At 40.1% G+C, this 230,686-nt stretch carries 183 protein-coding genes (1 of these 183 cut by a window edge); 77 read left to right on the forward strand and 106 right to left on the reverse strand.

The features are described from left to right. The 9 genes from R2S10_RS14315 to R2S10_RS14355 form a co-directional block, all read right to left on the reverse strand. Positions 1-10,629: hypothetical protein (locus R2S10_RS14315; protein WP_316841108.1), on the reverse strand; the 10,629-nt coding region annotated here is incomplete at its 3' end. Between the two features lie 36 nt (positions 10,630-10,665). Continuing rightward, positions 10,666-11,571: a PorP/SprF family type IX secretion system membrane protein gene (locus tag R2S10_RS14320; protein WP_316841109.1), complete on the reverse strand. Its 906-nt coding sequence runs from the start codon at positions 11,569-11,571 to the stop codon at positions 10,666-10,668. 16 nt (positions 11,572-11,587) lie between these two features. Continuing rightward, complete coding sequence (locus R2S10_RS14325) at positions 11,588-12,349, reverse strand: gliding motility-associated C-terminal domain-containing protein (protein WP_316841110.1); 762 nt, start codon at positions 12,347-12,349, stop codon at positions 11,588-11,590. Between the two features lie 31 nt (positions 12,350-12,380). Then, the gene (locus tag R2S10_RS14330) at positions 12,381-13,817 is read right to left on the reverse strand and encodes a TlpA family protein disulfide reductase (RefSeq protein WP_316841111.1); all 1,437 of its coding nucleotides are present in this window, start codon (positions 13,815-13,817) and stop codon (positions 12,381-12,383) included. Between the two features lie 25 nt (positions 13,818-13,842). Continuing rightward, a complete protein-coding gene (locus R2S10_RS14335) occupies positions 13,843-17,526 on the reverse strand; it encodes a tail fiber domain-containing protein (RefSeq protein WP_316841112.1) in 3,684 nt (1,227 codons plus the stop codon). A gap of 2 nt (positions 17,527-17,528) precedes the next feature. Continuing rightward, positions 17,529-22,100: a hypothetical protein gene (locus R2S10_RS14340; RefSeq protein WP_316841113.1), complete on the reverse strand. Its 4,572-nt coding sequence runs from the start codon at positions 22,098-22,100 to the stop codon at positions 17,529-17,531. Positions 22,101-22,788: 688 nt separating this feature from the next. Further along, complete coding sequence (locus tag R2S10_RS14345) at positions 22,789-25,032, reverse strand: alpha-galactosidase (RefSeq protein ID WP_316841114.1); 2,244 nt, start codon at positions 25,030-25,032, stop codon at positions 22,789-22,791. Positions 25,033-25,188: 156 nt separating this feature from the next. Further along, positions 25,189-26,748, reverse strand: a complete 1,560-nt coding sequence (locus R2S10_RS14350) for an alpha-L-fucosidase (protein WP_316841115.1) — start codon at positions 26,746-26,748, stop codon at positions 25,189-25,191. A gap of 100 nt (positions 26,749-26,848) precedes the next feature. Continuing rightward, entirely contained in the window at positions 26,849-27,490 is a 642-nt protein-coding gene (locus R2S10_RS14355; RefSeq protein ID WP_316841116.1) for a sterol desaturase family protein, read from the reverse strand. Positions 27,491-27,713: 223 nt separating this feature from the next. Here R2S10_RS14355 and R2S10_RS14360 point away from each other — a divergent pair, with 223 nt between their 5' ends. From R2S10_RS14360 to R2S10_RS14410, 11 genes are all read left to right on the forward strand, one after another. Next, positions 27,714-28,649: a ring-cleaving dioxygenase gene (locus tag R2S10_RS14360; protein ID WP_316841117.1), complete on the forward strand. Its 936-nt coding sequence runs from the start codon at positions 27,714-27,716 to the stop codon at positions 28,647-28,649. A 1-nt stretch (position 28,650) separates the two neighbouring features. Further along, complete coding sequence (locus R2S10_RS14365) at positions 28,651-29,280, forward strand: alpha/beta hydrolase (protein ID WP_316841118.1); 630 nt, start codon at positions 28,651-28,653, stop codon at positions 29,278-29,280. Positions 29,281-29,291: 11 nt separating this feature from the next. Continuing rightward, complete coding sequence (locus tag R2S10_RS14370; protein ID WP_316841119.1) at positions 29,292-30,008, forward strand: pirin family protein; 717 nt, start codon at positions 29,292-29,294, stop codon at positions 30,006-30,008. Positions 30,009-30,011: 3 nt separating this feature from the next. After that, a complete protein-coding gene (locus R2S10_RS14375; RefSeq protein ID WP_316841120.1) occupies positions 30,012-30,317 on the forward strand; it encodes a response regulator in 306 nt (101 codons plus the stop codon). 105 nt (positions 30,318-30,422) lie between these two features. Next, on the forward strand, positions 30,423-31,184 hold the full coding sequence (locus R2S10_RS14380; protein WP_316841121.1) for an ROK family protein: 762 nt from the start codon (positions 30,423-30,425) through the stop codon (positions 31,182-31,184). Continuing rightward, positions 31,184-32,596, forward strand: a complete 1,413-nt coding sequence (gndA, locus tag R2S10_RS14385) for an NADP-dependent phosphogluconate dehydrogenase (RefSeq protein WP_316841122.1) — start codon at positions 31,184-31,186, stop codon at positions 32,594-32,596. Before R2S10_RS14380 ends, gndA begins: the two co-directional genes overlap by 1 nt. 33 nt (positions 32,597-32,629) lie before the next feature. After that, positions 32,630-34,141: a glucose-6-phosphate dehydrogenase gene (gene zwf, locus R2S10_RS14390; protein WP_316841123.1), complete on the forward strand. Its 1,512-nt coding sequence runs from the start codon at positions 32,630-32,632 to the stop codon at positions 34,139-34,141. A gap of 91 nt (positions 34,142-34,232) precedes the next feature. After that, positions 34,233-34,958 carry a 6-phosphogluconolactonase gene (gene pgl, locus R2S10_RS14395; protein WP_316841124.1) on the forward strand — a complete coding sequence of 242 codons (726 nt, stop codon included), beginning with the start codon at positions 34,233-34,235 and terminating at the stop codon, positions 34,956-34,958. Between the two features lie 407 nt (positions 34,959-35,365). Beyond that, complete coding sequence (locus tag R2S10_RS14400; protein ID WP_316841125.1) at positions 35,366-37,423, forward strand: Ig-like domain-containing protein; 2,058 nt, start codon at positions 35,366-35,368, stop codon at positions 37,421-37,423. A gap of 28 nt (positions 37,424-37,451) precedes the next feature. Next, positions 37,452-38,237, forward strand: a complete 786-nt coding sequence (locus tag R2S10_RS14405) for a hypothetical protein (RefSeq protein WP_316841126.1) — start codon at positions 37,452-37,454, stop codon at positions 38,235-38,237. 12 nt (positions 38,238-38,249) lie between these two features. Then, entirely contained in the window at positions 38,250-39,191 is a 942-nt protein-coding gene (locus R2S10_RS14410) for a gliding motility-associated C-terminal domain-containing protein (protein WP_316841127.1), read from the forward strand. Between the two features lie 93 nt (positions 39,192-39,284). Here R2S10_RS14410 and R2S10_RS14415 read toward each other — a convergent pair whose 3' ends face one another. Further along, positions 39,285-40,709 (reverse strand): RagB/SusD family nutrient uptake outer membrane protein, encoded by a 1,425-nt coding sequence (locus R2S10_RS14415; protein ID WP_316841128.1) that lies wholly within the window; start codon positions 40,707-40,709, stop codon positions 39,285-39,287. Between the two features lie 44 nt (positions 40,710-40,753). Continuing rightward, positions 40,754-43,810, reverse strand: a complete 3,057-nt coding sequence (locus R2S10_RS14420; protein WP_316841129.1) for a TonB-dependent receptor — start codon at positions 43,808-43,810, stop codon at positions 40,754-40,756. A gap of 265 nt (positions 43,811-44,075) precedes the next feature. Between R2S10_RS14420 and R2S10_RS14425 the strand changes: the two genes are divergently transcribed. The 7 genes from R2S10_RS14425 (at position 44,076) to R2S10_RS14455 (ending at position 49,557) form a co-directional block, all read left to right on the forward strand. Then, positions 44,076-45,218: an NAD(P)/FAD-dependent oxidoreductase gene (locus tag R2S10_RS14425; RefSeq protein WP_316841130.1), complete on the forward strand. Its 1,143-nt coding sequence runs from the start codon at positions 44,076-44,078 to the stop codon at positions 45,216-45,218. Beyond that, positions 45,218-45,967 (forward strand): methyltransferase domain-containing protein, encoded by a 750-nt coding sequence (locus R2S10_RS14430; protein WP_316841131.1) that lies wholly within the window; start codon positions 45,218-45,220, stop codon positions 45,965-45,967. The genes R2S10_RS14425 and R2S10_RS14430 overlap by 1 nt, the downstream gene beginning before the upstream one ends. Further along, entirely contained in the window at positions 45,964-47,016 is a 1,053-nt protein-coding gene (locus R2S10_RS14435) for a type III polyketide synthase (RefSeq protein ID WP_316841132.1), read from the forward strand. Before R2S10_RS14430 ends, R2S10_RS14435 begins: the two co-directional genes overlap by 4 nt. 39 nt (positions 47,017-47,055) lie before the next feature. Continuing rightward, positions 47,056-47,502, forward strand: a complete 447-nt coding sequence (locus R2S10_RS14440) for a 3-hydroxyacyl-ACP dehydratase FabZ family protein (RefSeq protein ID WP_316841133.1) — start codon at positions 47,056-47,058, stop codon at positions 47,500-47,502. Beyond that, entirely contained in the window at positions 47,495-48,772 is a 1,278-nt protein-coding gene (locus R2S10_RS14445) for a beta-ketoacyl-[acyl-carrier-protein] synthase family protein (protein ID WP_316841134.1), read from the forward strand. Before R2S10_RS14440 ends, R2S10_RS14445 begins: the two co-directional genes overlap by 8 nt. Before the next feature lie 66 nt (positions 48,773-48,838). Continuing rightward, the gene (locus R2S10_RS14450) at positions 48,839-49,093 is read left to right on the forward strand and encodes an acyl carrier protein (RefSeq protein ID WP_316841135.1); all 255 of its coding nucleotides are present in this window, start codon (positions 48,839-48,841) and stop codon (positions 49,091-49,093) included. Further along, entirely contained in the window at positions 49,090-49,557 is a 468-nt protein-coding gene (locus tag R2S10_RS14455; RefSeq protein WP_316841136.1) for a 4'-phosphopantetheinyl transferase superfamily protein, read from the forward strand. The genes R2S10_RS14450 and R2S10_RS14455 overlap by 4 nt, the downstream gene beginning before the upstream one ends. Before the next feature lie 12 nt (positions 49,558-49,569). On the opposite strand, the gene R2S10_RS14460 is transcribed toward R2S10_RS14455, so the two are convergent. The 3 genes from R2S10_RS14460 to R2S10_RS14470 all read right to left on the reverse strand — a co-directional run bounded on the left by R2S10_RS14460 (position 49,570) and on the right by R2S10_RS14470 (position 53,508). Then, positions 49,570-50,451 carry an exopolyphosphatase gene (locus R2S10_RS14460; RefSeq protein WP_316841137.1) on the reverse strand — a complete coding sequence of 294 codons (882 nt, stop codon included), beginning with the start codon at positions 50,449-50,451 and terminating at the stop codon, positions 49,570-49,572. Positions 50,452-50,456: 5 nt separating this feature from the next. Beyond that, positions 50,457-52,514, reverse strand: coding sequence for a polyphosphate kinase 1 (gene ppk1 / locus R2S10_RS14465; protein WP_316841138.1), 2,058 nt, complete (start codon positions 52,512-52,514; stop codon positions 50,457-50,459). A 130-nt stretch (positions 52,515-52,644) separates the two neighbouring features. Next, positions 52,645-53,508 carry a hypothetical protein gene (locus R2S10_RS14470; RefSeq protein ID WP_316841139.1) on the reverse strand — a complete coding sequence of 288 codons (864 nt, stop codon included), beginning with the start codon at positions 53,506-53,508 and terminating at the stop codon, positions 52,645-52,647. 150 nt (positions 53,509-53,658) lie between these two features. Between R2S10_RS14470 and R2S10_RS14475 the strand changes: the two genes are divergently transcribed. Both R2S10_RS14475 and R2S10_RS14480 read left to right on the forward strand, forming a co-directional pair. After that, the gene (locus R2S10_RS14475; RefSeq protein ID WP_316841140.1) at positions 53,659-54,150 is read left to right on the forward strand and encodes a YajQ family cyclic di-GMP-binding protein; all 492 of its coding nucleotides are present in this window, start codon (positions 53,659-53,661) and stop codon (positions 54,148-54,150) included. A 118-nt stretch (positions 54,151-54,268) separates the two neighbouring features. Beyond that, positions 54,269-54,712 (forward strand): GNAT family N-acetyltransferase, encoded by a 444-nt coding sequence (locus R2S10_RS14480; RefSeq protein ID WP_316841141.1) that lies wholly within the window; start codon positions 54,269-54,271, stop codon positions 54,710-54,712. 145 nt (positions 54,713-54,857) lie between these two features. On the opposite strand, the gene R2S10_RS14485 is transcribed toward R2S10_RS14480, so the two are convergent. Further along, a complete protein-coding gene (locus tag R2S10_RS14485) occupies positions 54,858-56,171 on the reverse strand; it encodes a nicotinamide mononucleotide adenylyltransferase (RefSeq protein ID WP_316841142.1) in 1,314 nt (437 codons plus the stop codon). A 51-nt stretch (positions 56,172-56,222) separates the two neighbouring features. Between R2S10_RS14485 and R2S10_RS14490 the strand changes: the two genes are divergently transcribed. Further along, a complete protein-coding gene (locus R2S10_RS14490) occupies positions 56,223-57,980 on the forward strand; it encodes an ABC transporter ATP-binding protein (protein WP_316841143.1) in 1,758 nt (585 codons plus the stop codon). Positions 57,981-57,982: 2 nt separating this feature from the next. On the opposite strand, the gene R2S10_RS14495 is transcribed toward R2S10_RS14490, so the two are convergent. Next, complete coding sequence (locus R2S10_RS14495; protein ID WP_316841144.1) at positions 57,983-58,876, reverse strand: mechanosensitive ion channel family protein; 894 nt, start codon at positions 58,874-58,876, stop codon at positions 57,983-57,985. Positions 58,877-59,049: 173 nt separating this feature from the next. Between R2S10_RS14495 and rnr the strand changes: the two genes are divergently transcribed. Together rnr and R2S10_RS14505 are read left to right on the forward strand one after the other, a co-directional pair. Further along, positions 59,050-61,179 (forward strand): ribonuclease R, encoded by a 2,130-nt coding sequence (gene rnr, locus R2S10_RS14500; protein WP_316841145.1) that lies wholly within the window; start codon positions 59,050-59,052, stop codon positions 61,177-61,179. 37 nt (positions 61,180-61,216) lie between these two features. Further along, a complete protein-coding gene (locus R2S10_RS14505; protein WP_316841146.1) occupies positions 61,217-62,185 on the forward strand; it encodes a polyprenyl synthetase family protein in 969 nt (322 codons plus the stop codon). Positions 62,186-62,236: 51 nt separating this feature from the next. On the opposite strand, the gene R2S10_RS14510 is transcribed toward R2S10_RS14505, so the two are convergent. Next, positions 62,237-63,199 carry a response regulator gene (locus tag R2S10_RS14510; RefSeq protein WP_316841147.1) on the reverse strand — a complete coding sequence of 321 codons (963 nt, stop codon included), beginning with the start codon at positions 63,197-63,199 and terminating at the stop codon, positions 62,237-62,239. Positions 63,200-63,406: 207 nt separating this feature from the next. Here R2S10_RS14510 and R2S10_RS14515 point away from each other — a divergent pair, with 207 nt between their 5' ends. Beyond that, positions 63,407-63,763, forward strand: a complete 357-nt coding sequence (locus R2S10_RS14515; protein WP_316841148.1) for a helix-turn-helix transcriptional regulator — start codon at positions 63,407-63,409, stop codon at positions 63,761-63,763. Between the two features lie 66 nt (positions 63,764-63,829). Here the strand turns inward: R2S10_RS14515 and rpmA are convergent, their stop codons facing one another. From rpmA to R2S10_RS14535, 4 genes are all read right to left on the reverse strand, one after another. After that, positions 63,830-64,210: a 50S ribosomal protein L27 gene (gene rpmA, locus R2S10_RS14520; RefSeq protein WP_316841149.1), complete on the reverse strand. Its 381-nt coding sequence runs from the start codon at positions 64,208-64,210 to the stop codon at positions 63,830-63,832. 57 nt (positions 64,211-64,267) lie between these two features. Next, complete coding sequence (gene rplU, locus R2S10_RS14525; RefSeq protein WP_062549675.1) at positions 64,268-64,579, reverse strand: 50S ribosomal protein L21; 312 nt, start codon at positions 64,577-64,579, stop codon at positions 64,268-64,270. Between the two features lie 84 nt (positions 64,580-64,663). Continuing rightward, positions 64,664-65,176 (reverse strand): hypothetical protein, encoded by a 513-nt coding sequence (locus R2S10_RS14530; protein ID WP_316841150.1) that lies wholly within the window; start codon positions 65,174-65,176, stop codon positions 64,664-64,666. Between the two features lie 42 nt (positions 65,177-65,218). Continuing rightward, on the reverse strand, positions 65,219-66,604 hold the full coding sequence (locus R2S10_RS14535) for a dicarboxylate/amino acid:cation symporter (protein WP_316841151.1): 1,386 nt from the start codon (positions 66,602-66,604) through the stop codon (positions 65,219-65,221). Positions 66,605-66,751: 147 nt separating this feature from the next. On the opposite strand from R2S10_RS14535, the gene R2S10_RS14540 reads away from it, so the two are divergent. Both R2S10_RS14540 and R2S10_RS14545 read left to right on the forward strand, forming a co-directional pair. Beyond that, positions 66,752-67,249 carry an RNA polymerase sigma factor gene (locus R2S10_RS14540; protein ID WP_062549678.1) on the forward strand — a complete coding sequence of 166 codons (498 nt, stop codon included), beginning with the start codon at positions 66,752-66,754 and terminating at the stop codon, positions 67,247-67,249. Then, positions 67,236-67,832 (forward strand): hypothetical protein, encoded by a 597-nt coding sequence (locus R2S10_RS14545; protein ID WP_316841152.1) that lies wholly within the window; start codon positions 67,236-67,238, stop codon positions 67,830-67,832. The genes R2S10_RS14540 and R2S10_RS14545 overlap by 14 nt, the downstream gene beginning before the upstream one ends. A gap of 244 nt (positions 67,833-68,076) precedes the next feature. On the opposite strand, the gene R2S10_RS14550 is transcribed toward R2S10_RS14545, so the two are convergent. From R2S10_RS14550 to R2S10_RS14560, 3 genes are all read right to left on the reverse strand, one after another. Then, positions 68,077-68,532 (reverse strand): hypothetical protein, encoded by a 456-nt coding sequence (locus R2S10_RS14550; RefSeq protein ID WP_316841153.1) that lies wholly within the window; start codon positions 68,530-68,532, stop codon positions 68,077-68,079. Positions 68,533-68,616: 84 nt separating this feature from the next. After that, positions 68,617-69,474 (reverse strand): AraC family transcriptional regulator, encoded by an 858-nt coding sequence (locus tag R2S10_RS14555; protein WP_316841154.1) that lies wholly within the window; start codon positions 69,472-69,474, stop codon positions 68,617-68,619. A gap of 11 nt (positions 69,475-69,485) precedes the next feature. Continuing rightward, on the reverse strand, positions 69,486-69,851 hold the full coding sequence (locus tag R2S10_RS14560) for a hypothetical protein (protein WP_316841155.1): 366 nt from the start codon (positions 69,849-69,851) through the stop codon (positions 69,486-69,488). 167 nt (positions 69,852-70,018) lie between these two features. Here R2S10_RS14560 and R2S10_RS14565 point away from each other — a divergent pair, with 167 nt between their 5' ends. Next, the gene (locus tag R2S10_RS14565; RefSeq protein WP_316841156.1) at positions 70,019-72,955 is read left to right on the forward strand and encodes a two-component regulator propeller domain-containing protein; all 2,937 of its coding nucleotides are present in this window, start codon (positions 70,019-70,021) and stop codon (positions 72,953-72,955) included. Then, a complete protein-coding gene (locus tag R2S10_RS14570; RefSeq protein WP_316841157.1) occupies positions 72,948-73,580 on the forward strand; it encodes a response regulator transcription factor in 633 nt (210 codons plus the stop codon). The genes R2S10_RS14565 and R2S10_RS14570 overlap by 8 nt, the downstream gene beginning before the upstream one ends. 65 nt (positions 73,581-73,645) lie before the next feature. On the opposite strand, the gene R2S10_RS14575 is transcribed toward R2S10_RS14570, so the two are convergent. The 5 genes from R2S10_RS14575 to R2S10_RS14595 all read right to left on the reverse strand — a co-directional run bounded on the left by R2S10_RS14575 (position 73,646) and on the right by R2S10_RS14595 (position 79,471). Continuing rightward, positions 73,646-74,272: a hypothetical protein gene (locus R2S10_RS14575; protein WP_316841158.1), complete on the reverse strand. Its 627-nt coding sequence runs from the start codon at positions 74,270-74,272 to the stop codon at positions 73,646-73,648. Between the two features lie 36 nt (positions 74,273-74,308). Continuing rightward, entirely contained in the window at positions 74,309-76,210 is a 1,902-nt protein-coding gene (locus R2S10_RS14580) for a family 20 glycosylhydrolase (protein WP_316841159.1), read from the reverse strand. 174 nt (positions 76,211-76,384) lie between these two features. Further along, a complete protein-coding gene (gene trxB, locus R2S10_RS14585; protein WP_316841160.1) occupies positions 76,385-77,347 on the reverse strand; it encodes a thioredoxin-disulfide reductase in 963 nt (320 codons plus the stop codon). A gap of 123 nt (positions 77,348-77,470) precedes the next feature. Beyond that, complete coding sequence (locus R2S10_RS14590) at positions 77,471-79,099, reverse strand: acyl-CoA carboxylase subunit beta (protein ID WP_316841161.1); 1,629 nt, start codon at positions 79,097-79,099, stop codon at positions 77,471-77,473. 132 nt (positions 79,100-79,231) lie between these two features. Further along, positions 79,232-79,471, reverse strand: coding sequence for a hypothetical protein (locus tag R2S10_RS14595; protein ID WP_316841162.1), 240 nt, complete (start codon positions 79,469-79,471; stop codon positions 79,232-79,234). Positions 79,472-79,891: 420 nt separating this feature from the next. Between R2S10_RS14595 and R2S10_RS14600 the strand changes: the two genes are divergently transcribed. Then, positions 79,892-81,202 (forward strand): TIGR00341 family protein, encoded by a 1,311-nt coding sequence (locus R2S10_RS14600; protein ID WP_316841163.1) that lies wholly within the window; start codon positions 79,892-79,894, stop codon positions 81,200-81,202. 18 nt (positions 81,203-81,220) lie between these two features. Here R2S10_RS14600 and R2S10_RS14605 read toward each other — a convergent pair whose 3' ends face one another. After that, positions 81,221-81,637, reverse strand: coding sequence for a hypothetical protein (locus R2S10_RS14605; RefSeq protein ID WP_316841164.1), 417 nt, complete (start codon positions 81,635-81,637; stop codon positions 81,221-81,223). Between the two features lie 255 nt (positions 81,638-81,892). After that, positions 81,893-82,588: a diphthine--ammonia ligase gene (locus R2S10_RS14610; protein WP_316841165.1), complete on the reverse strand. Its 696-nt coding sequence runs from the start codon at positions 82,586-82,588 to the stop codon at positions 81,893-81,895. A 79-nt stretch (positions 82,589-82,667) separates the two neighbouring features. Between R2S10_RS14610 and R2S10_RS14615 the strand changes: the two genes are divergently transcribed. Further along, positions 82,668-83,375 carry a hypothetical protein gene (locus R2S10_RS14615; RefSeq protein ID WP_316841166.1) on the forward strand — a complete coding sequence of 236 codons (708 nt, stop codon included), beginning with the start codon at positions 82,668-82,670 and terminating at the stop codon, positions 83,373-83,375. Positions 83,376-83,446: 71 nt separating this feature from the next. On the opposite strand, the gene guaB is transcribed toward R2S10_RS14615, so the two are convergent. The 9 genes from guaB to R2S10_RS14660 all read right to left on the reverse strand — a co-directional run bounded on the left by guaB (position 83,447) and on the right by R2S10_RS14660 (position 96,332). Continuing rightward, positions 83,447-84,922 carry an IMP dehydrogenase gene (gene guaB, locus R2S10_RS14620; protein WP_316841167.1) on the reverse strand — a complete coding sequence of 492 codons (1,476 nt, stop codon included), beginning with the start codon at positions 84,920-84,922 and terminating at the stop codon, positions 83,447-83,449. A 211-nt stretch (positions 84,923-85,133) separates the two neighbouring features. Then, positions 85,134-86,222 carry a hypothetical protein gene (locus tag R2S10_RS14625; RefSeq protein ID WP_316841168.1) on the reverse strand — a complete coding sequence of 363 codons (1,089 nt, stop codon included), beginning with the start codon at positions 86,220-86,222 and terminating at the stop codon, positions 85,134-85,136. 67 nt (positions 86,223-86,289) lie between these two features. After that, complete coding sequence (locus tag R2S10_RS14630; protein ID WP_316841169.1) at positions 86,290-87,591, reverse strand: hypothetical protein; 1,302 nt, start codon at positions 87,589-87,591, stop codon at positions 86,290-86,292. 311 nt (positions 87,592-87,902) lie between these two features. After that, a complete protein-coding gene (locus R2S10_RS14635; protein ID WP_316841170.1) occupies positions 87,903-91,139 on the reverse strand; it encodes a TonB-dependent receptor in 3,237 nt (1,078 codons plus the stop codon). Between the two features lie 129 nt (positions 91,140-91,268). Further along, entirely contained in the window at positions 91,269-92,297 is a 1,029-nt protein-coding gene (locus R2S10_RS14640) for a FecR family protein (protein WP_316841171.1), read from the reverse strand. 461 nt (positions 92,298-92,758) lie between these two features. Then, positions 92,759-93,367, reverse strand: a complete 609-nt coding sequence (locus R2S10_RS14645; protein ID WP_316841172.1) for an RNA polymerase sigma-70 factor — start codon at positions 93,365-93,367, stop codon at positions 92,759-92,761. 106 nt (positions 93,368-93,473) lie between these two features. Next, the gene (locus R2S10_RS14650) at positions 93,474-94,877 is read right to left on the reverse strand and encodes a S41 family peptidase (RefSeq protein ID WP_316841173.1); all 1,404 of its coding nucleotides are present in this window, start codon (positions 94,875-94,877) and stop codon (positions 93,474-93,476) included. Between the two features lie 117 nt (positions 94,878-94,994). Next, on the reverse strand, positions 94,995-95,492 hold the full coding sequence (locus tag R2S10_RS14655) for a GNAT family N-acetyltransferase (RefSeq protein WP_316841174.1): 498 nt from the start codon (positions 95,490-95,492) through the stop codon (positions 94,995-94,997). A gap of 9 nt (positions 95,493-95,501) precedes the next feature. Beyond that, entirely contained in the window at positions 95,502-96,332 is an 831-nt protein-coding gene (locus R2S10_RS14660; protein WP_316841175.1) for an alpha/beta hydrolase, read from the reverse strand. A gap of 100 nt (positions 96,333-96,432) precedes the next feature. Between R2S10_RS14660 and R2S10_RS14665 the strand changes: the two genes are divergently transcribed. Continuing rightward, positions 96,433-97,383 carry a 2-dehydropantoate 2-reductase gene (locus tag R2S10_RS14665; RefSeq protein ID WP_316841176.1) on the forward strand — a complete coding sequence of 317 codons (951 nt, stop codon included), beginning with the start codon at positions 96,433-96,435 and terminating at the stop codon, positions 97,381-97,383. A gap of 37 nt (positions 97,384-97,420) precedes the next feature. Here the strand turns inward: R2S10_RS14665 and R2S10_RS14670 are convergent, their stop codons facing one another. Genes R2S10_RS14670 through R2S10_RS14680 form a run of 3 tightly spaced genes read right to left on the reverse strand, consistent with a single transcriptional unit; the run spans position 97,421 to position 101,412 of the window. Then, complete coding sequence (locus R2S10_RS14670) at positions 97,421-99,016, reverse strand: MFS transporter (protein WP_316841177.1); 1,596 nt, start codon at positions 99,014-99,016, stop codon at positions 97,421-97,423. Continuing rightward, positions 99,009-100,070 carry an HlyD family secretion protein gene (locus R2S10_RS14675; RefSeq protein WP_316841178.1) on the reverse strand — a complete coding sequence of 354 codons (1,062 nt, stop codon included), beginning with the start codon at positions 100,068-100,070 and terminating at the stop codon, positions 99,009-99,011. Before R2S10_RS14675 ends, R2S10_RS14670 begins: the two co-directional genes overlap by 8 nt. Before the next feature lies 1 nt (position 100,071). Further along, on the reverse strand, positions 100,072-101,412 hold the full coding sequence (locus R2S10_RS14680) for a TolC family protein (protein WP_316841179.1): 1,341 nt from the start codon (positions 101,410-101,412) through the stop codon (positions 100,072-100,074). 85 nt (positions 101,413-101,497) lie between these two features. On the opposite strand from R2S10_RS14680, the gene R2S10_RS14685 reads away from it, so the two are divergent. After that, entirely contained in the window at positions 101,498-102,298 is an 801-nt protein-coding gene (locus R2S10_RS14685) for an AraC family transcriptional regulator (RefSeq protein ID WP_316841180.1), read from the forward strand. A gap of 20 nt (positions 102,299-102,318) precedes the next feature. On the opposite strand, the gene R2S10_RS14690 is transcribed toward R2S10_RS14685, so the two are convergent. Continuing rightward, positions 102,319-102,795 carry a GNAT family N-acetyltransferase gene (locus R2S10_RS14690; protein WP_316841181.1) on the reverse strand — a complete coding sequence of 159 codons (477 nt, stop codon included), beginning with the start codon at positions 102,793-102,795 and terminating at the stop codon, positions 102,319-102,321. A gap of 168 nt (positions 102,796-102,963) precedes the next feature. Between R2S10_RS14690 and R2S10_RS14695 the strand changes: the two genes are divergently transcribed. Both R2S10_RS14695 and R2S10_RS14700 read left to right on the forward strand, forming a co-directional pair. Continuing rightward, positions 102,964-105,024, forward strand: coding sequence for a DUF3857 domain-containing protein (locus R2S10_RS14695; protein WP_316841182.1), 2,061 nt, complete (start codon positions 102,964-102,966; stop codon positions 105,022-105,024). After that, positions 105,024-106,919 carry a DUF3857 domain-containing protein gene (locus R2S10_RS14700; protein ID WP_316841183.1) on the forward strand — a complete coding sequence of 632 codons (1,896 nt, stop codon included), beginning with the start codon at positions 105,024-105,026 and terminating at the stop codon, positions 106,917-106,919. Before R2S10_RS14695 ends, R2S10_RS14700 begins: the two co-directional genes overlap by 1 nt. Positions 106,920-106,937: 18 nt before the next feature. On the opposite strand, the gene R2S10_RS14705 is transcribed toward R2S10_RS14700, so the two are convergent. After that, the gene (locus R2S10_RS14705; protein ID WP_316841184.1) at positions 106,938-108,212 is read right to left on the reverse strand and encodes a pitrilysin family protein; all 1,275 of its coding nucleotides are present in this window, start codon (positions 108,210-108,212) and stop codon (positions 106,938-106,940) included. Beyond that, the gene (locus R2S10_RS14710; RefSeq protein WP_316841185.1) at positions 108,205-109,449 is read right to left on the reverse strand and encodes a pitrilysin family protein; all 1,245 of its coding nucleotides are present in this window, start codon (positions 109,447-109,449) and stop codon (positions 108,205-108,207) included. The genes R2S10_RS14705 and R2S10_RS14710 overlap by 8 nt, the downstream gene beginning before the upstream one ends. 98 nt (positions 109,450-109,547) lie before the next feature. Between R2S10_RS14710 and mqnC the strand changes: the two genes are divergently transcribed. Continuing rightward, the gene (gene mqnC, locus R2S10_RS14715; RefSeq protein WP_316841186.1) at positions 109,548-110,672 is read left to right on the forward strand and encodes a cyclic dehypoxanthinyl futalosine synthase; all 1,125 of its coding nucleotides are present in this window, start codon (positions 109,548-109,550) and stop codon (positions 110,670-110,672) included. Between the two features lie 70 nt (positions 110,673-110,742). Here mqnC and R2S10_RS14720 read toward each other — a convergent pair whose 3' ends face one another. Next, complete coding sequence (locus R2S10_RS14720; protein ID WP_316841187.1) at positions 110,743-111,588, reverse strand: ferritin-like domain-containing protein; 846 nt, start codon at positions 111,586-111,588, stop codon at positions 110,743-110,745. A gap of 16 nt (positions 111,589-111,604) precedes the next feature. Next, a complete protein-coding gene (locus R2S10_RS14725; protein WP_316841188.1) occupies positions 111,605-112,321 on the reverse strand; it encodes a ferritin-like domain-containing protein in 717 nt (238 codons plus the stop codon). A gap of 228 nt (positions 112,322-112,549) precedes the next feature. Between R2S10_RS14725 and R2S10_RS14730 the strand changes: the two genes are divergently transcribed. Further along, entirely contained in the window at positions 112,550-113,332 is a 783-nt protein-coding gene (locus R2S10_RS14730) for a LytTR family DNA-binding domain-containing protein (protein ID WP_316841189.1), read from the forward strand. Then, entirely contained in the window at positions 113,319-116,273 is a 2,955-nt protein-coding gene (locus R2S10_RS14735; RefSeq protein ID WP_316841190.1) for a histidine kinase, read from the forward strand. Before R2S10_RS14730 ends, R2S10_RS14735 begins: the two co-directional genes overlap by 14 nt. Positions 116,274-116,575: 302 nt before the next feature. On the opposite strand, the gene R2S10_RS14740 is transcribed toward R2S10_RS14735, so the two are convergent. Next, the gene (locus R2S10_RS14740; RefSeq protein WP_316841191.1) at positions 116,576-117,238 is read right to left on the reverse strand and encodes an acetyltransferase; all 663 of its coding nucleotides are present in this window, start codon (positions 117,236-117,238) and stop codon (positions 116,576-116,578) included. A gap of 635 nt (positions 117,239-117,873) precedes the next feature. Between R2S10_RS14740 and R2S10_RS14745 the strand changes: the two genes are divergently transcribed. Together R2S10_RS14745 and R2S10_RS14750 are read left to right on the forward strand one after the other, a co-directional pair. After that, on the forward strand, positions 117,874-118,059 hold the full coding sequence (locus tag R2S10_RS14745; protein ID WP_316841192.1) for a hypothetical protein: 186 nt from the start codon (positions 117,874-117,876) through the stop codon (positions 118,057-118,059). Between the two features lie 72 nt (positions 118,060-118,131). Continuing rightward, a complete protein-coding gene (locus R2S10_RS14750) occupies positions 118,132-119,250 on the forward strand; it encodes a GNAT family N-acetyltransferase (protein WP_316841193.1) in 1,119 nt (372 codons plus the stop codon). 6 nt (positions 119,251-119,256) lie between these two features. Here the strand turns inward: R2S10_RS14750 and R2S10_RS14755 are convergent, their stop codons facing one another. The 8 genes from R2S10_RS14755 to mce form a co-directional block, all read right to left on the reverse strand. Next, a complete protein-coding gene (locus R2S10_RS14755) occupies positions 119,257-119,586 on the reverse strand; it encodes a helix-turn-helix domain-containing protein (RefSeq protein WP_182960997.1) in 330 nt (109 codons plus the stop codon). 40 nt (positions 119,587-119,626) lie between these two features. Next, the gene (locus R2S10_RS14760) at positions 119,627-120,982 is read right to left on the reverse strand and encodes a UDP-N-acetylmuramate--L-alanine ligase (protein ID WP_316841194.1); all 1,356 of its coding nucleotides are present in this window, start codon (positions 120,980-120,982) and stop codon (positions 119,627-119,629) included. A 53-nt stretch (positions 120,983-121,035) separates the two neighbouring features. Then, positions 121,036-121,875, reverse strand: coding sequence for a 50S ribosomal protein L11 methyltransferase (gene prmA, locus R2S10_RS14765; RefSeq protein ID WP_316841195.1), 840 nt, complete (start codon positions 121,873-121,875; stop codon positions 121,036-121,038). After that, positions 121,875-122,639, reverse strand: coding sequence for a triose-phosphate isomerase (gene tpiA / locus R2S10_RS14770; RefSeq protein ID WP_316841196.1), 765 nt, complete (start codon positions 122,637-122,639; stop codon positions 121,875-121,877). Before tpiA ends, prmA begins: the two co-directional genes overlap by 1 nt. A 67-nt stretch (positions 122,640-122,706) precedes the next feature. Beyond that, on the reverse strand, positions 122,707-123,873 hold the full coding sequence (locus R2S10_RS14775) for a putative sugar nucleotidyl transferase (RefSeq protein ID WP_316841197.1): 1,167 nt from the start codon (positions 123,871-123,873) through the stop codon (positions 122,707-122,709). Positions 123,874-123,944: 71 nt separating this feature from the next. After that, a complete protein-coding gene (locus R2S10_RS14780) occupies positions 123,945-124,193 on the reverse strand; it encodes a type B 50S ribosomal protein L31 (protein ID WP_316820644.1) in 249 nt (82 codons plus the stop codon). A gap of 95 nt (positions 124,194-124,288) precedes the next feature. Continuing rightward, positions 124,289-124,576: a hypothetical protein gene (locus tag R2S10_RS14785; protein ID WP_316841198.1), complete on the reverse strand. Its 288-nt coding sequence runs from the start codon at positions 124,574-124,576 to the stop codon at positions 124,289-124,291. After that, positions 124,576-124,983 carry a methylmalonyl-CoA epimerase gene (mce, locus tag R2S10_RS14790; RefSeq protein WP_316841199.1) on the reverse strand — a complete coding sequence of 136 codons (408 nt, stop codon included), beginning with the start codon at positions 124,981-124,983 and terminating at the stop codon, positions 124,576-124,578. Before mce ends, R2S10_RS14785 begins: the two co-directional genes overlap by 1 nt. 124 nt (positions 124,984-125,107) lie before the next feature. On the opposite strand from mce, the gene R2S10_RS14795 reads away from it, so the two are divergent. From R2S10_RS14795 to R2S10_RS14820, 6 genes are all read left to right on the forward strand, one after another. Next, on the forward strand, positions 125,108-126,319 hold the full coding sequence (locus tag R2S10_RS14795) for an IscS subfamily cysteine desulfurase (RefSeq protein WP_316841200.1): 1,212 nt from the start codon (positions 125,108-125,110) through the stop codon (positions 126,317-126,319). A 66-nt stretch (positions 126,320-126,385) separates the two neighbouring features. Beyond that, the gene (gene iscU, locus R2S10_RS14800; RefSeq protein WP_062549730.1) at positions 126,386-126,799 is read left to right on the forward strand and encodes a Fe-S cluster assembly scaffold IscU; all 414 of its coding nucleotides are present in this window, start codon (positions 126,386-126,388) and stop codon (positions 126,797-126,799) included. Between the two features lie 60 nt (positions 126,800-126,859). After that, positions 126,860-127,186: a HesB/IscA family protein gene (locus R2S10_RS14805; RefSeq protein WP_062549731.1), complete on the forward strand. Its 327-nt coding sequence runs from the start codon at positions 126,860-126,862 to the stop codon at positions 127,184-127,186. Positions 127,187-127,301: 115 nt separating this feature from the next. Further along, the gene (locus R2S10_RS14810) at positions 127,302-129,209 is read left to right on the forward strand and encodes a long-chain fatty acid--CoA ligase (protein ID WP_316841201.1); all 1,908 of its coding nucleotides are present in this window, start codon (positions 127,302-127,304) and stop codon (positions 129,207-129,209) included. A gap of 203 nt (positions 129,210-129,412) precedes the next feature. Then, positions 129,413-131,134 (forward strand): lysine--tRNA ligase, encoded by a 1,722-nt coding sequence (gene lysS, locus R2S10_RS14815; RefSeq protein WP_410478980.1) that lies wholly within the window; start codon positions 129,413-129,415, stop codon positions 131,132-131,134. An 86-nt stretch (positions 131,135-131,220) separates the two neighbouring features. Then, entirely contained in the window at positions 131,221-131,433 is a 213-nt protein-coding gene (locus tag R2S10_RS14820; RefSeq protein WP_316841202.1) for a hypothetical protein, read from the forward strand. 46 nt (positions 131,434-131,479) lie between these two features. Here the strand turns inward: R2S10_RS14820 and R2S10_RS14825 are convergent, their stop codons facing one another. Continuing rightward, positions 131,480-132,019 carry a DUF2892 domain-containing protein gene (locus R2S10_RS14825; protein ID WP_316841203.1) on the reverse strand — a complete coding sequence of 180 codons (540 nt, stop codon included), beginning with the start codon at positions 132,017-132,019 and terminating at the stop codon, positions 131,480-131,482. A 125-nt stretch (positions 132,020-132,144) separates the two neighbouring features. On the opposite strand from R2S10_RS14825, the gene R2S10_RS14830 reads away from it, so the two are divergent. Then, positions 132,145-132,657: a thioredoxin family protein gene (locus R2S10_RS14830; protein ID WP_316841204.1), complete on the forward strand. Its 513-nt coding sequence runs from the start codon at positions 132,145-132,147 to the stop codon at positions 132,655-132,657. A gap of 21 nt (positions 132,658-132,678) precedes the next feature. After that, positions 132,679-133,356, forward strand: a complete 678-nt coding sequence (gene ung / locus R2S10_RS14835; protein ID WP_316841481.1) for a uracil-DNA glycosylase — start codon at positions 132,679-132,681, stop codon at positions 133,354-133,356. Positions 133,357-133,459: 103 nt separating this feature from the next. On the opposite strand, the gene R2S10_RS14840 is transcribed toward ung, so the two are convergent. Continuing rightward, a complete protein-coding gene (locus tag R2S10_RS14840; protein WP_048906633.1) occupies positions 133,460-133,930 on the reverse strand; it encodes an Lrp/AsnC family transcriptional regulator in 471 nt (156 codons plus the stop codon). Between the two features lie 138 nt (positions 133,931-134,068). Between R2S10_RS14840 and R2S10_RS14845 the strand changes: the two genes are divergently transcribed. From R2S10_RS14845 to smpB, 3 genes are all read left to right on the forward strand, one after another. Continuing rightward, positions 134,069-134,722: a metal-dependent transcriptional regulator gene (locus tag R2S10_RS14845; protein WP_316841205.1), complete on the forward strand. Its 654-nt coding sequence runs from the start codon at positions 134,069-134,071 to the stop codon at positions 134,720-134,722. Position 134,723: 1 nt separating this feature from the next. Continuing rightward, positions 134,724-136,586 (forward strand): Nramp family divalent metal transporter, encoded by a 1,863-nt coding sequence (locus tag R2S10_RS14850; RefSeq protein WP_316841206.1) that lies wholly within the window; start codon positions 134,724-134,726, stop codon positions 136,584-136,586. 96 nt (positions 136,587-136,682) lie between these two features. Beyond that, on the forward strand, positions 136,683-137,132 hold the full coding sequence (smpB, locus tag R2S10_RS14855) for an SsrA-binding protein SmpB (RefSeq protein WP_182961031.1): 450 nt from the start codon (positions 136,683-136,685) through the stop codon (positions 137,130-137,132). Positions 137,133-137,148: 16 nt separating this feature from the next. Here the strand turns inward: smpB and R2S10_RS14860 are convergent, their stop codons facing one another. The 3 genes from R2S10_RS14860 to R2S10_RS14870 form a co-directional block, all read right to left on the reverse strand. After that, a complete protein-coding gene (locus R2S10_RS14860) occupies positions 137,149-137,805 on the reverse strand; it encodes a protein-L-isoaspartate(D-aspartate) O-methyltransferase (protein WP_316841207.1) in 657 nt (218 codons plus the stop codon). Positions 137,806-137,890: 85 nt separating this feature from the next. Beyond that, entirely contained in the window at positions 137,891-140,368 is a 2,478-nt protein-coding gene (gene priA / locus R2S10_RS14865; RefSeq protein ID WP_316841208.1) for a primosomal protein N', read from the reverse strand. Between the two features lie 2 nt (positions 140,369-140,370). Beyond that, complete coding sequence (locus tag R2S10_RS14870) at positions 140,371-140,760, reverse strand: DUF423 domain-containing protein (RefSeq protein WP_316841209.1); 390 nt, start codon at positions 140,758-140,760, stop codon at positions 140,371-140,373. 92 nt (positions 140,761-140,852) lie between these two features. Between R2S10_RS14870 and R2S10_RS14875 the strand changes: the two genes are divergently transcribed. Then, entirely contained in the window at positions 140,853-142,415 is a 1,563-nt protein-coding gene (locus R2S10_RS14875) for a DUF3352 domain-containing protein (protein WP_316841210.1), read from the forward strand. Between the two features lie 55 nt (positions 142,416-142,470). Then, positions 142,471-143,880: a DUF5723 family protein gene (locus R2S10_RS14880; RefSeq protein ID WP_316841211.1), complete on the forward strand. Its 1,410-nt coding sequence runs from the start codon at positions 142,471-142,473 to the stop codon at positions 143,878-143,880. Between the two features lie 53 nt (positions 143,881-143,933). Here R2S10_RS14880 and tsaB read toward each other — a convergent pair whose 3' ends face one another. From tsaB to R2S10_RS14915, 7 genes are all read right to left on the reverse strand, one after another. Further along, positions 143,934-144,617: a tRNA (adenosine(37)-N6)-threonylcarbamoyltransferase complex dimerization subunit type 1 TsaB gene (gene tsaB, locus R2S10_RS14885; RefSeq protein WP_316841212.1), complete on the reverse strand. Its 684-nt coding sequence runs from the start codon at positions 144,615-144,617 to the stop codon at positions 143,934-143,936. Between the two features lie 23 nt (positions 144,618-144,640). Further along, positions 144,641-144,874 carry a membrane protein insertion efficiency factor YidD gene (gene yidD / locus R2S10_RS14890; RefSeq protein ID WP_182961045.1) on the reverse strand — a complete coding sequence of 78 codons (234 nt, stop codon included), beginning with the start codon at positions 144,872-144,874 and terminating at the stop codon, positions 144,641-144,643. Beyond that, a complete protein-coding gene (locus R2S10_RS14895; RefSeq protein ID WP_316841213.1) occupies positions 144,858-145,253 on the reverse strand; it encodes a ribonuclease P protein component in 396 nt (131 codons plus the stop codon). Before R2S10_RS14895 ends, yidD begins: the two co-directional genes overlap by 17 nt. Positions 145,254-145,316: 63 nt before the next feature. Further along, complete coding sequence (gene rpmH / locus R2S10_RS14900; RefSeq protein ID WP_073232865.1) at positions 145,317-145,475, reverse strand: 50S ribosomal protein L34; 159 nt, start codon at positions 145,473-145,475, stop codon at positions 145,317-145,319. A 109-nt stretch (positions 145,476-145,584) separates the two neighbouring features. Then, positions 145,585-146,322 carry a LytR/AlgR family response regulator transcription factor gene (locus tag R2S10_RS14905; protein ID WP_316841214.1) on the reverse strand — a complete coding sequence of 246 codons (738 nt, stop codon included), beginning with the start codon at positions 146,320-146,322 and terminating at the stop codon, positions 145,585-145,587. After that, positions 146,322-147,317, reverse strand: coding sequence for a sensor histidine kinase (locus R2S10_RS14910; protein ID WP_316841215.1), 996 nt, complete (start codon positions 147,315-147,317; stop codon positions 146,322-146,324). The genes R2S10_RS14905 and R2S10_RS14910 overlap by 1 nt, the downstream gene beginning before the upstream one ends. Before the next feature lie 82 nt (positions 147,318-147,399). Further along, positions 147,400-148,179 (reverse strand): LiaF transmembrane domain-containing protein, encoded by a 780-nt coding sequence (locus R2S10_RS14915; RefSeq protein ID WP_316841216.1) that lies wholly within the window; start codon positions 148,177-148,179, stop codon positions 147,400-147,402. A gap of 180 nt (positions 148,180-148,359) precedes the next feature. Between R2S10_RS14915 and R2S10_RS14920 the strand changes: the two genes are divergently transcribed. Then, positions 148,360-149,229: a ChaN family lipoprotein gene (locus tag R2S10_RS14920; RefSeq protein WP_316841217.1), complete on the forward strand. Its 870-nt coding sequence runs from the start codon at positions 148,360-148,362 to the stop codon at positions 149,227-149,229. 72 nt (positions 149,230-149,301) lie between these two features. Here R2S10_RS14920 and mscL read toward each other — a convergent pair whose 3' ends face one another. After that, positions 149,302-149,745 (reverse strand): large conductance mechanosensitive channel protein MscL, encoded by a 444-nt coding sequence (mscL, locus tag R2S10_RS14925; protein ID WP_316841218.1) that lies wholly within the window; start codon positions 149,743-149,745, stop codon positions 149,302-149,304. 317 nt (positions 149,746-150,062) lie between these two features. Here mscL and rpoN point away from each other — a divergent pair, with 317 nt between their 5' ends. Next, on the forward strand, positions 150,063-151,532 hold the full coding sequence (gene rpoN, locus R2S10_RS14930; RefSeq protein ID WP_316841219.1) for an RNA polymerase factor sigma-54: 1,470 nt from the start codon (positions 150,063-150,065) through the stop codon (positions 151,530-151,532). Positions 151,533-151,547: 15 nt separating this feature from the next. Here the strand turns inward: rpoN and R2S10_RS14935 are convergent, their stop codons facing one another. After that, entirely contained in the window at positions 151,548-152,015 is a 468-nt protein-coding gene (locus R2S10_RS14935) for a response regulator (RefSeq protein ID WP_316841220.1), read from the reverse strand. 227 nt (positions 152,016-152,242) lie between these two features. Then, entirely contained in the window at positions 152,243-152,710 is a 468-nt protein-coding gene (locus tag R2S10_RS14940) for a response regulator (RefSeq protein WP_316841221.1), read from the reverse strand. Positions 152,711-152,975: 265 nt separating this feature from the next. On the opposite strand from R2S10_RS14940, the gene R2S10_RS14945 reads away from it, so the two are divergent. From R2S10_RS14945 to R2S10_RS14965, 5 genes are read left to right on the forward strand one after another with little or no spacing between them, the layout of a single operon-like run. Then, positions 152,976-155,312: an Rv1355c family protein gene (locus tag R2S10_RS14945; protein ID WP_316841222.1), complete on the forward strand. Its 2,337-nt coding sequence runs from the start codon at positions 152,976-152,978 to the stop codon at positions 155,310-155,312. After that, a complete protein-coding gene (locus R2S10_RS14950) occupies positions 155,313-156,002 on the forward strand; it encodes a hypothetical protein (protein WP_316841223.1) in 690 nt (229 codons plus the stop codon). Further along, on the forward strand, positions 156,002-158,164 hold the full coding sequence (locus tag R2S10_RS14955; RefSeq protein ID WP_316841224.1) for a 7TM diverse intracellular signaling domain-containing protein: 2,163 nt from the start codon (positions 156,002-156,004) through the stop codon (positions 158,162-158,164). The genes R2S10_RS14950 and R2S10_RS14955 overlap by 1 nt, the downstream gene beginning before the upstream one ends. Before the next feature lie 11 nt (positions 158,165-158,175). Then, a complete protein-coding gene (locus R2S10_RS14960; RefSeq protein WP_316841225.1) occupies positions 158,176-159,255 on the forward strand; it encodes a hybrid sensor histidine kinase/response regulator in 1,080 nt (359 codons plus the stop codon). Beyond that, positions 159,245-159,649 carry a response regulator gene (locus tag R2S10_RS14965; RefSeq protein ID WP_316841226.1) on the forward strand — a complete coding sequence of 135 codons (405 nt, stop codon included), beginning with the start codon at positions 159,245-159,247 and terminating at the stop codon, positions 159,647-159,649. The genes R2S10_RS14960 and R2S10_RS14965 overlap by 11 nt, the downstream gene beginning before the upstream one ends. Positions 159,650-159,703: 54 nt before the next feature. Here R2S10_RS14965 and fabV read toward each other — a convergent pair whose 3' ends face one another. Next, the gene (gene fabV, locus R2S10_RS14970) at positions 159,704-160,894 is read right to left on the reverse strand and encodes an enoyl-ACP reductase FabV (RefSeq protein WP_316841227.1); all 1,191 of its coding nucleotides are present in this window, start codon (positions 160,892-160,894) and stop codon (positions 159,704-159,706) included. Positions 160,895-161,172: 278 nt separating this feature from the next. Here fabV and R2S10_RS14975 point away from each other — a divergent pair, with 278 nt between their 5' ends. After that, complete coding sequence (locus R2S10_RS14975) at positions 161,173-162,414, forward strand: hypothetical protein (protein ID WP_316841228.1); 1,242 nt, start codon at positions 161,173-161,175, stop codon at positions 162,412-162,414. Positions 162,415-162,481: 67 nt separating this feature from the next. Here R2S10_RS14975 and R2S10_RS14980 read toward each other — a convergent pair whose 3' ends face one another. Continuing rightward, positions 162,482-163,327 carry a DUF4249 domain-containing protein gene (locus R2S10_RS14980; RefSeq protein WP_316841229.1) on the reverse strand — a complete coding sequence of 282 codons (846 nt, stop codon included), beginning with the start codon at positions 163,325-163,327 and terminating at the stop codon, positions 162,482-162,484. Further along, on the reverse strand, positions 163,324-165,666 hold the full coding sequence (locus tag R2S10_RS14985; RefSeq protein WP_316841230.1) for a TonB-dependent receptor domain-containing protein: 2,343 nt from the start codon (positions 165,664-165,666) through the stop codon (positions 163,324-163,326). The genes R2S10_RS14980 and R2S10_RS14985 overlap by 4 nt, the downstream gene beginning before the upstream one ends. A gap of 158 nt (positions 165,667-165,824) precedes the next feature. Between R2S10_RS14985 and R2S10_RS14990 the strand changes: the two genes are divergently transcribed. After that, a complete protein-coding gene (locus R2S10_RS14990) occupies positions 165,825-167,723 on the forward strand; it encodes a TonB-dependent receptor plug domain-containing protein (protein ID WP_316841231.1) in 1,899 nt (632 codons plus the stop codon). Here the strand turns inward: R2S10_RS14990 and R2S10_RS14995 are convergent. Further along, the gene (locus tag R2S10_RS14995; protein WP_316841232.1) at positions 167,707-169,056 is read right to left on the reverse strand and encodes a MutS-related protein; all 1,350 of its coding nucleotides are present in this window, start codon (positions 169,054-169,056) and stop codon (positions 167,707-167,709) included. The two genes, R2S10_RS14990 and R2S10_RS14995, sit on opposite strands and share 17 nt — an antisense overlap. 152 nt (positions 169,057-169,208) lie before the next feature. Between R2S10_RS14995 and R2S10_RS15000 the strand changes: the two genes are divergently transcribed. Further along, positions 169,209-170,201, forward strand: coding sequence for a hypothetical protein (locus R2S10_RS15000; protein ID WP_316841233.1), 993 nt, complete (start codon positions 169,209-169,211; stop codon positions 170,199-170,201). Positions 170,202-170,312: 111 nt separating this feature from the next. Here R2S10_RS15000 and R2S10_RS15005 read toward each other — a convergent pair whose 3' ends face one another. Then, positions 170,313-170,894, reverse strand: coding sequence for a tRNA-(ms[2]io[6]A)-hydroxylase (locus R2S10_RS15005; protein WP_316841234.1), 582 nt, complete (start codon positions 170,892-170,894; stop codon positions 170,313-170,315). 89 nt (positions 170,895-170,983) lie between these two features. Here R2S10_RS15005 and R2S10_RS15010 point away from each other — a divergent pair, with 89 nt between their 5' ends. Continuing rightward, positions 170,984-172,228, forward strand: coding sequence for a glycosyltransferase (locus R2S10_RS15010; RefSeq protein WP_316841235.1), 1,245 nt, complete (start codon positions 170,984-170,986; stop codon positions 172,226-172,228). A 16-nt stretch (positions 172,229-172,244) separates the two neighbouring features. Here the strand turns inward: R2S10_RS15010 and R2S10_RS15015 are convergent, their stop codons facing one another. The 6 genes from R2S10_RS15015 to R2S10_RS15040 form a co-directional block, all read right to left on the reverse strand. Next, entirely contained in the window at positions 172,245-174,140 is a 1,896-nt protein-coding gene (locus tag R2S10_RS15015; RefSeq protein WP_316841236.1) for an ATP-binding protein, read from the reverse strand. A 106-nt stretch (positions 174,141-174,246) separates the two neighbouring features. Then, a complete protein-coding gene (locus tag R2S10_RS15020; protein WP_316841237.1) occupies positions 174,247-175,251 on the reverse strand; it encodes an alpha/beta hydrolase in 1,005 nt (334 codons plus the stop codon). A 63-nt stretch (positions 175,252-175,314) separates the two neighbouring features. Beyond that, entirely contained in the window at positions 175,315-176,766 is a 1,452-nt protein-coding gene (locus tag R2S10_RS15025) for an amino acid permease (RefSeq protein WP_316841238.1), read from the reverse strand. A gap of 154 nt (positions 176,767-176,920) precedes the next feature. Then, on the reverse strand, positions 176,921-177,364 hold the full coding sequence (locus R2S10_RS15030; RefSeq protein WP_316841239.1) for an META domain-containing protein: 444 nt from the start codon (positions 177,362-177,364) through the stop codon (positions 176,921-176,923). A gap of 135 nt (positions 177,365-177,499) precedes the next feature. Continuing rightward, complete coding sequence (locus R2S10_RS15035; RefSeq protein ID WP_316841240.1) at positions 177,500-178,420, reverse strand: substrate-binding domain-containing protein; 921 nt, start codon at positions 178,418-178,420, stop codon at positions 177,500-177,502. A gap of 30 nt (positions 178,421-178,450) precedes the next feature. Next, positions 178,451-179,536 carry a c-type cytochrome gene (locus R2S10_RS15040; protein WP_316841241.1) on the reverse strand — a complete coding sequence of 362 codons (1,086 nt, stop codon included), beginning with the start codon at positions 179,534-179,536 and terminating at the stop codon, positions 178,451-178,453. Between the two features lie 207 nt (positions 179,537-179,743). Here R2S10_RS15040 and R2S10_RS15045 point away from each other — a divergent pair, with 207 nt between their 5' ends. The 10 genes from R2S10_RS15045 (at position 179,744) to R2S10_RS15090 (ending at position 188,172) form a co-directional block, all read left to right on the forward strand. Continuing rightward, positions 179,744-180,091, forward strand: a complete 348-nt coding sequence (locus R2S10_RS15045; protein ID WP_316841242.1) for a hypothetical protein — start codon at positions 179,744-179,746, stop codon at positions 180,089-180,091. Between the two features lie 23 nt (positions 180,092-180,114). Next, positions 180,115-180,591 (forward strand): tetratricopeptide repeat protein, encoded by a 477-nt coding sequence (locus tag R2S10_RS15050; protein ID WP_316841243.1) that lies wholly within the window; start codon positions 180,115-180,117, stop codon positions 180,589-180,591. 210 nt (positions 180,592-180,801) lie between these two features. Beyond that, on the forward strand, positions 180,802-182,052 hold the full coding sequence (locus R2S10_RS15055) for a sensor histidine kinase (RefSeq protein WP_316841244.1): 1,251 nt from the start codon (positions 180,802-180,804) through the stop codon (positions 182,050-182,052). A gap of 10 nt (positions 182,053-182,062) precedes the next feature. After that, complete coding sequence (locus R2S10_RS15060; RefSeq protein WP_316841245.1) at positions 182,063-182,503, forward strand: response regulator; 441 nt, start codon at positions 182,063-182,065, stop codon at positions 182,501-182,503. Between the two features lie 43 nt (positions 182,504-182,546). Beyond that, positions 182,547-184,076 carry an ATP-binding protein gene (locus R2S10_RS15065; RefSeq protein ID WP_316841246.1) on the forward strand — a complete coding sequence of 510 codons (1,530 nt, stop codon included), beginning with the start codon at positions 182,547-182,549 and terminating at the stop codon, positions 184,074-184,076. Between the two features lie 230 nt (positions 184,077-184,306). Next, entirely contained in the window at positions 184,307-185,050 is a 744-nt protein-coding gene (locus R2S10_RS15070; protein WP_316841247.1) for a ParA family protein, read from the forward strand. A gap of 4 nt (positions 185,051-185,054) precedes the next feature. After that, a complete protein-coding gene (locus tag R2S10_RS15075) occupies positions 185,055-185,315 on the forward strand; it encodes a hypothetical protein (protein ID WP_316841248.1) in 261 nt (86 codons plus the stop codon). A 146-nt stretch (positions 185,316-185,461) separates the two neighbouring features. After that, positions 185,462-186,199, forward strand: a complete 738-nt coding sequence (locus R2S10_RS15080) for a hypothetical protein (protein ID WP_316841249.1) — start codon at positions 185,462-185,464, stop codon at positions 186,197-186,199. Between the two features lie 136 nt (positions 186,200-186,335). After that, positions 186,336-187,286 carry a glycosyltransferase family 2 protein gene (locus tag R2S10_RS15085; RefSeq protein ID WP_316841250.1) on the forward strand — a complete coding sequence of 317 codons (951 nt, stop codon included), beginning with the start codon at positions 186,336-186,338 and terminating at the stop codon, positions 187,284-187,286. Beyond that, complete coding sequence (locus R2S10_RS15090; protein WP_316841251.1) at positions 187,279-188,172, forward strand: hypothetical protein; 894 nt, start codon at positions 187,279-187,281, stop codon at positions 188,170-188,172. Before R2S10_RS15085 ends, R2S10_RS15090 begins: the two co-directional genes overlap by 8 nt. 12 nt (positions 188,173-188,184) lie before the next feature. On the opposite strand, the gene R2S10_RS15095 is transcribed toward R2S10_RS15090, so the two are convergent. Further along, positions 188,185-188,901, reverse strand: coding sequence for an SDR family NAD(P)-dependent oxidoreductase (locus R2S10_RS15095; RefSeq protein ID WP_316841252.1), 717 nt, complete (start codon positions 188,899-188,901; stop codon positions 188,185-188,187). 186 nt (positions 188,902-189,087) lie between these two features. Between R2S10_RS15095 and R2S10_RS15100 the strand changes: the two genes are divergently transcribed. Next, positions 189,088-190,959, forward strand: a complete 1,872-nt coding sequence (locus R2S10_RS15100) for a RagB/SusD family nutrient uptake outer membrane protein (RefSeq protein WP_316841253.1) — start codon at positions 189,088-189,090, stop codon at positions 190,957-190,959. 115 nt (positions 190,960-191,074) lie between these two features. Here the strand turns inward: R2S10_RS15100 and R2S10_RS15105 are convergent, their stop codons facing one another. From R2S10_RS15105 to R2S10_RS15135, 7 genes are all read right to left on the reverse strand, one after another. Beyond that, positions 191,075-192,760, reverse strand: a complete 1,686-nt coding sequence (locus tag R2S10_RS15105; RefSeq protein ID WP_316841254.1) for a sodium:solute symporter family protein — start codon at positions 192,758-192,760, stop codon at positions 191,075-191,077. A 15-nt stretch (positions 192,761-192,775) separates the two neighbouring features. Beyond that, a complete protein-coding gene (locus R2S10_RS15110) occupies positions 192,776-193,678 on the reverse strand; it encodes a DUF4886 domain-containing protein (protein WP_316841255.1) in 903 nt (300 codons plus the stop codon). A 26-nt stretch (positions 193,679-193,704) separates the two neighbouring features. Next, positions 193,705-197,133, reverse strand: coding sequence for a hypothetical protein (locus R2S10_RS15115; protein ID WP_316841256.1), 3,429 nt, complete (start codon positions 197,131-197,133; stop codon positions 193,705-193,707). Beyond that, positions 197,130-199,589, reverse strand: coding sequence for a glycerophosphoryl diester phosphodiesterase (locus R2S10_RS15120; RefSeq protein WP_316841257.1), 2,460 nt, complete (start codon positions 199,587-199,589; stop codon positions 197,130-197,132). The genes R2S10_RS15115 and R2S10_RS15120 overlap by 4 nt, the downstream gene beginning before the upstream one ends. 115 nt (positions 199,590-199,704) lie before the next feature. Continuing rightward, the gene (locus tag R2S10_RS15125; RefSeq protein WP_316841258.1) at positions 199,705-201,270 is read right to left on the reverse strand and encodes a RagB/SusD family nutrient uptake outer membrane protein; all 1,566 of its coding nucleotides are present in this window, start codon (positions 201,268-201,270) and stop codon (positions 199,705-199,707) included. A 50-nt stretch (positions 201,271-201,320) separates the two neighbouring features. Further along, positions 201,321-204,473, reverse strand: a complete 3,153-nt coding sequence (locus R2S10_RS15130; RefSeq protein WP_316841259.1) for a TonB-dependent receptor — start codon at positions 204,471-204,473, stop codon at positions 201,321-201,323. Between the two features lie 146 nt (positions 204,474-204,619). Further along, the gene (locus R2S10_RS15135) at positions 204,620-206,896 is read right to left on the reverse strand and encodes an FAD-dependent oxidoreductase (protein ID WP_316841260.1); all 2,277 of its coding nucleotides are present in this window, start codon (positions 206,894-206,896) and stop codon (positions 204,620-204,622) included. 142 nt (positions 206,897-207,038) lie between these two features. Here R2S10_RS15135 and R2S10_RS15140 point away from each other — a divergent pair, with 142 nt between their 5' ends. After that, positions 207,039-208,052, forward strand: a complete 1,014-nt coding sequence (locus R2S10_RS15140; protein WP_316841261.1) for a LacI family DNA-binding transcriptional regulator — start codon at positions 207,039-207,041, stop codon at positions 208,050-208,052. Between the two features lie 54 nt (positions 208,053-208,106). On the opposite strand, the gene R2S10_RS15145 is transcribed toward R2S10_RS15140, so the two are convergent. Further along, on the reverse strand, positions 208,107-208,487 hold the full coding sequence (locus R2S10_RS15145) for a PKD domain-containing protein (protein WP_316841262.1): 381 nt from the start codon (positions 208,485-208,487) through the stop codon (positions 208,107-208,109). A 329-nt stretch (positions 208,488-208,816) separates the two neighbouring features. On the opposite strand from R2S10_RS15145, the gene R2S10_RS15150 reads away from it, so the two are divergent. Together R2S10_RS15150 and R2S10_RS15155 are read left to right on the forward strand one after the other, a co-directional pair. Continuing rightward, entirely contained in the window at positions 208,817-209,650 is an 834-nt protein-coding gene (locus tag R2S10_RS15150) for a DUF6266 family protein (RefSeq protein WP_316841263.1), read from the forward strand. 339 nt (positions 209,651-209,989) lie between these two features. Beyond that, on the forward strand, positions 209,990-210,877 hold the full coding sequence (locus tag R2S10_RS15155) for a heparin lyase I family protein (protein ID WP_316841264.1): 888 nt from the start codon (positions 209,990-209,992) through the stop codon (positions 210,875-210,877). Positions 210,878-210,967: 90 nt separating this feature from the next. On the opposite strand, the gene R2S10_RS15160 is transcribed toward R2S10_RS15155, so the two are convergent. From R2S10_RS15160 to R2S10_RS15225, 14 genes are all read right to left on the reverse strand, one after another. Further along, on the reverse strand, positions 210,968-212,632 hold the full coding sequence (locus R2S10_RS15160) for a trypsin-like peptidase domain-containing protein (protein ID WP_316841265.1): 1,665 nt from the start codon (positions 212,630-212,632) through the stop codon (positions 210,968-210,970). 17 nt (positions 212,633-212,649) lie between these two features. Next, positions 212,650-213,885: a TlpA disulfide reductase family protein gene (locus R2S10_RS15165; RefSeq protein WP_316841266.1), complete on the reverse strand. Its 1,236-nt coding sequence runs from the start codon at positions 213,883-213,885 to the stop codon at positions 212,650-212,652. Between the two features lie 15 nt (positions 213,886-213,900). Continuing rightward, complete coding sequence (locus R2S10_RS15170) at positions 213,901-215,265, reverse strand: thioredoxin family protein (RefSeq protein WP_316841267.1); 1,365 nt, start codon at positions 215,263-215,265, stop codon at positions 213,901-213,903. A 3-nt stretch (positions 215,266-215,268) separates the two neighbouring features. Continuing rightward, a complete protein-coding gene (locus R2S10_RS15175) occupies positions 215,269-216,621 on the reverse strand; it encodes a TlpA disulfide reductase family protein (protein ID WP_316841268.1) in 1,353 nt (450 codons plus the stop codon). A 2-nt stretch (positions 216,622-216,623) separates the two neighbouring features. Next, positions 216,624-217,982 carry a TlpA disulfide reductase family protein gene (locus R2S10_RS15180; protein WP_316841269.1) on the reverse strand — a complete coding sequence of 453 codons (1,359 nt, stop codon included), beginning with the start codon at positions 217,980-217,982 and terminating at the stop codon, positions 216,624-216,626. 15 nt (positions 217,983-217,997) lie between these two features. Continuing rightward, positions 217,998-219,350 (reverse strand): TlpA disulfide reductase family protein, encoded by a 1,353-nt coding sequence (locus R2S10_RS15185; protein ID WP_316841270.1) that lies wholly within the window; start codon positions 219,348-219,350, stop codon positions 217,998-218,000. Positions 219,351-219,361: 11 nt separating this feature from the next. Continuing rightward, positions 219,362-220,909: a PKD-like family lipoprotein gene (locus R2S10_RS15190; protein ID WP_316841271.1), complete on the reverse strand. Its 1,548-nt coding sequence runs from the start codon at positions 220,907-220,909 to the stop codon at positions 219,362-219,364. A gap of 25 nt (positions 220,910-220,934) precedes the next feature. Continuing rightward, on the reverse strand, positions 220,935-221,690 hold the full coding sequence (locus R2S10_RS15195) for a DUF4843 domain-containing protein (protein ID WP_316841272.1): 756 nt from the start codon (positions 221,688-221,690) through the stop codon (positions 220,935-220,937). 2 nt (positions 221,691-221,692) lie between these two features. After that, positions 221,693-223,096: a RagB/SusD family nutrient uptake outer membrane protein gene (locus R2S10_RS15200; RefSeq protein ID WP_316841273.1), complete on the reverse strand. Its 1,404-nt coding sequence runs from the start codon at positions 223,094-223,096 to the stop codon at positions 221,693-221,695. Positions 223,097-223,107: 11 nt separating this feature from the next. Then, entirely contained in the window at positions 223,108-226,422 is a 3,315-nt protein-coding gene (locus R2S10_RS15205) for a SusC/RagA family TonB-linked outer membrane protein (protein WP_316841274.1), read from the reverse strand. A 337-nt stretch (positions 226,423-226,759) separates the two neighbouring features. After that, a complete protein-coding gene (locus R2S10_RS15210; RefSeq protein ID WP_316841275.1) occupies positions 226,760-227,923 on the reverse strand; it encodes a FecR family protein in 1,164 nt (387 codons plus the stop codon). A 53-nt stretch (positions 227,924-227,976) separates the two neighbouring features. Beyond that, on the reverse strand, positions 227,977-228,561 hold the full coding sequence (locus tag R2S10_RS15215; RefSeq protein WP_316841276.1) for an RNA polymerase sigma-70 factor: 585 nt from the start codon (positions 228,559-228,561) through the stop codon (positions 227,977-227,979). A 276-nt stretch (positions 228,562-228,837) separates the two neighbouring features. Further along, positions 228,838-230,403, reverse strand: a complete 1,566-nt coding sequence (locus R2S10_RS15220) for a hypothetical protein (protein ID WP_316841277.1) — start codon at positions 230,401-230,403, stop codon at positions 228,838-228,840. 20 nt (positions 230,404-230,423) lie between these two features. Beyond that, positions 230,424-230,686 carry the end of a hypothetical protein gene (locus R2S10_RS15225; RefSeq protein WP_316841278.1) on the reverse strand. It continues 1,312 nt past the right edge of the window, so the window shows 263 of its 1,575 coding nt (coding positions 1,313-1,575); its start codon lies off the right edge, out of view — the gene reads right to left on this strand; it ends in the stop codon at positions 230,424-230,426.

A 230,686-nucleotide genomic window follows, 5' to 3' on the forward strand; every position in this document is an offset into this window, starting at 1 on the left:
TGTACCATAGGTGATCGTTTTATCTGCTGCTGCGCCATTTAATCCTGCAGCATGAACCAGCGTAACTGGATTACAAATCTTAAAACTCGTCACCGTAGGACTGTATCCTGTTCCAATTGCATTGGTTGCATAAGCGCGAACATAATAAGTTGGCCCTTCTGAAAGTCCGGTTAAGGTTTGCCTAAAATCACCAGGTAGAGATCCTGCAGGTAATACCTGATCAGTCAAAGTTGGGATTTTATTAGTTGTACTCCATACCAATCCACGTCCGGTAAGTGCAGCACCACCATCGGAAACTACCGTTGCTGATCCTTCTGCTGAACTTTCTTTCATCCCTGAAACAGGAGTAAGTACGTTACTTACCATTGGCAGCCCAGCAGTCACTACATCACGAATACAACGTAAAGAATAACCATTGGCTTTATAAGACTCGGTTCCAGCACCAGAAACTGCGTCACTACTGTTCACGGAAATTTGCAGGCTACTACCAAAACTATTTTGATAAGGATTTGAATTACGGAATTGAGTACTGCTCCAGAAACGTCCATAACTACCTCTAGTAGTTGAGATCCCTCCAGCATTCATATCTAACACTCCTGCATTGTGTAATTTTAATACAGAATTATAGGCATCCTGATCTTTTGTCCAGAGTTGCGGAGCGGCATCGGCTGCGGTCCACTCTGTTAAAGTAGGCAATCGCCACCCTCCCCCTAATAACAGGATACATGGATCATTGGTAGGTAACCAGTTTAAATCTTCAGTAATCATACCAAGCCATGGAGTCAATGAAGTAGGAGCCGGCACGCGGGTTGCCACATCCACTTCAAAACCCTGGATGCGATTAAACTGCCAGTACCATCCCGCAGCAGCAGCGCTTTTGTCATTATAGGAAGTCGCTGGCTGTGAAGCCCCTAAATTCTGCGCCAACCAACAACGGGGATCACCGCTAATACTTGTACTTACCGTTTGATAAGTCACCGTTTTATCTACTGCCGCACCGTTAAATCCGGCCTTATGTATAATTGTAAAAGGCTTACAAACTTTAAAGCTCGTTGAGGAAACGCTATAGCCTGTTCCATTCGCATTGGTCGCAAAAGCGCGAACATAAATTGTTGGTCCTTCAGGGAGATTGGTCAATGTGCCCACAAATGTTTGCAAGTCTGAAGCTGATATCACCTGGTCTGTAAGTTCCGGTTTATTATTCGTACTGCTCCATACAAAACCTCTTGCCGTCACAGGAAGTCCTCCATCAGAAGTCAAAGTCGCCTTAGCCTCTGCTAAATCATCTTTCATACCTGCAACAGGAATTGTGACTATACTCAACTTTGGATTAGACAGGACAATCGTATCTCTGATACAACGTAGCGTAAAAGCATTGGTTTTATATAAATTCAACACAGAAGTGCTACCATTGACCGCCAAGGCAGAAGCTTCATTCTGCCTCCAGGTACCACTACTCCAGAAATATCCAGATGCTCCCTGATCAAGCATCGCTGATCCGTTGGTATAACCTGACGCCATCAGTTTCAATGGAGAGTTGTAGGTATCAGTGCTGGTGTTCCAGTTTTGAGGTGCCCCATCAGCGATGGTCCATTCCGCTGCTGTTGGTAAACGCCAGCCAACACCCAATAGCAGGTCACATGGATCATTCTCTGGCAACCAATTGTAGTTTTCAGTAAAGGCTGTATTATTCCATGGTGCAACATCATTGCCCGGAGTTCTGACTGGCCCATCTTGCTTAAATCCTTGTTTCCGGTTAAACTGCCAGAACCAACCTGTGGAAGGTTCTGTATAGTCGGTCATACTCGCCGCTTGATGATCTGCACCCAGATTCTGTGTAATCCAGCAACGTGCCGCACCAGAAATTGAGGTGTTTACAGTATTGTAAGTAACCGTTTTTGAAACCGGCGCACCATTCACCCCTGCAACGTGCGTCACGGTAAAAGGTTTACAAATCTTAAAGCTGGTGGCTGTCGGACTATAAGCTACCCCCATTTTGTTGATGGCATAGGCGCGTACATAATAAGTAGGACTTTCAATAAGGTCGGCCATACTTACGGCAAAGTCGCCCAGACCTGCTGTTCCAGCTGCTATCTTTTGGTCATCAATCGTTGGAATAGCATTTTTGCTGCTCCATACGAGACCACGTTCAGTGATTTCGGCCTTACCATCATTCAGTACTGTTGCTGATAGATCAGCAGAAGAAGCCAATAGTTTATCAATTTTAACTACAGATAATGTGGCAGGTAAAGCGGTTGTTGTTAAGCTGTCGAGCGTGCCATAAGCGGTACCAATGCTATTCGTCGCATAAGCTCTAAAGTAATATTGAGTAGCCACAGTTAGTCCCGTTAGATTACTCACAAATATGCCAGTTCCTGTCCCGTTAACTGTTTTTGTAGTCAAGGCGATCGTTGGATCTTTTAAAAGACTCCAAACTATTCCTCGGGCAGTAATCGGCACACCACCATCTTTCAATACTTCACCCCCACTAATGGCGGCAATACTGGTGATTCCTGTTGCCGGACTAGTGGTTAGGCTAGGTAAATCTAAAGTGGTTAAACTATCCAGTGGACCATAGGCCGTACCCACTGAATTTGTGGCATAGGCGCGGAAATAATACTTAGTCCCCTTGGTCAATCCCGTTAAGGCAGAATTGTAATAACCTACTCCGGGACCGTTTAATGTTTTTGTTTCCAGCGCAATAGTTGGTTCTTTGTCTAAGCTCCAAACTACTCCTTTTTGACTCACAACCAAGTTTCCTTGGTCACCAAGAAAACCACCTGCGGTTGCCGTAGTTTGCGTTATGGCGCTTGCTCTCGCCGTGCTAACCGTTGCAAGTGTTGGCGCAATAAAGATTACCGGATTTGCACTAAGCGCTGTGCCTATTGCATTGGTTACATACGCCCATACATTGTATTTCTTTCCTGAAGTCAGGCCATTAATTGTACCACTAAAAGCTGCGTCTATACCTACAGAAAGAGTGCTATCTACATTTAATGGTAATACTGGTGTTTTTGCATCAGTACTCCAGTAAAAACCACGATCAGTAATTCCACCACCACCGTTATTAGTTACTGTTGCTGCTGCATCTACACTAACCATCGTAGGATTGCTGAAGGTAACAACACTCACCACAGGCATTTCTGCCAGAGTTGTAAAGCTATACTCTTCCCCATAAGCGACACCAATACTGTTGCTTGAAAATGCTCTATAGTAATATTTGGTGGCTTTAATTAATCCAGGAATCTGACCGAAAAAAACGCCCAAAGCATTTCCTAAGACCGTTCTTGAACTGGCCTCATAAGTAGGATTAGGTGTAGTACTCCAACATATTCCATTGTTATTTAAAGGCAATCCACCATTATCCAGGGTCTCCCCTCCGGAAATAGCCGAAGTACTTTTGATATCAGTAGCAACAGTGGTAGTTAGGGTTGGAACATCTACTGTAGTTAAGCTGTCCAGATTACCATAACCGGTTCCAATAGCATTGGTGGCATAAGCCCGGACATAATAAGTAGTTCTTTTACCCAAGCCGGTCAAGTAACTATTGTATGCTGCAACTCCTGTACCATCGGAGGTTTTGGTGCTAAGATCTATGGTTAGATTTTTTTCTGTACTCCATACAATTCCTTTAGCCGTTACCGGAGATCCACCATCAATAATGGCTCCACCACCGGAAGTAGCCGTGGCTTTAAGGATGGCGAAAGGTTTTGTGGTAATCGGTGTAGGAACCATTTTAGTAGTACTGATGGTTGGAGCAGCACTTAATCCTGTGCCTGCACTATTGCTGGCATAAGCCCAGATATAATATTTCCCTCCGCTGATCAACCCATTCAAAGTGCCTGCAAAAGCACCGTTTGTACCTGCAGAAATTAAGCTGTCCGGGTTTAAAGGCAGCACTGGTATTTTAGATACTTTGCTGTAATAGAAACCTCGGTCAGTGATTTCATCACCTCCATTACTGGTTAAGGTAGCGCTCAGGTCAAGGCTATTGGCTGAAACATTCGCTACGATGGCCATGCCTATTGTTGGCGGAAGCGCAAGGGTAACAAAGTTCAGTTCTTCTCCATAAGCAGTTCCTTTGATATTCGTTGCAAAAGCACGAAGGTAGTACTTAGTGCCCGGTGTTAATCCGGCTACTGGGATCGAGTAGATACCGGTACCTGAAGTTGCATGGTTTAATCTTGTTGCTAAAGCGATGCTTGGATTCGGACTGGTACTCCAGCAAATTCCGCGTTGCGTAATTGGCATTCCACCATCATCTATCACATTTCCTCCAGTGGTTACCGCGCTGCTGCTGATCTCCGCTGGACTATTCGTTTGTAAGGTTGGCAACATCACCGGCAAGGTGGTAAAGGAAATCTGACTACCATAAGTTGTACCCACTGCATTAGTGGCATAAGCGCGCACATAATAAGTAGTCTGATCAGTTAATCCGGTTAGGAAGGCTTCAAACTTCCCGGTTCCTGTAGTCGTTTTATCAATGGTTTTAGCGCTTTTTTCCAGTGTTGGTAAACCGGTAGTGTTCCAGGTTATGCCTCTCACCAGGATCGGCGATCTTCCATCATCGGTAATGTCTCCACCACTTGTTGCGGTCGTAGCAATGATATTTGTTACTGCTGTAGTTACCGTTAAAGTAGGGAAAGCATTGGTCAGGAAGCTTCTTTCTACTCCATATGCGGTTCCGATTTTATTCTGCGCATAAGCACGAACATAGTACAAAGTATTTGGTAATAAACCAACCATGGTTGCACTGAAAGTATCTTGTCCCGGGCCATTGGCCGTTTTGCTATCGGCGATGGTTGGGTTGGTTTTGGTACTCCATACCAATCCTTTTTGAGTTATATCCGCACCTCCATCACTGGAAATTACCGCGCCACTATTGGCGGTAAATCCGCCAATTTCTGTGACCTCATTGGTACTTAGAATAGGAGCCGTTGGGAACAAGGTTACTGTGACCTGATTACCATAAGCTGTACCTACACTGTTCACTGCATAAGCACGAACGAAATAAGCGGTACTCAATTTCAATCCGGTCATTTCACTACTAAAGGTCCCCATTCCCGGGCCATTAAATGTTTTGTTGGCCAGTTCTGCATCCGGGTTAAAGTTGCGATCGGCACTCCAGACTACGCCACGCTCCGTTACCGCAGCGCCACCATCTTTAGTGATCAAACCTCCTGTAGTGGCGGTAGATTTAGAAGAAGGTGTTACATAACTGGTGCTTAAAGTAGGGAGAATTGCAGGGGTCCTAAAAGTGACCTCATCTCCATACGCGATACCCTGATTATTGATAGCATAAGCACGCACATAATATAAAGTGATGGGTTCTAAACCGCTGATATTACTTCTGAAAGTATTTCCTGAACCGGTATCATACCTGGTTTCATTTGGCGTGCCCACCATTGGGTTCGGTGTGGTATTCCATACTACCCCCTGATTGCTGACTACTGCGCCACCATCAGAAATGATCGTTCCACCACCAATAGCGGTGATCCCGGCAGAAGAAACCGTTACCGGAGCGGTGGTTAGCGTAGGGATAATCAAGGTCGTAAAACTCAATTCATTTCCATAAGCAATACCCACACTGTTGTTGGTATAGGCGCGCATGTAATACGTAGTGCCTGCTTTTAAGCCGGTAATGGTACTGCTGAAACCTCCTTTTCCTGCACCCGCCTGAACCGTTCTCTGGCTGATTACCGTATCTGGTCTGAAACCGGATTGGGTACTCCATACCATACCTCTGGTGGTTGGTTCTGCACCACCATCATCATAAATATCACCTCCTGTTATCGCCGAAGATCCGGTAATTGCAATTGCCGCTCTGGTGCTTAAGCTGGCCAGTACAGGTGGATTGGTGATGAAATTAAGCAGGTTACCATAAGTAGTACCTGCCACATTTGTAGCATAAGCCTGTACATAATAGGTAGTACTTGCTTTTAAATTTTTCAGGTTACTTTCAAAAGTACCTCCTCTGTTGCCATTGATGGTTCTGTTTACCGTAATCGTATCCCGATTGAATACCGCTACCGGACTCCAGACCACACCTCGCGCATAAACATTAGAGCCACCTTCGTTACTGATGTCGCCACCACTAATCGCGGTAGTGCTACCAGTCGCTTTAGAAAAGGCGGTGGTCAGCACTGGCAATTGAGGTGTCAAAAAGTTCAGCACCTCTCCATAAGCAATGCCCACACTATTGATCACATAAGCGCGTACATAGTATAAAGTATGTTGTTTTAAACCTGTTATTTTCGCATTAAAACTACCCGTAAAATAACCGGTTTCTGCGGTTTTATTTACAGTTACCGTATCCGGATTGAAGTTCGCATCGGTACTCCAAAGTACCCCTCTGGTGGTCACTAATGCACCTCCATTGGTTAAAATTGTACCGCCGGCAGTAGCTGTTGTAGTAGAAGTCGGAACCGCAGGGTTGGTGGTCAATGTGGCCAAAATTGCCGGCAAGGTGCTAAAGCTTCTTTCTTCACCATAAGCAACACCTACGCTATTGATGGCATAAGCCCTCAAGTAATAAGTAGTACTTCCCAACAAGCCTGTAACCTCTGACAAGAAACTACCCATACCTTTGCCGTTAGCTGCCTGAGTATCATTAATCGTTGGTAAATGCTGGGTACTCCAACAGATGCCACTAGCTGTAACTACCGTGCCGCCATTGCTGGAAATTGTTCCTCCTGCAGTAGCGGTCATACTGGTCACCGTGTTTAATGCTATTGGATCAGTGGTCAATTCCGGAAGTCCGAAACTGCGGAATTCAATTTCATTGGCCGCATAAGCGATGCCTGCACTGTTGCTGGCAAATGCGCGGACATAGTAAACCGTTCCAGGCAATAAATCAGTCATGGTCATCGCGAAACTGGTCGATCCAAATACATTGAGTCTTTTGGTTGTAGGATCTTCGGGATCGAAGCCTTTCAAGGTACTCCATACCAGACCACGATCACTGATCAGGGCACCGCCATTGCTCAAGATCGTACCTCCACTTGTTGCGGTTATTCCTGTTGGACCGCTGATAACGGTAGTGGTACCGATCGTTGCCAATACCGGAGGCGCTGTTACAAATTGCTGTACATCACCATAGGCAATACCAGCGCTGTTGATGGCATAAGCACGGATGTAATAAGTAGTGCTACCAATCAGCTCCGTAATATTCTGAGTAAAAGTTCCGATTCCTGAGCCTTCAGCAGTATGGGGATCTTCTATAGTTGGTAAACCAGCTGTACTCCAGCAAACACCGGATTGGAACACCGGTGTTCCACCATCTGCAGTAATGACACCACCACTTTTTGCGGTGTTGGCTGTAATTAAAGTGGCAGGCAAAGTGCTCAATGTAGCAATAGTAGCCGTAGTAAAGGTTAATTCATTTCCATAAACCACGCCTACTTCATTGATCGCATAAGCGCGCACATAGTATTTCGTTAATGGGCTTAAATTAGTCAAGGCAGCAGTATATAACCCTTTCCCCTGACCGCTTGCTTTGGCTCCCTCTGTGATTTCCGGGTCGCCGCTGGTGTTCCAGCAAATCCCTCTTGAACTAACCATGCTTCCACCATCATTGATGATTTCTGCCGATGCGGTGGCGGTTACGCCACCAATATTGTCGATTTTAAGTGTGGTAATGGCTGGTAATATTGCCGGAGCGGTCATAAAGCTTTCTTCATTTCCATAAACCGTAGCCACCCCATTTCCTGCATAGGCACGAACGTAATATCTGGTGCTACCAGTTAGGCCGTTCAGGTGACTTACAAACTGTTCGGTTGTTTCTCCATTGCTGACCACCGTACCCCATGTAGTTGGATCTGGGGAAGTGCCATAGGCGATTCCACGGAAGGTGATCCCTGAACTACCAGGGTTTAAAATCCAGCCTCCGGTTGTAGCTGTAAAGCTGGTTACCTGCGTTACAGGCAAAGTGCTTAAGCTGATGTACAATGGTGTGATGAAGCTCATTTCCTTCGTATAAACCGTACCTACACTATTGGTCGCGTAACCTTTAGCATAATATACCGTGCCAGGTAATAATCCTTCCAGCTGCACATTAAATCCACCAATATCCGTACGCTCTACCGCTTCCTGTTGCAGGTAAGTCAGCTGATCGGTACTATAGGCAATCCCTCTGGACAATATTTTTGCCCCACCATTGTTTTGTATCCATACCTGACCGTGTGCCCTTGTGTCTGTAATGTTTGTGATTGCTAGTGTTTGGTAAGTCAGCGTAGGCAATTGAGCTGCCGGCGTTACAAAAGTCAGCAAGTCGCCATAAGCTTTTCCAAACCTGTTTTCCGCATAAGCGCGAACGTAATAAGTCGTATTTCCAAGGAGGTTACCCAGGAAACTCTGGTAAGTTCCTGCACCTGGGCCATCTTTGGTCATGCCTGCTTCAAGATCATCGCCAGGATCACCGGTTTTGCTCCAATATATCCCTTTTGCAGTGATGTCTGCATCACCATTGCTGGTAATAATACCACCACCAGTAGCCGTCATATTGGTAATGGCAATCACCGGTTGTGTGCTGACCTCCGGAATTCCGGGAATCAGGCTAAAAGTTTTATCAGCTCCATATGAGGTACCAACCACATTGGTTGCATACGCCCTTACATGGTAAAGAGTATTCGTTTCTAATCCGGTAATCAAGCTATTAAATACGCCTAAGCCAGTACCGTTGCTACTGCTTTGGCTGTTCTCCAATGCTGGATTTTCTACTTTACTCCAAACTACTCCTCTTGAAAGTATCGGTGATTCACCATCATTCAGTACTTCACCCCCACCTTTAGCAGTATTATTGAAGAAAGAACCGGCGGCTAATGTGCTGACCGTTGGATAATCAGGGGTACGGAATACCTCTTCATTACCGTAGGCTGTACCGACCTCATTTATAGCATAAGCACGGACGTAATAAGTAGTTGCAGGCGTTAAATCCTTCATCAGATTCCCATAAGTTCCACTACCATCACCAGCAAAAGGCAAGTGTATTTTGGTAAGAAGGTCTATGGTTGGCGAAGGACTGGTACTCCAGCAAATCCCTCTTTCCGTAACCTGAACACCCCCATTGTGACTGATCTGGCCGCCACTATAAGCGGATATGCCGGTCAGATTGTTTGGTTTAATGGTCGTAATTAAGGCCAATGAATTGGTGATGAAACTGGTTTCAGAAGTGTAAGCCGTTCCCGCAGTATTGGTAGCATAACCTTTGGCATAATAGGTAGTTCCCGGGAACAGGTTGGTTAAGTTTCCAATGAATACCCCAAGATCTGTTGGGTTGATGGTTTCTGAAGTTCCATGAATCCAGGTGATGCGGTCGGTACTCCATGCAAATCCTCTTTCAGAAACGATGGCCCCGCCATTGTTTAGAATATTGACCTCGCCTCTGGCGGATTTCTCGGTTACATGGGTCACGCTTACTGTTGCCGAACTCAATGCTGGAGGCACTGGTGGCGGTGTGGTAAAACTGAGTAAATTGCCATAGGCGATGCCCATTACATTGACCGCATAAGCCCTTACATAATAGGTTGTATTTCCTAACAAGCCCACCAGGGAGCTTGGGAAAACGCCTACTCCGGAGCCATCATTGGTCAGGATCGCATCCGGATCATCCAGTGGATCTCCTTTGATACTCCACCTGATCCCACGGGCAGAAACCGGGCTACCACCATCCTCAGTAATGTCGCCACCACTCAAAGCATCAATACTGGTAATCGCATTTATTGGTAAAGTGATAATAGTTGGCAGATCGAAAAGCGTGGTAAAGACTTTATCTTCTCCATAAACGGTCCCCTGGCTGTTGGTCGCATAAGCACGCACATGATAAGTGGTATTTTGAAGCAGATTACCTAGGGTAGCGCTAAATTCGCCCAGTCCGCTACCAGTTACCGCAGTTACTGTTTTGGTGTTTAGGGAGATGTCAGGATTCGGATTTGTACTCCAGCAAAAGCCCCTGGTAATGATATCTGCACCACCATTAGTGATCACTTCTCCATGTGCTAAAACATTAGTCCCTTTAATATCGGTTACCTCAAGGGTTAAGACTTCTGCAATACATTTTAAATCCTGCCAGTTGGTACCATCAAAATATTTTAAGGCACTGGAAGTCGCATTGAGGTAAAAAGCACCTGCAGTTACACTGCTTTTAATTGGGTCGTTTTCCAATACAGGAAGCTTAAAAGTCTGAGCTTCTGCACCCGACGAGAATCCCGCGTTTGGACTAAATATACTTTTGCTCAGGTCCTGAATCTTCACCCAGGCAAGGCCATTATAGACCATTGCAGATTTATGAATGGAAGAATAATAAACCGTCCCTGTTGTATTGCTGTTTGCGGGATCTTTGCTCAATACCGGCAGGTAAGAAATCCCTTCTTTGACCATGAAATAGTCTTCCGGGCTTACCGTTTGCATGCTGTTGGTACATAGACTCACCCAATTGCTACCGTTATAAATTAAAGGTTTATGCTGTACATCGCTGAAAATCAGCATGCCCGGTTTTGCATCCAGGATGCCGGCTTGATCCAAAACCGGAAGATGAGGAATTCCGTTTACTATGCGAAAATAGGACTGCGCAACTGCCGCATTCCCAATAAAAATTAAAATTAGAAATACGGAGTACAGTTTTTTTTTCAATGCGAACGCTATATTGTAAAAAGAATGAAGGATCTTTTATTTCCCTTCGTTGAACAGTTTGATTTTGATGTTGATCTCAAAATCGCCTCCGGTACGTTGACGTTCTCCGGCCAGCTGACTGGTGTAATAACCTTGAATAAAGTATCTATCGTAAGTAACACCCACTCCAAACGTAGAACTCTTGTCGCTATGGTACATTCCTAAAAAAGAAAGAATGTTGTTTTCCAGCTTTACATTGGTTCCTAAATCCCAGATGTTATCGATGTCTTTTGCCCCTCTGAAACTGATCTTTGGTTCTATAGAAACAACATCCAGACTAGTTCCTATTTTATAGGAAGCCGCCACAAAATAAGTAGAACCATCTACTGTATTCTGATCGTCCTTCTGCATAAATTTCTTCAGGTTGGGTAAGGCACCCTGCAGGGTAAACCTCTCATTGGTAAAGGCAATTCCAAAATCACCATCTACAAATGCTTTACGCTGGTTGAAGTTCTGCGCGGAGATATCATCAGGTGCTGCAATGATGTTATTGTTGTCCAGCTTTTCCTTCATCATCCCCAGGGAAACCCCGAAATGCAGGCTTCTATTGTCTCCATTTAAAGGTAAATGGTAGGCATAAGTCCCCATCACACGGGTACGTCCGATCAATCCGGCATTGTCATTATAAACAGAAATACCCAATCCTACTTTTTCATGGCGATAATCGCCGGTGAAGGCCATGGTTACCGGTGATCCTGGAATAGATCTCCATTGATTTCGGTAACTCATATTTACATTTAAACCTTGCGTCATCCCTGCAAATGCCGGGTTGCTGATGTATTGATTTTCATAATACTGACCGCCTAAAGGTCTGATCTGAGCCTGGGCGTTCTGCGCCACACTGAAAAGCCCCATCATTAAACCTCCGCTTACTAAAATCCTCCGCACTACTAATTTCATCATGATCAATTTTATCTGATTATTTGTCTCTTACTATAGAAATAAACCCTGTTTTTTTAGATTTCCCTGAATCGATGGTCAGGATATAATAATAGGTATCCTCTTGCAATGGGATCCCATTGTACATTCCATCCCAGGAGTTGTCGTAGGCAAACATGGTAAATACCACCCTACCCTCACGGTCAAAAATCTTCAACTCATTGTTCGGATATAACTGTATATTTTTAACGATCCAGGTATCATTTTTACCATCCCCATTGGGCGTAATCATGTTATTCGCTTCCAGCTCTGCATAAGGTTTGATGACCGATGCTTCCATGCTTACTGCCGTGATGTCTGAAAGCAGAATTGCCTTGGCAAACAACTGACCAATATATCGCTGCTCGGCATTGGCTACACTTTCCTTTACCTGGATAAAATCCTTGGCATTGTTACTCGTTACCGGCGAATAGGCCAGCACCAGGTTCTTACCTTCGTTGCCATTCAGTTCCACATTCTCATAGCTGAGTGCCAGTTCTCCTTCAAAGTTTACCGCTCTGCTGAATCTGTACATCCTTTGGATACTATTGAACTTTGGAAAGATGACCACATTAGGCTGTTTGCTAATGGTAATGTTGTTTATACTCCAGTCGTTGGTAGGTACCAGTGTTAATCCATCTGTACTGAATACCGTTCCATTCTGAATAAAAAGACCTTCCGAGTTCACCTTTAACTGCGCCTTCAGGATTAAGCCTTGTAAAAGCAGAAAACTGAGGACAAGTGATGAGATTATTTTCTTCATTATTTTGTGTTTTATACCCCTTGCCGGGTTATTATTTCATTTCTGATTCCAACTGTGCCAGATTTTCCGGCAAGCCTACTATTTTGTTTGTCTTCGCTTCTACAAGCACCATTGTTGGTGTAGACAGCACAAAGTATGCAGCAGCCTCCGGGCTTCTGATCCCTTGTTCTGCTCTTTTATGTTTGAAGGAACTCAGGTTAACTTTTGCTTTTTCCCAGGCAGGGATTTCCGTTTCCGTTTCATCCAGACTGATGGCAAAAACATCCATCATTTCTTTCTTTGCAGCGTCCTGATACCAGGGATGCAACTGCTCCATCAACTCTTTACAATGCTGGCAATCTGCCGACCAGAACAGCACCAGTTTATACTTGGCTTCTGTCTTGAAATCATGAAAAGGAACGCTTTTACCGGAGGCTAAACTCCAATTGAAGTTAGGCGCTACGGAACCTACCGTTAAGGTCTCTATCCCTTTCAAACGTTGCTCAATTGCTTTTCTCTTGCTGGTTTGGCATAAGGGATCGTTCAGGTAAGGCTCCAGCATTTTAATACCGGCAGTCATGTTGAAACTTTCAAATCCGTTATAGAAATAGTCTACCATCCAACCGTAAACCTGAGGGTCTCCCAGTTTTGCTTTTTCAATGGCTCGTTTTCCGGCGAGGGTAAACAGTGAATCACGGAGTGCGATAGTTGTAGACATGGAACCATAAATGTTTACATATTTATTCATCCATTCCTTGATCTCATTGGTTTTAAGGATGGCTGGATTCTTGAAATTCATTCCATCAAAATAATGGGCAATGGCACTGTTTAAGCGGTCAGTTTCCGTACCGTTCCAAACGATGGGTGGAATGTGCTGGAAGACGAATGTATTGCTCACAAAGCTGCTTTTATATTGTGCGGTTTGCGCAGCGATCCAGGCGTTATATTCCGCTCTTCTGCCATCATATTCTGTAGTTCCTAACTGGAAGAATTTAGCGCTTGGCTGATCATAGTTCATCAGGAAGTTCTGCAATAAACCCAGCTGTTCTCTTTTCTTGAAGTTCTCCATTGCGAAGCGGGTCATCAGCGTATTTTCCCTTTCGTCTTTTTGGAAATAAGTACTATCCGGATTGGTTAGCGCCTTTGGTTTTACCCATAATTCCAGGTTCTGATCATTAATAAAAATGTGTTTTTCGGCAGGATAAGGGTTGCTGCTTTCCTGTTCCTGAAAATCAAAACGCAATACAAATTCTGCTGGCAGCAGTGCTTTTGGAATGCTCAATGTTGCCGTTTGTCCTTTGTTAATTGAAGGATGCTCTACTACCGTTTTAATAGATGGCCCGGTTAGGGAAAGTAAGCTGATCTTACTTTTGGCTACTCCGGATAAATGTATTTTTAAACTGACATCCTGTGCATTTGCAGCGAGAGACATCATGCCTGTTAAGGCAGTGATCAGCGCTACATTTCTAAATGGATTAATGGTTATCATTATGGCTTCAATTCTTTATTACGAATTATTTTAATCTTTTAAGGATCTGATCAATTTGCTCCTGTTGCTGATTCATTCGCGTTTTCAATTCCTCGATTTCTTTTTGTTGTTCTTTTACCGCCTGGATCAGGATTCCTGTAAGCTGGGTATAGTCTACTTTCAGAAAACCATCTTTCCCTTGGGTCACCATTTCAGGATATACTTTTTGCAATTCCTGAGCGATGACACCGATTTTTGGTCCTGCAGCATATTTAGTCTGGTCTTTATATTCGAACCTTACTCCCCTGATCTGGTCAATCTTTTGAAGTGTTGAACTCAGGGTTTCGATATGGTCTTTTAACCTACGGTCTGATGGGGTGTAAAAGTTCTGACGGATGGTCATACTCTGTGCAAAAATCGCACTTCCATCTGCTTCAAAACTGATCCCTTTATTTGCGCCACCATCGGCACTGATTGCATATGCAGCAAGTTTGATATTCTCCGTTGCAGTATGGTTACCCAGGTTGTCTTTTGCCGCAGCCGCTGCTGCCGTTAAACCTGCATCCAGGGATTTCTTGTTCACCGCATCCAGTTCGCTAACCGGGTCAGCAAGATTGCTGATTTTAAATCCACCCATCAGGACATCTGCTCCTGCTGCAGCAAAACCACTTAATGGAATTCCTGTTTTTGCAATTTCTGAAGCTTTGCCATTGACATCACCCACAAAGAAATAATCCTGCTTCAGTTGAAGCGCGTTTGGTGTAAATGTTTTGGTATCTACATAGTTTTTTGTTGCGGCATCTTGTGCTAAGGCAGGATCTGCTACAGCACTTAATTTAAATCCGCCCATCAGCACATCTGCTCCTGCTGCACCAAATCCACTTAATGGAACTGCAGTTTTAAGGGTTGAGGTAGCGATACCTTTTGCATTTCCAACATATAGATTTCCATCAGCCAGTTTATTGTCCATTGGAATCCATTCGGTTCCATTGTACACATATAAATGTTGATCAGTCGTGTTATAATAAGTATCTCCGGCAACCGCTCCTGTAGGTGCTGTTGGTTCTTGAGGTGTTTTAGAAGTCTTGGAATCTACATAGGCTTTAGTCGCCGCATCTGTTGCCGCTGCCGGTTCTGAAAGACCCGTTAATTTAAAACCACCCATTGCCACATCTGCTCCTGCAGCAGCAAAACCACTTAATGGAATTGCTGTTTTAGCAATTTCCGAAGCTTTACCTAAGGCATCACCAATAAAGAAGTTTCCTAGTGCCAAAGAAGGAAGCCCTGTTCCTGCAGTTTTCGAATCTACATAGGCTTTTGTTGCGGCTTCCTGCGCAGTCTGCGGATCAGCAAGGTTAATCAATTTGAAATTAGTGGTCCCATCTCCAAAAGAGATGTTTGCTTTTGCAGGTCCAAAGTCACTCAATGGAATGTCTGATTTCAAAATTGGCTCTGCTTTATTTGCAGCATCTCCAACCAGGATATGACCGGCTGACAATGTTAAAGAGCTAGGATTAGAAAGCTTGGTATCTACATAGTTTCTAGTTGCTGCATCCTGAGCAGATACCGGATCTGCTAAAAAGTTAATGTTGTATTGTTTGGTTGCATCACCCATTGCAATATTTTCAGCTGCTTTTGCAAAGCCACTAAAAGTGATGTTCCTTTTCGGAGTAGGGATTGCTTTTCCATTTATATCTCCTAAGAACATATTTTGCACAGGTAGTCCGAGGATAGATGAAGGTGTTTTAAAAAGATCATCTACATATTTTTTGTTCACTGCATCCGCATCCTCAACAGGAAGTCCAAGATTTTTCAAAAGAAAACCACCAATTAAGATATCGGCATTTGGCGCTCCAAAGCCACTCAATAAAAGGGTATTTTGCAACACATCGGCAGCCTTCCCTGTAGCGTCACCCACAAAAAGATTGCCTTTAGTTAAATTAAGACTTGAAGGATTGATCGTTCTTGTATCCACATATTTCTTAGTTGCGGCATCCTGTGCAGCAATGGGATCAAGAACATTGGTTAATTTAAAGCCACCAATAGAAATATCTGCAGCTGCTGGAGCAAAACCACTCAATGGAATTGCAGTTTTTGCGATCCCACTAGCCGTATTTACATCGTTACCTACAAACATAAATCCTTTAGTCAGCACGATATTATTGGCAGAAATCGCTCTGGTATCTACATAGTTTTTCGTTACCGCATCCTGAGCTTCTGCAGGTTCTCCAAGATTTACAATCCTGAAGTATGGGCCTGTAAGTGCTGTACCCATAGATAGGTTACTGTATGCTCTATCAAAGCCAGAAATTGGGATGGTATTTTTATGTACTGCCACCGCTTTCCCCGAAGTATTACCAACAAATAAATTATCCTTTGGTAAGGCGAGTGAACCTGGAGTACTGAATAGATTATCTACATATTCCTTATTGGTTGCATCTGCAGCTGCAGAAGGTGGCGACAAATCCGCTACCTTATATCCACCCATAGAAATATTGTCCATTGGTTTGGCAAAGCCACTCAATGGAATATTTGATTTGTCTAACTTTTCATCTGTAATTGCGAGATCAAGAATCGTCAGCTTACCCGTTGTGGTAATTTTCGCATCTCCAGTTAATGGAACTGAGGTCGCTAAATTGGAGTTGTTACCTACATAAATATGACCGGTTTTAAGCGCATTGTCCATCGGAATCCAACCTGTTCCATTGTATACATAAAGCTTATGATCGGTACTATTATAAAATAGAGAACCTTCTTTAATACGGGTTGCTACCGGGTCTGGAGTAGTAGTTGCTGATGGTGTAGAACCATTGGTTGATACCTCCACCCATTTATTGGTATTGTCATAAACATACAATATGTTCAGATCAGTGTTGAAGAACATGTCTCCGGGTTTAGGCAGCTTTGGCAACTCTGTTCCCGGGCCTCCAGGAATAGAAGCGCTACTAATATTTAACCATTTGCCATCGCTAAACATAAACAGTTTACCTTGACTGGTATCAAAGTAAACATCTCCAAAATTCGGTAGTGTAGGTAATGACGTTGATTCAGGAACAGCCACCCAGCCTGTACCATTAAACAGGTAAAACTTATCATCCCAATAAGATTTAAGAACATCCCCTTTGTTTCCTGGGGGAGCAGAACTTACCGGTGAGGAGTAATCCACAGGGATGTTATCAGCATTCAACAACTGCCAGCCCTTAACTGTTAATTTATAAATTTTATTGTCAGGGATCAGCGAAACCACATCCCCCTCTTTAACGGTAACTACAGGAAGACTGGTACCTGAGGCATAATTTGGAATACTGGCATCGATAGATAATGTTGCGGTATTTAGCGCATTAAATAGCACAATCCCCGGCGTTTCCTGAGTGATCAATGGATATCCTTTTGGACTGGGTCTAAAGATCAATCCTAGTCCCAGTTTTCCATCCACATTTTCGAGTGATTTTGTATGTGCAGTAATTTCAGTACCACTAACGGTTAAAGAGATGATCTGATAAGAGCTACCCGACATGTCCATGATCCGGTCACCTATCTTAGCATCAATCGCACTGTAAGTATACGTATCATCACTAAAATTTCCCCGAATCTTATATTCTCCCTGAGCTAAATAATTTACCTCAACAATTGAAAACTTACCATTAAATTGTCTCATCGTCTGGGCTTGACTTTTGAAAAAGACAAAGCCCAATAAAAGAGATAGCAGAAAAATTCTAATATTGTTCATGATTAAAACCTTAGCATAATAAATACACCATTTGGCATCTGGTGACTACTCCATCCATTCAAATTAAAATCAAGAACTCCATTCGAGTGACCTTCAATAGTCAGTGCATAACCACCAATACCCGGTGAAATTACCGGAGATACAATAGGCGAAACTACTGCGCGATCTCCAATAGTAATGGCTGGGACAACCAAAGTCTCAATTCCTCTATTGATCAGGTTAGTGGTAGACTCATCTGTGATTTTAAAGTATAGTTTAGCACCCGGCCCACCAAAGTCAGATGGGATAAGAGAGATTTTCATATAGTTCACAAATACTCCGTCAGGGATCACAATTGTGATTTTATCTGCAGTCCTGTTGTATGTTACTCCCGGACCTGTAGCGCGAACAAAGATATTAGTACCTCCATTTCCTCCCGGATGATATACCTGGTATCCGCCGTTGATATTGCTACCACCGCCACCGCCACCAGTTGGTGCTGGTTGCCATGTTGCGGCTGTTCCTGCAGAATTAACCGTTAGTATTTTATCTTTATCAGCCGTTGTAATAACCGGCATTTTATCGAGTTTACTTTTATCACCAGGCAGCATTAAACTTGCTGCTGAGATCGAACCGGCAGGAATTACTGCCGAGGTACCGGTAGTTGCACCAATCGTACTTTTGATTGTTCCATTTGCCGGATCAGCTACATAACTTAAATCTGTTTTAGTTGAGATCACACCGGTAGCGTCAATAGCTACACCTGCTCCTGCTTTTACACCACCAAGAACGGTAGTGGTAGAAACTGGTAAGGTATAAGCAGCGCCACCACCTGAACCATTTCCAGCAGCAGTGATCCTACCTTGTGCATCTACAGTAATATTTGCAGAAGTATAACTTCCTGCAGCAACTGCTGTATTTGGCAATGCGATTTGAGGATTGCCATTGATACCATCACCATTGGTAACGGTTAAAACAGATCCTGTGATCATGCGTGTAGTGGCTGCACCTGCAGCTGTTTTCACCACAATACCATTGCCGGCTAAACCTGCCAGGGCAGTCAGGTTTGGATCTTTATCTTGTTTTAAAGGATCTGCAGTAGAAGGCAGGTTAATGTCAGCCGCACCTGTAAAAAGTACGCCATTAATTTTACTTCCCGGAGCCAATCTGCTCGCCGTAGTAGCCGAAGCGGCTGTAGTAGCCGTAGTTGCATTTCCCGTTAAATTTCCGGCGAAGTTTCCTGAAGCATCTCTTTTCACAAGGCTGTTTGGCGTAGCCCCAGTACTTGCTCCAATTACTGCCGCTGTTGAACTGACAATATTAGCCGCTGTAGCCGAACCTACCGAAACTACTGTAGGATTATCTGCAGTACCGCCAAGGTCGTTGCTCAATTTAAGGATACCTTGTGTGCTGGTTGTAGCCGGAGATACCCCCCCACTTACCACAGCACCGTCTACGTAATCTTTAACCGCTTTAACACTTGGATATTTCACAGTAGAAGTACCGTCTAATGTGAAGCTATTACTCTTATTCGTTTTATCTTCTTTTAACAATAATCCCGCAGCAGTCAATGTACTGATTGGTTTAGCGGCATCACTGGTATTGTCTACATTAGCTAACTGTACATCAGATTTAGTTAAGGTAACTACTCCAATTTGTCCATTTACCGATTGAACCGGAGCAGTAGATGGGGTTAGAATTTCTACCCAGTTCCCCAATACTGAGGCTGGTGTTGTTCTCAACACATAACTCTTACTCTGATCTGTTCTGATCACGGTACTACCTACAACTGCAGAAGTTAGTGCCAGCATTTTTGCCTGGGTATCTACCACGTCAACAGAGCTGAAAGACATCGCAGGAATCTGATTGCTTGGAATCTTACCTGTTCCGTCTAATGTAGCCACGCCATTATTTGCCGCTTTTTCTGTCAGGTTGATTTTTTTATCCAGTTCTGCTTTAACCAAGGTACTCACTGGTTTATTGGCATCGCTGGTATTGTCTACATTGCCCAATCCTAAGGCAATTTTTGCATCTGCAGCTGTACTTGCGCCTGTACCGCCATTAGCGACACCTACTACACCAGTTACATTGGCTGCATTTCCAGGAATATTCCCCGTTACTTTAGATCCACTTACCGAAAGAATTTTAGGGTCCGTTACATTTGCATCTTTAATTTTCGCAGTCACAATTGCATTGTTTGCAATCGTTGGGTTGGTTGCGGTACCGCTTAAATCACCAGCCAATTGAATCTTACCAAGCACTGTGGTAGAAGCGTCAGGCACACCACCTGCACCAATTACTGCTTCTCTTACTTTATCATCCACATAAGTCTTAGTGGCTTTTACACTTGGATATAAAACATCAGAAGTCGCATCAGCTGCGATATCCAGGCTTTTATTGATTTTATCTTCTTTTAATGCCAGCGCCAATCCAGTAGCTATACTTACTGGTTTATCAGCATCACTGGTATTCGTTACCTTATCCAGGTCAAGGTTTTTCTTTGCACCATCTGGAGTGTTTGCTCCTGTACCACCATTTACGATGCCTACGATTCCGCTAACATTGGTTGCATTTCCGGAGATGTTTCCAGTTACTTTAGAACCACTCACACTGGCAATTTTATCGTCCAATACGGCACCGTCTTTGATCTTCGAAGAAGTGATGGCATTGTCGGCAATACGAGGTAAATCAGCAGTACCAGTTAAATCTCCTGCCAGCTGCAATTTCCCTTTAGCCGTTGTAGTAGCATCCGGATTATCTACCGAAATCACACCTGCATTTAAAGAAAGCCCAGTACCTAAAGTTACTACTTCCGGACTACCTGTTCCAGCTGAAGTTCTACCGATTAAGGTATTGCTGGAAAGATCAGCCATTTTAGCGAAAGTCACCGCTCTATCAGCCAAACCTAAGTTAGTGGCATTTCCATCACCTGTTAAGGTGGCATCGTGCTTCACGCCGGTTAATCCGCCACCTGCAGAGGTGGTGATTTTTGCCTGCAGTTCTTCCAGTGCAGCCTGCACGTTGTTGGCAGACAAAGCTCCTTTTGGAGTTACAGGAACATCTATTGCAATCTGATCACCGGTATTGATATTCGTTGTATTTTTTAGCGTAGTTAACTGAGCATCGCTTACATATTTTTTATCTACAGATTCTTTGATATCCGCAGTACTTGCATCCTCCCCTTTCGTTACCAGTCCTTTAGCATCGTAGGTGATTTTTGTTTTGGTATCTCCGGTGATTGGTGTATTGCCAAATAAAATCCCATCTAAACCTAAGTTTTTAATCGCCCCAGCCACTGTTGTAGCACCAGTTCCACCATTAGCAATTCCGACTACACCAGTTACATTAGTTGCAGTACCATTTAAGTTACCCGTTATAACGCCATTAATGATTGGGTCTTTTAAAGTCGGGCCATCAGCCAATACTACGGTACTTCCTGCACCTGTGGTAGTTGCCGCTGCAATCGCACCATGCTCTCCTTTTAATACCGGAGCAGCAATAGAAGTCCCTAAAGTAATTGAAGGACTGATCGAAGGATCTGTTACCGACCCTGTTAATCCATTTGCAGAAACTACGGAAACTGTTTTTACCGTGCCACTTCCACCTGAACCGCCACCATTACCTACTAAACCACTTAAGTCTACACGACTTTGTCTTGGTCCTGAGATAGAAAGTACGGTTCCTTCCAGACTTAAACTTTGGTTTAAATCGGATAAGCTCACGGTATTGCTGCCTTTAATAGACAGGTTATACATATTATCGAAGCTCAAAACAGGTAAAACCCCAGCCCCGGCTCCAGCTAATTTATCATCTACATATTTCTTAGTTGCCGCATCCTGATTATTGGTCGGGTCTAATAAATTGGTCAGTTTGAAACCACCCATAGAAACGTTCTTTGCCGCAGCGCCGAAACCACTTAATGGGATGTTCTTTTTATCTAAATCGATGTTTGCAATTGTCCCATCTGCGATCTTAACAGAAGTTACCGCATTATCTGCCAGGTCCAAAGTAAGGTCGGTTAATACCGCGTCTTTTCCATTACCGATGGCAATTGTTCCCGATGAAGTGACAGTTTTCCCCGTACCCGGTAAAGAATTCCCCGGAATCCCCGGATCGCCTTTTTCCCCTTTATCACCTTTCGGGCCAACTAATAAAATTCCGTTATTAGGCCATGCACCGGATGTTTTCGGTCCATACAGGCTGTTCGTACCTAAATGAAGGTAAAAATCCCCATTGGCACCAACAATTGGTGAAGGTGCTGTAGTACCACTTAAAATGGTATTCCCGTTACTTCCTGTACCACCGCCAGCACCTAGTTCTGAGCTATTTACCAATTTTTGCCATTGGCCATTGTTGTAATAATAAAAACCAGGAAGATTATTTGTCTGATAAATCAATAGACCATTGGCAGGGTTATTGATCCCTTCACGTTGAATAAGGGAGAGTCTTGGAATAAGTAAACCTTTTGAAGTAGAAAGTACTTCAAGTTGCGCACTGGCATCTGGTACGTTAGTACCTATTCCTACCTGAGCTTTTGCACCAAATGCAAATAGCAACCCAATAAGCATGGAGTATTGCTTAACTGTTTTATTCATGAGATTACGGTATTGTTAAAATAGATCGTGATAATATAGGTTTAAGCCCAGATGAACCTATTACAGTCCATGGGCTTTAAAAATTCATTCATTTTTGATTCATTATCCTATTTAAGGATACCCAGAGATCAATGCACACTTCTGTAGCACCGCATCCCCAGGACTATGGTTTTTTATATAGCGCTGTGGTTCTCTTTTCTTTACTGGAAACATATAGAATACAACAATATTGAACAATAAGGCATTTGCTTTTTTGTACATATTGGAAAGTCAATACCTTACAAAAAAATATCAGTTTGGGAGCAAAGCTAATATAGATAAATGGAATATTATTGTAACGATAGTAAAATAATTGATGTTCATTGCAATTTTTTTATTCAAACAACTGTATATCAAGGTGTTTTAATTTTACCCACTTATGGGGATTGCAAAATTAAATGAACTAAAAAGAACATAAGTCTCAATCGGGGCATTATTATCTTGACTTTAGCTTATAAATCGCCCTGCAAAAAGCAGGGCGATTTGTCAAATGGAGATTGACGAAGGAAGGTATTTAAACTCTAGTTTATCTTTTTTAACCAAAATACTTCGGTTATCTGAGCTAAGATAGCAGCTTTCTGTTTTTCAGGAATCTCAATTGCTTTATGTGGCCATAAATCTCTTGCTTGGAAAGTTACAGATCTTCCTGTTATTCTTTTATTTTTATCCAGGTATAGCTTTCCGGCTTCATGACTACAGGAAGAAGGATGTTATATTCCCGATCTAGTGTATATTTTTTCGATGTTCCGTTTTGCACAGTTACACTTGCTGTATTTTTCAAACCGGTATAATACATTGGAATTTTCAGTTCTCTACGAATTTCTTCTTTGAGTGGATTATATACTAAAATCATCCCTTTAGTATTCAGTTTAGGATTAACATGCATCAGGCCATCCCAATCTCTGCCGTCTGCTCTACGCAAATGGAGGATATCGGAATTTAAAATATCCCGGTTTTCTTTGTACCAATCGATCACCTTGAGAACGGTTTGCTTGGTTTCTTCTGTATCATACAACCTCGGACCGCGGTAACAGGCCTGAATTCCGGCACCGTAATACTGCATCATCAATTGTTCATAATCTTTGAGGTGATCCTTTAAAGGTTCCAATACCGCTTCTGGTCCTCCACCCTGGTATTTTGTTAAGGGTACAAAACCCCATACCATCGATGGAATCTCATCCCAGGTTGCATCAAAAATATTCTGACGGTTTAAGATCATTTGTTGTTCACGAGAAAGGGAAAAATTCACCTCTCTATAACCGATTCCAACTTTATTGGTACCATCCATGAAATACCAATCTGGTGCATTGACATAGATCCCCTGCTCATTGCACCAACGGTACAGGCTTTTTTGCAATTCCATCTGCTTCCATTGCGAATCTTCTAGACCTTCATGACCTGGATGACTGGTTGAAGCACAAACATCTCCAGGGTATGGCCCATCATTTTCAAAAATATCGAAACCGGTTTTGCTCATAAAGGTTTTCAAACTTTTCAGGTATCCCAGTCCCCAGTTACTTCCAAAACAAGGTGCATTTCCAAAAAATGCACCTCCGGGTTTCCCGGTTTTAGGATCAATCACATCATCTGCATCACTGATTTTTCGGGAGCTAAACAAAGAATAGCTGCCTATAAAAATCCCTTTAGCATGCGCATAATCAGTCAGTGTTTTCCATTTATTGATATTGGTGGCGGTCGTATCTTCCATATTGCAATGACTGCCAAAGCTCAAAATCAATGCTTCATAACCTGTTGCGGCACATTGATCAATTGCAGTACGAACCTCCTGATCATTTTTACTCACCAGGTGCATGAATATTGGATTTGCGGTAGTCCATGGCATAGTGATCCGGTACATTTTTCGGATCGCTAGTCCCCTTCTTTCCCTATCGTAGCTGTCCATCAACAACTCGTTGGTACGGATAGATTGAAAACTAGCTCCAGCTTTTAACTGAACACCAATATTTCTGCTGGGATGCACCTCCAATAAACAAGGCGTATTGAAATCGTAATTTACTTGTGAAGTATAAGATTTATCGATCTTCCAATGCGTACTTTGGTCGCTGATCGGGTAACGCATTGCATTGTTAAATGCGAAATTACTTTCCAGATAAATCCCCTGCGGAACTTTCATACCACGGGCAGTGGTATTGTCGAGGGAAGACGCACCAACTACCGCACTTTCCTCCTCCACTACAGCCAATACCTCATTGACTACCTGATCCAACTGTAGCGTTTTTCCAGAATTGTTCTTTATGTTTAACCATTTGGTGATTAAAGGTAGTCCATCATAAATGGCATAATTTACCTGAACCTCGATATTTTTCAAGGCTGGCAAATCAGATTGGTAGGTAAAGGAAAGCACTTTCCCTGCTGCTTGATTTTTATTCCCTGCCCACATCTTTGTTTTCCAGTTGAGGAAAGGTTTTAACTCCGTAATCTGGTGCGAAACATAATGAAAACTACTGTCTCCGGCTTTAAAGTCGGCGATCCAGGAAGGCAGTAAATAGGCATTTTCCTTTTGTCCATATAAGCCCCCTACATTGTAATTTTTCCCATCAATAATCAATCTTGCTTCCGGCTTCACTGCTCTTAACAACTGCTGACCGGTAATCTGATTGAGGAAATCTACACAGGCCACATCCGGACTGATTCTGAAAGTTCTTTTCAGCAAGCCATTATCTAACACCAGTTCTTTTTTTTCCGGAACAGCATATATTTTGGCGGGATAAGCGGAATTATTCAGCAACCAATCCTGTTTCGCAAGACTGGTTGTTGCGCTTGGCCAAACCTTGGAGCTTTGACCTGCCGTTTGCGCTTTTACAAGCACTGTATTAAAGATTAAAAGCGAATACGCTGAAATTTTTAATGCAGAAAAAATCAATCTTTTCATGTGTTATATCTTTGCTTTTTTAACTCTTGGATAAATTAACTATGGCTAGGTATTGCTCTTTCCCAACCCTAACCGAAGCCCCTGTCAATCTGCATTACAAGCCGTTTACCATAGTCGATCTGTATTGTTTTTTATTCAATTAGATAAAAAGGTATTTTATTTTGTCGCTGAGCCTGGACGCAGGTATAATCCTATTTCAGCTAGTGCTGGTTCAAGTCTGGAAGAGAGAATGCGTAGCCTGACTTCATTGGCGGTAACGGCCGGAAAACGCAATAAACGTTTATATCCGACGGTGCTTCCTTCCGTAATTTTCTTCCAGATCTCCCCTTCTTTGTATTCTAATATAAAGGATTCTATTCTTTGTCCGATTTGCAGGTTCTCCTGTAGGGCAAGAACATCAAATGTCTGCGGCTGATCCATTTTAAACTCCAATACATATGGGCCAGCCTTAGTATTCATTTTCCAATGAGTACCATCTTTACCATCAAATAAAACTGCTGTTTTCTTCGCATTGGCGCCAACGGGCTTAGCGGATTTCAATACGTTATTGGCAAAGGTCTCTTCAAGTTGCTTTTTGAAACCTTTGAGTGCATTGACATCACTTTGATTGATTAACCCTTGTTTATCGGGTGGGATATTCAATAGCAACACCCCATTACGACCAACGGAACTGTAATAGATGTCCATTAATTTATCCGGGCTTTTCACTTTATCATTTTCTTCCGGGTGATGAAACCATCCCGGACGGATAGATACGTCTATTTCTGCAGGATACCATACCAGGCTTTTCGCTTTGCTGATCACCTTTCTACTGCCCAGATCGTTGGCCATCATATCTTTTGGCGCAAATTCTGCTGCTTTTTGAGAGTTTTCGGCGATGTCTTCATTGCGCATTTGATCCGCAGAAACCACACTCCATTCCATTTCTCTACCATAACCTGTTTCTGTACCTACCCACCTCACATCCGGGCCGGAAACGGCAATCGTAGCTTTAGGTTGTAATTTACGGATCAGGTTATACCACCTGTTGTATTCATAAACTTGTTTTTTTCCGCTAGGTCCTTCGCCATTGGCACCATCAAACCATACCTCATCAATTTGCCCATACTGGCTAAGCAATTCTGTGAGTTGATTGATGAAATAATCATTGTATGCCATACTCCCGAAATAAGGAGAATTGCGGTCCCATGGAGAAAGGTAAATTCCGAAACCAATGCCAAACTCTTTACAGGCGGCAGCCATTTCTTTGACAATATCACCTTGCCCGTTTTTCCATGGACTATTTTTTACCGAATGTTCGGTATACTTACTTGGCCATAAGCAGAAACCATCATGGTGTTTTGCGGTTAAGATCACCTGCTTAAAACCTGCATCCTTACACACTTTTACCCATTGACGGGTATCCAGTTGCTCAGGATTAAAAATCTTAGGATCTTCGGAGCCATCCCCCCATTCCTTATTGGTAAAGGTGTTGATCCCAAAATGAATGAAGGCGGTAAGTTCCAATTGTTGCCAACGAAGTTGCCTTGGAGCCGGAGTTACATTCGCTGCTTTTCTAATGATATCAGCTTCCGTATCTGTTGGACTGATCTTGACATAATTCTTATCCGTAAAGATTTGTGCGGCACTTTTTTGTGGTAAACCGGCAAGAGCAGTACAGGCAAAGACGCCCATTAGGTTAGTCAGTATCCTGCCCTTTAAAACTTTTGTTTTCATTCTGCGTGTTTATAAATTGGTTCAGCCATTAAAAAATATGCTGGCCAATTCAAAGAACGCAGGAATTTAAAATATAAAGTTTGTGTTAATTGCCAAAACGTTAAGCTTTTTTGGCATGAGTACCTGAACCGGATTTAGTTAACTCAGAACCAAATACTTTGTCCCAAATATCAGAAGTCACCCCATAACCTTTAGTGGAATCGTCGTAATGGTGCAACATATGGTGTTGCTTTAACTTTTTCCAGAAAGGATTACTGAATTTAGCATGGTGCAACATATAATGAGTCATATCGTAAAACAAATAGCCCATAATAAAGCCGGCAAAGAAACCATCCAACATATTTATAGGGAAGATCGCCCGGAATAGGAAATAAAAAGCTGCAGCCAAAGGGATACTTGCTGAAGGCGGCATCACCAATCTTTGGGCATCATTCGGGTAATCGTGGTGTACGCCATGGAAGATAAAATGAATTCTTCTTCCCCATTCAGATTTCGGGTAAAAATGAAATACAAAACGATGCAATACATACTCTGTTAGCGTCCAGATGAAAAGTCCCAGTAAGATATGACCAATTGCCGTAAGTACATCATTGAGTACCACTGCCTGCCAGCAGAAATACAGGATCACCGGAACATACACAATCAGAGGCACGAAATAAGGAATTTTCGATAAACTTTCTAAAAGTGGACTCTTGAACATTCGGATAGATTCCGAAGAATTGGAGATAAAATTCTTTTTCATCGTATGGCAATTCGTTTTTATAAGTTCGCAAACTTAGGGAGGAATCCTGAACATTTACCCCCCAATAGTCAGTTATGAAACTTTCATGACATTGATTAACATCTATTGCAGGTTTTATGTTTTCCTCTCCTTAAAGATAATCAAAAAAAGTATTTCTTACGATATGATAAGATCCAGGGAAATCCAAGTCCTTAAATTTGTATTGTAATTTAACAATTGAGCCATGAAAAAAGAAATTTTAGGAATTCACCACATCACTGCAATCGCAGGAAATGCTAAGAAAAATTATGATTTTTATACCCGGGTATTGGGATTAAGGTTGGTTAAAAAGACCGTTAATTTTGATGATCCAAATACTTATCACTTCTATTATGGTGATGAACATGGCAACCCAGGTAGTATTTTAACATTCTTCCCATGGGAAGGAATTGGCACTGGCCGCCGTGGCACCAAACAGGTGACTGAGATTGGCTATAGTGTTCCTGCCGGCAGTCTTGATTTCTGGCAAAAAAGATTCGAAGAAAACAATGTCATCTATAATAAACCCGCAGTAAAATTCGGGGAAAGGTACTTGACTTTCTTAGATCCTGACGGATTGAAATTTGAGTTAACGGAAGCACAAACACCAGATAGCAGGCCACAATGGGAAACTAAGGAAGTGACAAAAGCACATGCTACACATGGCTTTCACCACATCACCATTACCAGCAATAAAATGGAGGCAACTGCAGCAATTTTAACCGGTGTATTTGGTTACCGTTTATTAACGCAGGAAGTGAACCGTGCGCGTTTCGTTACCGATGCAGTGGCTCATGCCGCGATTGTAGACTTAGTAGAAGCACCGGGTGAAGCCATCGGACATGTGGCAGGTGGTTCTGTACACCATGTAGCCTTTAGGGTGAAAGACGAAGAGACTTTGATGTATTTCAGAGATCAGCTGGTTCAGCTGGGCATGAACATTACGGAAAAAATCGACCGTAATTATTTCTACTCTTTGTATTTCCGCGAACCAGGAGGCGTGCTTTTTGAATTGGCAACAGACAATCCAGGTTTTACTATTGACGAGCCTCTGGAAGAATTAGGTAGTCATTTGAAACTACCTGCACAATACGAAAGTAACCGCGCGATCATTGAAGGTATTTTACCAAAATTAGATTAAGATGTATCAACATAAAAAAGACATTATTTCTGCCGGACAACCTATTGGTTCGGCAGATAAAGCGATCATATTTTTACACGGCCGCGGGGCATCCGCAGCAGATATCATTTCCTTAAATCAACATTTACAGCTAAATGATGCAGCATTATTTGCCCCACAAGCCACAAATCACAGCTGGTATCCTTATAGCTTTATGGCGCCAGTTCAGGACAATGAGCCGGCACTATCCAGTGCTTTAACGATCATCAAGGAATTAACCGAAGACATTGAGGCAAAGGGAATTCCTAAAAACAAAATCTTCTTTGTGGGGTTTTCACAGGGAGCTTGTCTGACTTTAGAATTCATTGCCAGAAATGCAGCGAAATATGGAGGTGCCGTTGCATTCACAGGTGGATTAATTGGCGAACAGCTGGAGCTGTCCAACTATTCCGGAGATTTCGAGCAGACACCTGTGTTCATCAGCACCGGAGACCCTGATCCACACGTTCCGGTATCCCGGGTAAATGAAAGTAAAAAGATATTAGAAGAGATGAATGCGCAAGTTACCCTAAGCATTTATCCAGGAAGAGTACACACGATTAGTAAAGCAGAAATTGAACAAGCCAGATCGCTGGTATTTCAATTGATTTAAGCATAGAAATTATGGCACAGAGCGTATTACATAAAGCCAACAGCCGCAGCGTTGCAGACCATGGTTGGTTAAAGAGTTTTCAGACTTTTAGTTTTGGAGGGAATTATAATCCGGAGCGCATTCAGTTTGGCGCATTGAGGGTATTAAACGACGATTACATTGATGGTGGGACCGGATTTGGGGAACATCCGCACGACAATATGGAGATCATTTCCATTGTACTCGAAGGTGCATTAAAGCACGAAGACAGCATGCACAATGTGGCGGTGATAGAACCCGGAGAGATCCAGGTGATGAGTGCCGGAACAGGAATTTACCATCAGGAATACAACAGGGACGAGCAACATCCTGCAAAGTTTCTACAGATCTGGCTTTTTCCGAATCAAAGAAATGTGACGCCAAGATATCAGCAGGAACGTTATGACACTACTTTACTGCCCAATCAGTTTATTCAGATCTTATCTCCTAACCCGGATGATGCTGGTGTATGGATTTATCAGGATGCCTGGTTTCATATTGGGGAGTTCGAAGCCGGATTAAAAATCGACCATCCCTTGAAGCATGCCGAAAACGGAATTTATGTTTTTGTGATCAAAGGATCCATCCAGGTAAATGGGCAGGATTTAGCGGAACGCGATGGTCTTGGTTTATGGGAGATCAATTCCCTAGAGATAAACACCTTAACGGAAGCCGAAATCCTCTTGATGGAAGTTCCCATGAACTACTAAGCGATGAGAAAGAAAGAAATATTGGTGATGTGTTGTCACCCCGGGATCCTGGAAACACTGAAACGTTTGATAGAGAAATCCGGGGAATTCAGCGCTACGCTTGCCTCCTCTGCGGAGGAAGCTTTAAACCGCTTTAGCACTAAAGGTTTTGACCTCGTATTGATGGGTGCCGGCCTGGCACCGGAAGCAGAACACGAACTGGAACAGCAATTGAAGAAAATCAGACCGGAAATCCCTGTGGTCTACCACTTTGGAGGTGGAAGCGGCTTACTTTTCACGGAGATTAAACAGTCCCTGGATCAGGAGTAATGTTTTTTTATTGTTTTATATTGAGGTTTAGCATCTTTAAATGGTCGATTTTTTGTTATTTTGAGTGTTCTTAGTACACCCGGGTTATTTTTACACCAATTACACATGCCTGCAGCAGAGAAAAACAGTAACATTTTATCCATCGATATTGGTGGAACCAGCATTAAGGCATGTATTTTAGATGTTAAAGGGGAACTCCTTTCTGAATATACCAAAGTTCCAACGCCAAAAAACTCTAATCCTGAAGTAGTCATCAAATGCATCAAGGAACTGGCTTCAAAGCTGGAGCAGTCATTTGTTAAAATTTCCATTGGTTTTCCTGGATATGTGAAATGCGGTGTAGTATTGACTGCGCCTAATCTGGCAAAGAACAAATGGAAAAATATAGCGCTTGCACAGCAGATCAGCGATGCCTTTGGGAAACCTGCACGTATGGTTAATGATGCCGATCAACAGGCTTTAGGCATTGTAGCAGGAAAAGGTTTTGAGATTGTATTTACAGTAGGTACCGGTTTTGGTACGGCATTGTTATACGATGGCGACCTCCTCCCTCACCTGGAACTGGCCCATCTTCCCATCAGCAAAAATAAAGACTACGACGATTACATCGGCGATAAGGCCTTTAATAAAGTTGGCAAAAAAGAATGGAATGAGCGCTTACAACGCATTATAGAAATTTATAAAACCGTATTTAATTACGACACCCTATATATCGGTGGTGGCAATTCAAAAGAGATTACTTTTTCATTAGACCCTAACATCAAACTGGTTTCCAATAAAGACGGAATCAAGGGTGGTGCGAAGTTATGGGACCTGGAAGAGAAATTTCATGTATTTACTACTCACCCTAAAATCAACAACAAATAATGAACAAGTACACTTTAGGAATGATTGGCCTGGGCACAATGGGCCGCAATTTATTGCTTAACATGGCCGACAATGGCTATTCTGTAACCGGTTATGACAAGAGTCCTGACATGTTAAAGAAGCTGGAAGAGGATGGGAAAGCACATCAATTGAAAGGTTTTGCCGTGTTGGAAGACTTTATCCAAAGTTTGGAGTTGCCAAGAAGAATCGTTCTTTTGGTACCGGCAGGTGCAATTGTAGACAGTGTAATTCAAGAACTTGTTCCATTATTGGATAAAGGTGATCTGATCATTGACAGTGGAAACTCTCATTTCACAGATACCAGCAGAAGAGCGGAAGAACTTGCAGCGCAAGGACTACATTTCTTCGGTATGGGTATTTCTGGTGGTGAAGAAGGTGCCAGATTTGGTCCTAGTATGATGCCTGGTGGTGATAAAGAAGCTTACAATGCGGTTAAACCAATTCTTGAAGCAGTTTCTGCGAAAGTAAACGGTGATCCTTGTGTGGCTTATATCGGCCCTGGTGCTTCCGGACATTTCGTGAAAATGGTGCATAATGGTATTGAATATAGCGTAATGCAAATCCTTGCTGAGACTTATGACCTGTTGAAAAACAGCCTTGGTTATAACAATGAGCAGATTTACGCCACTTTCGACAAATGGAATAACGGCCGATTGAAGTCGTTTTTACTAGAGGTAACGAAAGATATTTTCAAAGTTAAAGATGTAAAAACCGGTGGGTTCCTGATTGATGTGATCAAAGATCAGGCGAAATCTAAAGGTACTGGTAAATGGACTTCACAGGTTTCTATGGACTTACAATTGCCGATTCCGACAATTAATGAATCTGTAAGTGCCAGAGATCTTTCTAAGTTCAAAACTTTACGTGTTGCCCTTGCTGAGGCATTGCCGCATCCTTCGCAAAAAGTAGAAAATACAGAAGAGTTTGAAGCACATTTAGAGCAAGCGCTTTATTTTGCGATGATCACTTCTTATGCTCAAGGTTTGCATTTATTGGCGCAAGCTTCTATAGAATTTAAGTATGAACTGAACCTGCAAGAGATCTCTCAGATCTGGCGTGGTGGATGTATCATCAGAGCAGTATTGTTAGAAGATATTTATCAGGCTTATAAAAAACAACCTGCACTTCCTCATTTATACTCCGATGAAAGTATCCAACAACAGTTAAAAGATATTTTACCGGGAACCAGGAATGTAGTGGTTACTGCAATCAACCATGGTATTGCGGTACCTTGTTTTGCTTCTGCCCTAACTTATTATGACTCGTTAAGAACAGCAAATTCGCCGTTAAATTTAACGCAGGCACAGAGAGATTTCTTTGGCGCACATACTTTTGAACGTACAGACGAAGAAGGTATTTTCCACGCCAACTGGAACGAGAATAACTTATAAATAACCCAGTGAACTAATACAACAATTTCACAAATGAAAACAAGCATCAACGTCAATCCAACCATAATCGTCATTTTTGGTGGTACCGGTGATTTAAATTTGCGCAAACTTGCGCCTGCACTTTACAATCTATATTCTGATGGTTTTATGCCAGCAAAATTTGAGATTATTGGTACAGCCCGAAAGAAGCTTACGGATGATGACTTCAGAAAAACACTAATGGGCGGTGTAAACAGCTTTTCCAGATCCGGTAAGGTGAAGGAGGAGAAGTGGAGCAAATTTGCAGAACACATTTCTTATAGTCCTGTAGATGTAGAAGCTCCAGAAACTTTCGGTGTTTTAAAAGCTAATATCGAGAAGTTTAAAGAGAAATTTGGCCCTACTACACAGGTACTTTATTACCTGGCAGTAGCTCCTAACCTTTTCCCATTGATCGCCAAATGCCTTTCTGATTTTGAACTGGCAGGTGATGAGGACAATTGCAGAATCGTAATTGAAAAACCTTTTGGAAGAGACTTAGAAACTGCAAGAGAACTGAATGCCATTCTTACCAGCATCTTTACAGAGAAACAAATCTATCGTATAGATCATTATCTAGGTAAAGAAACGGTACAAAATATCATGGCTTTCCGCTTTGCAAACTCCTTCCTGGAGCCGCTATGGAACCGTACTTATATTGATCACGTACAGATTTCTGTAACAGAGCAATTGGGTGTTGGCGAAAGAGGTGGTTACTATGAAAGTGCGGGTGCGCTAAGGGATATGATCCAAAATCACCTGTTACAATTGCTTTGTCTGATCGGTATGGAAACGCCAATTAACTTTGACGCAGACGAGATCAGGAATAAAAAAGTAGATGTATTGAAAGCAATGCGTCCTTTTAGTCCGGAAGACATCAGGTTTAGTACGGTCCGCGGACAATATACTAAAGGATGGGTAGAAGGAAAAGAAGTGCCAGGTTACAGACACGAAACCGGTGTTGCTGCAGATTCTAATACAGAAACTTTTGCTGCAATTAAGTTTTTCGTAGACAACTGGAGATGGCAGGGAATTCCTTTCTATGTACGTACAGGAAAGCGTTTGTTCCAAACTTCTTCATTGATTACCATTCAGTTTAAGGATGTGCCACATCAGGTATTCCCTTCGGCAGTAACGGAACATTGGCAGCAAAACAGGCTGATCATTAGTATCCAGCCGGAAATGAGTATCCGTTTACAGGTACAGGCGAAAAGACCAGGTTTAGACATGGTTTTAAACCCGGTAGATATGGTGTTCGACTATAAAGGCACTTATACTTCTCAAGCACCAGAAGCTTATGAAACCTTATTGTTAGATGTGATGACTGGTGATCAGACGCAGTTTATGCGTGCAGATCAGGTGGAAAGCGCATGGGAATTGTTAATGCCAATTGTAAATGCATGGGAAACTAAAAAATCATTGAGCTTCCCTAATTATGCGGCAGATTCATGGGGCCCGGAAGATGCAGAAGCATTGATTGCCAGAGATGGCTTCCACTGGTTCACTTTACCTTTGAAAGACGAATAAAAAAAATAAAATAAACAATGTTCAAGAGGCTAATCCTGATACGGTCTGTACCGATTTAGGATTAGCCTTTTAGCTAATAAAACAAATACGAATGAACTTATTGATTTATAAAACCCAGGAAGAATTACAACAGGATTTAGTGGATTATATTGTTGCTATCGCCAATAAAGCGATTGAAGAACAAGGCTATTTCAATTTTGTACTCACCGGGGGTAACTCTCCAAAAGAATTGTACCACTCGCTGGCTACAACCTATAAAGATAAAATCGACTGGACTAAAGTATATTTCTTCTTCGGCGATGAACGAAATGTAATGCCTGATCATGAAAGCTATAATGGCTTAATGGCAAAAAGAGCAATGCTTGACTTATTGGAGATTCCTGCAAACCAGATTTTCTATGTGGATACAACGCTAGCTCCTGAAAAGGCCGCAATAGAATACACAAAAGCAATCAATGCACATTTTGATGGAGCAGACCTTTGTTTCGACCTGATTTTATTGGGTATGGGTGATGATGCACATACCGCTTCCCTGTTTCCAGGTACCACTATCCTGAACAGTAAAGAGGTAGAAGTAGACTCTGTATTCGTAGAAAAATTGTCTACTTACCGTATTAGCTTTACCGCTCCGCTAATCAACAAGGCTAAAAACATTGCGTTTTTAGTGTTTGGTGAGAATAAAGCTGAAGCTGTAAAACATGTGATCGAAGATCAAAAGAAAAACCCTAAATTATATCCTACCCAACTGATTAAACCAGTTGATGGTAGTGTAACCTGGTTTTTAGATGATGCTGCCGCAGCATTATTAGACCACTAAGATGTAGTATTAAAAAGCTGGAAAGGCCGAATCTTTTATAATGATTCGGCCTTTCCTTTTACCAGAATCCCCCTGCAACTCCCCTCCTTAAAAACAACAAATCCCTATCCGATTTTATTGTGTTGCGCTGTTCCAAAATCTCAGCAGATGCCAAGCATGGTTTAACAAAAGTGCCAAGCCATTTAGTTAATTATCATTAAAAGAAATATATTTCAAAATAACTAATAACACGACAGCAAAACGAAGCTTTTTTACTTCAAATAGGAATAAATCACTGCGATCTCAGCTAAGGAATGAACAATATGAACAGCTGTTAAACCCCTATTCTCTATTAAGTTTGAGTAACCTAAAAGAAACGCTGTTTTATCAGCCCTCAGGCTAGTAAAACAGTTGAAACCTCTCTCAAAATGACGCTGTTCAGTTTAAAAAACATAGGCAGAAATTGTTTTTTGTTATTGTTAACGCTAACGTTAACAGTGATCTGGGGAGATACGGTAAAAGCACAGCGGGTATACGCAACTGTCAGTAGCCAAAGTACCAATACGGGAAGTCCTGTAAGGACAGTTACTAACGTTGCAAATTGTGTAAGTGGCGTAGGGAATTCAGCAATCCAACCCAGTGCCACGCCCCTCACCCGTATCACTGCCACAGGAGGAACAGGGGCTTTAGGAGGTGCAACGGTTACTGCCTTTGTGAACCTTCAATTCGATGCGGCAGTACCTGCAAACACAATTGTTTTTGCAAAAGTATCAGGCATCCCTGCAACCACTGTATCCAGTACTGTTGTCGGAGCTGCGTACAATGGAGGAGGATCGCCGGTAGCAGGATCCAGTTTTTATCTTTTATATGCTGGTGATGGTTCACAATATGTAGCGGTGTATGCCACAGCTACATTTAACTCGATACGTATCAATCTTAATGCAGCAGGAAGTGGTGCTTTAGGCATCCCTGCAGCTGAGAGTCCTATCCTGGATATAAGCTACGCCTATTACAACACCAACGGCTCCTCAGCTCCCTTAGATTGCGGCCTGGCAATCGGTACCTCAAGAGGTGGAAACGGAACGGTAGATAACCCACAACAGGCTGTAGATGGTAATCTGGCAACTTATTCCACGATCACTCCGGCAGCATTATTAAGTAGTGTAGATCAATATTTTTTCTTTTCTTCCCTTTCAAATTCAACGGACGAAGTTAAAGTGACCCTGTCTGTTCCGGCTATGGCTTTGACCCTTGGCCTAGCAAATACCATTACGGTCTCTGCTTTTAATGGGAGTTCTACCACGCCAGTATTTACAAACACTCTGGGCACACTACTCAGTTTAGACCTGCTGACATTACTTGGTAATGGAACCCCCGTCACCACCTCCATTAAACCCGGTGTTGCTTTTGACCGCCTGGTTGTGAATAGCTCAGCTGTATTGAGTGTTTTATTTTCTTTACGCGTCCATGAGGTTCAGATTACCCCGGCAAGTCCGGTGTTTACCGTTCAAAACATCACCATTTGTGCCAATAATACTGCTACACTAGGTGTTACTGCTCCAACTGGGACTACCGCAAAATGGTATAGTGCAGCCGCTGGAGGAACAGCATTAAATACTGGGAATAGTTTTACCACACCTGTATTAACCAGTACGACTACTTACTATGTGGCCATAGCCAAAAACGGTTGCACGGAAGAGTCCGTCAGAATACCTGCAATCGTTACTGTACTCCCGGTACCTACACTTCCCGCAATCACGGGAACAGTTACCGCCTGCGTAGGTAAAACAACGACTTTGGTCAATGGTACTGCCGGGGGTTCCTGGACTAGTGCCAGCACCGGAGTAGCCACCGTTATTCCCGGAACTGGAGTAGTGACCGGCGTAAGTGCAGGGACTTCCCTGATTACCTATACTGTTCCTAATGCAAATGGTTGTCCGAGTACCATCACCACTACGGTAACGATTAATGCATTACCAGTGGTGAATGCCATAACGGGCAACTTATCCACTTGCATTGGCAGCACAACTGCTTTAGCCAATACCACGCCTTTAGGGGTATGGAGTACTGCCAATCCCACAATTGCCACTGTCAGTGCTAGCGGGGTGGTAACAGGAGTTATCGCAGGAACAGCCAGCATTAATTATACGGTAACCAATGGAAATGGTTGCGTCACTGTAGTTACCGCAAACGTAGTGGTACATGTGCAACCTTCCATCCCTGCGATTAGTCAGCGTCAGATCTGTTTGGGACAGTCTATTGACCTAACTACCTTAAATCCTGCTGATGCCAACGGAACAACGGGTGGTAGCTATTTATGGTCTGCTACCGCCGGTGGAGCGGCTTTAAGTTCCAGTACGGTTTCCCCTTCACTGGGCAATACCACCTATTACGTTCGCTATACCAAAGATGGCTGCTTTAGCGACAGTAATGTCCTGATCGTTGTACATCCAAAACCGCCTACCCCACATGTCATTTTAAATTAACCTTCATAAAACTCTTAAACTCAAAATCATGAAAACGACCCTCAAAAAACTAAGCCTTGTTGCAGTTGCATTTACCTTATTCGCATTACCTTTCAATGCACTTGCAGATTCCTTCGATTTATATTTATGCGGAACGGGAACAGCCGGATTGATTCCGGATGCTACAGTAACCGCCAGCCTTAAAGCAAATGATCAATTGATCTGGCAGGAGTTCAATGCTGCCGGAACTACACCAATAGGTTCGGCAACGCCGATTAACGTGGTCACAAATGGCGTGGCTCCGCCCTTTACAGTAACCGGGCTATCTGTAGGTGCCCATTATTATAAAGTCCATGTGGTAACTTCCAGTCCAACTTCTTGTTCTGGGGATGTATCACCAGCTTTTAACGTGTATTCTTTACCAGCACCCGGCGTATCACTTGCTGCACCTACTGCGACTTTTTGTGAGGCCGGTTCTAATACAGGTTTAACTGGTTCCATCATCACCGCAACAGCAACAGCACTTGCACCAATCCTTTCAGATGTAAGCTATGAATTTACCTGGACTGCAACCAAAGATGCTGGTGTAGTTGGCGATGTAACTACAATCGGTGCAATTGGCGCAATAACTACTCCAGTAAACCTGAACACCTTTACTTTAAACAACACTGCTGGACATGGCGCATACATTTTCAAAGCTGCTGTGAAATATAAAGTTGCAGCAGGAACTCTTAGATCCGACACTGGTACAGGTTGTGTTGCGGAATCAGCAGCATCACCAACGATTACCGTAACTCCGAAACCAGCTACACCAACAATTGTAATCGCACCATAATCAACTATATTGATGTTTAACAGAAAAACAGGTTTCGTGTCAGGTATGCTGTTGCTCAGTGCAACGGCATGCTTTGCGCAAGCTAATGGTCAGGCTACTGCAGTTATTCCTGCAGGGTCTTCCCTGAAGCTTCGGGCCCTTTCTGTTAATGCAGTGAGTTATCAATGGCTGAAAGACGGTGTGGTCATACCTGACGCCACAAATATTGAATACGCCGCCTTTCTACCCGGAGTATACACGGTGATCTCCTACAATACCAATGGTTGCGCCTCAAATATCTCAGACCCTCTACTCCTCACCGGAGGTACGGTGTTGACATTGAGCGCAGATGTGATGATCACCAAAAGCGCAGAAAACAAATCTATCACGGTAAATGATGCTTTTGAATACTTGTTACAAGTAAAAAACAATGGAACCGGGGTAGCGAATAATGTCAAGGTTCAGGATGTCCTTCCGGAGAATATGGTGCTGGAACAGCTCCTTCATCCGAGTCTGGGAACCGCCGATTATTCAGGAGGTAGCAGAACCGTACTTTGGCAAATTCCCAAACTGGAAAATGGGGAATCTGCGAGTTTAAGGATAAAAGTCAAACCTTCAGCACCTGGCTTATTAGTGAATACCGCTACCGTTACCGCCAATGAAACTGATCCTAACCTGGCCAATAATACTTCTACAAATCAGAAAACGGTTTCTGACCTGATCATTCCCAATGTATTTACACCAAATGCGGATGGTAAAAATGACACTTTTAACATCCCCGGTTTGGAAAGACACCCGGAAAATGAACTGAGTATTTTCAATAGATGGGGATCTGCAGTGCTGGAGAAAAAGCCCTACAAGAACGACTGGGATGGCTCTCAGCTTTCAGAAGGCACTTACTTCTACCTGTTGAAGGTTAGAATGGCCAATAACACCTGGGAAATATACAAAGGTTTTATCACCATTATCCGATAATCCGTTTGTAAGACCCTACATCACCTAAAACGAAAACGAGCCTGTTAGATCAGGCTCGTTTTTGTTGTAGGTAATGAATGCTTTGTGTTTCAATTAAAAGCCTGTGTTTTGTGTCAGGTTTTCATTTAATGTCCTTTCTGTTTCAGGAACAGGCATCAGCAGGTACTTATCATCCAATGTGATGTTATGGATTTTCAGTTGTTGCTGTTTCATTCTGCCGAGTCTGAGTAGATCATATCTTCTTTGACCTTCTGCGGCAAACTCCCAACCTCTTTCCTCCACTAATGCCGTAATAAAATCTTCTTTACCAGGAGTAGTTACCAGGCTAAGCGGTAATAATCCTGCTCTGTTTCTAACCGCATTGATGCCATTAAACTTATTAGGATCAGCGGTATTCAACTGGTTCATCGCCTCTGATTGCATCAACAACACATCGGCGTAACGCAGGATCACCCAATTATTTCTAGCGCTATTCCCTTGTCGGGCAGGATCTGTAAATTTAAGATAGTAGAAATTGGCCGTTCCCGGAACCACGCCAATCGTTGCTGCTTTTCTCAAGTCTGTGTTGGCATAAGATAAAGCAAATGCGTTTTCTACGTAGAATGCTTCATTTCCATCATTAGGAAATACGGATTTAGGCAAGTGCATCCTTGGGGTAATCGTGCCTGTGCTTGGTGCCAGACCAAATTGCACCACAAATATTTCTTCTTTATTTCCCGCTTTCTTATCCGGGTTAAAAACATCTGCAAAAGGCAACAAAGTGTATACCCCTGGGCTCACCGCAATCACTTTATTACAAGCGGTCAGGGCATCCTGATAATCCGTAGGTTCGGCTGCAGCACTGGCTGCTCTGGTCAGGTATACTTTAGCCAGTAATGCACTTGCAGCACCGCTGGAAACTCTTCCTTTGCTGGCCGCCGGAATCTTATCCTCCTTTAAACAATTGCTTTCCGCAAAGATTAAATCTGCTATAATCTGAGCGTATACTGTTTTTATTGCTGTTCTTTTAGGTTTCAAATCATCTGAGCCTTCAGTTGCTTTTGTGATCAGGGGAACATCGCCAAAACTCCTTACCAGATCGAAATAAGCAAGGGCGCGCAGGAATTTAGCGTTTCCTACGATATGGTCTCTAACTGCAGGGGCAATCGGGCCAGCTTCTACGTTTTGAATCACATCATTAGCCCTGTTGATCAACACATAGGCATTACTCCACCAGTTGCTGATCTCTCCGTTGGTAGAGGTATAAGTTTGACTGTAAAGTTCAGGTCTGTTGGTTTGTGGCAAACCCACTTTCATTTGATCACCGGTCAGGTCATTTACTACCCAAACCGTACGACCATAATATTGCTGGATTTGCATGATGCTGATTACGCCATTCAAAGCTGCATTGGCATCACCTTCTGTTTTGTAAAACTTATTCTGTGAAATGAAATCATAGGCGTCCTCCTCCAGGAATTTCTTACAGGATGATATATTGAGCAACACCATAACGGCGATTAGTATATTTATCTTTTTCATCAGTGTATATTTGTTCTTCATTATCTGTTCTTATTAATGATCAATTAAAAGCCAAACCTGATTCCTGCAGTATAGGTCCTGGTTGTTGGATAAGCATTATAATCGGTGTTTAAGCTTAAGCCATTGCTAAGGGCAAATGAGTTCACCTCCGGATCGTAACCGCTGTATTTAGTGAAGGTCAACAGATTGGTTCCCGTCATAAAAATGTTGATCGATTTAATGGTTTTACCCAATGCTTTTCCAATTGGCATATTATAAGCAAGAGACACAGTTTTCAGCCTTAAAAAACTACCGTTTTCTACTACATCACTGGTAACGCCAGTCCTTCTACGTAGCGTACTATTTGCTTTAGGAATGGTATTGCTGGTATTTGGCCCTGTCCAGCGGTTCACTACGGAAGCCAGTTTATTGGTGGTAAAATCACCGGATTCCATTTCATACCTGTTAAGGTTCAACACTTCAGATCCCTGTACCCCTTGTATGAAAATGTTCAGATTCAGTCTACCATAAGTAAAGTTATTGGTGATTCCATAGATAAAATCAGGCTGTGCATGTCCAATAATTTCGCGGTCTTTGGCATCGATAACTTTGTCGCCGGTAAGGTCTGCATATCTTGGATCTCCAGGTAATACGCCTTTGATGCCACTGGCATCAATCTCGGCCTGAGTTTGCCAGATGCCTAAAAACCGGTATCCAAAAAATGAACCGATAGATTCACCTACTCTCAATACGCTGGTACCGCCTGTTCCGGAAGGGAACAATGCACTGCTGGCATCACCAACAAAACGTTCTTTTTCTCCGGCAAGATCAGTTACTTTATTTCTGTTCATGGAGAAATTAAGGTTGGTACTCCACTGGAATTTCTTGCCAATGACGTTCTCCGTATTGATGGCCAACTCAAATCCCTTATTGGATACACCTCCGGCATTCAATAAAATACTTCCATAACCTGCGGTTCTTGGAATAGAAACATTAAGTAATAAGTCTTTGGTTTTTTTGCTGTAATAATCGGCTGTTAAAGACACGCGGTTACTGAATAAGGCAAGATCTATCCCCAGATCAAATGAAGCGGTAGATTCCCAGGCCAGATTCGGATTAGGGATGTTATTTGGCGATACACCCACCACGCGGTTTCCACCCAATGTAGCACCATTCACGCTGTAACGGGCAATGGATTGGTAAGGATCGATCTCCTGATTACCTGATATCCCATAACTGGCCCTCAGTTTCAGGTCGCTCACAAAAGGCATTGTTTTCATAAAATCTTCTTCTATGACACGCCATGCAATCGCGCCGGAAGGGAAATACCCCCATTTGTTATTGGCACCAAATTTCGAAGAGCCATCGGCACGCATGGTAAAAGTAACCAGGTATTTATCCATTAAACGGTAGTTGACACGACCAAAAAAGGAAGCCAGGTTGTTTTTAAGCTTTCCAGAGCCAGGAACCAACACGTTTGCTCCGATGCCGATATTATCAGCACCCAGCACATTGGTGAAGAAATTATTGCTGGCCGCGAAGAAGTCAGTATTATAAAACTCCTGCATACTGAATCCACCGATCACATTGATGGCATTATCTTTATTGATCTGCTTGTCGTAGGTTAAAGTGTTTTCATTTACCCAACTGATGTTATCCGCATATTCTTTTCTTGCAGTGCCAAGCGTATTGCTGCCCACAAAGAGGTCGGAAGGCACATAGAAATCTCTGGACTGCAGGTTGAAATCTGTCCCAAAAGTAGATTTCCATTTCAAGCCTTTGATAATTTCATACTCTCCAAAGAAATTCAGTAAACCACGTAGGTTTTTATATTTGTTAGTGGTTTTGTTCGCGTAGGCAACCGGATTTCCCAATGCAAAAACATAACCTGTTGGGCCGTTTTGTACGGTATATTCTCCGTTAGTATAAACTGGAACTGCTGGATTAATTCGCAGGGCTTCCAATAAAACACCTCCATTAGAACCACCACTGGTGTTTACTAAAGCGCGTTTATCAAGTCCGGCGGTAAGTTGTGAAGTAAAGCCAAAAGTCAGCTTCTCCCCTACTTTTTTATCCAGGTTAAAACGAACTGAAGCCTTTTTATACCCGGAGTTGATGATAATTCCTTCCTGATCAAAGTAATTCATACTCAGGTTGTACTTCGTATCTGCTGTACCCCCGATAAAGTTCAGTTGGTAATTGGTGATTGGGGCAGTTCTGAAAATTTCATCCTGCCAATCCGTTCCCTTTCCTAAGCTGGCCAGTTGCGCATCGGTATAAGGTAATGCTTTAGCTGAGGCAGGAGTTTCCAGATTAGTCAGCCTTTGGGCATCATTCAGGTAATTTGCATACTCAGTCGCGTTCATCATCTTGTAAGGATTTCTTACTTTTTGAAGTCCGTAATAGGCTTCGAAATTAATAGCCGATTGTCCCGCAGCACCTTTTTTAGTGGTCACGATGACCACACCATTTGCCCCTCTGCTTCCGTAAATTGCAATGGAAGAAGCGTCTTTCAGGATGTCAATAGACTGGATATCGTTTGGATTTATAGAACTTAGGTTCCCCGCTCCAGGAAATCCGTCGATTACAAATAAAGGTTCATTGCTTGAATTGATGGAATTGGTACCACGGATTCGCAAACTTACCGTTCCACCGGGTTGTGCTTGTGTTTGGGTAACCTGTACACCACTTGCACGCCCCTGTATCATTTGATCTACCCGCGTTATCGGTACGTTTTCCAGACTTTTCGCAGTGATCGAAGATACCGCTCCTGTCAGGTCTTTTTTCTTTTGAGTACCATAACCAACCACCACGATTTCATCTAAGTCGGTATTGTCTTCTGCAAGCGTAATTTGAATAGCACCGGAACTGATCGTGTGGTTTTGTGTGATAAAACCGATGCTGGTAAAGGTTAGCACATCACCGTTTTTAGCCGCTATAGAGAATTTTCCGTCTGCATTGGTTAAAGTTCCTAATCCTGAACTTTTAACTTTTACGGAAACTCCAGGGATCGGATTGTTCGATTTATCTTTAACCGTACCATTGACTGGTATGGTCTGTGCAAACGCTATCAGGCAACAGAATTGCAGAAAAGCGATAAGAAGTGTGATTCTTTTCATCATATTATATTTGGTTTTGGTTATAGGTTATTGCTTGGTTGATATTTGGCACACAAATATTGCAGCAGGAGATCTGTAGGAAATTCTCCCATACAGAGGAGATACTTTTTGCTAAAGTATCTGTTCATGAATTTAATATTTGGTTTTCCAATGTAGGAATCAACAAGATCACCGAGGGGTGAAATTCTTAAATCATTAGGATGAAAATTATAAAATAAGTTAAAAACCAAACCAGTAATACCCTTGTTATAAGCAACAACGGATGATCATGATAGAATCGAAGGTAGAAGTACTGATTATAGGAGCTGGACTATCCGGGTTAACCGCAGCCCTTCATTTTTTAAAATCAGGCATCCCGGTTACACTCGTAGAAAAGCTCAGCTACCCACACCATAAGGTATGTGGAGAGTACTTATCAAATGAAGTATTACCTTATCTGGAATGGCTGGATTTGGATTTGAGCTCACTAGCTCCTGTGGCTATTCAGCAATTTAATTTCTCCACTCAGGAGGGAGAATTATTGGAAAGCCCGTTGCCTCTTGGCGGTATTGGCATCAGCAGGTATTCATTAGATCACTATCTTTTCCAGCAGGCACAGGCCAGAGGTTGTCAAATGATTCATGATACGGTTTTAGATATTAACTTTCAGGAAGAACTCAATTTGTTTAGCGTTAAACTGGCAGGTCAGCAAATGATTACTGCGAAGATCGTAATTGGAGCTTATGGAAAAAGAGATGCGCTGGATCAAAAACTATCCCGCAATTTTATTCAAAAGAAATCACCATGGCTGGCTATAAAAGCACATTACGAAGGTGAATTACCTGATCATCTGGTTGCCATACACAATTTTGAAGGTGGCTATTGTGGGGTCTCTAAAGTAGAAAACAACAGGATTAACATTTGCTACCTGGTAGACTATACCTCTTTCAAAAAGTACAAGAGCATTCCGGAACACCGCTTGCAAGTGCTATATAAAAACCCACACTTAAGAAAAATCTTTGATCGTGTGAGGCCAGTATTTGATCAACCCATTACCATAGGCCAGATCTCTTTTGAAAAGAAATCAATAGTGGAAAATCATATCCTCATGATTGGTGACACAGCGGGGCTTATTCATCCTTTTTGCGGAAACGGAATGGCTATGGCAATCCATAGCGCAAAACTCTGTGCCACTTCCGTGATCGATTCTTTAAAAAAAGAAAAGCTATCCAGAGGATCATTAGAACGTCAATACCGAAGGTTATGGAATCAACATTTCCTAAGCCGCATTACTGCCGGAAAAATTATGTCAGGAATTCTAAGAAAAAAACAACTGACCAGCAAATTCATGCGTATATTAATAAAATATCCCTTTTTATTGTCGATGATGATAAAGCAAACCCATGGAAAACCAATAATGAACCCTGAATAATGGTCGATACTACCTACAGAAGTGAATTACCGGAAATCATTGATAATTTTTCCATGGAAGGGGAAATATTAAAAGACGCACTCGACAAAATCGCAGGCATCAATCGTTTATTAGGTGGCAACCAGGTGACTCTGGATGGCGTAAAAAAATTACTGGATTCAAAAAAAACACGCTTCAACGATGCTAAAGAGGACAAACGATCTCCTAAAAAGCAAGAGATCAGCATACTTGATGTTGGCTGTGGGAATGGAGACATGCTGCGTGTTTTAGCAGATTATGCGCATAAAAACAATTTAAAGTTTAAGCTAACTGGTATCGATGCCAACAGCTTTACCATTGGCCATGCCATTCAATTATCTGCTGATTATGACAACATCAGCTATGAATGCCTCGATGTTTTTCAGGAATCAGCCATCGCTGATCCTTATGATATCATTTTATGTACCCTCACCTTGCATCATTTCAAAGATCCGGAGCTGATATTGCTCCTTCAAATCTTCCAGAAAAAAGCAGAATTGGGCATCGTAATTAATGATTTACAGCGCAGTGCAATCCCCTACTCCCTATTTATTGCAATTTGCTTTCTGTTTAGGCTGAATGAAATGTCAAAACAAGACGGCCTGATTTCCATTTTAAGGGGCTTTAAAAGAAAAGACCTGGAACAATATTCCAATCAATTGAAACTAACTAATACCTCCATCCGCTGGAAATGGGCTTTCCGTTACCAATGGATTATTCCGACAACATGAGCGTAAAAATTATAACCGTAGCAAAGTCTCTTCCAGAATTTTCCAGAACCACCAGGGAAATCATGCCCTTCTTAGACAACTGGCTGTCCGGACATGACGATCGTTTCCTTAGAAAAGTAAAGAAAGTTTTTGAAAACGCTATGGTTGACCAGAGGTACTCGATCATGTCACCTGAAGAGGTTTTCGGAAACGCTTCCTTTGAAGAAAGAAATGACATTTACACAGCTGCAGCAATTAAACTGGGTACAGACTGTTTGCGGAAAGCGCTGGCAAAAGCAAAATGGAAAGCCGAAGACCTCGATTTTATCATTACGGTAAGCTGCACCGGAATCATGATCCCCTCTTTAGATGCCTTCCTGATCAATGCCTTAAACCTACGCCAGGATATTGTACGCCTTCCTGTCACAGAAATGGGTTGTGCAGCAGGGATCTCCGGTATCATTTACGCGAAAAACTTCTTAAAAGCAAACCCAGGGAAACGCGCAGCGGTAGTAGCCGTAGAATCTCCAACTTCTACCCTGCAGCTCAATGATTTTTCTATGGCCAATATGGTGAGTGCTGCTATCTTTGGAGATGGCGCAGCCTGTGTCTTATTGTCTTCTTTTGAAAACGAAGAAGGACCTGAAATCATTGGAGAAGAGATGTATCATTTTTATGATTCCGAGCAACTGATGGGTTTTCATTTGAGTAATACGGGTTTAAAAATGGTGCTGGATGTTGATGTACCAGAAAATATCGCCGCCCATTTCCCGGAGATTATCCATCCTTTTCTAAAGAAATATGAGCTGAGCCTGGCAGACATAGATCATTTGATCTTCCATCCCGGTGGTAGAAAGATCATCCAGGTGGTAGAAGAATTGTTTGGGAATGCGGGCAAAAACATCCTGGATACCAAAGAAATACTTCGACAATACGGAAATATGTCTAGCGCAACCGTTTTATATGTGCTGGAGCGTTTTATGGACAAGCAACCTGCAAAAGGAGATCTTGGTTTAATGCTCAGCTTTGGACCCGGTTTTTCTGCACAGAGAATATTATTAAAGTGGTAACTTTAGCCCATCATTGAGATAAAGATAATTGAGATAAACATGAACAAAGAAGAAATCCTAACCCACTTACCTTACAGCAAACCCTTTTTATTTGTTGACGAGTTATTGTCGATCGACGAGAATGGTTCTGTTGGAACTTATACTTACGATAAAGATCTTGATTTTTACAAAGGCCATTTCAAAGATCATCCGGTAACACCAGGTGTGATTTTAACGGAAACTATGGCACAAATCGGCTTGGTTTGCCTTGGCATTTACCTGACTGCAACCGCAGCTTCCGGCCTTCCGGGACATGTGATGCTGACTTCTACTGCCATCGATTTCATGAAACCGGTTTTCCCGGGAGAAAAAGTAACAGTAACCACAGAAAAAGTGTATTTCCGCTTCAAAAAGCTTCATTGTAATGTACAAATGACCAATGCAGCAGGAGAAGTCGTTTGTAAAGGAACCATTTCAGGAATGGTAACCAATAAAATGAATGCCTAATAGAGTAGTCATAACGGGTATGGGTGTGGTCGCACCAAATGGAGTCGGTTTAGCTCCTTTTCTTGAGGCTATTCGAACCGGTCGTTCCGGCATCACCCATCATCCGTTATTAGCAGAACTTCAGTTCTCCTGTCAGATTGCTGGTACCCCGATCCTTTCTGATTCCTTAATCGCCAACTACTTCTCTGAACTTGAACTCAGGAACTTCAACAGCTCCGGTATCCTATATGGCGTGATCGCAGCTATGGATGCATGGAAGGACGCAGGACTACTTATTGAACAATCCGTAGAACCCGACTGGGATAGCGGAACCATTTTTGGTAGTGGCACTACCGGAGTAGATAAATTCAGGGAAGCCATTTACAAAATAGACGACCTGCAGACCCGTAAATTGGGCAGCAATGTAGTCTCTCAAACGATGGCCAGTGGCATCAGCGCTTATATCGGTGGAAAGCTGGGCCTGGGCAATCAGGTGAGCAGCAACTCTTCTGCCTGCACAACGGGCACAGAAAGCATTTTAATGGCTTATGAGCGCATCAAATCAGGTCAGGCGATAAGAATGCTTGCCGGGAGTACGAGCGACAGTGGCCCTTATATATGGGCCGGTTTTGATGCCATGAGAGTCTGCACTTTTAAACACAATGAATCACCGGAATCAGGTTCCAGACCCATGAGTGCCAGCGCCAGTGGTTTCGTTCCAGGAAGTGGCGCAGGAGCATTTGTCCTCGAATCTTTGGAAAGCGCATTGGCCAGAGGCGCCAGAATTTACGCGGAGGTTCTGGGTGGCCATATCAATTCCGGTGGACAAAGGGGAACAGGGACCATGACAGCCCCAAATTCAACGGCAGTACAACGATGTATCCGCAGCGCAGTTCAGCACTCTGGTATTCAAGCCAGCGAGATCGACCTCATCAACGGACACCTCACCGCCACCTCAAAAGACAGTCTGGAAATTCAAAACTGGACGGAAGCACTGCAAAGAACCGGCGAAAACTTCCCTTATATAAATTCCTTAAAATCTATGGTTGGCCATTGCCTCAGTGCCGCCGGTAGTATTGAATGTGTAGCTGCCCTATTGCAAATGGAGCATGCTTTTATCGCGCCAAATATCAATTGCGAAGACCTTAATCCAGAGATCACTGAGCGGATTTCCGCCTCCAGCATCCCTCAAAAACAAATTCCTTATCCTATCCATACGATTGCTAAAGCCAGCTTTGGTTTTGGAGATGTAAATGCCTGTATCATTTTTAGAAAACATATTGACAACTGATCTGTTTGTAAGAAACACCATCTATGATCCAGTTATATGTTAGCCATACCTTTTCAAAAACAAAACATGGACAGAGCCTTATTACTCTCAAAACTAAAAGCCATTGTTGCCAATTATAGTCACGACAACGATGCCCTGGAATACCTCAATGAAAGCACAGATTTTATTAAAGACCTCAAAATCAATTCCGCCAATCTGGTAGATGTAGTACTGGATGTGGAAGAGGAATTCGACATCGAAATAGACAATCTTTCTATGGAGCGGATGATCAACGTGAGTGCTGCTATGGAAATCATCGCGGATAAATTGAAAGCAAAATGATAGGAAATGATATTGTTGATTTGCAACAGGCAGTGCTGGAAAGCAACTGGCGCAGAAAAGGATATCTGGATAAACTGTTTTCGATCAGCGAACAGCTATGGATTCAAAAAGCGGAACATCCAACACAAATGGTTTGGTTATTATGGAGCATGAAAGAGGCCGTCTATAAAATCCATTCCAGAAGAAAAAACTGGAGTGCATTTGCACCCCTAAAACTCATTTGCAGTTCTCTGGAAATCAATGGAGAATTAGCAACGGGGAAAGTACTATGTGAAAACCTCAGCTTTTTTACACAGACTATGCTGGCCAGTCATTTTATCCATACCATTGCGAGTGAACAGTTTCCTATACAAACCGTTAAAGTGAAAATCATGGGCTATAACCCCAATGATACCAGTTATAGAAATACGGCACCAGCCACGGTGAGTCACCATGGCCGATACCTTGCATTGGCTTATTTATAGGCAATAAACCTTTTACATTAAGTTTTCTTCGATCAAAAGATTGATGATCCCATCTGCTAATCCCACTTTTGGCACATAAATCTGTTTAATTCCAGTCCATTTCAAGAGGGTAATATAAATCTCACAGGCAGGAATAATTACATCCGCACGGTCAGGATTCAATCCAAAAACCTGGATTCTCTCTTTTAAAGAATGGGCGTTCAGGTTATTGTAAAGTGTTTTTAATTTGATAAAAGACATAGGCATCCCTTCTTTCTCATCAGACATCCGGTATAATTTATTGATGTTGCCACCAGTACCAATACCTGCAAGGTTTTTAAGCGATTTCGTGTTTTCTTTTACCCACAGTTTCATCTCTTCCCAGGTCTCTTCGCGATCCTGGTTGTCAAGAATTCTGATGGTTCCAATATCAAAAGATTTAGAAGCTACGGGAATCCGGTTCACAAAGACCGATAATTCCGTACTACCTCCACCTACATCAATATATAAGTAACTCTTTTTATTGTCAAGATTTTCCTCGATATGATTGGCATAAATGATATTTGCTTCCCTTTGTCCCTGGATAATTTCCAGATCAAGGTCGCAGATTTCTTTTACCTGTTTGATGATCTCCCCACCGTTTTCTGCCTCACGCATTGCCGAAGTGGCACAAGCCAGGTATTTACTTACCTGATACACATCCATCAGGTTTTTAAAAGCAGTCATCGTTTTCAGCAGATCTTCAGTTTTTCTTTTAGAAATACGATGGTCAAGAAAAGCATCATCTCCCAAACGTAAGGGAACTCTGATCAGTGTATTTTTCTTAAAGCCGAATCCTTCTTCAGTTTTAGTAATGTCGGCAATTAACAAACGCACGGCATTGGATCCTATATCTATAGCAGCATATCTAAGCATTGGCTTTATTGGTGTTTATTTTTTAAGTAATTATAGGTTTGAACCTGCGCCCTTACCTTCGTATTTATTCTATTCTTATGGTATTTGTTGTTGTTCATTTTGGTGATGTCCCTAGCCTTTACATTGTCCTGAAGTTGAAATTCGATGATGTCACGAATTTCTTGTTTCACTTCTTTATCCAATACCGGAAAACCAACCTCTACCCGATGCTCGAAATTCCTGCTCATTAAATCAGCCGAAGAAAGATACATTTCCTCTTTCCCATTATTGCCGAAAATGAAAACCCTGGCATGCTCCAGAAACTTATCGATGATACTGATCACCGTAATGTTTTCACTAAAACCTGCAATACCCGGCACCAATGTACAAATTCCTCTAACGATCATTTTGATCTTAACTCCGGCATTACTGGCCTCATATAATTTTTCTACAATCCCTTCATCGGCAAGACTGTTTACTTTAAGAATCATGTAAGCAGGTTTCCCTAATTTGGCGATCTTAATCTCACGATCAATCAAATGATAAAATTTGGTACGTGTTTCCAATGGGGAAACGATCAGATGTTTAAATCCACTGACCACCATTTTCTTATTTAAGCCGGCAAAGAGCTTGACTAAATCCTGAGTAATTTCCTTTTTGGCAGTGAAGATACTATGGTCGCAATAGATGCCTGCGGTTTTTTCATTGAAATTACCGGTAGCCAGGTTGGCATAATATACAGCCTTTCCTCTCTCCATTCTTTTAACCAGACAAATTTTCGAATGCACTTTATAATCTGTCAGGCCATAGTTTACATTCACACCTTCTTCTTTTAATCTGGTACTCCAGAAGATATTGGCTTTTTCGTCAAACCTTGCTTTCAGCTCTACCAGGCAATTTACCTTTTTGCCATTTTTAGCAGCATTAATTAAGGCATTGACCACCTTTGAGTTTTCTGCAAGGCGATACAAGGTAATGTTGATCTCCGTTACCTTCGGATCAATCGCTGCTTCTCTCAGGAATAAAATGATATAATCATAAGATTGATAAGGCAGGTTTACCAGGTAATCCCTTCCCGCAAGTTTATTAAAAATGCTTTCCGTACGGTGTAAACCAGCTACTTTCAAAGGCACATTTGGCGGGTACTCCAATTCTTTTCCACCCACATTCGGGAAGGCAATAAAGTCGCCGAAACGGTGGTAACGATTTCCTGGAATCAGGCTCTCCGCTTCAATTTTCATCTTGTTCAACAATACTGTCAACATCTCGAAAGGCATTTCAGTATCGTATAAAAGTCGCATGGGCTTCCCTCTTTTTCGCTTGTCCAGGCTACTCTTTAACTCCTCAATAAATTTTTCACTAACTCTTTTATCGATGTCCAATTCTGCATCTCTGGTCAACTGTATAGAATACGCATCAATGACGTCATAATTGAACACATAAAAGATATCATCCAGACAATATTTAATAATATCCTCTGCCAGAATGATAAACTTTAACCCATTGGTTTCCGGTAAGACCAGGAACCGGGGAAGATTAGGAGGCAATTCTATCAATGCATACCTGGGCTTAGTTTTAGAAGAGGCTTTGGAAAGACGTACAAAGAAGTAAAGATACCTGTCTTTTAGTTCCGGAAATGGTTTTTCCAGATCGATCATAATAGGTACCAGATTGGAAAGGATTTTATCTCTAAAGTGATTCCTTACGAACTCTCCTCTGGCCACATTAAGCTGAGTTTCATTCAGGATAAAAATCCTGTTTTGCGCCAGTTCATTAATAAGTGTAGCTTGAAAGAGCAGCTCAAATTTCCGCTCCTGACGGACTACAATATTCTTTATTTCATTTAGGATCTTTTTAGGGTTAAATCCCAGCAAGGCCTTCGCTTTTTCGTTCAGATTGGCTAAACGGCTCATCGTAGCTACCCTTACCCTATAAAACTCTTCCAGATTGGAAGAAAAGATAGAAAGGAATTTAATCCTTTCTATCAAGGGTACAGTTTCATCTGCCGCTTCCTGCAAAACCCGCTCGTTAAAATATAACCAGCTGATCTCTCTATTTAGGAATGGTGCCTTTTTTCGTGTCATGTATAAATAAAAAAATCCCTGTAAGAAACAGGGATGCTCAAAACTGCAAATTCTATTGTTAAGTCAATGTTAATTATCACCCACTAATAGAATTAAAAATAACGTCCCGCTATCTGCTTTTTAGGCCAGCTTATACAGGTGTCGAATCTGTTGTTGCCGTTTTCTCTAAAGCCGGTTCGGTCTCAGTAGTTGCAGTTACTGGTTCCGGAGCTTTTTCAGGTGCTTTAGCAGCAGGACTTACTTTTTTTGCAGGTCTGCCTACACTCCCTTTAACACCTGGAGCTTTAGTAGCTGTAGCTTTCGTTGCAGCAGTTTTAGTTGCTGTTGCTTTAGTTGCGGTTGTCTTAGCAGCAACAGGTTTGCTTGCAGCAGCCTTAGTACCAGCCAATTTTGCAGTTGCTGATTTTGTAGCAGCAGTTTTAGCCTTTGCTGCGGTTTTCGCTGCAGCAGCTTTTTCTGCAGCAGTTGTAGCAGCTTCATTCACGATATCTGTTACTTCTTTCTTTAATACAGCCACTTTTTCCGCTGCTGTTTTAGCCACTGTTTTTGCTTTTACTACTGCTTTTTTTATAGGTTTCGCCAAAGCATCAGCTGCTTTTTCTTCTGTAGCAATAGCGGCAACTTTTACGCTTTGAACTACAGGTTTAGCTTTCGCAACTGCTTTTTTAACTACTTTTTTTGCTTTCTTTACTTCTTTATCTACCTCTTTCTTAAAAGCTTTGGCTTTCTTCTCCGCTTTCTTTTTCAAAGGTTTGTTCGCTTTTGCAGCTTCTTCCAGTTTTTGATTTACTGCTTCTTTTACTTCAAAAAATTTAGTAGAAAGTTTCTTTGCTACTACTTTACTGGCTTTTGCAATGTCATCACCGATTTTCTCTGCATCATGTCCCAAATGTTTTACCACTTCGAAAAACTTCTCACTTAGACTTTTTTCCAATTGTTTTTTTGCTGCACTTTTAGCAACTTTCTTTTCTACTCTTGATTTTTTGCCTTTCATATTCGTTTATTTATAAGTTTTTAGGTTGATCAGATAAATAGGACACTGCTCAGTTCATATTCCTTGTTTAATGTTTATATTTGTGATGAGTACCCACTATGGGTTAAACTTCAATAAAATTAATATTTTTTTTATTCTAAAGCTATAATCATGCCCACTTTCGATATTGTAAGTAAAGTTGACGCGCAAACCTTTGACAACGCGATGAACAATGCCAAAAAAGAAATCTTAAATCGTTACGATTTCAATACGTCTAAGAGTACGATTGATCACGATAAGAAAACCAACCAAATCACGATCGTAACCGAAGATGATATGCGTTTAAAGGCTATTCAGGATGCTATCATCTCTAGAATGGTTAAACAAGGCCTGGATTCCAACAGTTTAGATTTTGGAAAAGAGACTTATGCTTCTGGAAATATGATCAGAAAAGAGATTTCTATAAAGGAAGGTATTGACAAAGAAACTGCTAAAAAAATTGTTGCAAAAATAAAGGCTAGTGGATTAAAAGTTCAGGCTTCCATGATGGATGACCAGGTTCGAGTACAGAGTAAGAGCATTGATGACCTACAGGGTGTCATCTCACTTTGTAAAGGCGAAGATTTCGGTCAGCCGCTACAGTTCATTAATATGCGCAACTAATTCGCTTATCGGCATCTTTATTGATGCTCCTATTATCGGATCAGTACTTTCATAATTAAAGTGCTGATCCGATGATTATGCTCTTCATCTTTTTCAAACTGGTAAAAAACACAAGCCGATGGAAATTATTGATAGTGGATTTGTTTTTTCTGATGATCCTCAGAAAATCGATCCGATTGCCGTTCACCATTATTTAAGTACGCAATCCTACTGGGCACAAAACATCCCCTTAAAAACCGTACAAAAATCAATTGCAAACTCTTTGTGCTTTGGAGTTTACAGAGAAACAAAGCAGGTTGGTTTTGCAAGGTGGATCACAGATAAAGCAACCTTTGCCTATTTGGCAGATGTGTATATTGAAGAGATCTACCGTGGACAATCCCTAGCAAAAAAGCTCATGTCACTGATGCTTTTTCATCATGATTTACAAGGCTTAAGAAGGTATATGCTGGCTACAATGGATGCACAAGGATTGTATGCACAATTTGGCTTCAAACAAATTGACCACCCCGACCGCCTGATGGCCATCGTCATTAAAGATGCCTACCTGAATAACGAATAAGGCCGTCCTCCGAAAAAACAAGCTGGAACAAAAGCGCTAAAAGAGAAAAGCCCGTTTAGGAAAAATCCTAATACCGGGCTTATCATTTATATTTTCGAAACCATGCTTTAAAAGCATAGTTTTACTTTTCAGCTTGCAGTTTTGCTTAAACCGTTTTCACATCCCCTTCACTGTAATCCTTAATATCTGCGATATAGCCATTTAGAATCAGGAAGTCGAACAGTGGTTTTGCATCCGGTGTTACCGGCATATTTGCACTTGTAATTACCGTATTAGTCTTTTTATCCAGGAAAGGGTAAGCAAATAAGCGCACGTTTTTGCTAAACATATCACTTACATAGCTCAGCAACTGACTGGTATAATTCTCTCCAAAATTACTGGAGTTAAAAACAAATTTAAGGTTATTGATATTTGTAGAAATTCCAACACTTTTTGGTTTGCAACGGTCCAGGTATTTAGCCAGTTTATTGTGTCTGGCAAAGTTAGAAACCATTACAAGGTTACCCGTTTTGCACATATCTTCCGCGCGTTTCGCAACAGCTTCCAGGTCAAAACTTTCCGGCTCCTCATCTCCGGCGCTCAATACATTCGATAAAAGTACCTCGATTAATACGCTTAGGTTTTCTTTACTTACACTTTCTGAGCGGACAAACTGATCTACCGCTTTATTTAACATGCTAAAGTTAGGATTCGATTTCTGCGCATATTTGGTGCGTAAAATCATGATGTCCTTTTTATAAAGCAAGTCTTTCGGCAGACAAGGGTTCCCTAAGGAATCAAAGATCGCTGCATCAGAAAAGTCCTTTACAATCAGGTAAAGGTTCAAAAGAATATTATTGATCTCTCCAAAAGCCGGACCACTCACAGAAATCAGGTCGATCTCTACAGAACCTACAGTTAAGTTATCCGCTAAAGATTCGATCATCGTTTTCGGATCATTGTTATAGTAGAATGCTGCATAAACCAGATTCACACCAATAATACCCAATACATTCTGTTGTAATGCCGCATCAGTATCCAGTAACCTTACATGGAAAAAGATCTCATTAGGCTCTCCTCCCGGTTCCGATTGAAAGCGAATTCCAATCCAGCCATGAGGATCATTTGATTTGTTATAATTTAAAGTCGTTACCGTATCTGCGAAAGCAAAGAACGTACGATCATCATATTTCTCTCCGTTTAACCTTTCATTCAACAAGCCAAACTCATGGCTCAACATCTTTAACAGTCTGGATTGACTAACATATCTCCCTGATTCCTCTACCCCATAAATGGCATCACTGAAAGTCATATCGTAAGCCGACATGGTTTTAGCAACCGTTCCAGAGGCGGCACCCGCTGTAAAAAAATTACGCGCCACTTCTTGTCCCGCACCTATCTCCGCAAAAGTTCCGTAAATCTTAGGGTTTAAGTTAATCTTCAAAGCTTTACGCTTGGTATCCAGAATTTCTCTTTCCATACTGCAAAAATAACACAATAAGACGGAATTCAGGCCATAAAATTGCCTATCTTGACTCAAAAATTTTATTTCAAACCAAACCCTGGTTGTCAGATGCTAAACGTTACCAACCTCAACATACAATTCTTAAATAAAGCGGATAAATCCTGGCTTACTGCGGTGAATAACATCAGCTTCCGTATAGACAAAGGGAAAGTACTGGGCATTGTCGGGGAATCCGGATCTGGAAAATCTGTCACCTCTTTTTCCATTATGAGGTTGCATGATTCAGAAAACACGAAGATTAGCGGAGATATAGAATTTGACAGGATAGACCTGTTGCAGCTCTCTGCGGAGGAAATCCGTAAGTACAGAGGCAACAAAATTGCCATGATTTTCCAGGAACCGATGACTTCCTTAAATCCGGTGTTTACTTGTGGGTATCAGGTACAGGAGGCCATTATGTTGCACCAGCATAGTGATAAAGTTAGCGCTAAGGCAAAAACCATTGCCTTATTTGCAGAAGTGCAATTGCCCCGTCCGGAGCAGATCTTTGAAAGTTACCCGCATCAGTTGTCTGGAGGACAAAAACAACGGGTCATGATTGCCATGGCACTGAGTTGTAATCCAGAGCTTTTAATTGCCGATGAGCCAACCACCGCGCTGGATGTAACCGTTCAAAAAACCATCCTTCAGCTCTTGATGAAGATCAAAAAAGAAAGAGAAATGGCCATGATTTTCATCTCGCATGACCTCTCTGTTATCCGGGAGATTGCGGATCAGGTGGCCGTCATGTATAAAGGAGAAGTTGTAGAACAGGGAGCTGCGAAGAAAGTATTTGAAAACCCAAATCACCCTTATACTAAAGGACTACTGGCTTGTAGACCTGACCCCAGACATCTGCTGAAAAAACTACCTGTAGTAGCCGATTTTATGGCTGGAGATCCAGATCAGGCCAGGGCTCATTTATTAACAAGCAATACCTATACGGAAGCAGAAATCAAGGATAGAAGGGCATTATTATACGCACAATCTCCGATTCTGCAAGTCAAAGACCTTTGCACCTGGTTTCCCATTCGTAAAGGCCTTTTTGGAAAAACCACTGATTATGTCAAAGCAGTAGATCAGGTCAGTTTTGAGGTCTTCCCAGGAGAAACTCTTGGTCTGGTTGGTGAATCCGGTTGTGGTAAAACCACCTTAGGCCGGAGTATTTTAAGACTAACCAACCCAACTTCAGGCAGCATGATCTTTGAAGATAAAGACATTATCGCTTTGAATAAAGCGGAGCTTCGGAAAATGAGGAGAGAAGTGCAGATTATTTTCCAGGACCCCTACTCCTCTTTGAACCCAAGACTGACGGTCGGAAACGCATTGATGGAACCTTTGCAAGTACATGGCCTTCTTGAAAATGATATTAAAAGAAAAGCTCGCATCCTTGAATTACTGGAAAGAGTAGACTTAAGTCCTGCCTCCTTTAACAAATATCCGCATGAATTTTCTGGGGGTCAACGACAGCGCATTGTGATTGCCAGAGCATTGGCGCTTCAACCAAAATTCATCATTTGTGACGAATCGGTATCGGCATTAGACGTTTCTGTGCAGGCACAGGTTCTTAACTTATTGCGACAATTACAACAGGATTTCGGCTTAACTTATATCTTTATTTCTCATGACCTATCTGTGGTCAAACACATTTCCGACCGGATGATTGTGATGAATAAAGGAAAAATAGAGGAACAGGGTTTTCCGGAAGACATATATCACCATCCAAAGGCGGCCTATACCCGGCAGCTCATTGCTGCAATCCCTGGCAATTCCTACAAAGAGTAAAGTTAATGAATTTCAGATTCGACTGAACCGCTGGCCAACTCGATTAAAGCAGTATTGAGTAACCTTCTTACCGCACGTTCCTTTACCTTATCATAGTGTTTCAAAAGCACCATCACTTTAAAGATGGCTACATCTTTATTGATGGCAATCGTCTTGATAGACAAGCCGTCTTCTACCACATTTTCAGCATCATTTTCGATCGCCTTTTTCAAGTATTCTTCCAGAAAACCGGGTGTATAACCATACCTCAATGACAAGTCAAATTCCAGGCTCAGCTTCTTCGTATTTTGCTTGGATTGGTTCACAATGACTGAACTAAAAGCCACCGAATTTGGGATGATCACCATATCACTATCCTCGTTCTGGAGGATCATATTGATCAGGGTGATGTCCAGAATTTTCCCTTCATGCTCGCCCAATTTAATATGGTCGCCTAGAGACAAACGATCTGAAAACATAATGATCAATCCATTGATCATATTGGTGATATAATCCTTAAAAGTTACGGCTAAAGCTGCCGCCACAATTGATACACTAAATACCAGATCCAAAGGATTTACACTGAACAAAGTGGTTAATGCCAATGCGAAAAACACCGTATTCAGGATAGAAACAACCCTATTGATCCCCAGAATAAAATTATCCTTGATGTTCTTTTTTAACCTGTGCTTTTTGATGTACCAATAGATCACCACCAGTCGGAGGATAGAGACCAGTAAACTCGGACCTAAAAACAGGATACATCCCTTACTCAGTTTACCTAAAAACGGGTATTCCGTATAAACCTGAGGAACACTGATCGCAAAATAGATCAAGGCCACACAAATCACTGCTTTGACCAGAATTACGATCAATTCTTTACCTGTTTCTCGCTCTTTATCTTCTATCGTTATCAAAACTGAATTCTTTAATAAAACCTTATTTATTCAAAGATACAAAAATCAAGCATCCATTATCACAGCTTTAGTCCCATTTAGAACCTTGCATTGCCTGATTAAAGACATTTAACTGGGCTTTTGACAGCTTTTCCACTTCAAATTGTTACCTTCGAATGATTCATATCTATACTATGGCAAAAAATAAATCATCTCATTTAGAACTCGTTTTAATACAATTAATTAGCGACGTTCTGGAGAAAAGCAATAAAGAGGCCCTGAATTACAAACAGGTATCCGCAAAATTAAACATTACAGATTCCGATGCTAAGGAAACGATCCTCGATATATTAAAACAACAGGCTAAAAAAGGCATTTTTGCTGAACCTGAACGTGGTAAGTTCAGATTGAAAGACCTGAAAACCTTTATCATTGGAAAAGTCGACATGACTGCTGATGGTGCGGCATTCATCGTTCCTGACGATGAGTTTGAGAAAGACGTATTCGTCTCTGCCCGCAAGCTTCACAATGCCCTTCATGGCGATAAAGTAAAGGTCTACATCTACGCCAAGAAAAGCGGTCGTAAGAACGAAGGAGAAGTAGTAGAAATCATTCAACGTGCAAAAACTGATTTCATAGGGGTCATTAAAATCTCCGACCGTTTCGCTTTTGTAAACGTGGACGACAGGAAAATGCTACATGACATTTTTGTTCCATTGAGCGACCTTAATGGTGCTAAAAATGGTCAGAAAGTACAGGTAAGCATTACCGATTGGCCGGAAAGTGCTAAAAACCCGATTGGCAAAATCAGCAATATCCTTGGAGAACAAGGAGAGAACAATACGGAAATGAATGCGATTCTTGCGCAGTATGGTTTCCCGCTGAGCTTCCCTCCTGAAGTAGAAAAAGAGGCGAATGCCATCCCTGAGCAGGTATCCCCTGAAGAAATAATAGGACGCAGAGATTTCAGAGATACCGTTACTTTCACGATTGACCCTGCAGATGCAAAAGATTTCGATGATGCCATCTCTTTCAAGAAACTGGAGAATGGAAATTATGAAATTGGGGTTCACATCGCTGATGTATCTCATTATGTAAGACCTAATTCAGCACTGGATAAAGAAGCCTACGGCAGAGCAACCTCTGTTTACCTGGTAGACCGGGTTATCCCGATGCTTCCGGAACGCCTGAGCAACGGTGTTTGTTCTTTACGCCCAAATGAAGACAAACTGTGTTTTGCAGCTGTTTTTGAACTGGATGAAAAAGCAAACATCATCAGCCAATGGTTTGGCCGTACGGTGATCCATTCCAACAGACGCTTCAGCTATGAAGAAGCGCAGGAAGTAATTGAAAGCAAAGAAGGCGACCATGCAGAAGAGATTCTTAAACTGAATGAACTGGCCTATATCCTGAGAGATAAGAAATTTAAAGAAGGTGCCATCAGTTTTGAAAGTACCGAGGTTAAATTCAAGCTCGATGATAACGGTAAACCGATTGGCGTGTACGTTAAAGAACGTAAAGATGCCCATAAACTGATTGAAGATTACATGTTACTTGCCAATAGAAAAGTAGCGGAATTCATTGCTAAAAAAGGAAAAGGCAAGCAGAAATACACGTTCATTTACCGTTCCCATGATTCTCCGAATCTGGAAACCTTAAATACTTTCGCCCTTTTTGCAGCACGTTTCGGTTACAAAATCAATACGAAATCAGATAAAGAGATTGCAAAATCATTGAATTACCTGATGGAAGATGTGGAAGGTAAAAAAGAACAAAACGTGCTAACGCAACTTGCGATTCGTTCTATGGCGAAAGCAGTATACACGACCAAGAAAACCAGTCATTATGGCCTGGCCTTCGACCATTACACCCATTTCACCTCTCCAATCAGACGTTACCCTGATGTGATGGTTCACCGTCTCCTTGCAGCCTATCTGAACGATGAGAAATCTGCAAATGAAGAAGAATATGAAATTGCAGCTTCTCATTCCTCAGCGATGGAAAAACGTGCTGCAGATGCAGAACGTGCTTCGATCAAATACAAACAAGCAGAATACCTGGAAGATAACATCGGCAATACTTACACTGGTATCATTTCTGGCGTCACAGAATGGGGCATGTACATTGAGCTGATGGCCAACAAATGTGAGGGTATGATCCGCCTGAGAGACTTAACAGACGATTTCTACGTACTTGATGAGAAAAACTACTGTATTGTAGGCCAGCGTAAAAAGAAAACTTATCAGCTGGGCGATGAAGTACAGGTGAAAGTCAAAAAAGTAGACCTTTCGAAAAGACAAATAGATTTTTCTTTAATCCAATAATATAAAACAGATACTTCGGTAAACACCTTTGCAAAAAATGTATACTCCTACCCAATTACAAGAAATTATAGAAAATGCTATTGATCAAATCGAATACCCTGCAACACCTGCAAGACTTTATGAACCCATAAGTTACATTATGGGCCTTGGTGGCAAAAGAATCAGGCCAGCACTAGTATTAATGGCTGCTGATTTATTCAGCGCCAGCATTGAGAAAGCAATCCCTGCTGCATTAGCTATAGAGACCTTTCATAATTTCACTTTAATACATGACGACATTATGGACAATGCGCCATTGCGTAGAGGCCAGCAAAGTGTTCATGAAAAGTGGGGAGTTAACAATGCCATTCTTAGTGGTGATGTGATGATGGTAGAATCCAACAAACACCTTTCCATGTTAGACAGCAACGTGCTTAAAGATGCCCTTGACACTTTTAATACCACTGCACAAGGGGTATGTGAAGGTCAGCAGTTAGACATGGAATTTGAAGAGCGTGAAGTCGTTGGCATCTCTGAATACATCAACATGATCCGTTTAAAAACCGCCGTGTTATTAGGTGGAGCAATGAAATTAGGTGCCCAGGTGGCTGGCGCAAGCCCGCAGGAAGCAGCACAATTGTACGAATTTGGAGAGAATATTGGAATTGCCTTTCAATTGCAGGACGACATCCTGGATGTATACGGCGATCCGGAGAAATTCGGGAAACAAGTTGGTGGAGACATCATGGCCAATAAAAAAACCTTACTCCTGTTGAAATTAAAAGAACTGGCAGATCCTGACGATCTTTTAGCCATCGCAGAACAAAGCAACAATCCTGATTTCCAGGAAAAAATCGCTAACATGACGGTGTTATACGACAAATATGACATCAGAGGTTTGGCTAGTCAGGAGATGAGAAACTATTCAGACAAAGCCTTTGAAGCACTGAGCGCATTAGCGGTCCCTGAAGAGAGAAAAGAAGAATTACTACTACTATCTAACCAACTGATGAACAGAGAGCACTAAAGCGCTTAAAATCAGTTTAAAATACAGCAAAGCAGCTATAAGGAGAACCTATTAATCTTCTAATAGCTGCTTTACTTTTTCTGAGGTGAGTGGCTTTACATAAAAGTCCTTTACACACATAAAAGTTTGCGCCCTCAATCTCTCCCGGGGGTCTATAGAAGAAGAAACGATGACCACATCGATAAATACTTCATGCTCTTCCATCATCTGAAGAAATTTCCATCCATCAATCTCCGGCATGTGTAAATCCAACAAGATAAGGTCGGGCTTATTTTCTTTGATATATCCTAAAGCAATTTCCGGATCATTAAACAAGGCTATTTTTTTCTCGGTATAATGTTTCCGGATCAACATCTGGTGTAACCTATTGGTGATGATATCATCATCTACAAGTACAATATGATTGGTATCAGCCTTTTCATTGAGTTCTCCAAAAACGGCTTCATTTTCCTGCTTATGCATCATGGAATTGAGCATCTTAATGATCCCGTCCAGTTTTACGGCCTGCAGGTTAATATCTCCCAGTAACTGATTGATTTTAGCCAGCTCAAAGCTTTCCAGCTGTGGGTAATTGGTGAGCGTAGAGAGGCTTAAAATATTAGTGATTGGCGCCCTCAATTCGTGCGAAGTGAGGTGTGAATATTCCCCCAGCATTTTCAGGGAGCCGGAATGGTCAATGTCATTTATCAGGGTACACAATACCTGTTCTGCTATGCCTGCTTTTAATAAAGGGGTAAAGATGATTTGAAGAAACAGCTCGTCGGTATTTTCAATCCCAAACCGCTGTGTGATGCTAAAACTATGTCCGGCGAAACACCTGATGAGTAAACTCTGAAAATTCTTCCTATATTTCTGTGTAATGATTTCCACAGCAAAGTCCCCAATTGAGGGTGTTTTTAGGAGAAAGCTATCCAGCTCATTGTGTGCCTCCATTTTGAAAGACACCAACTGGTAATTTTTATCAATTGTAAAAAACGAGCAGTCTGCAGCTTCGCAAATCCTTCTAATTGGCATATTTTATTCTTTTATCGCACTTAATGAGTGTAAACGGCCTATAAATACTTTCCTTGTGGTCTCTATTCCTAGCCTTAGAATTAACATAATTTAATCTTGTTTACTAAAAACTGATACCCAGATAGAATTATGGAGTCATAATTGCCTTATTTATCAAACAATTAACTCATTTGTAATCAACGCAAATCAACGAAATATATATTAGTTATGCAAGAAATTCTATCAAAGAAGGATATTGGGGACAGGATTAAGGATTTAAGGGCTAAAAACGGTCTTTCGCAATCTTTAATTGCGGAAGTTCTGAATTTATCAAGGAGCAATTATTCTCAGATAGAACTTGGAAATCAGTATCCTTCCTTCCATACCCTTCATAAACTTGCCAGATATTATGGCAAGAGTTACCATTGGCTGATTGATGGTGAAGAGCAGGACTCGGCTGCAGATCAATTCAACAACGCAAATGAAATCATCAAGGAGTTGGAAAACACCTTAAGGCAATTCAGTGCTACCGTAGAAAAGCTGGCGGATGAGCTTGGACAGCTAAAAGAGAAAGTTGGTCAATAAGTAAAATTGACCAACGAAAAAAAGGGCCATAACGTTAAGTCATGGCCCTTTTTAAATATTATGCTATTATTCTGCTTTTGCAGCTTTCTTAGCAGGTGCTTTTTTAGCTGGAGCAGCTTCTTCCGTTGCAGGAGTAGCTACTTTTTCAGCTTTAGCAACTGGTGCTTCTACTTCTTCTTCAGTAATTACTACTGGAAAAGGAAGGATAGAAACGTAAGATTTGTTGTCTTGTTTCTTTTTGAAGATTACAGTACCATCAACTAAAGCGAATAAAGTATGGTCTTTACCAATACCTACTCCTTTATCAGGATGGTGTTTTGTACCACGTTGGCGTACGATGATGTTTCCAGAGATTGCTACCTGTCCACCAAAGATTTTGATACCAAGGCGTTTACTATGCGATTCACGTCCGTTTCTCGAACTACCGGCTCCTTTTTTGTGTGCCATGATTTATATTTTATGAACTACCTGATGTGCTGGTAACTCGTTTTGTTTAACAATTAATTATAAACTGATACCAGAGATCTGGATTTTAGTGAAGTACTGGCGGTGACCATTTTTCTTTTTGTAACCTTTTCTACGTTTCTTTTTGAAAACGATTACTTTATCACCTTTTAAATGAGACACGATCTTAGCTGAAACCGAAGCACCTTTCAAAGTAGGCGCGCCTACAAGAATTTTACCATCTTCTTCAACCAACAATACATTGTCAAATTCAATACTAGCGCCTTCATCTCCTTGCAAACGGTGTACAAAAAGGTGCTGGTCTTTTGCAACTTTGAATTGCTGTCCTGCTATATTTACTATTGCGTACATTGTTAAATAATTATTATTTTAAACTGTTTATTTTTTTTATCGAGGTGCAAATATAGAATTAATTATTTTAAATCCATAACAGATTTACTTTTTCTTTCCATATCTTTCTTCAGCATCATTGATGCTCTTTGACACAAGGATTTGCATTTGTCCGGCAAGCCCTTTTAATTTAGGAATCTCATTGTAATCCGTCAGGTAAATCACCTTCTTGGATTTTTTCTTGTAATTGAATGTGATCTCATAACGCAATGCCTTATTCTCCTTCAGGTTCGTTCCCTGGTTGGCAATCACATCAGGGAAATTCCAAAAACCAATCTCCGCAGCCTTGCTGTGTAAATACAGCATATCATTGTGGCGCAGCTTTACATTTGTTTTGATCACTGAGTCTCTCCCATCTACATACTGATAATCCCCTGTTGCAGAATTATAAGTGTTCTCCAGATTATTACCTACGCCCCATTTGTATTCAATAGATTCGAATTCTGTAGATTTAAATGGTGCATTACGGAACATTGGCGTGTAATAGATGACACAATAGGCCAGGAAAGGAACGACAATGGTGAATAATAGGAAGATTTTCTTCGCTCTTGTACTCATATTATATTTATTGTAATTATTTGTGTTTCTAATCTAATGGAACTAATCGAGCGGCTCGGTTAGCTCACCCTCCCATTTGCTGACTACTGCAGTAGCGATGCTATTTCCAACAACGTTAGTTGCAGATCTACCCATATCCAGTAATGGATCAATACCAATCAATAGGGCTAATCCAGCTTCCGGAATATTAAAAGTGGCAATTGTTCCTGCGATCACGACTAAAGATGCTCTAGGCACGCCCGCAATACCTTTACTGGTCAGCATTAGAATCAATAACATGGTAATCTGCTGATCAAAAGTCAAATGGATACCATAAGATTGCGCAATAAATAGCGAAGCAAAGGTCATGTATAACATGGATCCATCAAGGTTAAAGGAATAACCCAGTGGCAGTACAAAACTCACAATTTTATCTTTACAACCAAAACGCTCCAGTTGAAGCATGGTTTTAGGATAAGCAGCTTCACTACTTGCTGTACTAAAAGCAAGCAATACTGGCTCTTTCATTCTGTTCATCAGGTTAAACACCCGACCTTTAAGAATGGACCAGCCAATCATAATCAGCACTACCCAAAGCAGCAACATACTACCGTAGAACTCTCCGATAAAGATGGCATAGGTAGACAATACACCTAAACCTTGCTTGGCCACAATTGCTGCCATAGCACCGAATACAGCGAAAGGTGCAAAGTTCATGACATAACCGGTTACTTTAAGGATGACATGTGCAACTGCATCAAAAAACTTGATGATGATCTGGCCTTTCTCTCCTATTGCAGCAGTAGCTACTCCAAAGAAAAGGGAGAACACTACAATTTGCAGGATTTCATTGGTTGCCATAGCCTCAGTCATACTTTTAGGTACGATATGCGAGATAAAGTCCTTCATTGATAGCGCTACTTTATGAATCCCAGTATCCGCATTTGCTGGCGGCAATGGTAAATTCATAGCCAATCCCGGTTCAAAAATATTGACCATGATCATTCCTAGAATCAGCGACAATAAAGACGCACTCATGAACCACAACATCGTTTTTCCACCAATACGGCCTACTGCTTTGATGTCGCCTACTTTGGCTACACCAACCACCAGGGTACTAAAAACAAGGGGGGCAACGATCATTTTGATGAGTCTCAAAAAGATATCGCTTAGTAAAGTCAATGGTTCTAATGCCTTCTCTCTCACTTTTTCCGCCTCTGCTCTTGCTTTTTGAGCCACTACTTTCTGAGCATTCAGTTCAGCATATTGCGTAACAGTAGTGTCTTTAACGTTGAGTAATTGTACTTCAACATTTTTGAGCTGAGTCTCTGTTTTTGCAATGTTTTCATTATAATCCTTAAATGAAGAGACATTTAAATAATATCCTAATCCAACGCCTAATACTAAGGCTAGAAAAATGAAAAATGTTAACTTATTATTTTTTGACATACTAACTATTAAAGTATTTATACAGTCTGTAAAACTACAACAATTACTTTATTCTCTAAATATTATTACCAAAGCAACTAACTTTATACATTCGACTTGTAACAAAAAGCTATATTTTTATCTAACCAAATAATAAAAAGACGCATATTGAAAGAGAAAGACCTGTTATTTAAACAAATCTTCGACACCAATTCCAAGAAAATATTCCACCTCTGTTACGGTTACACGGGCGATCAAGACGCTGCAAATGACCTACTTCAGGAGACTTTTCTAAAGGTTTGGCAAAACCTGGACAAGTTCAGGAACAAGTCGCTGATCTCCACCTGGATTTACAGAATTGCTGTAAACACTTGCCTTACCTATTTAAGGTCCGAAAAGCGTCAGGCTAAAGACGAATTAACTGAAAACATTATTGAAACGAGGCCAGAAGAGCTGTCGGAGAAGAATGAACAAGTCGCTTTGCTCTATAAATCGATCTCTCAACTCGAAGAAAATGACCGTTTGATCATTACCATGGTACTGGATGAATTGCCATACCATGAGATCGCGGACATCTCAGGAATCAGCGAAGGGAACCTGAGGGTAAAAATCCACCGCATAAAATTAAAACTTACCGAATTATACAATCAGCATGCAAGAATTTGATCACATACAATCGCTTTGGCAATCCCATACGGTAGAGGTTAAACTCTCTTCGGATGAAATGCTGGCGCAAGCAAAAAAGGAAGTGAATTCCATGCGCAACAGGTCGATCTTAAATATGGCAGGTATGGCCATCTCCTTCCTTGCGGTGGCGAGTCTTTGGCTGTTTTTTGATTTTCAATCCTGGACTACCTATGCAGGAATTGCAGTAGTACTTATTGCCATTGCCGCCTCTACAGTTATGCTATATAAAGGCCACCGTTTAATTGCAAATAATGATTTCACGACCCATCCTAATGAATTCCTGACCAGGTTAAAGGCCTATCAGCTCAGCAGAGCGAGTTTACACGACAAAATGTACTGGATTTATGCCGCTGCATTGAGCCTGGGTACCGCACTTTACCTGATCGAGATCCTGACTTATATGGACCTTTGGGCACAAGTACTCATCGTAGTCTTCACCCTATTGTGGATGATCTTTTGTTCTACATTGGTTAGAAAAGCAGTCATCAAAAGAGACAAGGAAAGAATATCTTTATTAATTGAGAAGTTCGAGCGACTGGCAAATCAGTTTAAAGAACAGTAAGGCATTCCATTCCGGTTTATTACCTTAAAATATCAAGGGAGTTATTTTCATAGCTCCCTTTTTTTGTATAGTTCAGCGCAGCTGCGCGTTTAATATTACGCATAAAAAAAGTCATCTTCAAGTTGGAGATGACTTTCCTTTTATTAACTAACCCAAATTTAATTCATCCGAACTTAAATACCTGAGTTTACCTTTGACAAATATAACTTGGATTCAAACCATCTGATAAGCGAAAATCACCAAGTTAAATATTTTCATTAAATCTATTGACCTGAGTAATTTCCCAAAGACCTCCTTCTCCCTGTTCAATGGTAATAAAATTCCTTTGCACAAATAGTGGGAACTTAAGGTCTACCCGAACCACAGCCAAGGTATTGCTACTTGAAATAATCTCATAATCTGCTTCGCAGTTCAGGTCTGTTTTACCTAATTTCTTATAAAAAGAAACTATTTGATCCTTTGAATGTTTGCCCATTTTTGACCCAAGGCATACACATAAGTTTGCATTATCGTTCAACACCATACTTAACAACTTCGCATCCATGTGCTTACTTGCTTCAATAAATGCGTTCACAACAGTTAGGGGTTTACTATTTACCGTTTTTCTGAGTAGCCTGTCATCATTATTTAGCGGGCGACTGTAGCATAGTGTGCCACTGATGAATACCATCAACAAGCACGCAAATAGGTTCTTTTTCATGAGCTATTTTTTTATTTAAAATTAACCCAATAAGCTGATTACCAATGTGCTAAAAACACTATTTAATCGAAAAAGAAAGAAAAATTAGCGGTATTGACCCGGAGTAATATGGAAGGAATTTCTAAACAGTCTGATGAAAGAACTTGGGCATTCAAAGCCCACAATATCCACAATTTCGTTCACCGGATAATCGGTATTTCGCAAAAAGTATTTTGCCTGACGCAACCTGATGCTGGTTAGAAATTGATGTGGTGATTGATGGTAGGCTTGTTTAAATGTTCTTAGAAAATGATTTACAGAAAGACAGGCAATCCTGGCGATTTCTTCCAGTCCTATATTTTTATTGTAATTACTGATGATGTAATCCCTCGCGATACTAAGCCTTCTGATGATTTCTGATTTTGTACTACGGCTCAAGCAGTTTAGAGAAGCGGTTCTATCGATGACCTCTGCATCATAAAGTGCATAATAATTAACCAAACAATGCTCCAGATAGGTATTGAGCAATAAATTATCATTACTTCCCTGATCCAGGTGCTTTTTTAAGTTCAACAAGTTGAACTTAATATCTCCCTCTAATGGATAAATGGCCTCTACAAATACTGGTGCTTTTCTTTGGTTAGATTCTGGTTCATCCAATAGCAATTCCGATTTAGCCGTTCTGGCATATTCAAAGTCGATCACAAAATCAGGATCGAACAACACAGACATGGCATCGACTTTCTGTTCAGAATCAATTTTCCGGGAATAGGACGTATCCTTGTTCAGGAAAATAAAATTCTCTGAATAGAGTGTCAATTCCCGATTGCCTATAGTATAGGCCGCAGCCCCGTTAAAGATCATCTGAATGGCGTACTTCCCTGGCTCAGGACTATGAACTGCCTCATAGGCAGATTCCATAATCACCTTATTTTTATCGACCAATGTTTGATGAAACGTCATATCTTTTTTAATTAAGCATCCTTATAATTTCTTTGCTCCAGTAACACAATATGATTCCCAGAGGGGTCATAAAATTCACAAGACAGCCCTTTTGCCTGATAAAGCGGTGCTTCAAACATTTCTATACCCTGCCTTTTGAGCCTACAAAAATCTCTCAGGCAGTCGTCTGTATAAATCACTGTAGGCTCATTTTCTGTATCAGAATGTTTGACCAACATTAAACGGTGCCCATTAAACATTTCTAATACTGGACAATACATCCCGGTGATCTGCAGATCTTCTACTTTTTTCAATCCCAGCTGCTCGATAAAAAAGATAGCGGATAGCAGAACGTCTTTTACAAAAATGACCTGGTAGTTTAACTCATCAGTCATCATAGAAAATAGCGATTTAGCTGTTTAATAATTTATTCCCCAAATTTAAGCCTAGCAAATCAGCATCCATTCCCCCCTTAAGGGGTATATTTGCTAACTCACAAAAAATCACCCTTAAGGGGGTATTTTTTAATTCTGTTAGGATAAATATATTTACACTGGTTTAAACCATGAATTCCCACCCTAAAGTGTATTACAAAACAATTTTTCTCCTTGTATTGGCCTTGTTTTTATGCAATTCAGCCAGTTTTGCTCAGCGATATAATTTCAGGCAATACGACATTGAAGATGGCTTAACGCAATCTCAGGTCACAGCAATTACCCAGGACAGCAAACGTCGTTTATGGATCAGTACCTTGGGTGGACTGAGCTGTTTTAATGGAAAACAGTTCTACAGTTATACCAAAACGAATGGCCTGAATAACAATTTCGCCCTTGCACTTAGTTTGGGGAAAAATGATGAGGTATGGCTAGGTACGGCCCGTGGGCTCTCTAAATTCGATGGATTTCGTTTTGATAATTATGCCCAAACCAAAGAGTGGGTTGGAAAACTAGTGACGAGCGCCGAAGGCAGTGTTTATGGACTCTCCTCTTCCCGCATTTTCAAAGCTGATGAAAAACAAATCACTTTTCTTAACATCAGTAAGGATCCAGGGGAGAATGTAACCGCTTTAAAAGTCGATGAACAAGGAAAAGTTGCAGTGGCCATTCTCAAAAAAGGTGTTTTCTACCTGGAAAAAGGTCGATGGGTCGGGCATCCCAAGAATGACCTTTTAAAAACTTTGGTCATCACAGACTTTTTCACAGACCACCGCCACAAAGATAAATTCTGGCTACTGACAGGCGAAGGCCTCTATGGTTTAGATCCAGTCAGCATCCGCCAATATGTATCCGGAAAGTTTACCGCCATAGAACAGGATGCAAAAAACAACATCTGGATCGGCTATAGTACTGGTGCTTATTACCTGACCAGCAACAGCATGATCCATTTTAATGGTAAAAATGGATTTACCAATAATGCGGTCAATGCCATCTTTAAGGATGCTGAAAACAACATTTGGCTGGCCACCGATGGAACCGGTCTTTTCAGATATGTAGATCGGGATTACGTTCTTTTTGATGAATCCCAGGGGTTGAGCAGTAAAATAGTTATGAGCCTGGCCAATGGTCCCGCAGCAGATGAAATTTGGATGGGTACCTACGGTGGTTTGTTTCAATACAAGGCAGGAAAGATTAAAGAGATCTTAATTCCCTCAAAGATTGCAGACAGCAAAAACATTAATTTCCTATATAATGACCGCAAGAAAAATATATGGATCGGAACCGTTTATGGTGGTCTTTGGTGCTACAATGGCAAAGAAATCCTTCCGATGGCATTGGATCGTCATTCTATTGCTTACAATGCCATTTTAGAAGATAGCAAAGGTCGGATTTGGGTATCCACTAATGCAGGTTGCTTTTTATTGAACAAAAAAACAAAGAAATTGGAATGGGTAAGCAAACAATTTGGCAGCACTTTATTAGAAAGCAATGAAGGAGAAATTCTGGTAGGCACGCAAGATGGCGTATACCTCATCAGTACTCCAAATCAGACCAAAGCTTTAAACCTTCCTCAACTCAGTGGCTCCTCCATTCTTTGTATGGCAAAATCAGGAGATCATACCTTACTTTTTGGAACTTCCGACAATGGTATCTTAATCTGGGACCGAAAGAGCGGAAAAATGAAAACGCTAAGTACGCAGCAAGGTCTGGCTTCAGATCACATCTATAGCTTACTCTTAGACCAACAGGGGATTTTATGGGTGGGTACCGGTAAAGGCATCAACAAGATCAATATAAAGGATTTCAGTGTTCTACAAAACCAAAATGAGCCCAATTTATTGGTAGAGTGTAACCAGAATGCCATTCTACAGCACAACAATGACATCTGGGTAGGCACTACAAAAGGTGCTGTAGTTTACAACCGAGACCACCAGGTGCAAGCGACTGTCCCTCCCTATATTTACATCAATTCTGTGACCGCTTTCCCACAAAACAAAGGGCGACAAAATGAGCAACAAACTATTTTTAGTACAGATGAACTGGCAAACACAGCTACGCTTCCTTTTCATCAGAACAACCTGAATATTAATTTCACTGGCATATTTTTAGCCAACCCTGAAGGCCTGGTTTATCAATACCGCTTAATAGGATTAGACAATAAGTTTAGTGAAAGCATCAGCAATACTTCTATGAATTTTTCTTCTGTTCCTCCAGGAAAATATACCTTTCAGGTACGGGCATTGACTAAATCTGGGCTCCCCTCTTCAAATACAGCCTCTTTTTCTTTTGAAATTACTCCTCCTTACTATCAGACAGGTATATTCCGATTGTTTATCTTTGTCCTCATTGTGTTGCTGATTCTACTTGCGGTATACATCATTCTGAACTTAAACGAGCGCAAGCGAAAACTAAGGTTAACGATCAAACTGGAAGAGCAGTTTAAGGTGCGGAAACAAACCGCTGAAGATTTTCATGACGATCTTGGTAACAAATTAACCAGAATCTCCGTCTTATCAGAAGTATTGAGCAGTATGATTGACAAAGATGATACGGAAAAGAGAAGTATCATCTCGAAAATCAACGACAATGTGAATGAATTATATAGGGGTACTAAAGACATATTGTGGTCGTTAAATCCTAAAAATGATAAGTTAACTGAATTACTGGGTCATATCGAGGAATTTGGAAAAGAGATGTTCAACAATACGAATATCGATTTCCGATCTCATATTGACCTCGGTGGATACGATGGAAAACTATCATTAGATGTGAGCAGAAATCTGCTCATGATCTTTAAGGAAGCGATACACAATGCGCTGAAACACGCAAAACCGGGGATGGTTGTGTTTTCAGCAATAGTAGATGGGGAAACCTTGAAAATCACCGTACAGGATGATGGTCAAGGGCTTGATCCCATAGGATCCATGGATGGTCATGGGATAAACAATATGAACGTGAGAGCAAAAAGAATCAATGCAAAACTAAATATCAATTCAAACGCTACCGGCACAGAGATTAAGCTCGCAGTTAGTCTTTCCACTTTAATGCGTCTAAAAAATGTATAGTCAGCCGGAATCAAGAATTGTGATCATTGAAGATGATCAAACCATAAGAGAAGGTTATGCGTATTTGATTAACCATACTTCTCCTTATCAGGTAGTAGCCACCTACCCTTCTTTTGATGCGGCAAAACATAAGATCAGCAAAGATCAGCCCGATGTGATCATTCTTGACATACAGCTTCCTGGTACCAACGGCATTGACGCACTGCCTTTATTAAAAAAACTCCTGCCGCAAGTCTATATCATTATGCTGACTGTTTATGAAACAGAAAAGACCATTCTCGATGCCCTCGCAAATGGTGCATCAGGATATTTCACTAAAAACACACCTACTGCGAAACTGATTGAGGCCATCAAAGATGTGCTGAATGGTGGTGGCCCGATGAGTCCTGACGTAGCCAAAACAGTTATTCTTTCCCTTCAAAAAAATCCGGATAGCCCACTCACCAAGAGGGAAACTCAAATCCTGGAACTGATTACCATAGGTAAGGACCGCGGACAAATTGCCAAGGAACTCTTCATAGAAGTAGAAACGGTAAAAACACATACTAAAAATATCTACACCAAGCTGAATGTCAATTCTAAGGCAGAAGCTATTCAGGTGGCAAAGGATAAGAGATTGGTTTAAACAAAACGGCCGTATCCTTTTAAAGGGATACGGCCGTTTTGTTTAATTGATACTGCTTTCCAGCGTTATTCTTTTAACTCAATGGTTGAAAAACTATTTCCATTTAAGCGGTATTGCAACATTTTAGCGCTGCCCGCTTTATTGGTAGTATCCTTATCATCCTGAACCGGAACTGAGCGGAACAGATTCCCATCCTTAATGATGAATTTATCACCACCAACATAATTCTTCTTGATAGAAGAACTCAGTGGAGGGAAACTGATCTTTCTGAACTCTCCTCCTGCATATTCATATACATTCAAATCCAGCACGTTTTTCTTACTGAGTAGTTCAATATAAATCTCTGGATTTCCATCATTATCAAGGTCCATATTCCAGGCATCCGTAATGATTCCTTTTCGTTCATTAGAAAAAGACTTATAATTATTTCTTAGCGTATCTGACAATAGAATCAGGTATCCGCCAACGCTATCCACTCCTTTTCCCCAGCTTACGACTTCAAAATTAACCCCTGGACGAATGGCAATGTCCTTGTAAAAAGGAAACTGACCCTGTCCTTTTTTAGCTTCTGAAAGATTCGCAGTATTTGATGGAGCAGTCACTTTGTCGGAAGCACTGTCCCCGCAAGCGGCCAATAAAAGCAGCCCTGCAAATAACAGGGGTAGCTTTAAGAAATATTTACCTGGTTTCATTTTATATGTGTTTTGCAATGTGTTTCTTTTTGCAATCTATTTCACTTTTACATCTGCAGCACCATTGTTCAAAATGGTTTCTGTTACGACACTTTGTTTGCCGGATGGGGTGATCACGATTGTTTTCAAAATACGCTTCTCTCCTTTAGGAACGATCACTTTCAGGTCGTTATTATATAGGGTAGCTGCTGTTGAAGGACGGGTAAGGTCCAAAGTATAGTAAATGCTTGATCCTGGCATTGGCGCTTTCATGTCGATGCTGATCGCTTCTCCGTTGATCACCTTTTCATTTAAGCCTAGTGGTGTAGGTACCCAATAATTAGTACCGGTTTTATCCAATCTAGCTAAATGTACAGGAAGACGTTCTTCAGAGAAGTTTTTCAAGTCTTTACGTTCTGGTTGTGACCATGCGATTTCAGCAAGAGAGAAAATTCTTGGCATAATCATGTATTCTACTTTCGCAGGTGTCTGAACATACTCTGTCCATAAGTTTGCCTGAACACCAATCACATATTTTTGTTGATCAGCGGTCAATACTTTTGGCATTGGATCATAGTTGTAAACTGCCGAATAGTGAGAGAAACCACCAATATTGGTTGGTTCATCAGCAGAATGAGACTGTTTGTGGTCAAAATATAAACCACCGCCGTTAGGAGTCATAATCACATCATGGCTTTGTTGTGCTGCAGCGATACCACCTTCAGTACCTCTCCAGGACATTACCGTAGCATTTGGTGCTAAACCACCTTCTAAGATTTCATCCCATCCAATGATCTGACGGCCTTTAGCATTCACATGTTTTTCAATCCTTTGAATGAAATAACTTTGCAATCCGTGTTCATCTTTTAAGTTCAGGTCTTTGATCATTTTCTGGCAGAAAGCACTTTCTTTCCAGTATTCTTTAGGACATTCATCACCACCAATATGGATATATTTAGAAGGAAATAAAGCGATTACCTCGTCTAATACGTTTTCAAGAAATTTGAAAGTATTGTCACTAGGCACAAATACATCATCAAATACGCCGAATTGTTGTTGTACCTGTTTTCCTTTTCTGCTACCAGACCATGGTGTTTTAGCATCTACGAAAGTATCTCTTTCCGGGAAGCAGCTCAACTCAGGGTAAGCAGCAATTGCCGCTGAAGCATGACCAGGAAGCTCAATTTCAGGAATTACATTAATATACCTTGCCGCAGCATAAGCAATCACGTCTTTCACTTCATTTTGAGTATAGTAACCTTTATACTCTTTATTGTCAGTACCTACACCTGGGTGGTGGCCAATAATGGTTCCATTTCTTTTACCACCAACTTCTGTTAACCTAGGATATTTTTTAATCTCAATTCTCCAACCCTGATCATCGGTTAAATGCCAGTGGAAATTGTTCATTTTATAGTCAGACATCACATCAATGTATTTCTTAACCAATGCTACCGGGAACATATGACGAGACACATCCAGGTGCATACCTCTGTATTTGAAACGTGGGTAATCATTGATTTCTGCAGTATTAATCAACACCTGATTATTTGCTTTTTCAGGCATTAACTGCATCATTGATTTCAAGCCATAAAATAAGCCTGCTTCTTTACCAACAATTGTGATGTTTTTAGGGGTAATATTAATTTTATAACCTTCCGCTGGTAACTGATCAGCACCTGCTGAAGTTAAGATGATTGCTCTTTCATTGGCTCCCGCAGCTTTTACCGGTCTCAATGCAAATCCTGCTTTGGTAACTACAAAAGCATTGAACAAATCTGCCATTCTAGCGTTTTTTGGATCATTAGATACTAAAACTACTGTTTTATCCAGCTTAAAGTTGCCATTGGACTTCTTTACAGATACCGGGGCGGGAATGATGCCCATGTTCTGATCCTGCTGTGCAGAAGCTTCTATTGCAATAAATGCCAACAGAACAAGTGTAAATAATTTTTTCATTTGTTTGTATGTGTGTTATTGGTTTGGTTAAAATCGGAGGAACCCTACAGCTATAAACTGACATTTCCCTCCCATTGTGTATTTAAATTGAACGCACAAGATAAAAAAAACCTTTGATACAAAAAAAGGCGGAATTCTTACGAATTCCACCTTTTTATTTAGGTTTGTTATCGATTAAGATAAAACTTTTACTTCATCTTCTTTCGCAGCAAGGAAACGTTCTGCATCTAAAGCAGCCATACATCCTGAACCTGCGGCAGTTACTGCCTGACGGTAGTAATGATCCTGTACATCACCAGCAGCAAAAACACCTTCGATATTTGTTTTTGTTGATCCTGGGATAGTTTTAAGATATCCGGTTTCATCCATATCTAATTGGCCTTTAAAGATATCTGTATTAGGTTTGTGACCGATAGCCACGAAGAAACCGTCTACTGGAATCTCTGATTCCACATTAGTCTGGTTGTTTAATACTTTTACAGCAGTTACATTTTTACCGTTACCAAGAATTTCAAGTGTCTCTGTATGGTAAATCACTTCGATATTCGGCGTATTCAATACCCTGCTTACCATTGCTTTTGAAGCTCTGAATTCGTCTCTTCTAACCAGCATGTATACTTTTTTACAAAGTTTAGCTAAGTAAGTTGCCTCTTCTGCAGCAGTATCACCAGCACCAACGATGGCCACATCTAATCCTTTGAAGAAGAAGCCGTCGCATACTGCACAAGCAGAAACGCCGAATCCATTATATTTTTGCTCAGAAGGTAAGCCTAACCATTTTGCGGTTGCACCTGTTGAGATAATTACCGTATCTGCAGTGATGGTTTTAATATCATCTACTACTACTTTATGAGGCACTGAAGAAAAATCTACTGAACTTACATAACCAAAACGGATGTCTGTTCCGAAGCGTTCTGCTTGCTTACGGAAATCTTCCATCATTTCCGGTCCCATTACTCCACCAGGATAACCTGGAAAATTATCCACATCAGTGGTTTGTGTCAATTGTCCACCTGGCTCCATACCAGTGTACATTACTGGTTTCAGTTCTGCACGGGCTGCATAAATTGCTGCAGTATATCCTGCCGGGCCTGAACCTATAATTAAACATTTAACGTGTTCTATTTCTTGTGACATATTATTTTTTCTGTTATACTACAAAATTACACTTTTCTCCAACGCATAACAAGTGCCAAGCTACCCGAAAGCCGCATTATGAGTTCCCGATTATAAAAAAACACTTGATTTAGCGACTGAAAGTTAGGTTTGAATGATTCCTACATTGAACGCTTTTTTAATTGGCGACTGATTTGCGGCTTCTATTCCCATAGAAATCACCTTACGTGTCTCTAAAGGATCGATTACGCCATCTACCCAAAGCCTTGATGCGGCATAATATGGGGTCGTCTGACTGTTATAACGGTCAGTAATTTCTTTTAAAAGTTCTGCTTCTTTCTCTGGGGTAATCGTCTCTCCTTTTGCTTTTAGAGAGGCTTCCTGAATTTGCAACAATACTTTTGCCGCCTGAGAGCCACCCATAACCGCTATTTTGGCACTTGGCCAGGCATAGATCAATCGGGGATCATAAGATTTACCACACATGGCATAATTTCCTGCACCATAAGAGTTACCCAATACGATGGTGAATTTAGGGACTACAGAATTGGCTACTGCCATCACCATTTTGGCGCCATCTTTAATGATACCTCCTTGTTCAGACCTGCTGCCTACCATAAATCCGGTCACATCCTGTAAGAACACTAATGGGATTTTCTTCTGGTTACAATTCATGATGAACCGAGCTGCCTTATCTGCACTATCCGAGTAAATCACCCCACCGAACTGCATCTCTCCTTTTTTAGACTTCACCACTTTTCGCTGATTGGCCACAATACCTACCGCCCAGCCATCAACCCTACCTAACCCGCAAATGATGCTTTGGCCATAGAGTTGTTTATATTCTTCAAAATCCGAACCATCTACCAAACGATGAATCACCTCCAGCATATCATAAGGTTTTTCCCTGCTTTCCGGCAGAATTCCATAAATATCTTCCGGGTTCAGCTTTGGCATTTCAGGTTTAATGCGGTCAAATCCGGCAACCTGAGGCGCACCAAGCTTACTCATGATGTTGCGGATGCTGTCCAGGCAAGCCTGATCATTTGGGTGTTTATAGTCTGTTACGCCAGAAATTTCGCAATGGGTAGTTGCTCCTCCCAAAGTTTCATTATCGATGTCCTCTCCTATCGCTGATTTTACAAGATAAGAACCGGCAAGAAATACCGATCCAGTTCCATCTACAATCATGGCTTCGTCGCTCATAATCGGGAGATAAGCACCTCCGGCAACACAGGAACCCATGATAGCAGAAATCTGTACAATTCCATCTGCAGACATGAGTGCGTTGTTTCTGAACATTCGTCCAAAATGTTCCTTATCAGGGAAAATCTCATCTTGCATCGGCAGATATACTCCTGCACTATCTACCAGATAAATGACTGGCAAACGGTTTTCCATCGCAATTTCCTGGGCCCTTAGGTTCTTCTTGGCAGTCATAGGGAACCATGCACCAGCTTTTACGGTGGCATCATTGGCGATGATCATGCACTGTCTGCCAGAAACATAACCAATTCCAGCAACCACACCTGCTGATGGGCAACCGCCTTGCTCTGCATACATCCCATCTGCAGCAAAAGCACCCACTTCCAGGAATTCAGTTTCTTTATCGATCAGGTAAGCGATGCGTTCCCGCGCCAAAAGCTTTCCTTTATCTTTTTGTTTTGCTGCATTTTTTGCTCCACCACCTTCATATATCTTTTTAAGCCTTGTCTTCAACTCGTAAACCGACTGCTTATTCAAATCTTCATTTTTGTTGAATTCTATATTCATTTGGGCAAGTTAAATCTATTTTCCATTGAAACAAAAGTCCGTTTTGGGCTTTGGTATAAAGCATTCATTTGTTCCACTTCCCGATAGAAAATTCTGCCAATTATTTTAAAATAGTTGTTCCTTTCTTTTCCTTTACCCAGTCTTTTCTGGCTCTTTTTGAAGCCTTGCCAATTCTTCAAACAAGTCCTTCAGGTCGGAATAACAATTCAGGACCTGGAGTCTTTCCTCCCGATTCGTTTTAATGGACACCTGATATGCCCAACTTCTATACAATTGATATAGAACCTCCAGTACTTCTTCAGAAGAATAGTTCTCAAAAAAAGACTGCATCAACATCAATTGCCTTTCTGATTGCCCAGTTTTCAGCTGCATTTTAATCTACTCCTTTAGCTATAAAAAATATCTGATGTTTCTGGAGTTTCACTTTAAGTTGTACCCCTGTACCTGAATACCTGGAAAAATGGCCATGCTTCACTTGTCGGCAGCCCTCCTTTCCGACACATTTCTTCCATAGGGAGGAAATATGCATCGGCATTGCTGAAAAAACACAACACAGCAATGCTATCATAAAAAAGAATATACTTTTCATATGGAAATAGATTACGTTAATAGGATGAAAATAAAAAGGGAATTATCGAAGCTATATATTTTTAGTAATTGGGTGGTGATAAAAAAACAACTATTTTCATGATTTATAAGGCCTTACACTTAAAAATTTTAAAAATAAATCCATTAGGAATAAACTAGTAATTTTTAGGATCAATAATTGCGATGATTTTAAAAATAATGGCTATGAATGATCTCTACAAGGTACTCAGTAAATTTTTCAACTACCGATTCAATCTGCAGGAAGATAGCGCACCCCAGGCAGAGACTATTGCCTCGATAAAGAAAAATGTGGCCTTTAAGGGTGCCAATTTATGGACCTTGATCTTTGCGATTTTTGTAGCTTGCATCGGCTTAAATGTAAACTCTACTGCCGTAATTATCGGCGCCATGCTGATCTCTCCATTAATGGGTCCTATTGTTGGAATTGGCCTTGGGATTGGCACCAACGACTTCGACCTTGTTAAAAAGGGCCTTAGAAACTTAACACTCGCTACCATTATCAGCATCATTGCTTCAACGCTATACTTCAGCTTTACTCCACTCAATGAAGCCTCTTCTGAATTACTGGCCAGAACTTCTCCTTCCATTTGGGATGTTTTTATCGCCACATTAGGTGGATTGGCAGGGATTGTTGCCGCCACCAGAAAAGAAAAGAGCAATGTGATTCCGGGCGTCGCGATAGCCACAGCTTTAATGCCGCCATTATGTACTGCCGGCTTTGGGATTGCGACCGGAAACCTCTATTATTTCATGGGCGCGATTTACTTATACTTTATCAATAGTGTTTTTATTTGTGTGTCTACCTTTCTGATCGTTCGTTACCTGAAATTCAGAAAGAAAACCTTTGAAAACAAACAGGATGAGCAGAAAGTAAGTCGTTACATCTGGATCATTGTCATCATTACCATTGCACCAAGTCTTTATCTCACCTACCAGATCGTGGGCAAGAGTATCTTTGAAAATAATGCAAACAAGTTCATTACTCATCAGTTAAACTATAGCAACACACAGGTGATCTCCAAAAACCTGAAATACAATAGAAAAGGAAGTGAAATAGATTTATTATTACTGGGTGCAGAACTCTCCCCGCAACAGTTGGATTCTTTAAATCAAAAGCTTCCTAATTATCAGTTGAAAGGAACAAAACTCATCATCAGACAGGGCTTGAATGCAAAAAACGAAGTTGACCTTTCTCAAATCAAAGCCAGCATTCTGGAGGATGTGTTTAAAAGCAATAGCGAAGCCGCAGTGAACGATCCTTTGCAGCTGTTACTCCCTGATTTGAAACCGGAACTTCGGGTGCTTTATCCAGATTTAAAAGATTATAGCATCAGTAATACCGTGTTCAACCGTTTAGATTCCAACAAATCGGATACGCTAACCATGGTAGTTGCTTCCTTTTCCAAGCCAATTCCAATGGCGGATCAGGACCGGCTGAGGTTATGGCTAAAAAATAGGGTAAAAGCAGATTCTTTAAAGCTGATTGTTTTGTAACCCAATAAGCGCTCCTATCTACATCCTACTGGCCAAACCCGCAATAGCGATTAAGAACAGTAAGACAATTAAAATCCAGAAAAAGAAACCCAGTACTACAGCTTCAACCGAGGTTCCCTCTTCCCTGCCTCTATGAATCTCGGAACTGAAACGGTCTTTAAAAGTTCTCTTTCGTAAAATTGTTGGTCTGGATGAAGCGGCGGCTAGCCCCAGTGCAAAAACCACTGCTGCGATCAAACCTGGTGCCCAGTGGTACCCCCAGGCAGAAGGACCACGTTGTGCTGCCCATTCCCCTGCCCCAAAGGAAATAAAGAACATCAAGATAAAAAATACCCAGAAACTGCCCCAGGGTCCTGTATTCTTAAAAGCCAGGTTAAAAATCGCAGTGATCATCACTGCAAAAAAAAGGGAAAATAGAATTCCAATAAACCCCATGATCGTAAAGAATTAATGCTCAAATTTCCTCTTATCCTTTCCATTTTTACGAATCAGATAAAAAAGCAGCAACAAAGCCAGGACAATCAACAAAATCCCAATAACATCATCAGTTTCCATAATCAACCTCCGCTTATATTGGTAACTATCTCCTCATTGAACTCCCCAATTGTAAAACAATCCAGCAGCGGATTTGATTCAATAAAGCCATAAAACAAGAAGAACACAAAAACAACGAATAGTCGAAATTGGCAATTAAGGGAGTAAATCAATGTACCAATACCCTGAATGTTCCCCTTCTACTCCATTAGGTTTTGGAAATTCTTTATACACCTTCTCTCCGAGGCTAAATTGTATCGGGCTACTAAAGATCGGCCCATCAAACACGAAAGTATGGAATTCACCGTTTTCCCCACATGGATCAATTCCAGGAGGTAAATCATTGATAAAATGTTCGTCAATTACCCTTCCACAAAAATCCTCCAGTCCTTCCTGAGCGCAGACTACGATGGTGCGGTAACCCAATGCAATAAACTCCCTGATGAGTTCTCTGGTATCGCGCTTCCACAAAGGAAACACCCCTTTAAGATCCATTTCAGCAAGCTTTTTCTCCCGGTAAGCCCTTAGATCTTCCAGAAAAATATCTCCAAAAATAGAATAGGCCACCCCTTTTGCGCGCAAGGCTTCCAGATGACCTTGCATACTTTTTTCATAGGCCTCCATGGTTGGGGCTTCCGACAAACGAATCTGATACAAAGGAATACCGATACTTTCGGCTTGTGCGATCAGTAAGGCTTCCCTGACCCCATGCATGCTCACCCGGTTAAAGGCTTCATTTACGGTAGTCAGTAAACAGCGTACTTCGTATACCTCTTCTGCCAAAACATGGTGTAATGCCAGGCAACTATCTTTCCCCCCGCTCCAATTGAACAGGCTAATCTTTTTATCCATGAGATACAATATTACAAGAAATTCCGCGCTTCAAATCAAGAACACACTATTTCCACGGTTAATTCGTTCTTTTAAACGTATGAAACTAAAAATTATGTTATTCCTTCTGAGCTGTCAGACTGCCGTTTACGCACAGAATTTCAAGTTTCCTGCCCTTCCAGATCAGGGGAAATCCTTAGCAGAGTTGATCCCTGCCAAATGGAAAATGCTGGACTCGGTATCCGGCGACCTGAACCAGGACCAGGTAAAGGACCTGGCTTTGATTTTGGAATACCATCAGGAAATCCGCGAAAGCAGAGCCTATGGTGACAATACCACTGATCTCATCACTGAGATCCAAAAGCCAAGGATACTAGCCATTTACTTCAAGACCAAAAATGGTTATCAGCTAGCTACACAAAACAACAATTTTATCTTACGATCGCAAGAAGGTGGGGCGATGGGCGATCCCTTGCGCCCGATGGACATCGCAAAAAACCAACTCTCCTTATCCTTTCAGGGAGGCGGAGAATGGCGTTGGAAACTAAAATACATCTTCAAACACCAGGAAAAGAATTGGGTACTGGAAAAGGCGAGCAACTATTATTACAATGAAAGCTCGGGAGAGCTGAGCGATAAGCAATATGATTTTCTGAACAGGAAGCGAATGGTGACAACCGGACTTGGCCACCAGAGTAGAGTGGTCAATAAAACGGTGACAGAGGATTTCCCTTTAAAAACCATGCGTACCTTCCAAAGTTTTAAGAAACCTTGGACCTGGGAAATTAGTCCGGATGAGTTCTTATAAACATCTTTATAAAATGCAAAAGGCCGTATCAAAAATTAATTGATACGGCCTTTTTTTGCTATGATCAGAAACTAGCTTCTGCTTGAATAGTTTGGTGATTCTTTAGTGATAGAAACATCATGTGGATGACTTTCTCTCATACCAGCAGCAGTGATGCGTACAAATTTAGCTTTCTGTAAATCATCGATAGTTGCTGCGCCACAATAGTGCATTCCAGCTCTTAATCCACCAACATACTGATAGATTACTTCTGCTAAAGTACCTTTGTAAGGAACACGACCAACAATTCCTTCCGGAACCAATTTAGTAACTACATCTTCTTCATCCTGGAAGTAACGGTCTTTAGATCCTTGTTGCATCGCCTCTACAGAGCCCATACCACGGTAAGATTTAAATTTACGTCCTTCATAGATGATCGTTTCACCTGGAGATTCTTCCACTCCTGCGAACAATGAACCTGCCATAATACAGCTAGCTCCTGCAGCAATCGCTTTCACGATATCACCAGTTTGTTTGATACCACCATCAGCGATTACAGGAATACCTGTACCGATCAATGCTTGTGCGCATTCGAAAACTGCATACAATTGAGGTACACCAACACCAGCGATAATTCTGGTGGTACAGATTGAACCTGGACCGATACCAACTTTAACCGCATCTGCACCAGCTTCAGCCAACGCTCTTGCCGCATCCGCAGTAGCGATATTTCCAGCGATCACCTGTAAATCAGGGAAACGTGCTTTGATGGCTTTCACCATGTCAATTACACCTTTAGAGTGACCATGAGCAGTATCTACAGTAACCACATCTACACCCGCAGCAACTAATGCAGCTACACGGTCGATATTGTCTGCCGCTACACCTACAGCTGCACCTACGCGCAATCTTCCGCGCTCATCTTTACAGGCTTTAGGGTAGTTTTTATATTTTTGAATGTCTTTGAAAGTGATTAAACCTGCAAGGTGCCCTTCAGCATTAATTACCGGTAATTTTTCAATTTTATAGTCTTGTAAGATTTCTTCTGCTTGTAAAAGCGTAGTACCTTCAGGAGCAGTGATCAGATTTTCTCTGGTCATCACTTCAGAAACTTTACGTTGCATGTCTTTTTGGAAACGAAGATCTCTGTTGGTGATGATACCTACCAGTTTATTGTCGGCATCAATCACAGGAATTCCACCTATTTTGAAATCCTTCATGATCTGGAATGCTTCTGCTACTTTCGCATCTGCATTTAGTGTAACCGGATCCTGGATCATTCCACTTTCTGAACGTTTTACTTTTCTTACTTCTTCTGCCTGACGTTCAATGCTCATGTTTTTATGTAGCATACCAATACCACCTGCCTGTGCAATGGCAATTGCCAAACCAGCTTCAGTTACGGTATCCATTGCTGCAGAAACTACAGGCACATTTAAACGTATTTTTTTAGTTAAAAAACTTCCGGTATCCACGTCACGTGGCAGAACTTCAGAATATGCAGGAACTAACAATACGTCGTCGTATGTTAAACCTTCAGATATAAATTTATTGGGATCGAGTTGCATAGCAAATAATTTAGGAGTTACTATTTGCCGGGCAAACATACGATTATTATTACAAATACGCAACAGGTCTGCAAAAATGGGCGGTTTTACCCAAAAGATTACACTGAGATTAAGATTCCTTAACCTTAGCCCGGAAAAACATTAATCGCCATGAGGTCCTGGCAAAACCAGAACCTTCATAACGAAACGAGCAAAAATTTAAATAAAAGAATTAAGGCTTAAAATAAGCAGAAATATCTACCCCAAGCAAGCTGAATAAAGTTCCTCTACGTGAGGCCGGGCCAGTAGCATAAACTGATTTACTATCTTTGAACACCATCAGCATCGCAGTTCCAGGGCTAACAGTGATTTCGCCTGTATGAACACCACTCCTCGGATATATTGGTCTTAGTTCATTCGTTAAATCATAAGGAATATCGATAAGCGTTCCACGTTTTACCAGCCTAATTCCATAATGTAGCTTATCGGCGATGTCTTGCGCCGTAAGGGCTGGCAATTCAAAATTTTTACTGAAAGAACCATCGTTGTTTAATTCAATCCGATGACTAGTTACCGGGAGATTTTCAAAATTTTCATAGATCGACCCTTTACAGAAAACCAGGTCTACCGGTCCGCTAAATACAGTCACACTACTTTTAAATGAAGCAGAAAATAACATGTTAGCCGGATTTTGTGGAGCTCCAAGTTCAATTTTATCCAAAAGCTGGACACCATCGTAGTAAAACACCAATTTTTGAAGGGCTACATTTCCCAACACCTCGTAATCCAATAATATTTTAGGGTCTCCTTTTTTTCGGATCTGAACCTGTCGTTTTTTTTCTTTATTTATGGTCACTTTTAAACTGGGGAATGTAGTACCGGTGCCTGAACCTACCAGTACACCATCAAGCATAAATTCCAGTTCATCAGGTCCTGAATATCCTTTAATTTCTAAATCCACCAAAGTATCATAAACTTCCTGCCCATCATAGTAGCAAGTCAGTACCTGGTTGTATGCCTCAGCAATAATTGTTTTACGGGCGATCACCAACTGATCTCTTTTACGACGGATCTGCACTTCGGCACTCTCCCCTTCCAGGCTCACTTTTGTGCTCAGCGCAAAGCTAGCAAAGCCGGTTTGTAGAAGTACTTTCCCATTTTTGACAAACTCTAAAGTATCTCCAGGCAGGGTAGTTCCTGTTATTTGTAAACTGATGATTTTTTTTATAGCTGGTTCAGCCAATTCCTGTCTTTTACAACTGATCAGAAATTGCCCAAGGATGAAGCCAATAAAAACCAGATATAGTATATTTTTTTTCATGTATAGTTTAGTTAAAAACAGACTGCAGCTGATAGCTGCAATCTGTTTTATCTGAATAAGGAAAAGTTTATAAAGTAGACCAACCCAAAGTCCAGGTTGCACCTCCTGAGAATGCACCATTAGCTGGAAGGCCAAAGTTTAGCGTGCCATCATTAAAGAATGGCTGAGTCATGCCAAATTTTGCTGCAGTAGCGGCAACAGGTAGTTGCGTGTTTCCTGCATAAGTTCCTGTTGGAGTAATTGTTGCATTGAAACCATGGAATTCGTTACCATCTAAAATCGAAACACCACTAGTGTAAAACGAATCTGTACCATCGTTAAATACCAGACCAGAAGGATAACCGGTAATTATTGAATTGTACAACTCAATTTCCGCACCGCGACGGTTACGAATCGCAAATTTATATCCAGCATCAGTAGTTGAAGTACCAATAATTGAGAAATTCAACAATACCGGATGTGTTTTTGGCATTAAAGTATAAGAACCCGCTTGCTCAGTTGGCGAATTATTATCAGATTCGATACCATTAGAATCTGAACTTCCGCCACTTAAACTGTGGGTAGAGTTTTTATCAGCAATTGCTACCGCAAAAGAGATCTCTCCATTGTACCCATTATCAAAATCAAAGTTATCATCATCAGCTGCTTTTGAAATTAAATAAGAAGCATTAACTGATCCACCGAAGAACTCAAATGAATCATCTCTACCATAATTCACTTCAATATGGTCTAAAGTTGTTCCATTTCCTACACCACCACAGGTAAGTCCGTTTACTTCATTATCAGCGCTTAAGTTAAAACCTGCATATTCAATACGAACATATTTGATCGTACCTGAATTGTCAGACTCATTAGAACCACCAAAAGCATAATCAGTTCCAGGCAATCCTTCAATAAATTTAGTACCAGTGTTTACGTGAGCATCACCCAAAAGGATAATACCTCCAAAGTCGCCCGCAGCAGGAGTTTTTGTAGCATCGCCAAGTTTATAACGACTGGTAAAAACGATAGGATTCTCAGCAGTACCGATTGCTGAAATTTTAGAACCTTTCTGGATCACCAGGATACCATTAGGAACGCCAGTTGTGTTCACTGTTGATTTGATGTAAGTTCCAGGCTGAATAGTTAAAGTAGCACCATTTTTAACAGTTAATACACCACTGATTTCCCAAACCTTAGAATTATCCCAAGTGGTATTTGTGGTAATATTTCCACTCACAGTTTGTACTGGCAATGCAGTTGCAGAAGCATAACTCGCTTTAGTGTTGCGTTGTCCAAAACTGTTGTCAGTAGTATTTTGATCTTTTTTACAAGAAGAGGCAAATGTTAAGGCCGCTAAAGCTAAACCAGTAAATAATATATTTTTCATAATTAACAATTATTGTATTCGGTTTTTTGGATGATAATAATGTTTCTTTTTTTTCTGTAATTTTCATAAATTGCTCGTTCATTAAGCTGAAAAAGCGGGCAGCTCTATAGCCCTTGGCTAGGAGTTGTTTTTGAGGATCTGATCTAATTTCTAAGGCAGTTTTAAACTGTTTTATAGGGTTCGCGCCATTAGGGGTAGCACCGATTTTTAGAAGCTGGGCGTTCTAGCGCCCCGCTTTTTTCTATAATAGCAGATAAAACTTCCGGTATTTTTGCTCCTTTCTAAATAAGATGATTAAACATTAGGGTGAATTAAAAATCATAGGTCAATTGAAAACTGAAGGTTCTCCCAATTCTTTGGGTAAAAGTGATGTTATCCCCTTTCTCATAATCGTCCGTAAATCCTGGTTTTAAAACAAACTGATCTGTATTACTCAATGGAATATTATCTTCAGGAGTAGCCTGACGGTAGCTTGCTCCGTTGTTATAGAATTGGATTTTCTCATTCAGCAGATTCCCTGCATTGAATTTCAGTTCGATTCTTGGTTTTAAGAATTTATAACTCAGCTGAGCGTCCAGCTGACTATATGGACGCTGGTATTCATTACTCAACATCATGGCAGAAACGAGGTACAATTTACGTCCGGTTTTATTGTACACCACATTCATCACTAAATGCTGAGCGGAATATTGCAACCCTGCGTTGATCAGGTAAGGTGTTTGTCCGTATAAAGGTCGCTTCGCCTTACTCGGTAATACTTCCGGTCCTGTTAACTGCTGAACGGCCGCCTGAGTTACCTCGGATTTGATATAAGTTGCGTTCCCAAATACCGTCAGGTTACTCAACCAGGTCTTATCCATGATAAAGTCTAATTTCTTGCGGAATTCTAGTTCCAGTCCATAATTTTTCGCATTGATCGCATTACGGATCACATAGTTAATTCTGGAGTCTTGAGCATTCTCTCTGTTCATCTCCACAGGCTTATCGAAATACCTGTAAAAAGCACCTACAGAAAGTGTTTCCCCAAGACCAGGGAACAATTCTGCTCTAAAATCAAAACCATCAACACGGGTACTGGTTAGTCCGTTCATACTATACACATAAGCATTGAGGTCTGGATTATACATTTGAAATCGGGTACGTTCCAGGAATTCCGGACGAATCATGGTACGGGAATAGGCCATACGCAGGTTAATTTTTTGTGTAGGACTATAAGTGAAATTTGCAGAAGGCAGCCATCTCCATTTTGCATCCGGAACATCATGTGGGGCGGTATCTGTGGTATATCCTATCGCATTCGAAGGATTATTCAATTCTGTATATTTATAATATTCGGCCCTGACACCCCAAACCAAACGTAACTGCTCAGTAAAACGATTGTCGAGCATCAGGTAACCCGCATGTTGAATGCTTTTACCTTCATAGAAATCAATTAACCAGGGCTGAACTTCCCAGACAAAACCTTTAGGATTTAAATTCTCCGGTTTAATTTTCTCGGATAAAGGAAGAGATAGTAAGCTGTCGGAGGTAACCTGATAAATATGGTTCAACTGTGCCCCCTCCCAGTTCAATTTCAAGTGTTTTTTAACACCTGCATAACCTGATTTCAGTACTCCCTTAGTATTTAATAAATTAAAGGGAAGGCTACCAGAAACATTCCAGTTGTAATCCTCTTCTTTATTCAGGTAATGGTGACGGGAAATTGGAAAGTCTCCGGTTTGCGTGGAATTTGTGATATTGACCAGCTGGTAAGTACCATCAATCAACTGCGGATACAAATCCCTCCGGATCACATCTTTCTGATTTCTGGTAATCCCTGTGCGTGCCAGTTCCCATTCTACTTTAACTTTTCCCAACTGATGTTGCATCCCCAGTTTATTCATCAATAAATCAAGGAAAGTAGGATTAACTTCTATCCTTTGATTTTGAGGAATCCCTTCTTTCAAATTATCACCCTGATTGTCCAGATAATTATTAATGATACTGGTATTACTTTCAAATTTACGGGTATAAGTATTCCTGAAGCTGATTCGGTGGTCTTTTAACTTCAGTCCCATATTAAGGATCGCACCCAGGGTGGTATTGAAATTATACATATTTCCATGATTACCACCATCCAGCAAATACGTTCCACGGTTGAAATCACTCACCTCCGTAATGTTCTGTGTATTCCGGTAACTCAATGAACCGACAATCCCAAGTACTTTGTTCGTATCTAAATTAATGGCTCTCCCTATGGTAAACTGGTAATTTTGAGCTATTGGTGCTTTATACTTATACAAGGTGATGTTGTCTTTTGTAAACAACCTGCTTTGGGCAAACTTATCTTCAGCTCTTGGTTTATCCGGACGATTAGACAATAGCTCTGTTGTATATCTTAAATCCTTTGGAAAATCCCTTCTGCCATCATCAAAGCCCAGGTAATCATATTTCCCGTGTTTTGGGCTGTAAAAATCTTTACCAAGACTTTGGGTATTCGCTCCATAACCAATCGAAAAACTGTTAAAATCAGCATCAGGAATATCCTTGGTATTGATTTGAATTAATCCTCCGGCAAAAGTGGTATTCATATCCGGAGTAATGGTTTTGCTGACGGTCACATTGTCGATCAGGTTAGAAGGAATCAGGTCAAAAGCAAAAGCTCTTCTTCCAACTTCTGTGCTTGGCAATACTGTACCATCCAGCGTTGCCGAATTGTAGCGTTCCCCCATTCCTCTCACCACCACATATTTATTATCTACTGTCGTAATACCCGTTACTCTTTTCAGGACTTCTCCTAAATTCGCATCCGGCGTTTTACTAATCTGTTCAGCGCTGATCCCATTGCTCAATTCCGCTGCGTTTTTCTGACGTACCAATAGTCCCTCATCAGAATCTTTTTTATAGCCTCCGGTGATGACTACCCCTGTTAATGTAGAGGATGCGGGTTTCATACTGATGTTTACCGGAGCAGATTCTCCCGATTTAACCAATACATCTGTTAAACGTCTGGTTTGATAGCTTACATATCGTATTTCCAGGGTATAATTCCCTGGATCAACCACCATGGTAAATGAACCATCTACATCGGTACTCGCAGCACGATTCAATTCTATGATTTTTATCCCTGCACCTGGCAATGGTTCTCCTTTTTCATCAACAATTTTCCCGGTAATCTTACCTGGTTTTACAGGGGCTGGCTGCTTAAATAATAAGATGGTTTTGGCATCAGTAATTTTATAGCTCAGCCCGGTTCCCTCCAATAGCGTTTTAATAATTTCTGTTGGAAGTTTGTCTTTCACATCAATACTAACGCGTTGATCTGCTTTGAAAATAGCCGGGTTATAATTGATGACACAAGCGGATTTCGTCGCAATTTCGCTCATCGCCTTTGGCATAAGAACCCCTTTCAACTGGATACTGATTCGGTTTTGCGTGCTGTTTTGTGCCCTGACTTGTCCGGAAAGGCCAAACATCATGAGTACTGCAAGCACAATCCTACTCCTGAAAGTGAGGGATGTAAATTGATTAAAGTATTTTTTTATTAAAAAGTATAGCATTACCTTCATTGATTGAAAAAGTTTTTTAATTGTCAAGAGTTAGGAAACGTGTTTTTAGAACCGTCCTGTTACAGCAGGGCGGTTTGTCATTTTTGCAAATCCATATGGACTTGTGATTATTTAGTAGACCTTAATTAATCATTCACAAGCCTCCCCCCATAAAGTAATTGTTGTTTTTTCTGCATTGAACTTGTAGTGTATTTTACCTGCGGTCATGATGTGGAGCTGTTCCATAATCTGCCGGATATTCTGATTTGAGAAAGTCGCATTGAAACGACATTTCAACAGCGCAGGATTTTTCAGTTTAAAGCTGACAGGATAACTTCTTTCCAGGCGACTAATAATCGTCTCCAGTTCTTCATTTCTGAAAATAAATCTATTCTCTCTCCAGCTATCAATTTCAGCCAGGGGAAGCTCGTTTAAACTATACTTTTCTGTTTTCTGCTGATAAACCAATTGTTTCCCTGGCGTAAGAAAAGAAAGGTGTTTTCTCCCTCCTCCATTCCTGGTAGATACCCCTACTTTCCCTGTCCTTACAGTAATACTAAAAATATCACTTCCCGGGTAAGCATCTACATTAAAAGACGTGCCCAATACCTGGGTTTGTAAATTGCCACTATGCACGATAAAAGGGCGACTCACGTCTTTCTTCACCTCAAAAAAAGCTTCTCCTTCCAAATAGATCTCGCGATGCTCGCCTTTGTTAAAATGCGTTGGAAAGCTCAACTTACTCATTGCATTTAAATAGACTACCGAACTATCAGGCAGCAGTAATTTCAAACGTTCTCCGGAATTGGTGGTTTTGGTTAGCATGCTGCTTTCCTGGGAAAGTTCTGGCTCCTTTATTTTCAGAGTATACCAACCTAAAGCGGTCGCACAAACTATTAATAGAGATGCAGCATATTTTAACCATGAGGTGTTCATTTTTTTCTCTGGTTCTTCTTCGGCAATTTTTTGCCATACGGATTGAAGTTCTGCTTGTGCAGCCAAAGAACTGTCTCTAAGTGGAACATCATCATTCCACATTTCCATCGTCCCTTCTTCCAAAGCAGAAGTAGACATCCCCTGTTTTTGTAAGAGGGCAAACAATCTTTCTTCCTGTAAAGGATTGGTGTTTCCTTCCAGGTATAATTTAAATAGTTGCTTAATTTCTTCGTTGGTATTCATTTCTAAAATTAAAAACAAGAGAAATCTCTGCCTGTCTACAAGTATATACCCCGTCTGTAAGGCAGATGTCTAGTCGACAATGAAATATTTTTACATTTCACAAAGAACACTCAAAAGAAACTATTAAGAAATATTTATTTCCTAATATGTCAGCCCTAAAAATCAAGTATTTCTAAAAAAACAGGAAGGTTAATCACAAAAACCAGAAATAACATCCGAAATAACTCCGGTTTTGAAGGCATTTTTGACCGGACCAAAAGCCCTTCTTCTTTTGCTCTTGTTTTGCTCTTCTGTTGCTTTTGTTTTGCTCAGATTTTACTTGAGCAAAACAAAGACAAAAGAGAAGTAAAAGAATAACAAGTCAGTAATTGGGAATTATTGGGATTAACCCTGAGTTAATATCAAAGATATACCCTCGCTTCCTAAAGCCTCAGAAAAATTGGTCAATTAAAAAAATCAGATCAACCTAATGCTAAAACTGTGGTATAGAGAAGCGGGATCCAGACCAATACTGTTTCTGGTGTATGAATTTTAAAATACTGTCTGATATGGCTCAATGATTTTGCCATATGGCTATGAACTGTGTTTTTGGAGATGTTCAGTTCATTGGAAATATGCTCGTAACTGGCACCTTGTTCCCGGCTCAGTTTAAAGACTTTTTTACTTTGTGGCGGTAAACTTTCAATTGCTTTTTCTGCCAGATTTCGGTAATCCTGTAAATCTGTAAAACTGGCTACGGGATCATAAGTCCGCTCCTGCCTGGCAAGTTCATTTTGATAGGCTTCTGCTTTTGCTTTTCGTTGAAATTCCTTGTACACCAGATTTCTGGTAATGGTTAACAGAAAAGCATCGAAATCTTTCGTCGCATCTACCGTATGTTTATATTTCCACAAGCGTACAAATACCAGTTGCGTTAATTCGGCAGCAGTTTCCGAACACCTCACAAAGCGATAGGCAAACTGGTGTATTTTACCTTTATAACGATAATACAACTCATTAAAGGCAGCAGTATCACCTTCAGAAAGTAAAACAACTAATTTTTCAAGCAGGACCTTATCTAACTGTTTCAAAATAATTGAGAATTATGAGTAATGCGTTTTTCTAATTCGAAATTACCGCCTTCATTTTAACTCAGTATTAAGCTTAAGTCAAATGTATACACCTATAATCATCAATTTAACGATGTGTGAAAACCAAACTCCCTGCTGCTTTATCCTGATGGGTATCAGACAGTATCAGGGTCTTGGAAATACTATTGAGCGATTTACCAGCTATTGTCATGATCGTAGGAGGGGAAAGTGATGTCTTAGCAGTGCTTTTCTCCAAACCAATCTGATTTAGCGCAGTTTTCAGCAAAGGATCATTTAAGTCTCCAAAGGGGAGCAGTGGAAGCTCAGCAAACTCATCGACCTGTAGGTCCGGAGGAATTCCATGGTGGTATCCCCCTTGTCCATTTGCATTAAATAATTTATAAATGATGGGATACATTTCCCAGGCAACCTTTTTAGGTTTGCGTTGATCATCAATTAAAAAGCTGGCTTCATCTTTACCAAGGGTTCGTTCCCCTATCACTTTCAACTGAATATATGGTTTCAGGTTATTGATCATTAATTCGGCTGCTGAAGCCGTTGCAGCGGTTGCCAATATAAAGACCCGGCTTAAGCCTAGATTACGTTGCTGGAGCGCGTTAAAATCGATCAAATGACCATAAGTTGCTGCGGCTCCAATAGATTCATTTCTACTGCCCCCATTTTTGTTTCCTTTATAAGTAATAAAGGGACTTTGCGCAGTGATACCGGTTGGGATCATGGCACAAAGTGCGGCCGCTTCAGACACTTCTCCCCCTGAGTTATAGCGCAAATCAAGCAACAGTTCTGAAACTCCTGCACTTTTAAACTGAGAAAATATGGGCAATAAAGCATTGACTGTTCCTGCTGAAAAATCATCAAGATAGAGATAGCCAATTTTCTTTCCCCCATTTTCCAGAATTTGGGAGATTGCCGGTTGTGCATATGGGGTTAATCCGGCAAGGATATTCAGTTCCCGGTCTTCATAAAACACCCCATCCCGATATTTTGCAAGTGTAAGTTGGGCAGCTCTTCCACTCAACATCTCCTTTTCCATGGCAGTCAGGCGATCCTTAGTCCATGCAATACCATTAATTTTACGGATGCAATCCCCTCTTTTCAGACCATATCGTTCTGCCGGAGATCCTTTTAATACAGATTTGATGACTGCATAAACCTGATGTGTTCTGGGCTCTTCAATAATTGCATAATCAAAGCCGTATAAAGCACGGGAGCTAATGGCAAATGTACTGGCATCGCTGGGAAGATAAAGCCAGGAAAACCGATCTTCTGCATTTCTGATTGAATTAAAAAATGACAATGGCGCTTGCCCGAGGACTGCCTTTTTTGGTAGCGCATCCGACCAGTAATAGTACTTGCGAAGGCTATCTAAGATCCAGGTGTTGATCTGTTCATTACTTCCTTCCGGATAATCTGGCGTGTTTTTATCCTTTTTACATCCCCAGCAGAATAAAACCATCACAGCGCAGACATACAGGCTTTTAATTTTCATAATTAGTGCTTAAGCAGGATTTTACCCTACAAACTTAAGCAGCCATTATAAACAGATTGTTAAGCCCGATCGCTAAAAGTATTACTTTTAAGGAGCTGAATCTTTTTTATGGCTTATTTAAGCGTCTAATTTTAAACTAAATAGCAACAGGTTTTCTCCGTCATTGATGATTTCCTTATCGAATACCATTCCTAATTTCTCCAATAGCCGGATAGAGCGCACATTATCTTTTAAGCAAGTGGCCAGCATCTTTGGATGGGCAGCCTGGATTTCCGGATCTTTTAGCAAGGCAGAGGCTGCTTCATAAGCATAGCCCTTTCCATTATACTCAGGAAGAAAAGCAAAACCAGTATCATGAAATGGCAAATATTCTCTTTTGATCACTGTTAATACCCCAACAGCAGTTTTTGAATTATGGACCCTCACTACAAAATAAGATACACTAGGATTGTCCATGATTTTCTGGACATAGGCAATCGCATCCGGTAAATCATTCACATTCCTTTCGCCAATAAATTTCTTCCAGCCTGGGGTATTGAGCAATTCCAGGATAAAAGGCGCATCATTTAAAGTCAATGGATCAATTGAAAAACGGGAAGTAAGTATTGGCATCATAGTATTCGGTTATTTTTTTGGATTAAAAAGTTCAAAGCCTTTGTATAAAGCATTGTGTAATACATTTGCATGGTTTCCTTCCGGTAAAAATGCAAAATGAACTTCCAAACTAGTGGATTTTAAGGTTTCCGACAGCTTTTTAGCAGCTCCTTCCATCACCGCTCCTTCTTTACCTACCGCCACATAAACTTTAATTTTTTGTGCAGGTAAGGATTTCAACAGACCTGGTGCTTTAGCCAGTAAAGATTCGTTATCCCACCATAAGCTCGGACTTACAATCATGTACTGATTGAACAATGATGGTGAGGTTAGCAGGATTTCTGTGGCTAAAAGACCACCCAAACTTTGGCCTAACAGCATTTTACTGCTGTTTGTTTTATAGTTCTTTTCAATATATGGTTGCAATTCTTTTCCAATGAAACTAATGAACTTTGCCGATTGGCCAGTGCTAGGATAGTCCTTTTTATCTTTAGCAATAGTTGTTGGAAAGGTATAATCTCTTTTTCGGTCTACATTTCCAATACCCACAACAATCGCGGCAGGCATGGTCTCGGTCATAGTTAAAAATTGAACGAGTCCGGCCACATGAATAAAATCCTCATTTGCAGAACCGTCCAACAGGTAAATTACCGGATAAGTCTTTGCGGAATCCGGATGATAGCCATCCGGCAGGTAAATATTCAGGGTTCTATTTTCAGCAAGGATCTTCGATTTAATTTGATCAGTCTTACCAATAGAAAAAGGAATGCTTTCAATTTTTTGAGGAATTTCATGTTGCTGCGCAGTGGCATTATTCAGGCAAAATAGCCCTAGCAACAACATTGAGAATAAATATTTCATAAACAGGTCGTTTTTTCAAAATTATAAATCATTTGACATAAACAAATCAATTTCGAGTATTTAACTGCTTAATTTGCGCAGATAATTTTCTATCCTATAAATGAAAAATACTATAAAAAAATTGACCGTCATTGGCCTTGGAGGGGTTGGTGGCTATTTCGGCTTTAAACTCGCAAATCGCTATTCCAATCAGGAAGAACTGAGCATCTCTTTTGTAGCCAGAGGAGAAACCTTTGAAATCGTTAAGAAAAGCGGACTGACCTTATTATCGCCGGAACATGAAAATCCAATTGCCCATCCTGCAGGAATTTACCAGCAGTTCAGCGAGATTCCTGATACAGATGTATTCCTGATCTGTGTTAAAGAATATGACCTTGAAAAGGTCTGTCTGGAATTGAAAGACAAAATCAAAACGGATACAGTGATCTTACCTTTAATGAATGGGGTGGATATTTATGAAAGAATCCGAAAAGTAATTACCAATGGGATCGTACTTCCTGCCTGTGTTTATGTGGCTTCACATATCAAAGAAAAAGGCACCGTTGAGCATAAAGGAAATGCGGGTAAGATCGTACTCGGTAATGATCCTAAAAATCCGGATTATGATGCGCAGCAACTGGTGGATTTAATGAAATCTGCAGGAATCGATATTCAGTATAAAACAGATGCTTTCCCTGACATCTGGACCAAATTCTTTTTCATTGCCAGTTTCGGACTGGTTTCCGCGAGGTATAATCAATCCATAGGGCAGATCAATGAAGTTCCGGAATTACGAGAAAGGGCAACTTTGATTATGGAAGAAATCAAGGCAATTGCGACAAGGAAGAACATTGCCATTCCAGCGGAGATCATCGAAAATACGTTCAATAAAGCGGCTACCTTCCCTTACGCTACCCCCACCTCTTTACAACTGGATATCCAGGCTAAAAAAGAACAGACCGAATTGGAATTATTTGCTGGAGCCATTATGGATTATGGAAAAGCCCTGGAGCTTCCGGTTTTAGAAAGCACCAGGATTTATGAAGAAATAAAGGCGGGGTTGATCCGATAACAATTATATTATCTATCTCTTAAAAGCAGGGTTTTACTTAAAACCCTGCTGCTGCTGGCCGCTTGCCCTTTACATTGATGATCGTTTTACTGATGACCGGTTGCAGGGCAATCCCCACAATAGTTAACAAACAAAGCATAGCAATCATCTCGTAATAGTTGACACAAAACTGAAGGAACGCCTGCTTCTGAACGGCTTTATTTAGCAGTCCGACGGCCAGTTTCGCTGCTTCATCTTTTAACATCCCATGACTGGATAAAGCCGTTTGATAGCCATTTAATCGCTCAGAGATCCCTAAATCCAGTATCGACAGGCCAGTTCGCAGGTCGTTATTATGACTTCCTTTAAAATACAACTGGAAATAATTCATCAATGCCAGACTCAAGCTAAAAGTAGAGAACCTGACAAACACACCAACCGAAGCCGCAGATTGCCCCAGTTGAGGCGGAACAGCAGATACGATAAACATGACGATTGGTGACATGACCATTCCTGCACCTAAGCCCTGCAGGAAAAGAGGAAGAATGAACGTTTCTGCATCGGCCTCTGTGGCAAATAAAAAGCACATCATCGCAAAGAACACCATCAACAAGGCAAAACCGCTGATCCACAGTACCCGCAGCATCTTTTGCAGAATTAAGAAGCGGATCGCGATATAGGAACCCACAATAATGCCCAGAATATTAAAAATCATTAGCTCATTGGCATGTAAAGAATCCATCCCTAATACCGTGATAAAATAAGTGCTGGTTAAGGTAAAAGCACCGCGAATCAGGTATAAGATCACTAGAAAAACAATCCCAATACTAAAATTGCGGTACTTAAACATGGAAAGATCTACTGTAGGACGCTTTAATGCCCTTTGTCGCAAAATAGAAAGGACAAATAGCGAAATGATGGCAATGATGCTGTAAACGATACTTTGGTCTTCCAGCCAATCTTTTTGCTGCCCATAAATCAATACATAGGCAATCAGTACCAACATGACCACAAACAGTAAAAAACTGGCCCAATCCAATTGGTATAAAGGCTTTTTACGAATCAGGTGTACGCGATTTAAAATTGAAAACAAGAGTGCTGCACTGGGTAAAAAGCAGAAAATGATCGCTTTATACAACACGTTGTATTCAAAGTTTTCCACTATAGGCGCCGCAAACAAGGCGGTAACCGGAGATACGCAAAGGATCATCCCATAAAAAATGGTGTAGCCTACTTCTCTGGAATGTTCCGATTTTAGTCTTCCAAACAATAAAGTCAGACAAATACTGGTAATCCCACAGTTGACAATTCCCTGCAAAAACCTAAAGGTAAATACCAGCCATATTTCACGGGTATGGTAACAAAAATAGGCGATCAGGATTTCCAGTACAATACAGATCAGCAAGTAATCTTTAGTGATGATCCGTTCAAAAAATCTGCGTTCCACGCCGGCAAAGCTGGCAACAGCAGCATAAAATAATAACAAGGAGAATTGCACATCGGCAGGTTCCATCCCGTAATATCCTGCCGCAGCAGTTCCATCTGCAGTAGATAAAGCGAAAAGCAGTACCGAAGAAAGCAGCAATAGCAGGATACTCAGTTTGATCAGCCATTCCGGTGCCCAGGATTTAAAAATAGGCGCCGTTTTATTCATGTTCTTTCTTGATGTGAACCGTTGCACTCATGCCTGCATTTAGATTGGTTAATGCTGCTGTTTCTCCTTCCAGGCGAATTCTTACCGGAATGCGTTGTGCAATTTTTACGAAATTACCCGTTGCATTATCTGGAGGTAATAAAGAAAATCTGGAGCCAGTAGCTGCCGAAAGCGATTCTATTTTTCCTTCAAAAGACTGCCCTGGAAACGCATCTACTTCTATCGCTACAGGTTCACCTACATACATTTTTCCAATCTGCGTTTCTTTAAAATTCGCAATCACCCATTTTCCTGCATCTTTATCTACGATATAGGCAATGGTTTGTCCGCTTTGTATCAATTGACCTGGTTGAATCGTTCTTCTGCCCATTTTCCCATTATAAGGTGCTAATATGACCGTATAAGAAGTATTCAAATGGTTTCTTTTCAATACGGCATCTCTACGCTCGATTTCAGAAAGAAGAACTTCTGATTGTGCTTTAATGTCGTTGGTTTTAGAAATTGCCGCTGCATAATCTTCCTGTGCCGCATCATAGTCTGCTTGTGCCACTTCCAGCATACTTTGCATACTTTCTAATTGCTGGCGTGTAGCAGATTCTGCTTCAAATAGTTTTTTATAGCGTTCATAATCGGCCTGTTGCTTCCATAATTTTGCTTTGGCAGCAGCAATTTTTGCTTTACTCGCATTCGCGACTGTACCAGCTGTCTGGATATTGCTTTGTAATACAGCAACCTGCGCTTTAGCATTGGAAACCGAAGCTTCCGCTTCCTCTTGTTGAACGGTATAGTCGCTATCGTCAATAACCACCAGGGTATCTCCTTTTTTCACTTCCTCATTTTCGATATAGCGAACTGTTTTGATATAGCCATTTACCCTAGCTGTAACCGGATTGATGTATTCCTCTACCTGTGCGTCATTGGTTTCTTCGAAACGTAAATAGGTAAATACGGTTTTCCCTCCCCAAATCAACAAGACCACCATGACTATGGCAGCAATGACCGTCGTGACTACCGAAATTCTTTTATCTGTTTTATTTTGTGTTTGCGTGTTCATATTATAGGTTTCCTACGGCTTTTTCTAATTGATAGTATTGTATTTTGGCATTTACTTTTGCAGTCGTTAATTCAAAACGTGATTGTAAAAGTTGGGTTTCTGCATCCAGTAAATCGGTCAATAAAGACAACTGGTTGAAATAGGTATTTTGTACGATGCGGTAACTTTCTGCGGCTTGCTTAATATTTTCATTTGCCACTTCTATTCGTTTCAATGATTCCGTATATCTGATATAGTTTTCCTGTACTTCCTGACGAATATTATCTTTCACTTCTTCCTCTTCTACTTCCTGCTGATGCAGTTTAATTTCGGCCACTTTTACCTTGTTCTTATTGGTATAAAGGGCAGAAATAGGGATCTTAAGTTTTAAGCCAGCCATTCCATTACGGTATGGTGCCAATGCATAAGGATAAAACTGAATCTGCGGATAGGCCAGCATATACTCTCCGAATAGACCAACTGAGGGCAGGACATTTGATTTTACCTGTTTCAATTTCAATACGCCAAGTTTTTGTTCCTGCTCAGAAATTTTGAGTTTAAAAGAATTCGATTGTCCGGCAGCAAGGTAATTGCTGAGTCCTTTGATGAATACCGGATCTGTTTCTGTATCAGAGATGAGGGGCTTTAAAGGCGTATCATCGGCTCTGCCAATGAGCAGATTGAGCTTTTGTTCGGCGATATGGATGCTGTTTTCAATTTCTGTCAACATCATTTTCTGTTTCGACAAGCGCAGTTCTGCACGCAACACATCGCTCTTAAGCACTGTGCCGTTTTTATACAACACACTGATTTCATGCAATTGCTTTTCCCTGTCCTTGATGTCTTGTAGGAGCAATGTTTTATAAGACTGGTTGCGGTAGACATCATAAAAATAAACCGCAGCCAGGAAATGAATCTCCTGCTTACTTAAGTTATTTTTAGCGATTGCCAGCTGATTTTCTGTCTTGGAGGCGGCAATTTCGCGATTCGTTTTTCCACCATTATAAAGATTCAGGTAGGCCTCCCCGGATACTTTATAGTATTTAGGTTCTACCGGAAATTGTGTCGGCGTATGAAACAACCCGTTTTCATAAATCGGCATTTTAAAGATGTGTGCCAACACCCCATTGGCATCAATTTCTGGCAGCCTTTCTGATCTGGCCACTTTAATCCCCGCTTCAGAAGCCAATACTTCCAATTGGTTCATTTGTATCTTCCTGCTGTTACTGTCTGTTAGTTGCCAAACCTGGCTGATGGAAAGTGCATTTTCAGGATCCACAGGTTCCTGTGCATGGGTAAAAAGAGAGGATAAAAGAAGCGGCATTCCAAGGAGGAATGTTCTTTTATACGAGCTAAAATTCATATATATTATTTAATGCTACAAATTTCGGCTAAGAATTCTTTCTTTATTTTATCTAAAGTGACATATATTTGTTCAAACCAGCCATATGGATCATAGTACTAAAGAAAGCCTGTTAACGGCAATAGATGAGCATCCGAAAAGCACTTATGTGTGGCATAGCAAGTTTGAAGACCGTTTCCGCCACCATCAACACCTTAAAGGGCAGCTAACCTATGTAGAAGGTGGGGTGATTTTTCTATATGCGAATGACAAGTCTTACTTTCTTCCTGGTCGCCATTACCTATGGATTCCTGCGGGAGTTGCACATCATCTGGAACACCGCTATCGCTCTGCAATTGTTCGCAACATTTATTTTGATACGACTGCTGAAAGCCCTGATCCTTTTTACGACCAGATTGGGATTTATCCTGTTAACAATTTATTATTGGAAATGCTCAAATATTCAGAGCATTGGAATGGAAGTATCAACCCGGGAAGCCGGCAATATGACTTCCTAAACACTTTAAAAAACATCCTGCCCGATATCAGTAAACATCCCCTACCGATTGTGGTTCCTACTACGGATAATGAGCGTTTAAGGCCTGCTTTGCAATACATTCATCAGCATTTATCAGAGGCCCTGACTTTAGCCGGTATTGCTGCTGCAACAGGCTTTAGCGAACGCACCTTATCCAGAGTTTTCCTGGCTTCGCTGGACATTTCTTTTTTTCAATACCTGAAGTTGGTGAGGATCACTAAGGCGATGGAAAAGTTATTGGAAAGCGATCTGACCATTAGTGAGATCGCTTATGAAGTAGGTTACGATAGTATCTCCTCCTTTAGTAACACCTTTTTCAAGATGACCGGAAGGAGACCTTCTTCATTTAAAGAGTTTCGAAATAGCTAGCCTGGGCTAGAATTCGGGAATTAAGTTGTAGGTTCTTCCGGATCTGGTTCCGTGTGTAGTCTTTTTTGTTTCGGTCCTTGTGGCCAGATGTAACAGGTCGACTGTTTTTTCCAACCCAGACTTTTATAAAAATCACCTTTACCCGGAGCTGCAGTCAGGTTTACGAAATGGTAATTGTCGCCCAGTTTTTCGTTTAAGGTATTTACCAGGTATTTACCCAGTCCATTTCCCTGAAAATCAGGATCAACAATGATATCTGCAAGAATTGCATAATATCTGCCATCGTCAATGGTTCTTCCAAAAGCAATCAGCTGATCTCCCTTATAAATGAATAAAGTCCAGCTGCTTCTTCTAAAAGCTGCTTCTATGTCTGCTTCTACCCTTGTTCTCCAATCTACCTTGTCAAATAACTCACATACGTAAGTCCAGTCGATCGTCGACAAATCAGGATTTATTTTGTAAGTCAGGTCGTTCACATCTATTTTAATCGGAGACATATTTAGCTTAAAGATTTTAATTGGGCACAAATATCAACAAATAATTCCTGTGTATTTAGTGCTTTAAAAAAATGTGGAAAAATCAATCGAAACGCAAAAACTCCTACTTATCTGCAAGCAGCCACAACCTTTAGCTAATTGATTTACCAAAAAAATAAGTCAACCCATATGAATTCAACTTTAGAGAAAAAAAAAGACTTATATTGCGGCACCAAACTAACGTTCATGCATACTTTAAAATCACTATTATGCGGTTTATTTCTACTAACCGTAAGTTCTACCTTTGCCCAAACCACAGGAACAGAAGCCAAAAATTTCAAATATGGAAAAATAAACCTTAATGAATTTGAGGTTAAACCGGGAGGTGTTGATTCTGCCGCAGCAGCAGTAGCCTTATTTGACATTTGCCGTGGATGGTTTGAAATCAGCTCAAAAACAAACGATTTTGTCTTTGTGTATGAGCGCCATACCCGATATAAGGTGATCAATAAAACGGCTTATGACCTAGCCAATCTGGAGATCCAGCTTTACAATAACAAAGGAAATGAAAGTACATTAAGTCAACTGGAAGCTGCAACTTACCATTTGGAGAATGGTAAAATTATTCCTTTTAAAATCAATAAAGATGGGAAATTCTCAGAGAAACAAGATAAAAATTATACCCTTAAAAAATTCACCTTACCTAATGTAAAAGAAGGTGCTATTATAGAATATAAATATAGGGTTACTTCTGACTTCAAATTCAAACTGAAGACCTGGTATTTTCAAAAAAGTATCCCAGTATTGTATTCCAGCTATTCTGTTACCATTCCTGAATATTTCGACTACAAAACTACTGCTCAGGGTTTCATTTTCTTGAATCCTAAAGCTGAAAGGAGCCAAAAGACTTATACTTTAGGAACGAGTCATTATGATGCACTTGCTATTACACACAATTACACTGCGGAAAATGTACCTGCGCTGAAATCAGAACCTTTTATCACCACCTTACAGGATTATATTAGCAAGATCGATTTTGAACTTAGTTCTACGCAATACCCTAACCAGATGAGGACCAATTACACCAGCACTTGGCCGAAAATCATCACCACTATTAAAGAAGAGGAAAAGTTTGGTTTATTTGCTGACAAAAGAAGCTCCCAAAAAACACTAGTTCAACAACTGATAAAAGGAGAAACCAATCAAGATAGTATCGTTAACATCCTTTTCAATTATGTGAAAAATAGTGTAAAATGGAATGGCGAAAATAGTCTTTATGCGGATGCAACGAATCCTAAATCTGTGTTGGAGAAGAAAACAGGGAATTCTGCAGATATTAACCTGAGTCTTTATGCGCTATTAAAGGCAGCCGATATCCCTGCCTTTCCTGTACTGCTAAGTACCAGAGATAATGGCGCACATTCGGGATTACCGATGCTGAGTCAGTTTGACAATGTTATTGTAGCTGTGCTTAGCGGAGAAAAGTACTTGTTCCTTGATGCCGTAGATAAAAACCATATTCCAGGTCTGATTGCTTTTGACAACCTGAGCCATGAAGGCTTCAAAATTGATATGGAAACCCTTACCGGGGAATGGATTCCATTGGAGCAGCTTAATATCAGTAGAAAACAAATTACTTACTCCCTGATATTGGGAGAAGAAAACAAGATGAGTGGTAAACGTTACTCTTCCTATTCTTTTTATGAGGGCTTAAACTTCCGAGACGATTACCAAAAAGCCTTAAATGAAGCAGCCTACTTAAAAGACTATAAGAGTAATAAACCCGGTTTATCCATAAAAAACTACGTAGTCAGCAACCTCAATGATCAAAAGGAGGCGATCACTGAGACCATGGATGTTGAAATTGAAGATCATATTGAAGAAGCAGGAAATCTGCTGTACTTTACGCCACTTTTATACGACAAAACCACAGAAAACCCTTTTAAACTGGAAGACAGAAAATTCCCTGTTGATTTTGGTTTCCCTACCGAAGAAGTCTATCGTTTTAACCTTGAATTCCCTGCTGGCTATCAATTGGATAAATTACCAAAAAGTGAAAAAATCAGCCTTGAAGATCAAAGTGCATCATTTACATTTTTAACGGCTGCACAAGACAATACGCTACAAATAACCAGTAAAATTGTCATCAAAAAAGCGGTATATACCCCTGAAGAATACAAGGGATTACAAGACTTTTTTAAAAATATCGTTAGAAAACAGGCTGAACAGATAGTGTTAAAAAAGATTTAATGATGAAAAGAATCATATTCATGGCCTTATTTGGTTTGGCCAGCCAACAGTTAGTCGCCCAAAGTAATTACGATGTAAGTGCAATTCCGGCTCAGCTCATGGAACATGCAAGTGTAGTGATTAGAAATGAAGAATTAACCTATGAGGTAAAAGGAATCGGATCGGCTACACAGCGATATAAAACTGCGGTGACTATTGTAAATCAGAGTGGTGAAGGACGTAGCGATTTTTACGAATATTATGACAATTTCTCTAGTATTTCCAATTTAAAAGCGAGTATTTATGATGCCCAGGGAAAGAAGATTAAAGATTACCGAAGTTCTGATTTCAAAGACCATAGTGCCGTTTCTGATGGTTCATTATATGAATTGAGCCGGATAAAGTATTTAGAATTCAGACATACCAGTTTTCCATATACCATTGAATACAGCTACGAGACAGATTACAACGGCATTCGCTCCTACCCCTCCTGGACTGCTACTGCAGGTTTTGGAATCGCTGTTGAAAAATCGGTATACACTTTTAAGATCCCAAAAGAGTTCAGCTTTAAATACCTGAAAAGTAATGGCCTAAAAACAGACTCCTTATTACTGAAAGATAAAATGGAATACAAATGGTCTTGTCAGGCCATCCCTGCTTTGGAAACTGAACCATTGAGTACCGGTTTGAAAACTGTTAATCCATGGGTAACCCTGGCACCAAATCAATTTGAATATGACAATTCAACAGCTAATATAGAGAATTGGAAAAACCTGGGCTCCTGGATGTTTGAATTGAGCAAAAACGGCCAGACGCTTACAGAACCGGCAAAAGCTAAAGTACAAAACATGATAAAATCCGCTGGATCAGCAGAGGAAAAAGTAAGGTTATTGTATAAATACTTACAAGAAAACACCAGATATGTAGGCGTACAGCTCGGTATCGGAGGATACAAACCAATTTCTGCAGAGAAGGTTTCCAGCGTAAATTATGGAGATTGCAAAGGCTTATCGAATTACATGAAGTCTATGTTAGCAGAGGCAGGGATCAAATCTGACCTGGTAGTGATCGGGAATGGAATGCCTTCTTTAAACCGAAAATACGCAAGTATGAATCAGGCCAACCACATGATCCTTTGTGTTCCTTTAGGAAAAGATACTACCTGGCTGGAGTGTACCAGTAATTACAATCCAGCAGGATTTATAGGCAATAACAATTCAGGAAGAACAGTCCTATTGGTTACCGAAGATGGCGGAAAGCTGGTGGAGACTCCAGGACTTAAGCCTGAAAGTAATTACATGAAAAGTACCACAAATGTGGTGCTGAATGAAGAGGGATCAGCCGACATTCAGATAGAGACGAAGTACGGAAACGCGCAGTATGAAGACCAATTGGGTATGATGCTCATTGAACCTGTAAATCAGAGAAAAAGAATCATGAATTCTTTCTCTATTCCAAACATAGAGATCAAGACCCTGAGTTATACGCAACCAGATAAAACCCAGCCGGTCATCAATGCGAATATTCAGCTAAAAAGCAGTCAGCTCCTTACCCAGGGGGGAGATAAACTATTCCTTACACTGAACCTATTGAATAGAGTAGAGAATACCCTGAATACGATTGAAGATAGAAAAACGCCTTTTGCAGTAAGTTACGGATATATGGATCAGGACGAAGTGATTTACACCCTTCCTAAAGACTTTAAAGTGGAGTTTATTCCTAAAGATATTGTAATAGATTCTGAATTTGGAAAGTATACCGCTACAGTTGTAGCAAAAGACAACACCTTAATTTACAAGCGTTCAATTCTGGTAACGAAAAAAACCTATCCTGCTGCTAAGTATAATGAGTATGTAGCTTTTCGTAAAAAGCTCTATCAGGCAGATAAACAAAAAACTATCCTGGCCAAAATTTAATAGCCAGGATACGTTTTTCTATTTTTTACCTACGATGACTTTACTGAAGTCGGTGGTGTTCAAATATTGATTGGCCAGGCGTTTTAAATCTTCCGGGCTGATTGTTTTCACTGTTTCAATATAGTTATCGTAGTACTTATAATCTAATCCAGAGAAATAGGCATTTTTGAACTTATCAGCATGAGAAAAAGCATTCTCTAAACTGCCTAACATGGAACCTAACATATAGTTACGAACTAGGTTTAATTCTTCTTCAGATACAAGTTCTGATTTTAGCAAGTCAATCTCTTTCTCGATTTCAATCAAGGTATTGTTGCAAACATCTGCCCCTACTTCTGTGGCAATAAAGAAGTAACCTGCATCTTTTAAGGAAACAATTGCAGAGCCGATACCATAGGTGTAGCCCTTATCCTCACGGATATTGGCCATTAAACGGGAACCGAAATAGCCACCAAGCAGACAGTTCATCACCTGGAATCCAGGAAAATCTTTGTGGTTTCTTGTGATCGCCAATTTACCCATGCGAATAGCCGATTGAATGGCATCCGGTTTTTCAATCAGCAGCTCTGTTCCTTTTACGGCAGTAAAGTCAAATTTGTTGACCTCAGATTTTTCATTGTTATTCCAGGCTTTTCCTAAAACATCATTTAATAGATCAAATTCTGTCTGTTCAAATTTCCCGGCTACAATGATGGTACAATTTTCAGGTTTATAAGCTGCTTTAAAATAGCTTAGCAAATCAGCCTGCTGTATGGCTTCATAATCCGAAGCTTCGATGTTTGATCCATAACTGGAATCTCCAAAAATAGCATTGGCAAAATGTTTCCTCGCCAGGAAGTCGTTCTTTTGCAAGCTTACCTGTAAGGATTGTTTTTGATTCTGAATAAAGATATCCAGCTCCTGCTGAGGGAAAACACTGTCATTAAGGATTGCCTTTAAAATCGGTAATACTGCTGCCAGGTGTTTGTTTAGGGTATAAACTTTAACGCTCGACTGGTCTGCACCATATTCCGTTTGCAGGAAAGCACCATAATAGTCTACCTTTTCCGCAATATCCTTAGCTGTTAGTTCTGTTGTTCCATTATTGATCAGGTGGCTCACCGTAACCGCTTGTAGTGGTTTGGTTTGATCCCAGTTTACGTTTTCAAAGATAAACTCAATACGTACCAGTTCCTGCTTACCTGCGTTGATGGTAAATACCGGAATGCCATTGTCCAGCTGTTGCTTTAATGGCTCAATAAAATTTATTTCATCTACCTGTTTTGATTCAGGCGCTAATGTACGATTAAGCATCTTGGGCAGTTAAATAGTATAAAATTGAAGACTGTTCTTTGACGAAGGTGCTTTTTGCCACCTCCAAAATACGTGATGAAGTTACTTCATGGTATCTGTCGATTTCTGTATTTAACAGCTCGGCATCCCCTAATAACTCATAATAAGCCAGGTTCATGGCTTTATCTAAAAGGCTCATTTCTGCAAATACAATAATAGATTCCGACTTGTTTTTCACTTTCGTCAGCTCATCTACCGTTACCTCTACTGTGGCAATGGCATTCAGTTCTTTCCATATCGCTGCCTCCGCAGCTTCCATGGTTACGCCTTCTACCAGTTTACCTTCCACGATGAACAAGCCTTTATCTATACTTCCGGTTAGGTAAGCATGGATATCACTGAACAATTGTTGTTCCTTAAGCAGGCTATTGTATAATCTGGAAGATTGGCCCTGGGAAAGGATATCAGACATCAGGTCGTAAACCTGGTAATCTTTATCTGCACGATCCGGCATTTGGAAGGCCATATAAATCGCATTCAAAGGAACTTCTGCAACCACTGTTTCTTCACGGGCTTCCATTTGCTGTGGCTCTACAGGAAGGTTTCTTTCGATTTGCTCCCCTGCAGGGATCGATGCGAACCATTTCTCCGCCAATGCTTTTACTTCTTCCGTTTTTACATTTCCACCAACTACCATAATGGCATTTTTTGGATGGTAATGTTTTTTGAAAAATGCTTTCACATCTTCCATTTTAGCATCTTCGATTTGCTTTAAATCCTGTCCGATAGTTGCCCATCGGTAAGGGTGTTCTTTATAAGCAAGTGGTCTCAGCTTCAACCATACATCACCATAAGGTTGATTCAAATATCTTTGTTTGAACTCTTCACAAACCACATTACGCTGTGTTTCCAGACTTTTTTCTGAGAAAGCAAGGCTCAACATACGGTCACTTTCCAACCAGAAAGCGGTTTCCAGATTTGTTGCCGGTAAGGTGATGTAATAGTTGGTGATGTCATTACTTGTAAAAGCATTGTTCTCCCCACCTACCCTTTGTAAGGGTTCGTCATAGCTTGGAATATTTACAGAACCACCAAACATCAGGTGTTCAAATAAATGGGCAAAGCCGGTTTTATCTTGTTCTTCGTCCCTTGCACCAACGTCATATAGAATGTTTAACACCGCCATAGGCGTTGTATCATCCTCGTGTACCAGGACACGCAATCCATTGGCCAATGTAAAACGGTTAAAATCTACCATATATATAAAAATAATCAGCCAAATATAGGAATAAAGCAAAAGGGAAATGTGATAATAATGTGAAATAAAAAGAAAGGAACTTATGGTATATTTGCAGTATGAATACAGCCGAATTATTGCATAGGGCGCTAAAATTCGACTTTCTTACACAAGAAGAAGGCGTTTTTCTGTATCACCATGCGTCAACTGCCGAACTGGCCTATGTGGCCAATGAACTGAGGAAAAAACAAGTACCTAGCGGGAAAGTGACCTGGCAGATAGACCGTAATGTAAACACCACCAATGTATGTATTGCCAACTGCAAGTTCTGTAATTTCTTTAGAAGACCAGGACACGACGAAAGCTATATCACTGACATTGAAACTTATAAGGTTAAAATCGAAGAAACTTTCCGATTAGGAGGAGATCAGTTGTTGTTGCAGGGTGGTCACCATCCGGACCTTGGACTGAAATTTTATGCCGATCTGTTTAGAAAGTTAAAAGAATTATATCCTGATTTAAAGCTGCATGCTTTAGGTCCGCCGGAAATTGCCCATGTGGCTAAGCTGGAAGGGATTTCTCATACAGAAGTACTACGCGCTTTAAAAGAAGCAGGAATGGATTCCTTGCCAGGTGCAGGAGCAGAAATCCTGAACGACCGTGTGAGAAGGTTGATCTCTAAAGGTAAATGCGGCGGTAAAGAATGGTTAGATGTGATGCGTGCGGCTCATCAGCTGGACATCACCACTTCGGCAACCATGATGTTTGGTCATGTGGAAACCATTGAAGAGCGTTTTGAACACCTGGTTTGGATCAGAGAGGTACAGAGCGAAAAACCGGCAGATGCAAAGGGTTTTCTTGCCTTTATTCCATGGCCTTTCCAGGATGACGGTACTTTATTAAAAAGATTAAGAGGAATCAGCAATAATGTTTCCGGAGATGAGTATATCAGAATGCTTGCTTTGAGTAGAATTATGCTTCCTAACGTTAAAAATATTCAGGCTTCCTGGTTAACAGTAGGAAAAAATGTTGCTGAGCTGTGCTTACATGCCGGAGCGAATGATTTTGGATCAATTATGATCGAAGAAAATGTAGTTTCTGCAGCTGGCGCACCACACCGTTTTACGGCGAAAGGAATACAGGATGCGATCAGAGAAGCAGGTTTTGAGCCTCAGCTTCGCGGTCAGCAGTACAATTACCGCGACCTTCCGGAGCATCTGGAAGAACAGGTGATCAATTACTAGCTATTAAAAAAGGGAAGCGAGACATTTCGTCTGCTTCCCCATCTTAAACCTAAACAAATCCCCAGTTATTTTAAGAAACACCAAATAATTTCACAATATCCAATACTTGTTGTGTAGTTAATGGCTCATCAAATGATTCGGAAGCAGCATTCGCATTTACTGCAGTCCCATTAATTCCGGTAATGGTAATCCCTGCCTGAATCACAATCTCTTCTCCTGCGTATACTGCTGCTGCATTGGCAACACCACTATCATTTCCACCTGTAATCCATGGTTTTATACTGAATCCATTTTGGGCACGCATGTAACGGATTTTGGCTGCATGACGCGCTTCCACCGAATGGATGTTCAATGCGGCGGTCAAGACCCCACCCTGTCCAACTAATGCTGGTGCCTGACCTTTATAAGCACGAACACCAGTATCTTCCAATGCCTGAGCTACTGCCAGGAACACACCATAGTTACCTACGGCAAATGGATTTGGAAAAGCACCGCTTGCAGTCCAGTCATAACTGGCTTTAGCAGCCACTGCATCTGCACCAATCACCCCTTTTAAGAAGTTAACATGGGAAGTTTCATGGGCACTAATGATTCCAATTGCAGCTTTATCTAAAGCCATCTGGCTAGATCCGGAGAAATCTGCTCCACCAGTAGTTTTCAAAGCCTGGGTATAAAATGCTGCTTCAAAATGTTCCAGAGTTAAGGCAAATTGCAATACTGCTTTAACATTAGCTGGTAAAGTACTTTGTCCGTATGCTTTATTAAACATGGAGCCTAATGCCAATGGCACTGCAGCCAGACTTATTTTCTTTCCTACATTGAAAAACTCCTTCATTGCAGTTCTACGTGGACTAAAGCGTTCATACACTTCTCCATCCACTTTTTCAATTTCTTCTAATATATCGACGATATTCATGATTTCCAGGTTTAGACTATAAATTAATGACGTTGATTTTTGTTTTCACAAATCCACCCGCAATGGCCAATACTTCCATAGGGTTACGCGATTTGTCCAGCCCGTTTACGGCATCTACCACTTCTACGTTAGAAAAGGAATTTGGCGAGATCAGTTCTCTGATATAAGCCGCATGACGCGCCTCTACAGATACAATTTTGCCCGCCAGGGTAAGGTAAACGGTACTTTTTAATAAACTTCCAGCGCCATTATAAGCGGAAACCCCTAAATCTTCGAAAGCTTTGGCAGTCCCCAATACACTGGTCCTGTCGGCAAAGTTGATTTTTGAAAAGTCAACCTCCAATCCTGCGATTGCAGCTGGTCCCAATGCATTCTTGAAAAATTCACGGTGGGCAATTTCATGAAATTGTATGTCTTTAAAGTAAGCAAGTTCTAATGCACTAATGTTTGCATATGGAGTAGCAGCCACCTGAACATAAAATGCGGCTTCTAATTGTTCTAAAGCATAGGCATAGTTCAGTACACCGATATCGTCTTTAAAATCCAGTGTGACTCCGGGTTTGTTTCCACCATTGTCCATTATGTTTTTATCTTTTTTACATCCAGCGGCAATCAGAGCGATTCCTGCTGCACCAGCACCTGCATATTGCAGAAATGAGCGGCGTTGCAAAGGGGCGGTTAGAATACTGCGGTCCTCATGCAGCACACCTTTTTCATCTTGTAAGTTTTTCATAGTTGTAGCTTTGAGTTAAAAAATCAGGATTTTGCTCTCGCAAACCATAATTCTAGTTTTTATTCAAAAGTTTATGAAACTTACCTGCGCAGGTTTTAGTTTTCTAAAATTTCTTAGGTTTTATGTAGGCACTTACGAGAGAAAAGATGGCTTGGTTTTCAGGAAGGACAAAAAAGATTCTTACATCCCTCAATTTTTTAATAAATTCACCCTATAAACCCGATAGAAGTGCTAAATACGATTATTGTTGATGATGAAGAGTTTGCCCGATCCTCCCTTTATTTCCTGGTTCAGGAAAATTGCGAGAACATTCATATCGCGGGGATTGCAAAATCAGTAGCTGAAGCAAAGCTGCTTTTGAGCAATCACCAGATCGATTTGATCTTCTTAGATATTGCTATGCCCGCTGAAAATGGTTTTGAGCTGATTCCTGCTGCACAACAGCACAACTCCCATGTCATTTTTACTACGGCTTATGATCAGTATGCGCTTAGGGCCATTAAGGCCAATGCACTGGATTATCTATTGAAACCTATTGACATTGATGAGCTAAAACTAGCCGTTGAAAAAGCAGGAAAATACATTGCCTTGAATAAAAAGGTACACAATAGGAATGAAAGTTTGCAAAATCTGGCAGCGAATCTTTCCGACCGTTCAGAGATTAGAAAAATCAGCTTGCCGAATGGGCAAGGCTATTCTTTGATCGACATCAACGACATTATCCATATCGAAGCAGACAGTAATTATTCTGTTTTTCACCTGGTCAATAAAGAAAAAATCACCGTTTCCAAAGTCTTAAAGGAATACGAAGAGATTCTTCCTGAGCAGCAATTTGTGCGCATTCATAAATCAAGCATTGTTAACCTGAATTATATAAAGGAATACAATTCGAAAAATGGTGTGGAGGTACTTTTGAAAAACGGCGAAAAGATTGCGGTTTCCAGAAGGCGGGCGAGTGATTTTGCGGAAAAAGTTAAATCCTATATCAGAATTGAAAGTGATAAATTTTAATAGAAAAGGGATCATTAGATTGATCATTCCTTTCATTTTCTGCCTGATCAGCAGTTTAAATGTATTTTCTCAGCGTGCTTACCTGCAGCATTTTGATACGAAAAGCGGCTTACCCAGTAACAACTGCTTTTATACCATGCAGGACAGCAAAGGTTATATCTGGATTGCAACAGATGCAGGTGTTAGTCGCTTTGACGGGAAAGTTTTTGAAACCTTCTCTGTGAATGATGGTTTGCCTGACAATCAAATTTTGCAATTAAAAGAAGACAGAAGTGGAAAAATATGGTTTCTGGCTTTAAATGGTCAGCTCAGTTATTTTTTTAAAGGTAAGATCTATAATGAAACGAACAACCAGCTGCTAAAGCTATTAAAGTTCAATGCGGTGATCGTATCATTTTTCCAGGATAGTAAGGATAGAATCTGGCTGGGCACCAATAAAAATACCCTGGTGATGTACAATGGAAAATCGATCACCAAATACATCTCTGCCGATCATGACCGCCAGTTCATCAATGCGATTGTACATGAAGACGAGGCCGGAAAAATATGGGCGATCAGCAATACTTCTGTTCGGGTCATGGACACAAATACCTTCAAGGTAGTTCCCTACCAAAGTTTACCGATATCTTATAAGACTGCCCTCAATTTACCTAATAAAACCCTTGCCTATCTTGATCAAAAAGGCCTGAATATCCGAAAAGGAAATCAGGAGCTATTGAAGATGAAAATCAGTCCGGAGATTCTCAGCAATGATCCCGGTTATTTCTATACCGATCAAAACCTCGACCTCTGGATCAGTAATAATGCTGGCATCTACCATTTTGCAGCCGGTGGCAAAATGAATCGTTATCTGGAAAACATCTCCTCCAGTCAGGTGATAAAAGATGCCAAAGGGAATATGTGGTTTACCACCAGCAACGGTATTTATATGCTGCCTCAGGAAAATGAACGTTTGTATGTGGTCAATAAAAGTAACGGACTGAGCAGCGACCAGGTAAAGAGCATCACCAAAGACGATCGCAACAGGTTATGGTTAGGGCTGGATGAAGCAAAAATCAATGTCTTAGATCTAAATAATGGCCAGATCAATAAGATCGCGTTACCAGATCAAAAGAAATACAACATCATCAAACAACTTGCTTTTGACTCTTTGAATCATGCCATTTATTTTGCTTCAGATTATGGCCTTGGCAGGATCAACGACATCTATCAGCAGAACCGTCAGCTCGACTTTCTGAAAGAAACGAACAATTCAATGTTCGTAATTAAAAGTTTTAGCATTGCCTCAGGAAAAAACCTTGCCCTGGCGCTTTCCTCCGGTGTGGTTATTATTCCAGATCGGGAACGCAGGTTTGAGTTCACCTCTCTATCCTTTAAACAAGGGGAAGATTTCTTTAACAACCGTTCTTACCGGGTCTTTTATGACCAGGCGCAGAACCTTTGGTTTTCCAATGTGAATGGATTGTCGCAATTTTCAAAGGGTATCTTGTCCAACTATTATGGAAAACAACCGCTTTTAACAAAAAGGATCAATGATATCCAGGAGCTTTCAGATCACACCATTGTATTGGCAACTGATGGAAATGGCTTGATTTTCATGAGAAACGGCCGCATTTTAAAGGTGATCACACAGGATGATGGCCTGGCAGATAATATTTGTAAAAGGCTGTTTGTGAAAAATGATGAAACTTGGGTGGTGACGAATAATGGCATCAATAAAATCGATTTCAAAAACGATAAAGCAGTTGTAGAATCTTTCGGTTTTACCAATTCCTTACTAACGGATGATGTAAATTGCTTGTTTATCGGGGATAAAAACGCCTATTTCGCTACCAATAGTGGTCTGGTTTATTTCGACGTGAATTACTCCATCCATAAAAATGAGGCGCCAAAAGTATACATCACTTCGGTGGTGAACAATAAGAATAAGTTGGGCATGAATCATCCGGATCATATCCTGGAGCCTTCCGACAACAGCATTACCTTTTTCTACAGTGCTATTGATTTCCAGAATAAAAACGTGTTATACCGGTATCGTCTAAAACCAGATGCACCCTGGACGGAAACCCGTAGCCGCAGAATTGAATTCTCTACCCTGGAACCCGGGGCCTATATTTTTGAACTGAGCGCGAAATCCAACAACAGCGACTGGAGTACTCCTGCTACTGTAAGTTTTGTGTTAAAAGCATATTTCTGGCAAACCACCTGGTTCCTTGTGTTGGTCTTTCTACTGGCAGGTCTGGCTTTTTATAAGTTAGCAGTGGTGGTTACCCGTCGCCAAAAAAACAAAGAACAGGAGCAATTACTCTTGAAGAATAAGATCCTGATGCTGGAACAGCGTGCCTTACAAGCGATGATGAATCCTCATTTCGTATTTAATGTGATGAATTCCATTCAGCATTACATCAATACCAAGGACACGAATTCTGCGAATAAGGTTTTAACCGGTTTTGCAAAGCTGATTAGAAAAAACCTGGAGATCTGTACCCGCAGTTTTATTACGCTGGAAGAAGAGCTGGATTATCTGGAACTGTACCTAAGTCTGGAGAAGAAAAGATTCGGTGATAAACTGATCTATCAAATTCGGGTAAGTCCGGCCATCGATAAAGATGAAACCATGATTCCTTCTATGATCCTCCAGCCTTACATTGAAAATGCAATCTGGCATGGCATTATGCCTAAGGAAGAAGGCGGAAAAATAGACATCCTGATAGACCTTAAAGGACCCGACCACCTCATCATTAAAATTATAGATGATGGCGTAGGAATTGAAAACTCATTGAGGGATAAAAAGGGAGAACACCAGAGTAAAGGAATGGATCTGACCAAAGAGCGTATCCATTTATTAAACCAGGTCGAAGCAAATCCTATACAGATAAATGTACAGCAAACTGGATTATCGGGCACTTTTGTATCCATTTTGATTCCGCTTTACGCTTAATTTACCGTTTACTCAATTATAAGTACCACTTACTAAGTTAAAATTGATGATAGTTAAATTAGCCCTAAACTTGTTATAGATATTAAAACAAACATAGTTTGTAAAAAGCGTTCTTATAGAATTGATCAAAGATATTTTACCTAACCTAAAACTATATCTCAATTCAGGTTTCATTTGTGTGTTAAAAAGTGGTAAAGCCTCAAACTTTACCATTTTTTTTTGCCCTGATTTTCGCAGCAGCTCATCGCCCCTCTTTTCCTAAAAAAAGAATGCCCCCTAAAATTACTGGATCATCAACAGTTTTATGTTGTTTTTTGGAATAGGGTTAATTTTCTCGAATCCCCAATCCGTTGGGGAGTTGGAGGATTTGAAATGAGCATATCGTCGTCCGTGTTTTTCGTGATAAAAACACCTGCACCAATTACATTTCTATTCCCTATATAAAGGTCCTCTTTCACAGAGGAGTTAATCCCCAGAAAAGAATTATTTCCAACGGTCACATTTCCAGCAAGTATATTACCAGACAATAACACGTTATCCATAATTACAGAATGGTGACCTATCCTTGCACCGATTAACATACAATTATTACCGATGGTGACAAAGGGCTGAATGTCACAACACTGGTCTATAAATATATTTTGTCCGACTACTAAATCTGGCCAGACATTGGCCTTGGAAGAGATGTAATTTGCAAAAGCATAGCCCGCTTCCTTTACTTTATGATAGATACTTTCCCTCACATTATTTCTACCAATTGCAATATGCATTAAGTGATTATTTTGAGGGTATCGGCTTAAAACATCTGCAAAACTAAGAATAGGTAAACCTAACAACTTAGTTCCTCTTGCGGGTACATAAGCATCATCCACACAAAAAGCGACAACTTCATAAGCGCTATCGTTATTGAAAGAATAGCAAATGAACTCTGCCATTTTTCCTGTTCCATAAATAACTACTTTCATAATTTCCCTTTAATTCTGCCAAATAAAGTTAAAGTTATTTTAAGGTAAAACCCATAGGAGGAGGAATATTGAAAAACACTACTTAACAGATTTACAGTGTTTTAATCCGCAAAATTTCATTTGGAAATCGGCTATTAAATACCATAGCTTCACACAAATTGCACAGTAAACATAGGTTAATCCACAGATAGTTCGCGGTGGAACTCGAATCGATTGTAAACCTATTTCACGTTTTTACTGAGAAGGGCTTACAATTTTTACTGGAATGAAGAACGATTTTAGAGATTCATCAGACCGTTTAGGAAAATGAGTTACTATTTCAGGATTATTTTGTGAAAAATTTCGGAAATAATTAGAATTCCTTTTTCAATGATCGCTAAAGTATTTATCCTTAACATCATTTATCAAATCAGGATAAATTTCCTGGAATAGACAACATCATTTCAACAAAAATTACACTGCAAAGTAACCCAATACTCCGGTGATTTTTTTTCAAAAATACGCTGACTATAAAAGTTTTTTATACTAATTTTGATGCACGAAAAAATCAAATAAACACTGTTGTTTATATTTATAAAGATTTTTTGTAATTTTAACGTATCAATACAAACCTTACTGAATTTATTTTTTTTGTAATGAAAACTCCAAAAAAACCGACTAGCAAAAGTCCATTAGTTGACCCTGAAACTGACATCGATGATTCAAGTGAAGAAACCGGCAATAAGAAGTCGTATCAAGATGAAGACGACGACTTTGACCTGCCATTAGACGACCTGGATGGTTTCGAGAATTTCGGTGATGACGATGACGACGACTATTAAAAAACAGAACATACTATTTTTTTAAGCATCCCCCTATAGGGATGCTTTTTATTTTAATTCAGCCCAGCATACATGCAGATTATCCCAGTATCCGATTCGAAGACAAAAAAAGAATTTTTAAATGTGGCCCGCTTTCTTTACAAAGATGACCCCAACTGGATTTGTCCGCTTGATCAGGATATTGAACAAATCTTTGATCCTAAAAAGAATACCTTCTTTTCACATGGGAAATGTATCCGCTGGATTTTACAAGATGCCAGTGGTAAGACCATTGGAAGAGTTGCTGCATTTATCAACGACAAAAAAGCCTATCAGTATGAGCAACCTACCGGTGGCATGGGTTTTTTCGAATGTATAAATGATCAGGAAGCTGCATTTCTTCTGTTTGATCAGGCTAAAACCTGGTTGCAGGATCAAGGAATGGCTGCCATGGATGGTCCAATCAATTTTGGAGAGAATGATTCTTTCTGGGGTTTACTCGTAGAGGGCTTTACGCCGCCTTCTTACGGCATGAATTACAATCATGAGTATTATCATGCGTTTTTCAAAAACTATGGCTTTGAGAAGTCTTATGAGCAAATCACCAATCACCTTGCCGTGAGGAACCCTTTTCCTGAGCGCTTTACAAAAATCGCCAATTGGGTAGCGAATAAGCCGGGTTATACTTTTGAGCATTTCTCCAAGAAGAATTCAGAAAAATATGTTCAGGACCTGATGGAAATCTATAATGATGGCTGGAAAGATTTTGAAAAATTCGTTCCTATCAAAAAAGAGACTTTACAGGAAAGCTTTAAGAAGATGGAAACCATTATGGATGAGAAATTGATCTGGTTTGCTTATATCAATGGAGAACCTGCTTCTTTTGTAGTGATCATTCCTGATGCCAATCAAATGATCAAAGGTTTTAATGGGAAACTAGGCTTAATAGAGAAGTTGATGTTCCTGTACAAACGCTGGGTTGGCGTGAATAGAATGCGTGCCATCGTAATGGGTACGAAACAATCCTTCCAGAAACATGGACTGGAATCGGCATTATTTATAAAACTGAAAGAATATGTGCTACCTCTAAATCAATATGATGAACTGGAGTTGAGCTGGGTAGGTGATTTTAATGACAAGATGCTGTCAATTCATGAAGCAACAGGTGCCACTTTTGGCAAACGACACCTGACGCTACGTATGATATTTTAAAAAAACTTATTTTTCGCGGATTTCTTCATAAAGATCAATCACCTTCTTTTGAAGTTTGATGATCTCTTCTTCTCTCAAAGATAGTTTTTCTTTGAGGGCATTAATTTCTTCAAAATTAAGGGACTGAGGGTTTTCACCTTCTTTAGAGATGATGTCCATCGTCGATACCTGGAATAGGTTCGCTATTTGCTCTAATCTTGAGATGTTGATATCTGTAATACCCGTTTCGATTTTTGAAAAGGCAGGAATTGAAATATTTAGACGTTTAGCCACTTCCCCTTGGCTCCAGCCATTTTTCTGGCGTAATTGTCTAATGTTTTTTCCAATGATATTCATGTGATAAATTTAGGTGTATTATTCTAGTTTATACTTTATGTTAATTAGTAGTCAACTCACGTGCCAATTTCACCAAATCCAGGCCACCAAAATTCCCGGAGCTCATTAATAATAAATTTGTGCGATTAAAATTCATACTCAATAAGTAATCATTTAATTCGTCAGAATTATTAAAAAACTGTAATTCATTACAATTAAACGCATTTTGTACATCTAATTTGCTAAATGGGTTAATCTTTTTATGCTTAAAAGTTTCTTCATCAATGTATACAATTGAACAATCTGCTTGTTTCATTGTATCTGCATATTGTGCTAAAAACTCTTTATTCAAACTGCTAAATGTATGTAACTCTATACACGCTACCAATTTCCTTTCCGTAAATTGAGTTTTCACGGCTTCTATGGTCGCTTTTAACTTTGAAGGGGAATGTGCAAAGTCTTTATAAACATTCGTCTGGTCTTTTTTGATCAATACTTCCAGTCTTTTTGCAGCTCCTGTAAAAGAAGAAATGGCTGCATTAAACTGCGCATTACTTAGCCCTAAAGCCTCGCAAACCAAACGTGCAGCATTGAGGTTCATCAAGTTATGATTTCCAAAGACATTTAAAACGGTATGATCTGGCAACAGGGAAGTTACACCATCCTTTACCTCATGCTGAGGAATTTCATATCCTATTTTCTGTACATTAGCTGTAGACCTTTCCACTAATTGATTCAAATCTTCATCAGCAGTACAATAAATTAGTTTTCCTTCCGGTTGAATAGTGTCTATAAACAGTTCAAACTGACGGGTATAATCTTCGAAAGTTGGGAAAACATTGATATGGTCCCAGGCAATCCCACTAATTACCGCAATATTTGCTTTATATAAATGAAATTTCGGTCGCCTGTCTATAGGAGAAGCCAGGTATTCATCACCTTCAATAATGATCAAAGGTGCTTCATCCGTCACTTTCACCATAGTATCAAAACCAGCTAATTGCGCACCTACCAGGTAGTCAAAATCACGGTTATAGTAATTCAATACATGAAGAATCATGGAAGTAATGGTGGTTTTACCATGGCTACCACCAATCACTACCCGTAGTTTATCTTTGGTTTGCTCATAGATATATTCCGGGTAAGAATAGATTTTAAGGCCTAGTTCCTGTGCTTTTAGTAGTTCAGGATTATCCAGCAGCGCATGCATTCCTAAAATTACCGCGTCTAAATCCGGAGTAATGCGACTTGCATCCCAGCCCATTTGTTCAGGCAGGATACCATGTCGGGCCAAACGGCTTACAGAAGGTTCAAAAATAACATCATCAGAACCTGTAACCTGATAGCCTTTTTTGTGTAGGGCAATGGCCAGGTTGTGCATGGCACTACCGCCAATTGCTATAAAATGTATGCGCATATGTCAATGATAAAATAAGGTATAAAAAAATACCGCCGAAGCGGTATTGATCTTTAGTCTTTTTTAAACTGGGCAGCTACCCATTCTCCTATTTTCTTATGATCTACATACCTGATCTGCAAAGCTTCACAGGCTGCTTTAATCATATCCAAATCTGGAGTTTCATAGAAACCACTGAAGAAAATACTTCCTCCTGAGGCCAGAACTCCTGAATAAGTAGGAATTTGATCCAACAGAATGTTTCTGTTGATATTTGCCAGAATGATGTCGAATGTTTGTTGCGGAATGGTTTCTTTACCACCACAAGCGGCAGTTAAGTTGGTAATGCCATTCAGCTCCGAGTTTTCTAAGGTACTCAGGTAGCACACGTCATCATTGTCTATCGCTACCAATGATGCAGCGCCTTTTTTAGCCGCTAGAATTGCTAGTATACCTGTTCCACAGCCCATATCAAGGATATTTTTTCCTTGTACATCTGTAGCCAGAATATATTGCATCATCATGGTTGTGGTTTGATGGTGACCGGTACCAAAAGCCATCTTAGGATCAATCACAATCTCATATTGATACTGTGGCTGGGGTTGATGGAAAGTTGCTCTTACATAGCACTGCTCGTCGATAATCAGGGGTTCGAAATTCTTCTCCCACTCCTCATTCCAGTTCTCCGCAGCAATCTCTGTAACGGCATATGTTATTTCCAGTTCTTCTTTATAGCTGTCCAGCACTGCAGTTAGATTTTCTAAGGCATAGCTATCCAGGTCAATAAATGCGGCAAAGCCATTTTCGGTATCTTCAAATGTATTAAAGCCAATCTCCGCCAAATCACTGATCAACAAATCTTGTTGATATTCTTCTATCGCTGTAAAGCTGAATGTTACCTTGATGTATTGCATTAAGAATTGAAAGTTTTAACGATGTCAGTAAAGTCTCTTGATTTCAGGGAAGCACCACCAATTAGTCCACCGTCAATATCCGTTTGAGCGAATAATTCAGCAGCATTTTTAGGGTTACAGCTACCACCATAAAGGATGCTTGTACCTTCAGCAATTGAAATACCATATTTAGTAGCGATTTCAGCACGGATGAAAGCATGAACTTCTTGTGCCTGCTCAGAAGAAGCAGTTAAGCCTGTTCCAATTGCCCAAACTGGTTCGTAAGCGATCACGATTTTAGCAAAATCAGCAGCTTCTAAACCAAACACACCATTTACTAATTGAGATTTCAATACGTCAAAATAACTACCGTTATTTCTTTCGTCTAAAGTCTCACCGATACAGAAAAGTGGAGTCAGGTTGTTTTGTAAGGCGATTACTGTTTTTTGAGCCAATAACTCATCAGTTTCTGCGAAATACTGACGTCTTTCAGAGTGTCCGATGATCACATATTCACAACCTACAGATTTGATCATCTTTGCAGAAGTCTCTCCTGTATAAGCGCCGCTTTCATTTTGGTGGCAGTTTTGAGCACCAATTTTAACGGTTTCTCCACCTAATTGTGCCAAACTGTTTAAATGAATGAATGGAGCACAGATGATGGCGATTTGGTCACCTTTTTTCTCATCTCTTACCATATTAACGATTTCTGAGAATAAAGATACCCCTTCGGCATAGTCTAAATTCATTTTCCAATTTCCGGCAACGATTTTTTTTCTGGTCATATTTTTATTGTTTTAGCGCCATGAAGCTAAGATAAAGGCTTCAATTCTGCTGTTTTTTTAATGATTATTAACTTCTGTATGACTTAGTCAATTCAAACACAGTGGTTAATATATTTTTTTCTACCTCATTGAAAGGTGTGTTTCTACGTTCAAAAACATGTTCCGCAGTTTCAAACATTTTGTCTAAGCGATAAGTTTGAAAGCCCTCTGCTCCACCCCATGAAAAATCAGGGATAAAGGTTTTAGGGAAGCCTGCGCCAAAAACATTGGCACCTACCCCAACTACAGATCCGGTATTAAACATGGTATTGATGCCACATTTAGCATGGTCGGCCATGATCATTCCGCAAAACAACATGCCTGTTTCCCGAAGAGCATCCAGCGTATAATCCCAGATTTTCACATCAGCGTAATTGTTTTTAAGGTTAGAGTTATTGGTATCTGCTCCAATATTACACCATTGCCCCATCACGGAATTACCAAGATAACCTTCATGACCCTTTGACGAATAGCCCCATATTACGGAGTTATTGATTTCTCCACCAACTCTGCTAAAAGGACCAATGGTAGTCTGACTGTAGATTTTAGCACCCATCTTAACTTGTGAATCATGGCAAAGCGCAAAAGATCCACGGATGTGCGCTCCTTCCCAGATCTGGCTATTTTTACCAATATAGATTGGTCCGCCTAAGCTGTTTAGCGTGGCACATTCGGCCCCGCCACCTTCTTCTACAAAAACTTCTTCTCCAAGTATAACGTTGGTACTGCTCAATATTGCGGAAGAACGACCTTTTGTCAAGAGGCTAAAGTCTTTTCTCAGCTCAACGTCGTTGTTTTTGAAAATATCCTCCGGATGGAAAATTCTAACCAGGGCTGCTTCATAATTGATAAACTTCAAATCAGCAGTCTGTTCAGGTTTGGTTCCAGATGCTGCACGATAAGCAATCAATAAATCTTGTTGTTTCAAAGCTTCGCCATCATTCAAACGATCTATCGCTTCCAGTAAGCCTTCATCAGGGCATACGGATCCATTAATGGATAAGCTGGCGCCTACCTGTGCTGGATATTTAATAGAAAGATATGGAATAGTGAGGAAGCCGGCAGTAGCATTTAGATGCCGCTCCCATTTTTGAGCTATGGTTAAAATTCCGACACGAAGGTCGGCAACCGGTCTTGTGAAAGATAGCGGACGTAAGGATGCCCAGGCATTATCATCAAATAAATTGATTGTCATAAGCAACAAAAATAAAAAAAGTCCCGAAGCAATAGCACCGGGACTTTAAAATAATTACTTTTTTGGTAGAATTACTTCTTAGCGTAACGAGTTTTAAATTTATCGATACGACCAGCTGTATCTACTAACTTCATTTTACCAGTATAAAAAGGGTGTGAAGTATGAGAAATCTCTAATTTGTATAGAGGGTATTCGTTACCATCTTCCCATGTGATGCTTTCTTTAGTATCTACACAAGATTTCGTTAAGAAAGAGTACTCATTTGACATATCTTTAAATACTACAAATCTATAGTTTGATGGATGCAGATCTTTTTTCATGATGCTTTTATATTATTATTTCCTTATTTCTCGCTTATTTTTAAGGTTGCAAATATCCTAAAATTATTTTTCATTAGCAAGGAAGTCTTGAAAAATTATCTACTATACTTTTTTCTAGTCTCGATTTTCTCTTTTTGTCGCCTTAGATAGGCCTCAGCAATGACTTCTGCCGAAGGGAGTTCCGAATTACTGATCAAAAGACTTTTCAATTTCTCCTCATCTACATCCGCACGGTACAATATGTTCATCATTTTGGAGATGTCATTATCGAGCAGATAGGCAAAAGCCTGCACCAATCGCTCCCGAATCTCGGCTTCCGTCCAGATTTCTTCTACTTCAAAATCTTTGCTGACGATGACGCTTAACGCTTTTAAATCTTCCATTATACCGTTTTAATCTCCTGACACAATTCTACCAATACTCCATTTATACCTTTCGGATGAAGAAAACAAACCAGTTTATTATCAGCACCAAGTTTAGGTTTTTCATTCAACAAGACAAAACCTTCCTTTTTTAATCGTTCCATTTCCGCCAGGATATCTTCTACATCAAAAGCAATGTGATGAATGCCTTCTCCTTTTTTCTCCAGGAACTTCGCAATCGGACTATCCTCTCGACTGGCAGACAACAATTCAATTTTATTCGCACCGGTTTGAAAAAACGCAGTGTGTACCCCTTCAGAAAGTACCTCTTCTCTTTTATAACAGGTGGTATTTAATAATTTTTCATAAAGATCGCAGGACAAATCCAGGTCTTTTACAGCAATACCGATGTGTTCAATTTTCCTCATATCTGGTTAAACGGTTAGAAAAATGTAAAAATGCAGGTTTTACCTATACGGTCATAGCTATTATTTATAATTGTTGGCGTTCTTTTTTCGTACATTTGTCTATTATTAAGAATAATTACATACGATGGAACTTCCTATTTACTTAGATAACAATGCAACTACTCCCCTTGACCCAAGGGTATTAGAAGCGATGCTACCATATTTCACCAACAAATTTGGTAACGCTGCCAGCCGTAACCATGCTTTTGGATGGGTGGCAGAAGAAGGTGTTGACTACGCTCGTGAACAAGTGGCGAAACTAATTGGCTGTACTGATAAAGAAATCATCTTTACTTCAGGTGCTACAGAAGCAGACAATTTAGGTATCAAAGGAGTTTATGAAATGTATCAGGACAAGGGTAATCATATCATTACCGCAACTACTGAACATAAAGCAGTTTTAGATGCTTGTAAACACTTAGAAAAATTAGGTGCTAAAGTAACTTACCTTCAAGTAAAAGCAGATGGTTTAATCGACCTTCAGGAGCTTGAAGCTGCAATGACTGAACAAACTATCTTAGTTACGATCATGTATGGTAACAATGAGATCGGTGTGATTCAACCAATTAAAGAAATTTCTGCTATTGCACATAAATACGGTGCATTATTCATGACAGATGCAACACAAGCTGTAGGAAAGATTCCTGTAGATGTAAATGCTGATGGTATTGACTTAATGGCATTCTCGGCACATAAAATGTACGGCCCTAAAGGTGTTGGTGCATTGTATGTACGTCGTAAAAACCCAAGGGTTAAAGTAACTGCACAGATTGATGGTGGTGGTCATGAGCGCGGTATGCGTTCAGGAACATTAAACGTTCCTGGTATCGTTGGTTTGGGTAAAGCATGTGAACTTTGCCGTTTGGAAATGGATGAAGAAGCAAAACGTTTATCTGCATTAAGAGATAAATTGGAAGGCGCTTTGTCTCAAATGGAAGAAAGCTATGTGAATGGTAACACAGAACACCGTTTACCACATGTAGCCAATATCTCCTTTAAATATGTAGAGGGTGAAGGCTTAATGATGTCGATGAAAGACCTTGCAGTATCTTCTGGATCTGCTTGTACTTCCGCTTCATTAGAACCTTCTTATGTATTGAAAAGCTTAGGTCTTTCTGATGATTTAGCACACTCTTCTATCCGTTTTGGATTGGGTCGTTTCACGACTGAAGAAGAAATTGATTTCGCTATTGAGCACACTAAAGCAGCAGTTAACCACTTAAGAGAGCTTTCTCCACTATGGGAAATGTTTAAAGAAGGAATTGACTTAAGTAAAATTGAATGGGCTGAGCACTAAGCTCCACTCATTAACAAACAATATTTAAATACAATCCCCGGAAACGGAGATTTAGAGGAAAATAAAATGGCATACTCAGAAAAAGTAATGGAACATTATACCAACCCTAGAAATGTTGGTACTTTAAATAAAGATAGCAAGAATGTAGGAACAGGATTAGTTGGCGCACCTGAGTGCGGTGACGTAATGCGCCTACAGATTGAAGTAGATGACAACAATGTGATCACTGATGCAAAATTCAAAACCTTTGGTTGCGGATCTGCAATTGCTTCTTCTTCTTTAGCTACAGAATGGTTAAAAGGAAAAACTGTAGATGAGGCTTTGACCATCGACAATATGGACATCGTGGAAGAATTGGCTTTACCGCCAGTAAAAATTCACTGTTCAGTATTGGCTGAAGATGCGATCAAATCTGCAATCAACGACTACCGTGTTAAAAACGGTATGGAGCCAATTGCAATGCCTAAATCTCATCACTAATTTCAATCTTAGTTTGGCAGGCAATTTGTTTTGCTATGCTAAACTTTAATTTTTAAAACGATGATTACGATAACCGATAAAGCGAAAAGCAAAATTGATCACCTGATGCAAGATGCGCAGATGGATGACACTTATTTTTTGCGCGTCTCTGTAAAAGGTGGAGGTTGCTCTGGTTTATCATACAATTTAGATTTTGATAACGAAGAAAAAACCGGAGACCAGTTTTTCGAAGACAGGGGGATCAGGATTGCATTAGACATGAAATCCTTCCTTTATCTTGCCGGTACTGAGCTTGACTTTTCAGATGGTCTAAACGGAAAAGGATTCAATTTCCATAACCCTAACGCGAGTCGTTCTTGCGGTTGTGGCGAGAGTTTCTCTGTTTAATTCATACACCTTATTGATTTAAAAGGGCACTGATGTGCCCTTTTTTCATGTACTGATTTTTTCTTTCCAAAGAAAAGTCTATCATTGTTCCTCCAATCAAACAAAATATTATAACATGGTATCATTTAATGAGTTTTCTACTGTCCCTAGTCTCTTGAGAAATGTGGTAGAAAATATCCATAAACCAACCGAGACTTTTCTCATTCATAAGAAGAATTCGGATTGGGAAGAAATCTCTTTTGAAACAACACTAGAACGCGCAGATGCAGTAGCTTCATTTTTCCTGGACAAGGGAATTGTAAAAGGAGACCGGATGGGCTTAATGATCGAGAATTCGCCCGACTATGTTTATTACGATCAGGGCATCCAACAGATTGGTGCAATTAACGTCTCCATCTACCCTACACTGTCTGAACAGGAAGTAACCTATATCATCAATGACTCTGGAATCAGAGCCATTCTGATCGGCAATCCTTTTCTATATAAAAAAGTAACCAAAATAGCAGAGAACTGTAAAAACCTACAATACATTATACCGGTTTTTGCAGATTACCAGAAGATTGCTTTACCAGAAGGAATGAAAGCAGCAGTAGTCGCTTTTTCTACTTTGCTGGAAACTCCGGTAAGCGAAGAAAAACACGCGCAAATCAAAAGCATCCGGGAAGCTTTACGCCCTTCAGATACTTCCTCCCTGATTTATACTTCAGGTACGACTGGTACGCCTAAAGGTGTAGTCTTATCGCACAACAACTTTGTACAAAACGTAAAAGTTTGTTTGCAACAGATTCCTATAATCGACGAAACGGAAATATTTTTATCCTTCCTTCCCTTATCTCATGTCTTTGAACGTACTGCAACCTATCATGTTTGCTGTGCCCAGGGATGTAAAATTGCTTATGCACAAAGTTTAGAGCTACTGGCAAAAAACATGGCAGAGATCAAACCAACGGTGATGAGCTGTGTGCCACGTTTATTGGAAAGAATCCACGATAAGGCCATTAAAAGCGGTACTGCTGGCGGCGGACTAAAATCAAAGATCTTCCTTTGGGCATTAGACATCGGACAAGAATACCGTGCTGAAAAAGAAGCAGGCAGACAACCAGGTCTGATTTTATCAGGAAAAAAAGCAATTGCAGAAAAACTGGTTTTCAGCAAAATCAAAGAGAAAACCGGAGGCCGTTTAAAATTCATGCTTTCCGGTGGTGCAGCATTACCTAAAAATGTGGGTGAGTTTTTCGGAAACCTGGGAATTAAAGTCCTGGAAGGTTTTGGCCTCACAGAAACCTCACCTGTAATGGCGGTGACTGAATACGACAGACAAGTATATGGTACTGTTGGTCGTGTGATTCCAGGTATTGAAATCGGAATTCAAGATGTAGAAACCAAAAAAATCATCAATATTCAAACTCATGAAACTTTTCAGGAGGATTTTGAATGCGCAGAAGGGGAAATTATTGTCCGCGGACATTGCGTCATGCAGGGTTATTTTAACAAACCTGCAGAAACTGCAGAAGCGATTGATAAAGACAATTGGTTCCATACCGGTGATATTGGTCGTTTCTATAAAGGAAACCTACAAATCACGGATCGCTTAAAAAATATGATTGTCAATGCTTACGGTAAAAACGTATACCCTACTCCGGTAGAAAACATTTACCTGAAAAGCCCGAAAATAGAGCAGCTGTTCCTGATCGGTGACAAAAGAGAGTATCTAACGGCGATTATTATCCCGAATAGAGAAACTTTACAGGAAGAGTTTAAATTAACGGATGCCTTTTTCCAACAGCCACAACTGTTTATTGAAGATAAAGAGATTGTAGATTGGATAGCTAAAGACATCAAAAAACTTTCTAATGAGCTGGCCAAGTTTGAACGCATCAAGAATTTCAAGATCAAAAGAAATCCTTTTAGTATTGAAGATGGCGAGCTTACACCTACAATGAAAGCAAAAAGAAAAGTCATTGAAAACAAGTATGCCGCAAACATCGACGAGATGTATACGGAAGAAGTTGAGGTCGACTAACCTTGTTTTTCCTGCTTCATCAGCAGTATAAAGGAGGCGTTTTTCAGAGCTGTGCTACATGTTATCACATTTATGATATATAATACCTCCTTTAATCGTATAAAAACCTCACAAATCACTATTTTTGTGAAGTCACAGGAATCTGTGATTATAATCAGCATAAAATAAACCTTTTCCGGCATGATGCCGGACAGATCACAAATATGAGTACAGGACTATCAGAACAAGAGTTGTTGCGTAGAAATTCGCTAAACCAACTTCGTGAATTAGGGATCGATCCCTACCCTGCTGAAGCATTCGAAATCAATGCCAATGCAGCAGATATTTTAGCTAACTACGAAAGAGATAAGACTGCATATAAGAACATCAGCATTGCAGGCCGTATCATGACCCGCAGAATTATGGGGAGTGCTGCCTTCGTAGAATTGCAAGATTCGACAGGAAGAATACAAGTTTACTTAAAAAGAGACGAACTATGCCCTGATGAAGACAAAACCTTATACAATACCGTATTCAAGAAGTTATTGGATCTGGGAGACTTTATAGGCGTAAAAGGCTATGTTTTCACTACCCAGACTGGTGAAATCTCTGTTCACGTTACGGAATTCAAATTGTTATCAAAATCCTTAAAGCCTTTACCAGTGGTAAAACGCGATGAGGAAGGAAATATTTACGATGGTTTTACTGATCCTGAACTGCGCTACAGACAGCGTTATGTGGATCTTACGGTAAACCCTGGATTCAAACAGATTTTCATCAACCGTTCAAAAGTCATCAATACGATGAGAAATTACTTTGATGAACAAGGTTGGATGGAAGTAGAAACTCCGATTCTTCAGCCAATCCATGGTGGTGCAGCGGCGCGTCCATTTGCGACACACCACAACACTCTGGATATGCCTTTATACCTGCGTATCGCTAATGAGCTTTACCTTAAAAGGTTAATCGTAGCTGGTTTTGATGGTGTTTATGAGTTCGGTAAAATGTTCAGAAATGAAGGTATGGACCGTACGCATAACCCGGAGTTTACCTCTATGGAAATCTATGTAGCCTATAAAGACTACATCTGGATGATGGGTATGGTAGAAGACTGTCTGGAGAAAATCACGATTGCAATTCATGGGAAAGCAGAAATTGAAGTGGGTAAACACAAAATCAATTTCGAAGGTCCTTATGAAAAACTAACGATGTATGAGTCTATCCAGAAATATACTGGTATAGATGTATCAGATATGACGGAAGAGCAAATCAAAGAAGTTTGCAAAAGCCTGAATATTGAAGTAGATCCTTCTATGGGTAGAGGAAAGCTGATTGATGAGTTGTTTAGCGAAAAAGTTGAAGCCAACCTGATCCAGCCAACTTATATCACGGATTATCCTTTGGAAATGACGCCTCTGGCTAAAAAACACAGAAGCAAAGAAGGTCTGGTAGAGAGATTTGAGCTGTTTGTAAATGGTAAAGAAATTGCCAATGCTTACTCAGAGCTAAACGATCCTATCGATCAGAAAGAGCGTCTGATCGATCAATTGAAACTGGCTGAAAGAGGTGATGATGAAGCCATGGCAATGGACGACGATTTTATTCGTGCATTGGAATATGGTATGCCTCCAACCTCTGGATTAGGTATTGGTATTGACAGATTAGTGATGTTGATGACTAACCAATCTACCATTCAGGAAGTTTTATTCTTCCCTCAGATGAGACCGGAGAAAAAAGCAAGAGTAACTACTGATGAAGATTTCGTAAATGCAGGTGTTCCAGCTGACTGGGTTCCTGTAATCAGAAAGATGAACATCAATACTATTGAAGAATTAAAAGCAGCAAATCCAAATAAGGTTTTCAATGACTTAGGAGGAATGCGCAAAAAACTGAAGCTGGAATTAACGATGCCTTCAAAAGAGGAAGTTGAAGCTTGGTTTGCTTAACAAACAGATAACATAAAATTAAAGGCTTGCTACATAAATTGTAGCAAGCCTTTTTTAATTTAGAGCATATTTAAAACCTAGAAATTATGTACAGCTCAAGTTTAGAAATCACAGAAAGCGAATACTGCATTAAGCTCAACAAAGAAGACTTTGACTTGACTTTAATCCGTCAGTTGATCACCAGGATCCAGTCGGAGCAATTGTTCTTCAGCAAGAAGAAAGAGGATCTGGAAGATGACAACATCAGCAGATCAAACCAGGACAATTATGAGAATTATGACCGATTGAGTGAAAAATAAAAAGCCACATTTTCATGTGGCTTTTTATTTAATTCTTTAAATATTCTTATTTGTATCTTACTTGTTGTTGTCTGTCCATCATTCCCATTTGATCTTTCATCTGTTTGATCTGGTCAGCAAGTAATTTATTCTTATCTGCTTTCTTCGCTTCTGCTAAATACATCTGCGCTTCTCTTTTATTTCTTTTCCCCATCGCAATTCCTGCAAGACTTAACTTCGCTAAGGCGATGTTGTGGTCCATGGTCATTCCCAATTGAAGTGCTTTCTTGAAGTATTTCTCAGAAGCCATTGGTGCTTTTCTAGACTCAATTAAACCGATCAGCAAATTGTAATAACCATGCTGCGCTCTGATCAATTGTTTCTCATAATCAGTAATCCTTCTTAAGAAAACCTCAGATTTAGGCATGTTATCTTTTCTTAAATACCATTGTGCTAGCAACATATTCTCATTGAAGAAGTAAGTTACCAGGATTAAAAGACTAATGAAAAATGCTAAAATTCCCCATCCCCATAAACCGAAAACCATCAGGGCGATGGCCCCTCCTAACACTGCGAAACCTATAATAAGGCGAACTATATTTGGCATATTCCTTTTAAATTATTTTTTGCAAATATCGTGTTTATATCACAAAAAGCAGATTTAATTTATAATTTCAAGAAAGAAAAGGAGGAGTCTCCCAATCAGCCCATAAAAACCAACCAAAAACTGTGATGAAAAAGTTAATTACCTTTACGCTCTTATTATTTGCTATGACAGCCAGTTCACAAGAAATCAACAAGACCACCAAAGACGATACCGGGAAGGTCACCGGATTAATCAATATCTGTAACAGAGTAGGTTTACAAGCCTTACCAGAGATGCAGCAAAGGTATGATGTGGAATATCCAGCCTATCAGCCAGACCAAAATACTATACTGGCCCTTCAACCTTTGATGAAAGGTAAAAAAATCACGATTGTAATGGGTACCTGGTGTGGCGACAGTCAGCTACAAGTCCCTCATTTCTATAAAATGCTGGATGCCTTGAAAATTACCGAGCAGGACATTACTTTAATTTGTGTAGACCACAGTAAAAAAGCTGAAAACGGTTTAATAGATGGCATGAACATTAGTCATGTCCCTACATTCATTGTCAGCGCCAACGGAAAAGAACTGGGTCGCATTACAGAATCACCAAGAGAAACATTGGAAAAAGATATGTTGAGTATCTTCGCCAAAAAATAAAATATGTTAATTGATATAGATATGCCACTGAATTTAGATAAAAGCTGGCTAACCCATTTGCAGCCAGAGTTTGACAAAGCTTATATGAAAGCTTTAAAAACATTTCTATTGGAAGAAAAGGAAGAAGGACACGAGATCTATCCTAAGAGCACGGATATATTTAATGCATTAAACCATACCCCCTTTGACAAGGTGAAGGTGGTCATTTTAGGACAGGATCCTTATCACGGTCAGGGACAAGCACATGGCCTATCCTTTTCTGTGCAGAAAGGAGTAAGCACTCCCCCTTCTTTAAAAAACATCTATAAAGAACTGAGTACCGACATTGAAAGCTTTAAGACACCTGACCATGGAAATCTGACCCAATGGGCAGATCAGGGCGTTCTTTTACTGAATGCCACCTTAACAGTAAGGGCAAAAACAGCAGGCTCCCACCAAAAAAGAGGATGGGAAATGTTTACCGACACCATCATTACAGAATTATCTGAGAAAAGAACAGGATTGATTTTCATTCTTTGGGGTGCCTATGCGCAAAAGAAAATCGCATTGATAGATACCGCTAAGCATACAGTGATTACTGCGCCACACCCCTCTCCTTTCTCTGCATATACAGGTTTCTTTGGCAGTAAGCCATTTTCAAAAACCAACGCACAATTGATAAAGCAAGGAGAAAGCCCGATTAACTGGCAGATCAGCTAAAAAAGAAAAGGGGTTACTCAACCTACATTGAATAACCCCTTTTGAATTTAAAACAGGATCCCCCCTGTTTTTATCCTAATTAAATAGGCTTAAAGAAACAATTTTAGTACTCCAAAGGAACAATCGGTTCTTTCTTTGTCGTAGACATGATCATCATCGTTTGAAAAGTTTTCACTACAGAAATCTTACTGATCTTATCCATAATCAAACGCTCATAAGCTTTAATATCGTTCACATATACCTTTAACAGAAAATCTGCCTGACCGGTTACATGGTGACATTCCGTAATTTCTTTGATCTGGTTAACCTCATCAAGGAAAATCTGAATGGTATTGTTCTTATGAAAATCTAATTGAACCTGGATAAAAGTTTTAATCCCTAAACCTAGCTTCTCTTCATCCACTAAAGCATGATAGCTTTTTATGAAACCTGACATTTCTAGTTTACGTACCCTTTCTAAGGTTGGTGCAGGAGAAAGACCGATTTCCTGTGATAGAAGAAGGTTGGTAATCCTACCATTCTCTTGTAGTAGTTTAAGTATTTTAAAGTCTGTTTTATCTAGTTCTGCTGCCATCTGTGTTTAAAATATGATCAAAGGTAGACTATCAATACGAATTTCACCAAATTTTATTCTAAAAATCGTAGTAATAATTATAGTTTATTTCTCTTTAATTTTTTAGATTTGTCTAAACATTTAGTTAGACACACAAAAATGCAATCATTCACTGAAGAGAACTACCTGAAAATCATCTACCATTTATCGGAGAATAAGGAGGAAGCTGTCCAAACCAATGCAATTGCTGAAAAAATGCAAACCAAGGCTGCTTCCGTAACCGATATGCTGAGGAAGCTTTCAGAGAAGGAACTGATCAGTTATAAAAAGTATCAGGGCGCGCATTTGACACCTCTTGGCAGACAAACGGCAATCAATGTCATCAGAAAGCACCGACTATGGGAAGTGTTTTTGGTAGAAAAACTAAATTTCAAATGGGATGAAGTGCATGATATTGCTGAAGAGCTGGAACACATCAATTCTCCCGAACTGGTAGAACGTCTAGATGAATTTCTTGCCTTCCCAAAAAATGATCCCCATGGTGACCCAATCCCTGACAAAAACGGGAATTTCGATTTTGTTCCATTTATCAAGCTGAGTAAGCTTAAAAAAGATGATCAGGGTTTGATTATGGGTGTGAGCGAACATTCTTCAGCTTTTCTCAAGCATTTGGAGAAACTAGGCTTGACCTTGGGGAAATCATTAACCATTAGTACCATCAATGATTTTGATGGCTCAGTAGAAATCATTGTAGAAAATAAAAAAATCAGTGTAACCAGAGAAATAGCCAAGCACATACTCATCAGGATTTAACATGAAGCATTCCGAATCTCTAAGCGAAGTAAATCAAAGTGTAGACACCAGCAAACGTAAAGGCTGGCGTCGTATTTTATCATTCATTGGCCCTGCTTATTTAGTGAGTGTCGGTTATATGGATCCCGGAAACTGGGCCACAGATATTGCCGGGGGAAGTAAATTCGGATACCAGTTGATCTGGATTCTGTTAATGTCAAACCTGATTGCCCTCTTGTTACAATCTTTAAGTGCCAGACTCGGAATCGTAAGAGGACTGGATTTAGCCCAGGCTTCCAGAAATGGCTACCCTAAATGGATCAATATCCCATTATTTGGTCTTGCTCAAACGGCGATTATTGCCTGCGATCTGGCAGAAATCATTGGTATGGCCATTGGTTTACAACTTTTATTCGGACTTCCCTTAATCTGGGGAATCAGTCTCACCATTTTTGACACCGTCTTGTTATTGTTTCTGCTCAATAAGGGCATGCGTAAAATGGAGGCTTTTATCGTTTCCATGGTATTTATCGTCGGCGTTTCCTTTCTCGTGGAGATGTTTATTGTAGAACCAAATTTAAAAGAAATCGTTAAAGGATTTGAACCTTCAATGTTATCAGGTGATGCATTATACATTGCCATCGGGATCATTGGGGCCACTGTAATGCCACATAACTTATACCTTCACTCCTCTCTGGTACAAACCAGGAAGTTTGAACGGGATGAAAAAGGCATCAAAGAAGCCATTAAATTCAATTTCATAGATACTGCAGTTGCACTTAACCTTGCGTTTTTTGTTAACGCAGCGATCCTGATCCTTGCCGCAGCAGCCTTCTATAAGAATGGTTTGCATGAAGTTGCGGAGATACAGGATGCCCACAGGCTATTACAAAACATCTTCGGAGATGTAGCTCCAGCGCTATTTGCCATCGCTTTGATTGCTGCCGGACAAAGTTCTACAGTAACAGGAACCCTTGCCGGACAAATCGTAATGGAGGGCCACTTAAAGCTAAGAATCGAGCCTTGGTTGCGTCGTTTAATTACCCGTTTACTAGCAATTATCCCCGCCTTCTTAACCATTTTAATTCTTGGAGATGATGCTTTAGGCGGCTTATTGATTTTGAGTCAGGTGGTCTTGAGTTTACAACTCGGCTTTGCAGTTATTCCATTGATCCATTTCACTTCGGATAAAAAAACGATGAAAGGCTTTGCCATCAAACCTTGGGTAAAAGCCCTGGCATGGATCAGTTCTATTGTCATTGTAGCACTAAATGTTAAACTGGTTGTTGAGGAAATTAGTGGCTGGACCAGCGATAGTCACAGTTGGTACTTATATGTAATCGTGATTCCGGCAGCCATTTTGATTGGCCTATTGTTATTATATGTTTTCATTTATCCGCTATTAAACAAAGCGAAAGAAGGGCAGCACAATGCTCCACACGGCGATGCAATGGATATTGAGGATGTCGAAAAAATCAAATATGCACGGATTGGCATCACTGTTGATTTCTCTAAAAATGATAGAAACACCATCCGTCATGCCCTAACTCAAGGCGGAAAACACGCACATTATTACCTGATTCACGTGGTAGAAACCGCTGTTGCAAGATATTATGGCGAAGCTGCATTAGACGCAGAAACCTTGAGTGATGCGGAGAACCTGGAAAAATACCTTGCAAATCTAAAAGAGCTGGGTTATAAATCTACCGCTCACATCGGCTACGGAGGTACGGTAGCGGCAATTGTAGAGATCAGTAAGCAAAATGACCTGGAATTATTGGTGATGGGCGCTCATGGTCACCAAGGTATAAAAGACCTGATTTTGGGAACCACTGTCAACTCGGTAAGACATAAAGTAACTATTCCGGTATTAATTGTCCGATAAAATTCAGAAATCACTATTTCTTTCGGATATTAGCGGTATTCTTACAAAATCCGGCACAGAATATATCTATGCCGGGTTTTGTGAAAATTGAAAGCAATGAAGAACGATATTCAAATTAAAAATAAAAGAGCTTACTTCGATTACCATATTGTTGAGGAATTTAATGCAGGTTTGGCCCTTTTGGGTACAGAGATTAAAGCCATCAGACAAGGTAAAGCAAATATGTCCGATGCCTTTTGCATGTTCATAGGTGATGTTCTTTACGTTAGAAACTTACATATTTCCGAATATAGCCATAGCTCTTTCCACCATCACGACATTAAGCGCGACAGAGTTTTGCTACTCCATAAAAAAGAGCTTAAAAAGCTAAAATTCAGAAGTGAAGAAAAAGGCTATACTATTGTTCCTTTAAGAATTTATACCAACGATAGAGGATATGCAAAAATCCAGATTGCATTGGCACAGGGTAAAAAGGAGTTCGACAAAAGAGACAGCATAAAAGACAGAGAATCCAAAAGAGAGATGGATCGTGCAATGAAGGAATAAATGCCTGGGATTTAATTTACCAGGCCTGATCTCCTACTAATGGTACAAAGCGGAAGGTGTCCAATTCAATCCTATCGTAATCAGTTTCGCTTACGCGGATAACGGTCACCATTTTCTGCGTATTTTCATCACCAACAGGGATGACCAAAATCCCTCCTATTTTCAATTGCTTAAGCAATGCTTCAGGAACCCAAGGTGCGCCTGCAGTTACAATAATCTTATCATAAGGAGCGTGTTCAACAATACCTTTTGAACCGTCTCCAAAGAAAAAATGAGCATTATAACCCATTCCAGGTAATACACGAATGGTATGGCGGTAAATGCTTTCCTGGCGCTCAATCGTATATACATTGGCGCCCAGCTCCATTAGTACACAGGTTTGATAGCCTGAACCGGTTCCTATTTCCAGTACCTGATCTCCTTTTTTAATGTGAAGCAGTTCACTTTGATAGGCTACAGTATAAGGTTGTGAAATGGTTTGTCCATCACCAATCGGAAATGCGATATCTTTATAAGCCTGATTCCAGAAAGTTTCATCAAAGAAAAAATGACGTGGCACCTTACCGATGGCTTCCAATACATTTTTATCAGTGATACCTCTCCCCTCAAGATGAGTAACCAACCTCTTTCTCGCTCCCCGCTCCCTATAATTATCTACAAACTTATATGCCATTACTCAAAAATAGGTTTTTGAAAACTAATGCGCTTACATAAGTGACGCCTAAATTCTAATCGTCACAGTATCAATCGCAATAAAACTAGTAAGGATCTACATCTACCTGTACAATCGCTCCCCGGTACTCTTTTTCTGCCTGAAATTGCAAAATAACGTCCTTTAATACGGATTTCACTTTAGTGATGGCCGTGTTCTTGTCGCTTTTAATGATGATCTGCTTGATGTAATAATTCCTGATTCTGCCAACCATTGGTTGCTCAGGTCCGAGAACCCGACTTCCTAAATGTCCTTTTAACACATTTGCGAATTTCTGCGCAGCAACATTTAAAAGATTCATGTCTTTATGTTTGATATTGACAAAAATAACCCTGGTAAATGGCGGATATTGAAACTCTCTTCGCTCGCGAATTTCATCCGTATACATTTCCTGATATTTATTGTCAATTACCTGTGTAATGATTCTATGTTTATCATCATAGGCTTGAATGATCACCTTTCCTTGCTTATCCCTTCTTCCTGCTCTACCGGCAACCTGGGCCAGTAACTGATAGCTTCTTTCAAAAGCTCTGAAGTCCGGATAATTCAATAAAGTATCCGCATTAATCACGCCAATTAAAGTCACATTATCAAAATCTAATCCTTTGGCTACCATCTGTGTACCGATCAGGATATCGGTTTTTTTCTCCTGGAAGTCGGCGATGATTTGCTGCAGTCCATTTTTTGTCCTGGTGCTGTCTACATCTAGCCTTGCAATTTTCGCTTCCGGGAAGATCAGGCTCAGTTCTTCTTCTACCCGTTCCGTTCCAAAACCTTTTTGCTCTATATGTACAGAGCCACAAGCCGGACAAACATTGATACTATTCTGATGGTAACCGCAATAATGACAATGCAATTTACCACTGGTTTTATGATAGGTTAAACTCACATCACAGCTCACACATTTTGGGGCATAGCCACAAGTTGCGCAAATCAGGATAGTGGCATAGCCCCTTCTATTTTGAAACAGGATCACCTGCTCTTTTAATTTCAAAGTTTCTTCAATCTCTTCCACCAGCGTACTGGAAAAATAAGAGATCATCTTTTTCTTTTTGGTCTCTTCTGCAATACTAATCACTTCCTGAACTGGTAAGGCTACACCACCAAATCTTTCGGACATGGTGACCAATCCATATTTTTGATGAAGGGCATTGAAATAACTTTCAATAGAGGGTGTTGCGGAGCCTAATACGACCTTTGCTTTATGCAACCAGGCCAGATACACTGCCGCGTCTCTTGCCTGATAACGTGGTGCCGGTTCCTGTTGCTTGTAAGAAGACTCATGCTCTTCATCAATAACAATCAGCTTTAAATTCTGGAAAGGTAAAAACACTGCAGACCTCGCCCCTAAAACGATGCGATACTTGCCGTTGAGTACCTTATTCCAGATTTCGACCCTTTCATTGTTGTTAAATTTGGAGTGATATACCCCTATGGCATCTCCAAAATAACGTTGGATCCTTTCTACAATTTGTGTAGTCAGGGCAATTTCCGGTAGGAGGAACAAAACTTGTCCACCGTTTTCAATGGCTTTTTCAATTAAACGGATATAAACCTGTGTTTTACCTGAGGCCGTTACCCCATGTAATAATACCACATCTTTCTTTTCAAACTCCGTTTCAATTTGTGTCAAAGCCAATTGTTGAGTTTCACTCAGCTCAAAGTTCAACACGAAATCCTCATCCTGATCTTTGAGCCTGCTCACCGGCTTCTTTTCAATCACAAAAACCTCCTTATCCATCAACGTTTTTAGCGCCGCTGGACCACAATCACTCTCTTCTAACAGTTGCGCTTTAGGAATCGTACTTTGTTGCCTGGACAGCTTTAAAAAAGTCAGTAGCGCATTCATTTGCTTCGGAGCCCTTTCCAACACTGAAAACAATTGTTTCAAATTCTCCTCTTCATGATAAAAAGAATGCAGGGTAACAAAAGATTTTAACAATGGCTTATACTTTTCAATCACCTCTTCGGCGATATAAACCATTTCTTTATCCAGTAAAGTATTGATAATGGGATACACGGTTTTCTGACCTAACAATGCAGAGACCTGATCGATCGTTAGTCGGCCATGTACCTTTAAGGCATTCACCAGGGTTTCCTGTTTGATGTTGAGTACTTCTCCATCCTGAGGAAACTCTTCTTTCAGTACGATAATCGTTTCACTGGCCAGTTTCAGTCCTGCCGGCAATGCAGCCGACATCACTTCTCCTTCATTACAAAGATAATAGCTCGTCATCCATTCCCAGAACTCCAATTGCGAACTTGTAATTACCGGGTGTTCATCGACTACATCAATGATATATTTTGCCTGATAGATTTCTGGTGCCTGTTGGCTGATACTTTTAATCAGGGCTGTATAAATTTTACTTTTCCCGAACTGAACCACCACGCGCTTTCCTATCGCCACCTGATCATTCAATTCGAAAGGCACTCTATATATATAATTTTTCGCCAGAGAAAGTGGCAAAATCACCTCAATAAAAAGGGTTTCCCTTTCTGCGAATTCCAGTTGACCAGAACTCATCCTTACTTGTTATTTGAAGCGGCAAAGAACAAACTTCCCCATCCAAGAATAAACAGTAGTCCGCCAATCGGTGTAATCGGTCCTAAAACAGCACCGAAGCCAATATGGGTAATCTCTCTTGTCGCCAATAGATACAATGATCCTGAGAACAGGATAATCCCTAAACTGAAGAAAATATAAGCCAATTTAAGTAGCTTAGGTTGATTCATACTCAGCTGAGAAAGAAACAATAATGCGAAAGTATGATAAAACTGATATTCCACACCTTTGCTCCAGATTTCCAATGCTTCAGGACTGACCTGACTTTTTAAACCATGGGCGCCAAAGGCACCTAAAATGACTGCTGTTAATCCAAATAGAGAGGCGGTTAATAAAATAGGTCTGTTGCTCATAAAATCGGCTTTTTTAATCTCCCAAAATTAAGAAACTTGGTTGCATTTTCTTAGTAATCCCAACTTATTAAATTAAATTTGTAAGGACAGCAATGAAAAAGATCCTCCTTAGTATCATCGTACTCCTAACGGCCATTGTGACCATGGCCTATTTCTATTTTTCTAAACTAAATATGGCTCATGCACAGTCAGACCTCAGTCTGTATGCTGCAGTTACTGAATCCGGGTTTATCTTCTCTTTTGAACAAGACAAAAGCGTATTGGATCTTTTAAAGGGACAGGATAACTTTGAGGAAATCATGGGTGCAGAGAAATTTAAATCCCTGCAATCATTAAAAAATGTAGTGCTATCCTCGCCTAGCTTAAATGCATTAACAAAAAAACAACTGATCTATCTGGGCATTCTTCCTGGAAAGGGAAAAGAACTGAATTATATCATTAGTACGCAGAGCGATCAGGAATTCAGTAAAATGCAATTGTTTCATGCGCTAAAAACTGCAGCCATTCAGCTAGACACAGCCTTAGGTCAGACCAAATTAACCTTAGCCGATAGTAGTGTTTTCTACCTGGGTCTCAAAGATCATTTGATTTTACTGTCCAATAGTCCAGAGCCAATTAAAACCATTTTGTCAAAATCTAATGATAAAAAGGACGAAGCTTTTGTAGAATACATTAAATCTGGTAGTAAACTGTCGAAAAATAGTCTGGCGCAACTATATGTTAATTTCAATCGGATCCCGGCATTACTGAAACCCATGATCCCAGGAAAATTAAATGGCGAACTTGCCATTCTGGATCAGCAGGATGCTTTTGCCCTTTTAACGTATAATTTCAGCAAGGAGAAGGTTCTTTTTACTGGAACGACAAAGTTAAATGACCCAAATAGTTACTACCAGCTATTTGCAGAAGAAAGTCCTCAAAAAATGAGTATTCAGAACATTCTTCCTGAACGTACTGCCAATTACACCATTTATGCCATGGACAAATATGAACCCTGGAGTAAAAAACTGGACCAATGGTTCACACAGCATAAAGAAGATCAGAAACGCATAAAACTTGCAGCAACTATCAATCAGAAATACCATTTGAACCTGGAATTGCTCTTCCCTGTATATTTTCAAAATCAAATGATGACTTTTCAATTGAGTACATCTGAAAAACTAGGAGCCATTAGCCTAAGCAATGGCGATAAACTGGATCAGTTACTAATTGATTTAAGTGAAGATTATTCCGAAGATTTAAAACTATTTAAAGAGCCGGATCTGCTGTACACCTATTTTGGACTACCCTTTAAATCCTTCAAAAGACCATATTATCAGATCCTTGACAATTACCTGGTCTTTGCCAATAATCCAGCTACCTTAAAATCCTTTTTAAATGACTACAGGGCTAATAAATTGCTGATCAATACTTCAGGATTCATCAATGTAAGCAATCAATTGCCTAATAATTCAAATCTGAATTTCTATTTGGATCATAAAAATTCTCAAAACTTATTGGCTAAGAACATGAATCTTCCATTTTCAAAACAATTTAATTCAGAAAAAGCCTTAAAAAACTACGAGTCATTTGTTTATCAATTGAGTGGAGATCATGGAAAGTTTCAAACCAATATGCTTATTAGCAAATTCATAGAGCCTCAAAAAGATTTTTAATTTTTTCACCATAAATCATTAATAATCATCAAGTTTGTTAAGCAAACAACAAACTATGTCAAAAAGGCTGCTCTCAATTTGTATTTTGATCCTATTAGCGCAACAATTAAAGGCGCAACAATATGGCCTTTTTAATACTAAGACATTGTTTGATGGCTTTGAGAATCCTGCACAAAAGGTCTTTACCTTGGATTCTTCCAGGCAATACGCTTCCAATTTCCTGCTACCCTATTTTGGCGTAAATGCAGCGAGCAAGGGAAATTCTGATTTCGTACGTAGGTTAATCAACGAGGGGATTTACAAATCACAAGATATCCCATTGGAAAGAAAAGGCCTCAATACCCTTTATCAGCACACCAATGCTTACCTGCTCACACTTAAAATATATAATTCTTATAAATACCAAAAAGAATTAGGTTTCTCCTGGCAGTTCAGAACGGATGCCCTCGCGAAATACACCAATGAAACTTTGATCATGATTGATGATGCTGATCGGATAAATAATCCGCTAATGCGAAATGGCATTTTTAATGACAAAGGATACGGGCTCAGCTATCATCAGTTTAGCGTTACTTACCGGGAAAACTACACTAAAAGACTAGCCTTTGGCGCGAAGCTCAGTCTGTTAAGTGGAACCAGTTACCATCAATTAAACATTGTTGAATCCGGATTAAAAAACACCTCAGGTTCAGGCTTTCCAGAGGTGGGATTTTCAGGAACTTACCGTGCAACTTTTATAGATGATAAGGAACTAAGTTCAAATACCTTAATGCCTACTTTCAAAAATCCTGGCGCATCGATCAGTTTAGGTACCTCCTACCAAAGTAAAAGTGGCTATTTCCTAATGGCTAACCTAAAAGACCTCGGTTTCATCAAATGGAATAACCAATCCTATTATAAAAGAATAAATTCTAACATCACTATTGGAGATCCTAATCAAAGCACCGCAGACACCAAGAAACAGCTTAAAGATGCAATAGCTAAAAATCCCGATAGAGAAGGCTTTTATTCTGCCACCAATGCTAAAATAGATGTGATGCTTTCAAAAAGCTTCGGTCTATGGACCCCATCTATCATTGTATCTAAGAACCTGTTTTTCACAGGAGGAGATGCGGCTATGGTCAACAAATTCAAATATGAAGGCTTTTCTGTTTCGGCTACACCTACTTATAATTTCCATCAATTGTTTTACCTCGGACTTCAAACCATGTACCAAACACCAAATTTTGAAGTATTCTTAGGCTCTGATGATTTATTAAAAACCACCAGTCAGGTTCAGGGAATCCTCAATAAGGACGCAACAATAGGTAATGGTTATAACGGGGCTTCTGTATACCTGGGAATTGGAATAAAGTTCGGGAATTTTGTAGAACACCCGCAAAACAGCAGTACCATGCCAGGAATTGGGGAGGAGTCTCCAGGACTATTCAAACGCCTGTTCAGTATCTTCTCTAAGAAGAAATAAAAGCCTGGCGACTTCCATACCATTCAAATTTAATGCGATAAGATCAGGGCTGTTTATTTTTTCTTCGGCGTAGTAAACACGAAATCCTTGAGATAAAAAGGCTCAAAATAGGCTACATCTTCAAACTTACCTTGCGTATAAGCGGCCATTGCCAGCGCACTCATATTGGCTGCAGAGTTAAAGTTGGTCACAGAAAAATGCGCATTCTCATGTTTTAATGTCTCTGCGCATTTTGCGGCACCGTCACCAATAAAGGTAACTTTTTGCGCCGTTAACAAGCTTTCAAAGCTTTGTTCATCAATAATTTTCGCTTCTACAGGGGATACGTAATCCAATTGCGCATCAAAAACTGCGGTAAACACTTCCATTCTTCGGGCATCAATCATCGAGCAAACCAATCCTTCATGGAGCGGCTCAGCTTTCAGGAAACCTTCAGCCATCATTTGCAAAGTATCTATCGCGATTAAAGGTTTTCCCAATGCAAAACAAAGACCTTTGGCGGTCGATACTCCAATTCTCAATCCGGTATAAGAACCCGGGCCTTTACTTACGGCTATCGCATCCAGTTCCGAAAACTTTAGTCCGGCGCTATCCATTACAGATTGAATGAATAAAGTAAGGCTTCCCGCATGAATATTACTAGCCATTTCTTCTTTCAGGGCAATGGTTTTCCCATCCTGAGAGATTGCGGCAGAACAGACTTGTGTAGCGGTTTCGATTTGAAGTATGGTAATCATCGGGTAAATATAAATATTCAGGATTAAGGAACAGGATCATGGCCATGTGCGCCCCAGGGGTGACAACGACCAATCCGCTTCAAAGTTAACCATCCTCCTTTAAAAGGTCCATGCTTTTTTATCGCTTCTATTCCATATTGGGAACAAGTAGGCGTAAAACGGCAATTGGCACCCAATAACGGCGATATAAACCATTGATATAGCTTAATTAGTCCTAAAAAGAACCAACCGATCACCAGTTTAACTGCCCTGATCATTTTTGATATTGCCGATTAACCTTTTCAAAGCACCTTCCATTTTCTTCTCCAAAAATGAGAACTCATAGATTTTCTTACCCACATACTGGATAGAAAAAATCAAGAGCTTTTCTGATCCTTCCAGGGATGGATACAACTCTGTTTGTTTTTGCAAACGATAGACCTCACGAATCCTCCTCTTGATCAGGTTCCTGTCGACCGCTCTTTTAAAGCGTTTCTTGGGCGCGTTGATCACTACCTGAGCAGGATAACTATGCGGGACATCTACAAAATGATAGGAAATGCGGAATGGATATAATAAAAAAGAAGAACCGTCTTTAAATAGCAGATCTAATAATTTTCTACTACATAACCGTTCTTCTTTATTAAATGTGTTCATGTTTTTGATCGCAAATTTGCAGATATTGTGATCTGCTAACACTTATTGTGCTGCAATCAAAAATTATGCTTTGTGACGACGTTCGTCAGAAACTGATAGCTTACTTCTTCCTTTTGCACGACGAGAAGCTAATACTCTTCTACCGTTTGCTGTAGCCATTCTTTCGCGGAAGCCGTGTTTGTTTCTTCTCTTTCTTTGCGAAGGTTGGAATGTTCTTTTCATAACTGTATTATATCTTAGACTATTTTTTTAAATAAGAGGTGCAAATATAGCTTGATTTTATTTTAATTGCAAATAGAATTCAAGGTAGTTTACTTTTTTCCTTAAAATCTTACAAGCCAAGCGCCGCTTTGAGCTTAATATAGCCCGTTTTACTCACTGGAAGCCATATATCAGATTTTAAAAGAACAATATAACTGTCCTTTTCTTTCAGTTCTATTTTTGTCACCTGGGCCAAATTTATGATATATGATCGATGAATACGAATAAATTGTGAAGATTCTAACGTTTGTTCGAAAAAGCTCATCGTCTTATTCTTATGAAAAGCGCCTTCAGTGGTACTTAACTTCACATAATCGTCGTCTGCTTCCAGGTAATGAATATCTGCTACAGCGATGATTTTTATGACCCCATTCTTCTTCACCACTACTCTATTCTGCTGCGCAGGGTTCAATGCGGCTGTATCCAACAGCTCGCGACTGTACTGTTCGCTTTGATTTAAGCGGGCCGGTAATTTTTGTATGGCCAGGTCAAATCTGCTTTTTTCTATCGGCTTCAGCAGATAATCTACTGCATTTACTTCAAAAGCTTTAATGGCAAACTCGTCGAAAGCAGTAGTAAAGATCACTGCTGGGTGTTGTTCTACTAATTCCAGCATTTCAAAGCCATTGATCTTAGGCATTTGAATATCCAAAAAAATAAAGTCCGGTTGGTGCTGTGTAATCGCTTTAATTCCTTCAAAGCCGTCACTACACTCCGCAACTACCTCAATGTCGGGAAAGCTGCTCAGATAATGTTTTACGACATCCCTGGCCAGGGATTCATCATCTATTAAAATGGTTCTCATCATTATTTTTGAGGTATTTTTAGCGTTGTTATATATATATTATCTTCTGTAGCCCTGGTTTGGAGCAATTGTTCATCACCAAAAAGCAAGTATAACCTGCGTTTTATTGCCGATAACCCGAAGCCTGTCCCGCCTGTCGCCCTCATTTCCGGATCAAAAGGATTTTGCACTGTAATCACCAATCTATTATTTTCTACTTTCACAAAAATAGAAATCGTAATCGCCGCAGCTGTATTGTACAAACCAAATTTAATCGCATTCTCTACAATAGGCTGTAAGAGCGTACCTGGCAAGCATAAATCTAAGGTTTCTTCCGCAACTTTTACTTCAATATTTAAACGGTGACTAAAGCGTACCTTTTCAATATCAAGATACAGTTGAATATACTCCATCTCCTCTTCTACCTTCACCCAAATCTCATCGTCTCTTTTCAAATTCCCTCTTAAAAAAGAAGCCAGCTTCATGATCATATTCCCTGCTTCAGTAGGGTTCATGATGGTCAGCGCATAGACAGAATTGAGACTATTGAAAAGAAAATGAGGTTGTAACTGGTGACGTAATTTATTTAGTTCCGCCTCTTTACTCAGATTTTGTGCGATCAATAAACGCTCCTGGGTGGCCGACTGCTCTTCCAGGCGATACCATAGAATGTTGGCTACCGCGCACCAGGCAAGGAAAACAAACACAATGATAAACCTAAGGATCAGCGACAGCTGTAAAAAACTCTGATAAGTCAGCTCATTGACAAACAAATAAGAGAGGGCAACATTACTGATAAAGGTAATCAGTCCGGCCAGCATAAGGGTAATCACCAATACAAACAGAATCGTTTCATTTTTTGGTTGATAAAAACCCAGCATATTGCTTAAAATCATGCAGGCCAAGGCCAAAAGCCCGTTTGTAACCAGGCTGTCGGCAATAGAAATGTACCAGTTAAAGTTTAAAGTGTAATAAAAGAGCAGGACAAATACCGATACCCAGGCTACAAATATTCCCAAGGCGTATCGTTTAATATTCTTATTAGCAAGCGGTCTGTTGGTCAAAATACAAGAAGTTAATAATAGGTAATAGCGTATTTAATTAAAAATTGCGAATCTCCACGCCACCAAACAAAGCCAATCCTGTGATTTTTATGATTTTATTTCCTCCATCGGAAAGCATCACAGGGCCCCTTTTATCTTCTATCCCGCCAAAAACCGCAGTTACTTCCGACTTTACAATCCAGCTGGAAGGAATAATGATTTTCACTCCACCAAAAACAGCCACGACCTCCAGTACAATTGCACCTTCAAAGTCCGCCTGAGTCAGGTTTACATTGCAGCCACCAAAAACGGCAACCAGATCACCCCCTTTAAAGTTCTTGGAGTACACATGCTGATCCGTACCTCCAAAAACGCAGACAGCATCAATCACATCATTTTCATCCACCCAGCCTTCCGTTTTAGGCTCCTCGCCAGTCCCAGTAGGCTCTTCAGCCCCTACAAATGCAGTTTCAGGGAAATTTGCTTGTTTCTTTTTCCATTTAGTAGTATTAATGCGACTTGATTTAGGTTTTAAAATCAAATAAAGTCCCATAATCATTAAAGCCAATGCAAAATAATATCTTGATATATCTTCATCTAGCACCCGCTGTAAGGTAAAATAGCCTCCAATCAATACCATAATCAACCAACCTTTACCTTCAAAGTTTCTTTTGTAACCTACAAACAAACCTATAGCAATCAGCAAAGTATGCCAGCTCAACAAGCCACGTGGTAAATCAATGCCTATATTCTTTAATAGGAAGATCATTCCAAATCCTAAAAGAAACAGCCCAGCCCAGGTACTATTATTTTTTTTACCGTCATTCCACTTTTCCATGGTTCTCTATTTATTCGTTTAATCTATGTGTTTCTACTCAAATGTAGGGGATCAACCCACATTTCCAAATATCAATTACTCAGGATGATGTGAATAGCCGGTAAAGCCCCATTTTTTATCGGTAAAAATTATTCGTTAATTTGGATTGAATCTAATTAAGATAAGAATAAGCACGGATCTATGAGAAAACTAATCATTGCGCTGTTATGCGCCTTACCCCTATTTTCAATCGCACAGACGCCAACGGAACACTATAAAGTATATGATGTAAAAAAGCAAAAGCTAATACAGCTGGATGACCTGTTAAAAGATATGAAAGCAGTAGATGTATTATTTTTCGGAGAAGAACACAATGATTCTATCGGCCATTTACTGGAATTTGAACTCTATAAAAAACTCAGCAGTACTTACCCGAAAACCGCATTGAGTTTAGAAATGTTCCATACAGATGTTCAGCCAGTGATGGATGAATACCTATCAGGGCTGATTTCTGAAAAAAACTTTGTAAAAGAAGCCAGGGTATGGAAGAATTATGAAGACTATAAGCCAATGATTGAATATGCAAAAACTCATCATTTACCGGTTATAGCAGCCAATGCAGCTACCCGTTACAGCAATGCGGTGAGCAAATCTGGTTTATCAATACTGAGCCAGTTTCCAAAAAGCTCTAGCAGCTTTCTCCCTCCACTACCTGTGGATACGGCAACTGGAAAATATTACGATAAGTTTATAGACATGCTTGGCGGTCATGGCATGGGGAGTATGAAAATATACCAGACGCAAAACCTTTGGGATGCGACGATGTCCTGGTCTATTGCCAAATATTTAAAAAGTCACAAAGGCTCGAAGATATTCCAATTGAATGGCCGTTTTCATAGTGATGAACAGTTGGGTACCCTGGCTAAATTGAAAACGTTATTGCCAAAATTAAAAACAGCCAACATTTCCTGCTTTTCAGGAACAGACTTTACAGCGCCAGACTGGTCGAAATACAGCAATCTGGGCGATTATATCATCCTGACAGACCCAAGCGTTAAAAGAACATTTTAAAAGCATTTCGGATCGAAAAATAAAAAACCACCTGAGCGTTCAGGTGGTTTTTTATTTTTTATAGAAAGCGGCTTACTTATTTTTTAGTAAATCGCGGATCTCAGTAAGTAATACCTGTTCTTGTGTTGGTGCAGGAGCTGGAGCTGGAGCCTCTTCTTGTTTTCTTTTCATTTTATTGATGGCTTTTACCATTAAGAAAATGATCATTGCCAGGATAAGGAAATTGATCACCTCAGTTGCAAAGTTCCCCCAGGCAAACACAGGGCCTATTTTCCTTGCGTCTTCCAAAGAAGCAGTAGGATTGCTGGCAACAAATTCCCGAACTTTAGCACTCAGAGGGACATAGAAATTGATAAATCCCTTGTCGCCAATCAGTAAACTGATCGGGGGCATAATTAAGTCGTTGACCAGGGAAGTCACGATCTTGCCGAAAGCGCCTCCAATAATTACACCGACAGCCAGGTCAATCACATTGCCTTTGACTGCAAATTCCTTAAATTCTTTTACAAAACTCATAAGTAGTATTAGTTTTAGATGTTAAACGTCCTAATAAAAGTAAGTAATTATTTTCAAAACCCTCACCTATTCCGGCTATCCATCGATATTTCTCTAAATTGCCCAAACAAGAGAGCGATCCAACAACAACAGATTAAGGATGGTTTACAGGAATATTCGGGATCAAACCGAAGGATAGCAGAAAATATTTTGAGAACAATGGATTTCTAAAACGCTTTATTCCTGTTAAAAACACAATAATACTTTGTCGAGATAGTTTATATGTAAACCAAATTCGTATTTTTGGAACGGGTACTTAAATACCGCTTTGATAAAACATGCTTAAACAACATCTACAACAAAAACTACTTCAAAAGCTCTCCCCTCAGCAAATCCAATTTATTAAATTGCTGCAAGTACCTACTGTTGCATTAGATACCCGAATTAAAGAAGAACTAGAGGAAAATCCAGCACTCGAAGATCCCAGCTTAATGATCGCTGAGGAGCCTAAAAGTGAATATGACGACCTTAATGACACACCGGATGATTTTGATGCAAGTGCGAAAGAAGAAAACACGGATGAGTTTAATGTAGATGATTATTTACAGGACGACAATGTAAACGATTATAGCACCTCTTATAACAATGAGGATGATGAAGAAAAGAAAGAGACTCCGATTGCAATTGAGAGTACTTTTTTTGAAAGTTTACAAGAACAACTAGACCTGGTTCCACTATCCGATCAGGATTTTATCATTGGAAAGCAAATCATTGGTAGTTTAGATGATGACGGCTATTTACGCAGACCTATTACTTCCATGATCGACGATCTTGCTTTTTCACAAAATGCAATGGTTGAAGAAGAGGATGTTTTAGAAATGTTAAAAGTGATTCAAAGCTTTGACCCTCCGGGAATTGCCGCCAGAGATTTACAGGAATGTCTGACTTTACAATTAAAGCGCAAAGACCCTTCAAATCCGATCATTCAAAAGGCGATTGTCATCGTAGAAAACTATCTGGATGAATTTACCAGAAAACATTACGATAAATTAGAAAAAGCTTTGGGCTTGAACAGTGAGGACCTAAAAGAAATCATTGCCGAAATTCTGCGTTTAAACCCTAAACCGGGAGATTCAAATCAAGTGACCACCAAACAGCTACAAGTCATCCCTGATTTCCATGTCAGCAATAATGACGGTACTTTAATTCTGACGCTGAATTCAAAAAATGCGCCTGAACTTAGAGTTAGCCGCTCTTATATCGATATGTTTGATCACTACGATAAAGCTGCACAAAAAGATAAAAAATTAAAGGAGGCGGTTCAATTTGTGAAACAGAAACTGGATTCTGCAAAATGGTTTATTGATGCCATTAAGCAAAGACAGCAAACTTTGTTAAAAACAATGAACGCCATCATGCAATACCAATATGAGTACCTGTTGACCGGTGATGAGCGTAAAATGCGCCCAATGATCTTAAAAGACATTGCCGATAAAATTGACATGGACATTTCTACTGTTTCCAGGGTAGCGAACTCAAAATACGTACAAACAGAATTCGGAACTTTTCTATTGAAATCATTCTTCTCTGAGGCAATCCAAACGGAAAGCGGTGAAGAAGTATCAAATAAGGAAGTAAAGAAAATCCTGGAAGACTGTATTGGAAATGAGGACAAGCGCAAGCCATTAGCCGATGAAAAGCTAACGGAAATCCTAAAAGAACAAGGATACAATATTGCAAGAAGAACGGTTGCTAAGTACAGGGAACAAATGAATATTCCGGTGGCACGTTTAAGAAAAGAGCTGTAAAATCAGAATGGGGGACTAAAAATCAGTCCCCATTCTTAATAAGTTTTCCAGTTTCTCATTGGCCACCAATAAGCTGGCAGTAAGATCCCTATTGTCTTTTCTCAAAGTATAAAGCTCAAAAGCTTTCTCAATGTTAATGCGAAGGTCGTCTTCCATCCAGGGTTTCTGAATATACCGATACACCTGTCCTTTGTTAATTGCATCAATTACCGCGTTGATATCTGCGTATCCAGTCAACAGGATTCTAATCGGATCAGGAAAATCAGGAATAATTGACTCCAGAAACTCAATCCCCGTCGTCACCGGCATTCTTTGATCTGTAACGATCACATGGATATCATTAGATTCCAAAACCTTCCTACCTTCTATTGCTGAGTTTGCAATAAAAATATTGAATTTACGACGAAAGCTTGCTTTAAAAGCGTTGAGGTTGTGTACTTCATCATCAACATAGAGAACGTTTACGGAAGTGTCAGAATTCATAGAAATTTAGCCTTTTTTTTGTTAAATATATTTCAATTATTATGAACAAAAAAACTATTTAAAGATAAAAGTCAGATGCGGTTTTATTCTTAAATAATTACACAAATAGGCATTAAAATATCATTAAATGGCTATTCATTAAAGAAATCATCAAATTAATTTGAATTCTTTTTCGGGACAATATCAATAGCAAACCGATATTGACCCGAAATTCTACTCCTAATTTTTTAAGATAAGAGGCTCTGACGGAATAAAAATTCCAGCTGTTGATTCACGATCAATAATTTTTCTGTCAGCTCCCGGTTTTCCTTTCTTAACGAATAGATCTCAAAAGCTTTTTCAATATTGATCCGAAGATCTTCAGCCATCCAGGGTTTCTGAATGTATTTATAAACCTGCCCTTTATTGATGGCATCAATCACGGCGTTAATATCTGCGTATCCTGTAAGTAAGATTCTGATGGGTTCAGGAAAATCAGGAATGATAGATTCCAGGAACTCAATGCCCGTCATGACAGGCATCCGTTGATCAGTAATGATCACATGGATTAATTGTTTTTCCAGAACCTTCCTCCCCTCCTCTGCTGACTCTGCAGTAAAGACATTAAACATTCTTCTAAAGCCCGCTTTAAAAGAGTTTAGATTGTGAGATTCATCGTCTATGTACAGGACATTTATGGATGCGTTAGAATTCATCTTATGAATTTAATATAATTTTTTTAAATATATTGCTTTTATAAGGTTCAATGAACTAATTTGGTTGAAAATTTATAAGAATAAAATATTCCGATCCTGTTTTTTGAACTAATATTCATAGCAACGACGCTCATTATTAGCACGTAACGCGTTAATTAAAATTAACATCATCGTAATAATAAAAATTATACTTTCATTATACCCCTGAAAAGTATAATTTTAATAGAATTTTTGTAATGATTAAAGAGTATATCTCATAGAACAAATGCAATTAGATAAAGAATTACGTCAACTTAAAAAAGAGCTAGCTTCGCAAACAAAAAAGTATAGTGAAATCTATACACCAACATTCTTTAGAATTCTAAATCCAGAAGATCAATCTTCATTATTGAATTTGCTAAAAGAAAAACCGCATATCCAGGTATTTGACAGTATTACAAATCAACTAACAGATCTGGTAAAAGGATTAAATCCAACATTAGTGCTGAGCAAGGCACAAATCGATGAACTTATAGTAAAACGTTTGAATGGACTAGAGGCTGATACTTATGGCGTATGGGTTTATTACCCATGGTTAGAAAAGCTGGTTCATATCCTTGACAAAGAAGAATTTATCCTAGTCCGAACCAATCGGAATAAACATAAAATCACCCAACAGGAACAAGACCTCCTGATGGAGAAAAAAATTGGCGTCATCGGGTTATCCGTTGGACAATCAGTTTCCCTTACCCTGGCCATTGAGCGCGGATGTGGAGAGTTACGCATTGCAGATTTTGACCACTTAGACCTGACCAACCTAAACCGTATTCGTAGCGGCGTACAGAATGTTGATTTAAGAAAAACAGTGATTGTTGCACGCGAAATTGCGGAGATAGACCCTTTCTTAAAAGTAACCTGCTTTCACGAAGGTATCACAGAAGATAACATTGAAAGTTTCTTAACTGAAAATGGAAAACTTGATCTTTTAATCGATGAATGTGATGGAATTGACATCAAAATCCTTTGTAGAGTAAGGGCCAAAGCACATCAGATTCCAGTATTGATGGAGGCCAGCGACAGAGGTACTATAGACATTGAACGATTTGACCTGGAGCCAGAGCGTCCTATTTTACATGGATACATTGAGCATCTCGACATTTCAAAAGTAAAACACCTTAAAACAAACGAAGAAAAAATACCTTATATATTGCCGATTGCAGGAGTAGAAACTTTATCCACCAGGATGAAAGCCTCTATGATTGAAATTCAACAAACCATCACTTCATGGCCACAACTGGCCAGTGCCGTAACCTATGGTGGAGGCATCACCGCCGATCTGTCGAGAAGGATTCTCTTACAGGAACTTTCTGTTTCAGGTAGGTTTTTTGTCGACATTGAAGAGATCATTGCAGATCCGGTGAATACTTCCAAAACCGCTGTAGTACCACAACCTGAAAAAGGAATCTCTTTTCCAGAAATGGAGGCAGCAACAGCCGAATTGCAACTTACAAAACCAGAAAATGCCATTCCACTTGATGGAGAGCAATTGGATGAACTGATGCTGACCGCACAAAGAGGAAGCTCAGCAGGTAATAATCAACCCTGGAAATGGCTGTATAAAGACGGTGCATTGTTCCTTTTCCATGATAAAGAACGCTCCTTCTCTTTTGCAAACCATAAGAATATTGTGGCCTATGTAGGCTTCGGACTTACTCTGGAAAGCATCCGTCTGAAAGCAGATGCACTGAACCTGGAAGTTCATGAACAGCTTTTTCCAGATTCCGAAATTCCGGAACTAATTGCCGTTTTACAATTCTCTAATGCAGCAGCAGATCGTAAAAAAGATGAACTGGCAGATTTCACCGACATCAGAAATACGAATAGAAACCAGCCTAAAGTAATCAAGGCCATCCCGGCAGAAGCTTTAGCCGAAATCAAAGCGGAAACAGAGCAGATTGACGGAGCCAAAATCTATTTTATAGAAGATAAAAATGCCATACAACAAGTGGCAAATATTATGGGAGAAGCCGATAAGCTTCGTCTATACACCCCTACTGGTCATCACGAACTTTTCAACCTGGAACTGAGGTTTACTAAAGAAGAAAGCGAAAGAACCGGCGATGGATTAGACCTGGAATCTTTCGGCTTAACAGCAGGAGAAGCCATTGGGATGCGCATTGCAAAAGATCCAAAAGTACTCGAGCTGTTGAAAACTTGGAAAATGGGTACTGGATTGGAACGCCTTTCTAAAAAGTCAGGTCTGGCTTCCTCCGCTATTGCCCTGGTTACCATGCCAACTTATACCGCCGATGATTTCATTAAAGGCGGGAAAGCCGTAGAACGCATGTGGCTAACGGCAAACCGTGCAGGCATTTCTCTGCACCCTATGACTGCCAGTATTCTACACTTTAACATTTTAAAATATGGAGATGGACTAAATCAGGACCTTTATCTTAAAGACAAATTTTCTGAATTAAATGAAATTTTCTACAATTGCTTTTCAGCAGTAGATCAGCAGGAAGTAAGCGTATTTTTATGTCGGTTATTCTACGCTGAAGAAGAAGCAACACCTTCGAAACGTTTGCCAATAGATAAAATATTTATGTCTAATTTAACCCACTAAATGGTAAAGTTCACCGCATTTAAAGCAACAGATAACGAGGCTTTATGTCATAAGTTCATAGATGGCCACAGAAAAGTTTTGGAGATTTATGGCATCACCATGATTACATCTGCAAAACATGCCTGGATGCAGCATGAGAATACCTATGTCATCCTGGTAGAATCTACCGAGGATGGAAGGGCATTAGGTGGCGCGCGGATTCAAATTGCCGATGATGAATTACCTCTTCCAATTGAAGATGCAATTGGAAAACTGGATCCTAAAATATTTGACCAGCTCATAGAAAGAAAGTTATTGAAAACCGGCGAACTTTGTGGTCTTTGGAATTCCAGAGAAATTGCGGGTTTTGGAATAGGTAGTATCTTTTTAATCCGGGCTTCTGTAGCTTTAGCTTATACACTAGGGCTGCACAGTTTATTTGCCCTTTGTGCTCCGGCTACCGTTAGAGGAGGAAAAAGAACAGGTTTTGATGTGAACATTGCCGTTGGCAACAATGGACAATTCTACTATCCTAAATTGGATTTAATTGCCACTGCGGTAATTATTGACAACCTGAGAACACTGGAAAAAGCAGAGCCAACCATTAGAGAGCTTGTTTTTGACCTTATTGAAAACCCGGTACAAGTACGATCGGAAACAGGCCCTAAGGGTGATGTGGATATCATGTACGATTTAAAGTTTGACAAATAATGCAACACCCGAATACCTTGAAAAAGATTGCACAGTTTTTTTGTTTTATTTTAATTTTTCTGTTGTTTAGCCATCAGGCTACTGCACAGATCATTCAGCTGAACAGCACAAAAAATACCCAGATCAACATTAGCGACCAGGTCTCTACCTATGAAGATGCTTCGGCAGAACTTTCCCTGGAACAAGTCATTAAAAAAGGAGAATTCAGACCCAATTATAATAAGATTGCCAACTTCGGACTTACGAAGTCCAATATATGGATCAGAATCAAAATCGCAGACCCGAAAATGGCCAGTGATTATTACCTTCAATTGAAAAGCCCGAATCTGGATAAAGTAGTCTTTTTCTACCCGGAACAAGGACAATACAAAGCGATTAAATCCGGAAATGAAGTTTCTATCCACCGTCGGGATATTGTTCATCAAGACCCGATTTTCAGACTCAGAACCACTTCAGATACCACTACTTATTACCTGAAAGTTTCTGCCTCCAGTCCGATTACCCTCCCGCTATTTATAGGGTCTTATGCTACAATTATGCAGGGGCTTTCTATGGAAAGCAATGTTTTCAGCTTGTACATGGGCTTAATCATCACCATGTTCTTATACAATATCTTTATATATTCCACCGTAAGAGACAGGAGCTACCTGTTTTATGTGGTCTATATTTTTAGTGTTGGCTTTACCCAACTTTGTTTACAAGGTTATGCATTCTCCTTACTTTGGGGCGACAACCTGTACTTAAACAATCAGGGACTGGTATTTTCTATTGTTTTCGTAGGTATCACTTCTATTCTCTTTACCAAGGAGTTTCTCCATGTCAAGAATTTTTATAGAAATGTAAACCGTTACCTGAATATACTCCTCTTACTTTACCTTTTCTGTTTTGGAATCAGCATTACTGGCTATCCCGTAGCAGCTCAAATGGCGCTGCAATTGCTTACCATTGTAGCCTCTATTAGCGTAATCGTTACAGGTATCATCATTTACAGAAAGAAATACCGTCCAGCGCTTTATTTTACAATTTCATGGTCTTGCTTCCTAATCGGAGTGATCATATTCATATTGAAAGATGTTGGTATCCTTTCTTATACTTTCTTAACGAATAATGCGATCTTAATCGGATCTGGATTAGAAGCCGTATTGCTCTCTTTTGCCCTGGCAGATAAGATCAACATCTTTAAGAAAGAGAAAGAAGAATCACAATCGGAAGCATTGAGAATTCTAACTGAAAATGAAAAACTGGTACGTGAACAAAACGTCCTGTTGGAAATCAAAGTAAAGGAAAGAACAGAAGCGCTGGAGACCTTCAACACCAGCTTAAACGATGCATTATCAAACCTGAAAGAGACACAATCTCAGTTGGTCGATTCTGAAAAAATGGCCTCTCTAGGTCAGCTGACTGCCGGTATTGCCCATGAGATCAACAACCCGATCAACTTCGTGACCTCGAATATTAAACCCCTTCAGATGGATATCGACGACTTGAATGAGTTGATTGATATGTACGAAAAAATTGATCCGGCACAAGACCTTAACTCACAACTTGGCGATATTGAATCTTTCAAAAGATCTATTGATTTGGATTTCGTTAGAGAAGAGATCAAATCCTTACTTTCCGGAATTGGAGAAGGCGCCAAACGAACGGCTGAAATCATCAGAAGTCTGAAAAATTTCAGCAGGCTTGATGAGAATGACACCAAACCTGTGGACTTAAATGAAGGCCTGGATTCAACCCTGGTTTTACTGAGAAGCACTTTCCCTGGAAACCTTCAGATTGTCAAGAATTATGGCAGCTTACCGAAAGTAGAGTGTATGCCTGGTAAAATTAATCAGGTCTTTATGAACCTGATCAGTAATGCCATTCAGGCGATCAAAGGAAAAGAATCGCCAAATAGCGAGGAACAACTGAGCATCAGCACCTGGCAAGAAGGAGAAGAAGTGAAAATCAGTATCAAAGATTCAGGATCAGGAATGTCTGAAGAAGTAAAACAAAAGATTTTCGAGCCCTTTTTCACAACGAAAGATGTTGGAGAAGGTACTGGTTTAGGTTTATCCATCGTATTTAGGATCATTGAAAACCATCGTGGTCACATCGATGTTGTGACAAAAGTAAATCACGGTACAGAATTTATTATTACCTTACCCCTAATCTCACGATAATAAACTTTATTATGAATGCCACAACTATACGTGTTCTGTATATTGATGATGAAGAAAATAACTTGCATGCTTTCAAAGCAAGTTTTAGACGGCAGTATGAAATTTACACCGCCCTATCTGCCGACGAAGGATTAAAAATCCTGGAAAATGTTGCAGTACAAGTGATTATTGCGGATCAGAAGATGCCGAATATTACGGGGGTGGAGTTTTTCAAGAGCATCAAAAATACTTTTCCAGATCCTACCAGGATTCTATTAACCGGTTATACCGATATTGAAGCACTGGCAGATGCAATTAACCATGGGGATATTTACCGCTACATTACCAAACCATGGAATGACCTGGAGCTGCACAACTCTATCAAAAATGCCTATGATGCCTATAAATCAAAGATAGACCTTAGAAATAAAGTGGCAGAGCTTGAAAAAACAAACGATGAACTAAACCGCTTTATTTATAGCATTTCCCATGAATTAAGGGCACCCCTGGTTTCTACAATGGGAATTGTAAATCTGGTGAAAATGGAAGGGCTTTTCAATTCCAGTGGAGAATATTGGGGATTGATAGAAACCTGTTCCAACAGACTGGATTATTACATTCAGAAAACGCTGCAATACTATAAAAACAACAAGACAGTTTCAGAACATACGGAAATAGATTTCAAAAAACTGGTTGCCGACCTGATTGAACTTTATGCCTATACTGATAAAGACATGCGATTTAATGTCAGCATCATTCAGGATGAGCCTTTCTTTGGAGATGCTTTCCGGATTGAAGTGATCTTAGGAAACCTGATTTCCAATGCGATCAAATATCAGAAAGAAACGGAATTGAATAAAAATGTAAACATTTCTGTAGAAGTTCAGCCTACTCAGGTTCACATTGCCATCAATGACAATGGAATGGGGATCCTGAATGAACACTTAGAAAAGATATTCCTACAATTCTTTAAAAGTAAAATTAACCATGGAAGTGGCCTGGGCCTTTTCATAGTAAAAGAAGCATTAAATAAAATCGACGGAAAGATCACAGTAAGCTCCAATGCGATAGAAGGTACCACCTTTAAAATCACGATTCCAAATGTTAAATAAGCTCAGAAAGGTCATGTTAATCGATGATAATGAGGTGGACTTAAAAATCAACTCCAAGATCATCACCATCACTAAGTTATTTGATGAAATCATCCTTTGCCAATCAGGTGAAGACGCGCTGAATTACCTCAGCAGAAATAAGAACGATGAGGAGAAGATCCCTGATTTCATCTTACTGGACATTCAGATGCCGGAGATGGATGGATTTGAATTCCTGGAAATTTATAAAGGCCTGCCTGCGTCCATCACGGAAAAATGTGTGGTGGCGATATTATCCTCCACACTCGACTTTGGAGACATCAAGAAAGCGGAAGCAAATCCTCATGTAGTGAGGTTATTCCGGAAGCCACTCTTTCCAAAAGAGCTGGCAGAAGAATTAAATAAACACTTTTAAAAAGAAAAGCGCTTCCAATTGGAAGCGCTTTTCTTTTATAAATTAAGAATTGATTTATACCAATCCTGAAATTTCTACCATTTCATTTACGTCAGCATCGTAATCAACACCTGCTACGTCAAAACCAAATAAGTTTAAGAAATCCTTTTTGTAACCAGCAAGATCGCCGATTGCAGGAAGTGATTCTGTAGTTGCTTCAGTCCACAAAGCAGCAATCTGTGCTTGTACATCGTCACGCATCTCTAAATCGTCTACGCGGATTCTTCCTTGCTCATCAGTTAATACTGCTCCACCTGTATACAAACGGTCCTTAAACAGACGTTGGATTTGCTCGATACAGCCTTCATGAATACCTTCAGCCTTCATGATTTTGTACAATAAAGAGATGTACAAAGGAATAACCGGAATCGCAGAACTCGCCTGAGTAACCAAGGCTTTGTTTACCGATACATAAGCTTTTCCGTTGATGTCTTTTAACTTATCAGCAATCTGGAATGCTGTAGCTTCTAAATGGTCTTTAGCGCGACCGATTGTACCTTTACGGTAAACCGCTTCTGTTAAAGATGGGCCGATATAAGAATAAGCAACTGTAGTTGCACCAGGTGCAAGTAAATCTGCAGCTTTCAATTCATCGATCCACATTGCCCAGTCTTCACCACCCATTACAGCAATTGTATTTTCGATATCATCACCTGAAGCAGGCTGAATAGAGATATCAGAAACAATACCCGTATGAAAATCTACTGTTTTATTAGTATATACTTCACCAATTGGTTTCAAAACAGAATTATGCACTACACCCGTTACCGGATGAACTCTCTTTGGAGAAGCTAAACTGTAAATTACCAGGTCAATCTGACCTAAGTCAGCTTTGATCAGTGCTAAAGTTTTTTCTTTGATCTCTTTTGAGAAGGCGTCACCATTGATACTTTTAGCATATAAGCCAGCCTCATGTGCTTGCGTCTCAAATGCAGCAGTATTGTACCAACCCGCAGAAGCAGTTTTTCCAGGTGCTGGTGGTTTCTCAAAATATACACCAATAGTGGATGCATTAGATCCAAAAGCACTAGTAATTCTTGACGATAAACCAAAACCGGTTGATGCGCCAATTACCAGGACTTTTTTAGGACCATCAATAGGGCCTTTAGATTTCACGTAATTGATCTGGTTTAACACGTTTTGTGCGCAACCATCAGGATGAGCAGTCAGGCAGATAAACCCACGAATTTTAGGTGCAATAATCATATTTATTCTCTTTATACTTTTTTTTCTGTAAACATTCCGCAAAGCGGTTCTTCATTGAATTATTCAGCAAACATAATTAAAACAAAATAAGTATGCCAGTTCTAAGGAAAATTGGTTAGAAAAACAAAGTGAAGCCTATTTAAAAAAACAACACCCCTTTAAACTAAAATAAACACTACCCATTACTGAGTTTAGGCTTAAAATTGCGTCTATACGCAGTTTACGAAAAAATAAAGAAATTTAATTCTAAATTCGCTTAATTTAAATTAACACAAAAAATGAAGAAAAACATTTTATTCTCCGCCTTATTATTTGGCGCACTCCTGTCTTGTAAAAAGAAGACTTTCACTGAAGAACCGATTATCCCCCCTACAACACCGATTGAATTAGGTTATTCAAAGCTAACTGTAGAGGAAAACAAAAAAGCATTAGAAAAAAACGGCCTGGATTTCATCAAAAAAGTCGATGCCTTACCAAATGAAAACTTCATTAAACTAATCAACCGTCTGGTAGAATTAGATTTTGACATGATGTCAAATACAGACTTGGGTATTGAATTGCAATCTATTGCTCAAGCAGCTCAGCAAAAACAAATCGGAGGACTACTTTCTGCCGTAACCACCAATAATCTTGAAAACACCGCTGCATTAAGCGAGTTTTTCGGAATCTACACATGGGATAGTAAAACCAGCAAATGGCTTAAAACAAATTCAACAGATAAACTTGAAATACATTTCCCAAGTACAACAACAGCCAGCAGTAATGATGCCGTATTAACTGCAAACTACACTGTATCCAAAGTAAAAGCTCAGCTAGATGGTGACTATTTTGAATTACCAGCAACTACAAATGTATTATTGAAAGTTGGTAATAAAGAAGAACTAAAACTTACCGGTGTTTATGAATATAAGGAAGATGCTTTTCCAACAAAAATAGACATTAAACTAAATTTAGGCACATTCGCATTCCTGGTAAGCGGACTGAGTGATTCAAAAACACTCAACACAAAAGTATGGTTAGCAAAAGACAACATCGAGTTATTAAATTTAGCTACCACTGGAAATCTAAATGAAAGCCGTCCTCCTGTTAAAGATATAGAGCATATAGAAGAGATCCTGAAAGATGCCAATACCACTTTCGATGTCATGAATATCCGTATTACTGGTCAGGTAAACGTAAAAGCAATTCAAGAGGATTATAAGGCGAACAGGAATCTTCCTGCAGAAGTAAGAAGGACTAAAGAAATCGCAACATTGAACAAAAATTCTTCTTTACTTGCGGTATACAAAGATAAAAATGAAGTTTTTGCAAAGAATGAATTTGTAATGCAAGAAGTTATCTTCCCTGGTTTCAAGTATGATCCCGAAACTGGAGCATGGGTTCCTCATAACTATGTAGATTATCAATTAGAACCACGCCTGGTATTTAATGACCAATCGAAAGTATCCCTTAAAACTTTCTTTGGCAAAGGTTTTACCAGCATCATAGATGAATTTGACCTTTTCAGCAATCGTTTCTAATTACAACACGATATTAAATTAATAAGGGCGGTTTTCTATTGAAAACCGCCCTTATTAATTTAAGGTTTTACTTCGCTAACACTCGGTAATACGTTGAATGATAACCACACCAAACTCCAAGTCCCGGTCCCTTGATATTTGTTTTTAAAGCTTTAGCACTGCTAATCAAAGGATTCGAGCCATTTAAGATTTCATCCTGCAAACTGCTCCAGAACTCATATCCAGAGGCAGGAATCGATGATAACTTGACAATCACATCATCACCTGCATTAAAATAAGGATCATGCTTAGTAGTTAAGTTATTGACCATCCCCCTGTTTACCTGTAGCACAAGTGTTTTCCCATTAAAAAAGGAATCATCCTGATTGGCTAACAAAGTAGGTGTAAAATTGGCTTCACTTTCCAATTTCGTAGAAAGCCGGTAATAGTTCTTTTCATTGGGAGCATCTACAATGCGTACATTTAACTGCCTGGTATTTTTGGGTTTTTCTGCAAACCAAATACTGTCCAGACTTACCGGATTAGGGATTTCCGTTTCCGAGGTCAGCGTATTTCCTGCATACTCAATTTTCAAACTGTATTTACCGCCAACCTTCCCTCTTAAACTCGTTCCACGATAAACGAAATAAGGGAAATAACGTTTATCCACCATTGCCGTTAACACTTCCGTTTCGAAACCATCACTTACGGTTACTTTAGCATAGCGAATCACAATTTCTGCAAGTTGCGCAGAATCCATCGTAGCAAAAAAAGGAAGGTTATGTGTTAGGGTAACATAGGGGAAATCTCCTGCTTCAATCCAGCCTTCTACCACAAATTTTGGTTTGTAAAGCCCTGGATTCTTTTCCTTTTTACAAGCGCAAAGCAAGAATAGTAAAGCTATAAATACCCAGATATGTCGGAAACTCATCATTTGAAAACTATTTTATAATTAATGGAAGGCAATACCGGCAGCAAGGCGAGCGATTTCTCTTGTACAGATACGCTACCCGTATTTAAACTCCCTCTGGCGATGTAATAATTAAATATTGGATTGCGACGGTTATACACATTATAAACGGAGAAAGATAAGATACTTTGATACCTCCCTTTGACTGGAAATTGATAGGTAGCTGATAAGTCCATCCGGTGATAAGTAGGCATTCTGGCACCATTATAGGCTCCGTATTCATTGATCACATTCCCGGCAACTAAATACCTGCTAATGGGTTTCGTATAGGCATTACCAGTGGCCAGCGTAAACAATGCCGACAAAGACCAGCCAGTACGGAGCTTATAATTTAGTACCGTAGTCAGGTCATGCGTCCTGTCATATTTAAAAGGAAAAGTATAACCCTCATTAATCCCTTCAAAAGTCCGGTCTGATTTAGCAATCGTATAACTGATATGGCCTGTAAACTTCCCTTTTGTCTTCTTAAAAAAGAATTCCGAACCATAACTACTGCCCTTTCCTAGAAAAACATGGTCTTCAATCTTAACCGTATTTGATAAATTTAGGAGTCCACCGGAAAACTCTACTATATTTTTCATGTCCCTGAAGTACACATCCACATATCCCTCATAACCTGCATCTGCCCATTCCTTGAAAACCCCTAAACTATATTGATTTCCCTTTTCAGCAGGCATTTTCGAAGTGGCAGGAATCCAGAAGTCACTAGGGAAATTAGAGGCCGTTATCGGAATCAGGTGGACCGTTTGTACATTTCTGGAATACGCAAATTTTAGCGCCGTACTCCTATTCAAATGATACTTCAGGCTTAGTCCGGGTTCCAGAAAGAAGGCATCACTAACCGTCTTATTTCTGGCATATTCCTTATGCTCATCAGCTGCTGAAGTTGTACTATATGGTCCTTTATGGCGATAATAAGTCATTCTTAAGCCTGCATACATACTCAAATGATCGGAAAGTCTATAATCATCACTTAAAAAAACAGCGGTTTCATCTGCCAGATAAGTATTTGGTTTGCCGTAATTAAGGTCAGTCTCCTGGTTTTTAGTTAAAGGCGTATTGGGAATAAATTTATGTTGGATCATACTCAGTCCAGCTCTCAGCTGATGCTGGTCGAAATAGGCTTTTAAAGTGGAGCTATAGTTAAAGTCGGTGATTGCAGAACGAACGCCCAACTGCATCCCCTCCTGTTGCATGCTGAAATTAAAGCGATATCCACTATAACTTGCCACAGTTTCCAGGCTCAACTGATTAGAAATCATCCTATTCCATTTCAGCGCTGCTGCAGTATTTTGCCATTTCATCCCATTGGAGATCCCAAATTTGGAAATATCAAAGCCAAAATCATCCCCACCCATATAAAAAGAAGCAAATAATTTATCCTTTCTACTGAGTTCTGCTGCAGTGGAAAAATTGAAGTCGTAAAAATCATAATTCAGCTGATTCCCCTCCTCATCTTTCGAACTCAGCTTATTGACAATCGGCCATACGGAAAAATTCATAAAGGTTTTTCTCATGGTAGTTGCCACAGACCATTTACTACTGATCGGAATTTTCAGGTTGACTTTAGCCGCCAAAACACTCAGTTCCCCATCTAATACCAAAGAATCCGCCAGCTGCTGGTCACTTTGAATGTCAACTACGGAGGATAGGCGACCACCATATTCAGCCGGAATCCCCGATTTATAAAACTTTACCTCTCCTACTGCATCACTGTTAAAAACTGAGAAAAAGCCAAGTAAATGAGATGGATTATAAACCACAGCATGATTAAAAAGCACAAGATTTTGTCCGGAGCCACTACCACGAACAAACAAACCGGCATTGCCTTCCCCACCATTCCCAGTTCCCGGCATCGTCTGAATCGTTTTGATCACATCACTTACACCTAGAAAACCAGGCGCTTTTTCCAGGTCCGCTATCTTCAACAACTGATAATTATTCAGGTTACTCTGAATCACCGATGCTTTATTGCTGCTGATAACGACCTCTTTTAACACTGCTGCATCCTTTTTCAAATAAAAGAATTGTTCATGATCTTCCACAAGCTGTAAGGGGAAACTCAGTTCCTGGAAACCCGGTTGGCTAATCAATATCTGGTAACCACCTTTTTCCAGCCCGATCTTAAAGTAACCTTTTTTGTCACTGCGGACTTCTTGCTCTATCCCTTTAAATTGAACCATCGCTCCTGAAATCGGTCTTTTACTTACCTCTTCCTTTACAAAACCTGATAAAAATACTTTTTGAGCTTCAGCGGAAAAATTAAACAATAGGAGCAACAGAAGGAGAAGCGATTTGAGCATAAATAATAAAAATGGGCTAGCGCGGTATTCCCTGTAAATAACGACAATATTAAATAAAACCAGCCGCTTTAAAAGCAAATAAATCTAGATACTGTAGAAAACTTATAGTGGTTCAAAGTACGAAAACAACATATCTTTGGCCTTCAAAATAAATAATAATGCTTTTTAAAAATTCTGCTTCTTTTATAGTCCTGATGGGTTTTGGCCTGACTGTAAACGCACAAGCTCCCAATTCCTCCAAGCCTTTAACGGATACCACAAGAAAATTAAATGAAGTCATAGTCCAGGAAAACCGACTTCAACTTCCATTTTCGAAACAAAATAGAAACATATGGATCATTGACAGCGAAAAGATCAAAAGCCTACCTGCAAGATCCATTTCTGAATTACTCAGCTATGTCTCTGGCATAGATGTTCGTCAGCGTGGCCCTGGTGGTAGTCAGGCCGACATCAGTATTGATGGTGGTACCTTTGATGAAACACTGGTTTTACTCAATGGAGTTAAAGTTTCTGATCCACAAACCGGTCACCATATGATGAACCTACCCATTTCTATGGATGATATTGATCATATTGAAGTACTCCGCGGATCTGCTTCCCGGGTTTATGGCATCAATGCCCTTACCGGAGCGATCAATATTGTAACACGCAAAGTACAAAAAACGGGCATTTCTGCCAATGTATTTGCAGGAAGTAGTTTCAAACAAAAAGAAGGCGACGGCGGTATTTATGTGAATTCTGGTCAGTATGTTAGTGGTACACTCGCTTTAAAAGCATCCAGTCACTTGTTTTCTATGGGACAGGAAACCGGCAATGGTTACCGCTACAATACTGCTTTCAATAACCAGAAGCTCTATTACCAGGGAAAAGTCAATGTAGGAAAAACTGACCAGCTTGATGTCATGGCTGGTTACATCTACAATAAATTTGGTGCAAATGGATTCTATGCAGCGCCCGGTGATAAAGATGCTGAAGAAACCGTAAAAACGGCCCTTGCAGCAATTGCCTACAGTACAAAAATCACCGAAAACTGGACCATGACCCCAAGGATCAGCTATCGAAATAATGTGGATGATTACATTTACACCAAAAAGAACCCCTCCCTTTCTCATAACCACCATGCTACTAATGTATGGGATGCGGAGCTGAATAACACGATTCAAACCAGTATAGGAACATTCGGACTGGGCTTAGAGGCTAGAACCGAATACATCAAAAGTGCTAGTCTTGGAAAAAGAAACCGCAGCAATACTGGCTTTTATGGAGAGTATAAATTTGAGCCTTTTAGAAAGGTGTCCGTAAATGTCGGCGCCTACACCAATTACAATTCCGACTATGGCTGGCAAGCTTTTCCTGGTCTGGACATCGGTTACGACATCTATGACAACTGGCGCATATATGGAAATGTGGGTACGGGACAACGTTTACCGACCTATACGGATCTGTATTATGCTGGAAAGGGCAATATTGGCAACGATCAATTGGTTCCTGAAAAATCCAAATATGCAGAAGGTGGAATCAAATTTAACAACGCGCATTTCTCAGGAAATCTGAGTTATTTTTCACGCAGAATTGACCATTTTATTGACTGGGTAAAAGATAAAATAACGGATCCCTACCAGCCAAAGAACTACAGTGAGGTCAATACGAATGGACTGACTTTAAGTGGAGATTACCGTTGGACTGCGACTGCTGGTACCAGAATCATCAATGGTTTCAGACTGGGAGCCTCCTATACCTATCTGGATCCGGAAATTAAAACAACAATTTCCAATGTCAACTTCTCCAGATATGCATTGAGAAGTCTAAAAAATCAATTGAGTGGTACATTAACCACCAGCTTTTGTAAAGTGATGGACCTAACCCTTGCTGCACGTTACCAGGACCGGATTAGTTATAAAGATTATACGGTCATCGATGCTAAACTGGCCTTTAAAAAGCCTCATTACAGCATTTATGCCGATGCTTCCAACCTGTTTAACGCTCAATTTATTGAAGCAGAAGCGATCCCAATGCCTGGTACCTGGTATACTTTAGGTTTTAAAGTAAATTACTAATCTTTTGCTGAGGTACTGCGCGGATGATGTCCACGATTCCTTCTTTTTGAATGATGTACATACCTAAACGTTCCTCAGATACACCTTCTTTCAGCCGGTATGTAAATACCGGCTTTTCTCCTTCAAAAAAGGTATCCAAATACTTGAAAGCGATAGCATCCAGTTTCTTTAATTCAATGGCTAGTTCTACCAAATGAGTAGAAATGAAAAACGCAGAATTCCGAATGGCTGCAAGTTCAGAAATGATGAGTAATGAAGCATCGTAGGCATCTTTTACATTTGTTCCTCTAAAAAGTTCATCAAAAATGATGAACATCCTATTGTTTTCCAGGAGTGTTGTCGCTGCTTCTTTTACCCTTCTTACTTCGCTATAATAATGGCTTAACCCATCTCCAATATGATCAGAAAGATTAATTGTAGTTAGCAGCCCATTAAAAATCATGGTTTTCATCGCCCTTGCAGGAACTGGAAATCCCAGATGGGATAAATAGATCGCCAATCCCAAAGACTTTAACAAGGATGATTTACCCGCCATATTAGATCCCGTTAGAAAAATCATATTCTCCTCACTATTCAAAAAAATATCATTTTTAATCGGCTGATCGATAGAAGGGTGAAAGAAACCTGTCAGCTCCACTTTTAAATCTTCGGTTTCAAAATACTCTGGAAAACAAAACTCCCTTTTTCTGGCCACTGCAGCAATGGTTTCAAAGGCATCCAATTCATAAACCAATTGAACCAGATGAAGGAGTTCAGCCCGGTCCTTTCCGCGAAACCGATGGTCCAGCTTACTCACCTGATAAAATTTAAGTTTTTTCTTCTGAAAACTCATTGCCATTTTTACACTATCCAGATTCAGGATCCTTTCCAGCTCTTCCAGCTTGGCTTTAAGATATTCCGGAAGTTTTTCTGTGTCCTGTTCAGCTATAAATTCCCTAAGAAATTTGAAGAGTGTAATGAAAAACTCCAGTCCTTTAGTCACAATATAATAGTCGTTGCTCGTTTTCTTTCCTATGAAATCTACCAGAGAGTCTAATATGTTGTTTCTGGAAATCACTTTTTTGAATTTCAAATAATAGCTGATCAAGTCTAATTGTTCACTCTTGATCTGTAAAACCAGCCCATGGTCATGAAAATATTGGATCGCAGATTTTCGTCCATTCAGCAAATGAATATCCGCTAATGGTTGTTCCATCATCTCCTGAATTTTCTCCTTCCCTCCTAATGTTCTCGTCGATTTGAACATGCTAAAAATAGCCTCCGATCCTGATGCATCTCCAAATACATTCAAGTCTTTATAAGTTTGACGATCCATTTTGAAATTAGTCTTCATTATATCAATGCGCTTTAGAAATCTGGGGTTTAATCGTAACATCAATCAGCTACAATTGGATTCCTTTTCAATATAGGAAGAATGTTCATTTCATTCCTATGAACATTTAATTAAATGATACCTTATCTTCGTTATTCAGCACGATAAACAAAATGGAAGAGAAGTCTATCTGGGCCAGGATATCATGGCCAATAAAAGCAATAGTGATCACTACTTTTGTCCTGGCAATTGGGGCTCTGGTTTTCAGGATCGGCAAATTTGACGGGGAAGCAATGAATATCGCTTCTATAACCACCAAAAATCAGGAAGACAAAGGAGGTAACACCAACAACACTCCTGAGATCCAACATGATTTCAATTATACGCCAGAAAAACCTGTAAATGGGGAATACAAAGGTGTAGTTGAAGTAGGTGCATCAGGATTCAACGCCTTTATTGTCAATATAGACAAAGAAAAACGTTGGGAAATTGTGTCTAAAGATTTTGGAAAATCATTCGTTTATGAAGGTATGGCCAGTACTACAGACATTAGGATGGGTCTAAAAGATTATATCGGAGGAATGTTTGATAAGGGGGTTAAATCTAAAAACATTCACTTTGTGATCAGTTCAGGCGCACAAAAAGAACCCAAAACAGCGCTCATTTCTTCCGAATTGAAAAAGATGGGATTTGTAGTGAACCTGGTAACTCCGGAAGAAGAAGGAAAATTAGCCTTGAAATGCGTGTTACCAAAGGCCTATTCCAATACTTCATTTGTGGTCGATATTGGATCTGGAAACACAAAGATCTGTTGGATAGATCAATCGATACAGTTTGAAGAAGCACCAGGTGCAAAATATTATGAAAAGGATATGCAGGATAGTACAGTGTACCAAAAAGTAAAATTTGCGGCAGAGAAAGTACTTCCTAACCGACGAAAAATATGCTTTATCATTGGTGGAGTCCCTTTCGAATTGGCCAATCAAGGGCGTAAAGAACAGGAAAGATATACCGTATTAAAAGATCCCTCGAAATACAAAACGGATAAAATCAAGATCAGAAGTGGCGTCAATATCTATAAAGCAATTAAAGATGCGACAAACTGCGACACATTTGTGTTTGATTGGGATGCTAATTTCACGATTGGATTCTTGTTGTCCATCTAGCTTTCCCATAAAAAAACATACACTAACCAGCTATACCTAAAAAAGACATTTCCCTTAACCTGCAATCCGCAACTTAAGGGAAATGCTCAAAATATTTATGTCATCACAAAATTAACCGTGAATCGCTTCCTTATTGCCATAACTCTGGATCAGTTCACCTTCAAACTCCAACCATTCTTTCCACCTTGCATCCACATCTACGTCAATCGTATATTTACGCGCAAAGTTCAAAAAAGTAGTGTAATGGCCTGCTTCAGATACCATCAGATCATGGTAAAATTTAGCCAGCTCTGGATCTTTGATGTTTTGCGACAACACGCGAAACCTTTCACAACTCCTGGCTTCAATCATTGCAGCAAACAAAAGTCGGTCAATAAAAGCGTTATTTCTGCTCCCATCTCTACGACTAAATTTCACCAATCTTCCCACATAATCATCCTTCCGTTCTCTACCCAGTGTATATCCACGTTGATTGATGATTTCAATTACCATCTGAAAATGTTGCATCTCTTCTATAGCAATGGCGGTCAATTCTTCCACCAAATCCATATGCTCTGAGTTATTAGTGATCAATGTAATCGCATTAGTTGCGGCTTTTTGTTCGCACCAGGCATGATCTGTTAATATCTCTTCTAAATTTGATTCTGCAATATTGGCCCAACGGGGGTCTGTTAATAGTTTTAATCCAAGCATGAGGGTCTAAATAAAATTCTCCGCCTCAAAATTAGGAATAATCATAGGCTTTGCATTAAAAACATCTATTTTGCGATAATTTAAAAGAAATGGCTGAAAAGAAAATATTGATCATCGGTTTAGTGTGGCCGGAGCCCGGCTCTTCCGCAGCAGGTACAAGAATGCTTCAACTCATTGATTTCTTTATTTCGGAAGGCGATCAGGTAACTTTCGCTTGTGCAGCTTCTACCACGGAATATAGCTTTGATCTCGCTACAAAGGGAGTAATCACACAGGAAATCGAACTAAATGACGATGGGTTCAATGTGATCCTTCAGGAAATTTGTCCGGATGTGGTGCTATTCGACCGGTTTGTGATGGAAGAACAATATGGATGGAGAGTGCAGCAGGAATGCCCGGATGCGCTAAGAATCCTGGATACAGAAGATTTACATTGTCTGCGCCATGCTCGCCAAGAGGCGATTAAAACCGGACAAGCCTTCCAAACCAGCGATTTGTTTACAGATATGGCGAAAAGAGAAATCGCCTCCCTCCTTCGATGCGACCTTTCTTTGATCATTTCTGAAGTAGAAATGAAAATATTAAAAGACACTTTTCATATTGACCCTTCATTGATCTACTATTTGCCATTTTTAGAAGAAACACAAGAAGCAACTGTGCTTAAACAATGGAAATCTTTTGAAGAACGGGCAGGTTTTGTGTTCATTGGGAATTACTTACATGAACCAAACTGGCATACCCTTCAAACCTTAAAAACAACCATTTGGCCCGTACTCAGGAAAAAGTTACCCGGCGTACAGCTCCATATATATGGTGCATACAGCAGTCAGAAGGTAATGCAATTGCACAACGAAAAGGAAAAATTTCTGGTCCATGGACGCGCAGTAGATGCAAAATCTGCCATTTCAGCGCATAAAGTATTGCTTGCACCTATCCAATTTGGCGCAGGGCTAAAAGGAAAATTCATTGATGCGATGTTAACTGGCACCCCAAATGTAACCAGCACCATTGGCGCTGAAGCCATGAGCGGAGGTCTAGACTGGAATGGCTCAATTGCTGATGATCCTGAGCTTTTCATAACCGAAGCAGTAACTTTATATCAAATGAAAGATAAATGGCTCCAGGCACAACAAAATGGCCTTCTGCTGCTTCAGGCCAGGTATGAAAAATCATCCTTTCTAACTGCCTTTGGGAAAACACTGAAAAACTTAAGCCATGACCTGAAAAGTCATCGTCAACGAAATTTCTTTGGCCAGATTTTACAATACCACAATGCCAACAGCACTAAATATATGTCTTTATGGATCACTGAAAAAAAACGCCACCTTCCATAGGAAGGATCTAATTTCATCATTTGATAGGCAATTCAAAATACATGGTAGTTCCCCGGCCGAATTCACTCTCTGCCCAGATTTTCCCATTATGGCTTTTCACTATCTCAGAACATAAATACAATCCAATCCCAAAACCGGAGATATTTTTGGTATCGGCACTTTCAAATCGTTGAAACCTTGTAAACAGGTAAGGAAGGTCCGTTTCTCGGATCCCCATTCCCCGATCTCTGACAGAAACCTGCGCCCTTGTGTTTTTTCTACAGCAATCCAGGCTGATGTCTCTGTTATGAAGAGAATATTTTGCCGCGTTGCTGAGCAAATTCGTCAACACCTGACCAATTTTATTCCGATCGCCGGTAAGCCACAATTCCTCGCCACCATTAAAAGTAATCACATGAGGATCTACAATCGCTTTAACCTCTTCAATCACTTCCATGATTAATGTATTGAACTCAAACGCTGATTTCTCGATCACAATGCCACCAGCTTCCAATCTGGAAATATTCAAAAAACTATTGATCATACTGACCATTTTATTCACCTGAGTATCCGCCTTTTCCAAAGTTTCAAAAGTCATCGTATCCGTCTCTTTTTTCTCTACTCTTTTCATCAGTTGAACATAGGCTTTCAGAGAGGTTAATGGCGTTTTCAACTCATGACTAACCATGGCAATGAAATCATTTTTAAGCTGTTCTTCTCTTTTTTGACGGGTATTATCCAGAACTGTCCCAATAAACCTACCTGGCATTCCCTGCGTATTAAAAAACAACTTGCCCTTCGCCCTCACCCACCTCAGCTGCTGACTAACGGTACTCACAGTACGGAATTCCACGTCATAATCCCCATTGATCAAGGGTCTTTTAAATGCATTCCTCATGAGTTTAATTAACCTGTTTCTATCATCATCATGGAGCACATTCATAAATTCTCTGGCCTGATCATAAACATCACCATCACCTATTCCAAAGATCTCCTTACAACGCAGGTCGCATTTCAGCACCCCACTCTCTACATCCATATCGAACACACCAAGGTCGGCGGCTTCAATAGCCAGCCTGCTTCTTTGTTGTTCCTGCAATAATTCAGCTTTGCTATTTACTTGTTCAGTAACTTCCTCCGCCATAATAATAACACCACATACGCGCTCTGAACTATCCCTTAGCGGATGATAGACCATATTAAAATAAGCCTCCTCTAAGGAACCTTCCCTTGCAAGCAGCATTTTAATGTCTTCTTTGTAATGAGAGCGTCCGGTACAATAAGTCTGGCTAATCAAGCTGAGGACTTCCAATTTAATCGTATTTGGAAGTACGTCCGACATCCTTTTACCGATAATCTGTTGTGATTTACCCCATACTTCCAACATCAGCGAATTAGCCAATTCTACTTTTAAATCTCTTCCTTTGAGCATAGCAATTGCCACTGGGGCATGGGCAAAAAACTCGCGAAGGTGCTTATTCGTCCATTCTTCCACCTCTATTTCTATCCTTTCCTTTTTGACAAATTCATAGGTGGAGGTCACATCAACATTGGTATGAACAATATAAGCCACATTCCCCTGGTCATCAAGGACCGGGTAATTGGTCACCATCCAATATTTCACTTCATACTCCTCCGTTCCTCTAATCGGAATATCATATTTTAGAATGCTCAATACATGCTGTTTTTTGGTTTCCAACACGGTCAGCAGGCTATTATAAAATACCTCTGTATTTTTAGACACCCTATCATTTGGATTTTGAGGAAATGCGGTGAGAATGGGTCGGCCTACCAAATCTTTTAACGTAGTGGAAGTTACGTTCAGATAAGCATCGTTAGCTTCTATGATCGTAAAATATGGCGGATCCGGCTTCAATACTAAAATTGGAGGTCCCGCTTTATAAAAAGCATCGAAGGTAATATTCGGTTTCAATGGAGGTTGAACTAGGGGTAAATGTTCTCAAATGTATCAAAACCTATCGCTTTACCAGAGAAAGGCTTGTTTCATATTAGAATGTGCAACCATAAAATTGCCAACCCTATTGCCCAGTTACCTTTTTAAGAAATACCAGAGACCGCTGAAGGGCCAATTCCCCAGCTTCAGTATCCAGATTAAATTGGTACTCATGAGGCAATTGAGGATGATAATCAGGCTTAAAAAACAAAGAATCTACTGGAACACCTACTTTAGTCAATTTTCTGGCCAAAGCAAGAGAAGCAGGTAATAAAGGATCCCCATTTCCAACAGAAATAAAAGTTGGAGGATAGTCTTTAGAAATGTAATTGATCACAGATGCCGTTTTAAAAACCTCGCTATTGATGTCCTTTTGACCGCTATAAGCCCATAAAATGGTTTTTAAGAATCCTGAAAAATCTCCTGACTGATCAATTAAACTGATATCATAAGGACCACAATACAACAGTAATCCCAGCAAGTTCTTTCCTTGAATAGCAGGTTTAATTCCCAATAATGTGGAATAATCACTATTGTAAATGATATTAGCAGATTGCGCGGCAATATGGGCACCAGCAGAATCTCCGGCAAGAATGAAACGACTCGTATCCATATGGAAACGCCTGGCATTAGCCAGCAGGTACTGAATTGAACGTTGGGTTTGCTGCAAGGGTAAAGGATAATTTCCCTCCGGAGCCAAGGTATAATCGATCGCTACCACTGTATAGCCCTGAGCAGCTAATATCTTGCAGTAACTACTCATTTGATCTTTGCTTCCTGCAACCCAACCACCACCATGAATCCATACGATTACGGGCAGAACTTGTCCTGTCTCAGCCGCTGTTGAAGGATAATAAACATCCAGTTTAGCCGACTTATCCTCAGGGATATATTGCTGGTCTAATATTTCTGAAACTCCAGTCTGCAGCCGTTTTACCAGGTTTTCATTTACTTTTATTCCCTCCTTGTTAAAAACATACCTGATCAGCATTGAATATGGCCAGGGACTGATTTTAAAAGCAATAAACGTAGCTATGATCAGGAAGACCAGCGTAGTTCCGATAAGAATAAGCGTTTTTTTGAGCTTCATTAGGGCATATTAAACCAATCATTTCGACTGATGACTGATACCTAAATGTACAGAAATAATCTGCTATTGCCCTTTTACTTGCTTTAGTTTTTGTTTCCTTTTATTGACCAATACATAGCAGATATACAGAAGAAGAATCCATGCTGGAATCAATTCTACGGAGAGTTTCATTCCGGTGATCCACATGATGACTAAAATCCCCAGTAGAAAAATCAGACAGATATAATTAGACAGAGGATAAATAAAAGAAGGGAACTTAGTCTTCACCAATGCTGCATCTTTAGCTTTCCTGAATTTCAAATGCGTAATACTAATCATCAGCCAATTGATAATCAAAGAAGAAACCACCAGCGACATCAGTATTTCCAATGCTTTTTCAGGAATCAGTTTATTGATGATAATACAAATTGCCGCAAAAAGACTGGAAACCAGAATTGCTTTAATTGGCACATGATTCTTGTTAAGTTTCGATAAGAAAGCGGGTGCATTTCCTTGTTCGGCAAGGCCGAAAAGCATCCGGCTATTACTGTATACACAACTGTTGTACACAGAAAGCGCGGCAGTAAGCACGATCAGATTCAATACATTCGCAATGATACTGGTAAAGTATATCGTTTTTCCAAAGGCATTGATTTCAAAACCTTTCAGGCTTTCAAACACCATAACAAATGGACTACTATCAGTGGTAATATTTTTCCATGGCGACAAAGAGAACAAAATAACTAGCGCTCCTACATAGAAAATCAAAATACGGTAGATCACCTGATTGGTTGCTTTAGGAATGGTTTTTTCTGGATTTTCCGCCTCAGCAGCAGTAATTCCAATGAGTTCCAGTCCGCCGAAAGAGAACATGATTAAGGCAATCGCAGCAAATAAGCCTTGAAAACCTCCTTTTCCATCCCCACTAAACCAACCTTTCGCAAAGAAACCACCATCATTCCATAAGTTTTGTACGCTGGCTTGTTCTCCACCGCTGCCACTTACCAATAAATAGGCGCCAAAAACGATCATTGCGATAATAGCTACTACTTTTATAATAGAAAACCAAAACTCAACTTCCCCATAAACTTTTACAGAAGTAAGGTTCAAGGCATTAATAACAATGAAAAAGAAAAGACTGGAAGTCCACAGAGGTATTTCCGGCCACCAGAAATGCACATAGATCCCGATTGCTGTCAATTCAGACATGCTCACCAGAATGTACAATGCCCAGTAATTCCATCCGGAGGCAAAGCCTGCGAAAGAACCCCAATACTTAAAAGCAAAGTGGCTGAAACTTCCTGAGACAGGTTCTTCTACTACCATTTCGCCTAGTTGGCGCATGATAAAGAAGGCGATAATCCCTGCCAGGGCATAACCTAAAATTACGGATGGACCTGCTAAAACCGCAGCAGAACCGATACCTAGAAATAAACCGGTTCCTATTGCACCGCCAAGGGCGATCAGTTGGATATGTCTGTTTTGTAACCCCCTTTGAAGCTTTTGCCCTTCAGGTTTTTCTTCTACTTGCTTCAATCTTTGTGGTATTGCGCTAATGATAAATGAATATAAGTTCCACAAAAGTGTGAACTTATATTCATTTGAACGATTAAAAGCCTAAAAAATTTACCCTTAAGCGGTAAAAAGCTTTCTATCAGCTGTTATTGCCGGAATGGCAATAAAGGAAATACTATTTTTTTGTGAACTTCATTGCTGGAACATCACCCATCATTAAGGTTAGTGTGTTACCATCTAAAGTGTAGGCATCTACTTTTTTAAGCATTTCAAGGAATCTCATTTCACCTTCACCCTCACAGTGTCTCATCGTCATCGGAGATGCTGATAAATCCACTTTCAATTTGCTACCTTTTACTTCTAGTTTAGCACCAAAAGAATTACAGCTGGTATTTCCGCTTAGTTCATTAGCCGCTGCATTGATATCAATACTTGGCTTTGTTCCTGGATATAAACCAGTAAAAGCGATCCTTACACCTGTAATGTAATTTAACTCCCAATTGCCGCTTAATTTTGCTGCTGCAGCATTTTCGGATGTGTTTTGTTGTCCTTTATTCATCATTTTACAAGATGTTAAAGCTGATAAAGAGATCAAGATAGCGAAGATTGCCTTTTTCATAATTTTTGTTTTTTAAGTAAAGAACCTAATTTCCATTAAGTACCAACGCTTTATATGCCCTGTTCAGGTTTTCCTCAACAGAAACATTAAACGTATTTTTCCTATACCTACAAAAATAAGCAAAGATCCGGCCATTTAAGGCAGCTCAAAGCCGAATTTTTTATAAATGGCGCTGGCCTCTGCCCCTACCAGGAAATCCATAAAATCTTTTGCTGCTTCCGGATGTGGAGCATTTTTAAGCTGTCCAGCAAGGTATTGAGAGCGGATATTTTCAGTTTCCGGGACCTCAATCATTTCTACAGGATGACCTAACATTTTTTGATAATAAGCTTCTGTAAACCATACCGGAGCAGCGTCGCTCTGGTCATATAAAATGCGCATCGGAGATTGTCGGTGATGGATCTGAGTCAGGTAGGTACTCTTGTCTTTCACTTTAGTTTTCATCACACGCTCTTTTAAGGCTTCGCCTCCCGCTTTTACATAAGCTTCTTCAATTCTTTTTCCTATTCCCTCAAAATCCGGATTAGGCATGGCTATTCTTAAGTCTTTCCGACCAAGGTCTTTTAATCCTTTTACTTTTTTAGGATTGCCTTTCTGCACCATAATCGCCAGTCTGTTTTTGGCATAAACCTGTGTTTTACTAAACCATTCCGGAGTTTGTTCTATTCTGCTCTTACCGGCAGTATAAACGTCGGGCTTCAAAGTAATCCTCATATTCCCAATCACAATACTCCCAGTGGCAATTTGCTTAGCCAAAATTCCCGGAGGAAGTGTCTCTGCAAAGATCCGCTGGTATTGGGGATGTTTTTTCTTAAAGGCGGCGATCAGTTCATCAATCACCATAAACTGGTTCCCTGCGAAAAACACGACCAGCTGAGGGTCATTGATATCTCCAAAAAGGTCAGGTACATTGTCTATACCAGGGACTGTAAACTGGACTTTACTTTCCGGCGGGGTATTCCATGGTGGATCAAACCGATGTTCCTGCGCATGCAGTTCAGAGGTTAAAGAAATCAGGGCAATTGCCGCAAAACACAGTGGTCTTAAGATTTTCATATTTTAGGGATAAATGGTAGAAGGTATGCCTCAATGATCGCTTCCGCTTTCAAGTTCTTTCAGCGCCAAAACTATTGGAGAAAAAGGGCCGTATTTATGTTGCTGTTCAGAAAACCCGTCTAGATAAGGACCATAAGGGGCATCAATTGGTTTTTTAGTACGATCAGGATAATCCTCTTTTTGCGCTTTATGTGGTCTGGGCTGGGAATTCACAAATGCAGCTACATCCCAGGACTCTTCGTCTGTAAGTTGAGCATCCGGATAACTTATCCCAAAGGGCATGTTATTTTTCACAAAACCAGCGAAATTACTCAGCCTATACATCCCTGCGCCATCATTGTAACTATGCTTCCCCCATAAAGGCGGATAAACATAAGCCAATTGGTCTTCAGTCCTTACCCCAGCCCCATCTTGTCCATGGCAACTCTGACATTTATTCTGGTAAACCAAAAGCCCCTTTTGTGGGTCTGCAGCTCTGTCCATATATTTCAGCTTTTCCGTGCCTGAACCAAATGCTTTCTTTCCTTTCTCCTGTTCTGATCCTAGCCATTTCATATACGCGAGCATCGCCTGCACTTCTTTTCCTGATAGGTCAGGAACTTTTCCATTTAGGCTGCGCTGAAAGCAATCTGCAATACGCTCGGTGGCTTCAGCCATTTTACCGGAGCGCGCACTCTTTTTGGGGTAACTGGCAAAAAACACGGAGTAATTGTTGCCAAAAGTTTTCGTTCCGGCTTCCAAATGACAATTCTGACAATTCATACCATTGCTAATCCTGGCTACAGAACCATTTGGTCCAAAATATTGTGCGGTGTTCTTTACGAGTTCTCTTCCGTAACGGATCATATTGCCATATTCATCAGCAGGGATCGTGCTTTCTTCCGGAGATTTCCAGGCATCCGCCGGGATCGGATTCGCTTTTATCAGAGATTTAGTAGCCTCTACAGCTACAACAGCCTGATTTGTCGTATTCCGTAAATCAGGACTGTCTTTCCAATAACAAACACTAATTCCAATCAGACTGCATAAAATAAACAACAGAGAAACTAATACGATGGATTTCGCCGTATAAATAAGGGTTTTATGGGTCTGGTTAGGTTTAGTTTCTTCGCTCACAATAGCTGATTTGGTAACCAAAAGTGGCATTAATTCTCCTGATCACATAAATACATAAAGTTATAAGTCATAACTAAAAGTAATAACAATTGCTATTCCAGGTAAAATCTTGTTTTTGATCAGGATTTATTTTCAATAAAACACCGCTTTAAATCAAAATATGGATTAAGGTTTAATTATCCTAATTTTGCGGCCAAAGAACGGATTATGGAATCAAGCGAATTAAGAATAGGAAATTATACACTAGATCATGGTCACCCGGAGCAAATACCATATGGATCTGATATTGATTCGGCAGGATTAATGGAGCCTATAAAACTAACGGCAGAATGGCTGACTAAATTTGGCTTCGAGAAATTCGATTTTGAATATGAAGAAGGCATTGAAATCACTTACGTACTGGAAAAGAAAAATGGACATCAATTTGTCTTAAGTGACGACTTCCAACCTATGGATGGAGAAATTGCCATGTTAGACTATAAATTATTATACGTTCACCAGTTGCAGAATCTATTTTTCTGTCTGACAGCCGAAGAATTGGTTGTAAAACCGTAGTATTACCGCAAGTAAATTTCCGTATGAAATCATTCCAGTCTATATTTAGGATCATCATGATCTCCAGTATCTCTTTGTTTGCGTTATCCTGTAACACTGCAACGGAGTATGAACAGTGGAAAAATCATGCGAAATCTGACATCAGATTATTACCTAAATATAGTGGTGTGGTTAAAACAAAAGCCCATTTAGAGATCGACCAACGGTTTATTAAAGCCGTAACCGAGCAATTTGGCAGCAAAGAACGTGCGGCATATGTTCATTCCAGATGGGGCCTGGATTATGCACATAAAGGAGACCTCAAAACAGCAATGTACCGTTTAAATCAAGCCTGGTTACTCGATCCAAAAGACCCGGAAATATACCATGGATTCGGCAATGTGTTGGCACAATTGGGTGCCTATAAAGAAGCAATAGCGCAATATGATGAAGGCTTGATGCTCGCACCTGAAAACGAGCAAATGAAACTTGAACGTGCAGCCATCAAAGAAAAGCTGTAACCCTCCAAACAAGCTCTTCGTTTTTCCAGCCCTCTAACTATCAGCCATTGTACGATTGTTTGTACGATTTATCCTCACATATAATAGGGTACCGCTTTATTATGTTAGCTTTATAAAATATCAAAGAAAAGCGATTCCTTCCCTTACCCAATACCCCCATTCTTTTCTTATTCCCATTTTTATTTTCAACCTATACCTTTTAATAAGGACATGAAAAAAAACGATTCCGATGAATTGATTATTGCGAACAGAGAGATTGTTTTTCAAAATGAAGAGAAAGAAAACCGCGCCGCAGAGTTGATCATTGCCAACAAAGAACTTGCTTTTCAAAATGAAGAGAAAGAAAACCGCGCCGCAGAATTAGTGATAGCAAATAAAGAACTTGCTTTTCAAATTGAAGAAAAAGAACACCGTGCTGCAGAATTAGCAATTGCCAATAAACAACTTGCTTTTCAAAATGAAGAAAAAGAACACCGTGCCGCAGAATTAGCAATAGCCAACAAAGAACTGATCTTCCAAAATGAAGAAAAGGAAAAAAGAGCAGCAGAGCTGATTATTGCCAACAAAGAGCTTGCTTTTCAAAATGAAGAAAAAGAAAACCGTGCTGCAGAGCTAATCATCGCCAATAAAGAACTCGCCTTTCAAAACAAAGAGAAAGAAAAGAGAGCAGAAGAATTGAGCATTGCCAATAGAGAACTTAAAAATGCCGAAGATGACATTCGTAAACTGAATGACGAATTAGAGCAAAAAGTTATTGAACGTACTGCACAGCTAGAATCTGTAAACAAAGAATTGGAATCATTCTCCTATTCCGTATCTCATGATTTACGGGCCCCAATCCGTGCCATCAATGGTTACACAAAAATCATTGTAGAAGATTATGGAGAACTACTGGACGCTGATGGAATAAAAATCCTGCAATCGATCATTAACAATTCAAAAAAGATGGGCGAATTGATTGACGACCTGCTGGCCTTCTCCAAACTGGGAAGAAAACAGGTGACTGTTTCAGCAATCGACATGAATGACCTCGTCAATACGGTTAAAAATGAATTCGTATTTGAAGAAGAGGAAAACCTACCCGAATTTAATATCGCTAAACTTCCAGGCGCTCAGGGCGATAAATCACTGATTAAACAAGTTTGGATCAATCTGATTTCTAATGCCATTAAATACTCACGTTACAAAGAAAAAACGAAGATTGAAATCGGTGCCTACCAGGAAGACCAACATATTGTATATTATGTAAAAGATAGCGGTGCCGGATTTGACATGGAATATTACGACAAGCTTTTCGGAGTTTTTCAGCGCTTACATTCACAGGAAGAATTTGAGGGTACTGGTATCGGCCTCGCCATTGTACACCGGATTGTTCAAAGACATCAGGGAAGAGTCTGGGCCGAATCAACATTAAACGAAGGGTCTTGCTTTTATTTTAGCTTACTCAGCGTAAACCATTAACATAAAGAAAATGAGCTACCACAATATTGAAATTTTATTTGTAGAAGATAGTGCCGACGATGCTGCACTCACCATCCGTGCGCTGAAAAAAGGTGGAGTAACCAATAAGCTACTTCATGTAATTGACGGTGCTGTAGCACTCGATTTCCTATACTGTAGAGGAGACTATGCTTCCAGAAGCGACAAGGAGTATCCAAAACTGATCCTGCTGGATTTAAAAATGCCGAAGATTTCAGGTGTCCAGGTATTGGAAAAGATCAAATCTGATCCAAACCTTAAATCCATTCCAGTCGTGATGTTAACTTCATCCAATGAAGGTCCTGATATAGAGAGATGCTTCCAATTGGGCGCAAACAGTTATATTGTAAAACCGGTGGACAGTGATAACTTTTTCAAAGCTGTAAAAGAGATCGGATTATATTGGTTGGCATTAAGTCAATCCGCGCATTAACACCAAATTTCAGCTCTCCAATTATAATTATGTCGTGTAAATAATGGCTACGAATCTTAGAATACTCATTGTTGAGGACAATGAAAGTGATGCTGATCTCCTGCAAAGGGAATTAAAAAAATCTGACCTTATTTTTGTAACAGAAGTTGTTCAAACACGCACAACATTTGAGCAGGCACTTCATCGTTTTTCTCCGGACCTTATATTATCAGATTATTCTCTACCTTCTTTTGATGCGGAGAGTGCTTTCCATATCAAACAAGAGCATTACCCGGATATTCCTTTTATCATCGTATCTGGTATCATCGGGGAAGAAAATGCAGTTAAGCTGATTAAGGCTGGGGTAACGGATTATGTGTCAAAAAACAAGCTCTTCACCTTATCAACCAAAATCAACAGGGCTTTAAATGACACGCAGATCAGGAAAGAAAAGTTGTTAGCTGATGAAAAATTAAAAACCATCAATGAAGAGCTTTCCCTCTTGAATCAGGAGCTGGAAGACCGCGTAACGCAGCGGACAAAAGCCCTTGCCGAAAGTGAAAGCCGATTCCGCAGCATGATGGAAACCATTCCACAACTCGCCTGGACAAATACAGTTAAAGGTGATGTGGTCTTCTATAACCAGCGATGTTTTGACTATACCGGCATCGACATTAAGAAAAGTCGGATGTTCGGGTTTAGATCCGTGATACATGCAGAAGATCTCGATATCAGCATAGATCAGTTCCGTTCAATTTTGAATACAAAGGAAGGTGGTGAATTTCAAATCCGCATCAAACGAATAGATGAACTTTACAGATGGCACCTCATTCGCTTAATGCCCGTTAAAAATCAATCGGGCCAATTGGAGCTTTGGGTAGGCACCGCAACAGACATCCAGGAGCTACGTTTATTGCAACAACAAAAAGATGATTTCATCATTATTGCCAGTCATGAGCTGAAAACACCCATCACTAGTTTAAAAGCATCATTGCAATTACTAGATCGTATAAAAGACAACCCACCTGCTACAGGGATGTTGTCCAAGCTGGTTGTCCAGGCCAATAAAAGCCTGGGGAAGGTGAATGCAATGGTCGAAGATTTACTAAATTCCAGCAAAGCAAACCAGGGACAGCTGCACATCAGTCAGGAGAACTTTATCCTGTCCAGCATCCTGAAAGACTGTTACCATGATTTAACTGCAGATGGCATATATTCTATTGAAACAGAAGGAGATCTTGATATAGCCGTTTATGCAGATGCGATGAGGATTGAACAGATTGTAGTCAACTTCCTCAATAATGCAATAAAATATGCAGCCCAATCAAAAGAGATTCGTATCCGGATTGAAAAAGCAGATGGCATGGCAAAAGTCTCCGTTATTGACCGCGGTCCGGGGATACAACCAGAAAAATTACGCTACATCTTTGATCGCTATTATCGTGCAGATAATTCAGGTAGCCAGTATACCGGCTTAGGCCTGGGACTTTATATCTGTGCGGAAATCATCAAACAACACAATGGGCAAATCGGCGTAGAAAGTGTATTAGAAGAAGGTAGTAGCTTCTGGTTCACCTTACCAATGGCCAATTAATCAGCAGTCAAATTTAATTAGATCAGGTTGAATATCTATTGATTCTAAATATCAATAGATATCTAGATATATTTACACCTCGCTTAATACAGCGAAAAAAAAATATTATCTCCCTCAAAATCAATAAATAAGGCCAAAAAACACAGATTAAGGGATTAAAAACAGCATTAAGATATCTCCACATCAATATATCTTAGTATCATTGCGTATCGTATAAAGGATATATTGACATGAAGATTATAGCTGTTATAAATCATAAAGGTGGTACAGGAAAAACAACTTCTACCTTAAATATTGGCGCCGGTTTAGCTCGTGCGAACAAAAGAACATTACTAATTGATATTGACCCACAATCCAACTTAACTGAAGGCTTAGGATTCAGAGATGTTAAGGTGTCGATTTATGACAGTATCAAAAATGACACACCACTTCCCATTGAAAAAATCTCAGAATATTTAGATATTGTACCTTCTTCTCTGGACCTATTAGGCGCAGAGATCGAGCTGGTATCCAGACTCGGCAGGGAAACCATTTTGAAAAGACTGTTGAAAGCAGTAGATGGAAAATATGATTACATTTTGATAGACTGTGCCCCGGCTTTAGGAATGCTCACCGTAAACGCATTGGTTGCTGCAGACACGGTATTGATCCCATTGGAAGCAGAATATTTTGCCTATAGAGGAATCGATCGTCTGGTTTCTATTATCTCCGATGTAAGAACCCATTACAATGAGAACCTCACGATTGGTGGCGTATTTATCACCAAGATCAATCCTAGAAGAGTGATCACCGAACAAATCACAGATAGTATCAAGAAATACTTCAGTGATAAATTATTTGAAACTTCCATCAGAGTAAACGTAGCTTTAATAGAAGCGCAGTTAAAAGGTGTGGATGTATTCGAATATGCTCCATTATCTAATGGTGCTGTAGATTATGAAAATCTTACAGAAGAAATTTTAGTTAAATTATAAAGTTATGGCAAAGAAAAATCTGGGTGGTATAGAGGATAACAATAAGAACTTAGGCGGTGTTTCCGCATTGTTCAATTCTCCTTCAAAAGAAACTACCGTAGCTAAAGGAGAAAAACAAACTCCTCTAGCAGAAGACGAAACCGTTACTTATCCATTAAGGCTTAAAAAAAGTGCTTTAAAAGCCTTGAAGATTCTTGGCGCACAACAAGGAATCACGGTTAAAGACCTGATTTTAAAAGTAGTTGAAAAAGAATACGATTTATAAGAATTAATTATGGGTTATTATATCAAGATATCTTGATATAATAACCCATAATCATCTTAAGATCCGCTCTGTATCTTGTTGTTTACAAAGCATTTTTTGGGTTAAAATTTGTGTTGATTTCATACACACACAAATATTTAACCGCTATGAAAAAATTACTCTTCAGCGTTATGGCTTGCTATGCGCTAACTGCCCAATCCCAGGTGCAGAATTCTAAAAACTATCTCTACCTCTATTCTGATTCTATCATTTATGCAGACAAAATTCAACTGAGGCCTGATTTCTCAGGTTACTGGCAACTTAGAGTAGATTCCCGCCGTGTACCGGCAGATCAGGTAAAATTCTTTAACAATGAAAATGGCTTCTTTGCCAATACCCGAAAGCTAACCTTCATGCGAGATGCTGAATTCTCCGAAAGAATTATAGAAGGGAAAATCAATGTTTTTCAGGAAAGATCTTATGATCCTTACGCATATGATTGGCACCACAGACACGAGAATCACAGCGCTAATCCCATGGCAATGTCAATGTATTACAACAAAGGTTTCGGAGATCTCAAAAAACTAAAGTACAGAAATCTAAAAAATGACCTGGCCGGGCATCCTGAGAGCATGAAGTTTCTAAACACTTACAAAAAGAGGTCAGTCATTAGTAAAATCATGTACGCTACAGCCGGAGCAGCAATAATTTCAGGTTGTGCTATTTTCCTAAAACCAGAAGTCCTTGAAAAGCGACCTGGTTTTGGCTCTCAGTTCAAAGATACAAATGTAACCCCTGCTTACGTCTTAATGGGGCTTGGTGTCGGTCTTGTAGCGGGTGGATATGCGGTAGATGTATCCAAATCAAGGTATATGGAGCAAGCCATAGAAGCCTACAACAGGTAAATCAATTGCCACCAAAGGCAGCTCTTTCTAATTCAGAAAAGAGCTGCCTTTTTCTATAATAGGAATCTCATTAAAACCTCTTATTTTTAGACCATCATTCCAGGCATCAAAAGATCTTCAAATTCGAATCAGCACAATGAATACCAAGGCACCTATCGTACTTTTTGTATATAATCGTTTATCACATACCCAACAGGTCATTGCTGCTTTAAAAGAAAATAGCTTATCAAAAGAAAGTGATTTGTACATCTATGCAGATGCTCCAAGGAATGACGATGCGCTGGAAAAAGTGACAGCGCTCAGAAATTATTTACCTGGCATAACCGGTTTTAAAAACGTTCACATTTGTTATCGCGAAAGCAACCTTGGCGTTGATGATAATATCATCCAAGGGGTAACCGAGGTTATCAATTTACGTGGAAAAGCGATTGTAGTGGAAGATGACCTGGTGACTTCCCCATGGTTTCTAAAATTCATGAATGATGCGCTTGATTACTATGAACATAAAGAAGAGGTGATTTCGATACATGGCTATGTCTACCCTGTTCAACAAAAAATGAAAGAAGTCTTCTTTTTGAAGGGTGCTGATTGCTGGGGCTGGGCAACCTGGAAAAGAGGATGGGACTTATTCGAGCCTGATGGCACAAAACTCATGGACAAGATGCTAACTCAGGGCCGTCAGAAAGAATTCGATTTTGACCATACATACCCTTACTTCAAGGCATTAGAAGAGCAGGCCCTAGGTAAAACCAAGGTTTGGGATATCCGATGGTATGCTTCGGCCTTTCTCGCTGATAAGCTAACCCTTTATCCCGGTCAATCTTTAGTTAAGAATATTGGCCACGATGCCAGTGGAACGCATTGCGGAACTAACGATCATTTCGATGTGGAACTAACCTCATCTCCTTTGTCAGTTGAAACGGAAATGGTTCCGGATGTAATAGCCTATCGTGCATTTGCCGGATTCTTCAAAAACTTGTCTAACAAAACCACAGCTCCCCCTAAAGGACTACTTTCAAGGTCTTTCAAAAATCTAAAAGTAGCCGCGAGCAAATTGTTTACCCAACAAACAAAATTCAATGACTAAAATTGCCTACGTTTCCTACCACATTCAAGAAATATATACTTCAACTACTGAAGATGAAGAATTAACACTCCTTAATTTCCTATTAGACAAAGGCCTTTCTATAGAACGCGTCATATGGAATGATCCATTAGTAGATTGGGGGAAATACAACTTAGCACTCTTAAAATCCCCATGGGATTATACGGAACACCTTGCTGACTTTCAGCAATGGCTCAACCAATTGGAATCTTTAGGTATTCAATTACTCAACCCTATTGATAAAGTAAGGTGGAATATGGATAAGCATTACCTGCAGGAAATTGCTGATGCAGGTTTACCTGTCATTCGTTCTTTGTTCCTTGAGAAAGGTAGTCACCTTGAGTTAGAGCCCCTACTAGACTCATTTAATGTCGCTAAATTAATTATCAAACCTTGCGTGAGTGCAGGAGCCAGAGATACTTATGTCCTTACAGTGGCTAATTTCACTGAGCATCAGCAACAGATCAATCAACTGCTAAAAGAAAATGCTTTTATCGTTCAGCCCTTTATGGAAGAGATTTTTGAAGGTGAATGGTCATTCCTATTCTTTAATGGAAAGTTTAGCCATTGCTTATTAAAAGTACCAAAAGACGGGGAGTTCAGAGTTCAACATTATTATGGAGGTAGCGTCAATACCCCGGATACCGCAGCAAAACATATTCTAGAAGCTCAGGCTTATGTAACACAATTTGCGGAAGGATGCCTTTATGCAAGAGTGGATGGCCTTATTGTGAATGGAGCGTTAAACCTCATGGAGCTGGAACTCATAGAGCCATACCTTTTTCTAAATACCAATCCAGACTCCCTGGAAAATTACTATCAGGCGTTATTAGCGCATCTTAAGGAGTTTAGCAACCCAAACAATTAAGGTATTCCAGCTTTAATTGTTAAAATTATCTATTTTCAATTTATTACTATTCACAAATTGCTTAGACATCTCATCAGGAAATATATCAAGAACATTCAAGACCATCTCATTAAAAATGTTTCTTACCAAGTCCCCTGGTGAAATTTTATCAACCAAAACATCTGAAACCATTGAGGTATCAACATATCCTGCATACACGCCAAAAACCTTAATTTCATTGACTAGTTCTTCTCTGATCGCTTGTGTAAATAAGTGCAAAGCCATCTTAGAAGCGCAGTAAGTACTGATGTTTTTAATTAAAACCAAACTGCCTATAGAAAGCATATTCACAATCGCAGGATTTGAATTTGCTTTTAGCAGCTGCAGAAACTGGTTGCATAAATCTACCGGTCCAATGTAGTTCACATTCATTTCAAATTGCGCTTTTGCAGCAGATTTTTCTTCAAGGAAACTTGCTTTTAATTCAACCCCAGCGTTATTAATAAGGATGGTTGTATCCATGCAATGTTCAACACATTGCCTGACTTCCACAGTATTGGTAACATCCAATTTTATAGGGAAAATTAGATCCGGATTAACCAAACTTAAGTCTTCAAGCGCCTTGGTATTTATACCGGCAACATAGATTTTCTTTACCTCCCGATTTAAAAGCTCCGCCACAAATGCCTTACCTATTCCCCCATCTGCCCCTGTAATAAAAACTACACTGTTGTTAAATATATTATCCATGTTTTAATAAAGTGATTACATCAATAAAAAAATCAATACCAGCCGGATTTTGATCTTTGATAACCTGGTCAATTTTAAATATAATTTTTAATATTTCAATCCTTACTTAGCCTTGTTTCTTCTTTTTAATATACTTGAAAACAAAGAATCAATATTTTGTATACTTTTGCAGTAAAAAAATTCACTATGACGCTCTTTACCAACCAGATTATCCGATCTTTTGTGTTGTTATTTACAATAACTTTCCTCCTATCCTGCTCCAAAAAAAACGAGCCCATCAATGAACCACATCAAAAAACTACTATTCAGGGAGCTGTAGAGAAAGGTCCTTTTGTCCGTGGATCTGTAGTAACAGTCTATGAACTTAATTCAGACCTGACTCCAACAGGCCGCACTTTCAAGTCAGAAATATCAGACGATAAGGGTGCCTTCTCTTTACCTGATATTGACTTGGCATCTAATTATGTTCAATTGTCGGTAAATGGTTATTACTTCAACGAAGTAACCGGCAGTCTTTCTTCCTCACAAGTCACATTAAATGCGATTGCTGACATTACGAATAACAAATCTATCAATGTAAATGTACTGAGCCACCTTGAAGAGAAAAGGGTTAGGTCTTTAATGAAGAAAGAGAAAAAAACTCTTGCTGAAGCAAAGAAACAAGCACTAGCTGAACTTTACGCTAGCTTCTTTGTGAAAATCACACCTACAACGAGCAGTGAATTAGTTTCATTGACAAAGAACGATGAAAACGCTAATATTTTATTAGGTATTTCAGCTGCATTGTTAAAGATCTCTCAATCAGATAATGCAAGGTTAACGGAACTTTTGAGTATCATATCTTCAGATCTGGATAACGACGGTCTAATAGAGGAGCCTTTAAAGCAAACGATAAAACAGGGTTTAGAGGATTTAAATGCGAAAAACATCTCTGATAACATGAAAAATCGATATAAAGCGCTGAATACAACTTTAGCTGACTTCTCTGTCGATAAGGTCTTTACAGTAGAGCTAAAAGGAAAATCTGAAACAAGCGGAGATACCCATTTCACAACAGAACAGGAATTCCAGGCTGCTTTTAGCGCTTTGTTAGTAGGAACGACCAAGGCAACAGAAGAATATTTCAAACTCGAAGGATTATATACTAAAACAGTTTCTGGATTGCCGCAAAATGATTTTTATCTGCATAGAGTTAATTCCAACAATCCTAATATTGCCAGTTCATTTTCAGGTCTGTATAAAAGTATCGGAATGGCAAATACAATAATGGATTATGCATCGAAGTCATCTTCTCTTAAATCATATAAGTATAAAATCTATCCATACTTTGCTTATAATTACTGGGTTCTGATGAATTTTTGGGGAGATGTCCCTTTTGTGAATCCAGAGAATTTTAAAAATTTTACAAGCCCACCTGCCAGGACTAAAGCAACTGAAATATCCCAATCATTAATCGCTGGCCTGGAAGAAGCTATTCAAAACTTAGGAAGTACTGAAAGGGAAACCTATGTGGCTAAAATTGTTATAGCGAGAATAGCTGCTGACAATGGTAATTATTCCCTTGCTAAAAAGTACCTGAGTCAGATTATAGATAGTAAACAGTATAAACTAGCCAATAAGTCAGAGGTTCACACCACTGCAAATGAAAGTATGATAGGAACTGATTACGATCAATCTTCAGCGATTACGAAGCCTAATGATTATAATTTATATGGAAAAGGAAATTATCGTAGTCTGATTAGGTATACGGATGTTATCCTTCTCGCTTCAGAAGTCAATCTGAAATTAAACAATAAAGAAGAAGCTATTTCCCTATTGAATCTAGTACGCGTTAGAAATGGAAAAACAACTCTTTCTCCAAATGAAATCAATGTTTTAGCACTATTGCAGGAAGAGATAAAGGATGATCTAAATAATGAAGGTATATTTTTTGCCTTTTTGAAACGCAATAACCTGGCAGAATCCAGCTTAAGTATTCCATCTTATCAGAAGCTGATGCCAATACCTCAAATAGAAATGCTGTTGAACATGAATATGGTACAAAATCCAGGGTACTAATAAAATCAGATCGCAAAAACAAAAGTCGTTCTTCCTAAAGAAGAACGACTTTTGTGTGTAGGTCAACAGGTAAAATCTAAGCAACTTCTTTTTGAAGTTGTATTCATACATTAATTTAGGCCTCCGAAGTCCTTCTGGAAGCATTAAACGGAATCCAGGCACTCAACAATATGATTGTTGCAATTACCGCTACCATCCCTGTTCCTTTAGCTGTAAATGCACAGAGGATATACAGCAGGAGCGCAATAAAGCCCAATGAAAATGAAATGACCTGTAATCCAAACTTATTTTGTCTTTTGATTTCTGCTACCTCTTTCTCATCCACTTCAATGACCTTTGCCTTCCGTACCGCTTTAAGCACTTGCAATTGCAAATATTCAGAACTCACCTTGCCTTTTGAACCAGCATACAGTTCATAGGCCAGTAACAAGATAAAAGGAAGCAATACGCCCAGCAACATCTCAGTTGACCGGCTCAGCTTATAATCTATCAGAAGTGGCAGTACGATCTTAAATACCAGGTTTACCGCTAAACTGATCATGGTAATAAAAATGGTCGCTTTACCCGTAATTCGTTTCGAAAACAATGCCCATATTGGCGGTGCAAGTAAAGGACCACCAGTAATAGCGCCAACACTCAATGTAAACTCCACAATTCCACCAATATAAGGTACAATCAGTGCAATCAAAATCATTCCGAAACCAAAACACCAAGAGGAAGCACGTGCTACCTTCATTAATTTTTCATCGGATGCCCCTGGGTTAATCGTTCCTTTATAAATATCATTGGTAAATACTGCAGAAACAACATTTAAGGCTGTATTTGCTGAGGCAGAAGTAGAGAAATACATCCCCGTCAAGATTAAACCCATTAGTCCAGCTGGAAGCACCTGTTTACAAACCATCAAATAAGCATTTTCGGTTTCCAATCCAGTTAATCCGGGATTAATGGTTTGATAAATCATAGGAGGAAGCATCCATAAAACCGGACTTACAATATATAATCCAGCAAAAAGAAAGGCCACTTTAGAAGCAGACTTCGGCGTATCCACACTCGTATAACGTTGTACAAAAGTCCAGTTACCACCAATATAAAAGATGTGATAAAGTGCAAAAGCCCCAATAAAACCCCAGGTATATTCGCCATTAACAACCTGAAAAAAGTCATCCGGAACCTTGGAGATAAAGGTCTGTACTCCCCCGGCTTCGGTAAAAGCCAATGGAATAATGAGCAATACTGCTGTTGTTAAAATCACAAATTGCAAGATATCAGTCACCATTACGGCCCATAAACCGCCAACGGCAGTATAAGCAATCATAAATATCCCCAATACCAAGGTAACCGGCACCAAAGGAAATTCAAGCGAGGAACCCACCAATTTAGATACAGAATACAATACGGAACCTTTAATGAATAGCGATACCAACATAAAAATATAGATAAAACTCTTCTGCACATTCTCCCCAAGCCTATCCTTAATAAATTCTGCCGCGGTCAGGTTCCCTGTTGCTTTCCATTTAGGGGCGATGTATAATCCCGTTACCAATCCTCCGATACACATCGTCCACTGAATCGTAACCGCTACCCAGCCATATTTATAGGCAATTGATCCCCAGGCCACAAAAGTACCGGCAGAGAAAAAGCTCATAAACAGCGATAAGCCTCCAATAAACCAGGGTACAGCCTCACCACCTGCAAAAAAAGATTTAAGGTTTCTACCTGTACGTGAAAACAGTAAACCTATAATCATAATGAATACTGAAAATACAACGATAACTGTGGTGTCTATTACTGAGTTCATATGGTTTGTTTATAATTATAAATCCTTAACTGTTTTTGCGGCAACACTTCTTAAATAAGCTGCAAAACCGGCTGGGACTTCTTTCGGCTGATATTTTAGTTTTTCCGGCGACTCTTTAAATAAAATGGCATACCAGATTAAAGAGCCCAGGTACCTCCCTGCTTCATTGGCATGATTAGGGTCGAACACCAAAGCATTGTCTTTCCAGTAATAGCCCATGTTTAAGGAATTGGTCTGGATAGGAAGGTTTGGAGCAACCGGATGATCGTAATCAAAATTCATATCTTTTGTAAAACGATATTCCTGACCTGTAGCAACCGTATTAAAGGCATCTCCCACAGGGATGATTTCCAGCTTTAATTGTTTGGCTGTAGCATGGTAAGCCGCTCTTGATTTCTGCCACATTTCCAGCTGATTTTTAGCCGGTTGCTCAGGAGCAATGCGACCGAATTTCTTTGCATCCGCACGGTATGCCCATCCTTGATGTAAAAGAATCTTTGCATTTGGCTGCAATGATTTGATATAGTTATATAGCTTTTGAGCATAAGGACTATAGCTTTCCAGATCTGCCGATAAATAAGAAAACTGCTGCATGGTCACCACATCCCAGGTACCTGCCGATAAAAGCATACGCAGTGATTTCCCATTGTAGGGTTTACCCTTTGGATCTTCTGGATTGGCCTCCGCAGCTTCCGCATATTCCCAATGCTGCTGTAAAGAGCAACCACCAAGCTCAGCTCTGCCAACTACCAATTGCTGGTTATTTTCCTTTACAAAATTCGGTAGATAAGCCGTCGCATTCTTTGAGAAACTGTTGCCAATAATAAACAATCGCAAGGATTGCTCCGCAACCTGTCCGAATGATATATGGCTGATCAATAGTAAGCAGAGCAGTAAGCTGTTTTTTAGGTATTTCATCTTTATATATTCTAATTTATAAATCATTATTTATCATTGACTCCAAATAACACATCTACTTGAAGGACATCTTTAGTTCCTTTACTTTTTAGCTTTAAGCTAATGGAAACCGGTTTTTTCGGGTCAATCCGACTGAAAGACCATTCAAAAGGATAGCCTACGCGCTTTACAATCGTAGCTGCATCTTCGTTCAACTCCATCTCTGCCTCCGCTCCTGCCAAAGGTCCAGTACTCAGGTAAGCGTAAATGGAATCCCAACCAAAAGGTGAGCGGATCCGAAAAGCATGGAGCTTACCCCATGGAGCGCCAATGTTGATCTCCTGCATGCCGTTTTTAACCGGCAAAAGCACCTGCTCTGCTACCGGACGAGCCAATGGGAAGGAATAAGCAGTTAAGCCCTTCCCTGCAATCACAGACTTCATTTTCTTTCCTGAAAGCACCATACTCTCTGGCTTAGCAGTGGCTCCATTATAAAATTTAACACCAGTATTCTTAACGGCCAATTGATCCAGATCCAGTCCAATCTCCAACTGCTGCTCCTGCTGTGCTTCATTTAATAAAACCAGCCAAAAACGATCATCAGAGATTCCTGTAATATAATTAATTGCAGGATTATCGATCGTAACGAGGCCTTTCTTTAGCCAAAGTTTCACCTTGGTATCGTCAAAAATAGTTCCTTTGCCAGCGCCATACACCCGGTTGTTAAACCACACAAAGCCCTCTTGTTTCCCCCATGGAAAAGTGATGCCACCTTTTGACCTTTGAATCGCTTCTGTAACCAGAAAATCAAGTGTAAAAGCAAGGTGCGGAGAAATATGATGGTAATAAATAGAATTGATATCCGGCCCTTTGTAAGGGTAATCTGCCCGGTAAGTCAGGTCGGTAAAACCGGTAGCATAATAACCTGGGTAGTTAGAAAAACGACCTATAATGGAATTCCTCGCATAGATTTCAAAAATATCTTTGTTGCTTTCGGCAGAAAGACGTAGTAAATGCGGTGCCCAGGTCGACATAAATATATGCCGTACATTTTTATTGGGAAGGAAGAAGGTAACAGGCTGTTCTAAGCCTAATCCTACCGGGGAAATCAAGGATTGAGAAACTTCCTTTTCTGTGACATCCCCAGCAATACGTGGAAATCCTAAACGGAATTTCTCCCCATCCTTCCACCACAAATTCGTGTTGCCCTCATAACGACCTCCTTCATGAATCAGCTGTTTTTGATTCTGAACAATCGGATACGAACGGATCCCTGCTATGGTGAAAAAGGAGGAATATTTAGCGGCTTCTAAAAAAATTTTGTCTTTATTAACCTCATAAAGGTCCATCAAATCCCACCAATATGGATAAAATGAAGTATTGTAAAATGGCTGTGCAGTTAATAGCTGTGTTTTTTGACCATAAACTTCTTTTTGGATAAACTCCTTTGCATGTAACACCGCTTTATCGAGCCATTGCTTGTCTTTTGTAAGTCGGTAGGCCGCTAATTCCTGCGTCCATGCCGGAAGATTTACGCTATAGCCAGACAGTTTTCTCGGTTGCTGATCCGGCATGCCTACCTGAACCAGCCATGGGTTCTTTTGCTCTAACAGTTGGTTTAGCGCATCAAAATAAGCCGTGTTGAACTGTACATTTTTATAAGGATCTAACACCAAAGAAGCTTCTTTGAGGTTGTATGGCGCGCCAGCAGCCTTAGCCCATCTAAATGCACTTCTTGATAAAGTATATTCTATGGTCGGCAAAGCGCGACTGAGGTAAAGTTCTTCATCGCGGCCCATTATCGCTGCAGAGATCACGGCCAGGGGGGCCGATTGCGCTACAGTCGGCGCTATTTTCGGATCTGCTTCTATGTCATAAAAGCCCTTCAATTCTGCGTTCCATCCCGAAGCATTGTCATTCTTGATCAAATCGATCATGTTAAATGCAGCATTCGTTAAAGAGCTGGAATCCTGAGAACGATAGTCCTTTACCTGATAAATAGCATTGGAAATGTATTCCAATGCCCCATTCCAATTGTCGGGCAGGGCACCAAGGTTAAATGTTCTTTTTAAGGATTGTCCTGCAAGCAACTTTGAATCTTCCAGACCAAGAACAGGTGCAAATGCAACAGGCTGGATCTTATTAAATGTATTTTTAAGAGAGAAACCAATCCTGGAGGTATTGTCCTTGCCCCAGTCTAATGGAAAATCCGTTAAAGACCCCGTCACGAAGAAACTCAATGGCTTATTATTTTGGCCAAGCTCGACGATGGCCAGAGGCTGGGGAGTCATAGCCCCTGGAACCATAATCGGCTCTGTTGGCAAACGCTTATAATTAAACATTGGAGGAAGCTGTACACTCTTCACTTGCTGTTCAGAAACATCCTGAAAAGCCGAAACAACAAAGCTGTAAAAGCCCGCGTCTTTAGCTACATACGTTAAACTTAGTTCATAATGCGATGCTCCCGGTTTAAGTTTCCAGATGCCTTTAACCTCCTGACCTTTATCAGTCAGATAAGTAACCCAAAGCTCTTCAGGAGAAACCTGCTTTACCGCTGAAGGCTGACAAGCCGAGAGTTCGCCGGCCAGAAAAGGATTTTTCGCCCCGTTCTGATCCATTGGCTTATAGCTTTTCCCTTTAACCACAAACTCCGTTAAGCTGGCGGAGTTCTTCCATGAGGCGAAATAAGCGCCAAATTCTATTTTAGCTTTTTTAGCAGTTAACAGAAATATCCGGTGTTCTTCTACCTGCGCTTTTAATGAGGCCCAACGTTTATCCTGAAAGATAGCAGTGGTCGCAACAATTCGATTTTTTCCAGTCTTATCATCAACCACCTCTTCAAAACTCAACTTTAGTTGATCATTTGACAGCGAAGCCAATAAATTACCTTTTTTTGTAAAAGAAGTCGCTTCGGGGATAGTTAACACCGCCGGACTTTCCTTCACCAGACTTGGTTTTATCGCATAAGCAGCAAGGGCAGTGCCTTCCTTATTTGGATTAAAAACCGCCTCTGTTGTCAACAATATCGCATCACAACGCACAAAATACTTACTGGTATTTTTCAGCCTCAACACATTTTCTCCGGCATCAAGATCCACACGCCCCACCTTTTCCCAGGCATATCCTTCCCCGAGATGGGCTCCAGACTCCTGATTCATATCTTGCTCATTTACCGATAAAAGATACCTTCTCGTTCCCGGCTTGTTGTCCGCATAATCTCTGGATCTGGTCCAGACGAAAAAACTGCCTTTCGTTTTAATGGAGATCACAGTCATGGCATCAGGAATCGGCTCTTTAGATGCAGCTGCAAATAAAGCCCCTTTACCAGAGACATTTGTTCCCGATTCTTTAGTAAAGACCCAGCCTGCTGGAAACTGAAAATCTTCGGCTTCAATAAAATAGGTACTCTGCCCATATATTTTACCAGAGGTAAACACACAGCATGCAAATACCACACACAATATTATCTTTTTCAATAGCATACTTCTATTACTTTTAAGCCAAATGGGGCTAATTCAATGTTTAGGGAATTGGAATTGTTGCTGACTAATGTTCGCTTACCATTTGCGTCAATAAAAGCAAGTTCTTTAGACTGCGCCTGACTCTGGCCAGGAATTTTTTGAGGATTAAGCTGAATTTTTGTCTTCAGCTGCTGCTCAGAATTGTTCATCAGTACCACAAAACACTTGCGTTGATCAGCATTCAATGCCGTTACATACTCTACATATGGACTTTCGGCTTTAACCAGTCCTTCCCCTAAAATTAAGGAAGCAGTTGTACCATACACTTTACCCGGAGCGAAGCCATACGTTTGATGCGGACCTACTTTAGGGGTAATAAAACCTCCTGGAAATGAAATCTGCCCCTCCGAGCGAAGTTTTACTTCTGAAAGTAAATAATCCATGATCCATCCAATCTGCCACCATGCATGATGTGGAAATGGGCCTGCACCCTTATCCATCGCATCCCAATAATAAGAAGCTACACCTGTTTTTTGATCCACAAAAGCATCTCTGCCCCATGCAGCAGCTCTGGACATCGTTAGGAATAAAGAGTCTTTAGTGATAGAAAACATCCGAAGAAACATTCCCGCATGACTGGCCAATAGAATTGGCCCATGATGATTTGCAGATCCAAGGATCCCGCCATGTTCAAAACTTAAGCCTGCCTGACTAATTTCCCAATCTGCTCTTTTAATTCCATTCACCAATTTTTCATTTGAAGAAGGAATGGGATGTGTATAGACAGATGCGGTATAAATTTTAGCCGCAGCAATGGCAGCGTTTTGATATTTCAAGTCTTTAGCCACGTCATAAAGATCCAGTAAGGCCTGCACGCTCTGGGCAGTCGCAAAATCGGGTGCAAATCTCGTGTCACCACAAACACCTATAAATGATCCTTTATTTATCGCCTGCTCGATATACCAATCGGCACCTTTCTTGGCAGCGCTTAAATACTTTTGCTCTCCTAATAGCTTGTAGGCAATGAATAAACCATAAAATGTAGGCCTCAGGTCTAAAATATCCTTAAACATGGCCTCATTGGTTTTATTGTCGTAAGCAACTTCCCAGCTTCCATCAGGCTTCATCCATGACAATAATTTCTCGGCGGCCAATTTCAATTCCTCACGCAATGTCGCATCATCAGGATTAAATAACAGCATGTTTCCTATATCCATCATCAGGTAATAGGTACTTCCTATTGGTTCTGTATAAGGTCCCCACTCTTCAGTGAATTGTTTGGTGTTTTGTAAAAAATATTGTCCTTCGGAGGCGCCATAGAAAAAATCTTTTGCGGAATGCTGTTGTGCAATTTTAAAGTTTCTGGCATAAGGGAGGCGATTTTTGATCAGTTTCTGATTACCGGTTAACTTAGCCAGCATCCACATCGCTCCATAGTCTGAATTTTTAATCGCATCTTTTTGGGAGCCATACACCCCACCCAGGTATTTCTGAGCGCCGATATCCATGTTTTTGTAGGGAGACACTTGCCACATAGAAAGGCTGTCGTCCGTTACATAATTTGCCATTCTCAATACGCGATCAGTAAGAGAAGTTGCTGTTTTTTTCAACGTCAGTATCTCCTTAAACTTGTATACATCATTCGCTGCATGTTTCATCACCTCAAACCAATCCTCAGCCATTATGGTATAGCGGAAAGAAAAGCTGACCGAATCATTTTTTGCCAGGTAAGAATTTTCTTGCCCCAACACTGGATGATATACCGTTGGCATCATATTGCCTTTTCTGTTCAATACCGATAGTCCAACATTCCAGTTTCCCTGAGTTTTTGCATCAAATGCCCATGGATCCCGTCCTGTTCCAGGTTCTGGAATTACCGCTAAGCTGATGTTTTGCTTGTTTTGAATCAATGGCGACAATGTCGAGGCCGTACGCTCCCTTACCATAACAGGTACATCAGGAATGCCCTGCCCATAGGCATAAGCATTAATAAAATTAGCGTTTAACTGATTCCCCTGAAAGACACCCGGAACAGTTGCCCATTTAAAATTATTCTTATCAAAAAGCGCCAGCTCTGGTGAAGCAATGGAATAATAACCCGCTTGTTTTGCCTTTAATTTCACAGTCACTTTCAGATCGTTTGGATGCTGGGCATCAAACTCCCAGGAAGAACTAAGTGAAAACAGACCATGCTCTTTCTGAAAAGTAAGTTTATGGGGACTTTCCTTTTTCCTATCGGGATAAAAATCAATTGCTTTTCCAGCCTTATTCATTTGAACAGCAGAAATAGCCTGCTTCCAAATTGGTATAATGTAACGGTAAATAGATTCAGGGAAATCGCTGCCCTTTTCTATACCTTTCCCCTCCTTCAGGGCTAAGCTATCTGCAGCATACAAGACAGAAAACTCGCCGGATGGTTTTGCCGACAACTCCATCCATGCCCCTTTATTAAGGACCGATATTTTATTCAATTGATACCCTTTAGCAGAATTTACCCATTCTAAATTCAACTGACCGTTCCCAAGCGAAGGCCCTTTGGACTGCGCAAAAACGAAGCATGGAAAAAGGCATATCAGCCACATCAATCTACCAGCCATTATTTTGTTCTATTAGTTTGTTCACAGTCCGTTCTGTTGTAGGGATCGGGAAAAGCAGGTCTCTTTCTGTTGTATTTTTCCCAGCATTCCCTGCATATTTATAGGTAGAAGGCGCTGTAGCCGTAATGTTTGTACCTAAATCGTTCATTGTCTTTACATAAATATCCCAGCGAATCAGGTCATGCTTACGGATCCCTTCAAAACACAATTCTCTTGCACGTTCATCCTGAAGCGTTGCTAAAAACTTAGCTTTATCTAATCCTGCCGGGATATCACAAATAGGATTAACAGTACCTAATGCTTTATTAAAAGCTCTTCTTCTCACTTTATTGATCGCATCATAAGCAGCAGGTGTAGGTCCTCCGTTTACTTCATTTTCGGCCTCGGCCTTCATCAACAAGACATCTGAATATCTGATGACAGGAAAATTAGTGGAGGTGAAACTCCTTGCCTTAGATCCGTTTTCGTACTCTCTTCTCCATTTTCCGGGGTTGCGGTCGTAGATTTGTTTATCTGTAAAATTAGACTTTACCGTATTGCCTGCAGTCGTTACAAACCGGTATGGTGCGATGCTCCAATTTCTGCGCGCCGTATCTGCAGTACCAAAAAGTTCATAGAGTTTGGCCGTGATCTTCATCGCACCTCCCGAATAACCGATCGCCTCACTAGCGCACTCAATTCCGTTTTCTACCCCCATGGATCCGGCAAGGTCTACCGTTCCTACTTTATTGCCATACATACCGATTTCCCAGATACACTCTTTCTTTTCATTGATGTCCTGCGTATGGTTTATAAAAATCTGTTTGTAATTGGGATTAAGCGCATGCTTACCGGATAAGATCACTTTATCTGCGTATTCCAAAGCATCTTTATAACGGGCAACATCCTTCAATGGCGCACCTGCCATTTTCAGGAAAACCCTGGCCAATATCGCCTGCACAGCAGTTTTGGAGATACGTTCATTATAAGAGAAATAATCAATATCATTCACCAGATCTTCCGCCTGCTTCATGTCCTTTACAATCGAAGCATAAACTTCTGATAAAGGGGCGCGTGGCAGATAAGGATCATTAGGTGATTTAGTAGAGGATAATTTTAATGGAACAGGACCAAAAATATCCGCAAGCAGGTAATAATAATAGCCGCGTAAAAACAAGGTTTCCCCTTTGATGGCATTCCGTTGCGTTTTATCCATATTCACCTGATCCACCTGTTCCAATAGCAAATTTGCACGATTCACTCCCTCATACAATACTTCCCAAAGTCTTCCAATGTCCAAATGACTTGCATCCATTACCATTACACGAATGTTGTTGATAGAAATGCCTTTAAAAAACGCTTCGTCACTCACTACAAAATAGCTAAATAACCCCCGTCCATACACGCGTCCATTAGGGTCAATCAATCTATTATATACCCCATTCAAACCATTTTTCAGATCTTCCTCAGTATTATAATAAGTATCTGGGGTCACAAAATCAGGATCCTTATTCAACAGTTTGGAGCAGGAAAGCATCATGATGCCCATTAGCAGTATTAATATTTTCGTTTTCATACCTCTATATATTTTTAATGATAGATAGTTCATATCAATGATTAACTAGTTTAAAAAGTAGCATTCAATCCTACCGCGATCGTCCGGGGTCTTGGATATGGAGACCAGTCAAATCCCGGAGTCAGGGCTGTGTGTCTGGTTGATACCTCGGGATCCAGACCAGAATATTTGGTCCAGGTGATGAGATTTTGAGCGGACAATGAAAACCTCAGACTCTTCATTTTTAAGGCCTTTAACACCGACGCAGGTAATCTATAGCCAAGAGAAACTGTTTTTAATCGGATGTAAGAACCATCTTCGATGGTACGGGAAGAATAATAAGCAGGCCCATTTCCTCCTAATCGATATAAATCATTGGTTTGATTTTCAGGGGTCCATCTATTTGCAAAAGAAGCAAACATATTCAGTAAGTTTCTTTGGGTAGGATCCCCACCTTCAAACTCTATCCTATTGGCATTTAAGATATCATTACCATAACTCCATTGAAAGAAAACGTTCAGGTCAAAATTACCATAGCTAAAATCATTGCTAAAACCACCGATATGAACAGGATTTGGATCCCCAATCACAGTACGGTCGGTATCATCAATCAGACCATCATTATTAAGGTCCTTAAACTTGATGTCGCCAGGAAGGATATTGGCGCGTGGATTCCCATTGTTTGGCACATTGGCTTTCAACACATACGAACCATTTGGCTGAAGATCAAAATCGCTATACTGGTAAACACCATCGAACTTCATCCCATAAAACTGAGCAATAGGTTTTCCAGGAACGGCGATATAAGGGAAGGCATTGTTAAAATTCCCCCAGGTTACTCTCGAAAGCAGGTTTGGTTCGTCATCATTCAATGCAAGCACTTTATTTCTGTTAAATGCGATGTTAAAATTGGAATTCCAGGAGAATTTCCCTCCTTTAATATTACTGGTATTAATGCTCAGCTCAATCCCACTGTTGGAGACCTTTCCTACATTTTTAAATGCAGTTAAGAAACCCATACTTGGTGGCAAGGTGGCATTCAGCAAAAGATCACGTGTTTTCTTATGATAATAATCGGCTGTTAAGGCGATGCGGTTTTTAAAGAAACTCAGGTCAATCCCTACATTAGACTGTACGGTAGTTTCCCATTTCAACTTTGTATTTCCAAGATTAACAGGTACTATTCCTTTTCCAGGAACATTACCAGTAGGATATCCAGAGGAAGGCAACATTTTCAAAGCGGTAAGGGCAGCATAATCATCCACCCGATTGTTACCGGTATGGCCATAGCCTATTCTAAGTTTTCCATCGCTTAAAAAACGTACATTCTTCATAAATGCTTCGTCAGAAAAGCGCCAGGCAAAGGCTCCTGAAGGGAAAGATGCCCATCTGTTGTCTGTGGGAAATCTAGAGGATCCATCAGCTCTGAAAGAAACAGTAACTAAATATTTCGATTTATAATTGTAATCTATCCTTCCCAGATAGGAAAGCAGACCGTTCTTCAGATCTGAAGTTGGCGCCACCGTAATCTGTCCCTCACCTATTCCATTCATGCCCAGCGACTCATTAGGAATTTGAATAGCAGCAAATCCATTAGAATAATTCCGTACATCCTGCATGCTTAAACCGGCAAGGACTTTTAAGGAATGTCCTCCTTTAAATTTGGTCTGGTAAGTCAGTGTATTTTCATTCAAAAGGTTGGTGTTATCGATATTGTTTACCGCAGCATTTACCTTGTTATTGTTGTTTGGATTTCCGAGACGGGAGGACGAATTATTGAAGATCTCCTGTCTGATGTTTGCTTTGTTCATCCCTCCGGTAATTCTTAGCGACAGGTTTTTCAATACCTTGTAATCCAGATAGGAATTGACAACAAATGTATTATTGAAAACCGGCTTATACTCATTCTCGGCTGCCAGACGTGGATTAATCCGAAAATCAGCAGTCGCACTTAAATCAGGATCATAAAGTTCATCGATCATCGTAGCATCGAAATCAATATTTCCCGTTACAGGACGAAAGCCCCAGGCACTATACATTAAACTGGCAGTAGGACTTGTTTGTGACTCAGCTACTACTGTTCCAAATTTCTTTGAAGAAACATAGTTCAGATTCACACCTACTTTCAATTTTTTATTAATGTTCTGATCTACCACAACACGGCCCTGGTACCGGCGGAAACCACTGTTTATAAGGATACCCGGCTGATCTAATAATGATCCGGAGATCGAATACTTAGTTTGCTCGCTACCTCCACGCAGGGAAAGGCTGTGGTTCTGAACATAGGCATCGCGAAAAATCTCATCCTGCCAGTTTATACCTTTGCGATCTCTATAACTTTCCAGTGTTTGTCCATCTTTAAGATAAATAGCGCCATATAGCTCTGGATTTAATTCCAACTGATATTTCACAAATTCATAAGGACTTAATACCGCTTGTTTTTTGATGATAGAATTCATTCCCCCCCAGCCATCATAACTGATTTGTGGCGCGCCGACTTTCCCTTTTTTTGTGGTAATCAGCACGACTCCATTTGCACCGCGTGCCCCATAAATCGCCGTAGCAGAAGCGTCTTTCAAGACTTCAATAGACTCAATTTCTTCATTATTGATGCTATTAGCCGCTGAAGCCTCCATCGGAAAACCATCTATTACGTATAAAGGTGCGTTATCCTGCGTAACAGAATTGGCTCCCCTAACGATGATGCTTAGTTCATTTCCTGGTTGCCCATCGGTAGAAGAAACCTGTACTCCGGCAACTCTACCCGCCAAAGCTTCGGTAAAAGTGCCCACAGGAGCTTTCATCATGTCTTTTACATTTGCTGATCCAACCGAACCGGTTAGATCCCCCTTGGTGCTGGAGCCGTATCCAATCACAATCACCTCATTCAATCCTTTGGGATCCTCATTTAGCGTCACATTGTAAGTGCTTCCCGGGCCTAAGACCACCTCCTTCGTCACAAAGCCAATGTAGGAGAATAATAAAATCCCTTTCCCAGCGGGAACACCAATTTTATATACCCCATTCTGGCCGGAGGAAACAACTGTTGTTTTCCCCTTTAACTGGATACTAACACCGATAAGGGGTGCCCCTTCGGCATCGGATACTGTTCCGGTAATCAATTTGACCGGTAAACTTGACTGTCCGTAGAGCAATTGCTGGGACATACAGAGGACTATCGATAGCAATAGCCATGCTCCAAAAATCGGGTAAATTTTTCTCATGCAATAATTTATATTTGGTTGGTTTGTTGGTTCAGTATCATTAGATCCAGGGTTTTATCTTCCCCGGATCTTTGGCAGTTTGTGCCGAAAATAGCAAAACAAGGTTAGCCACAGGATAACAAATGCTTTACCTAGGTTAATAAAACCTAATTATAGCATCGGATTGAAAATAATGCGGCTGGTATCTCCGCAGAAGGGTGTTCAAAATGTAAAGTCAATTCATTGGTTAGTAGGGTCTCTGGCAGTTCAATAATATTAATGGATTGGTAATTGTCTTTCTTCGAAAAGAGTTCCTTCCCATTCCCATCTCTGATGGTATAATTTCTGATACAAAAAGGCATAGTCCTTTCCGGATGAGTCATCAATACCGATTCCATAGGATGATCGTAATCTGTATCGAAACAAAGTTCTATCCTGCTGATGCTGGTTTGGGCTGCCCATTTTAAAGAAAGCTTAGGATTTTGATCATTAATCGAAGACACCCATGCATTTGGTTCATTTACAGGTCTGCCGATTCCATTTTTCAGTTGCTCAACTATAAAAGGATTCAATGGCGGATCTATTTTTAAGGCAATATTATGACCTTCTGGTCTGCGCTGTGGACACCAGAACTCAAATTCATCCACACCAATATCTTCAGTTGGTTTTTGACTGCCAAAATTTGAAACGGCTTTATTTACGGAGTTAAAAACAGATAAAACGCCTGTGATTCGGGTATTCGAAAAACCGAGTTTAAGGGCTGTATTTTTCCTGAAACAAAGGTATACATAAGCATTTTCATGTAGTTTACAACCAAAGTTAGTACTCAATACCTGCGTACCAGCCTTCACTGGGATTTGTTGAATTTCTAATAGCTCATCGGGACTAAAATTGCCGGATTTAGAACTGATTCTAAGTTCTACCTGCAGGGTAGTTTCTTCTGATGATTCCAGGGAAAAAGTAAAGGAAGGAACGATGCCAGCCTGTAATGGAATCATTTGTCCGGCAGAAATATCGAGGTTCTTCATGAAATCAAAAGGGATTTCATCCAGGTGCATTTCGCTGGAAGCAGTAATTTCTGCCGATTGCGCCAAATCTGCTACATCGGTGATGGTCATTCCTGGAATGTGCTGACCACTCTTCATCAGCTCGAGTTGCAGGGATTTCATGATTTCTTTTTCGTTCAGTTCTTTAGGCTGCAAGCCATTTTTCATGGCAATAAATGCTGCCATACCGACCGCCTGCCCAAGGTAGGCTCCTGTTGCCATCACCCTCGAAGAAGCAAATGCAACATGACTTGCGCTAATGATCCGACCGGTAAGGAATAAATTTTTAATGTTTCTACTGTATAGACATCTGTATGGAATTTGGTAAATACCTTTACTATGCCATTGGTTACATCCTGGTTTATTGCTAAATACTCCATCTGCAGGATGCAGGTCAATAGACCAGCCACCATATCCTATAGCATCTTCATGCAGGTGTTGTGAAACGATATCCTGCTGATTGAGCATATAATCACCTTCAAATCTTCGACTTTCTCTTTTTCCTGGAATACTTCCCACCCATTCCAGCGTCATCGTTTCAGCCTCAGGAAATTCGCCTGAGTTTTTAATGTAATTCCATACGCCGTATACTACTTTCCAAAGTTCCTGTTTGATGTTTTCACTTTCATGAACGGTGTCCATTCGTCCACCATATTCCAACCACCAGAGTTTACATCCGAATTCTTTAGCATTAAAACTCTTAAACCTTGGAATCTTTGTGATGTCTGCCAAAGCAAATGATGGGGCAATATATTTGACAGGCTTCCCTGTGTCTTTACTGTAAAAATAAATGCTATGCCCAAGCAGTTCTCCGTATTCCTGATCAGGCGCAAACTTCTCTCCAAATTCTTCTTTATTCTCTGCGCCCATCCTAAATGCAGCACCAGCTAAAAAGCCTAAAATACCGTCACCTGAGGCATCACAAAAAAGATTCGCCGTAAAAATATATTCGGTTGAATTCTGACTGCAAAAACATTTTACAGAGGATATTTCATCGGCATCAGATTTTTCAAGATCATACACCGCTGTATTCAAAAACAGTTTAATATTTGATTCCTGATATATTTTATCCAGCAAAACGGTGTCAAAAATTACCGGATTACCTTCTGGATTACGTTGCATATTTTCGAGTAGGATTTCATCAACAACTCCTCCTTCTCTTGCCCAGCGATTGTTATTTCCCATGTGGGAAGTTGCGCCCAGGATCCACAATCGAACTTCACTGGAGGAGTTCCCGCCTAACACCGGCCTATCCTGTACAAGCACTACACTAAGGCCTTTTCTTGCAGCGGTAATGGCAGCGCATACACCAGATAAACCTCCTCCTACGACTACCAGGTCATACCCGGCAGATACTGATTTAACAGCTCTTTTTTTTTGAGATTCTTCCCTTATCATTTAGAAATATATTTGGTATTGGATTCAAATGTATCCGCTACGCCCTAATTACGTACTGAAAATCAGGGCAAAAAAAATTGGGAGCGCTCCCAATTTTAGGGAACGCTCCCATGAAACATATTTTATGATATATTTGATTTGCATGAAAAATCATCAGATCACCATATTTGACCTGGCCAGGGAGCTGAACATCTCTAAATCAACGGTATCGAGGGTATTAACCGGCCATCCGAACGTACATCCGGATACCAGAAAACGGGTTTTGGAACTGGCGGAAAAATTAGATTACCAGCGCAATATGATTGCCATACAATTGGCTACGCAACAAAGTCGTACCATTGGGATCATCATTCCTGAGATTTTAAGTTCCTACTTTCCTTATGTCATTGCTGCCATTCAGGAGGAGGCTCATAAAGAAGGTTATAATGTACTGATCAGCCAGTCTAACGAATCTTATGAGACTGAGGTAACCAATGCCAAAGTAATGCTGGACAACCGTGTGGACGGAGTTATTGTCTCCATTACTAAAGAAACTTTGAACTTCGATCATTTGAAAATATTTCAAAAGAAAGGGATTCCAATTGTGTTCTTTAACCGGGTTTGCAATGAGATGGTGGTACCAAAGGTGATTGTTGACGATTTTGAAGGTGCTTTTGGCGCGGTAGAACACCTGATCCTGTCGGGCAGGAAGCGCATTGCACACTTATCCGGCCCTTCTTCTTTGGCCATCAGCGTAAAAAGATTGAACGGTTACCTGGCAGCCTTAAAAAAACACAATATTCCGGCAGATCCTGAGCTGATCATTTCCTATGATTTTAGTAAAGAAAAAATAGCCATTTATGTAAACCACCTGATTAACCTGGAAAATCCGCCTGATGCGATCTTCGCCATTAATGATCCTACTGCAATTGATACCATTCAAATTATCAAAAAGAACAATTTACGAGTTCCTGAAGATATTGCGGTTGTTGGCTTTAGCGACGACTATGTATCAGCATTGATTGACCCACCCTTAACTACCGTTGCCCAGCCGGTTAGAGAGATTGGAATCACCGCTGCGCAGTTGTTATTCGATCAGATTAAGAAGGATTCTTCACAATGGAAAACACCAGTTAAGGTACTTAAAACGAAACTGATCATTAGAAAATCATCTTAAAACCACCTACTGATCCAATCCGTAGAAAAGCTGGGATTATGTCCTGAATTAATATCAATTAATAGTTACGGTTTTCTTAGGCGAAACTTCACATGTAGTTCCATTATTGACTATAGTAATCTTTGCTGTAACTGTGTATACTCCTCGAGCCAAATAAGTGTGATCAGAAGTTTTTTCCGAGCCCTTAGTCATAGTTCCATCTCCATAATCCCAGGAAACAGACGAAACCGTATGACTACCATGATACCTTGCCTCTAAATGAATAAGCTTTTTGTTTGTGTCATCCGTGGTAATATGGACACCTCCTAACAGACTTTCTCCTAAACAATCTATAACACTCTCAGCCGACTTTTTACAGGAAAGTGAAAGTAAAACACAAATCACCAGGAAATACAATTGACCTTTTCTTATATTTTTATTCAGAAGTAATTTCATACTACAATTTTAGTCATTTATTCCCTCAAAATCTGAATACCAGGTACTCTTACTTATAAGTGAAAGTTCATTGTATGGCTATATTGCATTATGGTGGTTTCGTGGTGACACTAAAATTACTCCGGGTTCTCTCCGATCTTTCTTGGAGGTTGCTAGGACCTAATCCGGCATACAACCCTATCAAAGCCCTAGAGAACAGCTCGTAATATTGTTATAAACTCAAAACAAATTAACACTCATCTCCTTGTTATATAGAAGATTATAACTACCTTGACACTATTCAAACTGAATAATACCGCTGTCCACCATCTCACTTTAAACACGCTCTCATGGCAAAAGCTCCCAACGGCCCATACGGTCACCTTAATGGAAAAGTAGGCAAACTCGTTTTTTATATGCTCAACGGACAACCTGTAGTACGCTTAATTGGCAGAAAAGGGAAACCCAGTAAGCTGCAATTGGCAAATTACCAGAAAATGGCTGTCACCACCAATTTATTTAGAAAAATGGGCCGTTTTATTAAACTCGGTTATGGTATACAAGCCAAAGGAACAGTCCATAATGCCCATAATCTAGCAACTTCCTATAACAAAAAACACGCTTTAAAAGGCGAATACCCAGACATCCGCATTGATTACAGCAAAGTGAAGCTCAGCCAGGGTCTACTGTCGGAAACCAAAGATTTAAAAATCAAAAAGTTAGCCGATGGACTGGAAATCACCTGGGATCCAAAAGCTTATGGGGATTTAAAGATCAATGACAGCGTGATGGTGATGATTTGTTTTCCTGAGAATGGACAAGACCTGGAGTATCTGAATATAGCGAGAAGATCCGAAGGGAAATGCTTCATTCCGATATATGAAGGGCTATTAAATCAACAGATAGAACCTTATATTTCTTTTATTTCTGCAGATGGTGAACAAGTATCTGATAGTGTATATCTGGGTAATTTGAACGGTGAAGGTAAAACTCGGGAAGAAAAACATCATGAACAGAAATACCAACTGGTAAAATCAAGGTTTGAGCAAGTGGAAAGCAGTTATTTAGCCCATTTAAAGGAGAATAACCATATCAGACCGCATACGAAGGCTTTTAAAGTTTTAGAAAAAGAATATGAGGTCCTCAAAAATCAATTGGAACACCTACCCGGGAAGCCAGGCTGATTACCTCGATAGTTTATGTTTTATTTAGCTTATTTATAGCATTCTGTATTTGAGAACGAGTATCCTAAGGTACTGCGATCAGTATTGTATGAGCCAATAGAATGGGTACTTATGATGATCCTGTGGGATGCAAATAGAAAATTCCAAGCATACCCTCCTGAGCTTTACACAATAAATAGGAATAAATGCTATTTATGTTTAATAAAATGCTTACATAATTGATTAAATAAATATCATTAAATTATTGACAATTTAAAATTAAATCACAAGATTCATATTGTGTAATTGGCCAATTCACGAACTAACCATTTGTAAACCAAAATTTTAAATTCATTCCCAATGAAAGTTAAATGTTTAAGCTTATTGCTGGCAGGTCTTATCTTTAGTTCTTGTGAAAAAGGTATTCAAAATTCCAATGATCCAGCATCCCTGCAGTCAACCACTAAAACCAAATCTGACATTTCCATCGCAGCAGTTGGTGTGACTTTAAATGCCGATGGCCCCGGAAGTACCTACAGTTTACTAAATAGTGTACTGGGCGGGACAGCCTATGAAGTACCTGATTGTGGACATGCCCAGAACCACATCTCTGAGGTGTTTGATTCCGCACTTAACACCAATGTATTTGTATTTTCTGCACATGTTGCATTAGACGACGACAGATGTGAAGCCAGCGACCGTCAGCGTACGGAAATTAAAACTTATGGCCCCTCTCCAGCAAATCTTAAAGCGACTAATGGCGAAACCGTTACCTATCGCTGGAAATTTAAGATAGATGCCGGTTTCAAGGCTTCTTCCAGCTTTACCCACCTTCACCAGATCAAAGCCGGAGACGGTGATGCTGGCTCTCCTCTAATCACCATTACGCCGCGCTATGGGGCTAATAACACGGACAAAATGGAGCTGATTCACATCAACTCCTCAGGTACAACTACTAAAGTTAAAATTGTTAACCTGGCTCCTTTCAAAGGCAATTGGGTAGACGTAGTAGAAACTATCAAATTTGGTTCTACCGGAACTTATAGCATTACGATCAACAAAGTAAGTGATGGTACGAGTTTGATGTCCTATAGCAATTCCAATATGGATTTGTGGAGATCGGCTACAACTTTTTGTCGGCCAAAATGGGGAATTTACCGCAGCCTTAATAATTCTTCCCAATTGAGGGACGAAGAGGTTCGCTTTGCAAATTTTTGTATTGCAGAAGGAAGCGCTACTTGCCCATAGTTTAGCTTATAGAAATAAAAAAGCAATCCAGGAGCGCGCGCTCCTGGATTGCTTTTTTATTTTCCCTAATAATCAGGTTGCAAATTGCTTCTAAAATGCAGTTATACCTTTCACAAAATTCAGCACTACCGGCGCAGGAATGGCTAAACTGCTGGTGCGACTTAATCTGGCGATGTTAATTCCATAAAAGTCACCTTTCAGATCAAATAAAGGCCCTCCACATTCTGATGGTTTTAGTTTAGCATCATGTACCAACACCTCTTTAAAGTTGTCTCTACGGCTACTCTTACCCTCTAAAAATAGATCTTTACTCTTATCCTCTTGTACATCCCGCAGCTTAAGCACAAAAGTTTTGGTATAAGGACCGGCTTTTCCTTTAGCATACTCCAAAGTAATCGACTGATTCAGCTCAAATTTCGATAACTCTTCCGGCAAATCATTGATCGTTAAAAGCGGACGATCGTTAATTTTCGTCAACACATCTTTTACCGCAATATCCTCCGATTTTTCATTTTCTACTGATGTAGGAAACAATCCAGTCACCACAATCTTATAATCATCCTGGTTATAACTTACCCCAAGGCCCAAATATCTGGCTGGCGATTTCGGCATACCCAGCTTCACATTCCCCAACACGCTAAACTCCCCGGAAGCCTTTGGTTTTGGAGAGATTAAAAAATTACCCAATTGATCCACCGTATAACTCGGAAAGGTCTTATTCAAGTTGATCCCGCCACCAATTTCCTGAGGAATTTGAAGCAATACCAAATCATTTTCTTCATCGCGACGGATCACTTTTGCAGGGATCAAACTACCATCCACCATTTCTACCTTAGCCCCAGGCCCTACCATCGAGCTTTTGCTAATGAAAAAACTCTTACCCTTTAGCACAGCTGGAGAAACCAATCCATTCAGATCTACTAAAGCCGCTAAAATGCTCACCTGATTTGAATCCAGCACTGTAAATACATTTTTCTGAAAGCGATTATCCTGCTCCTTAAAATTGGAAATGAGATCAGGCATTTGCGAAACCGCAATCAACATCTCTTCATTTTTCTTCATGTTCACTTTATCTTCTGGGATAAACGAAGTATGTACCGCAGGTGTTTTTAAAGCAGTCCAGTATTTTCTAAACTCATCAATTGGAACTTCCATATTGGAGGTTACAGACACACTTACCCGACTGTGAATCCCGATCACCCGACCTTTCAAATCGAACAGCGGCCCACCAGAATCACCTGGTTCCATCAAACAAGTACTCCTCATAAATCCAGTATTGTGTTTCATTTCGGCCACATAACCAAACCTAAGCGTAGGCTTATTTGCGTAAAAACTACCCGGATAAGAAATACTCACACAAGGCACATTTACGGCCAACGCAGCGGTCCAACCCATTTTCGCAAATGGCCATTTTCCCTTATCACTGATCTGCATCATCGCAGCATCAATAGAATGAATCACGCCTAAGCCCTTAGCTTTAAACGATCGTCCATCCGGGAAAGTCACCAAATAAGAACCGTTCGGTTTCACCGCATGAGCAGCAGTCAGAATATATCCATCGGCATCTACCACCACACCGCTAAAGTAACCACCCACAGCCTGTTGATTGGCATCTAGATTCACAATCCTAACCGATGCAGCATAAGCCTTTTTGAGGTTTAGTTTAACTTCCTGCTCTAATTTTTCGCCACTAAAACCCTCCGTTTGGGCAAAAGCCGGCCTGATACCTTGCAAGCAAAGTAAAAGTAATATCATTAAATTTTTCATTTGATTTATTTAGCTAGTTCTTCGAGCAGCATCTTTTTCAACCCTGGACTATTTGGAAGCGGCGCTTCGGTAGTGACCACATTACCATTGCGATCAAAAATTAGATACCGAGGCATCACCTTGATTTTATAATCATTGGCTAATATATTATTACCACCACCGGCAAACAGTTGAATCCCGCCCATTTGTTTTTCTTTAATGATCTTCAACCAGGTATTTTTAGCGCTTGGCCCGTCTTGTGCCACGCCAATAAAAACAAGGTCTTTATGCTCTTCCAGTTCTTTCTCTAATTTATTTAAATCAGGGATCAAAGCTTTACATGGACCGCAAAAAGTTGCCCATACATCCACTAAAACCACTTTCCCCTTAAAATCACTCAGAGAAACCATTTTCCCATCTGGATCAGGAAAGCTAAAGTTAGCACCCTTACGTCCCGGCGTTGCCTTATATAATTTGGTACCTAAGGCTGCTACTTTAGCATTCAAACCAGGGTCCTTAAAATAACGGCTATACTGAGCGTTCATCTCCTCAAACTGAGGATAGGTTTTCAATTTATTTTTCGTCTTTTCAAAAATGTAAGTGCCCTTTTGGCGGTCGGTGGATAGGAAACTCATCCCATCCCCTGATTTATTTAAAGCGGCATCAGCATACATACATAACAACGTTTTACCATTTAGATAAGAAAACACCTCATCGTTTTTATACCTGTCTTTTACCAGCAAACCTTTAACCAATGGACTTTCTTTCGCCACAGCATAATTTTTAAGCGCGTAAAAGTCCATTTCAAAACCAGCAAACTGTTTCATTGCAGCATTAAACCTCGTGTTTTTCGTACGAAACTCCTTTTTTAAAGCCATTTTTTCCGCAGGGCTGAGTTTATTCCAGGAAGCCAACACCTCGTTTTCCTCACTGGATTTGCCTACAAATTCCATTTTACCCTTAGACAACATCAGCTCCACATGATCTCCTTTTTTCAGGTACAAAGGAAACTGCCCTGCCACTGCAGTAAATCCACCAATCAAATAAAACCCTTCATAAGCAGGCTCAAAAGACAAGACAAAAGCGCCCTCATTTTTCGTAGAACTTCCTTTAACCAATTTAGGCTCTCCATCTTCAACCTGAAACAGATAAACCACCCTATTCATGATCGGGTTTGATACCGAGCCTCGAATCTCGGTAGACTGTGCAAACACTGCAAAACTCCAGCACAACAATGCGACAACCGCGTATAGTTTTTTCATCAAACAACCCATATTTTAATGCTTTTTGATGGCCTTCCGTCTGTTGGGAAAAGCCAAAATATTAGACTCATTATTCTTCATCTTCTCCAGCGTAACTGTAGCATCAGCCAAATACTCATCGCCAGAACTGCTCATTTCGGCCACCAATTTAGCCTGCTGCCGAATCGCAACCTTCTTATCGCCAAAATTATAGGCCGCTACATTCAGCTTATTTTTAACTACAGAAGATGGATTTAAAGCCAATGCCTTTTTAAATAAATCAGCTACCAACTTCCTATCTGAAGCATCTGTAGAAAGCTTAGATAACTTAATCGCGTAATTGGAGCACCAATCGGAAGCCCCAACAGAATCAACCGACATCAAGGGCACCGGCGCATTCTTATTTAATATAATCGATTCCTTACCTAGTGAAGAAGTCTTATCCTCAGGCAAAATAAAATGAACAATGTAATCCCGATAAACTTGCAAAAGTGATGCTTCATCTGCTTTTATAGTGTACAACCATACCTTATATTCCAGGACCTTCTTATTTTTTCTTTCCTCCAGTTCAACCACATTCAGATTGGTAAACAACGGAGATAAAGCCAGCTCCTTTTCAGCAGTCAGGGGTTTAGTACCTAAAATAGTCTCAATCTTACCTTTCGTTTCATCACGCAGACTTCTATACAAAGTTCCCGCCGCGATCCCATCGTTTTTACACAACACCGCATCAATTTCTTTATAATGATCAATCATATACTGATACAGCGTTAAATCCGAACCATTAGGGTAATTTAAGCCCAGGAAATAAAGCCGATCAGCACTTGGATTCTTCATAACAAACTTGTCCAGGTATTGCCTTAATGCTGCTCCAATCGGTTTCTTTTCCGCTTTAAGGCGTTTAATATACGCTTCAGCAAAGGTTTGATCGTACTCCCCTTTCTTAAATTTGGCTTCCAATTCCGAAAGATTCAATTCTTGTTTACCAGAAAACTTAGTCTGGATCCGATCCGCTACCTCATTAAAATCCGCAGCAGCCATCGAACTTTTAGACCTATCGAACAAAGTTTCATCCGCAGGATTGATGAACAAATACGTAGGATAAGATTTCACTTCATATTTCTTTGCGATCGCAATCCCCTCTCCTTTTTCAGCATCAATTTTTACGTTCACAAAGCCTTGATTGTACTTTGCGCCTACTTCAGGTCGGGTAAATACCTGCGAAGCCATCACTTTACATGGCCCACACCAGCTCGTATACACGTCTACAAAAATAAGTTTATTCGAGGCTTTCGCTTTTTTTACCACCTCAGCCCAGCTGCCATGTTCAAATTCAATGCCTTGAGAGAAAACACTCAAGGAACTGAACAGCAGCAAAACACAGATCAAATTCTTTTTCATATCCTAATTAGCTTTTGACAATTCATTTTCTACCATTTCAGTTAATTTCGGATCAGATGGACGAGGGGCATCCACAGAAACCACATTTCCTTTTTTATCAAATACCATAAATCTTGGGAGCGTTGCAATTCCATAATCCTTGGTTATTTTACTCCAACCACTCGCAAACAACTGGATGCCATGCAAATTCAGGTCTTTCAACATGTCTAACCATTTTTGCTTGTCCTTTTCATAATCCACACTCACCGACATAAATACCACATCTTGACCTTTAAACTTTTCTTCCATCTTTTTCAAGTACGGAATCTGCTGTTTACAAGGCGCACACCAGGTTGCCCAGACATCAACTACCACTACTTTCCCTTTAAAATCAGTCAGGGAAACCATTTTTCCATTCTGATCAGGATAAGTGAAATTCATTGCAGGTTTAGGTCCAACCACCTGATTGTATAGTTTTCTACCCAAATCTTCCAGCAGCAATTGCTGGTATGGTGATTTAAAATACGCCCCGTATTTAGCCATAAAGGCCTCGTAAGCCTGATAATTATTAATCCCCTTCATCACTCGTTGGTCATTGAGAAGATAGGCACCCTTAACCACGTCGTTGTTAAAAGCCTTAATTTTCTCATCCACTGTTCCTCGACCTGGCACGATAAAGTTGGCGTACAACTCCAAAAAGCGCTTTCCATGAAGCATGCCCAATGCAGCATCATTATCGAATTTCTTCGGATCAGAAAGGGTATTGTAAAAGGGCGAAAGTTGTTCTTTTTTAAGAAACTCTCCTCTCGGAAGTGCAAGAAAGTTCAACGCATACAAATCCAAATCGTATCCAACAATCGCTTTCATCGTTTTATTAAACACGCCATTCTTCGTTTGAATCGACTTTTTAAAGCTTTCCGATTTGGTAGCCAATGTTGCTAAAGCAGGAAAAAAGTCCTTGCTCTGTTGCATAGAATGAAAGGAATTATACCTCATTGATTCCGACATTTTCAGCCATTTGTATAAAATCGTATTCTCTGGTGTTTGAGGGCCAACAAAATCGAATGTTCTGGTATTGATACTCACCTGGGCCTTATCCCCTTTCTTCAAATAAACAGGATATTTTCCTCTGATAAATTCTCCCCATCCAATCGCGTACATTCCTTCCTTAGCAGGATTGAACATAAAGCCAAAAGAACCATCTGCACCCAAACGGGTTTTACTAATCTCTTCAGTTTCCCCGTTATTGATCACATAAAGCGCAATGTCCTTATCGTCAAATCCATCGGACTTTACCGTACCCCAAATCTGAGTCATTTGCGCCGAAGCGCAAAGACTAAGCAGGAGAGCAGATAAAACAAGTATGATATTTTTCATGGTTATTTAGCTACAGATTTTGCCAATTCAACTTCCAACAAAGCTTTTAACTTTGGATCAGAAGGACGCGGCGAGTTTGGATTCACCAAAATGCCATTCTTATCAATCACAATAAAGCGCGGAATCGTATTGATTTTATAGAACTCAGTTACCTTATTCGCAAATCCACCGGCATACAATTGTACCCCGCCAAGTTTCATGTCGGCCACCATTTTCAACCATTTATCTTTATCCTTCAATTCATCGGTAGAAATGCTCACAAAAACCACATCCTTACCATGAAACTCTTCTTCTAATTTCTTCAAATAAGGAATTTCTTTTTTACAAGGATTACACCAGGTAGCCCAGATATCCAGAACCACTACTTTACCTTTAAAATCAGTTAAAGAAACGGATTTACCATTCTGATCAGGGAACGTGAAATCAACAGCTTTACCGCCAGCAGTAGTGATGTACAATTTAGCACCAAGCTCATCTACCCTTTTCTTCAAGCTCGCTGACTCGAAGTACTTACCAAAACTCTTAAGCATACCTTCGTACTGAGGATAACTTTGAACCTTAGGTAACATCTTGAACAACGTGTAAACGCCCTTTTGTCTATCCGTAGAGAAAAACTTCAACCTATCATCAATATTAGTATTCTTTCCACCCGCATAATCTGCGTAACTATTGATTAAAGCTTCCCCAAATAAAGAGGCTAAAACATCATCATTTTTGAACTTATTGTCTACTACAATCGAGCTGTAATAGGCTGGGTAAAGATCTTTGGTCGGATGTATTTTACGCGGCGTGCGGATAAAGTGCATCGCATAATAATCCATATCAAAATAAGTCTGCGAAGTCATCAGTCTATTGAAATTTTCATTCTTAGTCTTGATCGACTTTCTAAAATCATTGGTTAAGGCCGAAACCCTGGTCAGTTCAGGAAAAAAATCTTCATAAGTACTCAATGGCGTCTCCATAAAGTACAAGGCTTTAACTTTCAACTCCTGACTAAGGTTGGTCCAGGAAGAGAGCACCGTGTTCTCAGGCGTCTGTTTTCCAACAAACTGCATCCTTCTTTTATCAATTGCAATCTCCGTCTTGTCGCCTTTTTTAAGGTACAATGGAAACAAAGCGCCTTGTTCGATTTTAACATGACCAACCGCATAAAAACCTTCATTTAATGGGCTAAATAAAAAGCCAAAAGCACCATCTGGTCCTATTTCAGTATTGGCCATCAATACCGGCTTACCATCTTCCACTCTAAAAAGTGAAATGTCTTTTTGGTTACTGTTTTTCATTTGTCCGCGGATCTCCGACAATTGGGCAAAAGAAACCTGAGCCATAAACAAGGCCACTAGCGTGAATATCAATTTCATCTTTTCTATATTTAATTATTTCGACAATAGCTCCTCCAAATACACCTTAAGCACAGGATTTGAAGGGCGTAAACAACATTTTGCATTCAACATTTTACCTTCTCTATCCAGGACTAAGAATCTAGGGATCCCTGTTTTACCGATTTGGTTAAAGAAAGGCGCTGCTCCAAGACCACCCGGCATCCATAATTGTTCTCCTTTCAATCCTCTTTTCTTCATGAATTTCTGCCAGTAATCTTCCAGTTTATCCCCATTTAAAGAGATAAAAACCACATCCTTTCCTGCCATTTCATGTTCAATTTTACTCAAGAAGGGCATTTCCGCAACACAAGGATGGCACCAAGTGCTCCAGATGTCGATAAAAATATATTTACCTTTATAATCACTGATTTTTGCCGCTGTACCATCTGGTTTTTGGAAAGTATGGGCACTAAAATCGCTACCTGGTAAGGCATTGTTAAAACGGGTATTCTGTGCTGCTTTTGCAAGAGTCGCATTTACTTTCGCAACATTAGCAGGGTCTTTCAGCAAAGGCATAGTTTCCTTCGCCAATTCCTTTATGGCAAAAACATCCTCTTCCAAAAAGGCAAAATCCAGCAACTGAACCACATACGCTTCTCTTAATTTCTGATCCTCAATACGCTTTGCAAAATCAGCAATCCAAGTATTAGAACTACTCACTTTAAGTTTGCCTGTTTCCATTTTAGCGAACATGATCTCATTTATCGTTTTAAACCAATTGTAATAGCTCACAATTTCTGGTACCAAACGCAGGTCGAAATGATCAAACTGATGTTTGTTAATCTCATCAACTTCACCACTCACCTTCGACTCCATGTACTTCCCGAAAACTTTATCAAGGTATAAACCTTGCGTATAGCCGATCAAAACAGCTTTGTTGCTTTTCACTTCTTCATCACTAGAAGAATTGATTGCATGTACACGCTGAGTATAGACCTCTTTTGGGCTAAAACGCGGATCCATATAGTCGTATTTATGGTTGATGTCAAAGAGAAACTGATTTAGTTTACTTCCCTTTCCACTGATCACTACCTGCTTATCTTTTACCGCAATGCTGATGTCATCGCCAGGTTTCAGATAAACCACAAAACCTTTAACCACTGGATCAGTGGTGGTTAAAATACAAAATGTAGGCGCTTTAAGAGTTGTTTCCATACTAAAAAACCCCTTCTTGAAATTGGTACGGCCCTTCTGGCTCATACCAAATCCTTCTACAAAAAGAGAGGCCGCACCATCTTGCACACTCATCTCTCCTTTTACCAAGGTTTTACCCCCCTCTTCAGCAAAGGCCCCAGAGGATAGTGTTAAGCCGCATAATGCAGCCGCTATTGCTAATATTTTCTTCATAATTTCTGTGTTTATCTTTCTCTGTAGTGCATACTCATCACCTTACCGAATCCGGTATAAGTTTTTTCCAGCTGTATACCCTGTGCAGCAAGCATCACGTCATATTGTTCCACCTTTCCATTCTGACCTTCAGGCAAGCCTGGATCATAGCTACAAACCATTAATTTATCGCTGTTCTTATATTTAGTTTTGTTGTGATAAGCCTGAAACTTAATCAAGCTAATTTTAGAAGGAGCAACATCAAGTACGAGCTTGGCTTCAGCAGGCACCGAACTTTTATTGTATTGATAAAGTTTACTACCTACCGAATAGTAGAGAAATCCAAAATCAGGACTAATGGCATAGTTCTCTGCCTTTTCAATTTCAGGAGATACCACCTCACCATAATAGGATTGTTTGTAGTTGATCGGATCAAAACAAGCCAGGAATCGGGTTTCGGAGGCCGGATCTTTTAAAACAGAAACAATCTCACCTGTAGAAAAAGGAACCCAGGTCATGTACAGCATGTCCATACCCGTATGGTTATAGCTAAACTTAAAATCTGCGCCATCACGATCAAGAATTGTACTTAACCTAGAATCAAATTGAGAAGCGTGTCTCATGAAACGACGATTCTCAGCATCATAAAAGAATGCACGCATGGTCGAAATAGTCTCCGACACCCCAATAAAAGGAGCAACCTTATACGTCTGCTTCTTCACATTATCATAGTTCAAGGCTGAAGCATATTTAACGTTAATCGTTCTATCATATCCCAATACATTCCCCGCATTTGAAACTACATAAGCCTTCGCTGATTCGGTAGACATTTTTATCGCGTCCAGGTGAAAATCTGTCGGAAGTTCTAAGTCTAAGATTTCTTTTCTCACATTATAACTCGTACTCCATTGAAAAGTATCGGGATGTACCCTATCTGTACTTTTGTCCGTCCCTACATAAACGCCATAACTTAAATTGATCCCATAACCCTTTAATGGGCCGGTATTATAACTATAGATCAATTTAGGTTTTCCGTCTAATTTTAGTCCGGGATTCAGCTTACCTAACAGATCATTAACGACCAGAAATTCGCCGTTAGGCTGTTGAGAAAGCATATCTAGTTGAGCCTGTCCATTCACTTCCGTCAGGAATAGCCAACCTTCATTGAACTCATTCCTTACCTCCAACTGAAAGGCCTTACGAAATTGAACCCCCGTTTGTTTATCCGTTACCCGATAAAAACTGTCATAGGTTCCCACCGGCAAGTTCATCATTACATTTAGGTTTTTTGAAGTCGACAATACCTTCAATCCGCTATTAGGATTTCCTGATGTAATGATATATACCCATTCATAACGATAACGGGAAGTATCACCCGATTCATCTTTAGAAAAAGAAAGCACAGGGTTTACCTTAAAGTCCTTAGCCACATAGGCCGTTAATTTTCCATTCAGCTCTGCTGAAAATGTGATCTCATTGATTTCCTGATAGTTGTAATTCCCCAGATCCTTCTTACAAGAATAAGTAAACACAGTAAAAAACAGCAGTAAAAAGAGGTAGATTCTATGTTGAAATATCATATTTTTCTTAATTAATAACAGGTGATTATTGTGATAAAGAACCCATGGACATCAATGAGCCATCTTCTTCATAAACTGGATTTCCTTCTAATTTTAGTTTATCTAAATGACGTTGAACAAATCTCGGCAAAGCAACCGCCTCATCATTAGATATATCAGTATCCAAATACATAGGAGTGATGCCTAGAAAATCACAGGCATAAAACAATTTCTTCCTGGTAAAAACACCCCACCTACTGTCTGACCAGAACTTCGGTTTTTTGAGCAAATCATCAAATAACAATTTAGTAGAAATCGTGCTCAATTTTTTCCCGGAAATCGCCCGAGAATTAAAATTGGTTCCGAAAGATGCCGAAGGCAGTAGATCAAGCTTTACGAAAAAACTCTTGGTCATCATCTCATCGGTACGTAACATTTTAAGCTTGATGGTATCTACTTGCTTATTTTTCCTAATCACAAATTTTTCTGGCAAGGCCTCAAAATGGATTCCTGAAATAGCGGTCGACAATGGGTTTACCACCACCTTATACTCCCTGTCAAAATCTTCAGGGCTACCAGTTATCGCCACTACAATATTCTTAACGGAGTCTTTTGCTCGTGTATAAGAAAAAGAAATGTACACAGAATCAGTTGCCAGAGAAGCAGTTGTTTTTCCAGCTTCAGAAAAGTAAACATCAGCGTTTTTGTTGTCATAAGTCATCAACCCCTTTTTACAGGAGGCAAAAGATAAAGCGATCAGCAGTACCGGAAGGATACGGGTAATTTTATTTATATTTTTCATGATTAGTTGCGGTTAGAAATTTCTGATTCAGGGATCGGAACCACGTATTTAGTAGCATCCATTGCAATCGTGCCAGCAGCAAGGCTCCCATTTTGGATAGTTGCTGCATTAGTTCTCTTATAATAAGAGAACAATTGTCCTTCCCCAAAGAACTCTTTTTGGTATTCCTTTAAGATTTCTCCCTTGAATTGTACATCAGTCAGGGTAAGTGGGAGGCCCGCTATATTTCTATTCAGGCGAACAGTATTCAAATAGCCTATGGCAATTTCCTTATTCGACTCACACTCTGCAGCGATATAGTACATTTCGCTCTTTTTCAACAATGGCACCGTATTTCTCCAGGGTTTAGATTTATCATCGACATCCACATATTTAAAAAAGGTTTTATAAGACTTCACCTCTGTATTTCTCCATAGCTGGGCAAAACCATATCTATAGTCAAGTGTGCTACTTTCATACACCTCAGCTAAACGAGTATCCAGTGGTGCTAAAATATCTTTAGCCGCCACATCGGCACCAAATATTTTTTGTTGACCTGCGTACAGATCAGAATTATAGACCCCAAAGATCATTTCTGTGGAGAAGATCCGATCTGAATTGGTTTTTTCTCCAGTTAGATTATTTCTCAGCACCCATGGAAATCTCGCTTGGTTGTCGATCAACACCTTCGCTGCAGCCAGGGCGGAAGTTTTATCCCCTCTGTATAAATAAACACGGGCTTGCAATGCTTTGATGGCAAAATAATTGAACCGATACCTTTTATCGAAATTCTTCGATGTATCTATGGAAACCAATTGTTCTGCTTTTTTTAAATCGTAAACAATATTCCCCATCACCACATTAGCCGGTAAAAATGGAGTAACCGCCACATCACTCTGCGAACAATATGGGATACTTTTCAGCACCGAATCTTTAGTACTATACATCGGTCCGAATAAACGAAGCATATCAAAATGCAATAGCGCACGGATAGCCAAAACTTCTCCCTGATATAAAGAATCAGTTTTTGCATCCAGGATGCCTCGCGATCTATTCAACCTCGCCTGGATCACATTACTACTAAAGATAATGCTATAGGCATTCTTCCAAATTTCCTCCAATTCCTTGGCTACGTTAGCATCCGTTAAACTCAGTGTAGCGAACTTAATTTTGGTATGTGTTGCTGGAATATTATAGCGCTGAGCGAATAATTCAGGAATGCTCATGGTCAGTTTTTCTCCATATAAGCCAGCAGTTGAAGCTCTTAGGTATAAACCATTGATCGCTGCCTCTACATTTTTCTTGTTACTAAAAACCTGATCTTCTGTAAGTCGATCTTCAGGAGTAACTTCTAAAAATTTCTTACAAGATGAAAATGCCATTACTGCAGCAATGACCACAATTAAATATTTAGATTGATTTCTCATTGATTTTTAATTTAAAATGAAGCTCTAAGACTGAAAGAAACTGATCTTGCAAATGGATAATCGATCCCTCGTTCCCTTTGCACCGTTGAAAAGCGGAACACATCATTCGTGTAACCGGATAAATTCAAGGTTCTTAAGCCCAGTGTTTTCATCCATTCCCCACGGTTAAATGTATAACCCAAACTGATCGACTCACAAGAGAGCACGTTTTCTTCCTGGATAAAACGGGAAGTGACTTCAGTACTTGTACTTAAAGAGATGCTCTTAAACTGGGAGATGTCTCCTGGTCTTTTCCAACGGTCGTATAAGGCCCGTTTGTCCTGGTTGTTTGCAATTCCCTGGTAGGTAATGTTTTCCACTTTTGTCAATAAAGCCTGGTTGAATACATCCCCCTTTATTTTATAGCGCATCATCACTGATAAGGATAGTCCTTTGTAATTAAAACTATTGGTGAATACACCTTCCAGCTTTGGTTTGCTACTCCCCACCACTGTTTTCTTTACCCCAGCAAGATCTAAGGTATGTTCTCCAGTTTCAGTCACAAACATTTCACGACCTGTTGCCGGATCGATGCCCAAAGAAGTATAAGCCCAAAGATCATAAGGACTGTAGCCATCTTTGAAACGTTCTAAGGATAATATTGCTTTCGAGGTATTAAAATCAGCCGAATTTTCTTTCTTTTCTAAGGCTGTATTTAGGTTTTCCAGTGCATTTCCAAAACCTCCATATTTACTATTCAAGGTTGCTCCAGTTAGGGTTACCCTCCAGTTCATGCGTTTTTTAAGGTTGTTGATCACCGCATAACTCAGTCTTAACTCATAACCCTTTGTGTTTAAGGTCCCGATATTAATCTGATAATCTTCCACACCAGAAGAAGCAGGAAAATCTATGGGAACTACCAAATCATCCGTCTTTTTACTATAAGAAGTCAGGTACCCAGTTAAACGGTCATTAAAGAAACCAAATTCCAAACCACTACTGATTTGCTGTGTTTTTTGTGCCAATAAATCTGGATTACCAAACTTATCCAGCTTTACCCCTTGCCCAAACTGGTTATAGTTTTTTAAATAGGTATATACTGAAGAGGAAAGAATCGTCCCCATATTTTGATTACCGGTTACTCCAATATTGCTATACACCCTTAATCGGTTCAGCACTCTAAAGTTTTGCAGGAACTTTTCTTTATGAATGTTCCAACCCAGTCCAGCAGACCAATAAGGTGAGAATGGATTCACGGCTCCAAATGAGGTAGAACCATCTATACGGTAAGAAGCATCCAATAAGAAACGCTCATCATAAGCGTAATTCACTGATCCAACTGCATTTAAACTGCGGAACTCCGATTTATTGGCACTCGGCCCACCCGTTTCTGCATAGCCATAAGCAAACTTTAAACTAGGCTCAGCACCTGCTGGAAAACCTTGTGCTACAAAGGTTGATGCACTGCTATTGTTAATCGCCAGTTGCCCCCTTAAATTTGCAGTAAGTGCATGTTTCTCTGCAAATACATTCCCGTAGGTCAATAACGCATGGGTACTCATAGATTGACGGTCCAATTTCTGCTTAGAATAAATCCCACGCAATGAAAAAATCTTGTTGGCATAATTGGTATGCTCTGGTGAAGTAAAGATATCCTGGTCTGCAACAGCCTTCGAGATCTGAAAACCAGCATTGAATTTTAATTTAGAACTGATGTCGTAAATCAGGTTAAAGTTATTCTGAATCTCCATTCCTGTGCCTTGATTTCTAAATGGCAAAGAAGCATTATATAAAGGATTCGGTACATTTAAGGCTACAGTACTCGTCTGAGAATTATCACGGAAGGTTTTAGACTGGTCCAAAAATCTACTGGTAGTATTCTTCTCATAATATGGATTCGCATTTACAAAATCCGCAAAGCGACCATAAGGAGATTCATGACTCATATTTCCTCTAAAAAAGACCGAGTTATTGATGTTCACTTTAGACTTTCTGTAAATTAAATTCACATTACCGCCCCAACTATCGCGGTCAGAACCTTTCATTACACCCGGTTCCATTTTATAGTTAAATCCAACACCATATCGGAACACTGGATCTCCTCCACTTGCATTAACAGAGATGTTTTGACTCACTACGCTCCGTACCGGTTCATTCATCCAATAGGTATCTACACCACGCGCAATATTGCGAAGATGACCATTGTAAATCGAATCCAAACCCAACTGTTGCAAGGGGTCATCCATCGTATATTTTCCTGAAAGTCTTTCAAATTCCAGCTTTTCCGAAGCATTCATCATATTGTACACACTCAGATCTGGCGCATTATATCGCATATCATTCGTAAAATTGAACTGCATTTTCCCTGGTTTAGGCTTTACAGTTTCAATAACCACTACCCCATTGGAAGCTTTAGAACCATAAAGTGCCGTAGAAGCCGCATCTTTTAGGATGGTCACCGATGCCACTGTATTCATATCCAAATCCACAATAATTTGCAAGGAGGTTTCAAATCCATCCAGAATAAATAGTGGCTGATTCGGTTGAGTACCAAAAGCATCTTTCAATGAAAGTGCATTTACACCCGTTTTACCACGAATTTCGATATCAGGCAATACATTGGGATTTGAACCACTAATTTGATTGTCCAACACATTGAAGGAAGGGTCTAATGCTTTCAAACTCGCAATGATGTTGTTATTTCCTACTGTTTTTAACTGCTCACCAGAAAATGTAGCAGTTGCTCCGGTAAAACTTTCCTTTTTACGCTCAATACCAGTACCGGTGATCACTACATCTTCTAGTTTACTGACTGTTGCTCTAAGTTGAACATTGATGACTTCCCTTTTCAGAACAGGCATCACACTAGGTTCAAATCCGATATAAGTAAAAGTTAGTACATCGGTGTTGTCCATCACTTTAATGGCATATTTACCATCCTTATCCGTTTTCGTCACCTCATTACTTTTCTGACTCTTCACCGATACACCTGCCAGAGTATTGTTACTATCGTCTGTTACCTTACCAGTCACTAATCGAGCTTGCTTTACTGCAGTCATGGCTTTCACCACAATCACCTTCTTATCAATCTCGTACATAAAAGGCTGGTTTTCAAAGATCTTATTCAGAACCTCTCCCACTGGAACATTATTAAAATCTACGTCAATGATTTCAGCTTTCTCGATCATTCGATCGCTGTAAATAAAATCATAACCTGCTTGTTTTCGGATTTCCTTAAAAATGCTTGACAAGCTGGCATTTTTCTTTTTCAAGGTGATTCGCTGGGCATAGGTATTTGCGCTAACCTGCAAAATACCAGCTGTTAATAGCACTATAATCAATTTCATTACCAGAAAAATTTTAGCTATACCTGCCGATGGCCGGCATAGGCTATTAAAGTAAAAATTCATACATTTGATTTAGTTTAATACGTGAATGCCATTGCTCAGGAAGTACCCTGGCATCACGCTGTGTTCATTAATTGTTTAGGCAAATTCCCGATCATACCGGGACTGATGAATAGCATTAAATTTATAGCCAGGAGTGTTCCAGCACTCTTGGCTTATTTCAGCTACGCTTCATGAAAAATTTTAGTAAGGTTGTGATGTGGTTCGGTTTGGTTTAGGTTAAAAATTCAGTTAGTTAGGTTATTATAGGTTTAGTTGATTCAGTAGTGTTTGTGTTTTAATTCTTGCGTACTTTGATGGTGGTCCCCCTAATATCAAAGTTCACTTCACCTGTAGATTCCAGGCTTTTCAGAATTTCAGGAATGTCTTTAGACCTCGAAATCTGCGCAGAGAAAGTCAGGGCAGTATCCACATCTTTATCATAAATCACCCGCACATTATACCAGCGGCCAATCTTATTCATGATCTCTTTCAGACTCTCATGCTGAAATATAAAATCTCCATTCTTCCAGTCGATCACTTGCTCGACATCCGTTTTAACGATTTCTATTCCTTCTGGATTCAATATCGCTTGCTCACCTGGTTTAATGATGACTTCTGCTTGCTTCGTTCCTTTACTCGTTACTTTTACGCTACCTTCCAATAAGGTGGTCTTGATTCCCCCTTCATCTTTGTAGCTATTGATATTGAAATGAGTTCCCAATACCTGCACTTCCTGGCCATCAGAAACAACTTTAAAGGGATGCGCTTTGTCTTTCTCTACTTCGAAATAGGCTTCGCCGCTCAGCTCTACCTTCCGCTCTGATAAGGAGGCGAAAGACATTGGGAACCTCAAAGAAGAAACGGCATTTAGCCAAACCTTAGTTCCGTCCGGTAAGATGACCTGGTATTGTCCACCTTTTGGGGTTTCAATGGTATTATAGGTCAGTGATTGAGCTGTTGCCCCCTCTGTTCCCTGTACTTTATACATCAAGCGGCCATCAGCCGATTTTGTAATTTGTATGCCGGTCTGCTCAAGTATGGCACCGTTCTTTGCATCACTTAAATTGATTTTCCGGCCATCAGCCAAAGTCAATGTTGCCGTATTCGAACCGGGAACAATTACAGAAGCTACAGATTGATCTTGTGGATTTACTTTGTTTAGGAAAAAGTAAGTCGAGATTCCAACGATCATCAAAATAGCCGCTGCTGATAAGTACCGGCCGATCGAGAAAATCTTGTTTTTTCTTTTGATATCATGTACCTGATCAAAAAGACCTGCATACATTTCGTTACGGACCGCAGCTTTCTCCCCCATCAGTGCAGCATCCCAAGAAGTATGTCTAGTCGACAGCAATTCATAAGCTTCCTCAAAAGCTTTTAATTCTGCTTCATTAGCAATTCCTTCCTGGCATTTTTCTGCCAAAGCTCTAAACTCAAGATCTGTAATTGGGGGCTTCATACCAGTATGTCTAATTAAAAGACCCTTACCCCTAAGAAGAAATGAAATAAATATTATTTAATAAAAATGGAGCAGATACAGGCAAAGAAAAGGACTTCTCCCATTACTATCCGTAACTGCTTTAAAGCGATGGACATTTGGGCTTCGACAGTTTTCACACTGATGCCCATTCGGTTTGCTATCTCCTTATTGCTAAGGTGTTCTATTCTGCTCAGTAAAAAGACCTCCTGACAACGTTTAGGAAGTAGCGCAACCCCTTGCTCCAGTAACTTTTCTATATCCTGCTCATTCAGGCGATCTTTCATCAGGTTGAAACCAGCAAGTTTTTCTAATTCTTCAGGCTCAATAAATACCTTCCGACTACTTGCAGATTTAATATAGCTGAGTACTTTATAACGAACAGCGGTAAATAGGTAAGATTTTAAGGAATCAATTTTCACCTTTGCTCTTCTGATCCACAATTGCAACAGCACATCCTGCACAATATCCTTGCAGGGATCAGCATCTCTTAAGATACTAAATGCAGCGAGGTACAGTTGTTCCCAATATTGATCGTAAATAAGCTTAAGGCCACTTTCATCGTCTGTCTCCAATAACAAAAGCAACTCTTCATCAGTTAATACTGTTTGAGTAAACATATTATTCATTCATAAAGACTCCCTAAGGTTATAAAAAAAAAATGACACTGTAATCGTATTCTTACAAAAAAGAGTAAGAAAATCTCCTTGAGAACAGAAATTTAATCGATTAATGTCTAGATATAGATATTCGTAATTCAAGCGATTTGATTACCTGCGATTTTTGAAGCCTCCTCTGTTTGCCATAGTAATGATGGGATCAAAGGATTATTAGTTTAAGAACCAGTGATCACTCCACATGAATGAAAAAACTTCAGGTTCTCAACTCTTATCTTCTCATTTAGAAGCAGATTTAGCACTATCTGGAAACAACAGAGGCTTTGTTCGTTTAAGTTCAACTATATAATTAAAACCATCCAATTCCCTTAGAACACAATTTATACCTGACTTACCGGTCCATGTAAATTTATACTGCTCCGGGCCAGGCTCTGAGATGACCAGATTTTGTTGTTTGCCAAGTACGCTATCCTTACCAGTAATCCAAAATTTATATCCAAATAGAATAGAGTCTTTTTTAATGAATTCACTAAACTTATAATCATTTGAATCCGGATAAACATAGCCCCTGTAGTTATTAAAATTCCTAAGATTTTTACCCATATAAAACCTTAAATGAGACATTTTTAAATCTATCTGAATGCTATCTTTTTTGGGAATATAGAGTGCATAAATCCTTGGGATTTCTGGTTCATTAGCTGGCCAATCCGTACTTGGAATTGGATCAAAATAGGCCAGCACTACACATTCCCGTTCGGTCTCATTAAAAATATTCATATGCTTCCCTGGATTTTTGATAGATTCAAGATCAAACCTAAACAGATCAAGTTGAAAGGGATTGCCATACTTAATAGGCTGAAAAGGTAATTGTAATTTCAGTGCATCAGAATCTTGAACGGCAAACTTTCTTGCTTCAATAAAATTCTGCATATTCAAGTGTTGTTCTGCAATCAGGTATTCTTCTTCCTTAGAAGGACCTTGATTTAATTTCGCCACAGGATTTACTCTTTTTGTTTTATCCATCCTCCTGTCATTACCAAGAAAGCCTATAATCATCAGAACAAAGATCACAGGTATAGCAAAAACTGAGATAAACATCAGCCACTGATACAGTAATGGGTTGCCTACTTTGCTACTCACATAATCTAGCCTATACTGGAATACACGATCCGAAGGCGCATAGAAAAGCATTGCTTTTAAGATTTTATGGAAATATATCGTACCATCAGTCTTATGGAGATGCTTCTCTACAAGGTTCAGGAATTCGTAGAGGTAATCCTTGAAATAAACAGCATCTATTCTGTTTAGCAATTCATAGAAATCACTTTCCCTAAGATAGTTCATTCTCTTTCTTAAAGAAAGTGAAGGGGAAGGGTTGAAATCAGCTACCGCTTCTTTCAATTTACTTTCCAAACGATTAAGAAACAGTTGTTCGATATCTGGTTCAAAAAGTATTTTGTACTCCGATAAAACGATAAGACTTCTCCAATTTTTATTCTTAAAGTTTTGTTCAATGTAACTGATCAAATCTTCCTTCAGATGAACCGAGATTAGTTCTTTAATACGACGTTCTTCTTTAGGAAAAAGGAATCTCCGGTAATCTTCATATTTAGAATTTTCTCCTGCCAGAATGGAATAAAGTCCTTCATAATTACAAATTGCATTGATTTCGGCTGGATAATTTTTAAGGATATAAATGATCCGGTCAATATCGTTCTTAGACAGGGAATTATTCAGCTTGTACTCGGCTATTAATTTCTTTTCAATCCGAACAACATCATCATTTGAAATGGTTTTGAGCTGTTCAGGACTTACTCCAATAAGGGCTAATGACTTAAAAAACATGATTTACAATTTACTGATAATTAAAAGCCCCTCAAAAAAGAATAAATATCAGGATCTTTTTCCCTCGCTACTTTTGGAGTCGCAGGGACATCCCGTTCAGGTAAAATCAATGGACGACCTTTTCTTAGTGTATCCAAATTATTCATATCATAAAGGTTACCTACCCCATAAACCACCGTTGAGTTGCCGATCCAGTCCAGCTGATAATGCTTTGGATCTGGCTGAGAGATCACTAGTTTTTGAGTCCTACGTACTTCTCCCCATTCTTTCATGAATCTTAAAC

The organism is Pedobacter gandavensis, from assembly GCF_032678745.1.
Classification (GTDB): domain Bacteria; phylum Bacteroidota; class Bacteroidia; order Sphingobacteriales; family Sphingobacteriaceae; genus Pedobacter; species Pedobacter gandavensis_C.

Coding starts and splice junctions, on each gene's coding strand:
- R2S10_RS14320 (WP_316841109.1), bottom strand. CDS start 11,571: ATGATGAAATTAGTAGTGCGGAGGATTTTAGTAAGCGGAGGTTTAATG.
- R2S10_RS14325 (WP_316841110.1), bottom strand. CDS start 12,349: ATGAAGAAAATAATCTCATCACTTGTCCTCAGTTTTCTGCTTTTACAA.
- R2S10_RS14330 (WP_316841111.1), bottom strand. CDS start 13,817: ATGATAACCATTAATCCATTTAGAAATGTAGCGCTGATCACTGCCTTA.
- R2S10_RS14335 (WP_316841112.1), bottom strand. CDS start 17,526: ATGAACAATATTAGAATTTTTCTGCTATCTCTTTTATTGGGCTTTGTC.
- R2S10_RS14340 (WP_316841113.1), bottom strand. CDS start 22,100: ATGAATAAAACAGTTAAGCAATACTCCATGCTTATTGGGTTGCTATTT.
- R2S10_RS14345 (WP_316841114.1), bottom strand. CDS start 25,032: ATGAAAAGATTGATTTTTTCTGCATTAAAAATTTCAGCGTATTCGCTT.
- R2S10_RS14350 (WP_316841115.1), bottom strand. CDS start 26,748: ATGAAAACAAAAGTTTTAAAGGGCAGGATACTGACTAACCTAATGGGC.
- R2S10_RS14355 (WP_316841116.1), bottom strand. CDS start 27,490: ATGAAAAAGAATTTTATCTCCAATTCTTCGGAATCTATCCGAATGTTC.
- R2S10_RS14360 (WP_316841117.1), top strand. CDS start 27,714: ATGAAAAAAGAAATTTTAGGAATTCACCACATCACTGCAATCGCAGGA.
- R2S10_RS14365 (WP_316841118.1), top strand. CDS start 28,651: ATGTATCAACATAAAAAAGACATTATTTCTGCCGGACAACCTATTGGT.
- R2S10_RS14370 (WP_316841119.1), top strand. CDS start 29,292: ATGGCACAGAGCGTATTACATAAAGCCAACAGCCGCAGCGTTGCAGAC.
- R2S10_RS14375 (WP_316841120.1), top strand. CDS start 30,012: ATGAGAAAGAAAGAAATATTGGTGATGTGTTGTCACCCCGGGATCCTG.
- R2S10_RS14380 (WP_316841121.1), top strand. CDS start 30,423: ATGCCTGCAGCAGAGAAAAACAGTAACATTTTATCCATCGATATTGGT.
- gndA (WP_316841122.1), top strand. CDS start 31,184: ATGAACAAGTACACTTTAGGAATGATTGGCCTGGGCACAATGGGCCGC.
- zwf (WP_316841123.1), top strand. CDS start 32,630: ATGAAAACAAGCATCAACGTCAATCCAACCATAATCGTCATTTTTGGT.
- pgl (WP_316841124.1), top strand. CDS start 34,233: ATGAACTTATTGATTTATAAAACCCAGGAAGAATTACAACAGGATTTA.
- R2S10_RS14400 (WP_316841125.1), top strand. CDS start 35,366: ATGACGCTGTTCAGTTTAAAAAACATAGGCAGAAATTGTTTTTTGTTA.
- R2S10_RS14405 (WP_316841126.1), top strand. CDS start 37,452: ATGAAAACGACCCTCAAAAAACTAAGCCTTGTTGCAGTTGCATTTACC.
- R2S10_RS14410 (WP_316841127.1), top strand. CDS start 38,250: ATGTTTAACAGAAAAACAGGTTTCGTGTCAGGTATGCTGTTGCTCAGT.
- R2S10_RS14415 (WP_316841128.1), bottom strand. CDS start 40,709: ATGAAAAAGATAAATATACTAATCGCCGTTATGGTGTTGCTCAATATA.
- R2S10_RS14420 (WP_316841129.1), bottom strand. CDS start 43,810: ATGATGAAAAGAATCACACTTCTTATCGCTTTTCTGCAATTCTGTTGC.
- R2S10_RS14425 (WP_316841130.1), top strand. CDS start 44,076: ATGATAGAATCGAAGGTAGAAGTACTGATTATAGGAGCTGGACTATCC.
- R2S10_RS14430 (WP_316841131.1), top strand. CDS start 45,218: ATGGTCGATACTACCTACAGAAGTGAATTACCGGAAATCATTGATAAT.
- R2S10_RS14435 (WP_316841132.1), top strand. CDS start 45,964: ATGAGCGTAAAAATTATAACCGTAGCAAAGTCTCTTCCAGAATTTTCC.
- R2S10_RS14440 (WP_316841133.1), top strand. CDS start 47,056: ATGAACAAAGAAGAAATCCTAACCCACTTACCTTACAGCAAACCCTTT.
- R2S10_RS14445 (WP_316841134.1), top strand. CDS start 47,495: ATGCCTAATAGAGTAGTCATAACGGGTATGGGTGTGGTCGCACCAAAT.
- R2S10_RS14450 (WP_316841135.1), top strand. CDS start 48,839: ATGGACAGAGCCTTATTACTCTCAAAACTAAAAGCCATTGTTGCCAAT.
- R2S10_RS14455 (WP_316841136.1), top strand. CDS start 49,090: ATGATAGGAAATGATATTGTTGATTTGCAACAGGCAGTGCTGGAAAGC.
- R2S10_RS14460 (WP_316841137.1), bottom strand. CDS start 50,451: ATGCTTAGATATGCTGCTATAGATATAGGATCCAATGCCGTGCGTTTG.
- ppk1 (WP_316841138.1), bottom strand. CDS start 52,514: ATGACACGAAAAAAGGCACCATTCCTAAATAGAGAGATCAGCTGGTTA.
- R2S10_RS14470 (WP_316841139.1), bottom strand. CDS start 53,508: ATGAAAGGCAAAAAATCAAGAGTAGAAAAGAAAGTTGCTAAAAGTGCA.
- R2S10_RS14475 (WP_316841140.1), top strand. CDS start 53,659: ATGCCCACTTTCGATATTGTAAGTAAAGTTGACGCGCAAACCTTTGAC.
- R2S10_RS14480 (WP_316841141.1), top strand. CDS start 54,269: ATGGAAATTATTGATAGTGGATTTGTTTTTTCTGATGATCCTCAGAAA.
- R2S10_RS14485 (WP_316841142.1), bottom strand. CDS start 56,171: ATGGAAAGAGAAATTCTGGATACCAAGCGTAAAGCTTTGAAGATTAAC.
- rnr (WP_316841145.1), top strand. CDS start 59,050: ATGGCAAAAAATAAATCATCTCATTTAGAACTCGTTTTAATACAATTA.
- R2S10_RS14505 (WP_316841146.1), top strand. CDS start 61,217: ATGTATACTCCTACCCAATTACAAGAAATTATAGAAAATGCTATTGAT.
- R2S10_RS14510 (WP_316841147.1), bottom strand. CDS start 63,199: ATGCCAATTAGAAGGATTTGCGAAGCTGCAGACTGCTCGTTTTTTACA.
- R2S10_RS14515 (WP_316841148.1), top strand. CDS start 63,407: ATGCAAGAAATTCTATCAAAGAAGGATATTGGGGACAGGATTAAGGAT.
- rpmA (WP_316841149.1), bottom strand. CDS start 64,210: ATGGCACACAAAAAAGGAGCCGGTAGTTCGAGAAACGGACGTGAATCG.
- rplU (WP_062549675.1), bottom strand. CDS start 64,579: ATGTACGCAATAGTAAATATAGCAGGACAGCAATTCAAAGTTGCAAAA.
- R2S10_RS14530 (WP_316841150.1), bottom strand. CDS start 65,176: ATGAGTACAAGAGCGAAGAAAATCTTCCTATTATTCACCATTGTCGTT.
- R2S10_RS14535 (WP_316841151.1), bottom strand. CDS start 66,604: ATGTCAAAAAATAATAAGTTAACATTTTTCATTTTTCTAGCCTTAGTA.
- R2S10_RS14545 (WP_316841152.1), top strand. CDS start 67,236: ATGCAAGAATTTGATCACATACAATCGCTTTGGCAATCCCATACGGTA.
- R2S10_RS14550 (WP_316841153.1), bottom strand. CDS start 68,532: ATGAAAAAGAACCTATTTGCGTGCTTGTTGATGGTATTCATCAGTGGC.
- R2S10_RS14555 (WP_316841154.1), bottom strand. CDS start 69,474: ATGACGTTTCATCAAACATTGGTCGATAAAAATAAGGTGATTATGGAA.
- R2S10_RS14560 (WP_316841155.1), bottom strand. CDS start 69,851: ATGATGACTGATGAGTTAAACTACCAGGTCATTTTTGTAAAAGACGTT.
- R2S10_RS14565 (WP_316841156.1), top strand. CDS start 70,019: ATGAATTCCCACCCTAAAGTGTATTACAAAACAATTTTTCTCCTTGTA.
- R2S10_RS14570 (WP_316841157.1), top strand. CDS start 72,948: ATGTATAGTCAGCCGGAATCAAGAATTGTGATCATTGAAGATGATCAA.
- R2S10_RS14575 (WP_316841158.1), bottom strand. CDS start 74,272: ATGAAACCAGGTAAATATTTCTTAAAGCTACCCCTGTTATTTGCAGGG.
- R2S10_RS14580 (WP_316841159.1), bottom strand. CDS start 76,210: ATGAAAAAATTATTTACACTTGTTCTGTTGGCATTTATTGCAATAGAA.
- trxB (WP_316841160.1), bottom strand. CDS start 77,347: ATGTCACAAGAAATAGAACACGTTAAATGTTTAATTATAGGTTCAGGC.
- R2S10_RS14590 (WP_316841161.1), bottom strand. CDS start 79,099: ATGAATATAGAATTCAACAAAAATGAAGATTTGAATAAGCAGTCGGTT.
- R2S10_RS14595 (WP_316841162.1), bottom strand. CDS start 79,471: ATGCAGCTGAAAACTGGGCAATCAGAAAGGCAATTGATGTTGATGCAG.
- R2S10_RS14600 (WP_316841163.1), top strand. CDS start 79,892: ATGAATGATCTCTACAAGGTACTCAGTAAATTTTTCAACTACCGATTC.
- R2S10_RS14605 (WP_316841164.1), bottom strand. CDS start 81,637: ATGGGGTTTATTGGAATTCTATTTTCCCTTTTTTTTGCAGTGATGATC.
- R2S10_RS14610 (WP_316841165.1), bottom strand. CDS start 82,588: ATGGATAAAAAGATTAGCCTGTTCAATTGGAGCGGGGGGAAAGATAGT.
- R2S10_RS14615 (WP_316841166.1), top strand. CDS start 82,668: ATGAAACTAAAAATTATGTTATTCCTTCTGAGCTGTCAGACTGCCGTT.
- guaB (WP_316841167.1), bottom strand. CDS start 84,922: ATGCAACTCGATCCCAATAAATTTATATCTGAAGGTTTAACATACGAC.
- R2S10_RS14625 (WP_316841168.1), bottom strand. CDS start 86,222: ATGAAAAAAAATATACTATATCTGGTTTTTATTGGCTTCATCCTTGGG.
- R2S10_RS14630 (WP_316841169.1), bottom strand. CDS start 87,591: ATGAAAAATATATTATTTACTGGTTTAGCTTTAGCGGCCTTAACATTT.
- R2S10_RS14635 (WP_316841170.1), bottom strand. CDS start 91,139: ATGAAGGTAATGCTATACTTTTTAATAAAAAAATACTTTAATCAATTT.
- R2S10_RS14640 (WP_316841171.1), bottom strand. CDS start 92,297: ATGAATACCAACGAAGAAATTAAGCAACTATTTAAATTATACCTGGAA.
- R2S10_RS14650 (WP_316841173.1), bottom strand. CDS start 94,877: ATGAAAATTAAAAGCCTGTATGTCTGCGCTGTGATGGTTTTATTCTGC.
- R2S10_RS14655 (WP_316841174.1), bottom strand. CDS start 95,492: ATGATGCCAATACTTACTTCCCGTTTTTCAATTGATCCATTGACTTTA.
- R2S10_RS14660 (WP_316841175.1), bottom strand. CDS start 96,332: ATGAAATATTTATTCTCAATGTTGTTGCTAGGGCTATTTTGCCTGAAT.
- R2S10_RS14665 (WP_316841176.1), top strand. CDS start 96,433: ATGAAAAATACTATAAAAAAATTGACCGTCATTGGCCTTGGAGGGGTT.
- R2S10_RS14670 (WP_316841177.1), bottom strand. CDS start 99,016: ATGAATAAAACGGCGCCTATTTTTAAATCCTGGGCACCGGAATGGCTG.
- R2S10_RS14675 (WP_316841178.1), bottom strand. CDS start 100,070: ATGAACACGCAAACACAAAATAAAACAGATAAAAGAATTTCGGTAGTC.
- R2S10_RS14680 (WP_316841179.1), bottom strand. CDS start 101,412: ATGAATTTTAGCTCGTATAAAAGAACATTCCTCCTTGGAATGCCGCTT.
- R2S10_RS14685 (WP_316841180.1), top strand. CDS start 101,498: ATGGATCATAGTACTAAAGAAAGCCTGTTAACGGCAATAGATGAGCAT.
- R2S10_RS14690 (WP_316841181.1), bottom strand. CDS start 102,795: ATGTCTCCGATTAAAATAGATGTGAACGACCTGACTTACAAAATAAAT.
- R2S10_RS14695 (WP_316841182.1), top strand. CDS start 102,964: ATGAATTCAACTTTAGAGAAAAAAAAAGACTTATATTGCGGCACCAAA.
- R2S10_RS14700 (WP_316841183.1), top strand. CDS start 105,024: ATGATGAAAAGAATCATATTCATGGCCTTATTTGGTTTGGCCAGCCAA.
- R2S10_RS14705 (WP_316841184.1), bottom strand. CDS start 108,212: ATGCTTAATCGTACATTAGCGCCTGAATCAAAACAGGTAGATGAAATA.
- R2S10_RS14710 (WP_316841185.1), bottom strand. CDS start 109,449: ATGGTAGATTTTAACCGTTTTACATTGGCCAATGGATTGCGTGTCCTG.
- mqnC (WP_316841186.1), top strand. CDS start 109,548: ATGAATACAGCCGAATTATTGCATAGGGCGCTAAAATTCGACTTTCTT.
- R2S10_RS14720 (WP_316841187.1), bottom strand. CDS start 111,588: ATGAATATCGTCGATATATTAGAAGAAATTGAAAAAGTGGATGGAGAA.
- R2S10_RS14725 (WP_316841188.1), bottom strand. CDS start 112,321: ATGAAAAACTTACAAGATGAAAAAGGTGTGCTGCATGAGGACCGCAGT.
- R2S10_RS14740 (WP_316841191.1), bottom strand. CDS start 117,238: ATGAAAGTAGTTATTTATGGAACAGGAAAAATGGCAGAGTTCATTTGC.
- R2S10_RS14745 (WP_316841192.1), top strand. CDS start 117,874: ATGAAAACTCCAAAAAAACCGACTAGCAAAAGTCCATTAGTTGACCCT.
- R2S10_RS14750 (WP_316841193.1), top strand. CDS start 118,132: ATGCAGATTATCCCAGTATCCGATTCGAAGACAAAAAAAGAATTTTTA.
- R2S10_RS14755 (WP_182960997.1), bottom strand. CDS start 119,586: ATGAATATCATTGGAAAAAACATTAGACAATTACGCCAGAAAAATGGC.
- R2S10_RS14760 (WP_316841194.1), bottom strand. CDS start 120,982: ATGCGCATACATTTTATAGCAATTGGCGGTAGTGCCATGCACAACCTG.
- prmA (WP_316841195.1), bottom strand. CDS start 121,875: ATGCAATACATCAAGGTAACATTCAGCTTTACAGCGATAGAAGAATAT.
- tpiA (WP_316841196.1), bottom strand. CDS start 122,639: ATGACCAGAAAAAAAATCGTTGCCGGAAATTGGAAAATGAATTTAGAC.
- R2S10_RS14775 (WP_316841197.1), bottom strand. CDS start 123,873: ATGACAATCAATTTATTTGATGATAATGCCTGGGCATCCTTACGTCCG.
- R2S10_RS14780 (WP_316820644.1), bottom strand. CDS start 124,193: ATGAAAAAAGATCTGCATCCATCAAACTATAGATTTGTAGTATTTAAA.
- R2S10_RS14785 (WP_316841198.1), bottom strand. CDS start 124,576: ATGGAAGATTTAAAAGCGTTAAGCGTCATCGTCAGCAAAGATTTTGAA.
- mce (WP_316841199.1), bottom strand. CDS start 124,983: ATGAGGAAAATTGAACACATCGGTATTGCTGTAAAAGACCTGGATTTG.
- R2S10_RS14795 (WP_316841200.1), top strand. CDS start 125,108: ATGGAACTTCCTATTTACTTAGATAACAATGCAACTACTCCCCTTGAC.
- iscU (WP_062549730.1), top strand. CDS start 126,386: ATGGCATACTCAGAAAAAGTAATGGAACATTATACCAACCCTAGAAAT.
- R2S10_RS14805 (WP_062549731.1), top strand. CDS start 126,860: ATGATTACGATAACCGATAAAGCGAAAAGCAAAATTGATCACCTGATG.
- R2S10_RS14810 (WP_316841201.1), top strand. CDS start 127,302: ATGGTATCATTTAATGAGTTTTCTACTGTCCCTAGTCTCTTGAGAAAT.
- lysS (WP_410478980.1), top strand. CDS start 129,413: ATGAGTACAGGACTATCAGAACAAGAGTTGTTGCGTAGAAATTCGCTA.
- R2S10_RS14820 (WP_316841202.1), top strand. CDS start 131,221: ATGTACAGCTCAAGTTTAGAAATCACAGAAAGCGAATACTGCATTAAG.
- R2S10_RS14825 (WP_316841203.1), bottom strand. CDS start 132,019: ATGCCAAATATAGTTCGCCTTATTATAGGTTTCGCAGTGTTAGGAGGG.
- R2S10_RS14830 (WP_316841204.1), top strand. CDS start 132,145: ATGAAAAAGTTAATTACCTTTACGCTCTTATTATTTGCTATGACAGCC.
- ung (WP_316841481.1), top strand. CDS start 132,679: ATGCCACTGAATTTAGATAAAAGCTGGCTAACCCATTTGCAGCCAGAG.
- R2S10_RS14840 (WP_048906633.1), bottom strand. CDS start 133,930: ATGGCAGCAGAACTAGATAAAACAGACTTTAAAATACTTAAACTACTA.
- R2S10_RS14845 (WP_316841205.1), top strand. CDS start 134,069: ATGCAATCATTCACTGAAGAGAACTACCTGAAAATCATCTACCATTTA.
- R2S10_RS14850 (WP_316841206.1), top strand. CDS start 134,724: ATGAAGCATTCCGAATCTCTAAGCGAAGTAAATCAAAGTGTAGACACC.
- smpB (WP_182961031.1), top strand. CDS start 136,683: ATGAAGAACGATATTCAAATTAAAAATAAAAGAGCTTACTTCGATTAC.
- R2S10_RS14860 (WP_316841207.1), bottom strand. CDS start 137,805: ATGGCATATAAGTTTGTAGATAATTATAGGGAGCGGGGAGCGAGAAAG.
- priA (WP_316841208.1), bottom strand. CDS start 140,368: ATGAGTTCTGGTCAACTGGAATTCGCAGAAAGGGAAACCCTTTTTATT.
- R2S10_RS14870 (WP_316841209.1), bottom strand. CDS start 140,760: ATGAGCAACAGACCTATTTTATTAACCGCCTCTCTATTTGGATTAACA.
- R2S10_RS14875 (WP_316841210.1), top strand. CDS start 140,853: ATGAAAAAGATCCTCCTTAGTATCATCGTACTCCTAACGGCCATTGTG.
- R2S10_RS14880 (WP_316841211.1), top strand. CDS start 142,471: ATGTCAAAAAGGCTGCTCTCAATTTGTATTTTGATCCTATTAGCGCAA.
- tsaB (WP_316841212.1), bottom strand. CDS start 144,617: ATGATTACCATACTTCAAATCGAAACCGCTACACAAGTCTGTTCTGCC.
- yidD (WP_182961045.1), bottom strand. CDS start 144,874: ATGATCAGGGCAGTTAAACTGGTGATCGGTTGGTTCTTTTTAGGACTA.
- R2S10_RS14895 (WP_316841213.1), bottom strand. CDS start 145,253: ATGAACACATTTAATAAAGAAGAACGGTTATGTAGTAGAAAATTATTA.
- rpmH (WP_073232865.1), bottom strand. CDS start 145,475: ATGAAAAGAACATTCCAACCTTCGCAAAGAAAGAGAAGAAACAAACAC.
- R2S10_RS14905 (WP_316841214.1), bottom strand. CDS start 146,322: ATGATGAGAACCATTTTAATAGATGATGAATCCCTGGCCAGGGATGTC.
- R2S10_RS14915 (WP_316841216.1), bottom strand. CDS start 148,179: ATGGAAAAGTGGAATGACGGTAAAAAAAATAATAGTACCTGGGCTGGG.
- R2S10_RS14920 (WP_316841217.1), top strand. CDS start 148,360: ATGAGAAAACTAATCATTGCGCTGTTATGCGCCTTACCCCTATTTTCA.
- mscL (WP_316841218.1), bottom strand. CDS start 149,745: ATGAGTTTTGTAAAAGAATTTAAGGAATTTGCAGTCAAAGGCAATGTG.
- rpoN (WP_316841219.1), top strand. CDS start 150,063: ATGCTTAAACAACATCTACAACAAAAACTACTTCAAAAGCTCTCCCCT.
- R2S10_RS14935 (WP_316841220.1), bottom strand. CDS start 152,015: ATGAATTCTGACACTTCCGTAAACGTTCTCTATGTTGATGATGAAGTA.
- R2S10_RS14940 (WP_316841221.1), bottom strand. CDS start 152,710: ATGAATTCTAACGCATCCATAAATGTCCTGTACATAGACGATGAATCT.
- R2S10_RS14945 (WP_316841222.1), top strand. CDS start 152,976: ATGCAATTAGATAAAGAATTACGTCAACTTAAAAAAGAGCTAGCTTCG.
- R2S10_RS14950 (WP_316841223.1), top strand. CDS start 155,313: ATGGTAAAGTTCACCGCATTTAAAGCAACAGATAACGAGGCTTTATGT.
- R2S10_RS14955 (WP_316841224.1), top strand. CDS start 156,002: ATGCAACACCCGAATACCTTGAAAAAGATTGCACAGTTTTTTTGTTTT.
- R2S10_RS14960 (WP_316841225.1), top strand. CDS start 158,176: ATGAATGCCACAACTATACGTGTTCTGTATATTGATGATGAAGAAAAT.
- R2S10_RS14965 (WP_316841226.1), top strand. CDS start 159,245: ATGTTAAATAAGCTCAGAAAGGTCATGTTAATCGATGATAATGAGGTG.
- fabV (WP_316841227.1), bottom strand. CDS start 160,894: ATGATTATTGCACCTAAAATTCGTGGGTTTATCTGCCTGACTGCTCAT.
- R2S10_RS14975 (WP_316841228.1), top strand. CDS start 161,173: ATGAAGAAAAACATTTTATTCTCCGCCTTATTATTTGGCGCACTCCTG.
- R2S10_RS14980 (WP_316841229.1), bottom strand. CDS start 163,327: ATGATGAGTTTCCGACATATCTGGGTATTTATAGCTTTACTATTCTTG.
- R2S10_RS14985 (WP_316841230.1), bottom strand. CDS start 165,666: ATGCTCAAATCGCTTCTCCTTCTGTTGCTCCTATTGTTTAATTTTTCC.
- R2S10_RS14990 (WP_316841231.1), top strand. CDS start 165,825: ATGCTTTTTAAAAATTCTGCTTCTTTTATAGTCCTGATGGGTTTTGGC.
- R2S10_RS14995 (WP_316841232.1), bottom strand. CDS start 169,056: ATGAAGACTAATTTCAAAATGGATCGTCAAACTTATAAAGACTTGAAT.
- R2S10_RS15000 (WP_316841233.1), top strand. CDS start 169,209: ATGGAAGAGAAGTCTATCTGGGCCAGGATATCATGGCCAATAAAAGCA.
- R2S10_RS15005 (WP_316841234.1), bottom strand. CDS start 170,894: ATGCTTGGATTAAAACTATTAACAGACCCCCGTTGGGCCAATATTGCA.
- R2S10_RS15010 (WP_316841235.1), top strand. CDS start 170,984: ATGGCTGAAAAGAAAATATTGATCATCGGTTTAGTGTGGCCGGAGCCC.
- R2S10_RS15020 (WP_316841237.1), bottom strand. CDS start 175,251: ATGAAGCTCAAAAAAACGCTTATTCTTATCGGAACTACGCTGGTCTTC.
- R2S10_RS15030 (WP_316841239.1), bottom strand. CDS start 177,364: ATGAAAAAGGCAATCTTCGCTATCTTGATCTCTTTATCAGCTTTAACA.
- R2S10_RS15035 (WP_316841240.1), bottom strand. CDS start 178,420: ATGAAAATCTTAAGACCACTGTGTTTTGCGGCAATTGCCCTGATTTCT.
- R2S10_RS15045 (WP_316841242.1), top strand. CDS start 179,744: ATGGAATCAAGCGAATTAAGAATAGGAAATTATACACTAGATCATGGT.
- R2S10_RS15050 (WP_316841243.1), top strand. CDS start 180,115: ATGAAATCATTCCAGTCTATATTTAGGATCATCATGATCTCCAGTATC.
- R2S10_RS15055 (WP_316841244.1), top strand. CDS start 180,802: ATGAAAAAAAACGATTCCGATGAATTGATTATTGCGAACAGAGAGATT.
- R2S10_RS15060 (WP_316841245.1), top strand. CDS start 182,063: ATGAGCTACCACAATATTGAAATTTTATTTGTAGAAGATAGTGCCGAC.
- R2S10_RS15065 (WP_316841246.1), top strand. CDS start 182,547: ATGGCTACGAATCTTAGAATACTCATTGTTGAGGACAATGAAAGTGAT.
- R2S10_RS15070 (WP_316841247.1), top strand. CDS start 184,307: ATGAAGATTATAGCTGTTATAAATCATAAAGGTGGTACAGGAAAAACA.
- R2S10_RS15075 (WP_316841248.1), top strand. CDS start 185,055: ATGGCAAAGAAAAATCTGGGTGGTATAGAGGATAACAATAAGAACTTA.
- R2S10_RS15080 (WP_316841249.1), top strand. CDS start 185,462: ATGAAAAAATTACTCTTCAGCGTTATGGCTTGCTATGCGCTAACTGCC.
- R2S10_RS15085 (WP_316841250.1), top strand. CDS start 186,336: ATGAATACCAAGGCACCTATCGTACTTTTTGTATATAATCGTTTATCA.
- R2S10_RS15090 (WP_316841251.1), top strand. CDS start 187,279: ATGACTAAAATTGCCTACGTTTCCTACCACATTCAAGAAATATATACT.
- R2S10_RS15095 (WP_316841252.1), bottom strand. CDS start 188,901: ATGGATAATATATTTAACAACAGTGTAGTTTTTATTACAGGGGCAGAT.
- R2S10_RS15100 (WP_316841253.1), top strand. CDS start 189,088: ATGACGCTCTTTACCAACCAGATTATCCGATCTTTTGTGTTGTTATTT.
- R2S10_RS15105 (WP_316841254.1), bottom strand. CDS start 192,760: ATGAACTCAGTAATAGACACCACAGTTATCGTTGTATTTTCAGTATTC.
- R2S10_RS15110 (WP_316841255.1), bottom strand. CDS start 193,678: ATGAAATACCTAAAAAACAGCTTACTGCTCTGCTTACTATTGATCAGC.
- R2S10_RS15125 (WP_316841258.1), bottom strand. CDS start 201,270: ATGAAAACGAAAATATTAATACTGCTAATGGGCATCATGATGCTTTCC.
- R2S10_RS15130 (WP_316841259.1), bottom strand. CDS start 204,473: ATGAGAAAAATTTACCCGATTTTTGGAGCATGGCTATTGCTATCGATA.
- R2S10_RS15135 (WP_316841260.1), bottom strand. CDS start 206,896: ATGATAAGGGAAGAATCTCAAAAAAAAAGAGCTGTTAAATCAGTATCT.
- R2S10_RS15140 (WP_316841261.1), top strand. CDS start 207,039: ATGAAAAATCATCAGATCACCATATTTGACCTGGCCAGGGAGCTGAAC.
- R2S10_RS15145 (WP_316841262.1), bottom strand. CDS start 208,487: ATGAAATTACTTCTGAATAAAAATATAAGAAAAGGTCAATTGTATTTC.
- R2S10_RS15150 (WP_316841263.1), top strand. CDS start 208,817: ATGGCAAAAGCTCCCAACGGCCCATACGGTCACCTTAATGGAAAAGTA.
- R2S10_RS15155 (WP_316841264.1), top strand. CDS start 209,990: ATGAAAGTTAAATGTTTAAGCTTATTGCTGGCAGGTCTTATCTTTAGT.
- R2S10_RS15160 (WP_316841265.1), bottom strand. CDS start 212,632: ATGATATTACTTTTACTTTGCTTGCAAGGTATCAGGCCGGCTTTTGCC.
- R2S10_RS15165 (WP_316841266.1), bottom strand. CDS start 213,885: ATGAAAAAACTATACGCGGTTGTCGCATTGTTGTGCTGGAGTTTTGCA.
- R2S10_RS15170 (WP_316841267.1), bottom strand. CDS start 215,265: ATGAAAAAGAATTTGATCTGTGTTTTGCTGCTGTTCAGTTCCTTGAGT.
- R2S10_RS15175 (WP_316841268.1), bottom strand. CDS start 216,621: ATGAAAAATATCATACTTGTTTTATCTGCTCTCCTGCTTAGTCTTTGC.
- R2S10_RS15180 (WP_316841269.1), bottom strand. CDS start 217,982: ATGAAATTGATATTCACGCTAGTGGCCTTGTTTATGGCTCAGGTTTCT.
- R2S10_RS15185 (WP_316841270.1), bottom strand. CDS start 219,350: ATGAAGAAAATATTAGCAATAGCGGCTGCATTATGCGGCTTAACACTA.
- R2S10_RS15190 (WP_316841271.1), bottom strand. CDS start 220,909: ATGATATTTCAACATAGAATCTACCTCTTTTTACTGCTGTTTTTTACT.
- R2S10_RS15195 (WP_316841272.1), bottom strand. CDS start 221,690: ATGAAAAATATAAATAAAATTACCCGTATCCTTCCGGTACTGCTGATC.
- R2S10_RS15200 (WP_316841273.1), bottom strand. CDS start 223,096: ATGAGAAATCAATCTAAATATTTAATTGTGGTCATTGCTGCAGTAATG.
- R2S10_RS15205 (WP_316841274.1), bottom strand. CDS start 226,422: ATGAAATTGATTATAGTGCTATTAACAGCTGGTATTTTGCAGGTTAGC.
- R2S10_RS15210 (WP_316841275.1), bottom strand. CDS start 227,923: ATGAAGCCCCCAATTACAGATCTTGAGTTTAGAGCTTTGGCAGAAAAA.
- R2S10_RS15215 (WP_316841276.1), bottom strand. CDS start 228,561: ATGTTTACTCAAACAGTATTAACTGATGAAGAGTTGCTTTTGTTATTG.
- R2S10_RS15220 (WP_316841277.1), bottom strand. CDS start 230,403: ATGTTTTTTAAGTCATTAGCCCTTATTGGAGTAAGTCCTGAACAGCTC.